This is a genomic window from Marinobacter azerbaijanicus (assembly GCF_030250645.1).
Classification (GTDB): domain Bacteria; phylum Pseudomonadota; class Gammaproteobacteria; order Pseudomonadales; family Oleiphilaceae; genus Marinobacter; species Marinobacter azerbaijanicus.
Window position 1 is genome coordinate 57,672 of the sequence record NZ_JASSVS010000001.1, and the last position, 230,686, is coordinate 288,357.

General features: G+C 56.7%; 210 protein-coding genes, 1 tRNA gene, 1 other RNA gene and 2 pseudogenes (2 of these 214 only partly in view). 81 read left to right on the forward strand and 133 right to left on the reverse strand.

From position 1 onward, the window contains the following. The 4 genes in view from QPM17_RS00265 to cydC are tightly spaced (at most 2 nt apart) and all read left to right on the forward strand, a layout consistent with a single transcriptional unit that may run on beyond the window. Positions 1 to 1,043: the 3' portion of a cytochrome ubiquinol oxidase subunit I gene (locus QPM17_RS00265; RefSeq protein ID WP_285387756.1), read on the forward strand. The gene continues 388 nt to the left of window position 1, outside the view; only the last 1,043 of its 1,431 coding nucleotides appear in the window; its start codon lies off the left edge, out of view; the stop codon is at positions 1,041 to 1,043. Between the two features lie 2 nt (positions 1,044 to 1,045). After that, positions 1,046 to 2,047, forward strand: coding sequence for a cytochrome d ubiquinol oxidase subunit II (gene cydB, locus QPM17_RS00270; RefSeq protein WP_285387757.1), 1,002 nt, complete (start codon positions 1,046 to 1,048; stop codon positions 2,045 to 2,047). Next, positions 2,048 to 3,718 carry a thiol reductant ABC exporter subunit CydD gene (cydD, locus tag QPM17_RS00275; RefSeq protein ID WP_285387758.1) on the forward strand — a complete coding sequence of 557 codons (1,671 nt, stop codon included), beginning with the start codon at positions 2,048 to 2,050 and terminating at the stop codon, positions 3,716 to 3,718. Then, a complete protein-coding gene (gene cydC, locus QPM17_RS00280; RefSeq protein WP_285387760.1) occupies positions 3,708 to 5,330 on the forward strand; it encodes a thiol reductant ABC exporter subunit CydC in 1,623 nt (540 codons plus the stop codon). Before cydD ends, cydC begins: the two co-directional genes overlap by 11 nt. A 7-nt stretch (positions 5,331 to 5,337) precedes the next feature. On the opposite strand, the gene QPM17_RS00285 is transcribed toward cydC, so the two are convergent. Continuing rightward, positions 5,338 to 6,579, reverse strand: a complete 1,242-nt coding sequence (locus tag QPM17_RS00285) for a saccharopine dehydrogenase family protein (protein ID WP_285387762.1) — start codon at positions 6,577 to 6,579, stop codon at positions 5,338 to 5,340. Between the two features lie 27 nt (positions 6,580 to 6,606). Next, positions 6,607 to 7,032 carry a hypothetical protein gene (locus QPM17_RS00290; protein ID WP_285387764.1) on the reverse strand — a complete coding sequence of 142 codons (426 nt, stop codon included), beginning with the start codon at positions 7,030 to 7,032 and terminating at the stop codon, positions 6,607 to 6,609. Positions 7,033 to 7,157: 125 nt separating this feature from the next. Between QPM17_RS00290 and QPM17_RS00295 the strand changes: the two genes are divergently transcribed. After that, a complete protein-coding gene (locus QPM17_RS00295; protein WP_285387765.1) occupies positions 7,158 to 7,487 on the forward strand; it encodes a hypothetical protein in 330 nt (109 codons plus the stop codon). Between the two features lie 8 nt (positions 7,488 to 7,495). Then, on the forward strand, positions 7,496 to 7,969 hold the full coding sequence (locus QPM17_RS00300) for a hypothetical protein (protein WP_285387768.1): 474 nt from the start codon (positions 7,496 to 7,498) through the stop codon (positions 7,967 to 7,969). A 68-nt stretch (positions 7,970 to 8,037) separates the two neighbouring features. On the opposite strand, the gene QPM17_RS00305 is transcribed toward QPM17_RS00300, so the two are convergent. Both QPM17_RS00305 and QPM17_RS00310 read right to left on the reverse strand, forming a co-directional pair. Continuing rightward, entirely contained in the window at positions 8,038 to 8,979 is a 942-nt protein-coding gene (locus QPM17_RS00305) for an electron transfer flavoprotein subunit alpha/FixB family protein (protein ID WP_285387770.1), read from the reverse strand. Next, positions 8,980 to 9,729, reverse strand: a complete 750-nt coding sequence (locus tag QPM17_RS00310) for an electron transfer flavoprotein subunit beta/FixA family protein (RefSeq protein ID WP_285387772.1) — start codon at positions 9,727 to 9,729, stop codon at positions 8,980 to 8,982. Between the two features lie 413 nt (positions 9,730 to 10,142). Between QPM17_RS00310 and QPM17_RS00315 the strand changes: the two genes are divergently transcribed. Beyond that, positions 10,143 to 11,795, forward strand: a complete 1,653-nt coding sequence (locus QPM17_RS00315) for an electron transfer flavoprotein-ubiquinone oxidoreductase (protein WP_285387774.1) — start codon at positions 10,143 to 10,145, stop codon at positions 11,793 to 11,795. Positions 11,796 to 12,105: 310 nt separating this feature from the next. Here the strand turns inward: QPM17_RS00315 and QPM17_RS00320 are convergent, their stop codons facing one another. The 6 genes from QPM17_RS00320 to QPM17_RS00345 all read right to left on the reverse strand — a co-directional run bounded on the left by QPM17_RS00320 (position 12,106) and on the right by QPM17_RS00345 (position 16,769). Next, a complete protein-coding gene (locus QPM17_RS00320) occupies positions 12,106 to 12,567 on the reverse strand; it encodes an FKBP-type peptidyl-prolyl cis-trans isomerase (RefSeq protein WP_285387775.1) in 462 nt (153 codons plus the stop codon). Positions 12,568 to 12,770: 203 nt separating this feature from the next. Beyond that, positions 12,771 to 13,340, reverse strand: a complete 570-nt coding sequence (locus tag QPM17_RS00325) for a DUF1285 domain-containing protein (protein ID WP_285387778.1) — start codon at positions 13,338 to 13,340, stop codon at positions 12,771 to 12,773. A 94-nt stretch (positions 13,341 to 13,434) separates the two neighbouring features. Further along, entirely contained in the window at positions 13,435 to 13,884 is a 450-nt protein-coding gene (locus QPM17_RS00330) for a SixA phosphatase family protein (protein WP_285387779.1), read from the reverse strand. A gap of 25 nt (positions 13,885 to 13,909) precedes the next feature. Beyond that, positions 13,910 to 14,977 carry an NAD(P)H-dependent glycerol-3-phosphate dehydrogenase gene (locus QPM17_RS00335; RefSeq protein ID WP_285387781.1) on the reverse strand — a complete coding sequence of 356 codons (1,068 nt, stop codon included), beginning with the start codon at positions 14,975 to 14,977 and terminating at the stop codon, positions 13,910 to 13,912. Positions 14,978 to 15,054: 77 nt separating this feature from the next. Continuing rightward, a complete protein-coding gene (locus QPM17_RS00340; RefSeq protein ID WP_285387782.1) occupies positions 15,055 to 15,546 on the reverse strand; it encodes an STAS domain-containing protein in 492 nt (163 codons plus the stop codon). 14 nt (positions 15,547 to 15,560) lie between these two features. Beyond that, a complete protein-coding gene (locus QPM17_RS00345; protein ID WP_285387783.1) occupies positions 15,561 to 16,769 on the reverse strand; it encodes a PP2C family protein-serine/threonine phosphatase in 1,209 nt (402 codons plus the stop codon). Between the two features lie 114 nt (positions 16,770 to 16,883). Between QPM17_RS00345 and QPM17_RS00350 the strand changes: the two genes are divergently transcribed. Further along, the gene (locus QPM17_RS00350) at positions 16,884 to 18,350 is read left to right on the forward strand and encodes an HD domain-containing protein (RefSeq protein WP_285387785.1); all 1,467 of its coding nucleotides are present in this window, start codon (positions 16,884 to 16,886) and stop codon (positions 18,348 to 18,350) included. Here the strand turns inward: QPM17_RS00350 and QPM17_RS00355 are convergent. Further along, the gene (locus QPM17_RS00355; RefSeq protein ID WP_285387786.1) at positions 18,347 to 19,372 is read right to left on the reverse strand and encodes an NAD(P)/FAD-dependent oxidoreductase; all 1,026 of its coding nucleotides are present in this window, start codon (positions 19,370 to 19,372) and stop codon (positions 18,347 to 18,349) included. The two genes, QPM17_RS00350 and QPM17_RS00355, sit on opposite strands and share 4 nt — an antisense overlap. A gap of 72 nt (positions 19,373 to 19,444) precedes the next feature. Between QPM17_RS00355 and QPM17_RS00360 the strand changes: the two genes are divergently transcribed. The 10 genes from QPM17_RS00360 to QPM17_RS00405 all read left to right on the forward strand — a co-directional run bounded on the left by QPM17_RS00360 (position 19,445) and on the right by QPM17_RS00405 (position 27,910). Continuing rightward, the gene (locus QPM17_RS00360; RefSeq protein WP_285387787.1) at positions 19,445 to 20,401 is read left to right on the forward strand and encodes an acyl-CoA desaturase; all 957 of its coding nucleotides are present in this window, start codon (positions 19,445 to 19,447) and stop codon (positions 20,399 to 20,401) included. Beyond that, positions 20,398 to 20,865, forward strand: a complete 468-nt coding sequence (locus tag QPM17_RS00365; RefSeq protein WP_285387789.1) for a nuclear transport factor 2 family protein — start codon at positions 20,398 to 20,400, stop codon at positions 20,863 to 20,865. Before QPM17_RS00360 ends, QPM17_RS00365 begins: the two co-directional genes overlap by 4 nt. Continuing rightward, positions 20,862 to 21,662: an SDR family NAD(P)-dependent oxidoreductase gene (locus tag QPM17_RS00370; RefSeq protein ID WP_285387790.1), complete on the forward strand. Its 801-nt coding sequence runs from the start codon at positions 20,862 to 20,864 to the stop codon at positions 21,660 to 21,662. The genes QPM17_RS00365 and QPM17_RS00370 overlap by 4 nt, the downstream gene beginning before the upstream one ends. After that, positions 21,659 to 22,924 (forward strand): NAD(P)/FAD-dependent oxidoreductase, encoded by a 1,266-nt coding sequence (locus QPM17_RS00375; protein WP_285387793.1) that lies wholly within the window; start codon positions 21,659 to 21,661, stop codon positions 22,922 to 22,924. Before QPM17_RS00370 ends, QPM17_RS00375 begins: the two co-directional genes overlap by 4 nt. Before the next feature lie 2 nt (positions 22,925 to 22,926). Next, positions 22,927 to 23,850: a DUF1365 domain-containing protein gene (locus tag QPM17_RS00380; protein WP_285387794.1), complete on the forward strand. Its 924-nt coding sequence runs from the start codon at positions 22,927 to 22,929 to the stop codon at positions 23,848 to 23,850. Beyond that, complete coding sequence (locus tag QPM17_RS00385) at positions 23,838 to 25,109, forward strand: SAM-dependent methyltransferase (RefSeq protein ID WP_285387798.1); 1,272 nt, start codon at positions 23,838 to 23,840, stop codon at positions 25,107 to 25,109. Before QPM17_RS00380 ends, QPM17_RS00385 begins: the two co-directional genes overlap by 13 nt. Next, the gene (locus tag QPM17_RS00390) at positions 25,106 to 25,627 is read left to right on the forward strand and encodes a DUF2878 domain-containing protein (RefSeq protein WP_285387800.1); all 522 of its coding nucleotides are present in this window, start codon (positions 25,106 to 25,108) and stop codon (positions 25,625 to 25,627) included. Before QPM17_RS00385 ends, QPM17_RS00390 begins: the two co-directional genes overlap by 4 nt. Continuing rightward, positions 25,624 to 26,361 carry a hypothetical protein gene (locus QPM17_RS00395; protein WP_285387801.1) on the forward strand — a complete coding sequence of 246 codons (738 nt, stop codon included), beginning with the start codon at positions 25,624 to 25,626 and terminating at the stop codon, positions 26,359 to 26,361. Before QPM17_RS00390 ends, QPM17_RS00395 begins: the two co-directional genes overlap by 4 nt. Positions 26,362 to 26,449: 88 nt before the next feature. Further along, positions 26,450 to 27,262: an exodeoxyribonuclease III gene (gene xthA / locus QPM17_RS00400; protein ID WP_285387802.1), complete on the forward strand. Its 813-nt coding sequence runs from the start codon at positions 26,450 to 26,452 to the stop codon at positions 27,260 to 27,262. An 18-nt stretch (positions 27,263 to 27,280) separates the two neighbouring features. Beyond that, a complete protein-coding gene (locus QPM17_RS00405; protein ID WP_285387803.1) occupies positions 27,281 to 27,910 on the forward strand; it encodes a TetR/AcrR family transcriptional regulator in 630 nt (209 codons plus the stop codon). 23 nt (positions 27,911 to 27,933) lie between these two features. Here the strand turns inward: QPM17_RS00405 and QPM17_RS00410 are convergent, their stop codons facing one another. After that, positions 27,934 to 28,353 (reverse strand): phasin family protein, encoded by a 420-nt coding sequence (locus QPM17_RS00410; RefSeq protein WP_285387804.1) that lies wholly within the window; start codon positions 28,351 to 28,353, stop codon positions 27,934 to 27,936. Between the two features lie 389 nt (positions 28,354 to 28,742). Here QPM17_RS00410 and QPM17_RS00415 point away from each other — a divergent pair, with 389 nt between their 5' ends. The 4 genes from QPM17_RS00415 to hemH all read left to right on the forward strand — a co-directional run bounded on the left by QPM17_RS00415 (position 28,743) and on the right by hemH (position 31,282). After that, positions 28,743 to 29,183 (forward strand): YeeE/YedE family protein, encoded by a 441-nt coding sequence (locus QPM17_RS00415; RefSeq protein ID WP_285387805.1) that lies wholly within the window; start codon positions 28,743 to 28,745, stop codon positions 29,181 to 29,183. Between the two features lie 3 nt (positions 29,184 to 29,186). Then, on the forward strand, positions 29,187 to 29,612 hold the full coding sequence (locus QPM17_RS00420) for a YeeE/YedE family protein (RefSeq protein ID WP_285387806.1): 426 nt from the start codon (positions 29,187 to 29,189) through the stop codon (positions 29,610 to 29,612). 83 nt (positions 29,613 to 29,695) lie between these two features. Then, entirely contained in the window at positions 29,696 to 30,127 is a 432-nt protein-coding gene (locus QPM17_RS00425; protein ID WP_285387808.1) for a protein tyrosine phosphatase family protein, read from the forward strand. Positions 30,128 to 30,172: 45 nt separating this feature from the next. Continuing rightward, positions 30,173 to 31,282 (forward strand): ferrochelatase, encoded by a 1,110-nt coding sequence (hemH, locus tag QPM17_RS00430; protein ID WP_285387810.1) that lies wholly within the window; start codon positions 30,173 to 30,175, stop codon positions 31,280 to 31,282. An 18-nt stretch (positions 31,283 to 31,300) separates the two neighbouring features. Here hemH and QPM17_RS00435 read toward each other — a convergent pair whose 3' ends face one another. Then, the gene (locus tag QPM17_RS00435; protein ID WP_285387811.1) at positions 31,301 to 31,501 is read right to left on the reverse strand and encodes a hypothetical protein; all 201 of its coding nucleotides are present in this window, start codon (positions 31,499 to 31,501) and stop codon (positions 31,301 to 31,303) included. A gap of 290 nt (positions 31,502 to 31,791) precedes the next feature. On the opposite strand from QPM17_RS00435, the gene QPM17_RS00440 reads away from it, so the two are divergent. The 14 genes from QPM17_RS00440 to QPM17_RS00500 all read left to right on the forward strand — a co-directional run bounded on the left by QPM17_RS00440 (position 31,792) and on the right by QPM17_RS00500 (position 41,916). Further along, positions 31,792 to 33,084 (forward strand): tyrosine-type recombinase/integrase, encoded by a 1,293-nt coding sequence (locus QPM17_RS00440; RefSeq protein WP_285387812.1) that lies wholly within the window; start codon positions 31,792 to 31,794, stop codon positions 33,082 to 33,084. Continuing rightward, positions 33,081 to 33,593 (forward strand): hypothetical protein, encoded by a 513-nt coding sequence (locus QPM17_RS00445; RefSeq protein WP_285387813.1) that lies wholly within the window; start codon positions 33,081 to 33,083, stop codon positions 33,591 to 33,593. The genes QPM17_RS00440 and QPM17_RS00445 overlap by 4 nt, the downstream gene beginning before the upstream one ends. 95 nt (positions 33,594 to 33,688) lie before the next feature. Beyond that, positions 33,689 to 33,865, forward strand: a complete 177-nt coding sequence (locus tag QPM17_RS23750) for a helix-turn-helix transcriptional regulator (protein ID WP_422732702.1) — start codon at positions 33,689 to 33,691, stop codon at positions 33,863 to 33,865. Continuing rightward, entirely contained in the window at positions 33,862 to 34,077 is a 216-nt protein-coding gene (locus tag QPM17_RS00450) for a hypothetical protein (protein WP_285387814.1), read from the forward strand. Before QPM17_RS23750 ends, QPM17_RS00450 begins: the two co-directional genes overlap by 4 nt. Then, entirely contained in the window at positions 34,067 to 35,890 is a 1,824-nt protein-coding gene (locus QPM17_RS00455; RefSeq protein ID WP_285387816.1) for an AAA family ATPase, read from the forward strand. Before QPM17_RS00450 ends, QPM17_RS00455 begins: the two co-directional genes overlap by 11 nt. A 430-nt stretch (positions 35,891 to 36,320) precedes the next feature. Then, positions 36,321 to 36,683: a hypothetical protein gene (locus QPM17_RS00460; RefSeq protein WP_285387818.1), complete on the forward strand. Its 363-nt coding sequence runs from the start codon at positions 36,321 to 36,323 to the stop codon at positions 36,681 to 36,683. After that, positions 36,680 to 38,062: a hypothetical protein gene (locus QPM17_RS00465; protein ID WP_285387819.1), complete on the forward strand. Its 1,383-nt coding sequence runs from the start codon at positions 36,680 to 36,682 to the stop codon at positions 38,060 to 38,062. Before QPM17_RS00460 ends, QPM17_RS00465 begins: the two co-directional genes overlap by 4 nt. 9 nt (positions 38,063 to 38,071) lie before the next feature. Further along, complete coding sequence (locus QPM17_RS00470) at positions 38,072 to 39,727, forward strand: hypothetical protein (protein ID WP_285387820.1); 1,656 nt, start codon at positions 38,072 to 38,074, stop codon at positions 39,725 to 39,727. A 34-nt stretch (positions 39,728 to 39,761) separates the two neighbouring features. Continuing rightward, positions 39,762 to 40,568: a hypothetical protein gene (locus QPM17_RS00475; RefSeq protein ID WP_285387822.1), complete on the forward strand. Its 807-nt coding sequence runs from the start codon at positions 39,762 to 39,764 to the stop codon at positions 40,566 to 40,568. Then, the gene (locus QPM17_RS00480; RefSeq protein WP_285387823.1) at positions 40,565 to 40,780 is read left to right on the forward strand and encodes a hypothetical protein; all 216 of its coding nucleotides are present in this window, start codon (positions 40,565 to 40,567) and stop codon (positions 40,778 to 40,780) included. Before QPM17_RS00475 ends, QPM17_RS00480 begins: the two co-directional genes overlap by 4 nt. Positions 40,781 to 40,976: 196 nt before the next feature. Next, the gene (locus tag QPM17_RS00485) at positions 40,977 to 41,138 is read left to right on the forward strand and encodes a hypothetical protein (RefSeq protein ID WP_285387824.1); all 162 of its coding nucleotides are present in this window, start codon (positions 40,977 to 40,979) and stop codon (positions 41,136 to 41,138) included. A 70-nt stretch (positions 41,139 to 41,208) separates the two neighbouring features. After that, positions 41,209 to 41,469, forward strand: coding sequence for a hypothetical protein (locus QPM17_RS00490; RefSeq protein ID WP_285387825.1), 261 nt, complete (start codon positions 41,209 to 41,211; stop codon positions 41,467 to 41,469). Further along, entirely contained in the window at positions 41,459 to 41,701 is a 243-nt protein-coding gene (locus QPM17_RS00495) for a hypothetical protein (protein WP_285387827.1), read from the forward strand. The genes QPM17_RS00490 and QPM17_RS00495 overlap by 11 nt, the downstream gene beginning before the upstream one ends. 83 nt (positions 41,702 to 41,784) lie before the next feature. Beyond that, entirely contained in the window at positions 41,785 to 41,916 is a 132-nt protein-coding gene (locus QPM17_RS00500) for a hypothetical protein (RefSeq protein ID WP_285387829.1), read from the forward strand. A gap of 130 nt (positions 41,917 to 42,046) precedes the next feature. On the opposite strand, the gene QPM17_RS00505 is transcribed toward QPM17_RS00500, so the two are convergent. Then, positions 42,047 to 42,137: transfer RNA gene (locus QPM17_RS00505), tRNA-Ser, on the reverse strand. A gap of 284 nt (positions 42,138 to 42,421) precedes the next feature. On the opposite strand from QPM17_RS00505, the gene QPM17_RS00510 reads away from it, so the two are divergent. From QPM17_RS00510 to QPM17_RS00530, 5 genes are read left to right on the forward strand one after another with little or no spacing between them, the layout of a single operon-like run. Continuing rightward, positions 42,422 to 43,138 carry a Bax inhibitor-1/YccA family protein gene (locus QPM17_RS00510; protein ID WP_285387830.1) on the forward strand — a complete coding sequence of 239 codons (717 nt, stop codon included), beginning with the start codon at positions 42,422 to 42,424 and terminating at the stop codon, positions 43,136 to 43,138. Next, complete coding sequence (gene tusD, locus QPM17_RS00515; RefSeq protein ID WP_285387833.1) at positions 43,135 to 43,578, forward strand: sulfurtransferase complex subunit TusD; 444 nt, start codon at positions 43,135 to 43,137, stop codon at positions 43,576 to 43,578. Before QPM17_RS00510 ends, tusD begins: the two co-directional genes overlap by 4 nt. A gap of 4 nt (positions 43,579 to 43,582) precedes the next feature. Then, positions 43,583 to 43,933: a DsrE family protein gene (locus tag QPM17_RS00520; RefSeq protein WP_285387834.1), complete on the forward strand. Its 351-nt coding sequence runs from the start codon at positions 43,583 to 43,585 to the stop codon at positions 43,931 to 43,933. An 11-nt stretch (positions 43,934 to 43,944) separates the two neighbouring features. Beyond that, the gene (tusB, locus tag QPM17_RS00525; protein ID WP_285387835.1) at positions 43,945 to 44,226 is read left to right on the forward strand and encodes a sulfurtransferase complex subunit TusB; all 282 of its coding nucleotides are present in this window, start codon (positions 43,945 to 43,947) and stop codon (positions 44,224 to 44,226) included. Between the two features lie 3 nt (positions 44,227 to 44,229). Continuing rightward, entirely contained in the window at positions 44,230 to 44,556 is a 327-nt protein-coding gene (locus tag QPM17_RS00530; protein WP_285387837.1) for a TusE/DsrC/DsvC family sulfur relay protein, read from the forward strand. On the opposite strand, the gene QPM17_RS00535 is transcribed toward QPM17_RS00530, so the two are convergent. The 3 genes from QPM17_RS00535 to nfuA form a co-directional block, all read right to left on the reverse strand. After that, positions 44,551 to 44,880, reverse strand: coding sequence for a hypothetical protein (locus QPM17_RS00535; protein ID WP_285387838.1), 330 nt, complete (start codon positions 44,878 to 44,880; stop codon positions 44,551 to 44,553). The genes QPM17_RS00530 and QPM17_RS00535 overlap by 6 nt on opposite strands. A gap of 45 nt (positions 44,881 to 44,925) precedes the next feature. After that, entirely contained in the window at positions 44,926 to 46,125 is a 1,200-nt protein-coding gene (locus tag QPM17_RS00540) for a DUF445 domain-containing protein (protein WP_285387839.1), read from the reverse strand. A 250-nt stretch (positions 46,126 to 46,375) separates the two neighbouring features. After that, on the reverse strand, positions 46,376 to 46,963 hold the full coding sequence (nfuA, locus tag QPM17_RS00545) for a Fe-S biogenesis protein NfuA (protein ID WP_285387841.1): 588 nt from the start codon (positions 46,961 to 46,963) through the stop codon (positions 46,376 to 46,378). 185 nt (positions 46,964 to 47,148) lie between these two features. Here nfuA and metH point away from each other — a divergent pair, with 185 nt between their 5' ends. The 4 genes from metH to QPM17_RS00565 all read left to right on the forward strand — a co-directional run bounded on the left by metH (position 47,149) and on the right by QPM17_RS00565 (position 53,597). Then, positions 47,149 to 50,844: a methionine synthase gene (gene metH / locus QPM17_RS00550; protein ID WP_285387844.1), complete on the forward strand. Its 3,696-nt coding sequence runs from the start codon at positions 47,149 to 47,151 to the stop codon at positions 50,842 to 50,844. 41 nt (positions 50,845 to 50,885) lie between these two features. After that, complete coding sequence (locus QPM17_RS00555; protein WP_285387847.1) at positions 50,886 to 51,119, forward strand: DUF2970 domain-containing protein; 234 nt, start codon at positions 50,886 to 50,888, stop codon at positions 51,117 to 51,119. A 329-nt stretch (positions 51,120 to 51,448) separates the two neighbouring features. Beyond that, positions 51,449 to 53,101, forward strand: coding sequence for a nitrite/sulfite reductase (locus tag QPM17_RS00560; protein ID WP_285387850.1), 1,653 nt, complete (start codon positions 51,449 to 51,451; stop codon positions 53,099 to 53,101). Then, complete coding sequence (locus QPM17_RS00565) at positions 53,094 to 53,597, forward strand: DUF934 domain-containing protein (RefSeq protein WP_285387853.1); 504 nt, start codon at positions 53,094 to 53,096, stop codon at positions 53,595 to 53,597. Before QPM17_RS00560 ends, QPM17_RS00565 begins: the two co-directional genes overlap by 8 nt. A gap of 254 nt (positions 53,598 to 53,851) precedes the next feature. On the opposite strand, the gene QPM17_RS00570 is transcribed toward QPM17_RS00565, so the two are convergent. Continuing rightward, complete coding sequence (locus QPM17_RS00570) at positions 53,852 to 54,850, reverse strand: YhdH/YhfP family quinone oxidoreductase (protein ID WP_285387855.1); 999 nt, start codon at positions 54,848 to 54,850, stop codon at positions 53,852 to 53,854. Between the two features lie 25 nt (positions 54,851 to 54,875). Further along, complete coding sequence (sohB, locus tag QPM17_RS00575; RefSeq protein ID WP_285387858.1) at positions 54,876 to 55,940, reverse strand: protease SohB; 1,065 nt, start codon at positions 55,938 to 55,940, stop codon at positions 54,876 to 54,878. A gap of 196 nt (positions 55,941 to 56,136) precedes the next feature. Between sohB and QPM17_RS00580 the strand changes: the two genes are divergently transcribed. After that, a complete protein-coding gene (locus QPM17_RS00580) occupies positions 56,137 to 56,451 on the forward strand; it encodes an SCP2 sterol-binding domain-containing protein (protein ID WP_285387860.1) in 315 nt (104 codons plus the stop codon). Positions 56,452 to 56,528: 77 nt separating this feature from the next. Here QPM17_RS00580 and QPM17_RS00585 read toward each other — a convergent pair whose 3' ends face one another. The 4 genes from QPM17_RS00585 to QPM17_RS00600 form a co-directional block, all read right to left on the reverse strand. Continuing rightward, positions 56,529 to 58,235 (reverse strand): FimL-related protein, encoded by a 1,707-nt coding sequence (locus tag QPM17_RS00585; protein WP_285387862.1) that lies wholly within the window; start codon positions 58,233 to 58,235, stop codon positions 56,529 to 56,531. A 249-nt stretch (positions 58,236 to 58,484) separates the two neighbouring features. Then, positions 58,485 to 59,195 (reverse strand): DNA polymerase III subunit epsilon, encoded by a 711-nt coding sequence (gene dnaQ, locus QPM17_RS00590; RefSeq protein ID WP_285388780.1) that lies wholly within the window; start codon positions 59,193 to 59,195, stop codon positions 58,485 to 58,487. Between the two features lie 15 nt (positions 59,196 to 59,210). Further along, positions 59,211 to 59,654, reverse strand: a complete 444-nt coding sequence (gene rnhA / locus QPM17_RS00595; protein WP_285387865.1) for a ribonuclease HI — start codon at positions 59,652 to 59,654, stop codon at positions 59,211 to 59,213. Beyond that, a complete protein-coding gene (locus QPM17_RS00600; protein ID WP_285387867.1) occupies positions 59,654 to 60,475 on the reverse strand; it encodes a class I SAM-dependent methyltransferase in 822 nt (273 codons plus the stop codon). Before QPM17_RS00600 ends, rnhA begins: the two co-directional genes overlap by 1 nt. 119 nt (positions 60,476 to 60,594) lie before the next feature. On the opposite strand from QPM17_RS00600, the gene gloB reads away from it, so the two are divergent. From gloB to QPM17_RS00635, 7 genes are all read left to right on the forward strand, one after another. After that, positions 60,595 to 61,389 (forward strand): hydroxyacylglutathione hydrolase, encoded by a 795-nt coding sequence (gene gloB / locus QPM17_RS00605; protein WP_285387870.1) that lies wholly within the window; start codon positions 60,595 to 60,597, stop codon positions 61,387 to 61,389. Between the two features lie 160 nt (positions 61,390 to 61,549). Further along, positions 61,550 to 63,286, forward strand: a complete 1,737-nt coding sequence (locus QPM17_RS00610) for a lytic transglycosylase (protein WP_285387871.1) — start codon at positions 61,550 to 61,552, stop codon at positions 63,284 to 63,286. A 26-nt stretch (positions 63,287 to 63,312) separates the two neighbouring features. Continuing rightward, positions 63,313 to 65,136, forward strand: coding sequence for an extracellular solute-binding protein (locus tag QPM17_RS00615; RefSeq protein WP_285387873.1), 1,824 nt, complete (start codon positions 63,313 to 63,315; stop codon positions 65,134 to 65,136). A gap of 38 nt (positions 65,137 to 65,174) precedes the next feature. Beyond that, positions 65,175 to 66,260 carry a microcin C ABC transporter permease YejB gene (locus QPM17_RS00620; RefSeq protein WP_285387875.1) on the forward strand — a complete coding sequence of 362 codons (1,086 nt, stop codon included), beginning with the start codon at positions 65,175 to 65,177 and terminating at the stop codon, positions 66,258 to 66,260. Then, positions 66,257 to 67,285, forward strand: coding sequence for an ABC transporter permease (locus tag QPM17_RS00625; RefSeq protein WP_285387877.1), 1,029 nt, complete (start codon positions 66,257 to 66,259; stop codon positions 67,283 to 67,285). Before QPM17_RS00620 ends, QPM17_RS00625 begins: the two co-directional genes overlap by 4 nt. 1 nt (position 67,286) lies before the next feature. Beyond that, positions 67,287 to 68,876 (forward strand): ABC transporter ATP-binding protein, encoded by a 1,590-nt coding sequence (locus QPM17_RS00630; RefSeq protein WP_285387879.1) that lies wholly within the window; start codon positions 67,287 to 67,289, stop codon positions 68,874 to 68,876. Between the two features lie 91 nt (positions 68,877 to 68,967). Beyond that, positions 68,968 to 69,753, forward strand: coding sequence for an enoyl-ACP reductase FabI (locus QPM17_RS00635; protein WP_285387881.1), 786 nt, complete (start codon positions 68,968 to 68,970; stop codon positions 69,751 to 69,753). Between the two features lie 49 nt (positions 69,754 to 69,802). On the opposite strand, the gene QPM17_RS00640 is transcribed toward QPM17_RS00635, so the two are convergent. Further along, entirely contained in the window at positions 69,803 to 70,213 is a 411-nt protein-coding gene (locus QPM17_RS00640; protein ID WP_285387884.1) for a PilZ domain-containing protein, read from the reverse strand. 31 nt (positions 70,214 to 70,244) lie between these two features. Beyond that, on the reverse strand, positions 70,245 to 72,068 hold the full coding sequence (locus QPM17_RS00645; RefSeq protein WP_285387886.1) for a DUF1631 family protein: 1,824 nt from the start codon (positions 72,066 to 72,068) through the stop codon (positions 70,245 to 70,247). Positions 72,069 to 72,192: 124 nt separating this feature from the next. Here QPM17_RS00645 and QPM17_RS00650 point away from each other — a divergent pair, with 124 nt between their 5' ends. Then, entirely contained in the window at positions 72,193 to 73,266 is a 1,074-nt protein-coding gene (locus QPM17_RS00650; protein ID WP_285387888.1) for a 3-deoxy-7-phosphoheptulonate synthase, read from the forward strand. Between the two features lie 38 nt (positions 73,267 to 73,304). On the opposite strand, the gene cobA is transcribed toward QPM17_RS00650, so the two are convergent. The 20 genes from cobA to leuC all read right to left on the reverse strand — a co-directional run bounded on the left by cobA (position 73,305) and on the right by leuC (position 98,436). After that, positions 73,305 to 74,144 carry a uroporphyrinogen-III C-methyltransferase gene (gene cobA, locus QPM17_RS00655; protein WP_285387889.1) on the reverse strand — a complete coding sequence of 280 codons (840 nt, stop codon included), beginning with the start codon at positions 74,142 to 74,144 and terminating at the stop codon, positions 73,305 to 73,307. Continuing rightward, on the reverse strand, positions 74,141 to 75,415 hold the full coding sequence (gene serS / locus QPM17_RS00660; protein ID WP_285387892.1) for a serine--tRNA ligase: 1,275 nt from the start codon (positions 75,413 to 75,415) through the stop codon (positions 74,141 to 74,143). Before serS ends, cobA begins: the two co-directional genes overlap by 4 nt. Positions 75,416 to 75,527: 112 nt before the next feature. Further along, entirely contained in the window at positions 75,528 to 76,871 is a 1,344-nt protein-coding gene (locus tag QPM17_RS00665; RefSeq protein ID WP_285387895.1) for a replication-associated recombination protein A, read from the reverse strand. After that, positions 76,871 to 77,527, reverse strand: coding sequence for an outer membrane lipoprotein periplasmic chaperone LolA (lolA, locus tag QPM17_RS00670; protein ID WP_285387897.1), 657 nt, complete (start codon positions 77,525 to 77,527; stop codon positions 76,871 to 76,873). Before lolA ends, QPM17_RS00665 begins: the two co-directional genes overlap by 1 nt. A gap of 12 nt (positions 77,528 to 77,539) precedes the next feature. Further along, on the reverse strand, positions 77,540 to 80,134 hold the full coding sequence (locus QPM17_RS00675) for a DNA translocase FtsK 4TM domain-containing protein (protein WP_285387899.1): 2,595 nt from the start codon (positions 80,132 to 80,134) through the stop codon (positions 77,540 to 77,542). Between the two features lie 6 nt (positions 80,135 to 80,140). Then, complete coding sequence (locus QPM17_RS00680; RefSeq protein WP_285387902.1) at positions 80,141 to 81,382, reverse strand: O-succinylhomoserine sulfhydrylase; 1,242 nt, start codon at positions 81,380 to 81,382, stop codon at positions 80,141 to 80,143. Positions 81,383 to 81,412: 30 nt separating this feature from the next. After that, positions 81,413 to 82,936 carry an amidophosphoribosyltransferase gene (purF, locus tag QPM17_RS00685; protein ID WP_285387903.1) on the reverse strand — a complete coding sequence of 508 codons (1,524 nt, stop codon included), beginning with the start codon at positions 82,934 to 82,936 and terminating at the stop codon, positions 81,413 to 81,415. A 35-nt stretch (positions 82,937 to 82,971) separates the two neighbouring features. Continuing rightward, on the reverse strand, positions 82,972 to 83,541 hold the full coding sequence (locus QPM17_RS00690) for a CvpA family protein (RefSeq protein ID WP_285387906.1): 570 nt from the start codon (positions 83,539 to 83,541) through the stop codon (positions 82,972 to 82,974). Positions 83,542 to 83,636: 95 nt separating this feature from the next. Further along, positions 83,637 to 84,263, reverse strand: coding sequence for an SPOR domain-containing protein (locus tag QPM17_RS00695; protein WP_285387908.1), 627 nt, complete (start codon positions 84,261 to 84,263; stop codon positions 83,637 to 83,639). A gap of 121 nt (positions 84,264 to 84,384) precedes the next feature. After that, entirely contained in the window at positions 84,385 to 85,698 is a 1,314-nt protein-coding gene (gene folC / locus QPM17_RS00700; RefSeq protein ID WP_285387910.1) for a bifunctional tetrahydrofolate synthase/dihydrofolate synthase, read from the reverse strand. Further along, positions 85,682 to 86,608, reverse strand: a complete 927-nt coding sequence (gene accD, locus QPM17_RS00705) for an acetyl-CoA carboxylase, carboxyltransferase subunit beta (RefSeq protein ID WP_285387912.1) — start codon at positions 86,606 to 86,608, stop codon at positions 85,682 to 85,684. The genes folC and accD overlap by 17 nt, the downstream gene beginning before the upstream one ends. 41 nt (positions 86,609 to 86,649) lie before the next feature. Next, on the reverse strand, positions 86,650 to 87,462 hold the full coding sequence (gene trpA, locus QPM17_RS00710; protein ID WP_285387914.1) for a tryptophan synthase subunit alpha: 813 nt from the start codon (positions 87,460 to 87,462) through the stop codon (positions 86,650 to 86,652). Between the two features lie 20 nt (positions 87,463 to 87,482). Further along, positions 87,483 to 88,691 (reverse strand): tryptophan synthase subunit beta, encoded by a 1,209-nt coding sequence (trpB, locus tag QPM17_RS00715; RefSeq protein WP_285388782.1) that lies wholly within the window; start codon positions 88,689 to 88,691, stop codon positions 87,483 to 87,485. Next, complete coding sequence (locus QPM17_RS00720; protein WP_285387915.1) at positions 88,684 to 89,313, reverse strand: phosphoribosylanthranilate isomerase; 630 nt, start codon at positions 89,311 to 89,313, stop codon at positions 88,684 to 88,686. Before QPM17_RS00720 ends, trpB begins: the two co-directional genes overlap by 8 nt. A gap of 7 nt (positions 89,314 to 89,320) precedes the next feature. Then, positions 89,321 to 90,217 carry a tRNA pseudouridine(38-40) synthase TruA gene (gene truA, locus QPM17_RS00725; protein WP_285387918.1) on the reverse strand — a complete coding sequence of 299 codons (897 nt, stop codon included), beginning with the start codon at positions 90,215 to 90,217 and terminating at the stop codon, positions 89,321 to 89,323. A 106-nt stretch (positions 90,218 to 90,323) separates the two neighbouring features. Further along, complete coding sequence (locus QPM17_RS00730) at positions 90,324 to 93,524, reverse strand: FimV/HubP family polar landmark protein (protein ID WP_285387920.1); 3,201 nt, start codon at positions 93,522 to 93,524, stop codon at positions 90,324 to 90,326. Positions 93,525 to 93,906: 382 nt separating this feature from the next. Continuing rightward, complete coding sequence (gene asd / locus QPM17_RS00735) at positions 93,907 to 95,022, reverse strand: aspartate-semialdehyde dehydrogenase (RefSeq protein ID WP_285387921.1); 1,116 nt, start codon at positions 95,020 to 95,022, stop codon at positions 93,907 to 93,909. Between the two features lie 118 nt (positions 95,023 to 95,140). Continuing rightward, positions 95,141 to 96,214: a 3-isopropylmalate dehydrogenase gene (gene leuB, locus QPM17_RS00740; protein WP_285387922.1), complete on the reverse strand. Its 1,074-nt coding sequence runs from the start codon at positions 96,212 to 96,214 to the stop codon at positions 95,141 to 95,143. 137 nt (positions 96,215 to 96,351) lie between these two features. After that, positions 96,352 to 96,999, reverse strand: coding sequence for a 3-isopropylmalate dehydratase small subunit (gene leuD, locus QPM17_RS00745; protein ID WP_285387925.1), 648 nt, complete (start codon positions 96,997 to 96,999; stop codon positions 96,352 to 96,354). 18 nt (positions 97,000 to 97,017) lie between these two features. Next, positions 97,018 to 98,436 carry a 3-isopropylmalate dehydratase large subunit gene (gene leuC / locus QPM17_RS00750; RefSeq protein ID WP_285387927.1) on the reverse strand — a complete coding sequence of 473 codons (1,419 nt, stop codon included), beginning with the start codon at positions 98,434 to 98,436 and terminating at the stop codon, positions 97,018 to 97,020. Positions 98,437 to 98,973: 537 nt separating this feature from the next. Between leuC and QPM17_RS00755 the strand changes: the two genes are divergently transcribed. After that, the gene (locus tag QPM17_RS00755) at positions 98,974 to 99,840 is read left to right on the forward strand and encodes a LysR family transcriptional regulator (RefSeq protein ID WP_285387929.1); all 867 of its coding nucleotides are present in this window, start codon (positions 98,974 to 98,976) and stop codon (positions 99,838 to 99,840) included. 6 nt (positions 99,841 to 99,846) lie between these two features. Here the strand turns inward: QPM17_RS00755 and QPM17_RS00760 are convergent, their stop codons facing one another. The 10 genes from QPM17_RS00760 to QPM17_RS00805 all read right to left on the reverse strand — a co-directional run bounded on the left by QPM17_RS00760 (position 99,847) and on the right by QPM17_RS00805 (position 110,943). After that, positions 99,847 to 101,010, reverse strand: a complete 1,164-nt coding sequence (locus QPM17_RS00760) for an MFS transporter (protein WP_285387931.1) — start codon at positions 101,008 to 101,010, stop codon at positions 99,847 to 99,849. A 196-nt stretch (positions 101,011 to 101,206) separates the two neighbouring features. Then, positions 101,207 to 102,301 carry a chorismate synthase gene (gene aroC, locus QPM17_RS00765; RefSeq protein WP_285387933.1) on the reverse strand — a complete coding sequence of 365 codons (1,095 nt, stop codon included), beginning with the start codon at positions 102,299 to 102,301 and terminating at the stop codon, positions 101,207 to 101,209. 24 nt (positions 102,302 to 102,325) lie between these two features. Continuing rightward, on the reverse strand, positions 102,326 to 103,210 hold the full coding sequence (prmB, locus tag QPM17_RS00770; RefSeq protein ID WP_285387936.1) for a 50S ribosomal protein L3 N(5)-glutamine methyltransferase: 885 nt from the start codon (positions 103,208 to 103,210) through the stop codon (positions 102,326 to 102,328). A 60-nt stretch (positions 103,211 to 103,270) separates the two neighbouring features. Next, positions 103,271 to 104,482 carry a patatin-like phospholipase family protein gene (locus QPM17_RS00775; RefSeq protein WP_285387937.1) on the reverse strand — a complete coding sequence of 404 codons (1,212 nt, stop codon included), beginning with the start codon at positions 104,480 to 104,482 and terminating at the stop codon, positions 103,271 to 103,273. A 5-nt stretch (positions 104,483 to 104,487) separates the two neighbouring features. Further along, positions 104,488 to 105,348 (reverse strand): DUF4892 domain-containing protein, encoded by an 861-nt coding sequence (locus QPM17_RS00780; protein WP_285387938.1) that lies wholly within the window; start codon positions 105,346 to 105,348, stop codon positions 104,488 to 104,490. 31 nt (positions 105,349 to 105,379) lie between these two features. Continuing rightward, the gene (locus QPM17_RS00785) at positions 105,380 to 106,297 is read right to left on the reverse strand and encodes an alpha/beta fold hydrolase (protein ID WP_285387939.1); all 918 of its coding nucleotides are present in this window, start codon (positions 106,295 to 106,297) and stop codon (positions 105,380 to 105,382) included. Between the two features lie 8 nt (positions 106,298 to 106,305). Continuing rightward, complete coding sequence (locus QPM17_RS00790) at positions 106,306 to 106,656, reverse strand: PilZ domain-containing protein (RefSeq protein WP_008171779.1); 351 nt, start codon at positions 106,654 to 106,656, stop codon at positions 106,306 to 106,308. 114 nt (positions 106,657 to 106,770) lie between these two features. Then, complete coding sequence (gene holB, locus QPM17_RS00795) at positions 106,771 to 107,775, reverse strand: DNA polymerase III subunit delta' (RefSeq protein WP_285388783.1); 1,005 nt, start codon at positions 107,773 to 107,775, stop codon at positions 106,771 to 106,773. A gap of 25 nt (positions 107,776 to 107,800) precedes the next feature. Then, positions 107,801 to 109,909 (reverse strand): transglutaminase TgpA family protein, encoded by a 2,109-nt coding sequence (locus tag QPM17_RS00800; RefSeq protein WP_422732703.1) that lies wholly within the window; start codon positions 109,907 to 109,909, stop codon positions 107,801 to 107,803. Then, positions 109,906 to 110,943, reverse strand: coding sequence for a DUF58 domain-containing protein (locus QPM17_RS00805; RefSeq protein WP_285387941.1), 1,038 nt, complete (start codon positions 110,941 to 110,943; stop codon positions 109,906 to 109,908). The genes QPM17_RS00800 and QPM17_RS00805 overlap by 4 nt, the downstream gene beginning before the upstream one ends. A gap of 224 nt (positions 110,944 to 111,167) precedes the next feature. On the opposite strand from QPM17_RS00805, the gene QPM17_RS00810 reads away from it, so the two are divergent. Continuing rightward, positions 111,168 to 111,800: a hypothetical protein gene (locus tag QPM17_RS00810; protein ID WP_285387943.1), complete on the forward strand. Its 633-nt coding sequence runs from the start codon at positions 111,168 to 111,170 to the stop codon at positions 111,798 to 111,800. 22 nt (positions 111,801 to 111,822) lie between these two features. On the opposite strand, the gene QPM17_RS00815 is transcribed toward QPM17_RS00810, so the two are convergent. The 3 genes from QPM17_RS00815 to QPM17_RS00825 form a co-directional block, all read right to left on the reverse strand. Then, complete coding sequence (locus tag QPM17_RS00815; protein ID WP_285387946.1) at positions 111,823 to 112,719, reverse strand: DUF6160 family protein; 897 nt, start codon at positions 112,717 to 112,719, stop codon at positions 111,823 to 111,825. Positions 112,720 to 112,830: 111 nt separating this feature from the next. Next, complete coding sequence (locus tag QPM17_RS00820; RefSeq protein ID WP_285387947.1) at positions 112,831 to 113,823, reverse strand: DUF6160 family protein; 993 nt, start codon at positions 113,821 to 113,823, stop codon at positions 112,831 to 112,833. 216 nt (positions 113,824 to 114,039) lie between these two features. Continuing rightward, positions 114,040 to 114,711: a hypothetical protein gene (locus tag QPM17_RS00825; protein ID WP_285387948.1), complete on the reverse strand. Its 672-nt coding sequence runs from the start codon at positions 114,709 to 114,711 to the stop codon at positions 114,040 to 114,042. A 202-nt stretch (positions 114,712 to 114,913) separates the two neighbouring features. Here QPM17_RS00825 and pabB point away from each other — a divergent pair, with 202 nt between their 5' ends. After that, a complete protein-coding gene (gene pabB / locus QPM17_RS00830) occupies positions 114,914 to 116,350 on the forward strand; it encodes an aminodeoxychorismate synthase component I (RefSeq protein ID WP_285387949.1) in 1,437 nt (478 codons plus the stop codon). Here the strand turns inward: pabB and thrH are convergent. Beyond that, complete coding sequence (thrH, locus tag QPM17_RS00835) at positions 116,347 to 116,982, reverse strand: bifunctional phosphoserine phosphatase/homoserine phosphotransferase ThrH (RefSeq protein WP_285387950.1); 636 nt, start codon at positions 116,980 to 116,982, stop codon at positions 116,347 to 116,349. The two genes, pabB and thrH, sit on opposite strands and share 4 nt — an antisense overlap. Before the next feature lie 200 nt (positions 116,983 to 117,182). Here thrH and QPM17_RS00840 point away from each other — a divergent pair, with 200 nt between their 5' ends. Then, the gene (locus QPM17_RS00840; protein WP_285387951.1) at positions 117,183 to 117,905 is read left to right on the forward strand and encodes a phosphoadenylyl-sulfate reductase; all 723 of its coding nucleotides are present in this window, start codon (positions 117,183 to 117,185) and stop codon (positions 117,903 to 117,905) included. Positions 117,906 to 117,916: 11 nt separating this feature from the next. Here QPM17_RS00840 and cysB read toward each other — a convergent pair whose 3' ends face one another. Beyond that, positions 117,917 to 118,894, reverse strand: a complete 978-nt coding sequence (gene cysB / locus QPM17_RS00845; protein WP_285387953.1) for an HTH-type transcriptional regulator CysB — start codon at positions 118,892 to 118,894, stop codon at positions 117,917 to 117,919. A 267-nt stretch (positions 118,895 to 119,161) separates the two neighbouring features. Here cysB and QPM17_RS00850 point away from each other — a divergent pair, with 267 nt between their 5' ends. Continuing rightward, the gene (locus tag QPM17_RS00850) at positions 119,162 to 121,882 is read left to right on the forward strand and encodes a winged helix-turn-helix domain-containing protein (protein WP_285387954.1); all 2,721 of its coding nucleotides are present in this window, start codon (positions 119,162 to 119,164) and stop codon (positions 121,880 to 121,882) included. A 255-nt stretch (positions 121,883 to 122,137) separates the two neighbouring features. Here QPM17_RS00850 and dinG read toward each other — a convergent pair whose 3' ends face one another. The 5 genes from dinG to QPM17_RS00875 form a co-directional block, all read right to left on the reverse strand. Further along, the gene (dinG, locus tag QPM17_RS00855; protein ID WP_285387956.1) at positions 122,138 to 124,327 is read right to left on the reverse strand and encodes an ATP-dependent DNA helicase DinG; all 2,190 of its coding nucleotides are present in this window, start codon (positions 124,325 to 124,327) and stop codon (positions 122,138 to 122,140) included. Then, positions 124,327 to 125,085, reverse strand: a complete 759-nt coding sequence (locus QPM17_RS00860) for a general secretion pathway protein GspB (protein WP_285387958.1) — start codon at positions 125,083 to 125,085, stop codon at positions 124,327 to 124,329. Before QPM17_RS00860 ends, dinG begins: the two co-directional genes overlap by 1 nt. Position 125,086: 1 nt before the next feature. Further along, the gene (locus QPM17_RS00865) at positions 125,087 to 126,820 is read right to left on the reverse strand and encodes an AAA family ATPase (protein ID WP_285387960.1); all 1,734 of its coding nucleotides are present in this window, start codon (positions 126,818 to 126,820) and stop codon (positions 125,087 to 125,089) included. A 98-nt stretch (positions 126,821 to 126,918) separates the two neighbouring features. Beyond that, the gene (locus QPM17_RS00870; RefSeq protein ID WP_285387961.1) at positions 126,919 to 128,406 is read right to left on the reverse strand and encodes a DUF3336 domain-containing protein; all 1,488 of its coding nucleotides are present in this window, start codon (positions 128,404 to 128,406) and stop codon (positions 126,919 to 126,921) included. A 10-nt stretch (positions 128,407 to 128,416) separates the two neighbouring features. Next, positions 128,417 to 129,208 carry an MlaA family lipoprotein gene (locus tag QPM17_RS00875; RefSeq protein WP_285388785.1) on the reverse strand — a complete coding sequence of 264 codons (792 nt, stop codon included), beginning with the start codon at positions 129,206 to 129,208 and terminating at the stop codon, positions 128,417 to 128,419. Between the two features lie 94 nt (positions 129,209 to 129,302). Here QPM17_RS00875 and QPM17_RS00880 point away from each other — a divergent pair, with 94 nt between their 5' ends. Further along, complete coding sequence (locus QPM17_RS00880) at positions 129,303 to 129,710, forward strand: acyl-CoA thioesterase (protein WP_285387962.1); 408 nt, start codon at positions 129,303 to 129,305, stop codon at positions 129,708 to 129,710. 24 nt (positions 129,711 to 129,734) lie between these two features. Here the strand turns inward: QPM17_RS00880 and QPM17_RS00885 are convergent, their stop codons facing one another. The 3 genes from QPM17_RS00885 to QPM17_RS00895 form a co-directional block, all read right to left on the reverse strand. Continuing rightward, the gene (locus tag QPM17_RS00885; RefSeq protein ID WP_285387963.1) at positions 129,735 to 130,856 is read right to left on the reverse strand and encodes a beta-ketoacyl-ACP synthase III; all 1,122 of its coding nucleotides are present in this window, start codon (positions 130,854 to 130,856) and stop codon (positions 129,735 to 129,737) included. Between the two features lie 118 nt (positions 130,857 to 130,974). Continuing rightward, positions 130,975 to 134,838, reverse strand: a complete 3,864-nt coding sequence (gene hrpA, locus QPM17_RS00890; protein ID WP_422732714.1) for an ATP-dependent RNA helicase HrpA — start codon at positions 134,836 to 134,838, stop codon at positions 130,975 to 130,977. 71 nt (positions 134,839 to 134,909) lie between these two features. Then, positions 134,910 to 136,586 (reverse strand): AMP-binding protein, encoded by a 1,677-nt coding sequence (locus QPM17_RS00895; protein WP_285387966.1) that lies wholly within the window; start codon positions 136,584 to 136,586, stop codon positions 134,910 to 134,912. A 207-nt stretch (positions 136,587 to 136,793) separates the two neighbouring features. Here QPM17_RS00895 and QPM17_RS00900 point away from each other — a divergent pair, with 207 nt between their 5' ends. Beyond that, positions 136,794 to 137,282, forward strand: coding sequence for a MaoC/PaaZ C-terminal domain-containing protein (locus QPM17_RS00900; RefSeq protein ID WP_285387967.1), 489 nt, complete (start codon positions 136,794 to 136,796; stop codon positions 137,280 to 137,282). Positions 137,283 to 137,291: 9 nt separating this feature from the next. On the opposite strand, the gene QPM17_RS00905 is transcribed toward QPM17_RS00900, so the two are convergent. From QPM17_RS00905 to QPM17_RS01005, 21 genes are all read right to left on the reverse strand, one after another. Continuing rightward, a complete protein-coding gene (locus QPM17_RS00905) occupies positions 137,292 to 138,275 on the reverse strand; it encodes an AgmX/PglI C-terminal domain-containing protein (RefSeq protein WP_285387969.1) in 984 nt (327 codons plus the stop codon). Continuing rightward, positions 138,268 to 138,762 (reverse strand): ExbD/TolR family protein, encoded by a 495-nt coding sequence (locus QPM17_RS00910; RefSeq protein ID WP_285387970.1) that lies wholly within the window; start codon positions 138,760 to 138,762, stop codon positions 138,268 to 138,270. Before QPM17_RS00910 ends, QPM17_RS00905 begins: the two co-directional genes overlap by 8 nt. Continuing rightward, the gene (locus tag QPM17_RS00915) at positions 138,759 to 139,274 is read right to left on the reverse strand and encodes a biopolymer transporter ExbD (protein ID WP_285387973.1); all 516 of its coding nucleotides are present in this window, start codon (positions 139,272 to 139,274) and stop codon (positions 138,759 to 138,761) included. The genes QPM17_RS00910 and QPM17_RS00915 overlap by 4 nt, the downstream gene beginning before the upstream one ends. 16 nt (positions 139,275 to 139,290) lie before the next feature. Beyond that, a complete protein-coding gene (locus tag QPM17_RS00920) occupies positions 139,291 to 139,950 on the reverse strand; it encodes a MotA/TolQ/ExbB proton channel family protein (protein ID WP_285387976.1) in 660 nt (219 codons plus the stop codon). Positions 139,951 to 139,966: 16 nt separating this feature from the next. Beyond that, the gene (locus QPM17_RS00925; protein ID WP_285387978.1) at positions 139,967 to 140,311 is read right to left on the reverse strand and encodes a hypothetical protein; all 345 of its coding nucleotides are present in this window, start codon (positions 140,309 to 140,311) and stop codon (positions 139,967 to 139,969) included. Beyond that, positions 140,312 to 140,782 carry a tetratricopeptide repeat protein gene (locus QPM17_RS00930; protein ID WP_285387980.1) on the reverse strand — a complete coding sequence of 157 codons (471 nt, stop codon included), beginning with the start codon at positions 140,780 to 140,782 and terminating at the stop codon, positions 140,312 to 140,314. After that, a complete protein-coding gene (locus tag QPM17_RS00935) occupies positions 140,772 to 143,573 on the reverse strand; it encodes a tetratricopeptide repeat protein (protein ID WP_285387981.1) in 2,802 nt (933 codons plus the stop codon). The genes QPM17_RS00930 and QPM17_RS00935 overlap by 11 nt, the downstream gene beginning before the upstream one ends. Continuing rightward, the gene (locus QPM17_RS00940; protein ID WP_285388786.1) at positions 143,570 to 145,231 is read right to left on the reverse strand and encodes a tetratricopeptide repeat protein; all 1,662 of its coding nucleotides are present in this window, start codon (positions 145,229 to 145,231) and stop codon (positions 143,570 to 143,572) included. The genes QPM17_RS00935 and QPM17_RS00940 overlap by 4 nt, the downstream gene beginning before the upstream one ends. Positions 145,232 to 145,237: 6 nt before the next feature. After that, entirely contained in the window at positions 145,238 to 145,744 is a 507-nt protein-coding gene (locus QPM17_RS00945; RefSeq protein ID WP_285387982.1) for an AraC family transcriptional regulator, read from the reverse strand. Between the two features lie 360 nt (positions 145,745 to 146,104). Further along, on the reverse strand, positions 146,105 to 147,283 hold the full coding sequence (locus QPM17_RS00950; protein WP_285387984.1) for a vWA domain-containing protein: 1,179 nt from the start codon (positions 147,281 to 147,283) through the stop codon (positions 146,105 to 146,107). 22 nt (positions 147,284 to 147,305) lie between these two features. Beyond that, positions 147,306 to 148,148, reverse strand: a complete 843-nt coding sequence (locus QPM17_RS00955; RefSeq protein WP_285387985.1) for an AAA family ATPase — start codon at positions 148,146 to 148,148, stop codon at positions 147,306 to 147,308. Positions 148,149 to 148,255: 107 nt separating this feature from the next. Beyond that, entirely contained in the window at positions 148,256 to 150,151 is a 1,896-nt protein-coding gene (locus QPM17_RS00960; RefSeq protein WP_285387986.1) for a VWA domain-containing protein, read from the reverse strand. After that, entirely contained in the window at positions 150,151 to 150,495 is a 345-nt protein-coding gene (locus QPM17_RS00965) for a hypothetical protein (RefSeq protein WP_285387988.1), read from the reverse strand. The genes QPM17_RS00960 and QPM17_RS00965 overlap by 1 nt, the downstream gene beginning before the upstream one ends. Before the next feature lie 2 nt (positions 150,496 to 150,497). Next, positions 150,498 to 150,944 carry a YcgN family cysteine cluster protein gene (locus tag QPM17_RS00970; protein WP_285387991.1) on the reverse strand — a complete coding sequence of 149 codons (447 nt, stop codon included), beginning with the start codon at positions 150,942 to 150,944 and terminating at the stop codon, positions 150,498 to 150,500. Further along, positions 150,941 to 151,234, reverse strand: coding sequence for a YcgL domain-containing protein (locus QPM17_RS00975; RefSeq protein ID WP_285387993.1), 294 nt, complete (start codon positions 151,232 to 151,234; stop codon positions 150,941 to 150,943). Before QPM17_RS00975 ends, QPM17_RS00970 begins: the two co-directional genes overlap by 4 nt. Continuing rightward, a complete protein-coding gene (locus QPM17_RS00980; protein ID WP_285387995.1) occupies positions 151,231 to 152,379 on the reverse strand; it encodes a ribonuclease D in 1,149 nt (382 codons plus the stop codon). The genes QPM17_RS00975 and QPM17_RS00980 overlap by 4 nt, the downstream gene beginning before the upstream one ends. Positions 152,380 to 152,398: 19 nt before the next feature. Next, positions 152,399 to 153,001 (reverse strand): recombination mediator RecR, encoded by a 603-nt coding sequence (recR, locus tag QPM17_RS00985; RefSeq protein ID WP_285387998.1) that lies wholly within the window; start codon positions 152,999 to 153,001, stop codon positions 152,399 to 152,401. Positions 153,002 to 153,014: 13 nt separating this feature from the next. Continuing rightward, positions 153,015 to 153,338 (reverse strand): YbaB/EbfC family nucleoid-associated protein, encoded by a 324-nt coding sequence (locus QPM17_RS00990; protein ID WP_150992517.1) that lies wholly within the window; start codon positions 153,336 to 153,338, stop codon positions 153,015 to 153,017. 58 nt (positions 153,339 to 153,396) lie between these two features. Then, entirely contained in the window at positions 153,397 to 155,277 is a 1,881-nt protein-coding gene (gene dnaX, locus QPM17_RS00995; RefSeq protein WP_285388787.1) for a DNA polymerase III subunit gamma/tau, read from the reverse strand. Between the two features lie 153 nt (positions 155,278 to 155,430). Then, positions 155,431 to 155,527: signal recognition particle sRNA small type (gene ffs, locus QPM17_RS01000), an RNA gene on the reverse strand. 87 nt (positions 155,528 to 155,614) lie between these two features. Beyond that, complete coding sequence (locus QPM17_RS01005; RefSeq protein WP_285388000.1) at positions 155,615 to 156,295, reverse strand: 2OG-Fe(II) oxygenase; 681 nt, start codon at positions 156,293 to 156,295, stop codon at positions 155,615 to 155,617. Positions 156,296 to 156,438: 143 nt separating this feature from the next. Here QPM17_RS01005 and QPM17_RS01010 point away from each other — a divergent pair, with 143 nt between their 5' ends. The 9 genes from QPM17_RS01010 (at position 156,439) to QPM17_RS01050 (ending at position 169,715) form a co-directional block, all read left to right on the forward strand. Continuing rightward, positions 156,439 to 157,332 carry a D-hexose-6-phosphate mutarotase gene (locus QPM17_RS01010; protein ID WP_285388001.1) on the forward strand — a complete coding sequence of 298 codons (894 nt, stop codon included), beginning with the start codon at positions 156,439 to 156,441 and terminating at the stop codon, positions 157,330 to 157,332. A gap of 17 nt (positions 157,333 to 157,349) precedes the next feature. Continuing rightward, entirely contained in the window at positions 157,350 to 158,165 is an 816-nt protein-coding gene (locus tag QPM17_RS01015; protein ID WP_285388002.1) for a lysophospholipid acyltransferase family protein, read from the forward strand. Continuing rightward, positions 158,165 to 159,112: an SDR family oxidoreductase gene (locus tag QPM17_RS01020; protein ID WP_285388003.1), complete on the forward strand. Its 948-nt coding sequence runs from the start codon at positions 158,165 to 158,167 to the stop codon at positions 159,110 to 159,112. Before QPM17_RS01015 ends, QPM17_RS01020 begins: the two co-directional genes overlap by 1 nt. A gap of 30 nt (positions 159,113 to 159,142) precedes the next feature. Next, a complete protein-coding gene (gene prsK / locus QPM17_RS01025) occupies positions 159,143 to 161,281 on the forward strand; it encodes an XrtA/PEP-CTERM system histidine kinase PrsK (protein ID WP_285388004.1) in 2,139 nt (712 codons plus the stop codon). 121 nt (positions 161,282 to 161,402) lie between these two features. After that, positions 161,403 to 162,776, forward strand: coding sequence for a PEP-CTERM-box response regulator transcription factor (gene prsR, locus QPM17_RS01030; RefSeq protein WP_285388005.1), 1,374 nt, complete (start codon positions 161,403 to 161,405; stop codon positions 162,774 to 162,776). A gap of 51 nt (positions 162,777 to 162,827) precedes the next feature. Beyond that, on the forward strand, positions 162,828 to 165,527 hold the full coding sequence (locus QPM17_RS01035) for a tetratricopeptide repeat protein (RefSeq protein WP_285388006.1): 2,700 nt from the start codon (positions 162,828 to 162,830) through the stop codon (positions 165,525 to 165,527). A gap of 168 nt (positions 165,528 to 165,695) precedes the next feature. After that, positions 165,696 to 167,660, forward strand: a complete 1,965-nt coding sequence (locus QPM17_RS01040) for a PA14 domain-containing protein (protein WP_285388007.1) — start codon at positions 165,696 to 165,698, stop codon at positions 167,658 to 167,660. A gap of 211 nt (positions 167,661 to 167,871) precedes the next feature. Continuing rightward, positions 167,872 to 168,537, forward strand: a complete 666-nt coding sequence (locus QPM17_RS01045; RefSeq protein ID WP_285388008.1) for a PEP-CTERM sorting domain-containing protein — start codon at positions 167,872 to 167,874, stop codon at positions 168,535 to 168,537. A gap of 32 nt (positions 168,538 to 168,569) precedes the next feature. Then, positions 168,570 to 169,715: a glycosyltransferase family 4 protein gene (locus QPM17_RS01050; RefSeq protein WP_285388009.1), complete on the forward strand. Its 1,146-nt coding sequence runs from the start codon at positions 168,570 to 168,572 to the stop codon at positions 169,713 to 169,715. Here the strand turns inward: QPM17_RS01050 and xrt are convergent. The 15 genes from xrt to QPM17_RS01125 form a co-directional block, all read right to left on the reverse strand. Then, the gene (gene xrt, locus QPM17_RS01055; protein ID WP_285388010.1) at positions 169,669 to 171,210 is read right to left on the reverse strand and encodes an exosortase; all 1,542 of its coding nucleotides are present in this window, start codon (positions 171,208 to 171,210) and stop codon (positions 169,669 to 169,671) included. The genes QPM17_RS01050 and xrt overlap by 47 nt on opposite strands. Before the next feature lie 75 nt (positions 171,211 to 171,285). Beyond that, positions 171,286 to 172,416 carry a GNAT family N-acetyltransferase gene (locus tag QPM17_RS01060; protein ID WP_285388011.1) on the reverse strand — a complete coding sequence of 377 codons (1,131 nt, stop codon included), beginning with the start codon at positions 172,414 to 172,416 and terminating at the stop codon, positions 171,286 to 171,288. Next, on the reverse strand, positions 172,410 to 173,510 hold the full coding sequence (locus QPM17_RS01065; protein ID WP_285388012.1) for a hypothetical protein: 1,101 nt from the start codon (positions 173,508 to 173,510) through the stop codon (positions 172,410 to 172,412). The genes QPM17_RS01060 and QPM17_RS01065 overlap by 7 nt, the downstream gene beginning before the upstream one ends. Next, positions 173,507 to 174,382 carry a glycosyltransferase gene (locus tag QPM17_RS01070; RefSeq protein WP_285388013.1) on the reverse strand — a complete coding sequence of 292 codons (876 nt, stop codon included), beginning with the start codon at positions 174,380 to 174,382 and terminating at the stop codon, positions 173,507 to 173,509. Before QPM17_RS01070 ends, QPM17_RS01065 begins: the two co-directional genes overlap by 4 nt. Before the next feature lie 28 nt (positions 174,383 to 174,410). Beyond that, a complete protein-coding gene (locus tag QPM17_RS01075) occupies positions 174,411 to 175,295 on the reverse strand; it encodes a glycosyltransferase (RefSeq protein ID WP_285388014.1) in 885 nt (294 codons plus the stop codon). A gap of 61 nt (positions 175,296 to 175,356) precedes the next feature. Then, the gene (asnB, locus tag QPM17_RS01080) at positions 175,357 to 177,285 is read right to left on the reverse strand and encodes an asparagine synthase (glutamine-hydrolyzing) (RefSeq protein ID WP_285388015.1); all 1,929 of its coding nucleotides are present in this window, start codon (positions 177,283 to 177,285) and stop codon (positions 175,357 to 175,359) included. 3 nt (positions 177,286 to 177,288) lie between these two features. Further along, positions 177,289 to 178,803, reverse strand: coding sequence for an oligosaccharide flippase family protein (locus QPM17_RS01085; RefSeq protein WP_285388016.1), 1,515 nt, complete (start codon positions 178,801 to 178,803; stop codon positions 177,289 to 177,291). Next, positions 178,800 to 179,930 (reverse strand): glycosyltransferase family 4 protein, encoded by a 1,131-nt coding sequence (locus tag QPM17_RS01090; RefSeq protein WP_285388018.1) that lies wholly within the window; start codon positions 179,928 to 179,930, stop codon positions 178,800 to 178,802. Before QPM17_RS01090 ends, QPM17_RS01085 begins: the two co-directional genes overlap by 4 nt. 25 nt (positions 179,931 to 179,955) lie before the next feature. Beyond that, the gene (locus QPM17_RS01095; protein WP_285388020.1) at positions 179,956 to 181,338 is read right to left on the reverse strand and encodes an O-antigen ligase family protein; all 1,383 of its coding nucleotides are present in this window, start codon (positions 181,336 to 181,338) and stop codon (positions 179,956 to 179,958) included. Next, positions 181,331 to 182,347: a polysaccharide deacetylase family protein gene (locus QPM17_RS01100; RefSeq protein ID WP_285388022.1), complete on the reverse strand. Its 1,017-nt coding sequence runs from the start codon at positions 182,345 to 182,347 to the stop codon at positions 181,331 to 181,333. The genes QPM17_RS01095 and QPM17_RS01100 overlap by 8 nt, the downstream gene beginning before the upstream one ends. A 5-nt stretch (positions 182,348 to 182,352) precedes the next feature. Then, positions 182,353 to 183,492 (reverse strand): glycosyltransferase, encoded by a 1,140-nt coding sequence (locus tag QPM17_RS01105; protein ID WP_285388023.1) that lies wholly within the window; start codon positions 183,490 to 183,492, stop codon positions 182,353 to 182,355. Positions 183,493 to 183,517: 25 nt separating this feature from the next. Beyond that, positions 183,518 to 184,405, reverse strand: coding sequence for a glycosyltransferase family 2 protein (locus QPM17_RS01110; RefSeq protein WP_285388024.1), 888 nt, complete (start codon positions 184,403 to 184,405; stop codon positions 183,518 to 183,520). Positions 184,406 to 184,476: 71 nt separating this feature from the next. After that, positions 184,477 to 185,808, reverse strand: a complete 1,332-nt coding sequence (locus tag QPM17_RS01115; RefSeq protein ID WP_285388025.1) for a hypothetical protein — start codon at positions 185,806 to 185,808, stop codon at positions 184,477 to 184,479. Positions 185,809 to 186,026: 218 nt separating this feature from the next. Continuing rightward, positions 186,027 to 186,452, reverse strand: a complete 426-nt coding sequence (locus tag QPM17_RS01120; protein ID WP_285388027.1) for a divergent PAP2 family protein — start codon at positions 186,450 to 186,452, stop codon at positions 186,027 to 186,029. Further along, positions 186,449 to 187,336 carry a decaprenyl-phosphate phosphoribosyltransferase gene (locus tag QPM17_RS01125; RefSeq protein ID WP_285388028.1) on the reverse strand — a complete coding sequence of 296 codons (888 nt, stop codon included), beginning with the start codon at positions 187,334 to 187,336 and terminating at the stop codon, positions 186,449 to 186,451. Before QPM17_RS01125 ends, QPM17_RS01120 begins: the two co-directional genes overlap by 4 nt. 42 nt (positions 187,337 to 187,378) lie before the next feature. Here QPM17_RS01125 and QPM17_RS01130 point away from each other — a divergent pair, with 42 nt between their 5' ends. The 4 genes from QPM17_RS01130 to QPM17_RS01145 are packed head-to-tail and all read left to right on the forward strand — an operon-like array spanning position 187,379 to position 191,097. Continuing rightward, positions 187,379 to 187,780: a GtrA family protein gene (locus tag QPM17_RS01130; RefSeq protein WP_285388030.1), complete on the forward strand. Its 402-nt coding sequence runs from the start codon at positions 187,379 to 187,381 to the stop codon at positions 187,778 to 187,780. Positions 187,781 to 187,784: 4 nt separating this feature from the next. Further along, positions 187,785 to 189,050 carry an ArnT family glycosyltransferase gene (locus QPM17_RS01135; protein ID WP_285388032.1) on the forward strand — a complete coding sequence of 422 codons (1,266 nt, stop codon included), beginning with the start codon at positions 187,785 to 187,787 and terminating at the stop codon, positions 189,048 to 189,050. Then, entirely contained in the window at positions 189,047 to 190,345 is a 1,299-nt protein-coding gene (locus tag QPM17_RS01140) for an FAD-binding oxidoreductase (protein WP_285388034.1), read from the forward strand. Before QPM17_RS01135 ends, QPM17_RS01140 begins: the two co-directional genes overlap by 4 nt. An 8-nt stretch (positions 190,346 to 190,353) precedes the next feature. Then, positions 190,354 to 191,097: an SDR family NAD(P)-dependent oxidoreductase gene (locus QPM17_RS01145; RefSeq protein WP_285388036.1), complete on the forward strand. Its 744-nt coding sequence runs from the start codon at positions 190,354 to 190,356 to the stop codon at positions 191,095 to 191,097. Positions 191,098 to 191,203: 106 nt separating this feature from the next. Here QPM17_RS01145 and QPM17_RS01150 read toward each other — a convergent pair whose 3' ends face one another. From QPM17_RS01150 to prpD, 12 genes are all read right to left on the reverse strand, one after another. Further along, the gene (locus QPM17_RS01150) at positions 191,204 to 191,815 is read right to left on the reverse strand and encodes a glycosyltransferase (RefSeq protein ID WP_285388038.1); all 612 of its coding nucleotides are present in this window, start codon (positions 191,813 to 191,815) and stop codon (positions 191,204 to 191,206) included. A gap of 430 nt (positions 191,816 to 192,245) precedes the next feature. Continuing rightward, positions 192,246 to 193,583 carry a CoF synthetase gene (locus tag QPM17_RS01155; RefSeq protein ID WP_285388040.1) on the reverse strand — a complete coding sequence of 446 codons (1,338 nt, stop codon included), beginning with the start codon at positions 193,581 to 193,583 and terminating at the stop codon, positions 192,246 to 192,248. Next, entirely contained in the window at positions 193,487 to 194,623 is a 1,137-nt protein-coding gene (locus QPM17_RS01160; RefSeq protein ID WP_285388042.1) for a glycosyltransferase, read from the reverse strand. Before QPM17_RS01160 ends, QPM17_RS01155 begins: the two co-directional genes overlap by 97 nt. A 7-nt stretch (positions 194,624 to 194,630) precedes the next feature. Further along, positions 194,631 to 195,788 carry a glycosyltransferase family 2 protein gene (locus QPM17_RS01165; protein ID WP_285388044.1) on the reverse strand — a complete coding sequence of 386 codons (1,158 nt, stop codon included), beginning with the start codon at positions 195,786 to 195,788 and terminating at the stop codon, positions 194,631 to 194,633. Beyond that, a complete protein-coding gene (locus tag QPM17_RS01170) occupies positions 195,782 to 196,705 on the reverse strand; it encodes an XrtA system polysaccharide deacetylase (RefSeq protein ID WP_285388046.1) in 924 nt (307 codons plus the stop codon). The genes QPM17_RS01165 and QPM17_RS01170 overlap by 7 nt, the downstream gene beginning before the upstream one ends. A gap of 16 nt (positions 196,706 to 196,721) precedes the next feature. Beyond that, positions 196,722 to 198,008: an outer membrane beta-barrel protein gene (locus tag QPM17_RS01175; protein ID WP_285388050.1), complete on the reverse strand. Its 1,287-nt coding sequence runs from the start codon at positions 198,006 to 198,008 to the stop codon at positions 196,722 to 196,724. Continuing rightward, the gene (locus tag QPM17_RS01180; protein WP_285388051.1) at positions 198,001 to 198,915 is read right to left on the reverse strand and encodes a P-loop NTPase family protein; all 915 of its coding nucleotides are present in this window, start codon (positions 198,913 to 198,915) and stop codon (positions 198,001 to 198,003) included. The genes QPM17_RS01175 and QPM17_RS01180 overlap by 8 nt, the downstream gene beginning before the upstream one ends. Next, positions 198,915 to 200,441, reverse strand: a complete 1,527-nt coding sequence (locus QPM17_RS01185; protein ID WP_285388054.1) for an XrtA system polysaccharide chain length determinant — start codon at positions 200,439 to 200,441, stop codon at positions 198,915 to 198,917. Before QPM17_RS01185 ends, QPM17_RS01180 begins: the two co-directional genes overlap by 1 nt. Before the next feature lie 57 nt (positions 200,442 to 200,498). After that, complete coding sequence (locus tag QPM17_RS01190) at positions 200,499 to 201,143, reverse strand: XrtA/PEP-CTERM system exopolysaccharide export protein (protein ID WP_285388057.1); 645 nt, start codon at positions 201,141 to 201,143, stop codon at positions 200,499 to 200,501. A 59-nt stretch (positions 201,144 to 201,202) separates the two neighbouring features. Beyond that, complete coding sequence (locus QPM17_RS01195) at positions 201,203 to 202,615, reverse strand: TIGR03013 family XrtA/PEP-CTERM system glycosyltransferase (RefSeq protein ID WP_285388060.1); 1,413 nt, start codon at positions 202,613 to 202,615, stop codon at positions 201,203 to 201,205. Positions 202,616 to 202,804: 189 nt separating this feature from the next. After that, positions 202,805 to 202,966 (reverse strand): PEP-CTERM sorting domain-containing protein, encoded by a 162-nt coding sequence (locus tag QPM17_RS01200; RefSeq protein ID WP_285388063.1) that lies wholly within the window; start codon positions 202,964 to 202,966, stop codon positions 202,805 to 202,807. Positions 202,967 to 203,176: 210 nt separating this feature from the next. Continuing rightward, a complete protein-coding gene (prpD, locus tag QPM17_RS01205; RefSeq protein ID WP_285388065.1) occupies positions 203,177 to 204,661 on the reverse strand; it encodes a 2-methylcitrate dehydratase in 1,485 nt (494 codons plus the stop codon). A 403-nt stretch (positions 204,662 to 205,064) separates the two neighbouring features. Between prpD and QPM17_RS01210 the strand changes: the two are divergent. Next, positions 205,065 to 205,358, forward strand: a pseudogene (locus tag QPM17_RS01210) (transposase); the annotation flags it as partial. Between the two features lie 98 nt (positions 205,359 to 205,456). Here QPM17_RS01210 and QPM17_RS01215 read toward each other — a convergent pair. Beyond that, on the reverse strand, positions 205,457 to 206,572 hold the full coding sequence (locus tag QPM17_RS01215; RefSeq protein WP_285388067.1) for a PEP-CTERM sorting domain-containing protein: 1,116 nt from the start codon (positions 206,570 to 206,572) through the stop codon (positions 205,457 to 205,459). Positions 206,573 to 206,946: 374 nt separating this feature from the next. Between QPM17_RS01215 and QPM17_RS01220 the strand changes: the two genes are divergently transcribed. Then, positions 206,947 to 208,428 carry a tetratricopeptide repeat protein gene (locus QPM17_RS01220; RefSeq protein WP_285388788.1) on the forward strand — a complete coding sequence of 494 codons (1,482 nt, stop codon included), beginning with the start codon at positions 206,947 to 206,949 and terminating at the stop codon, positions 208,426 to 208,428. 294 nt (positions 208,429 to 208,722) lie between these two features. On the opposite strand, the gene prpF is transcribed toward QPM17_RS01220, so the two are convergent. From prpF to QPM17_RS01275, 11 genes and pseudogenes are all read right to left on the reverse strand, one after another. Next, the gene (gene prpF, locus QPM17_RS01225; RefSeq protein WP_285388069.1) at positions 208,723 to 209,907 is read right to left on the reverse strand and encodes a 2-methylaconitate cis-trans isomerase PrpF; all 1,185 of its coding nucleotides are present in this window, start codon (positions 209,905 to 209,907) and stop codon (positions 208,723 to 208,725) included. A gap of 238 nt (positions 209,908 to 210,145) precedes the next feature. Next, a complete protein-coding gene (acnD, locus tag QPM17_RS01230; protein ID WP_285388071.1) occupies positions 210,146 to 212,743 on the reverse strand; it encodes a Fe/S-dependent 2-methylisocitrate dehydratase AcnD in 2,598 nt (865 codons plus the stop codon). A gap of 211 nt (positions 212,744 to 212,954) precedes the next feature. Beyond that, on the reverse strand, positions 212,955 to 214,082 hold the full coding sequence (gene prpC, locus QPM17_RS01235; RefSeq protein ID WP_285388072.1) for a bifunctional 2-methylcitrate synthase/citrate synthase: 1,128 nt from the start codon (positions 214,080 to 214,082) through the stop codon (positions 212,955 to 212,957). Between the two features lie 188 nt (positions 214,083 to 214,270). Then, entirely contained in the window at positions 214,271 to 215,158 is an 888-nt protein-coding gene (gene prpB, locus QPM17_RS01240) for a methylisocitrate lyase (protein WP_285388073.1), read from the reverse strand. 110 nt (positions 215,159 to 215,268) lie between these two features. Further along, positions 215,269 to 215,949: a GntR family transcriptional regulator gene (locus QPM17_RS01245; RefSeq protein ID WP_285388075.1), complete on the reverse strand. Its 681-nt coding sequence runs from the start codon at positions 215,947 to 215,949 to the stop codon at positions 215,269 to 215,271. Between the two features lie 119 nt (positions 215,950 to 216,068). Then, entirely contained in the window at positions 216,069 to 217,223 is a 1,155-nt protein-coding gene (locus QPM17_RS01250; protein ID WP_285388078.1) for an AI-2E family transporter, read from the reverse strand. A 37-nt stretch (positions 217,224 to 217,260) separates the two neighbouring features. Then, positions 217,261 to 219,372 (reverse strand): glucans biosynthesis glucosyltransferase MdoH, encoded by a 2,112-nt coding sequence (gene mdoH, locus QPM17_RS01255; RefSeq protein WP_285388080.1) that lies wholly within the window; start codon positions 219,370 to 219,372, stop codon positions 217,261 to 217,263. Then, positions 219,365 to 219,631, reverse strand: a complete 267-nt coding sequence (locus QPM17_RS01260; RefSeq protein WP_285388083.1) for a hypothetical protein — start codon at positions 219,629 to 219,631, stop codon at positions 219,365 to 219,367. Before QPM17_RS01260 ends, mdoH begins: the two co-directional genes overlap by 8 nt. Beyond that, positions 219,628 to 220,350: pseudogene (locus tag QPM17_RS01265) on the reverse strand (glucan biosynthesis protein). The gene QPM17_RS01260 and the pseudogene QPM17_RS01265 overlap by 4 nt, the downstream one beginning before the upstream one ends. Next, on the reverse strand, positions 220,344 to 220,991 hold the full coding sequence (locus tag QPM17_RS01270) for a glucan biosynthesis protein (protein ID WP_285388086.1): 648 nt from the start codon (positions 220,989 to 220,991) through the stop codon (positions 220,344 to 220,346). The pseudogene QPM17_RS01265 and the gene QPM17_RS01270 overlap by 7 nt, the downstream one beginning before the upstream one ends. A gap of 112 nt (positions 220,992 to 221,103) precedes the next feature. Continuing rightward, complete coding sequence (locus QPM17_RS01275; protein ID WP_285388090.1) at positions 221,104 to 222,279, reverse strand: ShlB/FhaC/HecB family hemolysin secretion/activation protein; 1,176 nt, start codon at positions 222,277 to 222,279, stop codon at positions 221,104 to 221,106. 371 nt (positions 222,280 to 222,650) lie between these two features. Between QPM17_RS01275 and galU the strand changes: the two genes are divergently transcribed. Beyond that, the gene (galU, locus tag QPM17_RS01280) at positions 222,651 to 223,487 is read left to right on the forward strand and encodes a UTP--glucose-1-phosphate uridylyltransferase GalU (protein ID WP_285388093.1); all 837 of its coding nucleotides are present in this window, start codon (positions 222,651 to 222,653) and stop codon (positions 223,485 to 223,487) included. Positions 223,488 to 223,499: 12 nt separating this feature from the next. On the opposite strand, the gene QPM17_RS01285 is transcribed toward galU, so the two are convergent. After that, positions 223,500 to 223,748 (reverse strand): hypothetical protein, encoded by a 249-nt coding sequence (locus tag QPM17_RS01285; RefSeq protein ID WP_285388095.1) that lies wholly within the window; start codon positions 223,746 to 223,748, stop codon positions 223,500 to 223,502. Between the two features lie 132 nt (positions 223,749 to 223,880). Between QPM17_RS01285 and QPM17_RS01290 the strand changes: the two genes are divergently transcribed. After that, positions 223,881 to 224,753: a RibD family protein gene (locus QPM17_RS01290; protein ID WP_285388097.1), complete on the forward strand. Its 873-nt coding sequence runs from the start codon at positions 223,881 to 223,883 to the stop codon at positions 224,751 to 224,753. Here QPM17_RS01290 and QPM17_RS01295 read toward each other — a convergent pair. From QPM17_RS01295 to QPM17_RS01310, 4 genes are read right to left on the reverse strand one after another with little or no spacing between them, the layout of a single operon-like run. Further along, a complete protein-coding gene (locus QPM17_RS01295; RefSeq protein ID WP_422732706.1) occupies positions 224,728 to 225,642 on the reverse strand; it encodes a lysylphosphatidylglycerol synthase transmembrane domain-containing protein in 915 nt (304 codons plus the stop codon). The two genes, QPM17_RS01290 and QPM17_RS01295, sit on opposite strands and share 26 nt — an antisense overlap. A gap of 16 nt (positions 225,643 to 225,658) precedes the next feature. Next, the gene (locus QPM17_RS01300; protein WP_285388101.1) at positions 225,659 to 227,605 is read right to left on the reverse strand and encodes a glycosyltransferase; all 1,947 of its coding nucleotides are present in this window, start codon (positions 227,603 to 227,605) and stop codon (positions 225,659 to 225,661) included. Then, the gene (locus QPM17_RS01305; protein ID WP_285388103.1) at positions 227,592 to 227,990 is read right to left on the reverse strand and encodes a 6-pyruvoyl trahydropterin synthase family protein; all 399 of its coding nucleotides are present in this window, start codon (positions 227,988 to 227,990) and stop codon (positions 227,592 to 227,594) included. Before QPM17_RS01305 ends, QPM17_RS01300 begins: the two co-directional genes overlap by 14 nt. A gap of 33 nt (positions 227,991 to 228,023) precedes the next feature. Continuing rightward, positions 228,024 to 229,040: a zinc-dependent alcohol dehydrogenase gene (locus QPM17_RS01310; RefSeq protein ID WP_285388105.1), complete on the reverse strand. Its 1,017-nt coding sequence runs from the start codon at positions 229,038 to 229,040 to the stop codon at positions 228,024 to 228,026. 68 nt (positions 229,041 to 229,108) lie between these two features. Between QPM17_RS01310 and QPM17_RS01315 the strand changes: the two genes are divergently transcribed. The 3 genes from QPM17_RS01315 to QPM17_RS01325 all read left to right on the forward strand — a co-directional run. Next, on the forward strand, positions 229,109 to 229,831 hold the full coding sequence (locus QPM17_RS01315; protein ID WP_340365649.1) for a CDP-alcohol phosphatidyltransferase family protein: 723 nt from the start codon (positions 229,109 to 229,111) through the stop codon (positions 229,829 to 229,831). After that, positions 229,828 to 230,442 (forward strand): YceI family protein, encoded by a 615-nt coding sequence (locus QPM17_RS01320; RefSeq protein ID WP_285388108.1) that lies wholly within the window; start codon positions 229,828 to 229,830, stop codon positions 230,440 to 230,442. The genes QPM17_RS01315 and QPM17_RS01320 overlap by 4 nt, the downstream gene beginning before the upstream one ends. A gap of 155 nt (positions 230,443 to 230,597) precedes the next feature. After that, positions 230,598 to 230,686, forward strand: partial view of a DMT family transporter gene (locus QPM17_RS01325; protein ID WP_285388790.1) — the start only. 862 nt of this gene lie beyond the right edge of the window; 89 of the gene's 951 nt are visible here — the first part of the coding sequence; it begins with the start codon at positions 230,598 to 230,600; its stop codon lies off the right edge, out of view.

Consider the following 230,686-nt stretch of genomic DNA (forward strand, 5'->3'; position numbering starts at 1 on the left):
CAGCTATCATGGTGGCAACCGGTACTTTTATTTCCTCTTTCTGGATACTGTCCGCTAACAGCTGGATGCATACCCCTGCCGGTATCGATTTCCGTGATGGTGTGTTCTACGTAACTTCCTGGAGTGAGGCGATATTCAACCCCTCTTTCCCCTATCGCTTTACCCATATGGTTCTGGCGTCATTCCTGACCGGATCATTTGTGGTCGCCGGTGTCAGTGCCTGGTACCTGCTTTGCAAACGTGAAGTTGAAGCCAACCGCCGCGCCCTGTCCATGAGCCTGTGGCTGATTCTGATTGTTGCTCCGACACAGGCGGTTGTAGGCGACTTCCATGGTCTGAATACGCTGGAGCACCAGCCCATGAAGGTGGCTGCCATGGAGGGCAACTGGAACACCTCCCGCAATGTGCCGCTGCTTTTGTTTGCTATTCCGGATCAGGCGAGCCAGACCAACCATTTCGAGGTGGGTATCCCCAGCCTTGCAAGCTTCATTCTTACCCACGAATGGGATGGTGAAGTACCCGGGCTGAATGAAGTTGCGGTGGAGGAGCAGCCACCGGTCGCTGTCGTCTTCTGGTCCTTCAGGGTGATGGTAGGTCTGGGCCTGTTGATGATCCTGTTCGCAGTGGCGGGGCTTGTGCTCCGGGCCGGCGGCCGCTACTGGCAGACACCCTGGTTCCTGCAAGGCCTGAGGTTCATGAGCCTGACACCGTTTGTTGCGGTGCTGGCAGGCTGGTTTGTCACGGAAATCGGCCGCGCCCCCTGGCTGGTGCAGGGGCTTATGAGCCATAGCGAAGCAGTCACTCCCTCCCTGACCGGAGGTATGGCTCTGTTTTCACTGATCGGCTACATCGTTGTGTATGCCCTGGTGTTCAGTGCCGGCGTCTATTATCTGATGCGGGTTCTGTATGTAGGAATGGAAAACGAGGAGATTGACAGGGAGTACGAGGCAGACCGGCCAAAACGCCCCTTCTCTGCCGCCCACGTGCCATTCGATATTGATGACAACAGCACTCACAAGCCACTGAATCAGGGAGGTCACTGATTATGGAACTGTTGGATCTGGTCCTGATCTGGGCATTTATTATTGGCTTTGGCGTCATCATGTATGTAGTGATGGATGGCTTTGACCTGGGCATGGGCATACTCTTTCCGTTCGCGCCAACCGAAGAAGACAGGGACACCATGATGAATTCCGTGGCACCGGTCTGGGACGGTAACGAGACCTGGCTTGTGCTGGGCGGAGCCGGCCTACTGGCTGCGTTTCCTCTGGTCTATTCCACCATTCTGCCGGCGTTGTATATTGGTGTATTCCTGTTGCTGGCAGGCCTCATATTCCGGGGCGTAGCGTTCGAGTTCCGCTTCAAGGCCAGGTCTTCGCGCTATCTCTGGAACTGGGCCTTTGCCGGTGGCTCCACGGTGGCTGCCTTCGCACAGGGTGCAGTGGTGGGTTCCTATATTGAGGGTTACGAAATTACCGACGGGGTCTATACCGGCGGAGCGCTGGATTGGCTGACGCCATTCACCGTATTGACCGGTTTCGGTCTGCTTGCGGGCTATGCCCTGCTGGGTTCTACCTGGCTGATCATGAAGACCGAGGGGCGGCTGCAGGAATGGGCCTACCGAATCACCATCCCCCTGTTGCTTGCCGTATTGGCAGTGTTTGCCATTATCAGCGTCTGGACACCGTTCGTGGATGAGATGGTGAAAGATCGCTGGTTCTCCACCATCACCGTTATCTGGGTATTGCCGGCCCTTGCCCTGCTGTGTGCTTTCCAGGTGTACCGGTCAGTGCGGAACCGCTTTGAGGGCATGCCCTTCGTGGCCACGCTGGGGTTGTTCATATTTACCTACCTCGGGCTGATCGTCAGTCGCTGGCCCTATGTGGTGCCGCCGGATATTACCATCTGGGACGCCGCATCGGCCCCGGAATCACAGTTGTTCCTGTTAATCGGGCTGGTGTTTGTCATTCCCGTGGTGCTTGCCTATACCGCCTGGACCTACTGGGTCTTCCGGGGCAAGGTTCGTGCCGGCGAGGGTTACCACTAAGTGGCAGACCAGGCGACTGCCCGTCAATGGTTAGGCGGGCTTGCAGCCCACGGCCGTCCGTTGATACTGGCGACAGTCTCTGCGGGTGTTGTGGTGGGGGTTGCGACCGTTGCACAGATGGCTTTCCTGGCGGGCATTGTCCACCGGGGAATCGTTGGGCAGGTGCCGGTTGAACAGCTTTCACTGCTGTTCACCGGCGCGGTTGCAGCCATATTCATCAGAGGTGTAGCTCAGGGGTTCCAGGCCCGGTTTGCCGCCCGTTGCAGCCGCAAGGTTCGCAGTGAAGTGCGTCACCAGCTAAACCGCTGCTGGCGGGCAACGGGGCCGGTCGCCATGGGCCAGGTATCCGCAGGTATACTTGCCCGCGAGTGGGTTGATCATACCGATGCCCTGCATGGATATTTCGCCCGCTTCCTGCCTCAGATGATTCTGGCCGTGATCGTGCCGCTGCTGATTCTGGCTGTGGTGTTCTCGCTGGACTGGCTGGCCGGTATATTCCTGTTACTTTCCGCCCCTCTGATCCCCCTGTTCATGGCTCTGGTGGGTATGGGGGCGGAAAAGCTCAACCAGCAGCATTTTCAGACCATTGGCCGGCTTTCGGGTCAGTTCCTGGACAAGGTCCGGGGCCTGACAACCCTGCAGCTGTTCGGCCAGACCGGGCCCGCCGCCGACACCCTGCGCAAACGCTCGGATGACTATCGCCGGGTGACCATGAAAACCCTCAGGATTGCCTTTCTGTCTTCGGCCGTACTGGAGTTCTTTTCGTCGGTGGCAATCGCCGTGGTGGCGATCTACATCGGTTTTGGCCTGTTGGGCTATATCTCCTACGGGCCTTCCGATGATCTCACACTGTTCTCGGGTTTGCTGGTGCTGTTGCTGGCTCCGGAGTTTTTCCAGCCCCTGCGCCTGCTGTCCCAGCACTATCATGACCGGGCGGCCGCCATGGGCGCTGGTGCTGAGATTGTGGAGCGGCTTCACGGCAATAATGGGGCGAAGCGCCCGCGCCCTGGGACACACCAGCGGCAATCCCCGGATGGCATTGTCGTGCGGGACCTGACCCTCGCCTACGATGCCGGGAGGCCGGTACTGGACCGGGTCTCGCTGGATATCCGAAAGGGCGATGTCATTGCCCTCACCGGCCCATCCGGCGGCGGCAAGTCGTCTTTGCTTTACCTGTTGGCAGGCTTCATGCGGCCGGATCAGGGCACCATCTCGGTACTTGGCGCAGCGCCCGGTGAGCACTGCTTCGGCTGGCTGGGGCAATCGCCATTTCTGGTGCACGGCACCTGGGCCGATAACCTTCGCCTGACCACCCCGGATGCAACCGATGTCGCCATTGAGACGGCATTGCATCAGGTCGGCCTCAGGGGCCTGGTCAATAGCCGGGCACAGGGTATTTATAGCGGGATTACAGAGGATGGTCAGGGCCTGTCCGGCGGCCAGGCCCGCAGACTGAGCCTGGCCAGGGTGTTTGTCGCCAACTATGACCTCATCCTGCTGGACGAGCCCACAGCCGGGCTGGACAGCGACAGTGAGATTTTCATTCTCGAAGCGCTCCATAAGCTTGCCCTGGCGGGTAAGACACTGATTTTTGCCACCCACCACCAGGCACTACTTACCCTGGCAAACCGCACCCTTCTGGTCACCGGGGGACGTGTTCATGATGCGTGATCTGTGGCCCTGGCTTGCTCTCATATTCCGGCGCCCCGGACGTCTTGTTGTGGGTGGCCTGCTGATACTGGCCACCCTGCTCGCCGGCATGGGGTTGCTGGCGCTGTCAGGCTGGTTTATTACCGCTACCGCCCTCACCGGCCTTCTGTTGGCCGCCGGTATCCAGGCATCTCTGAACCTGTATGTGCCAGGCGGGGGAATACGTTTCTTTGCCGTCGCCCGCACGGTCGCGCGCTATGCAGAACGGGTTTACAACCACGACACCGTACTGCGCCTGCTGACGGATATCCGGGTGGCGCTTTTCCAACGGCTCTGTCTTACCGCGCGACATCGCAGAAACCTCCTGAGAGGCCCCCAATGGCTCTCCAGGCTGACTAACGATGTCGATGCCCTCGATACCCTTTATCTTCGCCTGATAGCGCCAACAGCCCTGGCAGCGCTGGTGACGGCCATGCTGGTGCTGGCTGCCTGGCTGGTTTACAGCCAGCATCTCGCCATAGGTCTTGCGATGACACTCATACCGGCTTTTCTGGTAGCAACTGTGTTGGTTTACCTGCGCACCCGCCATCTGGTTTACCGGCAAACAGACGCTCGCGAACGCGTCCGCACGGACGTTATTGAGCATATTGAAGGCTTTGCGGAACTGACCGCGGCAGGTCGCACTGGCAAACACGCCGCGCTCTGCCTGCGCCAGGCCGACCAGATTGCCCGCAACGATTCCCGGGCGGATACCCGCACCGGATGGAACCTGGGGTTGGCCCAGGTCATGGTTAACCTTTCTGTGGTGCTGGCCCTGTGGATGGGGCTTCAGTTATTCCAGCAGGGACAGATCAGTGGGCCTGTAGCCGTGTTACTGCCCGTAGCCCTGCTGGGGTTACTGGAAGTCTACTCGATGCTGCCTGACGCGTTTGCCAGGCTGGGCGGAACACTCGCCTCCGCAGCAAGGCTTAATCGGGATTGTTCGGTTGGTCAGCCTCTGGAACCGACCGCCCGGCAGCAACCGATTGAAGACGCAAATGCACTGGAACTCCAGCAGATTACCATCCGGTTCGGAGTGCACACACCGGTCATCAGCCGTTTTGATCTCAAGGTTCACACCGGTGAATGGGTTGGCATTATTGGCAGCTCCGGCGCTGGCAAATCCTCTCTGGCTGATGTCATGGCCGGGCTTGAACAGCCCGCTTCCGGAAGCGTCCGCAGTCATCAGGCACCGGCGTATCTCACGCAACAGACGGTGCTGTTTGAGGACACCCTGAAGGCGAACCTCCAGTTAGGCAAGCCGGGTGTCACTGATGCGGAGCTGTGGCGGGTTCTTGAACTGGTAGCTATGGCCGATCGTTTCACTCATGAACCGGCGCAACTGAATACCTGGCTGGGTTCAATGGGCAGTCAGCTATCCGGTGGTGAAGCCCGGCGTATCGCGCTTGCCCGGGTCCTCCTTAGCGAGTCCCCGATACTGATTCTGGATGAACCGTTTACCGGTGTGGACGCGAACACCCGAGACACGGTCGCAGCCGGGATGAAACGTTGGCTGGCAGGAAAAACCGTGATTGCACTGGGACACGCGCCGGAGGCCTTCCCGGCCCCCGACCGGACCATACGGCTCAACTGACCCTGACTCAGCTGGTTTCCAGAAGTTCGAAGGTCAGCCCCGCCTTGCTGGTCAGGCGGTCGAACAGTTTGCCATCCAGTAGTGACGACGGCGTCCAGAATCCGCCCTGTTTCTCACCTTCCACATCAAAAGCAAGGCTCATTCCGGCTTCACCCAGCATCTTGCCTGTGGAGCCATAACCCGGGTCCCTGTCACCGGTTACCTTGGTCTTGATGGTCTTGCCGTCGGCGGTTTTACCCACGAAACGCAGATCATAGAAGCCGTTTTTCTGGGCTTCGGGGCTCGGACCTTCGCCGGGCTTGGGCACAAACTTTTCAACGATCCAGCGGGAAGGTTTGAAGGCAGAGGCGGTAAAGAAACCGCCGAGAGCTCCGGTGATAGCGTAGGCTGCAAGACGCCCTTTCACGCCCCGCCCTGTCATCATGGCTTCATCGTAAGTGAACTCCTTGCCGTAACGGGCGTTCTGCAGTGCATTGGAGCGGTGGACGATCCGTGTGTTGATGGCCCCCATCACGAATGGAGCCAGCCAGACACCAAAATCCCTGTCGAACTCTGCCCCTTTCAGGCTCGGCTGACGGGTCTTGGAGCGATGCTCCGGTGGGCAGATGGAAAACGGGTTAGCCAGCTCTTTGCGCAGTTTGGGATCGGCGGCAGCCTCTTTGGCAACATTCATCATGCTGGCCACCGTACCGCCGGAAAACTCGCCCTTGGCGACCTTGACCCGCATGCGAACGTCCTGGCAGGGCGTACCAAACGTTGCTTCTGCCTGTTCCTGCAGGAACCACACACCCATGTCCGAGGGAATGGAGTCGAAACCACAGCAATGCACAATGCGCGCGCCAGAGGCCTTGGCTTTATCCTCGTAGGTCTCCACCATCTTGCGGATCCACTGGACTTCGCCGGTCAGGTCACAGTAATCCGTGCCGGTTTCAGCGCAGGTTTTAACCAGCGGCTCGCCATACAAGGCGTATGGGCCAACCGTTGAAATCACCACACGGGCCTGGTCACACATGGCTTTGAGCGATTCCTCATCGCTGGCGTCAGCGACAATCATTGGCAGCTCCCCTGCGCCCTTCCCCAGGCTCGCTTTCAGGGTGTTCAGCTTGCTCTCGGAGCGCCCGGCGATGGCCCAGCGAACATCCTTGCCAACGCCATAGGTTTCAAACAGGTAGGTAGTGAGAATCTGTCCCACGAAACTGGTGGCACCGAATACCACGATGTCGTAGGAGGTGTCAGTCTTGTTACTCATTGGTTGTCCTTAATCCTTCAATATCCGTTATGAATGGCCAGCGCCGGTCCGGGCGGCCTTGGCACCCATCAGCACCAGGAAAAGTGCAACGCCCAGCCCCCAGAAGCCGTTAAGAATCAGTCCCCCTACCCAGGTCTGGGCAGACACCGCAAGCCCCTTGAGGGGAAAGACCACAAGCATTGCGACAGCGGTTGGCCCGATGGCGCCTACTATTACATTACCCAACCAGAACTTAAAGCCAGCCAGTCGCCTGAGAATGGCCCAGAGTACCAGGCCCCAAAGGCCACCAAAGAATGCCAGTGAAAACACGGCAGGCACCCCAAGAGGCGGCACCGGGCTCAGGTTGTATGGTGCTGATGGCACCATGCCCGCCACATGGAACAGGGCGAAAAGGCCCTGGTGAAAAATCAGTGTTGCGAGAAATCCACTAATGAACGCTTTTAACCAGATCATGTCATCATCCTTACGTTTGTTTCCCTGGAGATTGCTATAACACGTCGCACCGGCCAATCGATTCAAACGACCGATACTGCACACTCTGTCAGGATTGATACACCCGAATCCCGGAGGTTACCCCATTGAATACCCTGCTTCTGGTACTGAGCCTCATACTTGTCATTGTCAGTAGCTGGCTGTTCTGGCAAGTGCACCGTCAGCGTAAAATGATTGACGAAGCAAATGCTGAAGGCCATGGCCCCGATGATACAAGAGAGCCGCAGATTGTGCTTACGCTCCGGGTGCGTGACCCGATTGCTCTGGCCAAGCGTGAGTCGAAATCGGCCCGAATGCTGGCTGACCGCCTTCCGGTTATGGTTGAACGACTGGTTTATCAGGAAGTGATGAACGAGCTGGAACTGGAACTGGCAGAACGGGAGATCGACGTGGAAATGAAACTCGAATACCGATAGGAGCCGCTATGGAAGCAACAACCCTGCTCAGCCTGTTAGCCACGGCTTCCGCTACCGGGCTTCTGGTCTGTGCCATCAGACAACATGCCCATAATACCCGTAACCTCAGAATACTCAGAGCGCAACAGATCTCTGCCAACAGCCACATCCAGAAAAGCCGTATGGACCTGATGGAAACCCGCAACCGTGCCCGATTGCTGGAAGAGACCGTCAAGAACGGCACCAGTGCGGTAGAGAAAGTGCACAAGGCAATTACCACCACAACCTTCAGCCTGATCGACCGCTTCTCAAGCAACGAAGAATTCCGGGAGAACGCCCGCAGGGCCCGGGAAACCCACGACCAGACCAGCGAAAGCATCTATCGTACTGTTCACACCACCAACAAGGCCCTACATATCCTGGCGGATTCGCTGTTTTTCGGTAAGAAGGAAAAGAAGCTGACAGCCCGAAAAATCCGACAAGGCCGTGAACAGGAAGAGTAGAACGAACAACAAAACAGACAGAAACAGAAAAGGCACCCTAAGGTGCCTTTTCTAACTGAGTCAGAAAGTTACAAGACTTTCTTCAACTCTTCCTCAAGCTGGGGAACTGCTTCGAACAGATCCGCAACCAGGCCATAGTCCGCTACCTGGAAGATCGGCGCTTCTTCGTCCTTGTTGATCGCTACGATCACCTTGGAGTCAGACATGCCGGCCAGGTGCTGGATGGCACCGGAAATACCAACCGCGATGTACAGCTGTGGCGCAACGATCTTGCCGGTCTGGCCGACCTGCATGTCGTTGGGCACAAAGCCTGCGTCGACAGCAGCACGGGAGGCACCTACCGCGGCGCCCATCAGGTCAGCAACCTGCTCCAGCATCTTGAAGTTTTCGCCGTTCTGCATGCCACGGCCACCGGAAACCACGATACCGGCGCTTGCCAGATCCGGACGGTCAGACTTGGCCAGCTCTTCGTTAACGAACTGAGACAGGCCGGCGTCTTTTACGATGTCCAGAGTTTCAACGGTGGCGGAACCGCCTTCACCGGCAACCGGATCAAAGGCAGTCGGACGAACCGTGATCACCTTGATGCTGTCAGTGGATTTGACGGTGGCAATGGCGTTACCGGCGTAGATCGGGCGAACGAAGGTGTCTTCGGACTCCACACGCATGATGTCGGACACCTGGGCAACGTCCAGCAGCGCGGCAACGCGCGGCATGAAATCCTTGCCAACGGTACCGGCGGCCGCCAGGATATGGCTGTAACCTTTGCCTACCTCGGCAACCAGCTCGCCCAGGTTCTCACCCAGAAAGTGACCATACACAGCGTTGTCGGCAACCAGTACCTTGTTAACGCCTTCGGCCTTCGCGGCTGCTTCGCCTACCGCTCCACAGTTTTCACCGGCAACCAGTACGTCGATGTCGCCACCGATGGCTTTGGCAGCCGCCAGAACGTTCAGGGTTGCCTGCTTCAGCTCGCTGTTGTCATGTTCAGCAATTACAAGGATGCTCATTTAGATCACCTTCGCTTCGTTCTTCAGTTTGTCGACCAGCTCAGCTACGTCAGCCACCTTCACGCCTGCCTGGCGGGAGGCCGGGGCCTCTACCTTCAGGGTAGAAAGACGTGGAGCAAGCTCAACACCCAGGTCAGCCGGGCTCATGTTGTCCAGCGGCTTCTTCTTGGCCTTCATGATGTTTGGCAGAGAAGCGTAACGCGGCTCGTTCAGGCGAAGGTCGGTGGTAACAACCGCAGGCAGGTTGAGGGCAACGGTCATCAGGCCGCCATCGACTTCGCGGGTCACATTGACCTTATCGCCTTCAACAACCACTTCAGAAGCGAAAGTGCCCTGGCCCATGCCAGTCAGTGCAGCCAGCATCTGGCCGGTCTGGTTGTTGTCAGAATCGATGGACTGTTTGCCGAGAATGACCAGCTTGGGCTCTTCTTTCTCAACCACGCTCTTGAGCAGCTTGGCCGCTTCGAGAGACTGAACCTCTTCGTCTGTTTCGATATGGATACCACGGTCAGCACCCAGAGCCAGAGCGGTACGGATTTGCTCCTGGGCGGCCTTCGGGCCGATGGATACCACCACGATTTCACTGGCAACACCCTTCTCTTTCAGGCGAACCGCTTCTTCAACAGCGATTTCGCAGAATGGGTTCATTGCCATTTTGACGTTGGCGAGATCAACGCCGGTGTTGTCCGGCTTGACGCGCACCTTTACGTTGTAGTCGATAACTCGTTTTACAGCGACCAGAACCTTCATAGATTCCTCGTTCTTCTACGATGAGTTTACATTTGAGAACAGCACATACTCGCGGGACCTGCTGTCTGTCAGGGCGTCATAATACTGCAGGCAAAGGCCCCCGGGGTCAATAGCCCCGCAAGACGTTCCAGGGGCGCATTCGCGGCCAATGAACGTTGGTTGACTCCACCTGAGCGTGAGACGATACTAAAAAACGATTCATAACACGTTTTGGCCCAGCGCCTTCAAACAATGCCAAAGGTAGACCCAAATTTCAAACAAACGTTTGTTTGATTATTCAATTGCGGTATCCTTTCACCTTATAAGACAGGTACGTTTGCTTTGCAGGAGTCGTCTGTACGAACTTTTACCGGTATGATGACGCCCCTGAGAAATTGCCTGTTGGCATCACTAAAACAGATGAGGAGACCAACGTGGAACGCGAATCGATGGAATTTGATGTTCTGATCGTCGGCGGTGGGCCAGCTGGCCTTTCGGCAGCCTGTCGTATCATGCAAATGGCTCAGGAAGCCGAGCAGGAACTGACCGTCTGCGTCGTTGAGAAAGGTTCCGAGATCGGGGCTCACATTCTGGCAGGCACGGTATTTGAACCTACTGCCCTCAATGAATTGTTCCCTGACTGGAAAGACAGAGGCGCACCGCTGAACACGCCGGTCACCCGTGATGACATTTTCCTGCTCAAGAATCAGGACGGCGCCACCAGGATCCCCAATGCCTTTGTGCCAAAGAACATGCACAACCATGGCAACTACATCATCAGCCTGGGCAATCTCTGTCGCTGGCTGGCTGAACAGGCTGAAGCCCTGGGTGTGGAGGTCTATCCCGGTTTTGCCGCCTCCGAAACCATCGTCGAAGATGGCCAGGTGAAAGGCATTATCACCGGCGATATGGGTGTGGCCCGCGACGGCTCCGAGAAAGAAGGCTACATGCCCGGCATGGAGCTGCGCGCCAAGTACACCCTGTTCACTGAAGGCTGCCGCGGTCACCTTGGCAAGCGCCTGATCCAGGATTTCAAGCTGGACGAAGGCAAGGATCCGCAGCACTACGGCATCGGCATCAAGGAACTGTGGGACATCGACCCGGCCAAGCATGAGCCAGGCCTGGTTATTCACACCACTGGCTGGCCCCTGAACGAGTCCGGTTCCACCGGCGGCTCCTTCCTTTACCACCTGGAAAACGGCCAGGTTTACGTGGGACTGATCACCGACCTGTCGTACAGCAACCCGCACCTGAGCCCGTTTGATGAGTTCCAGCGCCTAAAGCTGCACCCGGAAATCAAAAAGCACCTGGAAGGCGGCAAGCGTGTAGCCTATGGCGCGCGAGCCATCACCAAGGGCGGCTTCAATTCCCTGCCGAAGATGAGCTTCCCCGGCGGCCTGCTTCTGGGCTGCGACGCCGGCACCCTGAACAGCTCCAAGATCAAGGGTTCCCATACTGCCATGAAGTCCGGCATCCTGGGTGCAGAAGCGGTGTTCGAGGCCCTGAAGGGCGGCAAGAGCGGTGAGGAAATCACCAGCTTTGAAGATCGCTTCAAGGACAGCTGGCTGTACAAGGAGCTCTATGACGAGCGGAACTTCAGCCCGGGCATGCACAAGTTCGGTAACTTCGTGGGTGGCGCTATTGCCTATATTGAGCAGAACATTCTTCATCGCAGTCTGCCAATAACATTCCACGACACAACACCGGACTATGCCACCCTGAAGACAGTTGATCAGGCGAAGAAGATTGATTATCCGAAGCCGGATAACAAGCTGACCTTCGACAAACTGTCCTCGGTGTTTATTTCCAACACCAACCACGAAGAGGACCAGCCGGTTCACCTGAAGCTGTCCGACCCGGAGATTCCCATCAAGGAGAATCTGCCGAAGTACAACGAGCCTGCCCAGCGTTACTGCCCGGCCGGTGTGTACGAGGTGGTTGATGCAGAAGATGGCAGTGGCAAGAAGTTTCAGATAAACGCCCAGAACTGCGTTCACTGTAAAACCTGCGACATCAAGGATCCTGCCCAGAATATTACCTGGGTAACGCCGGAAGGCGGCGGTGGTCCGAATTATCCGAATATGTGATTCGGAGCTTTGAAAAAGCGGCCCATTCTTGGGCCGTTTTTTTTGGGCGCTGAAAAGGTATGCGAGGAAGTCGGATTTCGCTGCGCTCTATCCGACCTACCCTATACCCTCGTAGGTCGGATTAGGCCTGAAAGGCCGTAATCCGACAACTGAAAAGGCATGCAAGGAAGTCGGATTTCGCTGCGCTCTATCCGACCTACCCTATGCCCTCGTAGGTCGGATTAGGCCTCAAAGGCCGTAATCCGACAACTTTCCTTCAGTCAAAAAAAACGGCCCACAAGGGGCCGCTTTCATACAACCGGAAAAGCGATCAGTGAGCGTGACCGTGCTCTTGCTCTTCATCGGTTGCTTCGCGCGCTTCTACCACTTCCACATCAAAGTGCAGGGTCTGGCCTGCCAGCGGGTGGTTGGCGTCGATGGTGACAGTGTCGTCGCCTACTTCCACAACACGGACTACCTGGGGGCCGCCCGGAGTCTGTGCCTGGAACTGCATGCCCGGCTCGATGGTGTCCACACCTTCAAACGCGGAACGGGGAACCGGCTGAACCAGCTCTTCGTTGACTTCGCCGTAACCTTCACTGGGCTCAACAGATACTTCTACCTGATCGCCAGGATTCTTTTCATTCAGCGCATTTTCCAGTCCGCCGATAATGTTCTGAGCACCTTCCACATAAGTCAGAGGCTCGCGACCTTCTACACGGGAGGAATCCAGTTCTTCTCCCTGGTCGTTGGTGAGCGTGTAATGGATGGTGACAACACGAGGTTGGGCCATGTGATCTCCTTGCGTGTCGCAATGACTGTTTGATTTAAATTTGGGTAATCGAAAGTAATCTTGAACAGCCAGACTGCACAGAGGGACTTACGACCACCGGGCCTCGTTAGAGAGCCAGGCTCGGTAACAAGTTCGAAAATACAGTTTAACAAGTGTCGGACTGCGTTTTCTACCGTGAGTTATTTGGGACGGCGCTCAGTATTTCAACCTTTGGCGGCAATTTTATAGAAATTTCCGTTACTCCAGACACCTATAGCGGTTTCACCATCGGCCTGCCCTTCAGTAGCCAGGTCGGCAAGGTCATAATAGGCGGCGGTAACAAGCCGCGCTTCAGTTCCATGCCGCAGTTTCACCACTGGACGCGGTTCGTCGGTTCCCTCGTAGGTTCCGACATGCAGCGGGTGCTCTTCCCCGATCTCTATGGTTTCCCCGGTATTGGTGGTCACAGACAGAACCTGCTCCCGGCCTTCCCCGCTTGCCTGCAACGAATGCGCGATGAGGGGGGCATCTTCAACGCTGATCCGCCACTTTTCCACCGGCGTGAGCAGGTAATAATGGCCGTCGTCTTCCCGCCGCAGGATAGTGGAGAACAGCCGTACGATAGCCTCTCGAGCAATGGGAGTGCCCTGATAGAGCCACTGACCATCACGAGCCACAACAATATCGATGTCTCCCGACAGGTCCGGATTCCACTGATCCAGTGGCGGCAACCCCTTCTCCGTGGATTGGGCGCTTTCGACTTGTTCCGCAATCGTTTCGGGCTTCTGGGTCATAGGGATGATTCCTGTGTGAATTCTCGGGGAACTATGGGTACAGATGGCCGAATTTTAAAGGGGGACGACAAACTGAACGACACCCCCTAAAGCCTCAGGGCAGGAACTGGGCGCGGATATCGGCGCAACCAGGCCCGGCAACCGGCATCTCGAAGACTACGGCCTGGGCAGTCATGAAAGGAATGCCCTTGCGATGGCCATCCACCAACAGAGTTGCGAGGCTGCCAACAAAAGGCATGTGGGAGACCACCAGTAATTGTGAAGGCGCTGATTCAATCAGCGCATCAAGACAGCGCCCCGGGTCATCATCCGGTGTGAGAAAGTCCTTTTCGATGACCTGGCAATTGAGGATCTCCGAGGCAATGGCGGCAGTCTGGCGGGCGCGAACCAGAGGGCTGCACCAGATGAGTTCAGGCCGCCAGGGCGACTCCGCTATCTGTGCCGCAACGTCAGCCACACCGTGACGCCCGAATTCCGTCAGCTCCCGCTCCCGGTCGAGGGTGTGCCAGCCGGCTTCCCCGTGACGCATAATGATCAAGTGCACTGGAACCTCCGGAGATGCCAGACAACTATTGGCTGAGTGTACGCGGCAGAATGAATTCCACGTCGGAATTCTGAACCGACATCATCAGGCTGTTGATGACAGCACTGATTGAAGCACCTTCATAAAGTATTTCATACAGGCCGCGCACCAGGGGCATATAGATACCGATGGACTCGGATTTTTCCTTCACGAGTTTCAGAGTATAGATTCCCTCTGCCACCTGCCCCAGCTCGGTAACTGCGTCGTCCAGCGCCTTCCCCTTGCCAACAGCGTAACCCACGCGATAGTTCCGGCTTTTCGGGGACGTACAGGTCACGATCAGGTCCCCAACACCCGCCAGCCCCATAAAGGTCATGGGATTGGCGCCCAGGCTGACGGCAAAGCGGCTCATTTCGGCCAGCCCGCGGGTAATCAGCATGGCTTTGGCATTTTCACCCAGATCCCGCGCCGAGGCGAGGCCGGCTACAATGGCATAGATGTTCTTCAGGGCCCCGGCCAGCTCTACCCCATAGACATCAACGTTGGCGTACACGCGCAGGTATTCGCAGCCGAGCAGTTCCTGGACTGTGCGCCGAACATCCGGGTCCTTGGCGGCAATGACCGTCGCTGTGAGCTCCTGATTGACAATTTCCCCTGCCAGGTTCGGGCCACTGAGAACGCCAATCCGTGAGCGTGGAATCTCTTCCTGAAGGATCTCGCTCATCAGCTTGAAGCCGTGTTCCTCAATGCCCTTGGTCAGGCTGACAACAATCTGGCCGTCACGAAACTCCGCGCTGTTTTCCCGGATCACGGAGCGGAATGCCTTGCTCGGAATAGCGACAAACACTATTTCGGCCTTACCGACAGCTTCCGGGAGACTGGTTGTTGGCTGGATATCGCCGGTCAACTTGACATCCGGCATGTAACGGCTGTTGATACCAGTGTCGCGGATCTCGTCCGCCTGCGCCGGGTCGCGCATCCAGAAGTGCACAGAGTGGCCGTTTTCTGCCAGCACCTTGGCCATGGCCGTGCCGAAACTTCCACCACCAAGGACCGCCACGTCGTGACCTGTCGGAGAGGATTCCGGAGACCGGGAGGCTTTATTCTCAGACATAGTTGTTCCGTTGTTACTTATAGGTCAGGCCCGATTACGGCCGGCAGGAATGGTTAATGCGGTGACAATCGCCGGTTTCAGCCGGACTCTTCACATTCCAGGGCACGCACCAGGTTCTTGAATTCTTCCCGGTTGCGGCTATTCAGGCCCATCAGCACTCGGTGTGCATCAAGAACCTTGTCCCGGACATCCTGCTCGCTGGCACGCAATACGGGGATTTCTTCCAGTTCCTCAATTCGGGAGGCTGGCTCCCGAACAATGATGAAAATCTTGTCGAACCCCATGGAAGTAATGATCCGGGTTATGTCCGGATTGGTGGAAATCATCGTAGGCAGGAAATTGCTGCGTTTCTGGGCTGCCATGGCAATCTTGGCAAGAAGTCCCAGAGTGGTGCTGTCGATAATCTCTGTTTCAGTGAGATCGATGACCACCGTTTTGAAATCGGGGTCCTGGGTGATGGATTCAACCAGGTTATCCAGCGTCGAACAAAGGTTCAGCCGGATTTCTCCAATAAACTTGAGGACATAAATGCCCTGTTTTTCAGCTTGCAGGATCTTGTAACCAGCCATTGAATCCACTGCCACTATTTCGACGTTGGTGCATCGGTACCGGGAACGGTATCCGTTACCGACACGATAGCAATATCGTCAGGTAACTCTGTGATCTCGTCGAGATTCAGAGCGTCTCTCAGGGAAGCAATAGTGTGACTACCTCCCGACACGAGTTCAAGTAATGTCTTTTCCTTTTCATCCAGGCTTTTGGCCTGGATGACCTCCAGTATACCGTCTGAAAACAGGATCAGGTGAAACGGCTGCTCCAGCGGGATTTCATAAACCTCCCACTCCGGGGCCTCAAACAGACCGACCGGTAGTCCGCTGCCCTCCAGAAACTCCGTGCGCCCACCCTCAAAGGATAGGATGGGCATCGGGAAATGCGCCCCCACGGAATACCTCAGGCGCCGGTCCGTGGTGGAGATAATCCCTACAAACACGGTAACGTGCTTGCCGAGCCCGGTATCCAGCAATTCCGAGTTGATTCGCTCGAGAAAGCGCTCCGGGTAAAGAATGTCGTCGCTGGAACCACGCCTCAGGTTGCGCTGAAGGCGATTGGTCAGGTTTTTCAACAAGACGGTTACGAAGGCGGAGCTGGCGCCGTGGCCTGATACGTCGGCGATATAGACCAGCACCTTGTCTTCGGAGATGCGAAAGTAATCGAGGAAGTCGCCACTGAGAAACAATGAGGGTTTGATCAGGTGGTCGATGGATAGCCCCGATAGTACCTGTTCCCTGTCCGGCAGCATGCGGAGTTGAACCTTACGGCCAGCCCTCTGGTCTGCACGTAGCTCTGCAATGCCATCCCGGAGGTCTCGGTTGGCCTCCTCCAGTTCCTGTCGGTAGAGCTGGTTGAGGCGGTTAACTCTCACCCTGTCAAACAGCTTACCGATAACATCGTCCAGGGCGCCGCGATCATCTGAACAGGGTTTGAGCACAATGTCGGCTGCTCCGGCTCTGAGGGCGTGTACGACTTCAGGTGCGTCTGTGCTGGAATAACAGGCAACGATCGGGGTAAAGGTCTCGGCATCCTCCAGCCTGGCCGCCAACTCGTGGATAGCTTCCGGGGACAGGTCGGCAAAGATGATGTCCGGGATATTGTCGTTGAACAGAGAGCGGGCGGAATTCAGATCCGGATGACCGGTCACATAAAATCCCCTGGCCTCGAGGTAACGAGCCAGTTCCGAACGGGCATGCTCATCCGAATCAATTATAAGAATGCGCTCGGTGCGCGATGTCATGATTGTTGCCCTAAACTACCATCGGTAAACGGGAAAATGGGTTTCTGATATCTATTCTGGCACGCCCCTGTGATATAACAAGACATGTTTGATGTTTTTGGGAGGTTGTAATCAATGAGAAGTGCCGTAAATGATCTGCTCGGGGCCTATGACAAGCTGATCATGGACCCGGTTCACGGCGGCATTCCGCTTTACCGGCATGAAATCAAGGTTATTGACCACCCCTTGTTCCAGCGTCTGCGCAATATCTGCCAAAACGATATCCTCAGCCTGGTATTCCCCGGAGCAACCCACTCCCGCTTTCTGCACAGTATTGGCGTGATGCACGTTGGCACCCGTATGTTCCGTTCGATGATCGACGCCTACCTGCGGGAACGACAGCTCAGCGATCACACTGATCTGAGCCTGAGTCAGTTGGACGCCATCGACTACCTCGCCAAGACCATACGCCTTGGCTGCCTGTTACATGACAGCGGGCACTCGAGCTTCTCCCATCAGTTCACCCAGGCCCGGCGGATTCACGATCTGATGTCGCGTCCGGACCGGTTTGATGATCTCTGGGAGGGAATTGATTACTCAATCTACCATTCCAAGCGGCCGGACGAGCTTGAGCATGAGCACTATTCCGTGCGGGTGGCGCACGAAGTTTTGGCCTCAATTGACATGGAGTCCGCCGGGCTGGACCCGAAAGACGTCATCGGGATCATGGAAACCACGGATGTCAGCCCCAGTGAGGCCTTCTGCCGCCATGCCCGTACCTTCTGGAACTTCATTGCCGGTGAAGACGCCGAATCCGGCGTGCTCAGCGAAGCTGACACGCCGCGGCTGGTGATGGACCTGCTATCGTCCATTGTATCCGGTGAGATCGACGCTGACCGCGCGGATTACATGCTTCGGGATGGATTCCACTCTTCCGTGACCATTGGTGGATTCAACCTTGACCACCTGCTCAGCAACCTGCGTTTTGGATGGGACGTGCGCGAGCCCTGGCTCGGACTGGCAATCACCCAGAAGGGCCTGGGGGCGCTGGAGGACTTTGTGTACAGCCGGCACCAGATGTACCGCAAGGTCTACGCCCACAAAACCGCTCTGGGCTTTGACTGGTTGCTAAGGGAAGCCATCAACGAGGTGTTGGAGGACCCGGAGATTTTTGACTGGGTCGACACCTGCCTCAGCAACATGCGGTATTTCGCCGAGCTGACCGACAGTTTTTTCTGGGAAGCCTTCCGCAAGGTGTCGCGCAGGAAGCCCCGCAGCTACTCTCGCTGCATTGTGGACCGCATCAAACTGGACCACCTGGATACCCGGGAGGACCTGACGGCACAGGGCATCAGCGAGCACTGCCTATGGTTGGCCCGGGAACTGAACCTGGACCCGGAGCAGGTGGTGACCTGTTCCATGCGGGCCCGGTTCTCAAACATTCAGGACAATTTCAATGGCATCAAGGTCCTGGTTCGGGACCCCATCAACCGCTCCCGATCCCTGAAACAGATTACCGATGTCAGCGCGTTTTTCAGCAAATTCAGTGACGGAACCATCAACCACTTCTATGTCCGGCCCGAGGTGCTGAACGCGGGCTAGGTGTCGTCAGCAAGAATGCGCGCCGCAAGGCCGCTGGCGCTCAGGAACGCACCTTCCACACGGCCACCACTGAGCCAGTCACCCGCCAGGCCAATCCGGTGGTCATCAAACCAGCAGAACCCCGGTGTGTCGGTGGCTGTGGACTTTGCATAGAGCCAGCGATGGGGCACCCTGTCATCCGGTTGTGCATCACTGCCGGTAACCCGCTGAAAGGCCCTGATCATTTCTTCGGCGACCTCTCCCGGCGACGAATTCTCATGCCGGCGTGACCACTCAGGGTTGGCATGGAGAACCCACCACTGCCCCGTGTCTTCACGGCCTGGTTTGCTGGAGTTATTGGCAATCCAGTAAAGCACATCGTCCTTACAGCGCATGCCTTCGTAGGGCTGCTCCAACGGTTTCGGAAAATAGGCTGCGGTTGCCCAGCACGGCTGAACCTGGCGAACGGGTTCCCGGAGTTCCTCGGCAAGCCCCGGTAACTGACTGTTGCTGAACAGATCCTGCGCCTGGGCGGGTGGCGCGGTCACGATAACAGCGTCAAAGGGGCCGTGGTTTTCGCCGTCCGTGTCCTGCAATGTCCACTCCTGCTGGCCGCTGGGAACCAGGCGTTCAATCCGTGTCTGTACCCGCACATCCACGGATTCAGACAGCGCCCGGGTTACGGCGGTCATTCTCGGAATACCAACATACCGTTTCTCATCCGGGAAAGACTCCCATGCTCCGGCACTGTTCTGGTAGCCGAAACGGCCCTGCCACACCCCAAAGCTTGCCTCACCTGCATGTTGATTCAGAAAACGGATAAAGGCTGGAGACCTCGCTGTAAAGTACTGGGCGCCAATGTCGGCAGAGCCTCCCGGCACACGTTTTGTTGCCATTCGCCCGCCCGGGCCGCGGCTTTTTTCAAACACCGTCACGGTGAGATTCTGCTCTTTGAGCAAATGTGCAGCTGTCAGACCTGCCAAGCCTGAACCAACTATCGCTATCCGGCGTATAACAGGCATCTCATCGGTTTGGTTAAACATCGTTTAGGGTGCATCCAGATCAGGTTAAAGAAACGTATCAGCGTAAACCACGAACGAAAGGGCAACCAGGGTATGACCCGAGTGCAAAACTGGCTGACAAACATTCTGAGATGGTTCGACTCCACTGCGGGTTCGGATCACCTCGACACAGACTCCAGAGCTTTCAATTTTGTCAGAGTAGTGCCTTTTATAGCACTGCACCTGGCATGTTTACTGGTTATCATAACGGGCACCAGCACTGTTGCAGTGGTTTTCGCTGCTGCGTTCTTTGCCGTGCGGATGTTCGCCATCACCGGTTTCTACCACCGGTATTTCGCCCACAAAACTTTCAAAACCAGCCGTGTGGCACAGTTCCTCTTTGGCGCACTGGGTGCAAGTGCTGCCCAGAGAGGCCCGCTATGGTGGGCCGCTCACCACCGGCACCATCACCAGCATTCCGATGATGAAATGGATCTGCATTCCCCCCATCAGGGAGGATTCTGGTGGTCCCATGTGGGCTGGTTTACCTGTGACGCCGGATTCGCGATGGATGAGCGCCGGGTCAAAGACTGGATGAAGTTCCCGGAGTTGCGTTTCCTGAACCGTTTCGACTCGTTGGTGCCTGCTGCTGCCGCTATTGGGATCTATGCGCTCGGCGAAGCTCTTGCGGTCTGGGCGCCAGGGCTGGGCACAAACGGGCTGCAACTGCTTGTGTGGGGATTCTTTATATCCACGGTCGTGCTGTTCCATGCCACCGTTTCCATCAATTCCCTGTCCCATGTCTGGGGCAAGCGTCGGTTCGAAACCGACGATGACAGCAGGAACAACGTCTGGCTGGCCCTGATTACCATGGGTGAAGGCTGGCATAACAATCACCATCGCTGGCCACAATCCGTGCGCCAGGGATTCCGTTGGTACGAAGTGGATATGACCTGGTACGGACTGTGGTTACTTGAGCGCCTGGGAATCATCTGGGACATGAACCCGATTCCGGCGCATATTCAGGAAGAAACCCGCCAACTGGACGCCATGAGGAAGAACCGATCATGAGTACCGCTTCAATCATTGATATGGGTAACAGGAATTCGTCGGTGCACGAGACCCTGGGGCGCTTCAGGCAGCTCTTCAACAATCTGAGCGCCGGGAACATGACTGAACTGGGCAGTGTCTACAGCGATAATGTGGCATTTACTGACCCATTTTCCAGTGTCGAGGGAATCGACGAGCTTACGGACTATTTCACCAGCGCCTACGCCAATGTTATTTCCTGCAGCTTCGAGTTTGGTGAGGCGGTGATCAATGGCGGAAACGTCTGCATTCCCTGGATCATGCATCTCCGGCACAAGCGCATCCGCCGCGGCAAGGTCGTCAGTGTGGATGGCATAAGCCAGATTGTGATTCGTCGTGGTCGCGTTGTCTCCCACAGGGATTATTTCGACGCGGGCCAGTTGCTTTACGAAAACCTCCCGATCCTGGGTGGGATTGTGCGCTGGATAAGGAACCACGCAGGATGAGTCAACGCCTTGAAATAACGTCCAATATCTGGATCACCGGCGCCAGTTCCGGCATCGGAGAAGCGGTTACCCGGGAACTGATGCAACAGGGCCATCGACTGGTGATCACCGGCCGCAGACAGGAGGCGCTTGAGCAACTGTGTGCCCTGGCTCCGGAGCGGATGAAGTCCGCCAGGGCCGATACCACCAGGCGGGAAGACCTCAGTGCCATAGGTGCTGACCTTGAGGCCTTCGGCAACCTGGACATGGCCATCCTGAATGCCGGTGCCTGCGAGTATCTGGAGATTGCGGATTACGACAGTAGCGTGATCGACCACAACATAACCACCAATGTGGTTGGCACCGCCCGCTGCCTGGACATTGCCTTGCCCGCTCTTCGTCGCACAGCACAGCAGGGGCGGCCGGCGACCCTGGTGATTGTGAGCTCCTCGGCCTGGTGGTTTCCGTTCGGGCGCGCGGAAGGTTACGGCGCTTCCAAGGCGGCGCTGACCTATTTTGCCCACGCCCTGAGGGCAGACCTGGCATCCGAAGGAATCGATGTGGTTGTGGTGTCACCGGGCTTTGTCAAAACCCCGCTGACCGACCGCAATGATTTTCCCATGCCCTTCCTGGTTTCCGCGGAAGATGCGGCGACACGAATCGTGACCGGGCTTCGCAAGGGCAGAATGGAAATCGCTTTTCCCAAACGCTTCACATGGACACTGAAACTTCTCGGCGCACTGCCCCAGGGCGTCATTGATCGCATTGCAGCCAGCATGAGCCGGCAAAGCAGGAAAGAACAGGAATCCAATGGATGAGTAACAACCGTCAACGTATTGCAGTCATTGGCGCTGGTGTATCAGGGCTTACAACGGCCTGGCTTTTATCAGAAAAGTACGATGTCGAACTGTTCGAGGCTGGCAGTTATGCCGGCGGCCACACCAATACGGAATCGGTCACGGCCGGCGGCCGGGATTGGCCGGTAAACACCGGTTTCATTGTCTTCAATGACTGGACCTATCCCAACTTCATCAAACTGATGGACCGGTTGGGTGTGGAGTCCGAAGTCAGCGACATGAGTTTCAGCGTTGACTGCCACTCATCCGGCCTGCAATACAATGGTACCAGCCTCAATACACTGTTTGCGCAACGGACCAACCTGCTCAACCTGCCATTCCTGAGAATGATCCGCGAGATTCTGAGATTCAACAAGGAAACCCGTGCAGACCTGGCAGCCGGCAATATCGGGGATGAAGAAAGCCTTGGGGAGTACCTTAACCGGAACGGCTATTCCCGTTATTTCCGCAAGTATTACATTGTGCCCATGGGAGCCGCGATCTGGTCTGCGCCGGAAATAACGCTGGAACAGTTTCCGATCCGGTTCTTCCTGCAGTTTTTCAACAATCACGGCATGCTATCCGTGGACGACAGGCCCACCTGGCGGGTGATTTCCGGCGGTTCTGCCCGTTATGTGGACGCCATGATGGGGCGACTGCAGAACCACACTCACCTGAACAGTCCGGTCTCCTCCGTGATGCGCCAGCAGGATAGAGTCGTGGTGACCGTGAACGACGAACAGCATGAGTTTGACCAGGTGGTGTTTGCCTGCCACAGCGATCAGGCACTGGAAATGATCAAAGATCCAACAGCCACCGAACTGGAGGTCCTGGGTGCCATCACCTATCAGCGCAATGACGTTGTGCTGCATACCGACAGTTCGGTACTGCCCTCCAACCGGCGGGCCTGGGCGGCCTGGAACTACTTTATTCCACAGCACAGTACCGAGCCGGTTTCGGTTACCTACAACATGAACATTCTGCAGAATTTCCACGATGCACCGGAAACCTTCTGCGTCACCCTCAACCGCAGCGCCGACATTGACCCCGGCCGCGTCATCAAGCGCTTCGACTACGCCCATCCGGTGTTTACCCTGGAGGCGGTCGCTGCCCAGAAACGCTATGACGAAATCGGCGGCCACAACCGCAGTCATTTCTGCGGTGCCTACTGGTTCAACGGATTCCACGAAGACGGCGTGTGCAGTGCGCTGCGGGTCACCCGGGCCCTTGGTGTGGAGTTGTAGCCATGAACGCCGCCGTGCACGACAACCTTGTTGACAGTCGCCTTCACAGCCAGTGGCTGGAGGGCACCATCCGGCATCGTCGAATGACCCCCGTGCGCCACGAGTTCAGTTACAGCACAGGCATGCTGGCACTGGATCTGCGTGAGTGGCATTCAATTACCCGGATCAGCCCCCTGTTCTCGCTGGAGAAGTTCAACTGGCTTTCCCTGCGGCGCCAGGACTACTTCCATCCCGAGAAAGACAACCTGCTGCAGGCCGTTATGAACCAGGTCCAGACCGCTACAGGCTGGAAGCCGGACGGCGCGGTGGAGCTGATTACCCACCCCCGTTATTTCGGCTATGTGTTCAACCCGGTCAGCTTCTACTTCTGCTACAACGCCGGTGACCGCCCCGACAAAGGCGCTGTACCGAGAGTTATTCTGGCCCAGATTACCAATACACCCTGGAAAGACCGCCACGTCTATTGCCTTGAAAGCGCCGGTACGGAGCCAACCTCTGCCGGTTGGCGCACCGAGCGCTTCGGGTTCGACAAGCGTTTTCATGTGTCACCGTTCAACCCCATGGACCAGCACTACCAGTGGACCTTCAGCTTCCGGGGACCTGAAGTACGTATACACATGAATGTATTTCAGGACGAACGCAAACATTTTGATGCCACTCTTGTGGTCCGACGCACCCCCCTGGATCGTAAAGAACTTCACAGAAGCCTCCGGCAGTTTCCCATCGAAGCATTGAAGGTGGTGGGTGGCATCTACTGGCATGCTCTGAAGCTGAAACTCAAGGGCGTGCCCTTTTTCACCCACCCGGACAAGCTTCCTGAGAGTGACCCGGCCTACCGGCTGGGACGCGAAGATTCAGGCCTCGATATTACCGAGGCCAGTGACCGAACAAAGACAACCGGAAAGGTAAGCTCATGGAGAACCTGAATACCTCACTCGAATCCACAGTTGCGGACAAGCAGGTCCCACTGAGCAGCCGCGTCGCACGACACCTGGTTTGCCAGCAGTTGTCGCTACTGGAAGACGGTTCCCTGACCATTCGCGAGGCTGGCCAGCAGACCCTGAACTTCGGTGATGGCGATACCCGCTTTGAACCCGCGGAACTGGTTATCCATGACAGCAGCACCTGGAAGGATCTGCTCACCGGCGGCAGCATCGGTGCCGCCGAATCCTATGTAGCCGGTGACTGGTCAACGCCGGACCTGGTAGCGCTGTTGCGTTTCTTCACCCGCAACGTGGACCGGATGAACAAATTCGAGGACAGATTCAGCTGGATCACCAAACCGGCACTGAAAGGATTGCACTGGCTGAACCGCAACACCAAAGAAGGTTCCCGCAAGAACATCAGCGCCCACTATGACCTGGGCAACGACCTGTTCGAGACCTTTCTCGACCCTACCATGATGTACTCATCAGCCATCTATCCGGGCGCTGAGGCGACTCTTGAGGAAGCGGCGGTTCACAAGCTGGATACCATATGCCGCAAACTTGATCTGCAGCCCGGAGACCGGGTTATGGAAATTGGCACCGGCTGGGGCGGCTTCGCAGTACACGCAGCAAAGCATTACGGGTGCCATGTGACGACCACCACGATTTCCTCCGAACAGCTCGAACTCGCGAAAGCCAGGGTGAAAGCTGAAGGACTCGAGGATCGCATAACCCTGCTGTTCGATGATTACAGGGATCTGGAAGGCCAGTTCGACAAACTGGTATCCATCGAGATGATCGAAGCCGTCGGTCCCCAGTTTCTGGACAGCTACTTTAACCAGATCAGCCATCTGCTGAAACCAGACGGACTGGCACTGATTCAGGCCATCAACATGCCGGAACAACGCTACAGCCGTGCGTTGAAGAACGTTGATTTCATCCAGCGTTTTATATTCCCGGGCAGTTTCATCCCTTCGTTCGGAGCTATCCTGGGTTCCGTGCGAACCGGATCCGACCTGGTGATGACCCACGCTGAAGATATCGGATTCCATTACGCCCGTACCCTGCACGACTGGTGTGATCGGTTTATGGCCAACCGGGACAGGCTTGAAAAGCTGGGGTATGACGAAGCCTTTCGCAGGCTCTGGCACTTCTACTTTGCCTACTGCGAGGCAGGGTTCAGCGAACGGGCCATTGGCGTGTCGCAGATCCTGTTTGCCAAGCCGGGCAATAAACGCGAGAACATCCTGAGCGTATGATCCAGTCAGACACCATTCGCAACACCGTCAACTTCGTACTGTTTCAGGCCGGATGGTTCGCCTGCGTCCTGTTTCCGGGCCTGGCTGCGGTTGGCTTCGTGTTGCTTCTGCTGGGGTTTCATATTGCATTCATCAGCAGGCACCGGCTAGCAGAACTGCAGTTTATTGGCGCCGGTACGGTCCTTGGCGGCGTCCTGGATGGTGTCTGGTTCCAGACTGGCATTCTGGACGACGGTACCGGCGGTGTTGAGCTGACACCGGTCTGGCTGGTGGGTATATGGGCCATATTCATGACCACCCTTTCCCATTCACTGTCCTGGATCAGCAGCAGACCCTGGTTGCCGTTTGTGTGCGCACCCATCGCCGGCCCCTTCGCGTACTGGTCCGCCAGCAAGCTTGGAGCGGTGGATCTGCCGGACCCCACGATGTCACTGATAGCACTGGCTGGTGGCTGGCTGGTGGTGTTCCCGGCCCTTCTCTACCTTCGCAAGTACCTGTATCCGGAGCTGGCCCGATGAAGACAACTGCCCTTGTGATCGCCTGCTTTGCCCCTGTGTTGACAGCGTCGGGCGCAGAACTGCGATTTTCCGGCACGGCGGCTCCCCTCAAGGGTGACAGGGCTATCTACGAGGAGCATCACCTGGTCGAAGGAGAATGTTCAGACGGTCTGTTCCGGCCCAATGCGCAGACGGTCACCTACGTTCGGGGTGACGGAGATGACCAGTTTGCGCAAAAGAAGCTCTCCTACGGTGACTCGCTTCTGCGCCCGAACGTGAACTTCCGGCAGCCGGATTTCAACGAGGTTATGGAAATCACAAACCGGGATGGCAAAGAGCTGCGGATCCAGTGGCAGACACCAGGTGACGACACAGAAACCTACACGGTAGAAGTGACAGACTCCCTGGTAGCCGATGCCGGATTTGACCATCTGGTTCGGCAGCACTGGTCTGCCGTGACCACCGGTGAAAGCGTGGAGTTCGAATTTCTGGCCCCCACACGCGGCAAAGCGTACGAGTTCGAACTGGAACCCGCCAGGGATGACCGGATCAATGCCGCGTTCACATTTCGGATCAAGCCTTCCGGAACCATTCTGGGCTTTCTGGTAGACCCGATTCTGCTGGGTTATAACGCGGATGGGATGCTGACGGATTACCTTGGTCTCACCAATATTCGAAAGGACAGGGATGCCAATTACACCGCCCACATCCGCTACACCCTCGAAACTGCTCCGGATTGTGAACTGACCCGCTGAAACCGTCCTTGCTGCCAACGCGGACACCGGGGCCGGGTATGGTAGACTTGCCATTTCCAGACACAGCCACAACAGAGAGTTTCCGCCGATGATGTTTGTCTCCTTCAACGTCAACAGTATCCGCACCCGGCTACATCAGCTTGAGGCCGTCATCAAGGACCTCAACCCGGATGTCATTGGCCTGCAGGAAACCAAGGTTTCCGATGCGGATTTTCCGGAGGACGCCATCCGCGAGCTGGGCTACCACGTTCACTTCCATGGCCAGAAAACCCATTACGGTGTTGCCCTGCTCTCCCGGCAGGAGCCCGACAGTGTTCAGAAAGGTTACCCGTGGGACGGCGAAGACTCCCAGCGCCGGTTGATTACCGGCCACTTTTCGGTGAACGGCCGCAAGCTCGTGGTGATTAACGGCTATTTCCCCCAGGGTGAAAACCGCGACCACCCCATCAAGTTTCCGGCCAAGGAAAAGTTCTACGCGGACCTGATGCGCTACCTGGACGAGCTCAAGGCCACAAACAAAGAGATCGTGCTGATGGGAGACATGAACATCTCTCCCACTGACCTGGATATCGGTATTGGCGCCGACAATGCCAAACGCTGGCTACGCACCGGCAAGTGCAGCTTTCTCCCGGAAGAACGGGAATGGCTGGGACAGGTGGAAAGCCGTGGGTTTACCGACGTATTCCGCCACCTGCATCCGCAAGAGGCCGACACCTTCAGCTGGTTTGACTATCGCAGCAGAGGATTCGAGCGGGATCCGCGCAGGGGCCTGCGGATTGATCTGATCATGGCCAGTGATGACCTGCTTCCGAAAGCAAAGGAAGCAGGGGTCAGCTACGACATTCGCGCCATGGAGCGGCCATCGGACCATTGTCCGGTGTGGGCCAGCTTCGACATCTGACCCCGCCCGGGCCGCGATATGAAAAAAATTAAAACCCGCGACCGCATTCTCGAGGCCAGTCTGATGCTGTTCAACAGCATCGGCGAGCCTAACGTTACTACCCTGTTGATCTCCGACGAACTGGACATCAGCCCGGGCAATCTCTATTACCACTTCAAGAGCAAGGGCGACATTGTCGGAGAGCTGTTTGCCAGCTATGAGCATGAGATGCATGACCTGCTGGCCGTTCCGGAAGACGCCGAAATAAGCCTAGATCAGCAGAGTTTCTTCCTGCACCTGCTGTTTGAAACTGTCGCCCGCTACCGGTTTCTCTATCAGGACCTGGTTAACGTGCTGTCGCGGTACGAACAGCTACAGGCCCGCTTTCGCCGCATCCTCAAGAAGAAAACCAGGGGGTTCCGGACCATATGTGAGAGTTTCCGGCACCAGGGCATCATGGATATCACCGACGGGGAGCTGGACGCGCTGTGTGAGCAGCTCACCCTGACAGCCTGTTACTGGAGCAGTTTCGACAGCCTGTCCCATCTGGATGACCGGGAGTCCATGGACCCCGGTCGTGGCGTCTACCAGATGATGTACCTGTTATTGCCTTACCTGAAGGCTGAAGAAAAGGAACAGATATACCTGATGAGCCGGGACTATCTATGAACGGCAGTGAGTGCGCTGCCGAGTCATTCCTCTTCGGAGCGGTCTTCGGTTTCTTCCCGTAGCCGGTTCAGTTCAGCTTCCAGAGCCTGGATTCGGCGTTCCATGGCTTCAATCTCTTCGCGCCGGTGGATACCCAGACGGCGCAATGCACCGGATACCCGCTCATCAAACAGGTTTTCAAGCCTGTCCCAGGTGCCTGTTGCCCTGTCCCGTACATCGCCCACACGATCCTCCACGGAGCGAAGCTGCTTCTCGACAACGCCACGGGTCTTGCTTTCCAACTGCTCACCTTCCTGTACCAGGCGTTCGAAGAAACGGCCGGCATCCTCTTCAGCCTTGGTATAGGCGCCCAGCCCTGCAAGCCAGATCTGTCTTGCAGACCCCTTTACCTTGCCCGCCAGCTGTTCGTCGTTTTCCGGCTTGTTCTCTTTTTCGTCAGACATGCAAAACCTCGGAAGATAGGACTTCTCTAGACCCTGATTGTATTACAGTGGGCCCCGAATTTCAGTCTGAAACCGACAATCCACCCGTCTACCAATAGACTGGTCGCCCTGAAACCCTCACTGTGACGGGCTTTAGTATAAGCACACTTTCAATATGAAAAAATGTGATCAAATGATTCGCACCCCTGGCTTGAAGTGTTCAAAATATGGTCAATACTTGACTGTACCGGTGTCCCTGCTGATGCCGGTTTGTCTGGAAGTCTTTCATGGATACTACTCGCACGCCTCTGCCCGGCCACCAGTGCCGGGCTTTTTTATGCTTCGAAATAGATATATAGTTATTCCCTAAACGAATATCTATAGTTCTATCTTTTCGGAGGCTTCACTGCATGATTGAAATTGCGTGGGAGAATTTCACCCCATGGTCCGCATTGGTGGGCGGAATCATTATTGGCTTGTCCGCAGCAGCATTCATATTGCTTAACGGGCGAATCGCCGGCATCAGCGGCATTCTGGGAGGATTGCTGGTTCCCCAGAAGCGCGATGTGCTGTGGCGTGTCGCGTTTTTGGCAGGCATGCTGGCTGCCCCCCTGCTCTGGGCGCTGACCACCGACCTGCCCCCTATAGAGATCAAGGCCAGCTATCCGGTCCTGGTGGTATCCGGCCTGTTGGTGGGCATCGGCACGCGCTATGGCTCCGGCTGCACCAGTGGTCACGGCGTATGCGGCCTGTCACGACTGTCTGCACGCTCTTTGATAGCAACCCTGGCCTTCATGGCTACCGGTTTTATTACCGTTTATATCGTTCGCCACCTGATTACGGGAGCCTGATCCATGAAATTCAATCTTGCTTCATTTGGAGCCGGCCTCCTGTTCGGGCTGGGTCTGCTTGTCAGCGGTATGGCCAACCCCGAAAAGGTGCTCGGATTCCTCGATATCGCCGGGCAATGGGACCCTTCGCTTGCCTTCGTCATGGGCGGCGCCATTCTTGTAGGTCTTTTTGCTTTTGCCGTGGCAAAGCAACGGACAGTCTCTTTTCTGGGTTTCAACATGCGCTTGCCAGGCAGTGACCGGCCGGACAGGCGACTTCTGGTCGGCAGCCTGCTGTTTGGGGCTGGCTGGGGACTGGCCGGTTTCTGCCCGGGGCCTGGGCTTGTGGCGCTGGGCGCCGGGGAAACGGGCGCCCTGGTATTTGTGGTGGCAATGGTTGCCGGAATGGGCCTGTTCGAGGTGATCGAGAAAAACAGGGTTGCGAATTGAGGCAACTCCTCAGCGGGCTCTGACAGCAAGGGTCCGCTGTGGCATCATGCATTGGCGTTTCATGACTGGTTAGAGGTTCTTGTATGGATATCAGGCGTATTGACGAAACCATTGCCGTAGCTCCACAGCTGTCGGTAAGTGACATTGCCGAGGCGGCAAGACTGGGCTTCAAAACATTGGTGGCCAACCGTCCGGATGCCGAAGAAGCCGGCCAGCCTGCCATGGCCGACATCGAAGCCGCAGCCCGCGAAAATGGCATGGAATGGGTTTATATGCCAGTTGAATCCGGCAATATTCTGGATAACGACGTGGACCGGTTTGATACAATGATCCGCGAGGCGGAAAAGCCCGTATTGGCTTTCTGTCGCTCAGGAACACGCTGCACGGTTCTCTGGGCTCTGAGTTCGGCTCGTTCCGAACCGGCCCAGGACATCGTGACAAAGGCCCGCAATGCCGGCTATGACATCGGCGGCCTGGCACCGAGAATGGCCGAACAGGCAAATAAGAACTCCTGAGCCGTCTTTCCACCCGGATACAACCAGCTACCAGGATCCAGCACCATGCAGTACAAGGGTACCGCCAACTTTCGCCATGACCATCCGGAAAAGACTGGGGTACTGGTCACCAATCTGGGCACACCGGACGCACCAACATCATCGGCCCTGCGCCGCTACCTCGGGGAGTTCCTCTGGGACCCCCGCGTGGTGGAAGTGCCCCGCCCGATCTGGTGGCTGATCCTGCACGGCATAATCCTGCGGATCCGGCCCAGTCGGTCTGCCAGGGCGTACGCCAGCGTCTGGCAGCCCGAGGGCTCCCCTCTGCTGACCCACACCGCCAAACAGGCAGAAGGCATTCGCCGCAAGCTCCAGGCCAGGTACGGCAATAATATCGTGGTTGGTTTCGCCATGCGCTATGGCAACCCGAGCGTTTCAAAGGTTCTGGATGAAATGCAGTCCCAGGGAGTCCGTCAGTTACTGGTATTGCCACTTTACCCGCAATACTCGGCTTCCACCTCCGCATCCACATTTGATGCCATCGCACATGACTTTACCCGTCGGCGCTGGATTCCGGACCTCCGGTTTGTTTCCCATTACCCGGATTATCCACCCTACATTGAAGCCATGGCCAACCACATCCAGGCACACTGGAACGAGCATGGGCGCAATGAAAAGCTGATTCTTTCCTACCATGGGGTGCCACTGAAATACCTTAAAAAGGGCGACCCCTACCACTGCGAGTGCCACAAGACCTCGCGGCTGCTGGCGGAACGCCTTGGTCTGACGAAAGATGAGTACATGACTACCTTCCAGTCCCGTTTCGGCCGGGAGGAGTGGTTGCAGCCATACACGGACGAGACCCTGAAATCGCTGCCAGGGAAAGGCGTGAAATCAATCGATGTATTCTGCCCCGGTTTCTCCTCGGATTGCCTGGAAACGGTTGAGGAAATCGATGAAGAAAACCGGGAATACTTTATTGAGGCAGGCGGTGGAGAGTTCAGCTACATTCCGGCGCTCAACGCGACTCCGGGCCATATCGCTGCCCTCACACAGCTGATCGAAGACAACCTGCAGGGCTGGAACGTGCCGACCAACGAACCGGAAGAGCTGGCCGCACGGCTGAGGCTTGCGGAAGAGCAGAAGCAGGCTCAGTATCCCGGTCGGGATCTGTGACCGGAAACCGGCTTTCCGTCAGGGAGTCCTGTTCTTTGCGGGGCTCTCGGAAAGGTCCGGTACTGACTGGCAGAACGCGCACTCCTCCGTATCCACTGCAGCTCCCCCAGCTTCCACATAGCGCACCTTGTGACTCGCCCCACCACGGTTGGCGGACACCGAGAACTTACGGTCATGGCGAACGTCCGGGGTTTTCTGGTCGTTTTCTCGATCTTGCATGATGGGCTCCCCTGCAATGGAACGATACAGGCCTATTATGGGGACGAATAGCGTGGGAACCAACCCGGATTGCTGGAGGAGTTTGGGGAAAGATGTCGGGGAATCAGACGGAACAGGAGAAAGTGGCGGTGGGCCAGACCGCCCAAAGCGACCATAAGCACCTGAAATACCTATCTTTTTCTAGCCTTCCTTTCTGTAACCCCTTGCCCTGCCTCAATCTCTTGTAAGCCCCCGTCGCATGCCGTATAGTCCAATAATACGGTTTATGATAGGTAGGAAGGAAGGTAGCCATGCCCAAGAAAGTGAAGGAACTCAGTGCAACAGAGGTTCGCCGGCTCTCCCATTCCGTCAGCAAGGATGGCAAAGAGTACAACGGCCTGCATCCTGTCGGTGGCGTGTCTGGCCTGCTGCTTTCGGTAACGCCTACCGGGGCAAAGTCCTGGATTCTCCGAACCGTTATAGGCACAAAGCGCCGCAATATTGGCCTTGGCCCCTTTCCTGATGTATCGCTTGCTGAAGCCCGCAGGAAAGCCCAGGAGGTTAAAGACAAGATTGCCGAGGGCATTGACCCGGTAGAAGAACGAAAGGCCGCCAGGCGCTCCATGATCGCCGCACAGCTCAGCACAATGACCTTTGCCCAGGCTATGGCCGAATACATCCGGATGAAGTCCAAAGAGTTCCGGAATCCACGCCAGGAAAAGCAGTGGACCAACAGTCTCACAACCTACGCTGTACCCCATATCGGTAATGTACCAGTGGGAGAAATCGAGCTACCCCATATTAAAGCCGTGCTTGATCCGATCTGGGAGGAGAAGACGGAAACCGCCAACCGTGTCAGGGCCCGTATGGAGAACATTCTGGGATGGTGTGCTGTTCACGGCTACCGCTCCAACGAGAACCCGGCCAAGTGGTCAGGCTATCTTGATGAGGTTTACCCCTCCCCGGAGAAGATCAAGAACAAAGGCCACCATGCTGCCCTGTCAGTGGATGCCGTACCGGAGTTTATGAAGTCGCTGCGGAAGCGCACAGGCACCGCTGCAAAGGCCCTCGAGTTCCTGATCCTGACCGCCAGCCGCACCAATGAGGTAATCGGTGATAAGCGCATAGGCAAGGCCGGCATTACCTGGCAGGAAATCGACCTTAAACGGAAGGTTTGGACAGTGCCCGCCGACCGCATGAAGTCAGGCAAGCTGCACCGCGTACCGCTCACTGATGCCGCCGTGGATCTGCTCAAGGGCATGGGCGAAGGCGCACCGGATCAACTGGTTTTCCCCGGCCCGAAAGGTGATATTCCGTCCAATAACTTCCTCTCTGCCTTGCTCAAGCGCATGGATCAGCCGGTTACCGCGCACGGCTTCCGCTCCACCTTCAAGGATTGGGCACGAGAATATACAGCCTACGCTGACGAGGTTTCAGAGCTGGCCCTGGCCCATATCAACAGTGACGCCACCCGCGCCGCCTACGCCCGCTCAGAGCTGATAGACAAGCGCCGGTTATTGATGGCGGATTGGGAGAAGTTCTGTAAGGAAGGGCACCAAAAGCGGGAGCAATCCAATGTGGTGGCTATCGGGGGTAGAGAATGAGACGCGTCAGAAACTTCGATGTAATCCCTGCTTCTATGAACGATGCATGGGAATGGGTTTGCGCGATAGACTCATACGACTTCAATGATACCCAACCACTGGCGGATCTCATTAGAGAAGGCAAAGAAATACCTGATGAACTGCGTGGTGTTATTGCTCAGATCATCGAGGGAAGCCGCAAACCCAACAAAAAAGCAGCCGCAAAACTGAAAATACCCGCGAGGGAACGAATGAAGGTTGCTGGAACTGTCTCCACAATATTGGGACTGTTGAACACTATTAAGTTTGACGCTCTAGTTGGATCCGAACAGCCCGATTTTTTGAAGCCTGGCGTAGAGTCAATGGCCTTTAACAAGAACCAGGAACCAATTGATATTCAGACCGGGTTAGAGGCAGACGGAAGACAAGTGATAGACGAGACTTGCGAGCATTTTGGTATCAGTCAGGAGAGTTTAGAAAACCTCATCCGTGCCCTTCGGAAAAAAATCACCGATTGGCCAAACATTTAATACAAACGGGTTTGTGTTGCACGTAGCTACCTGCTTTACCGCTCCATATGCGAATAATTGGGTGTGTCTTAACGCATTAGTTGGAGGCACAACCCGTGAGATACCTGACCGACAAAGAACTATCCGAGCGTTACTCTGTTTCCCGCGCAACCATATGGCGTTGGGTAAAAGAGAGTCGCTTACCATCCCCCGTTAAAATCGCTGCCAATAGCACACGCTGGCGTCTGTCTGAGATCGAAGATTGGGAAAACCGCCTGGAGGTGTCGGCATGACGTACGAGCCCCCTGGCGTGTTCACCCGCAGTAATGGCGAAAGGCTTTTCGCTCTCTCCAATATCCACAAACTTACTGGCGTACCTGCTCACGAAATCGTTGATGCGATCCTCAAAGAAAAGCTGACCATAGAGCTGGTAAACGGCTGCAAATGTGTTCGGGAGCCTGAGTTAAAACAGTACCTGGACGGGAGGGCAGCGAATGGTAAATGAAAGGAAAGCCCCCGGCAGCGAGCAACTGACCGAGGGCGTAGAGCAGTACCAACCACCTGAAGTATCGCATGAATCACATATTTCAGACCACCCTTACGTTATCCGCAAAGAGCTCAGTGAATCCCAGCTTTCAGCGCTTGGATGCTACATAGAGAACACCACCATAGGCCCCTTTCAAGGCCCTGCCCTTTTCCGCCCTCTGTTTGATTCTGAAGGACAGCCGGCAGGCTCAGAGCGGATCCTCCCCGAGAAAATAACCTTCCGCCCCGATGACAAGCCGAATGATAAGTTTGTCAGCAAGGGATCAGTCGTATCGGGCACCTTCACCCCTATCGGCTTTTCAAGCCTCGACAGCCTGGAACGCCTGATTATCTGTAACGGCCTGGCAGAAGGCTGCCGTCTCCATGAGGCCCTGATGCTCCCCGTTGCTTGTGGCGTTGGTGATGGAAGTATTAAGAGCATTGCAGCGGTGATCTCTGAAAAGCATCCACACATAAGGCTGGTTGCTGCTGTCGATAACGATGAATCCGGTATCAGGGCTGGCAAGGAATCGGGGCTCAAGTACAGCCACCCCCAAACCGCCAAAGACTGGAGCGACCTCTACCAGCAATCGGGATCAGATGGCGTTCTTGCGGAATACCAGGAAGGACTGAGAGCGCCCGAGGTGGGGCCCTTTGATCTAAGCCGCGCATCCGTCATGGACTTGCTGGACTCCTCACCGCCGGCTAGGGAGTGGCTTGTAAGGGATAGGCTTCCACTCTGGATTGTCGGGATACTGGCGGCAGCCGGTGGCACTGGTAAGAGCATGGCAACGCTTCAGCTTGCAGTAAGCATCTGCACAGGGCTGGAATGGTTGGAACACGCCATAGAAACCCAGGGATCGGTGTTGATACTCAGCGCAGAGGATGACAGGGAGGAGGTACACCGCCGCCTGGCTGCCGTTATAAGCCATTACGCGGAAATGGTAGACCCAGCCGACCAGGCAGCATTCCGCCCCTACCTGGACCTTATCAAGAAGCGCCTTTTCATATTCGACCGTGTAGGCGATGACAACCGGCTGACGGCAAAGATTGATCGAGAGACACGCCGCACCGCCCTGGCTCAGTCCATCATTGGCGCAGCGAACCAGATCAGTGACTGCGTGCTGATTGTCCTGGACCCACTGTCACGGTTTGACGGAGGCGACCCCAACGACAACTCAGACGGAACCCGCCTAATTGAGTCTGCCGAGGCCATACGCCGCGAAACCGGCGCCACTGTTCTACTACCCCACCATGTCAGCAAAGCCGGGATAAGGGACTCACAGAGCGGACAGGAAGCCGTTAGAGGTGCATCTGGTTTGGTGGATGGCGCCCGATGGGTAGGACTGCTTTCGACCATGAGAGCCGACGATGCCGAGAGCTATGGAATCGACCCCGATGACGCTGGACGTTATGTCAGGTTCAGGACGCCAAAGAACAACTACGGGCCACCTTGGGAAGGTGCATGGCTTGAGCGCCGGGCAGGCGGGATATTGTCCATATCAGACCTGAAGCCGGAGAAGGAAGAAAAGCGGGCCCGTAAATCTGAGGTGGAATACCAGGAGCTGGTGCGCCGGATCTCCGAGCTTATCGAGAAGAAAGGCCCAATGGCCAAACGCCGCATAGAGGATGAATACGGAGGCTCCACCAATATCCTGAAAGCCGGGCAGAAGAAAGTCAGGAACACCATTACCCGCGCCATAGAGGAGGGCTTGCTGGTACGCATGAAGCGGTTTGATGGGCAGGAGAATATCGGAGTGCCCGAGATCAACCAGACTGAGCGGGCAGCATGAGCGGGCAACGGGCAAGCGGGCAGGTTTGGGCATTTGCCCGCCTACCCGCCCTAATCCCTTGCAGGACAAGGCAACCCAGAGGGCAACGGGCACTTTTGCGTTTTGCCCGCCACTCCCTGAAACCCCTTGTGGCAGTAGGCCGGGCAACGGGCAACGGGCACCCCCTAAAGGGGGATCGGGCTAATTGCCCGCCCCCAAGGTGCGGCAACCATGCCGAGACACACTTGGTTAGGGGAAGGAATGAAGACAGGTTCAAGGTGGGCTTGCGAAACTCCATTTCACAGGCCCCTACCCCCGGAATAACGTTAGTTGGCGGTTATCCCCACCGACAACAGCCCATACCATACAGTGACTTGCTTCACATCATCATTTCTACCTGTCATACTACCTATCATAAACAGCACACTTACACGCAGATTGCAGGGTGAACATGAGCAGATTGCAGGAACCTCCCCAGAAGTTTGCACAAGGCTGGCTTACCGAACTGGATGGGCGCACCGGCATCGCCCAGGTTATGCGCCAGCGGTATGAGGCGTTCACCAATGATCTAGGTGGAGTCAGCCGGCTCAGCTATGCCCAACGCTCTCTAGTGGAGCGCAGTCTATGGCTGGAGTACTGGCTGGCACAGCAGGAGCAGGCCCTGGCATCCGGTGAGGAGTTCGACATAGGCAAGTGGACCCAGGCCGCCAACTCCCTGCAAGGCATCCTGAGCAAGCTGGGGCTTCAGCGCACAGCCCGAGACGTTCCCGAGCTACATGAATACTTGGAGTCCAAGGCTAAGGGGAATGCATGAAGGCACTGGAGGCGTTGAGCGATCCCAACCTGTTCGGTGATGTGTTCGGTAGTCCCACCTGGAGCAACTGGCGCACACTGATAGGCGGCTTCTATGGTGAGCCGGTAGACCGTGACGCCTTCCATGCCCTGACCCACCGTGAGCCCCTCTCTGAGCCCGCTGAAGAGCTTTGGCTGGCTGTCGGGCGCCGTGGTGGCAAGTCCAACATTGCGGCCTTCCTGGCTGTCTATGAGGCTGTATTCAACGACCACCGCAAGCACCTGGCACCGGGAGAAGTGGCCACCATCATGGTGATTGCTGCCGACCGTAAGCAGGCCCGCACGGTAATGCGCTATATCCGGGGGCTGCTGATAGAGAACCCCATGCTTTCCCGGCTGGTTGTGCGTGATGGTGTGGAGTCCATCGAACTGAGCAACCGCTGTTCCATTGAGGTGATGACCGCCAGCCACCGCTCCACCCGAGGCTACACCGTGGCCGCCGTTATCATGGATGAGATAGCGTTCTGGCACAGTGAAGGCGCCAACCCAGATATCGAGATCATCAACGCTGTGCGCCCTTCCCTGACCACTCTGGGGGGCAAGCTGATTGCACTCTCCTCCCCGTATGCCCGCCGAGGCGTACTGTGGAACAACTACCGCCGTTACTTTGGCAAGGAAGGCCGGATTCTCGTTGCCCAGGCCCCGACACTGGAAATGAACCCGTCACTGAACCCAGCCGTGGTGATCCAAGCCCGCGCAGAAGACCCGATTGCAGCGGCTGCCGAGTATGACGCGCAGTTCAGGACAGACATTGAAACCTTCGTATCGCTGGAGGCCCTGGAGGCTTGTGTACGCATTGGTCATCCCGAGCTGCCCTACTCCACTCAACAGCATTACTCAGCCTTCGTAGACCCCTCTGGCGGCGCCGTGGACAGCTTCACGCTTTGCATTGTTCACATGGAAGGCCGGGAGGTCGTCGTTGACCTGGCCAGAGCCGTGAAACCGCCCTTCAGCCCTGAGCATGTAGTACAGGAGTTTGCCGACATCCTAAAGGAATACCGCATCCGGTCAGTGCGGGGCGATAACTACGCCGGGGAATGGCCAAAGGAGCAATTCAAGAAACGGGGAATCCAGTATTACCGCTCTGAGAAGCCTAAATCCGGGCTTTACCAGGACCTGCTCCCGCTCATTAACAGCGGACGCATCGAGATTCCCAACACTCCACAACTGATTAACGAACTGAACGGACTGGAAAGGCGCACTACCCGAGGTGGCCGAGACAGCATTGACCACGCGCCTGGCGCACACGATGACCTGGCTAACGCCGTGGCCGGGGCTGCTGTTCATGCAGCTCAGAGAGAAAGGTGTGCAACGTCAATCGAACTCAAGATTATGTATTAGGAGCACACCATGCCAACCGAAGTAACGTCACTACTTATTAGAGTAGACACCGATGGCACCGTAAGGGCTGCCGAGGATCTCACCAGACTGACCAAAGGGGGCGGAAAGGCTGAAGTCCAGACTAAGAACCTGGCCAGGGCCACCACCCAAACCTCCCGATCCTTCCGGCTTATGAAAGGCGCTACCCAGCAAGTGGGCTTTCAGGTGCAGGACATGGCCGTACAGCTCGCCTCCGGTACCAGCTTCATGCAGGCATTCGGTCAGCAGGGCTCACAGCTTGCCGGGATCTTTGGCCCAGGTGGTGCGGTTATCGGTGCCCTTATCGCCGTTGGTTCTGCCATTGGTGGCGTATTTGTCCGCAGCATGATGGACGGCGAGGAAAGCACCGAATCCCTCCGGGAGAGAATCCTTGATCTCAGGGACTCAGTAGACGACCTGACAGACGCCCAGATCCGCCAGGTAAAGGTAGAGTTCTTTGCAGAGAACCAGGGCCGGATGGAAAAGATCACGGAGTACCGGGACCGGATCAGCGATTTACGGGACGAGATTCAAGCCTTCAACAATGCCGGCATCGACGGAACGCAAACCACCGCAGGACTCAGTAACCCGGATGAGGCGCGGGCAGAAATCAACAAGCTGAATGCCGAAATTGATTACCTGTTCCAGTCTGGTGATAGAGCCTCGCAGCAACTGGATGAACTGATTAACGGCATGGAATCGGCCAGCAGTGCGGCCAAAGAACAGAAGGATGACTTGAATACGCTGATATCTGCCCTGGAGCGGCAAGCGGAAACCATCGGGCTGTCCCGTAAAGAGCTGGCACTGTATGAGGCCGAACGCTTGGGAGCCACTGAAGCCGACAAGCGAGCCATTGAAGTAGCCCTTGAACAGATCTCCGTCTATGAGCGCCAGGAGGCAGCCCGTAAGGCAATGCTCGCCTCAACCAAGATCACAGAGGCAGATGACCCCCTTTTGCAGCGTATCGAGGCTCAGAGGCGCGGAGAGGAAACGATTACCGAGATTGTGCAGAAGGAAGAACAGGCAAGGCTCAACGTCCGCAGGACCATGAACCAGCAAGTACTGAGCACAGCCGCCACCACTGCCACCAGCCTGGCGAGCATTATCGAGGATTCCCAGGGCAAACAATCCGCCGCCTATAAAGCGGCCTTTCTGGCGCAACAAGTCCTGTTAGGTGCTCAGACCGTCATGAACACGGAGGCAGCCGCAACCACTGCATTGGCCCCGCCTCCGATGGGCTTAGGCCCCGTTGCTGGTGCCGGCTATGCCCAAACCATCCGCGCAATGGGTTATGCGTCAGCCGGGATCATAGCCGCTCAGACAGTGGGCGAACTGGCTTCGATTAGCGGAAGGGCTTTAGGTGGCCAGACGCGACCGGGTGAAACCTACCTTGTCGGAGAGCGAGGGCCCGAACTTCTCACAATGGGCAATCAAGGGGGCAACGTCACCCCGAACAGTCGCATGGGTGGCGACTCAGGAAAGATCGAAGTAACCCAGGTATTCCAGATAAGCGCTGGCGTAGCCGGCACTGTAAAGGCGGAGATTATGAAGTCCCTTCCCGCTCTCAAGGCAATGTCGCAGCAAGGCGTACTTGAGGCCATCAACAGAGGTGGACCGATGGCCAGAGCCACCGGACGCCGCACTTAATGCAACACAGCCAACCAACGAAAGGTAAACGATCATGGTATTAACAACCGACCATCAAGACCTGCAACAGAAGTCCCAGGAATCACAGGGCAAGGGCTTCAACTCGCCTCAATTGGGCGGAAGTCAGCCAGTCCAGCCAGATAGCCGAAACCCTGGCCGCCCGGACATTCTTCATGCTGGCCGCGCCTGGCATGCGGGCGCTACTCGACAGTTCCCCGCTGAACCGTTCTTCACCAAAGCCGGCATTGCTCACAACTCGGTATCAGAGGCCATTGATTCACTGGAACACCTATCCAAAACACGCGACCCCCGAATGACTGAGGCCGCCCACCAGGAGCAGGTGAACAAGCAGGCCGAGAAGGCTGCCCGCCAGATCGAGGCCAAGCGTGACGCCGTGTTCAATGAGTTTTTCATGGGCGCCGAAAAGGCAGAGGAGCACATTCTTGAACGGCTTGGACTCTCAGAGGAAGGGCGTTATGCCACAGAGATCCGTAACCGGCTGATGGGCATGAAGGAGGGCGACCGCCAGATAGCCATTCAGGAGGCTCTCATGGGCAAGGATGTAGCCGTATTGGCTGCCGTGCTTCATGCGCCCCCGTTTCTCTCCGGCATGAGCAATGAGCAGAAGTTCCACCTTCGGGAGCGGTACATGCAACTGAATGCAGCACCGGCTTACAAGATGCTGAAAGAGATGCGCGAATCAGCCAGCCGAGTGCATGACGCTTACCGCACAGCCTCGGATTACATTAGCAAAACCTTCACGGCCAACAAGCACGAACCGCAGACAAAGAAGGCACAGGAAGCCTCAACGCGGTTTAACGATGTATTGGCGAACCTATGAAGGCCATAGAAAAGGCGGCGCTGTATCAGCCCCTGGACAACCTGTTCAATTGCGAGCCGCTACGCCGCCCTTTGCGGGCTGAAATTGTGCGCCGTGGTGAGGTGATGGCCACCCTTTACTGCAAACATCATGAGACGCGGGAACACCTGGAGAACCGCGCCTCCCGGATGGCCGCGCTCTATGGTGGCGAAATGGTGATGTATGAAGCATAAGCGGGCAGTGGTGGAAATCCGCCCTGCTCCAACGATCCCCGCCCGGCCTGGTAAGCCGGCTTAATCCTCGCAGTTTCCTATCTCAACAGCTCAAGGATGAGCCCCGCCCTAAAATAATCCCGGAATCAGCTTGACGCACCGGTAGAGGTGGCCTAATGTGTTCTTGTATTACGCGAACACACCAAAGGAAAGCAGTATGCCTGAATTGGTACATATCAGTGCCCGTATAGAAGCCGAGACACGGCAGAAGCTGGATGAGCTGGCAAAGCAGAGGCGAATGAAAACGGGTGAGGATGTGCGCCTTGCTGACCTGATAAGGGAGGCACTTCAGGAATACACGGATCGCCACAAGGCGTAAAAGATGCCCCGGATCTGCGGTAACAGACCCGAGGCGACACATCGGCAACCACTGTTAGGAGAAAGCCGACATGCAAAAAGATGATACCACACCGAGAGATTATACCTTCAACGCAGCCGAGGTTCTGGAGCATCGGCAACTCTTAATGGATATCGAGCTGTTGCTTAATCCATTCCAGGATGGGCTCTATAACGAGCATGATTCGTGTCAAACCCAAATAGTTGGCGCAGCACTGGCCAAGGAAGCGCGCAGCAAACTGATGGACGTTTGCGAGTGGATGGAGTGGATGGAGATCAAAGCCGAGAAAATGGGGGTGCACAATGAACATTGATGCCGAGATCGGGCTGGACCGTATCACCCGCAGCACTACGCAAATGAAAGCCATGCTTCTGATGATACAAATGTACCTTGAAAATGCAGAGCGTGGACAAACCGACATCATCCCAGACAGCACCCTTGCCAGCTACTTATGGGCCATAGAGCAGAACGTGGAAGCCGTAATGCTTGGCACAGAGGAAGTAGAGGAGATCATTAAGCAAGCAAAACTGGAGGCCAAGCAATGAGCTTTCTCATTCTACGGTTAGACAACCAGCCAGCGTTCAGGCGCGAGACTTTGGCGCCAGAAATGGCGCGGATACTCCGAGATATGGCCGACAGTATGGACGAGGGCGAAATGCCCGACACTGAAGCCTGGTTAATTGACGACATTAACGGCAATCCAGTGGGCAAAGCCTTCTACTACTCTGAGCCGCGCGACAGAATCCACGCAGTAAAGTAACCACCTCAAGCCCTGGCCTAACCGCTGGGGCTTTCTTTTGCACGCCGTAAAACCACCATTTATTTAATGATAGGTAGGAAGAAAGGTAAATTATTTTTAGTGCGGTAAGTACTTGATATGTAAGGAGTAGTGGCGGTGGGCCAGGGATTCGAACCCCGGGAAGGCTACTAACCTTCGGCGGTTTTCAAGACCGCTGCATTCAGCCACTCTGCCAGCCCACCGTTTTCTCCACAGCTGTCATTGCGACAGCGGGGAGCATGATACCCGAATCTCCTGTGCTGTCAACGCCCTGCAAAAATCCGGAGAAGAATTAAGGGTCCCGGCGTAATCTAAAATAGAGTTAATGTTATTTAAGGGAATCTTTACTCGCCAATAAAGTCAGAAACGATTGAAAGTTGGGAATTCGCCATTATTATGGTGTAAGAATTCGGATGCGGAGCATAAAGCGCTCCAACGCCACACTAGCTGTTCCAAAATGGCTGTTATAAACCGGAGTAGATTCAGAATGGAAAACAGACAGTATAATGTTCAGAAGGGCCAGGGCATCACGCTAAACCGTGGTTCTGCCACGGCTGCCATCAGCCCTGAGGCGTCCAAGGTTTTGCGCAACACCTATAGCCTGCTCGCCATGACCCTGTTGTTCAGCGCCGTGATGGCTGGAGTTTCCATGTCTATCGGCCTGGGGCGAGGCGCAAGCCTCATCTGTATGCTGGGCGCCCTGGCCCTGGTGTGGCTGGTTTTACCAAGAACTGCCAACAGTTCTGCTGGTATCGGTGTTGTCTTCGCATTCACCGGCCTTCTTGGCCTTTCACTTGGCCCCACCCTGACCTATTACCTGGCCATGTCTAATGGCGGGCAGATTGTGATGCAGGCCCTGGGCGGAACTGCGGTTGTGTTCTTTGCCCTGTCAGGCTATGTGCTGACCACCAAGAAAGACTTCAGCTTCATGCGCGGCATGCTGGTTGCCGGTCTGGTTGTGGTGCTTGTAGCACTGGTTGGATCGCTGGTTGCCGGCATGTTCGGCGTTGATATCGGCGCTTTCAGTCTGGCTATCAGCGCGGCCATCGTGTTCCTGATGTCTGGTTTCATCCTGTATGACACAAGCCGCATCGTGAACGGCGGTGAGACCAACTACATCATGGCGACAACTGGCCTCTACCTGAACATCTACAACCTGTTCCTCAGCCTGCTGCACATCATTGGCGCGTTTTCCAACGAATGAGCAAGAGCCTGCCAGAGCAGACAAGAACCCCGGCACCTGCCGGGGTTTTTACGTTGGTGATCACCGGTGCCCCCTATTCCTCACAGGCACCGTCTACCGCCCTGCACTTTGCACGCGCGGCGCTGGCTGCAAATAAGCGCATAGACCGGGTATTCCTCTACGGTGACGGTGTCCACCTGGCCTCGAGCCTCAGTGCGCCCCCCTCCGATGAACTGAATCTCTCTGAAGCCTGGGCCGCATTCCTGACTGAAAACAGCATTCCAGGGGTTGCCTGTATTGCCTCTGCCCTCCGGCGAGGGCTGGTCAATGAAGCGGAAATGCACCGCTACGAACTGTCCGCTTCCAACCTTCGCGAGCCCTTCGAGATAGCTGGCCTGGGGGAGTGGGTGGACAGTGCTGCTTCTGAATCCCGCATACTGTACTTTCATAAGGGAGGCTGACCTCGTGAGCACACTGATCATCATCGACCAGTCGCCCTATGGCTCCTGGGAGGGCCGGGAAGCCCTGGACATGGCCTTCTCCCTGGCCGCGTTTGATCAACCTGTGTCACTGCTGTTCTGTGGTGCCGGGGTGAACTGGCTGCGCAAGGGGCAGGACGCCGGGAAGATCCAGCAGAAATCCATCGAGCGGAATCTGGCCGCGGCGCCAGTCTTCGGCGTGGAAGCCCTGTTTGCAGACCGTCGGGCCTGTGATCAGTATGGTCTGGCTGGAACGGACCTGCTCGACCATGTTTCCATCACCGACGTCGGGCCGGACTTCACTGGCCGCTTTGATCACGTAGCGTTTGCAGGTTAGGAGCTGAGCCAATGATTACATTCAGGACCCTGCACATCCTCAACAAGTCGCCGGCCCATGGTCGCTACAGCCTGTGCCTCTCTGCGATTGGGCCCGAGGACGGATTGTTGCTGACCGAGAACGGCGTCCTGGCCGTCACCCAGCCTCTGGGTATCAGCACGGAGCGCTGTTTTGCGCTGGCGCCGGACCTGGAGGCGCGGGGGCTTTCTGCGCAGATCAGCAGGAACCAGGCGGTGTCATTCGATGACATGGTGGATCTGACCGCATCTGCAGACAACGTCATTAGCTGGTGAACCATGACTGATATAACAATGCCGGAACGGAACAACGAAGGCTTTCTGGAAGATGCCGAGCATTGGAACCCGAAGGTTGCAGAGGTTATTGCCGGCGAGGATGGCATTGATCTTTCTGAAAATCACTGGGAAATCATTGAGTTTCTGCGGGATTTTTACAAAGAGCATGAACTATCGCCACCCTCAAACCGCCTGTTCGTAAAAGCGGTCAGAGAGGCTTTTGGGGAGGAAAAGGGTAACAGCATCTATCTGATGCAACTGTTTCCCGGCACTCCGGCAAAGACCGCCTGCCGTATCGCGGGCCTGCCGCGACCGACAAACTGTCTATAGGTCATCGCGCGGCTTTTTGGTCTGGCCTGGCGCGTCTCCGAGGAAGCTGCTCAGGCCATTCTCGAACAGGCCTGACCCGAAACGCAGGAACTGCCTCGTGGAGTCCTTGACCGCGCTTTCCGGGAGTTCCCGCAGGGTTTCCTCAACCCCCTGGCGCACACCTCTTTTAACGCCGGGCTCTATTTCACGCGACGCCCTGGTGATTTCCTCAACCTTTCGGTCCAGGTGCGGCTTGACCATTCCGAACCAGAATATCGCTAGCGCAGATAGTACGGCTGCCACCGTTACCAGCGCCTGAACCACAAGTGTCCATCCAAAATCCATACACTGTCCTCCTGGTCAGTCGGCTGGGTCCCGCCTGAAAGACCTTCACGCGAATACATTATTCAAGACCAGAAACTGGAGACCGCAGGCAATGGCGCCGAGCATCCCTCCCACCAGCATCAGCTTCAGCTCTTCTTCCCGGAAAGCGGGCCTGAGTATGTCCTGGAACTCCGCCGGGCCCAGGGATTTCATCTGGCTCGCCAGTACGCCAGCCACCACTGGCGCCCTCTCCCGATTGAACGCCGGGTCGCCGAACACATCCCGGGTTGCCAGCACGGCCTTGTGATTCATTGCTTTCTTCAGTTCAGTGTAACCGGTCATACCAACCGTCACCTGAGCTGTCAGTTTCATTACAACAGAATTGTCCAGCAGCGGCCGCAAGTGCTTTTGAATGATCGCCCGGGTACGGTCACCATGACTTCCGTTAATCATCGCATCGGCGACCTTTTCGACCGTGATCAGCTCTTCGGCCACCAGTTTCGCCCATACGTCGCTGATGTCCGGCTGACGCCTCAGAAACAGCCCCTGAAACTTCCAGAACAGGAACCGCCGTGGTTTGAGGGGTCGAAACAGCAGGTTAATGGCAATCCAGTTGGTAAGAAACCCCACGGCGAATCCCCCCACCGGTAACAGCCACGGCTCCGGATATCTGGCCCAGACGGGCGCCAGGATGGCCCCAAGAATCCCGCCGATAATGGCTCCCCGGTTGATCACCGAGCGGAGCTCCACCGAACCGGCCTGCTGGAAAATCCGGTTCATCAGATCGGGGTGGGATTGGAGTTCGCGACTCAGAAGCGCCTTGAGGTCAACCAATTCATTCAGGTCGTCACCAAAATCCTCCACCAGCGACTCAATCCTGGACGGTAACTGCTCCCGCCCCCATCGATAGATCCGGTGGCGAACAAACATCGGCAGGTTATCCCACAGCACCGGCTGAATTTCATACATGATTTCATCAATGTATTCATCCATCCGCGGGCCAACCTGTGAAATCACCTGCTCAACAATCTTCTGGGGTTCCAGTTTCTGGTAGACCGCATTCAGATCGCCAAACTGTTGCAGGGTTCGGTCAATGCAGATATGGGCCATTTTCTCCGCCTTGCGGGGAATAACACCTTGCCAGCCGATAAGGCCAACGCCCACAAACTGCACTGGATAGAACGACATCTGAATCGCCAGCCAATTGGTAAACCAGCCAACCACGGCGGCCACAAGTGGCACGGACAGAAGTGCTACATCAACCAAGACAAACCCCAGTGTATGAAAGGCGGGCACAATGCACAGGCGCGCCGTTAATTGTCAGACGGGCAGCTTACCCGACGTTTGATTCTGATTATGTGACGGATAATGACGCAAATGAAGAAAACCGACATTGGCCGCGCCGCCACGACAGAGACGCTATCGCGGCACGCCCGGAGCTGACAAATATCAGCTCCAATACAAAAGAAGCCGGCGATTGCCGGCTTCTCATCAAGCTTTAGAAAAAAGCATTATCTTACTGATAATAAGCATTTTCTTTAACTGTATGGTCCGTCACATCCCGAACAGCGGAGATTTCAGGCACCCGCTCTTTCAGAGTGGACTCAACGCCCTGCTTGAGAGTCAGGCTGACTGCACTGCAGCCCTGACAGCCACCGCCGAACCGGAGTACGGCCACGGAACCGTCCACCACTTCAACCAGTGACACATCGCCACCGTGCGACGCCAGATTCGGGTTGATCTCGGAGGCCAGCACATACTGGATCCTGTCCGGTAGTGGCGCATCGTCATCAACCTTGGGCACCTTGGCGTTGGGCGCCTTGATCGTCAGCTGGCCTCCCATCTGATCCTTGGAGTAGTCCACATAGGCTTCTTCAAGGAAAGGAACCGAGTTGTGGTCCAGAAACAGGGTGAACTTTCCGAGATCAATCTGCTCGTCAGTCGGCACAATTTCATTGGGCGGGCAGTACGCCAGACAGGTCTCGGCATTCTTGGTGCCGGGCTGGGTCACGAAAATACGGACACCCATACCCTCAACATCCTGTTTTTCGATAAGTTGTGCAAGGTAATCCCGTGCGGGATCTGTCACCGTAACCAATGCCATAATTGCAACCCGTTAGTAAGTTTCATCTTATTTTAGGTGAGTTCGCGCCAACATGAAAGACCAAGTAAAATAGTCAGACTTTAAAGGATGCATTGACGAACATCATCAACCCATGGGACGACATCCGCCAATTTTGCTATGATCCCGCGCCATTGAGACAAATACGACTTCCGGAAGTAATTTCTATGACCGATCGCAATACTCGCCTGGAACAGCTTGGTACCGCCCTTAAAGAACGCATTGTCATTCTTGATGGTGGTATGGGCACCATGATCCAGAACCTGAAACTGGACGAGGAAGCGTTCCGTGGTGACCGATTTGCTGACTATGACCGGGAAGTCCAGGGCAATAACGATCTGTTGAACCTGACCCAGCCCGCCCTGCTTCGTAATATACACGCGGACTACCTGGACGCTGGCGCGGATATCATTGAAACCAACACCTTCAACTCGACGCAGCTGTCCCAGGCAGACTACGGCCTCGAATCACTTGCCCGTGAACTGAACGTGGCGGCGGCAAAACTGGCTCGCCAGATTGCCGACGAATTTACCGCCCGCAATCCCGACAAGCCACGCTTCGTGGCAGGTGCTGTCGGGCCGACGTCCCGCACCGCCTCCATATCACCGGATGTCAACAATCCGGGCTACCGGAATGTCGATTTCCAGACCCTGGTGGATAACTACTACGAGGCAGTCGAGGGCCTGGTCGAGGGCGGTTGTGACCTGATCCTGATCGAGACTATTTTCGACACCCTCAACGCCAAGGCGGCCATTTACGCCACCCAGCAATACTTCATCGACAGCGGTATTGAACTGCCCATCATGATTTCCGGGACCATTACCGACGCTTCCGGCCGCACCCTTTCCGGCCAGACCACCGAGGCGTTCTGGAATTCTGTGGCCCATGCCAAGCCGATATCCGTGGGCCTGAACTGTGCTCTTGGTGCAGACGCCCTCCGTCCTTACGTAGAAGAGCTGTCCAACAAGGCGGAAACCTACGTCAGCGCCCACCCCAACGCCGGGCTGCCCAACGAGTTTGGCGAATACGACCAGACACCGGAAGAAATGGCGGAGATCATCGAGGGCTTTGCCCGGGACGGATTCCTGAACATTATCGGCGGTTGCTGCGGGTCCCGCCCGGACCACATCGAAGCCATTGCCAATGCGGTTTCCAAGTACCCACCCCGAAAGATTCCCAAGCGCAAGAAGGCCTTGCGCCTGTCCGGTCTGGAGCCATTTACCGGCGACGAAAACACCCTGTTCATCAACGTGGGTGAACGCACCAACGTGACCGGCTCCAAGCGCTTCCTGCGGCTGATCAAGGAAGAACAGTACGAAGAAGCGCTCAGCGTTGCCCGCGATCAGGTGGAAAACGGCGCCCAGATCATCGACATCAATATGGACGAGGGCATGCTGGATTCGAAGGAGGTCATGGTGACCTTCCTTAAACTGGTTGCCTCTGAGCCCGACATTTCCCGGGTTCCGCTGATGATTGACTCCTCGAAATGGGACGTGATCGAAGCAGGACTGCGCTGCATTCAGGGCAAGGCAGTGGTCAACTCCATCAGCCTCAAGGAAGGTGAGGAGGAGTTCCTCAAGCGCGCCCGTGACTGCATGCGCTATGGCGCTGCCGTGGTGGTCATGGCATTCGACGAGGACGGTCAGGCGGATACCTATGAGCGCAAGACGGAGATCTGCAAGCGCTCCTATGACCTACTGGTTGGCATCGGGTTCAATGCCGGGGATATCATTTTCGACCCCAACATCTTTGCCATTGCCACCGGTATCGAAGAGCACAACAACTACGCGGTGGATTTCATCAACGCCACCCGCTGGATTCGCAAAAACCTGCCCCATGCGTCTATTTCCGGTGGCGTGAGCAATGTGTCGTTCTCCTTCCGTGGAAACGATGCGGTGCGCGAGGCGATACACTCGGTCTTCCTGTACCACGCCATCAAAGCCGGCATGAACATGGGCATCGTCAATCCCGGACAGTTGGTGATCTATGACGAAATCGAGCCGGAATTGAAAGAGCTGGTCGAGGATGTGGTGCTCAACCGCCGCGATGACGCCACCGACCGGCTGCTTGAGATCGCAGAACGCTATCGCAGCAAAGGCGGAAAAACCCAGGAGGAAGACCTGGCGTGGCGTGAATGGCCCGTTGAAAAGCGGGTTGAGCATGCTCTGGTCAAGGGCATTACCAGCTACATCATCGACGACACGGAAGCCTGCCGCCAGCGCGCCGAGCACCCCATTGAGGTGATCGAAGGCCCGCTCATGGACGGCATGAACGTGGTCGGCGACCTGTTCGGTGATGGCAAGATGTTCCTGCCCCAGGTGGTCAAAAGCGCTCGCGTCATGAAACAGGCGGTCGCCCACCTGATCCCCTACATCGAGGCCGAGAAAACCGAGGACCAGAAAGCCAAGGGCAAGATCCTCATGGCCACGGTCAAGGGCGATGTTCACGACATTGGCAAGAACATCGTAGGCGTGGTGTTGCAGTGCAACAACTACGAGGTCATCGACATGGGCGTGATGGTGCCCTGCGACAAGATCCTGGAGACCGCAAAGAAAGAGAACGTGGACATCATCGGCCTGAGCGGTCTGATCACGCCATCGCTGGATGAAATGGTGCATGTGGCGAAGGAAATGCAACGGCTGGATTTCCATATCCCGCTGATGATCGGCGGCGCCACCACCTCGAAGGCCCACACGGCGGTGAAGATTGAGCAGCACTACAAGAACGATATCGCGCTGTACGTATCGGACGCTTCCCGCTGCGTCAACGTCGCGTCCCAGTTGCTCAGCAAGACGGCAAAGCCGGCCCTTGTCGATGCCGCGCGAACCGAATACCACGAGATCCGGGAACGCCGCAAGAACCGTGGTGAGCGCACCAAGCTGATATCCCTGAAGGAAGCCCGGGACCGTGCGCCGGACATCAACTTCAAGAACTACGAGCCGCCAAGGCCCACGTTTACCGGTGTCCGGTCATTCGAGAGCTACGACCTGGAAAAGCTGCTCGACTACATCGACTGGACCCCCTTCTTCATCTCCTGGGACATGTCCGGCAAGTATCCGGCGATCTTTGACGATCCCAAACGAGGCGAGGCGGCGAGAACACTTTTCGATGACGCCCAGAAGATTCTGCGGCAGATGATTGACGAAAAACGCATCTCCGCCAGAGCAGTCATCGGTTTCTGGCCGGCCAATCGCCGCGGCGACGATATCGTGCTTTACACGGATGAAACCCGTCAAACCGAGCTGACCACCGTGCACCACCTGCGCCAGCAGGACGACAAGGCGCCAGGGAAGCCCATGATGGCGTTGTCGGACTTTGTGGCGCCAGAAGACGGCCCCTGTGACTACATCGGCGGCTTTGCCGTAACGACCGGCATCGGTGCCGAGGAGTTCTCAGTCGAGTTCAAGGATCGCAATGATGACTACAACGCCATCATGGTGAAGGCTCTCGCGGATCGCCTGGCGGAAGCCTTCGCCGAGCATCTGCACGAGCGCGTCAGAAGGGAGTTCTGGGGATATGCGAAAGACGAAACCCTCAAGAATGAAGACCTGATTCGCGAGCGTTACCAGGGAATCCGCCCTGCGCCCGGCTATCCGGCATGTCCGGACCACACCGAAAAGGCGGCCCTGTTCGATCTGCTGAAGGCTCCAGAGAACGCCGGCCTGGAACTGACCGAAAGCTTCGCCATGTTCCCGACAGCTGCGGTATCCGGCTGGTATTTTTCGCATCCGGAATCAAAGTACTTTGCCGTTGGCAAGATTGGCGCAGACCAGGTTGAGGACTATGCTGAGCGCAAGGGAATGTCCAAAGCCGAGGCCGAACGCTGGCTGGCGCCCAGCCTCGCTTACGATCCTGCGGAATAATCGCCGCCGGAACATCCAACTTCGATCAGCTGGAAGGTAGTATGGCCGAAAAGCCGGATAACGAGAGGCAGCCCGCAAAGAAAAAGGGACCGGGTGTTCTCAAAGTCATGCAGAGCATCCTCGCTGGCGCACTCGGAGTTCAATCCGACAAGCGCCGGGAGGAGGATTTCTCAAGCCACAGCCCGTGGCCCTACATTATCGCCGGCATCCTGTTCACTGTCGGCTTTGTGGTAGCCCTGATTGTTGTGGTCAAGCTGGTGCTTTCCGGTCAGTAGCCCCTATTGACCGGAAACCCACACCACCGCAAAAGCAACCACAAGCATTATCAGCAACACAGCCGCTACTGCGTCTGCCTGGCTATCTGAACGTACCGTCTTCTTCATAGTCTTTTCCCGTCTGTCTTGTTATGTGTTTTTTCGAGCACGCCTTTCTAAAACTAAGCTGAAAATTGACATCCGTCCAGCAATATCTGACTTTCTATATCACCTAAATCGATAAACATATTTTGAAATAATCATTTTAAGAATAATGGCACGGTGATATTCTCCTCCGCAAGAACAGGCACGAAAGCCGTATTTCCAGCGTTTCAGCAGGACGTTCCACTATGTATGTTTATGACGAACACGATCGGCAGATAGCTGCCGAGCGCGTTGAACAATTCCGTGACCAGACCGAGAGGGCTCTGGCTGGCGAGCTGCGTGAAGACGAGTTTCTTCCACTGCGACTTCAGAACGGGTTGTATGTACAGCGTCTTGCGCCAATGTTGCGTATCGCCGTTCCCTACGGAATGCTCCGTTCTGCACAGCTGCGCCGATTGGCCCGCATAACACGGGACTATGACAAAGGTTATGCCCACTTTACAACCCGCCAGAACGTTCAGCTTAACTGGCCGGCCATTGAAGATGTGCCAGACATACTCGCTGAACTGGCGGAAGTGGAGATGCATGCCAACCAGACCAGCGGCAATTGCATCCGTAACACCACAACCGACCAGTTTTCCGGGGTCCAGGCGGACGAAATAACCGACCCCCGCCCCTATTGCGAGATTATCCGCCAGTGGTCGACTTTCCACCCGGAGTTTGCCTTTCTGCCACGCAAGTTCAAGGTGGCCGTGAATGCCTCCGAGCATACAGACCGCGCTGCCATCCAGGTTCATGACATTGGCCTGCAGATCGTCCGCAATGATCAGGGCGAGCTGGGCTTCCGCGTCCACGTGGGAGGCGGTCTTGGTCGTACCCCGATGGTGGGGCCAGTGATTCGCGAGTTCCTGCCAGAGCTGGATCTCCTGACCTACCTGGAAGCCGTATTGCGTGTGTATAACCGCTACGGGCGCCGGGACAACAAGTTCAAGGCGCGCATCAAGATCCTGGTCAAGGCACTGACGCCGGAAGGCTTCGCGGCGAAGGTGGAAGACGAATGGTCCCATATCAAGGACTCGCCTACCCGCCTGACCGAAGACGCAATCAACCAGTTCAAGGGCTACTTCACGGAGCCGGACTACCAGCAGGTTCCCGATGTAACGGACACCCTGGCGGCCCAGCGTTTCGAGAACCGCGAGTTTGACCAGTGGATCACCCATAACGTGGACACCCACAAGAAGCCCGGGTATGCCATCGTTTCGCTGACCATGAAGAAGACCGGCACGCCTCCGGGTGATGTCAGTGACCGCCAGCTCGAGCAGATTGCTGACCTGGCCGATGAATACAGCTTTGGTGAGATCCGGGTAACGCACCAGCAGAACGTGGTTCTGGCTGATGTGAGAAAGGACCGGTTATTCGAGCTCTGGCAGGCCATTACGCCAATGGGATTTGCCACTGCCAACCTCAACACCCTGACCGATGTCATCTGCTGCCCGGGTGGCGACTATTGCGCCCTCGCCAATGCCAAGTCCATCCCTGTTGCGGAGGCGATTCAGCGCCAGTTCGACAACATGGATTACCTGTATGACATCGGCAACATCGACCTGAATATCTCCGGTTGCATGAATGCCTGCGGCCACCACCACGTGGGTAATATTGGCGTGCTTGGCGTCGACAAGAAAGGCCAGGAGTTCTACCAGATCAGCCTGGGCGGTTCCTCCCATCACGATGCCGCCGTGGGCAAGATTCTGGGGCCATCTTTCGCCCGTGACGACATGCCGGAAGTGATACAGAAAATCATTGATGTGTACGTCGATAACCGGACCGAGGAAGAGCCTTTCCTGGACACCTATCGCCGTATTGGCATTGAGCCATTCAAGGAGCGGGTGTATGCCTGATGTAATTACCAGTGACGGAAACATCCGTCAGGATAATTGGGTTGTTGTTCCCAGGCCGGCTGAAGGTGAGTCCCTGGATGTCCCTCATCAGCCGGCACTCATCCCCGCTGATCTGTGGCTTGCGGGCAAGGAGCACTATGAGGACCGGGATGATATCGGGGTCTGGCTCGACAGCCATGAGGAACCGGAGATGCTGGCAGGCGTAGTCAACGAGTTGCCGGTGATTGCGGTGAACTTCCCGAAGTTCAGTGATGGTCGCGGGTATAGCATTGCGCGAATACTTCGTGAGCGCCTGTACTATCGCCATGAGCTGCGTGCCGTGGGCGATGTTCTTCTGGACCAGCTTCAGTTTATGAAGCGCTGCGGCTTTGACACCTACGTGCTGCGGGCGGACAAGGACATCAACAAGGCAGCACGCTGTCTGAATTTCTTTACCCAGGGTTATCAGGCGGCTACGGACACGGATGTACCCCTGTTCCGCCGCCGGGCTTCCTGAGTTTTTTGACTCCCCTGACGAACAAAGAGGGGGCCGGTAACCAAAACACGCCTCAAGACGTCCTGTTCGGCTTGGGCTCCGCCATCCATGGCTCCGCACAGTTTTGGTTACCGGCCCCCTCTTTGTTCTCGTGAACCTTTCGCTCAGAAATCTGTCGGATTACGGCTTCGCCTAATCCGACCTACGCCCCGGGCACCTCGTGCCCAATCAAACGTAGGTCGGATTAGCCAAAGGCGTAATCCGACAACCGATCTTTATCTGGAATGATCCAGAACGATCTTCCCGGACGACTCACCTTCCAGGAAGGCCTTCAAGGCACTATCCAGCTCACCACGCCCAATATCACGGGCCGAGGCCTCCGTCTTTTTGCACGCCCACTCACCGGCAAATTTGTCCCACACCGCCTGCTTCTCGGACAGCGGAATTTCCACCGAATCCACACCCAGCAGGTTGTTTCCCCGCAGAATAAACGGCAGCACGGTGGTTTCCAGTTGTGGGCCCGCAACCAGGCCGCAGCAGGAGACAGAGCCGCCGGGATGGATCTGTTTCAACAGTTCCGCAAGCGGGCCGCCGCCGACCGTATCCACGGCATTGGCGAAGACCGGCTTCAGTAGCGGCTTCTTTTCGGTAGCTAAAGCGTCGCGGCCCAACACTTCGGGCGCGCCAAGGTTCCTGAGCGCGTCGGCCTGGTCCTGCTTGCCGCTGATAGCCACAACTTCAAAGCCGAGGTTCGCAAGCAGCTCCACGGCCACACTGCCTACTGCACCGCTGGCGCCGCTTACCGCGACTTTGCCCTGCTCAGGGGCGGCACCCATCGTCAGCAGTTTCTTTACACACAGCCCAGCCGTCAGTCCGGCCGTGCCGTAGATCATCGCAGTGCGGGCGTCCCAGCCCTCGGGCATGGCCACACACCAGTCGGCCGGCACACGGATGTATTCCCCAAAACCGCCGTCGGTATTCATGCCCAGGTCGTAACCGGTGACTAGTACCTTGTCGCCTGCTGAGAATGGGCCTGAAGAAGCTTCCACCACTTCACCGGCCGCGTCTATTCCAGGTGTATGGGGAAATTTCCGAGTAACGCCCTTGTTGCCGGAAGCGGACAAAGCGTCCTTGTAATTAAGGGAAGAATGACTGACCCGGATCAGCACGTCATTCTCGGGCAGGTCCGATACGCGTAACGTCTGCTCGGAACCGATGTACTCGCCATCCTTTTCCTGGACGCGCCATGCCTTGAACTCGGTGTCGTTTGTCATGGTTCTTTCCCCGTTGTTGTTGGCTCTATTGGATTTTCTGGTTACGGAAGGCGCCCAGTACCCGCCATACGGTGTGCTCAAGTGCCGCACTGGTGGCCAGGCCGAGCTTTTCCGGTAATGTGCGTTTGCGTTGATAACTTACCGAGATTACGTCCGCACGCTCACAGGCTTCAATAAGAAATTCGTCGGAGGTTTTGATCTCGTCGATCAGATTCACCTGAAGAGCGCGCTGGCCGAACCAGATGTCGCCGTTGGCAACCGCTGCCATATCCAGACCCGGACGGCGCTCACCAACATATTCCTTGAAAAGAACGTGAGTGTCTTCAAGGTCTTCCAGGAACTTCGCCCTGCCCTTGTCGGTATTCTCACCAAAAATCGTGAGTGTCCGCTTGTGCTCGCCGGCGGTCAGAACTTCAAAATCCACATCGTTCTTCTTCAGGAAACGATGGAAATTGGGTAGCTGCGCAACAACGCCAATGGAACCAAGAATGGCAAACGGGGAGGCTACGATGCGGTCCGCTACACAGGCCATCATGTAACCGCCGCTGGCCGCGACCTTGTCAACACAGACGGTCAGTTTGATGCCCTTGGAGCGAATCCGGTCCAGTTGAGCCGCTGCCAGGCCATACGAATGCACAAGCCCGCCACCACTTTCCAGACGGATGACGACTTCGTCGGTTTCCGGTTGGGCTACGCTCAGCACCGCTGTGATTGAGCGACGCAGGGAATCCGTGTCACTGGCCTTGATATCGCCGTCAAAATCCAGCACGTACACCTTGGGCTTTGCCTCATCTTCAACGTCGCCGGACTTGCGTTTTGCCTTGGCCGCCTTCTCTTTGGCCTTCTCCGCCTTTTTACGGGCCTTTTCGAAGACCTTTCGCTCAGATTCGCTACGCAGCCTGGCCTGAAGAGATTCCCTCAGCTTGCGGTACTTTTCATTCAGCTTGCGAACCCGGAGCTCCCCATCCTCCTCGTGATCGCCCTTGTCTTTCTGGGCGGCGGACATAATCACGGAAATGACGACCATCACCGCCACCACCAGGGTGACCGTTTTGGCAATAAACAAACCGAACTCTGTCAGAAATTCCAAGTTGCTTCTCCAGGATGATTCTTGAGCGCTCGATTGTAACTGAGGTGCCCGTAGGTACAACCCATCACGGCAAGAAAGAAAATTAAAACAAGCGTTCGATCGAGCTTGACACTGCTTTTGTCTCACCCTAAAGTCGAATGCTACGTCGGCCTCACCGCCGTAATACGCCAAGACAAACATCAATAAGGGTAAAATAATGTCTGTAGCTCAAGTATTTGAAAAGCTCGAACAGAATTTCAACGCAGACGCCGCTGAAGGCCTGGATCTGGTATTTCAGTTCGATATTGAGGACGACAAAACCTATCATGTGGTTATCAAGGATGGCACCTGCAAGGCCGCCGAAGGCGCACACGACGACCCTTCTGTCACACTGATCATGAATTCCGAAACCCTGCAGGGAATTGTGTCAGGCGAAACCGACGGCATGCAGGCATTCATGGCTGGTCAGCTCCGCGCCGAAGGCGACATGATGCTGGCAACCAAGCTGGGTGAGCTGTTTAACATGGGCTGATTGTCCAACAGGGACTCACCCATAAAAAAACCCTGCCAGCGGCAGGGTTTTTTATTTCCGTTGTCAGATGGTCTGCATCAGAGCCCTACATCATCCAGTGAAGAGTCCGCGAGCCGCAACAGATCAGCATTCCGTTCCTCGCGACGGCCAATGCTTTCGATGTAATACTCAAGGGACGTAAGGGCATCCGCCAGCGCCTCAAGAACCTGGGGAGATGGTGCATCTCTGGCATCCAGCAGGCGCTCCTGGATAGAAGCAGCCACCCGCTCAAGCACAGACGCGGCGCCCGGATCATCAAGCATATATAGCCCGCCCCAGATACTGTGGAGGGTTGCTGGCAGGTTGGCCAGGTGGAGCTTGTCATAGTCCGATTCAATAAACGCCGTGATGGCGCGTTTTGCCAGAGTTAACGCACTTCTGGCCTCATCAGCCACCACATATGTGGCCTCCTGAAGATAGAGCGACTCTTCCCGGTTTTTCTGTCCACCCGCCAGCGCATCCGTTTCCGAGGTGATACCACGGGTAACGATCTGCATGACGGCATCCTCAATGCCGAGTACGGAGTCGGCCAGCTTGTACAGTTCGTCGTCCGCTGGCAGACGCTTCTCCTCTTCCCAGGTGCGCAGCTTGGCTGCCTCACCGCGGGCTATGGTGCCCAGCTGGTTCAGATCCAGCATGACCAGCGTGTTTGCCATGCGCTCAAGGGCGTCAGCAATGGAAGACAGTTCGGCCAGGTCCGGTTCGATACCGCGCTCAACGATATCCAGCTTATCCTTGAGCTGATTCAGCTCGTCCTGCAATGCCGTGGACAGGGATTTCAGCACGTCCGCCCCGGGGCCATAGAGTCTGCGGGCGTGGGCATCAAGCATGGAGTCAGGAAATTCGGCCGGTGCGAGACGGAAAGCGGAAAGAATGGACGTAACCTCAGGATTTCCGGACCCACTCCGGTACAGCAGATACACCAGATCCCGGATCAGGGAATCGGGCGCATCCTTGGCAGTTGCCACCTTGCCAACGTAAACCACTTCCCGGGAGTACTTTTCGATCCGCATGAACATCCGCTTGCGGGCCTTGCTGAACCCCATTGCGCGGTCAAGCATTGTATCCGCCACGACGGCCACCAGGCACCACATCTGTCCCATCGGCTGCCCCTTGCACAATCGGGCAAACCCCCGGGCTGCGCGACCAAAGAGCTTTTTGCTGACCACCTCGTTCTTTTCACGGAGTATGCCCAGCAGCGCCACCTGGAAGGTAAGCCGCATGCGGCGTGCCATTATCTCGTATTCGGCTTCGTTGCCCTCAAACGACTCAACTGAGAGCCCACCACAGAAATCAGGCCTGTCTTTCACATCAACGTCGAAGAAACAGGATTCAGGATAGGGTTTTTCTTTTCTGGCTTCACGCAGATCGTTGATCACCGGCAACAAAAGCTCGGGGTGGTCTGCCCGCTGCTGATGGTAGTATTCGACGTAACGTCGCAGTATGAACAGGGCACTGTTAAGGGTGGTAAGAAGTATGTTCTTGTCGTCATTGGCGCCAACGGGAACGTCATTCGCCATACTGACGGCTTCCTGGCACAACAAGGTACCGGCGCGCAACTCGACAAGAATGAAAATCCCGCGGAGCTGGTTCAGAAAATCCACACAGTTCTGCAGGTCCTCGCCGCTCTCCCGATTTTCCTGAAAGCGTTCCAGGCTGGACTCTGCCTGTTTTATGGTCTGCTCAATCTCACTCTTGACCAGATCAAATGACTGTGATTTCGTCGCCAGAGACGATTGAACCATAAACGCTTCCTGTAATTTGTGCGGAAACTACCGCGTCCTGTTCTTGGAATGTGACCCTTTCGGTTTTTCCGGGGCCTTTTTTATGAGCCAGATTTACCCTTCCCGACTAAAATAAAAGTTCGCGAAAACTCGCGAACTTATCATTACTTATAACACAAAACTCAAGTAGCTCAAGAAAGCAGGAATGTAACAAAAAGTACAGTCCGGCACAGTTCTCATTGCAGGTGAGTAATAGGCGCCAGGTTTCCGTTATTCTTTTGTGGCCAGCTTGTCCCAGACCGTTCCACCCGCCTGTTTGGCGAGCAGAGCCATGAATTCTTCGTGGGCGGAGGTTTCTTCATTGCTCGCCCGGACAACGGTAAGCGGTTTGCGTTCTCGCGCCAGGCGGCGGATGCCCCCTGCGCCACCAGCCTCATCACTGCCAGCGTCCAGTGACAGAGCTGTCTGACCGCCAGTCAGCAGAAGGTAGACTTCTGCAAGAATCTCGGCGTCGAGCAGAGCGCCGTGGAGATCCCGGCTGCTGTTGTCCACGCCATAGCGTTTACACAGGGCGTCAAGATTATTTTTCTGGCCCGGGTGTTTTTTTCTGGCGATGGCGAGGGAATCCACCACGCCGCAGTGATCCGCGGTTTTGCGCACCGGTTTCAGGCGTGCAAATTCCGAATCCATGAACCCAATGTCGAACGCGGCGTTATGAATCACGAGTTCGGCGCCCTTGATGAAGTCGAAGAATTCATCCGCGATTTCGGAAAATTTTGGTTTATCGGCGAGAAACTCGTTGGTAATTCCGTGGACAGTAATCGCCTCGGCTTCCACTTCCCTTTCCGGGTTGATATACACGTGATAGTGGCGCCCGGTGGTCTGGCGCTCCATCAGTTCCACACAGCCTATTTCGATAATCCGGTGCCCTTCTGCCGGGTCAATACCGGTTGTTTCTGTATCCAGTACAATCTGTCTCATCATCCACCCTGTCTGTTACGCGTTGGCCAGTTCTTCCACGCCACGATTGGCAAGTTCGTCCGCCAGTTCATTCCCGGCGTTACCGGAGTGCCCTTTCACCCAGTGCCAGTTCACCTTATGCCTAGACACCTCGCTGTCCAGCTCGCGCCAGAGGTCCTCGTTCTTGACCGGTTTTTTCGCCGAGGTTTTCCAGCCGTTTCGCTTCCAGCCATGCATCCACTCGGTAATTCCCTTGCGAACATACTGAGAATCGGTATACAGCTCCACCTCACAGGGCCGTTTCAGTGCTTTCAGGCCCCGTATGGCTGCCATCAGCTCCATCCTGTTGTTGGTTGTATTGGCCTCGCCGCCATGTAATTTCTTACTGGCGCTGCCATAGCTCAGCACCACACCCCAACCTCCCGGCCCCGGATTGCCCTTGCAGGCGCCATCGGTATAGAGAACAACCTTACCGGTCATCAGCATTCCTCGATATGTTTATGATTAAGCATGGCGCCACCGCCGGTCCGGCCCTTTCCGGGATAGATGCGGGACGCTCCAACGGTGCCCCTTCCCGGCAGCGCTATGACCTTGTTACTTTGCCACACCGGTTTGCGGGGGATTCTGGAGTAAACCCGTTTTTTCGCAAGGATACAGTAATAGGCGCCTACCGGCAGGAACCGGTTTCCACAAACCCGCTCCATTATCCCCCCGCGCTCATTCAGTACCGCTCCCTGAAGCGGGACCTGAAAGAAGGAAGACCCCGCGGATTCCACGGAGAAATCCAGCAACCGGAGCCAGTCTTCCATCCGGCGCCGCATCATGAAGCGACCACCCCAGGGGCCTCCGCGATACCGGGACATCAACTTCCTGAGGCCCCAGAGACTGAACGGGTTGAATCCGATCAGTAGCATCATTCCCTCTCCCCTAAGAACCCGGGAAGCTTCACGCAAAGCCTGGTGAGGGTGGGGAGAGAAGTCAGCCGTGTGGTGAAGAATCACCAGATCCATGGAGTCCCCCGGAAAAGGAAGCTCATCAGCGTCACACACCGCCACACCATCCGGGATCACCGGATCCCAATTGGGGGTAGTGAGGATCCGCTGGGCAAAATCGGTTGTTGTCGCCAACGGGAGTCGGTGGCTGAGACCGACCTGCAGTTGCCGGGCACCGGAAAGCTTGCTGGCGTGATGCTCGACGCAGGCTCTCTGGTCCGCCAGAAGGGATTGTCCGAGCGGCGTCTGGAACCAGCTCTCAAAGCTGTCGTGTCGGGCAGAGTAGTCGACCTCACCTGCTTGGCTCATTGCTGCGTTCCCTTTTTTCAGTACGCGTTCAGTGCGCGTTCATTGCGGTCTCGGTGTTGGGACGCCGGGATTAATGAACTATGATAACAGTCACACTCTTATTACACATGTGGGAGCCTATGCTGACCATTAGCGCTATTCCAGCCTTCAATGATAACTACATCTGGTGCCTCTCCAACAGTGAGGACCGCAAGGCCCTGATAGTGGACCCCGGGCAGGCAGAGCCGGTCATTGAATTCCTCGAAGAAAACGGCCTGGAACTGGATACCATCCTGGTGACCCACCACCACCCCGATCACGTCGGCGGCGTAGGCAAACTGGCGGGAACGGTTTCCGACTGCCGGATCATTGGTCCTGCCAACTCTCCTTTCAAGGGTGCCAGAAGCGAGGTGCATCCGGGGGACGAAGTGGTCTGGCAGGAGCTGACATTCCAGGTGCTTGGCGTTCCCGGCCACACCCTCGATCATATTGCGTATTACACTGATGTCCCGGTCAATAACCGCCCGGTCCTGTTCTGTGGCGATACCCTGTTTGTCTGCGGTTGTGGCCGACTTTTCGAGGGAACGCCGCAACAGATGAAGCAGTCCCTGGAAACCCTCCGCGAGTTGCCGGATGACACCGCCGTCTATTGTGCCCACGAATACACGCTTGCCAACCTCAAATTTGCCCGCCACTGGCTGCCGGATGATCAGGCGCTCACGGAATTTGAAAGCCAGTGTCGCAAGCTTCGCGAAGAAGGCAAGCCTACTGTTCCGTCAGTCCTGGGTGACGAAAAACGGCTGAACCCCTTTCTCCGCTGGGATGACAAGGCGGTTGTCGAGGCGGCTAACCGGTACGCCCGGCAAGCAGGTCTCACGGTCGCTTCAGACAATGATGTCTTTGCGGCAACAAGGCATGGCAAGGATACGTTCTAGGGGCGGGTAACAATTTCTATCAATGACGTAACGCGAGTCTTGTTGACCCCCTGAAAAGCATTCCAATAGAATCCGTATAACTTTACGCCGTAAACCCTTAAATATGCCGGGATTTCAGACAGATCTACCCGGCGACGCCCAGCCAACCGGAAGTTGTCTTATGTCGGTCTCGCGATTATCAATCCTGTTTCTTCTTGGCGCCCTAACCAGTGGTTGCAGCATCCTCGAGCCTAATGAGCGAGATCACTCTGAATCGTCCGCTAACCTGTTCGAATCCGAGAAACTGACCGTTGCGGCCGGAGACGATGACCTCAAGGAGTCCATTGAATCCGACCCAGACAGTGACTCGGCCGACAGGTCTTCCCGCACAGAACTCGACGACGCTATTGAGCCGTCTCTCAAAAAAGCCGCAGAAAATGCCAGGCAGAAGCTGGACACACCTGAACAGGGGACTTCCAGCGATGAGCAGGTGGCCGCATCGGACCTGTGGCAGAGGCTGAGATCCGGGTTCGCCCTGGACCATGATGCCAGTGACCCCAGGGTTCAGGCTCAGCTTAACTGGTACAGGAAGCACCCACGCTACATTGACCGGGTTGTAGAGCGCGGAAGCAGGTACCTTCATTATATTGTCACCGAAACCGAGAAGCGTGGCCTGCCCACGGAACTGGCCCTGCTTCCTGTTGTGGAAAGCGCATTCGACCCCTTTGCCTACTCACATGGACGAGCCGCCGGACTCTGGCAGTTCATTCCGTCAACCGGCAAGTATTTCGGTCTGACCCAGAGCTGGTGGCACGACGACCGGCGCGATGTGATTGCCGCCACCGACGCCGCGCTGACCTACCTCGACAGGCTGGCGACGCGTTTTGACGGCGATTACATGCTGGCACTGGCAGCATACAATAGCGGCGGGGGGACGGTTTCCAGCGCCATGAGGCGAAACCGCAACAAGAAGGCCGCCACCGATTTCTGGTCCCTGGATCTGCCCAGGGAAACCCGCCATTACGTACCCAAACTGATCGCCCTGGCACGGATATTCGACCAGCCTGAAAAGTACGGCATAGACCTGCCACCGCTTGCGGATGAGCCCTACTTCGAAATTGTGAAAACCGGTTCACAGCTGGATCTTGCCCAGGCGGCAGAACTGGCAGGCGTGGACATCGACGAAATCTACCTGCTGAACCCCTCGTTCAATCGCTGGGCGACGTCGCCGGATGGCCCCCACCGCCTTCTGGTACCACGGGAGAAAGCCGAAACCTTTACCGCAGCCCTGGCAAGTATCGACCCGGGCGACCGTGTTTCCTGGCGCAACTATAAGGTGGTATCCGGTGACACGCTCAGCACCATTGCGAAACGGTATTCCACTACGCCGTCCGTGATCCAGCAGGTGAACAACCTGGACAGCCACATCATTCGCATCGGGCAGCGCCTGATGATTCCTTCAGCGGCCAAACAGTCAGGCACGTACGCGCTCAGCGCAAGTGAACGGCTGGCGAAGAAACAACAGCGTGGCGGCAGGAACAGTAATGGCACCCGCGTTGACTACACCGTCCGCTCTGGTGACACCTTCTGGGATATTGCCCGCGAACACCGTGTATCCGTGCGGCAAGTGGCTTCCTGGAACGGCATGGCACCGGGAGATCCACTGATCCCGGGCAAAAAACTGGTTATCTGGTCGAAATCCAAGCAGCCTGCCATGCTGGCGAGCAACAACAGGGGCAAGGGCATGGTCCGGAAGGTTGGCTACCAGGTCCGCAAGGGCGATTCCCTCTCCACCATTGCCAGTCGTTTTGCGGTTAATGTGAGAGACATCGCAAGCTGGAATGACCTCAACACCTCCCGTTATCTGCAGCCGGGGCAAAGTCTGGTACTCTATGTGGATATAAGAAACAGCCCCTGAGTCTGAACCAGAAACGTGCGAGATCTATGACAAGAACACGGAAAGTCTCATCCCTTATCAGTGCTTTTACTCTCGCTGCCGTGGCTTTACTGCCATGGCAAGCCATCTCGGCCGATACCGTTGCGAGCCACGCCATTGCGATGCACGGGGATACCCGGTATCCCGAAGGCTTTCCCCACTTCGATTACGTGAATCCCGAGGCGCCCAAGGGTGGCGTCCTGAGAATGGCTGTGGTAGCCAATGGTTTTGACTCTTTCAATCCTTTCGTTATCCGGGGAGTGGCCGCGACAGGCATCAACACCTACCTGTACGACACGCTCATGGAGGCGTCCGCAGATGAGCCCTTCTCTGCCTACGGACTGATCGCCGAATCCATCGAGACCCCTGATGACCGCAGTTACGTCATTTTCAACCTCCGCGAGGAAGCAAGATTCCAGGACGGTGAGCCGATTACGGCCAGGGACGTGGAGTTTTCTTTCGACATACTGACCACCAAGGGACATCCCTTCTATCGCAACTACTACGCGGACGTCTCCAAGGTGACAGTCGAAGGCGAGCGGAGAATCCGCTTCGATTTTGGCGAAACCAACAATCGGGAACTGCCCCTGATACTCGGTCAGCTTCCAGTCCTCCCCAGCCACTACTGGGAAAACCGTGAGTTCGGAGGCAATGGCCTGACCCCACCCGTGGGCAGCGGGCCCTACCGGATTGGCGATTTCGAGGCAGGTCGCTCAATCACCTTCGAGCGCGTAAAGGATTACTGGGCAGAGGACCTTGGCGTCCGTAAAGGCAGGTTCAACTTCGATCAGATCCGCTACGACTACTACTCGGACGACACCGTCGCCCTGGAGTCTTTCCGGGCCGGCAACTTTGATTTCCGGGTGGAGTCCTCTGCCAAGAACTGGGCAACGGCCTACCGTGGTGACCAGTTCGATTCCGGCAGGGTAAAAACCGAAGCCGTTGAACATGGCCGCCCCGCAGGAATGCAGGCATTTGCCATGAATACCCGGCGCAAGGTGTTCAGTGACCCGCGAGTCCGCGAAGCCCTGGCCTACGCCTTTGACTTCGAGTGGGCCAACAAGAACCTGTTCTACGGCCAGTACACCCGGACATCCAGCTATTTCGAGAACAGCGAACTGGCGTCTTCCGGCCTTCCGGAAGGCCGTGAACTGGAAATTCTGGAACCCTACCGGGACCAGTTGCCGGAGGATGTTTTCGAAGAAGAATACCAGCCGCCATCAACAGAGGGTGAAGGTGGCCTTCGTGAGAATCTTCGCACCGCCCTGACGATACTGCGGGACGCTGGATACGTGGTAAGAGATGGCGCCATGGTGCACAGTGAAACCGGAGAACCGCTGAGATTCGAGTTCCTGCTCTTCCAGAAGACCTTCGAACGTGTAGTGCTGCCGTTCAAGAATAACCTTGCCAAGCTCGGGATTGATGTGTCGGTACGCCTGGTGGATACCAACCAGTATATCCAGCGGCTCCGTGAATTCGACTATGACATGACGGTTCAGAGCATCGGGCAGTCCGATTCTCCGGGCAATGAACAGCGAGAGTACTGGCATTCCTCCAACGTTGATGCAAAGGGGTCGCGAAATTACATGGGTGTCGATAGCCCGGTTGTCGATGAGCTCGTGAATATGGTGATTCAGGCTCCGACCCGAGAGGAGCTTGTTCACCGGGTCCGGGCTCTGGACCGGGTGCTGCTACATGGTCACTACGTGATTCCGAACTGGTACCTTCCGAAAGATCGAATTGCCTATTGGTCCTTTCTGCAGCGTCCGGAAACGGTGCCCAAAAACGGCGTGGATATTAATAACTGGTGGGTGAAAAGCACTGACCAATGATGCAGATCTCTGATACTACTGAGACGGAGTTCCGCTGAATGGGCAGTTACATCCTCAGACGCCTTGCGCTGATAATCCCTACCCTGCTCGGGATCATGCTGCTCAATTTCGTGATTGTTCAGGCCGCCCCCGGCGGCCCGGTTGAGCAATTGATAGCGGAAACCGAAGGTCATGGCGGCGGAGCCCTTGCCAGGGCCAGTGGCGGAGGTTCCGGTGGTGAAGTCGCATCGTCCAGTGGCGACAGCCGCGGCTCCCGGGGGCTCCCGGATGAGCTGCTGCGGGAAATTGAAGTGATGTATGGCTTCGACAAGCCGCCCCATGAGCGATTCCTGAAAATGCTGGGCGATTACGCCACCTTCGATTTCGGTGAATCCTTCTATCGCGACCGCTCGGTGATAGAGCTGATACTGGACAAGATGCCGGTATCCATATCCCTGGGATTATGGTCCACACTGATTATCTATCTGATTTCCATCCCGCTGGGCATCCGCAAGGCGGTTACCGACGGCTCCCGCTTTGACGTCTGGAGCAGCTCCGCCATTGTGGTGGGTTACGCCATTCCCGGTTTCCTCTTTGCCATCCTGCTGATCGTCCTGTTTGCCGGTGGCAGTTACTTTGACTGGTTTCCGTTGCGGGGACTGACATCCTCCAACTTTGACGAGCTCAACTGGTACCAGAAAATTGCTGATTACTTCTGGCATCTGGCGTTGCCGGTAACGGCCAATGTGATTGGTGGTTTCGCCACCCTTACCCTGCTGACCAAGAACTCTTTCCTGGACGAAATCAGCAAGCAGTATGTGGTAACCGCCAGGGCCAAGGGCCTGGAAGAAAAGCAGGTGCTGTACGGGCATGTGTTCCGCAACGCCATGCTGATTGTTATCGCCAGCCTTCCCGGGGTTCTTGTTTCCCTGTTCTTTACCGGCTCCCTGTTGATTGAAGTGATCTTCTCCCTGGACGGCCTCGGACTACTCGGTTTTGAAGCGGCTCTGAACCGGGACTACCCGGTCATCTTCGGAACACTGTATATCTTTACCCTCATGGGCCTGGTGCTGAAACTGATCAGCGACATCACCTACGTCCTTGTGGACCCGCGCATCGATTTTGAAAGCCGGGAGGGGTCATGAGCCTGGTAAATCTGACCCCGATCCAGCAACGACGGCTTCGCAACTTTCGCAACAACCGCCGCGGCTACTGGTCCCTGTGGATTTTCCTTGCCCTGTTCGGGCTATCGCTGATGGCCGAGGTAATCGCCAACGACGTGCCACTGGTGGCCTATTACAAGGGTGAGCTCTATTTCCCGGTGGTTGAAAGCGTGCCCGAGGAAACCTTTGGTGGTTTTCTGCCCACGGAAGCAGACTACCGCGACTCGTTTATTGCCGATGAGATAGAGGCCAACGGTTGGATGATCTGGCCGCCCATACCCTTCAGCTATAACACCACCAATTACAACCTGGAGGTACCCTCACCGGCACCCCCCAGTGCCGAGAACTGGATAGGTACCGACGACCAGGGCCGCGATGTGGCTGCCCGTGTGATTTATGGTTTCCGTATTTCCGTTCTTTTCGGTCTGATCCTGACCATCCTCAGTTGTATTGTGGGCGTGGTGGTCGGCGCTATTCAGGGCTATTACGGAGGTAAAGTGGATCTGCTGGGGCAACGGTTTATCGAGATCTGGTCCGGTCTTCCCGTGCTTTATCTGCTGATTATCCTTTCCAGTATTGTACAGCCGAACTTCTGGTGGTTGCTGGGCATCATGCTGCTGTTCAGCTGGATGGGACTGGTGGACGTGGTACGCGCGGAATTCCTTCGTGCCCGCAATTTCGAGTACGTCAAGGCAGCGCGGGCCCTGGGGCTGGGTAACCGCAAGATCATGTTCCGGCACATTCTGCCCAATGCCATGGTGGCGACGCTGACCTTTCTGCCGTTCATACTGACCGGCGCCATCACCGGCCTGACATCTCTGGATTTCCTGGGTTTCGGCCTGCCATCCGGTTCACCCTCTCTCGGTGAGCTGATTGCCCAGGGCAAGTCCAACCTCCATGCTCCCTGGCTTGGCATCTCCGCATTCGTTTCCCTGTCGATCATGCTCACATTGCTGGTATTTGTGGGCGAAGCGGTGCGTGATGCCTTTGACCCGAGAAAGAACTGATATGTCGAAACTGCTGGAAATCAGGGATCTGTCCATCCACTTTGACGCCACCATCCGTGCCGTTGACAATCTGTCCCTGAAGATCGACAAGGGTGAAACCGTTGCCTTGGTGGGGGAGAGCGGCTCCGGCAAATCGGTGTCTGCACTGTCCGTGCTGCGGCTTCTGGATGAGCGTCACGCCAGTTACCCGACCGGGGAAATCCTGTTCCAGGGCGACGATATGCTCAAGGTCAGCCAGAAGCGGCTACGGCAGATCCGCGGCCGTCAGATCAGCATGATCTTTCAGGAGCCGATGACTTCTCTCAACCCCCTGCATACGGTTGAAAAGCAGATCAGTGAAACTCTGGCCCTTCACAAGGGCATGCGCGGCCCCCAGGCGAGGGCACGATGCATTGAGCTACTTGAGCTCGTGGGCATACCGGTACCGGAGGAGCGCCTGAGCAGCTACCCGCACCAGTTATCCGGCGGACAGAAACAGCGGGTGATGATTGCCATGGCCCTGGCCAATGAGCCAGACCTGCTGATTGCCGACGAGCCCACCACCGCGCTGGATGTCACCGTGCAGAAGCAGGTGCTGGAATTGCTCAAAGACCTCCAGCACAAGCTGGGGATGGCAATCCTGCTGATTACCCATGACCTGTCCATTGTGCGTCGATATGCGGATCATGTGGTGGTTATGGAACGGGGCCAGTTGGTGGAAGAGGCCCCGACGGAAACCCTGTTCAGCGAACCGAAGCATCCCTACACCCGTCGTCTGCTTGATGCGGAACCGCCGGCCTCACCCTCCGGCGCCATGGTCAACAATAAACCGCTGCTGAACGTTGATAACCTCGATGTACGCTTCATTACTCGTAAAAGCCTGCTGGGCAAACCGAAATCCTGGTTTCAGGCCGTCGACAACGCCAGTTTTTCCCTGAACCAGGGAGAAACACTTGGCATTGTCGGCGAGAGCGGCAGCGGAAAAACCACCATCGGCCACGCCCTTCTGAAACTCACTGGCAGCACTGGCAGTATCCGCCTGACCGGAGAGGAACTGTCCCATCTTGATCAGAAGCAGTTCCGCCCCTGGCGCAGCCGTATCCAGATCGTATTCCAGGACCCTTTTGGCAGCCTCAGTCCCCGCATGTCGGTTGCAGAAATTGTCCGGGAAGGCCTTGAGATACACGCACCGGCAACGCCGGAGGAACAGGACCGAAAAGTTATCCAGGCGCTGAACGATGTGGGTCTGGATCCTGATGCGCGACACCGTTACCCGCACGAGTTTTCCGGCGGCCAGCGGCAGCGAATCGCCATTGCCCGGGCTCTGGTACTGCAACCGGAACTGATCATTCTGGACGAGCCCACCTCGGCCCTGGATCGCACCGTTCAGAAGCAGGTGATTACCCTTCTGAGGGATCTACAGGACAAATATGGTCTAAGCTATGTCTTTATCAGCCATGATCTTGCCGTGGTCCGGGCACTCAGCCACAAATTGCTGGTGCTGAAAAACGGTCGGGTTGTGGAATACGGTGACGCAACCGGAATATTTAATGCACCGCAACACGAATACACCCGTGAACTGCTGGGCGCAGCACTGTTCTACAGCCAGTAGCCTGCGGTCGCTTACTACGACCAATTGAGCGTTACCCGCACCGCTTCGGTTCATGGATAATGGCTAAAACTGAAACACAGGGAGAATCGTTATGGGATTACTCAGTGGCAAGAAAGCACTGATTGTCGGCGTTGCAAGCAAACACTCCATTGCCTATGGCATTGCAGAAGCCTTCGCCAGAGAGGGCGCCGAGCTGGCTTTCACCTACCAGAATGAAAAGCTCAAGTCCCGGGTGGAAAAATTCGCTGAAGGCTGGGGCAGCTCACTGATCTTTCCGTGCGATGTCGCCAGCGATGACGAAATCGAAGCCGTGTTCACTGATCTGGGCAAGCACTGGGATAACATCGACGTTATTGTGCATTCCGTTGGCTTCGCACCGGGCCATGAACTCGATGGCAACTACGTGGATGTCACCACCCGTGAGGGCTTCCGTATCGCCCACGAGATCAGCTCCTACAGCTTTGTGGCCCTGGCCAAGGCCGGTCGCAATATGCTTCACGAAAACAGCTCGCTGCTGACCCTGAGCTACCTGGGTGCCGAAAAGGTATTGCAGAATTACAACGTAATGGGACTTGCCAAGGCTTCACTGGAGGCCAATGTTCGCTATATGGCCGCCAGCCTTGGGCGTGATGGTATTCGCGTTAACGCCATCTCTGCAGGACCTATCAGGACGCTGGCAGCTTCAGGCATCAAGAGCTTCCGCAAAATGCTTTCGGAGAACGCCCGCAGGGCACCCCTGCGCCGTAATGTCACCACTGATGAGGTCGGCAATGCCGCCGCTTTCATGTGCTCCGACATGGCCAGCGGCATCACCGGCGAAATCATGTACGTGGACGCCGGCTTCAACATTACCGGCATGGGCGAACTGGAAGACTGACCACCCCTGCATTTCCCCGGCGGGGCCTCAGCCCTGCCGGGGCGCCCGGTCAGCCTTCAGACATTGCCCTGGCAACCGCCTCAACCCATTCCAGGTACGCGGTGTCGTCCGATTCCAGTATCTGTAGCCCCACCAGCCAGCCACCGGCATCAGCGCGGCGGCACCATACCACTTCCACCATTAACCGGAACGGATCTGAGACTTCCTCCAGACTCACCCTCGCAGGCAATATTGCCCCCGTTGTTAACGGTTCAGTGGTGGCAAGCCGGATGCCCCTCACCGACAGATCACTGGTCCGCGAGACGAGAGAGCGTTCTGCGCTGTCACTGGCATCGCCCGGCGCCGAAGACTCCAGCTCGAGTGTGACCTTTGCGCTTGCCGTCAGTCGGTACTCTGCACGGTTATCCCCGGATTCCGGAGAATCCTCATAATCACCAAAGCTGTAATCAATATCGCTCATGATCATCCACCTGACGCTGGCGGTTAACGGATCAGTTTCGGCCAACCCGGATGCGCCCCACGACCCTGGAAAGTGTGTCATCAAACTCAGCAGACGTCCCCAGGACCCTAATACGGCCGGCCACAATCTCCTTCACCAGCTCGTCCACCAGAAACTCGCGGCGGTTCAGGCCCAGCCGGTCCACAAACACCAGTTTTCTTGAGGCGTTAATGCGCACAGCCAGCTTCAGTCGGACCGGGTCCTGTCCCTTGGCGTCGGCCTCTTCCACAATCCAGCCGCCAAGCTTGATACCGTCAACAAGCTCGCGTGCAGCGGCTTCCTTTTCCCGGAACAGCCGCTCCTGTTCAGCTTCTTCATCAGCCAGTCGCTGGGCCTCCACCATTTCCTTTCTGCGGGCAATCTCCTCCCGCCTCGCGGTTTCCTCGGCCAGCCGCCGCTGTTCAGCCTCTTCTTTCTCCCGACGTATGCTCTCAGCGCGTGCCTTTGCTTCCCTGGCAGCTTCTTGCCGCTGAACTTTCTGCCGATCAAGGACGATCGACAGGGAAGTAATGGTTTCCGTCAGTACTTCGCCGAACGGCTTCAATGGGGGCAGTGACCTCAGTGTTCCGCTGTCACGGGCATCGACAAACCGGGCCCAGGGGAGCAGCCCTAGCTTGACACCTGCACCGTTTGTCCAGAGCACTTCAGAGGTATCCGGCAGCAACGCGAAAAAGAAGCGCCGCTGCTCTGCCGCTCCCTCGCCTTCAACGAACCACTTGCCTTTCACCTGTGCCACCTCCTCTTCCGGAGGGATGGTGAACGTCAGCCAGGAGGGGTTCCAGGAAAATCGATTGCCCGATGGCAAGGCAGGAACCAGATCCGGTGTTTCTCCCCTGAGCCTTGCCACCATCACGGCCTGGACACCTTCAAGGGCCTTCTCCTCCAACGGCTTCTTCTGAACGCGGTTCCATACATCGACAATTCTGTCGCCGATCTGCTCACCGACGGTGTAAAGACGATTCCGGTCCCGGTCCGACAGGCCCGGATCACCGATCCACACAAGCCACTCGAGGAGTTTGCTGGCATGACGCCAGTTCTCCCCCTCTGTTCCCTCTTCCCAGACGATCTGCTTGAGAAGTCCAAACCAGTGATCAAAAATGAAATCCACCACCGGCCTGGGCAATTCGCGATTCTGCAAAGCCCGCCCGACCAGGGCTCGTGCTGTCTGTTCCGCCCTTCGTTGTCTGGAAGCGCCCTCCTCCGTCGCAAGCAGGCGTTCACGGAGTCTGTCGTTCTGTTGCTCCCTCTTTTCCGCATCGATCCGCCATTGGCGGCAGAATTCCAGCACCGGTTCGATGTCGCCGGACTCAAAACTGCCGGAAACCGCGATAACCAAGGAGTCCAGTTGGTCCAGGAGCGCTCTCGATGAACGTCCACCGGACGCACTCCAGCCCCGGCAGTCCTGCAGGGAATCCAGCCATTGAATCAGCGTATCGTTGAGCGCGCCCGCCCCTTCAAGGTTCATCCGCCAGGCAAAAAAGAAACGCAGGCGAGCAATGCGACGGGCCAGCTCCGGATGCAGTCCGCTGGTTTTGAGGAACACCCCCATAATGCGGTCGGCAACATAGGCGGAGTTGATCTGCCGGACAGACCATGTCAGCGAAACAGAACGAATCACATGGGTGACAGGTTCGTCCCTCTGCTCTGACCAGCAGGAAAGCAACAACGGTTGCCAGTTGCTGACAGCATCCGGTGAAAGCTTTTGAGCCGGGTATGGAAGATCCGGCACGCGAATGCCTGAGAGCACGTCGGCCATCTTCTCTGCAACCCGCTTCCGGGGCAGGACTTCCCGTTTTTTCTGGGTGCTCTGCTGCATCCGTTCCCCGCGCGTAAGAAGCGTTGAAAAGGTTCATCAAATAACGCAGTATAACCAACTCGCCGGGGTTTACTGCAACTAAACGCCGGTCGGTCATGTTTTATGCGACGGGGATAACAACAGAATGTCGGGCACCAAACTAGAGAATCTGAATGTGGCGAGTCAGGAACCATTGATCACCCCTGAAGCGCTCAAGCAGGAGATGCCGCTATCCGGTAAGGCCGCGGAAACCGTGGAAAAAGGCCGCCAGGCTATCTATGACATCATGGATGGCAAGGATCATCGTCTGTTTGTAGTTGTGGGTCCCTGTTCCATTCACGATGTTGAAGCCGCCCGGGAATATGCCGCCAAGCTGAAGAAACTCTCAGATGAGGTCAGTGATACCCTGCTGATCGTCATGCGTGTCTATTTCGAGAAGCCCCGCACCACCGTTGGCTGGAAAGGCCTGATTAACGATCCGCACCTGAACGATACCTTTGATATCGAACAGGGCCTGCATATCGGTCGTCGCCTGCTGCTGGATATTTCCGAACTGGGCCTGCCCACTGCCACGGAAGCACTGGATCCGATTTCGCCGCAGTACCTTCAGGACACCATTTCCTGGTCTGCGATCGGGGCCCGTACAACCGAGTCCCAGACTCACCGGGAAATGAGCAGTGGCCTGTCCATGGCGATCGGTTTCAAGAATGGCACGGATGGCAGCCTGGATGTTGCCGTCAATGCCATGAAGTCGGTTTCACACCCCCACAGCTTTCTGGGAATTGACCAGCAGGGCAAGGTCGCGGTCATCCGCACCCGTGGTAACAATTATGGCCATGTGGTTCTTCGTGGTGGCGGTGGCAAGCCCAACTACGATTCAGTGAGCGTTGCCCTGTGTGAACGGGCCCTCGAGAAAGCCAATCTGCGCCAGTCCATCATGGTGGACTGCAGTCACGCCAACTCCAGCAAAGACCCTGCCATCCAGCCGCTGGTGCTTCAGGACATTACCCACCAGATTCTGGAAGGCAACCAGTCGATCCAGGGCCTGATGGTGGAAAGCAACCTGAACTGGGGCAACCAGTCGATCCCGGAAAACCTCGCGGATCTCAAGTACGGCGTATCAGTGACTGACGCCTGTATTGACTGGGAAACCACCGAGAAGGCCCTGCACGACATGCGGGACAAGCTGAAAGACGTGTTGCCCAAGCGGCGCGGATAATCCTCTGCCGCAACTCCCCGGGAACGGCGGTTGAAGACTCAGCCGCCGACCCAGTCCAGCCTGTTTCTCAGGGTCACCACGTTGCCGATGATGACCAGTGTGGGAGCAGGCACCGCATTCTGCTCTACGCGCTCGACTATGTTGGAAAGGTCTCCGGTAACCACCTGCTGATGAGGGGTTGTGCCACGGGATACCAGCGCGACAGGCATATCCGGTGACATACCATTGGCGATCAGTTGCCTGCAAATAATGGGTAGCCCCACCAGCCCCATGTAGAACACCAGAGTCTGGTTGTTCTGGACAAAGTCCTTCCACGGCAGGTCACAGGTATCGTTCTTGAGGTGGCCGGTCACGAATCGGACCGACTGGGCATGATCCCTGTGTGTGAGCGGTATTCCGGCATAGGCCGCACAGCCGGAGGCAGCGGTAATCCCCGGCACCACCTGAAAGCGCACACCGGCGGCCGCCAGCGTTTCGATCTCTTCTCCGCCACGCCCGAAGATGAAAGGGTCACCACCCTTCAGGCGCACCACTCTGAGCCCCTTGCGCGCAAGTTCCACCAGACGGTTATTGATCTGGTCCTGGGGCAAGGTATGGTTTGCCCGCTGCTTGCCCACGTGGACGCGTTCCGCGGAGTCGGGAATGAGCGACAGAATTTCCGGAGATACCAGCCGATCGTACAACACCACCTCCGCTGACTGGATCAGGCGCCAGGCCTTGAGTGTCAGCAGTTCCGGGTCACCGGGGCCGGCGCCGACAAGCGCGACCTCCCCCTCGGAGCTGTTCGGGTTCTCGGTGACCGGATTCTTGCGGTATCGAACTGGTGCAGGCTTTGCACCAACGCCCTTCCATGGCGCACTGTCGGATCTGTCACTCATTGGATTCTGTCTACACCTCCCATATACGGTTTCAGAACTTCCGGAACCAGTATGCTGCCGTCTGCCTGTTGGTAGTTCTCCATGACCGCAATCAGTGCGCGGCCTACGGCAAGGCCGGAACCGTTCAGGGTGTGGACAGGTTCCGGCTTGTTGGTTTCCGGATTACGCCAACGTGCATGCATGCGCCGTGCCTGGAAATCACGGGTATTAGAGCAGGAGGAAATCTCTCGGTATTTGTCCTGGCCTGGAAGCCAGACTTCGATATCGTAGGTACGGGCAGCGGCAAAGCCCATGTCCCCGCCACACAGGTCCACCAGACGGTAAGGCAACTCCAGCAGTTGCAGGACCTTTTCAGCGTGCCCTGTCAGCGCCTCAAGGGCGGCTTCGGAATCTTCCGGGCGCACCACCTGAACCAGTTCCACCTTATCGAACTGATGCTGACGGATCATACCCCGGGTATCACGGCCGTAGGAGCCCGCCTCACTGCGGAAACAGGGTGTGTGGCAGACCATTTTCAGTGGTAACTCTTTGGCATCCAGGATGGTATCGCTGACCAGGTTGGTGGCCGGCACCTCCGCAGTGGGAATCAGGTAAAGTGGCTTCTCGCCATCTATACGGAAAAGGTCTTCCTCGAACTTGGGAAGCTGGCCTGTGCCATAGAGGGTTTCGGCATTGACCAGATACGGCACGTAGGCTTCCATGTAGCCATGCTCTTCGGTATGAAGGTTGAGCATGAACTGGGCCAACGCCCGGTGCAGCCGCGCCACCGGGCCGCGCATGACCGCAAAACGGGAATGGGCCAGGCGGGTGGCGGTTTCAAAGTCCAGGCCTCCCAGAGCTTCTCCCAGGGCGACGTGGTCTTTCGGCTCGAAGTCAAAACGTCTGGGGGTGCCCCAGCGGCGCACCTCCACGTTGTCGTCCTCGCTGTCCCCGGCGGGCACGCCTTCATCAGGCAGGTTCGGTATCGTCGCCAGAAACCCGTTCAGCTCCTCCTGCAGTACGCGCAATTCGTCTTCCGCTTCGGATTTCTGCTTCTTCAGGTTTTCGACTTCATCCAGCAAAGGCTGAATGTCTTCGCCCGCTGCCTTGGCCTTACCGATGGATTTGGACCGGCGGTTCTGCTCGCCCTGCAGGGTTTCCGTTTTCACCTGGATCGCCCGGCGGCGCTCCTCAAGCTGATCGAAAGTGGCTTTGTCAAAGGCAAAGCCCTTGATGGCCAGGCGACGGGCGATCTCTTCAGTCTGGGTGCGGACACGTTTGGGATCGAGCATGGTTATCCTGAGTTTTCCGGTTCAAAGGTAAGTTGACAGTTTTCACGATTGACTGGGCATTATACCTGCGAGGATGTCTGTGGCTACAGCAAGGCTGGCCAGCCAGGGAATTTCAGTCTTGGGGATAGCGCTTGTGGGAGCTTTGACGGTTCCATTGATCAAGCCGGTCACGTTTCTCCGCAAGCTTGATCTCGAGACCACGTTTCACCGGCTGATAGTACCGACGCTGGTGAATCGCTTCTGGCAGGTAGGACTCGCCTGCGGCAAAGGCTTCGGGTTCATCATGGGCGTATCGGTATTCATTGCCATGACCCATGGACTTCAGCAGTTTGGTGGGGGCATTGCGCAGGTGCACAGGTACGTCGTAGTCAGGATCATTGCGGATGTCAGCGAGGCACTGGTTGAACGCCTTGTAGACAGCATTGCTCTTCGGCGCTAACGCCAGATAGGTGACTGCCTGGGCAAGGGCCAGTTCTCCTTCCGGTGAACCCAGCCGTTCCTGGGCTTCCCACGCATCCATGGCAATCTGCAGCGCCCTCGGGTCCGCATTGCCGATATCCTCGCTGGCTATCCTGGCCAGCCGCCGGGCCACATACAGGGGGTCACAGCCGCCATCGAGCATGCGACACAACCAATAAAGCGAACCGTCGGGATCCGAGCCCCGCACCGACTTGTGCAGGGCCGATATCTGGTCATAGAAAACATCACCACCCTTGTCGAAACGTCTGAGACTGGTCTGAAGCACCTGTTCCAGATGATCGCGGGTTATTCTGGCGCTGTTTTCGCCGTCAGGCTCGGCAAGATCCGTTGCGACTTCCAGGATATTCAGTGCCCGTCTGGCGTCGCCGCCGGAAGCCGACGCCACAAGATCCAGCACAGATTGCTCAACCGTAAAACGACCGCCAAGACCCTCCGGGGAGGACAACGCCCGGTTCAGCAACTCCAGAATGTCGTCGTCCGACAGGTTTTTGAGGACATAGACCCGGGTGCGGGACAGAAGCGCGCTGTTGAGCTCAAAAGAGGGGTTTTCGGTAGTGGCCCCTACGAAGATAAAGGTGCCATCTTCGATATGGGGAAGAAAGGCATCCTGCTGGCTCTTGTTGAAACGGTGGACCTCATCCACAAACAGCAGGGTATCCCGGCCCTCCCTGCTTTTGCGATCCTTTGCCCGCTGCACAATCTCACGGATGTCCTTTACACCGCTCAGAACGGCAGAGACGGTCTCGAAGCTGAGATCACTGAGGTTGGCCAGCAGGCGGGCAAAAGTGGTCTTGCCGACGCCCGGAGGCCCCCAGAGGATCATGGAATGAAGCTGCCCCTGCTCTACGGCCCGCCGCAGCGGTTTGCCCTCACCGACCAGATGCGCCTGACCAACGTATTCATCGAGGCTTGCAGGGCGCATTCGTGCAGCCAGGGGCCGAAACCCCTGCTGTTCGCCGAACAGGCTTTCCTGCATCAGGCCCCGTCCCGGATAACATCCACACCGTCGGGATATTCAAGAACAAAGGCGCTGTCTTTGACTTCTTCGTTCAGTCGGACATCTTCGAAACTCAGGACGCTCAGCTGGGACAGGGAATCCTGCATACGCATCTCCTGCAGTTCTCCCTTGAAGAACGTCAGCCGCAAGGAAACGAACAGCGAATCCTCGCTCCTGGGCTCCAGGGTAAACTCGCGGGTATTATCGCCAATGGAGCGCATCGATACCTTGTAGGTCTCGTCAAGATTGTCCACTTCGCCACTGAGCAGCAATGCCGGTGTGGTGGACACTTTCTCGTCCAGACTGTGGACCGTGACCTGTTCAAGGTCTGGATCGTAGACTTCTACCTTGTCGCCGTCACTGACGACGAACTGGGAATGGGGTTTACTGGTCTCCCAGTAGAACAGGCCGGGGCGTTTCGCCTTGAGGGAACCCCGGCTTTCCTGGACCCGGTTGCCATTCTCGTTCACAACAATCTGGATAAAGCTGGACTGAAAGGATTCGTAACTCTCCAGCATGGACGCAAGTTCAGCGGCAGCGTCTTCGCCGCTCTCTTCAGCCTGAGCCGGCAGGGCGAATACCAACAGCGCTGCCAGTATCGATGCCAGGCCAAAACCTTTTCGTAATTCCGTCATTGATCTGTACTCCTAATCTCGTGGTGGCGGTGGAGCCAGTACTTCCCGGGCACCGTTGTGCCCGGCTGCGCTAACCACACCGGATGCTTCCATGGCTTCCACCAGGTTTGCGGCCCGGTTGTAGCCGATCTTGAATTTCCGCTGGACGGATGAAATCGAAACACGCCTGCCTTCGGTGACGAAGGCGACAGCCTCATCGAACAGGGCATCGCCTTCACTATCACCACCGCCTTCGCTCAGGCTCGGCACCCCGGGCAGGTTCTCGCCTTCGGCGCCATTGAGCACGTCCTCCACGTAGACCGGCTCTCCCCGGGCTTTCCAGGCACTGACCACCCGGTGCACTTCATCGTCATCGACAAAAGCGCCGTGGACACGCACAGGTAGCCCGGAGCCGGGCGGCAGGTACAGCATGTCCCCATGCCCCAGCAACTGTTCCGCGCCGCCCTGATCCAGTACCGTCCGGGAATCAATCTTGGAGGACACCTGGAACGACATACGGGTGGGGATGTTGGCCTTGATCAAACCGGTGATCACGTCAACCGAGGGACGCTGGGTCGCCAGGATCAGGTGAATGCCGGCCGCACGGGCTTTCTGGGCAATCCGCGCAATCAGTTCTTCCACTTTTTTGCCGACAATCATCATCATGTCAGCAAATTCGTCAATCACCACCACAATAAACGGCAGTGTTTCCAGCTCCGGACGTTCCTGTTCATCGTCAGCCAGGAACTGATCCGGTTTCCAGGTGGGGTCCAGCAGTGGCTCACCCGCAGCCGCAGCGTCTCTCACCTTGCGGTTATAGCCGGCCAGGTTGCGAACCCCCAGGCTTGCCAGCAGTCGATAACGACGTTCCATCTCAGCAACGCACCAGCGCAGGGCGTTGGCGGCATCCTTCATGTCGGTCACCACAGGCGCCAGCAGGTGCGGAATACCGTCATAGATGCTCAACTCCAGCATCTTCGGGTCCACCATGATGAAGCGGACTTCTTCGGGGGTGGCCTTCAACAGCATGCTCAGAATCATGGCATTCACGCCCACCGATTTACCCGAGCCCGTGGTGCCGGCGACCAGCAGATGCGGCATCTTGGCGAGGTTGGCGACCATCGGATTGCCACCAATATCGTTGCCCAGCGCCAGGGTCAGAGCCGAGGAGGATTCCTGAAAGACCCTGGCATTCAGTACCTCACTGAGGCGCACCATCTCCCGCTCTTCGTTGGGAATCTCGATGCCAACCACGGATTTTCCCGGAATCACCTCCACTACCCGGACACTCAGGACGGCCAGGGAGCGGGCGAGGTCCTTCGCCAGGTTGGATATCTTGCTAACCTTGACCCCGGGCGCGGGTTTGATCTCGAAACGGGTAATCACAGGCCCGGGATTAACCTCGACCACTTCCACGGAGACACCGAAATCCGCCAGTTTCTCCTCCAGAAGTCGCGACATGTGTTGAAGCGATTCCTCGGAGTACCCCCGCTCCTTGTGCTCTTCCGGCGGGTCCAGCAGGGAGATCGGAGGGATGGGACTTTCAATATCTTCCAGCAGGGATGCCTGTTTGCTACTGCCCTTGCCGCTTGTTGCGGACTGGTCTTCCCGCTTGAACGGTGAAATCTTCAGGGATTTGCCAGCCGGTGGTTTCCTGCCGCTACGGAGATCGGGTTCGGGCACATGGGGCACGGTCGCACTGTCATCCCGGGAACTGAAACTTTCAAGACGCGCGGGTTCAGCATCATCAACCGGTTGCACCCCTTCAAGCCCCGGTTCGCGCCGTTCTTTCGGGGGCACGGCTGTCTTTGTCTTCTGCTTGCGCTGCCCGAGGCCCAGCAGGCGCCTCCACCAGGGCGCACCGGAAGCAGGCTTGTCTTTATCCGGCGCTGGAACCCTGTCCTTCACAACTGGCGGTTCCACAGCTTTTTTCGCCGGTTCAGGCGCTGCAGTGCGCCGGGTATCTTTGCCAGACCCGGGCTTACCGGTCGAGGAAAACAGCTTCCTGATGCCGATCCCGGCCCGCAGTGTCAGGCTGCCCACCTGATCCATCAGCCAGAACCAGGAAAGTCCGGTACTGACGGTAAGCGCAAACAGGAAAATGGCAATCAGCAGAAGCGTCGTCGCAGGCAGGTTGAAGAACCGAACCATGGCCTCGGAAACCGCTGCGCCAAGCACGCCGCCGGAAGTCACCCCAAGTCCGAACACCGAATAGAGCGACAGCAGGCTGGTTGCAGACAGCAAAATCAGCAGGAACCCGCCAAACCTGAGCAGAAATAGCGGCATATGCATATCGATGGGATCATTTCTGCGGCGAATGAGCATCAGCGCATAGCCGGCAATCATCACCGGGAACAGGAAGGCCACGTGCCCGAAGAAGTCGCGGAACAGACTGGCAAGCCACGCGCCAGTGCGCCCGGCGTAGTTCTGCACACTGGTTTCATGACCAATACTCGCCCAACCTGGATCCGATGGGCTGAAGGTGACCAGCGCCATGCCCAGATAAATGCACAGCGCTATCAGCGCAATCACCGCCCCTTCCCGCGCCCCCTGGGCCAGAAAACGACGGAATTTCACCTGTTTTTCGGTCAACTCCTCTGATTTTTTCGCTCTTGCGCTCTCAGCCATGAATGCTCAGACAGTTCCCTGACGGTAATTTTCAAGAGCCTCAAAACCGCGCTGCAAGTCGGTCTTGAGATCCTCAACAGCTTCAATACCTACCGAGATCCGTACCAGATTTTCGGTAATGCCCGCCTGCTCCTTGTCTTCCGGGGACAGGCGACCGTGTGTGGTCGTGGCCGGATGGGTAATGGTGGTTTTAACGTCACCAAGATTGGCGGTTATGGAAATCATCCGGGTCGCATCGATAAACGCCCAGGCCTGCTCCCGCCCACCCTTGACGGTGAAGGAAAGTACGCCACCGAAACCACTCTGCTGTCGCTTGGCCAGGGCGTGCTGCGGATGATCAGGCAGGCCGGCATAGAATACGCGGTCCACTGCCCCCTGCCCTTCCAGCCACTTCGCCAACTCTAACGCATTGTCGCAGTGGGCGCGCATACGGATTGGTAAGGTTTCCAGACCCTTGAGAAACACCCACGCATTAAACGGGCTCATGGTGGGCCCGGCCGAACGCAGGAAGCCATAGACCTCTTCCATCAACTTGTTGGGGCCGACGACCACACCGCCGACGCAACGACCCTGGCCATCCAGGTATTTGGTCGCCGAATGGATGATGATGTCCGCGCCATGCTCGAATGGCCGCTGCAGTACCGGGGTGCAAAAACAGTTGTCCACCACAAACAGGGCATCATTGTCGTGCGCAAGCCTGGCCAGGGCCTCCATGTCGGCCACTTCACACAGAGGATTGGACGGCGTTTCAATGAAAACCATCCGGGTTTCCGGCCGCACCGCAGCCTGCCACTGGGCCATGTCCGTCAGCCCTACAAAGGTGGTTTCCACGCCAAATTTGGCCAGGTATTTCTGGAACAGCACATTGGTGGTGCCGAACACGCCCCGTGAACAGATCACGTGGTCTCCGGATTTCAGGAGCGCCATGCAGGTTGCCAGGATGGCGGCCATGCCCGAAGAGGTGGCTACCGCTCTTTCGCCCCCTTCCATCGCCGCGATACGGGCTTCGAATGCCTGCACCGTCGGATTGGTAAAACGGGAATAGATATTGCCCGGCTCCTCACCACCAAAACGGGCCGCAGCCTGGGCGGCGCTGCCATACACGAAGCTGGAGGTGGGAAAAATAGCGTCACTGTGTTCGAGCTGGCCGGTACGGATCTGCCCGGCACGGACCGCAAGAGTGTCCACCGACATGCCCTCCAGATCCGACTCTGGGATCAGGACGTGCTCTTCGCGGCGATGGGTCATGACAAACTCCTGTTAACAACCATGGTCTGGTCAGTCTTCGTCGTTGTACAGATCAATAATACCGTTATCGGAGGAATCCCCGGAACCGGCCTGGAAGCGGTTTTCATCATTACGGGCCGCCTCCAGTTTGTTGAGATACGCAGCATCTACGTCCCCGGTGATGTAGTTGCCGGTGAATACCGAGCATTCCCAACCTTCAATATCCGGGTTGACGTCGTTGACACAAGCAATGAGGTCATCCAGATCCTGGTAAAGCAACCAGTCGGCACCGATCAACTCGCCGATTTCCTCCACGCTGCGATCGTGGGCAATCAGCTCATTAACCGACGGCATGTCGATACCGTACACATTCGGGTAACGCACCGGGGGTGCTGCCGAGGCAAAGTACACTTTGCGGGCACCGGCGTCACGGGCCATCTGGACGATCTCTTTGCAGGTGGTTCCCCTTACAATGGAGTCATCCACCAGCATCACATTCTTGCCACGGAATTCCAGATCAATGGGGTTCAGCTTCTGACGCACGGATTTCTTGCGCATTTTCTGGCCCGGCATGATGAAGGTCCGGCCAATGTACCGGTTCTTGATGAAACCTTCCCGGAACTTCACCCCGAGCCGATGGGCCATCTGCATCGCGGACGTACGACTGGTATCGGGAATGGGCATCACCACGTCGATATCATGATCGGGGCGTTCACGCAGCACCTTTTCCGCCAGGGTCTCACCCATTCTGAGGCGCGCCTTGTAAACCGACACCTTGTCAATAATGGAGTCGGGCCGGGCGAAATACACGTGTTCAAACACACAGGGATAAAGGTGCGGTTCTTCTGCACACTGCTGGGTGTAAAGCGTGCCATCGGTCTCAATATAGACCGCTTCGCCCGGGGCAATATCCCGCACCAGTCTGAAGCCGGCGGCGCTGAGCGCAACACTCTCGGAGGCAATCATGTACTCCTCCCCCTCCTCGGTCTTGCGCACACCGTAGCAGGCCGGGCGAATACCATTGGGGTCGCGGAAGCCGACAATGCCATAACCCGTAATCATCGCAATCACGGCGTAAGCGCCACGGCAGCGTTTATGTACCGCGCGCACAGCCGAAAAGATCTCTTCCTTGGTGGGGTCCAGCTTGCCCAGCTTCTGCAGCTCGTGGGCAAACACGTTCAGCAGTACTTCCGAGTCCGAGTTGGTGTTGATATGGCGCAGGTCGGTCCGAAACAGATCCCGGCTCAGATCGTCGGCGTTCGTCAGGTTGCCGTTATGGGCGAGGGTAATACCGTAGGGGCTGTTGACGTAGAAGGGCTGGGCTTCGGCAGAGCTGGAACTGCCCGCCGTCGGGTAGCGGACATGGCCGATCCCCACATTGCCCACCAGCCTCCGCATATGCCGGGTACGGAACACATCCCGCACCAGTCCGTTGTCCTTGCGCAGGAAAAAGCGCTCATCCTGAAAAGTAACAATACCCGCTGCATCCTGGCCCCGGTGCTGTAATACGGTCAGCGCGTCGTAAAGCGTCTGATTTACGTTGGAAGTACTGACTATGCCGACAATGCCACACATGGATACGGTAATCTCCGAAGCGTTAAAACTGAATGTTAGCGGGACGCGGAAGCGGGTTCCACGTTATCTTCCGGTTCAATGCTGGGGGGAGCCTCCGTGTCTCCACCTGCCGGCCCGAGCAAGCGGGCAAATTCGTCTCCGAGCGTTCTCCGTGACCAGTCCTCCACCACGGCCAGACGCTCAATCATCACCGACGTACGCCACCAGGTATCTTCCGCCAGGGGCGTATAGCGAGTGAAAGCAATGGCAACAATCACCACCACCAAACCCCGCAAGAGCCCGAACCCCATCCCCAGTACCCGGTCGGTAGCAGACAGGCCGGTGGCCCTCACAAGATGACCAATCAGGTTGTTGACGATGGCGCCAACGATCAGAGTGGCAAAAAACAGGATGGCAAATGCCGCTACCAGGCGCACCAGCGGCGTCTCAACGGTACCCTCAAGGAGAGACTGCATCTGGGGGTGGAACGTTCGGGCAATAATGAACGCGCCCACCCAGGTGATCAGCGACAGCGCTTCCCTGATGAAGCCGCGCTTGAGACTGATAAGGGTGGAAACAGTAATCAGGGCAATGATGACCCAGTCGATCCAGATCAGCGCATCCATGGAAAACCCGGTGGAAATAAGGAAGCGCGAATTCTATCAGGAAACGCCACCTGACCAAACCGCCCATTACGCATTAGTGACAGTAGCCCACTGCACTATTTGTCGCCGGAGGTCACCAGGCTGTTGAGACCGAAGGCTTTGTCGAGGACCTGCTTGGCCCTTTCCGCCTCTGCCTTCTCTGCGAAAGGACCACTGAAAACCCGGGTCAACTCGGTATCGCCACGGGTTATCTGCTGCAAGTGGGAGTTGTAGCCTTTCTCACGAACCTTGTCCCGCAGGTTTCTGGCATTGTCGCCGCTGCCAAAACTACCCAATTGCACCACCCAGGCTCCTTCCAGGGAACGGGTAAATTCCGCCGCATCTTCATCCGTTACGGGTTCTTGCGGGGCCTCTTCAACCGGTTCCTGAGCGGTCTGCTCGCCGGTTTCCGGCTGAGCCACCTGCTCTTCAGCTGTCGATGCAGACTGGGGCGCCTCCTCAGTATCGAGCTCTGGCGCCGCCACTTGCTCGTCATCCATACCGGGTTCTTCAATACGGTAGGCTGGAGTTTCCGGAATCTCGGGTTCTGGCGCCTCAACTTCGGGGAACGGGGGCTCTTCAGGAATCTTTATAGAAGTGGACTCACGTTCGGAGTGGGGCTCGTCAAACATCATCGGCACAAAGATAACGGCTAGAGACACCAGCACCAGTGCTCCGATGATTCTCTGTTTCAGTCCGTCCACGTTACGTTATCCCCTGTTAATTCACGACTCGCCAAGATTGACCAACACTGTGCCCGATAGTAACCGCCGCCCACAGAGAACTCAAAGCCTCATGCCAGCCATGAAGGATATTTAAGATCCGTCATTTGCCAAGTGCTTCGCGGGCGGCCGCAACGGTATAGAACGACCCGAACACAATCACCAGGTCATCTGGCGACGCCACTGCCAGAACCTGTTCCAGCGCATCACCAACTGATGGTAACAGCTTTGGCGATGTCTCATCGGCAACAATACCGGCCAGTCGTGCTGCCAGGTCGTGACAACCAAGTCCACGGGGAACCTCCAGGCCGGCAAGATACCATTGATCCACAACCGGCCTCATCGCCCCGACAACGCCTTCGACGTCCTTATCCGAGAGAGCGCCATAGACGGCAATCACCCGCCCTGCGGCATTCCGCCGGCGACTTATCCGGTTTGCCAGCCATGCCGCTGCATGGGGATTATGGCCCACATCTGCAACGACCTGGGGCGAGGAACGTAAAATTTCGTAACGACCCGGCAAGGTGAGCCCGGCAAGTACCGTTTCAATGTCTGACAGGCTCAGGCCGGGTTCGAGCTGACGAATAGCAACAACCGCTGCTGCGAGGCTGTGAACCGGAAGACCGGTATCAGGAATGGCCACCTCATCTCCATGGCGGGCCTGACAGAGACGGAAGCCGCTTGCGGGCTCACCCTCAGTCGGTACGAGCTGATAAGTCTGCCCAGGGCGCTCGAGCTTCACCTTCTGGGCGGACACTTGTTGGAGAACGGACGCCGGGGGATCAACATCCGCATAGATGGCGTTGATGCCAGGGCGTAATATCCCCGCTTTCTCGAAGCCAATAACCTCGCGGTTGTTACCGAGGAATGCCACGTGGTCAATGTCGACGGACGTAATGATTGCCAGCGCTGGATCGAGCACGTTTACGGCGTCAAGCCGGCCGCCAAGCCCAACTTCCAGCACCCAGTCCTCCACGCCGGCTTCCTGGAACAGGACGAACGCAGCCAGGGTGCCAAACTCGAAATAGGTCAGAGTGGTAGTCCCCCGCGCTGCTTCAACACGCTCAAAAGCGCGAACGAGGCTATCATCGGAAACATCCGAACCGTTGATCCGGACCCGTTCGTTATAACGCTGAAGGTGTGGCGAGGTGTAGGCACCCGTTGATCGACCAGCTTTCATCAGCAGTTGCTCGAGCGCCGCAACCGCACTGCCCTTGCCGTTGGTACCGCCGATGGTGATGATCCGGGATGAAGGGTTGCGACGAAACAGGCGCCGCAGCACCAGAAGGACGCGGTCTAGACCAAGGTCAATCTCTGACGGATGGATGGATTCCAGGTAGCCAAGCCACTGCTCAAGAGTGGCTCCGGTGCCCGGCACTCTGGGGTGCCGGGCACCGGAATCATTCTGCTTGGGCATCGGTTTCCGGGCGTTCCGATACTTCAAACTCGATCGGCGCCTCGGTAGCCGGCTTTTCCATACCGGCAAACTTGGCAAGGAGCGCCGCAATGCGCTCACGCATCTGGTGACGATGAAGAATCATGTCGATCGCGCCATGTTCCAGCAGGAATTCGCTGCGCTGGAACCCCTCCGGCAGTTTTTCCCGAACGGTCTGTTCGATGACACGGGGGCCGGCAAAGCCGATCAGTGCGTAGGGCTCAGCGATATTGAGGTCGCCCAGCATGGCCAGGCTGGCGGAAACACCGCCAAATACCGGGTCCGTCATCACTGAAATATAGGGAATGCCTTCCTGCTTCATGCGCTCAAGCACCGCCGCAGTCTTGGACATCTGCATCAGCGACAGAATGGCTTCCTGCATCCGCGCACCACCACTGGCGGAAAAACACACCAGGGGGATCCGCTCCTCCAGGCACACATTGGCCGCCTGGACAAACTTCTCGCCCACAACCTGGCCCATGGAACCGCCCATGAAATTGAACTCGAAGGCCACCGCAACCAACGGTGTCTCGAGGCAGGAACCGCGCATGGCCACCAGCGCGTCTTTTTCACCGGTGGCTTTCTGGTTCTGGGTCAGCCTGTCCTTGTAGCGTTTGCTATCCTTGAACTTCAGGCGATCCCAGGGTTCCAGATCAGCCGCAATTTCCTGGCGGCCTTCCTTGTCCAGAAAGATATCCAGGCGCCGACGGGCGGTTACCCGCAAATGGTGCTGACATTTGGGACAAACATCCAGGTTCTTGTCGAGTTCCGGCTTGTAGAGAAACGCCCCGCATTTTGGGCACTTCTTCCAGAGCCCTTCGGGAACCCCGGTACGTTGCTTGGATTCCGAGCGGATCTTGCTCGGCATGATCTTGTCCAGCCAGTTACTCATGATCTCATCCTGTCCTTTAATGCCTGCCGGATACCTGTCTGTCAGGAGGCCAGGCTGTCCAGTGCTTCGCGCATCGGGTGAAGAAGATCCGTCAGCGCCCGCTTGAGCTGCTCAGGATCTTCCTGATTCCGGGCTATTGTATCCACCAGCACACTGCCGACAATTACACCATCGGATACCCGGCCGACAGCGGCTGCGGTGGCAGCATCACGAATACCGAAGCCGACAGCTACCGGAAGCGCCGTGATTTCGTGAATATGAGCCACCTTCGCAGCGACTTCATCCACATCAATTTTGCCAGCGCCAGTCACGCCCTTGAATGAAACATAGTACACATACCCGGAACTGTGCTCACTGATTGCGCGAATCCGCTCATCGGTAGTGGTGGGCGCGAGCAGAAATATGGCGTCGAGTTTGCGGGCCGTAAACAGTGGGGCCACCTCATCCGCTTCTTCTGGCGGAAGGTCCACCGTCAGGATCCCGTCGACTCCGGCATCAACGGCGGCGTCGGCAAACTTCTCCTGCCCCATGGCTTCCATGGGATTGAGATAGCCCATCAACACGATGGGTGTGGCGTCATCTTTCTCGCGAAAGGTCTTGACCATCGCCAGAACCTGGCGCAAAGAGGTGCCATGCTTGAGGGCCCTTTCACAGGCCCGCTGGATCACCGGGCCATCGGCCATGGGGTCGGAAAACGGCACGCCCAGTTCAATGATGTCTGCACCTGCGTCAACCAGGGCATGCATCAATCCAACGGTCTGATCCGGGTGGGGATCCCCTGCGGTGATATACGGGATCAGCGCTTTACGGCCCTGCCCCTTCAGGGATTTGAGTACCCCTTCGATTCGACTCATGCCTGCTCCTTTGCTGTTGCTTAAACCGAGATGCCATCTATTTCGGCGATGGTCTGCATATCCTTGTCGCCGCGTCCGGAGATGTTGATCACCACCATCTTGTCTTTATCCATGGTTGCGGCGAGCTTGATTGCATAGGCAACCGCGTGAGCCGTTTCCAGTGCCGGCATGATGCCCTCCACACGCGTCAGCTTACGGAAGCCATCCAGCGCCTCGTCGTCTGTAACCGACACATAGTGGGCACGGCCAATATCCTTTAACCAGCTATGTTCCGGGCCTACGCCCGGGTAATCCAGGCCGGCGCTGACAGAGTGGGTACCGGCAATCTGGCCGTTCTCGTCTTCCATCAGGTACGTTCGGTTACCATGCAGGACACCTGGACGACCGGCGCTCAGGGGCGCGGCATGCTGCCCGGTTTCGATACCGAGGCCACCGGCTTCAACGCCATACAGCTCCACGCTTTCGTCTGTCAGGAACGGGTAGAACATACCAATGGCGTTGGAACCGCCGCCCACACAGGCGACCAGGGCGTCGGGCAGCTTTCCGGTACGTTCCAGGCTCTGCTCCCGGGTCTCGCGACCAATCACCGACTGGAAATCACGAACCAGCAACGGATACGGGTGTGGCCCTGCCACCGTGCCGATAATGTAAAAGGTATCGTCTACGTTGGCGACCCAATCCCGCATGGCATCGTTCATGGCATCCTTCAGAGTCCGGGTACCACTGGTGACCGAGTGAACCTCTGCGCCCAGAAGCTTCATCCGGTAGACATTTGGAGACTGCCGCCTGATATCTTCCTCGCCCATGAATATATGGCACTCAAGCCCCAGGCGGGCACAGACAGTGGCCGTAGCCACACCATGCTGCCCGGCACCTGTCTCTGCAATGACGCGCTTCTTACCAAGGAAGCGAGCCAGCAATGCCTGCCCTATGGTGTTGTTCACCTTGTGCGCGCCGGTATGGTTCAGGTCTTCGCGCTTGAGCCAGATCTGGGCCCCACCGGTTTCACGGGTCAGCCGCTCGGCAAAATACAACGGGCTGGGTCGGCCCACATAGTGCGCCAGATCCCTATCGAATTCAGCCTGAAATTCCGGATCATCCTTGAGTCTCTTGTATTCGCGTTCAAGGGTCATCAGCGAATCAAACAGCGTTTCAGATACGAACCTTCCGCCGTAGGCACCAAAGTGACCCCGTGCATCCGGAAGCGCCTTGAGCATTTCTTCAGTCAGTTTCATCGACACGGTGAACCTCGTTTATAAAATCAGTGATTTTCTCGACGTCTTTGATGCCTTTGCTGCTTTCCACACCACCACTGACATCAACAGCCCAGGGCCGAACCTGCTTGACAGCGCCGGATACGTTATCAGAAGCCAGACCGCCGGCCAATATCAGCGGCAGCGGGCGATAGTCCGGTATAAGCGACCAGTTAAAGGCCTGCCCCGTGCCGCCGTACCTGTCCGGGTCCCAGGCGTCTACCAGCAACCCGCTGGCCTTCCGGTAATCACGGAAGGCGTTTTCAATGTCCGAGCTTTGTCGCACCCGTACCGCCTTGATCCAGCGTACCCCGAAACTGCTGCAGAACGCGGGAGTTTCGTCACCGTGAAACTGCAGCAAATCCAGAGGCACCTGCTTCAATACCTCGTTCACGTATTCCACATCCGGATTCACAAACAGTCCTGTGGCCGAGACAAACGGAGGAACCGCGCTGATCAGCTCTCGAGCACTTGCTGGCGTGACGTATCTGGGGCTGGGCTCATAGAACACCAACCCTATGGCGTCCGCCCCTGCCGTGGTTGCGTCGACAACGTCCTGTTTCCGGGTAATCCCGCAGATTTTGACTCGGGTTCTCATAAGACCATTATCGCTGCTTCCGGTGTATGTGAGTCGGGCTACGCGGCCGGTTATCAGCCTCGCTGAACCAGGGCGCCACAAAACCTGGTCCGCATTCGGCTGTGGGAATCGAAAAAATCTCAGGATACCCCACGTCCACCAGATACAATCCGTGAGGCGGTGCGGTCACCCCTGCGGCGGTTCTATCCCTGCTATCAAGTATCTCACGAATCCACTCCGGGTGCTGCGCTCCAGTTCCGACAGCCATCAGTGCGCCGGCTATGTTACGGACCATGTGGTGTAGAAAAGCATTGGCCTGAACATCAATTACGACGAACTCTCCCTTTCGGGTTACGTTGATTGCCTCAAGAAATCGAATGGGCGATCTGGACTGGCAACCCGCGGCCCGAAAGGATGAAAAATCATGCTCGCCTTTCAGAAACTGGGCCGCCTGATTCATCACCTCAGCGTCAAGTGGTCGGAAGGTCCAACTGACCTGCCCACTGAGGATGCCCGGGCGTACCGGGTGATTGTAGATGACGTATCGATAGCGCCGGTAAGTGGCCGAGAAGCGTGCGTGGAAGTCGCCAATACCATTACCGGCCCAATGCACGGCGATGTCTGCCGGTAGCGAGGTATTGATGCCCATCACCCAGGAACGGGGATTACGGACTGAAGGGGTTTCAAAGTGCGCAATCTGGTAACTGGCATGAACGCCGGCATCCGTTCGCCCGGCACAGACCAGTTCAACCGTGTGGTCAGCCACCTTTGAAACAGCCTGGGTCAACTCCCCCTGCACGGAACGCACACCCGACTTCTGGTATTGCCAGCCATGGAAAGCGCGGCCATCGTATTCGAAAGCGAGCGCGACGCGACCCGCCCCAATGGAACGGTCGGTGGTCAGTGGTTGCGGTATCAGAAACAATGACGTGTCCGGATTACGGTGCCTGTAACAAAGCAAAACGCCGGCGTTCATTCCGGGACGGACCCGGTAGCCGGCGTTTTGCGCTTCTGGCCCTGATTATACCGAATCAGGACAGATTTTTAAGGAGATCCTGCGCTTCGGCTTTCTGCTCCTCATTTCCCTCCAGGGCAACTTCCTCCAGGATATCCCGGGCGCCATCCACATCGCCCATTTCAACATAGGCCCTGGCCAGGTCCAGCTTGGTGGATGCCTCATCGGTTCCAGACAGGAAATCAAAGTCGTCGTCATCGCCGAGATCGGATTCATCAATGTCGGCGGACCTTGACGCCGCATCGCCGGACGCGGGCTCAGATGCAACCGGTGGTTCCCCGGATTCCTCTGCCTCTTCGGCACCAGCAAGATCTTCATCGCTCAGCTCTGGAAGCTCATCCTCAACCGCTTCGGCACCTGCGACATCCTCTTCGGGATTAGCCGGCTCTTCACCGCTGAGCGTGTCTTCAAGGCCAAGCTCCTCATCAAGCGGCGCAGTGTCTTCTTCGGCCTCGGCGCCGCTGCCTTCGCTACCGGCAGAATCACCGGAGTCCGCGAATTCTTCCATCAACGCGAGATCGTCATCAGAGACATCAAGTTCCAGATCATCCAGATCGTTTGCTTCGCTGTCAGCAGACGTATCCTCGGCGCCAGCAACTTTGTCCAGTTCTGCATCCAACTCATCAAGGAAGGACTCATCCAGCGAATCGAACTCGCCTTCCTGCAGGTCTTCTTCAGGCTCTGCTTCCGCGGCCTCGGCAGCTTCTTCCGGCTCGCTGGATTCGAGATCGCTCTCCTCAAGCCCCAATGACTCGAACTCATCCATGTCTTCGTTTGTTTCGGCAGTTTCGCTGACTGTTCCGGACTCAGGCTCTTCAAGCTCAAAATCCAGATCCTCATCACTGGCGTCTTCTACGTCTTCACCAGCGAAGTCATCCTCCAGAGTAAAATCGAATGAATCGTCAGCCAGGCTGTCAGCGTCTGACCCGCCTGCCTCTTCCTCCTTGGTAACATCCTCTTCGTCTGCGGATGATTCAAGGCCGGACAGGTCGTATTCAATCAAATCGTCCGGAGTGGACTCTTTCTCACGATCGGCCTCTTCGATTTCATCCAGATCCAGATCGGTAAAGTCAGTCTCCAGACTGCCGAACTCGTCTTCCTCTTCCTGGCCTGTGCTGGACTCATAGCGGTCTGCTGCAAGCTCATCAGAAAGGTGCTCCTCCTCCTCCGCAGTGCTGGCCGCGTCCTCGGATGAATCCCGTCCGGCATCGAAGGAATCCGACCTGAGCTGAGACTCTAGGTCGTCAATGCTCGGCATGGATTCAGCTTCTTCAAGGCGCGACTGGAGTCCACGAGCTTCGGCGATGGCCTCTTCGTCTTCCAGAGTCTCGACTTCGCGCAACTGCTTCTCGAACGACTCCCGGTCCTGCGTATCCGCGTAGACACCCAGCAGCTTCAGCCGGAGATCGGTACGGCTTGGTTCCCGCGAAATGGCTGTCTCCAGCGACTGAGCAGCCTGGTCCATGCGACCGTAGGCTATGTAAGCATCCGCTTCAGCCAATGGATCGCCGTCAGGACTCTGACCCGCCTCTTCGTCGTCCAGGGTGAGATCAAAGGAATCCGATTCGCCGGCCGTTTCCTCATTAAGCTGGTCATAGAACGCTTTTTCGCGGTTCGCGTTACGACGGGCCAGCAGCAACAACAGAAGCAGCAGGACCACAAGACCGCCACCGAGGGCAATCTGGTACATCGGGTTATTCGTAATGGCGCTGATAATATTGTCCGGGAAGCCTTTGTCAGGCTGCGCCGGTGGTGTAGCAGGTTCCTGGGCTGGCTGTTCCGGGGAAGGAGCCGCCACTTCGGCCTCTTCATCGCGCTCGTCCTCTGCCGCCGGGTCAGCGGAATCGGAAGCATCCGCAGCGAGAGTCTCATCCGCCATAACAGCATCTTCATCCGCTGCTACTTCTGGCTCTGGCTCTTCCTCTTCAGCACCTTCTTCATCGCCATCAGCCGCAGCATCAACATCAGCGCCAGCCTCTTCGGTCTCTGCTCCGGCGAGATCCGTTTCTGCCTCAGCTCCGACTTCACCCTCGTCTTCCGCAAACTGTTCTGTCAGAGTCTCTTCACCAGGCGCATCAGCGGGCTGTGCATCGACGCCTTCACCCTCTGCCTGCTGAATTTCCGCAAGCTGGGTATTCTTGAGTTCCAGCAGCCGCTGGAGCGTCTCCACCTGATCCTGCAGGTCATCGACCCGACCACTGAGCTCTTCGTTCTCACGACGAGCTCGTTCCAGTTCTTCCATCGCGACGGCGGACCCTGCGTCCACGCCGCCGGCGGTATCGCCGTCGCCACCGGCAGAGCCACCTTCTTCCGCATCCCGGGTGCTACGGTCATCGCTGGCCAGCAATCTGAGCTCGTCGCCGCCCGTTTCTGTCTGGGCGGCCTGGCCCGAGGCGACCTCGGTAGCAGTGGCATCGACGGTACGCGTGGGACTGGAAAGTGCCTCGTTCTGGGCGGCCACCTGACGGTTCGCCTCGGCACGGGAGCGACTGCGGATCTGTTCAAGATCCGGTACCCGCAGAACTTCTCCGCGCTTCAGGCGGTTGATATTGCCGTCCATAAAGGCGTCAGGGTTCAGGTCCTGGAGTGCCAGCATTGTCTGCTGCATGGAGACACTGCTGTTCGGGCGAACGCTGGCAGCGATGTTCCACAGGGTATCCGAAGGCCCGGTGGGGCCTAAGCTCCGGGGACGCTGCGTTGTGGTGCGCTGCGGCTCCGGCTGACTTGCCTGGGTCCGTTGGGTCCGCTGCCGTGTTGGCTGCGGCTCCTGGCGGGTGGTGGGCGCAGCCACCTGTTCCTGAACGCCGGATTCCTCCGCGTAGATGGGAGGATCAACCAGCACCGCGTATTCCCGCATCAGGCGACCATTGGGCCACGTCACTTCGATCAGGAAATTAAGGTAGGGCTCCCGCAACGGCTCACGGGACGACACGTTGACCACCAGACTGCCATCGCTGGCGGTGGTTACACGGAAATCAAGTTTGGTAAGGAAATAGTTACGGTCAATACCAACCCTTTCATAGGCCGACTCTGGGGCGATGTTTACGAATACATCACCTGGGTCAACGCCCTCGCTTTTGCGCAGACTGATGTCTGCGTCCAGAGGCTCATTCAGATAGGACTGTAATTCAATCTCACCCAGACCCAGGGCCTGTGCGAGTCCGGAACCGAGCCCTCCCGCCAGAGCCAGAGCAACCGCAAGCTTGCGTACCTTCATGCTTTTTCCTTACCAGTCTCCGTTATTCGTTACTGTTCCTGGGAACAGAATCGGACGAGGTTGGATGACTTCCGTCTTGATTACTATCGTTATTATGTAATGTTTTTAATATTCAGTTGCGCAAGTATTGTTGATAATGCCTCTTTTATCAATCATGCAGCTGCAGACCTTGTACCATTTTTTCACAAATACTTGGTAACATATTGTTACCAAACGATGATTCGGTAACTCCAAAAGCCAGAAACCTGCTCTTCTGAGCCTACACCGGCCGGAACATTTACAAAACGCTTCTGAAAATAACAGGGGCGGAGACGTATTTCAGCCTCCGCCCCCTACCGGTTCTCTGAAACCGGACGCAGTTGGCATAATCTCACCGACCGCTTTACTGCTCCTGCAGGATCCGAAGCATTCTGCGGAGCGGCTCTGCCGCACCCCACAACAGCTGATCACCAACCGTAAATGCCGAGATGTACTCCGGCCCCATGGTCAGTTTACGGATACGGCCGATCGGCACACTCAGGGTTCCGGTAACCTTCGCCGGTGTCAGTTCCCGGATCGTGGCATCCCGCTCATTGGGGACAACCTTCACCCAGTCGTTGGCTTTCGCCAGGATGGATTCAATCTCGGAAACCGGCAGGTCCTTCTTGAGTTTGATCGTCAGTGCCTGGCTGTGGGAGCGCATGGCACCGATGCGAACGCAGATCCCGTCGATGGGAATCGGGTTGTCGCTGCGGCCAAGGATCTTGTTGGTTTCCACACCCGCTTTCCATTCTTCCTTGCTCATGCCGTTATCGAGCTGCTTGTCGATAAACGGGATCAGGCTGCCTGCCAGTGGCACTTCAAAGTGCTCGGTAGGGAAACCGTCAGAGCGCATGGTGTCGGTAACCTTGCGGTCAATCTCAAGGATCGCCGAAGACGGGTCTGCAAGCTCGTCACTCACAGCATCCTTGAGTTCACCCATCTGGTTCAGCAGTTCACGCATGTTCTGCGCGCCTGAACCCGATGCAGCCTGATACGTCATGGGGGACACCCACTCGATCAGATCCTGCTCCAGCAGACCGCCCAGGGCGAGCATCATCAGGCTGACGGTGCAGTTACCGCCAACGTAGTCTTTCACGCCCTTTGCCAGCGCATCGTCGATCACGTTGCGGTTGACCGGGTCGAGAACAATCACCGAATGGTCCACCATCCGCAGTGTGGATGCCGCATCAATCCAGTACCCCTGCCACCCGGCATCACGGAGCTTCTGGTATACCGCACTGGTGTAATCCCCACCCTGACAGGTAACCACCACATCCAGGGTCTTCAGGGTATCGATATCGAAGGCATCCTGGAGCGCAGGCACACCCTCCTTGCCAACGTCCGGGGCCGGTTTGCCAGCCTGGGAAGTGGTAAAGAAGATGGGTTCGATATCCGCAAAATCGTTTTCTTCACGCATGCGCTGCATGAGGACAGAGCCCACCATACCGCGCCAGCCAATAAGTCCAACTCGCTTCATGTGCGACCTTTGAACCTCGTTTTATGCCCGCCCGCTACCTGTATCGCTGGCAGGGACAGGATGGATGATCCCGCGGCAACCGCATCGCGTTGCCGTCGGGTCTCAGAATCTGCTGACCTCAGAGCGCCGCCAGAACCGCATCCCCCATTTCCCGGGTCGATACTTTCCGGCCATCCGCCGACATGATATCCGCCGTGCGCAGCCCCTGGTCCAGCACCTTGCTGACCGCCGCCTCAATTGCCTCGGCCGCTTTTTCCTCGCCAAGACTGTAGCGCAGCATCATCGCTGCACTGAGAATGGTGGCCAGCGGGTTGGCTATACCCTTGCCCGCAATATCGGGGGCAGAGCCGTGACATGGCTCATACATGCCCTGCTTCTCGGAGTTGAGGGAAGCAGAAGGCAACATACCGATGGAGCCTGTCAGCATAGCCGCTTCGTCTGAAAGAATATCACCAAACATGTTGCCAGTCACAATCACATCGAACTGTTTGGGCGCCCTGACCAGCTGCATGGCTGCGTTGTCGACATACATATGGGACAGCTCTACGTCCGGATATTCACGGCGCAGATCTTCCATAATTTCCCGCCATAGAACAGTCACTTCCAGCACATTCGCTTTATCGACTGAACACAGTTTCTTGCTCCTCTGCTGGGCCGCCTCGAAAGCAACCCGGCCTATACGACGAATTTCCGATTCGGTGTAGGCATAGGTGTTGTAGCCCTGGCGTTCACCACTCTCCAGTTCCCGTACGCCCCGTGGCTGGCCGAAATAGATGCCACCGGTCAGCTCACGGACAATCATGATGTCGAGGCCCGATACCACTTCCGGCTTCAGTGACGACGCCGAGGCAAGCTGAGGATAGAGAATGGCCGGACGCAGGTTGGCGAACAGCTCGAGGTTGGAACGCAGGCCCAGCAAACCCTTCTCCGGGCGACTGGCCATGGGGCGGCTATCCCACTGGGGGCCGCCTACGGCGCCCAACAGAATGGCGTCCGCTTTACGGGCCTTTTCCAGAGTTTCATCCGGCAGCGGTGTATCGGTTTCATCAATCGCCGCACCGCCGACCAGGGCCGATTGAAAGTGCAATTCAAGACCGAATTTTTCATTGATTTTATGCAGGACTTTCTCGGCTTCGGCAACAATCTCCGGGCCGATGCCGTCGCCAGGGAGCATCAGGATAGATCGGGACATTTTCGTTCCTTTAAGATTTTATTCACATTGTCGGATTACGGCTTCGCCTAATCCGACCTACGGTTTGCGATCCGATGTAGGTCGGATTAGCCGAAGGCGTAATCCGACAAACTCTCTCATTCCTTACAGAAAGACGATCAACCGCCGGCACCAAACAACCACGGCGCCGTTTTCCGCCTGGACGCTTCGTAGGCCTTGATAACCTCCGCATCCTCAAGCGTCACGCCAATATCGTCCAGGCCATTGAGCAGGCAATGGCGACGGAAGTTATCCACCTCAAAACTGAACGTCTCACCGGATGGCGTGGTAACGGTTTTCTGTTCCAGGTCGATGGCCAGCTGATAACCCTCTTCTGCTTCCGTCTCCCGGAAGAGCTGATCAACGATTTCTTCATCAAGAACAATGGGTAGCAAGCCATTCTTGAAGCAATTGTTGTAGAAGATATCAGCAAAACTGGGCGCTATGATAACGCGGAACCCAAAATCTTCCAGGGCCCAGGGGGCATGCTCACGACTCGAACCACAGCCAAAATTACGGCGGGCCAAGAGTACGCTGGCGTTTTTATAGCGGTCCTGATTAAGCATGAAATCAGGGTTGATGGGCCGCTGTGAGGAGTCCTGGTCCGGCTTTCCCTCATCCAGGTAACGCAGCTCATCAAACAGGTTGGGCCCGAATCCGGTACGCTTGATGGACTTCAGAAACTGCTTGGGAATGATCATGTCCGTATCCACATTGGACCGGTCCATGGGGGCAACGACGCCCTTGTGTTGTTTTAACGCTCGCATGGTTGTCTCTCCTGTGGATCAGTTCATCATCTCGCGGACATCAACGAAGTGGCCATTGATCGCCGCCGCTGCCGCCATCGCCGGGCTCACCAGGTGGGTGCGACCACCAAAACCCTGACGGCCCTCAAAGTTGCGGTTGGAGGTAGACGCACAGTGCTCCCCCTGCCCCAGCTTGTCGGCGTTCATGGCCAGGCACATGGAGCAGCCGGGGTCACGCCACTCAAGGCCGGCTTCAAGAAAAATCTTGTCCAGCCCTTCCTGCTCGGCCTGGGCTTTCACCAGCCCGGAACCGGGCACCACCATGGCCTGCTTGAGAGTCGGTGATACCTTATGCCCCTTCACGACCGCCGCCGCCTCGCGAAGGTCTTCAATCCGGCTGTTGGTGCAGGACCCGATAAACACCCGGTCCAGCTTGATATCGGTGATCGGCATGTTCGGTTTGAGACCCATGTACTTCAGGGCGCGCACAATGCCCTCCCGCTTGATGGGATCCTCTTCCGACTCGGGATCCGGTACGTTGCCACCAACGCCGGCGACCATTTCTGGTGACGTACCCCAGCTCACCTGCGGCATGATTTCGGAACCGTCCAATTCGACCACCTTGTCGAACACGGCATCGTCGTCGCTGTGCAACGTCTTCCAGTACTCGATGGCCCTGTCCCGCATTTCGCCTTTTGGAGCGAAAGGGCGGTCTTTCACGTAGTCAATGGTGGTCTGATCCACCGCCACCATACCCACACGCGCACCGGCTTCGATGGACATGTTGCAGATGGTCATACGGGCTTCCATGGAGAGATCACCAATGGCGTCACCGCCAAACTCAATCGCATAACCGGTACCACCGGCGGTACCAATCCTGCCGATGATGGCCAGCACCACATCCTTCCCGGTAACGCCGGGCCCGAGCTTGCCGTTTACCTTCACCAGCATGTTCTTCATTTTCTGCTGGACCAGGCACTGGGTTGCCAGAACGTGCTCCACTTCGGAAGTTCCGATGCCGTGGGCCAGGCATCCAAAGGCGCCGTGGGTAGAGGTATGGGAGTCACCACACACGATGCTCATGCCCGGCAGGGTCGCGCCCTGCTCTGGCCCGATTACATGCACGATACCCTGGCGCTGGTCCATAATCTTGAATTCAAGAATCCCGAACTCGTCGCAGTTCTTGTCCAGGGTTTCCACCTGGATGCGCGAGACCGGATCGACAATGCCCTCCACACCACGGGCGCGCTCGGTGGTAGGCACGTTGTGGTCCGGTGTGGCGAGATTGGCATCCAGCCGCCAGGGCTTACGCCCGGCCAGACGGAGACCTTCGAAGGCCTGGGGTGAGGTCACTTCGTGGAGTAAGTGCCGGTCGATGTAGATCAATGCTGAACCGTCATCCCGCTGCTTGACGAGATGATCGTCCCACAATTTGTCGTATAAGGTCTTGCCCGCCATGTTCTCTCTCGCTCTTTGGGGGTTTCTGTTTTTGGCTCTATGGCTCTATATTACCGCTTGACCCTGGATAACCTCAATTCATGTTTTTTATGTTGTGCATTCTGGATTGGCATATTAGGCTTTTGTTTGGTGCTGCCCTCTTAAAACCTGGCCTATTCGTGTGGTGCAGGTCGCATGGCGATAGGGGCCTCCCAAAACACGCCGTGAACCCATCCATGGGGGCTCGGTCGCGCCATCCCTGGCGCTCCACGGTTTTGGGAGGCCCCTATCGCCATGCTTCTCGAACCGTTTCTGGCCTACGTAAATCGTGGCTCATCGTAGGTCGGATAGAGCGAAGCGAAATCCGACATTGTGCGTTTTGCCGCGAAGATTGTCGGATTACGCCTTCGGCTAATCCGACCTACGGGCTTTCCAAAAACGTGGAGCGCCAGGGATGGCGCGACCGAGCCCTACAGGGACGTATTCACGGGCGTTTTTTGGAAAGGTCTTCCCGGCATAGGACCTTCACCAAAAGCCGTAATCACGGAGACAACGCTGATGGACGCAAATTCCCTCAAAGCCTTCCTGACAATAGTCGACCAGGAGTCATTCTCGGAAGCCGCAGAGCTACTGCACCTGACCCAGCCGGCAATCAGCAAACGGCTGGCAGCGCTGGAAAACCAGTTGGGCACCAAGCTGATTGACCGGAGCAACCGGCAGGTCCGGTTGACGGATGCAGGCGCACGTTTGCTGCCCCATGCCCGGCGGATCATGGATGAGATACACAATGCAAGGCAGGCGCTGCTGGACCGGGAAGGGGCGGTTTCCGGTCAGCTGTCGGTGATTGCCAGCCACCACATCGGGCTGCACCACCTGCCGGCGTGGCTGCGGCGGCTGAACCGGGATTACCCGGAGGTATCACTGGAACTGCAGTTCATGGATTCCGAAAGCGCCTTCGGGCAGATGCGAAAGCGGACGGCAGAGCTGGCCTTTGTGACACTCAGTGAAAGCATGGATCAGGCGTTTGAGGTGTATGTACGCTGGGAGGACGCCATGGCGTTTGTGGTATCGCCGGAGCACCCACTGGCCTCGCTGGAGCATCCGGGGCTGGAGGATCTGTCCGGTTACGACGCCCTGCTACCGGAAGCCGGCACCGCCACTTACCGGACAATCAGCCGGCTGTTTCTCGATGCCGGGCTGCCACTGAAAATCCAGATGCCCACCAACTACCTGGAAACCATCAAGATGATGGCCAGCGTCGGGCTGGGGTGGAGCGTGTTGCCGGTGAGCATGGTGGATCACTCCCTGAAGGTTCTGCCCGTACCCCACTCCGTCAGCCGTATCCTCGGCGGTGTGGGGCTCAAAGGCCGGTCGCTGAGCCCCCAGGCACGGGCGCTGCTGGACATTGCCTCCGAACTGAAATAGCTCCGGTTAATGCTCCGGCGGCGGTCTGAGACCCCGCCAGGTAATAATGATCGCGATGGCCATGGCGATTGCCCCGCCCCAGAAGGCAGCCGAGGTACTGAATCCATCCACCAGGAAGCCCGACATCCAGGCCCCGATCGCACCACCGGCGCCAAACGTCAGCCCGCTGTAAAGCGCCTGGCCCTGACCATGATGATGCTGGCCAAAGAACCCCTGAATGTACTGCACAGAGATGGCGTGAAGAGCCCCGTAGGACGCGGCATGCAGCAACTGCGCAAAAATCAGCACCGCCACCACATCCGTCACTTCCGCAATCAGCACCCAACGGATCATCGTCAGAGTCAGCGCCGCTATCGCAATCTGCCGTACAGTAAAGTTCCGCGTCAGCCGGTGCATGACCAGAAACAACCCGATTTCCGCCACCACCCCCAGCGACCACAACAACCCGATCGCCAGCTTGCTGTAACCATGCTGTTCCAGGTGAATACTGAAGAAGGTGTAATAGGCCCCGTGGGACACCTGCAGCAGGAAATTCATCAGGAAAAACGTCACCACCGCCGGGTGTGTCACAATCGCCTTCAGACTTCCTTTGGGCGCAGGCGGCTTGCGCTCACCCTGCTCCGACGGCACCAGAAACGCCGACACCGCAATCCCCGCAAACACCGGCAACAGCAACCAGGGCAAAAATTTGATGGGCACCAACTCCAGAATCCCGCCCACCAGCGCCACAGCACCGATAAAGCCGACTGACCCCCAGAGCCGGACCTTGCCGTATCTGTCCCGCTGAGTGCCCAGTGATCGCAGCGTGATCACTTCATACAACGGAAGAATCGCATTCCAGAAGAAGGTGAATGCCAGCATCACCAGCAGTAGCCCATAAAAGCCCGGCTCCATGAACACACCGGCGAAAAACAGTGACCCGGTAATCGCCCCGAACCGAACCAGCCGGACCCGCTGCCCGGTGCGATCTCCGAGCCATCCCCAGACACTGGGCGCCACGATCTTGGTGAGCTGGATGGTCGCCATCAGGGTGGCTATTTCGAGGTAGGAGAAGCCTCGGCCTTCCAGGTACAGGGACCAATAGGGAAGCAGCCCTCCCAGGAGGGCGAAAAACCAGAAGTAGAGGTTGGATAATCGCCAGTAGATAGGAACTCTCCAATGAGTTATCACAGAAGACCGACCGCTGCGGCAAGCAGGGCCTCTCAAAACCGTGGAGGGCCAGGGATGGCCCGACCGAGCCTACATGGAAGTACTTGCGGCGTGTTTTGGGAGGCCCTGCTTGCCGTGGCGTGCACCATTTGGCCAATTTGTTGTCGGATTACGCCTTTGGCTAATCCGACCTACGGAGTTACGGGGTATCGCCGAATCAGGCCTGGCCTATGTCCGGGGTTGAGACAGACACATCGGCGTTCTGGCCGCGGTGGCGAAGGTAGTGGTCCATCAGCACGATGGCCATCATCGCCTCGGCAATCGGGGTAGCACGAATACCCACGCAGGGATCATGCCGCCCGGTTGTAATCACCTCCACCGGATTGCCATTTACATCAATGCTTCGCCCCGGCAACCGCAGGCTCGAAGTGGGTTTCAACGCAATACTGGCAAGAATCGGCTGTCCGGAAGAAATGCCGCCAAGCACCCCACCGGCGTGGTTGGACAGAAAGCCCTCAGGGGTCAGTTCGTCCCGGTGTTCCGTACCCTTCTGATCAATGCAACCAAAACCGGCGCCAATTTCCACGCCCTTCACGGCATTGATACTCATCAGGGCATGGGCAAGGTCCGCGTCCAGGCGATCAAAAACGGGCTCGCCCAGACCGGGTGGCACGCCGTCGGCAACCACATTGATACGTGCACCGATGGAGTTCCCCTCTTTACGCAGCGCATCCATGTAGGCTTCCATCTCCGGAACCTTGTCCGCATCCGGACAGAAGAACGGGTTCTCATGAACCTGATCCCAGTCCAGTTTTTCTATCTTTATGGGGCCAAGCTGCGACAGGTAGCCACGGATCCGGATTCCCAGTCGCTGTTCAAGAAACTTCCGCGCCACCGCCCCCGCGGCCACTCGCATGGCCGTTTCACGGGCCGAGGACCGGCCACCACCGCGATAATCCCGCACCCCATACTTGTGCATGTAAGTATAATCGGCATGGGCAGGACGGAACTGCTCAGAAATCTTCGAATAGTCCTTGGAGCGCTGGTCGGTATTCTCGATCAGCAGGCCAATGGGCGTACCGGTGGTTCTGCCCTCGAAGACACCGGAAAGGATCTTGACCTCATCCGCTTCCCGGCGCTGGGTGGTGTGCCTCGACGTGCCGGGCTTACGGCGATCCAGATCCCGCTGCATGTCCTCCACCGACAGTTCCAGCCCCGGGGGACAACCGTCAATAATGCACCCCAGCGCCGCACCGTGGCTTTCACCAAAACTGGTGACCGTAAACAATTTTCCGAAGCTGTTTCCCGACATGATTCAGTATCTTATCCAGGGGTTTTAATTTAAATCTTCAGCAGTCAACAGGAACACACCGTCACCACCGTTCTCGAATTCCAGCCAGGTAAAGGGCAGGTCCGGGTAGGCCTCCTGCAGCGCCACCCAGCTATTCCCCACCTCGACAATCAGCAGACCGCCCGGGTTAAGGTGGTTCGCAGCACCGGCCAGGATCCTGTGAGCAATATCCAGCCCATCCCCACCTGCGGCCAGGCCGAGTTCGGGCTCATGGCTGTATTCCGCCGGCATGTCACCAATGTCCTCAGCATCTACGTAGGGGGGATTGCTGAGGATGACATCGTAGCGCCCCTCAATGCCATCAAACACATCCGAACGAACGGTTCGGACCCGGTCGCCAACCTCATGATACTCGATATTGAAGGCTGCAACGTCCAGCGCATCGGGTGAAATATCCGACAGATCCACTTCCGCTTCGTCAAACACGGTGGCGGCTGCAATGCCGATGCAACCGCTGCCAGTGCAGAGATCAAGCACCCGCCTTACCGGGTGGTCCCCCAGCCAGGGCTGCAAACCGTTCTGGATCAGTTCACCCAATGGGGATCTGGGCACAAGTACCCGCTCATCCACATGGAAGGGCAACCCCATAAACCAGGCTTCACCGAGAATGTACGCCAGCGGCACGCGTTGCTGAATCCGGCGCTCCATTCGCTCCAGAATCAGTTGCCGTTCATCCCGGGTCAACCGCGCATCCAGAAACAGGGTGTTGTTTTCCAGAGGCAGATGGAGGCTGCGCATAACCAACTGAACTGACTCGTCCCAGACGTTGTCCGTGCCATGGCCAAAAAACAGCGGCGAGTCGGCAAAACGTGAAGAAACGTACCGCAGGTAGTCCCTGACGGTGTGCAGGTCATCAATCGGGCTGGTCACAAGCTCTCTTCCTGTGCGGAGATGGTCAAGGAGCGGAATTATACGCATCCGCGGCGGTGATTACAGCGCCATGGGCCCAGAGCTGCTCAGGTTCTCTTCATAGCGATCCAGTGCCGCCGCCATTCGTTCACGGCCCAGCTGGATCAATTCCGGCGCCTTGTGGTAATCGTAACTGCGGCCTGCGTTCTTGGGCACGTTGACCAACAAATCCGGCGGGTAACCGGCAATCTTGTACTGCACCAGGGCGCTCTGCATGGTTTCAATGGTCAGGTTCATCACATCGAACTTGCCGATGCCGAGCTTATCCCAGTCAATGGTTTCGTGATCATCCCTGCTCCTGGTCGGTTCCTTTTTGACGGCAGGTGGCGTCTTCTGGGTTTCATTTTTTGCAACTGCCTTGCTGATCTTGTCCTCAGGGGATTCAGGAGCACCTGAGTCCTTCCTTGCGGTAAAGGTCTTGAGCGCATCCCAATCAAACCAGCGCGAAGCCTTGTCGCGGATCTTGTCCACCCACTCATCCATATCAATACCGTCGTCTCCGGTATTTTCAAACGCAGCATCCGCGACACGGCGACTTCGATCGTCCTCGCCACTGAGGTTAACCGCTACAACCATGTCCGCATGGGAGGATATGGTCGGAATGATCGGCAATGGGTTCAACAGCGCGCCATCCACCAGTACCCGGCCATTCAGCACCAGCGGGGTGACGACGCTGGGTATGGCAACAGATGCCCTGATGGCCTGATCCAGGGGGCCTTCCTGGAACCAGATCTCCTTGTGGGCCAGGAGGTCCGTGGCAACAGCGGTATAAGCCAGCGGGAGATCTTCAATCCGGGTATTACCAATCATTTCCCGAACTACGGAAAATATTTTCTCGCCCCGTATGGCTCCCACGGAATTGAAGGTCACATCCAGCAGCTTCAGCACATCAAACTGGCCGAGACCCGTCACCCAGTCCTTGTAGTCCTGCATTTTTCCGGCAGCAAATACTCCGCCGATCAGTGCCCCCATGGAGCATCCGGAGATAGCAATGATCTCGTAGCCCCGCTCCACCAGTATCTCGATCGCGCCAATATGGGCATATCCCCGGGCGCCGCCGCTGCCGAGGGTCAGCGCAACGGTTTTACCTTTTCCGGGCTTACTCGTGGGGGCATTCTGTTCCTCGCTACCCGATTGCGCAGCAGAAATGCCCGTGCTGGTCACTATCTGGGAAATCCGGCCTGCAGGCTTCTGCTCCTCATCCTGTGATGTGGTATCCGATGATTTGCTCATCTCCGTCACCTCGTAATCACCATCACTTCAACCCGATCGCCCTGGCGGTCAGGATTCGGTATGACGACTGTGGGCCCGACCGTAATGATCGTCTGCTGACTCTCGGAGACGCCGCTTTTGACAAGCACCTGTGTCAGAGAGTTTGCCGCTGCCTCAGCCCGCTCCATGGACTCTTCAAGAGTTTCGTCTTCCTGCAGTTGAGAATAGGCCGTGAGAATTACCCTGGCACCCTCGTCCCCTGCCCAGTCGTTTATGAGCCTTCTGTCGGACCCCGTCCAGTCAAACCGGTAGGTAATGCTCCCCTGCCATGGGACAATAATGGGGCCCTTGATCCGTGCACTCTCATTGCCCAGCCCCGGAATGTCCGTGCCCTGGGGGGAAACCAGATGTTCCACCCAGACGTACTCGCGCTGGTTTCCCCGGGTAACAGTATAAACCAGCGTCAGCCAGGGCTTGCCGTTCTGATCAATCGATCCGGCCACCAGGTAATCCTGGTTACTGTCCCGGCCATAAAGGTTGGACTGGTCAAAAATCTGATTGGCCCACACATTACTGCGCCCACAATTGCGGCCCGAGCACTGGAACAGAATCTGTGCGCCCCGGGCCTGCAGCTCCCGCAGGTAATGATCCCGGGCCTCCTCGCGATTGGCGCCCCGCGTCACCTCATGCAGCTGACCCACGCCCTTGACCGGAAGCCTGGCCATGGTTGCCGACCGGATCTGATTATTCACTTCCCTGACCGGGCTGAACAGCACCAGATGCCCCGGGGAGTCAATGGTGATTTCTTCGACCAGATCCGAATCCGGAAATGGCTCCGGTGCAGGCACCTGGGCGGATACAAGCCCCGAGCCAGCTGAGAAAAACATTAACAGACACATTAGAAATCGCGACAAACGCTTATTCTGCATCGTTTAGAAAGCCTCTGACTGAATCAACAACCGGCCCGATATCCCCGTCAAGATGGCAATGGTGCCCTCCCGGAACGGCCACCAGGTCAAGGTTGGCAATAGCATTGGTTCGTGAAGCCAGCTCTGGCCGGCTTACCAACAGACCCTTTTCAGCCTGAAGGAAACGTGTTGGTGTCACAACTTTACCCAGACATGCCTCGACCTGGAGCTCATCCATCATGATCATCGAGGGATGGCGCAAACGAGGGTCGGTGCGCCACACGTAGCCCTCCCCGGTATGCTTCATGCTGCGATCGATCAGCATCGTCGCCGCCTCCCGGGAGAGGGGAATCATACCCCCCTGCCTTGCTTTGACCGCGGCCTGCAACTCAGGGTATACGACGTGCTTTCCGGAACCTCTCATCCTTTTTTCGATGGCCTTTCGCATCTGGGGGACCACCTCCTCAGGCGCCCGACTGATGGGGCCCAGGCTGTCTATCATCACCAACCTGCGGACCCGCTCGGGAAACGCCGCTGCGTAGAGAACGCCGACGATACCGCCAAGCGAGTGGCCGACCAGATCGACCTGTGTGTGTCGGCCGGTCCGGAAGTGGGTTTCGATCAGCTCGGCCAGGTCGGCGACGTAGTCCATCAACAGATAACCCTGTCCTGGAGGCCGATGCCCGGAATGGCCATGGCCTGCCAGGTCCAGTGAGTAGACATCACGGCGCCTCGACAGTTCCGGCGCCAGGCGGGCAAACGACAGGGCGTTGTCCAGCCAGCCGTGAATCATTAGTATCGGGGGGCCGTCGGTGACGCTGGTAGCGGGCCAATGCAGGCCCGCGAGTCTGATATGCTTTAGTGGCCAGTCAATTTCCCGATACGAGGTCTCAGTATCGGGAGGGGTATCCAGAACGGTGTCATTCATTGAAACACTTACATGGTATGGGTGGGTCGGTCCGAGCTCAGTGAACCCGCCAGATAGGACTCGATCTTGGTGCGCGCGGTTTCATCGTCACCGTTGAACTGCACGCCAATGCCGGCGGCCCGGTTACCCTGGGCACCTTTGGGGGTAATCCAGATGACCTTGCCGGCCACCGGAATCTTCTCCGGCTCATCCATCAGGTTGAGCAACAGGAAAACCTCGTCGCCCAGCTGATACTGTTTCTGTGTGGGTATGAACAGGCCACCCTGACGGATGTAAGGCATATAGGCGGCGTAAAGTACCGCCTTGTCCTTGATGGTCAGGGTAAGAATGCCACTGCGTGCGCCAAAACCGGGCCCCATAGTAAACACCTATCTTTATTTTGATGACCGGAGCTAAGAAACTCCTGATATTCCGCAATCATAGCAGTAGTCGTTTAAAACTGCCCCATACTGCCACGGCCCTGGCAGTGTAAATCATCCGGCCGCCGGACGTCGCACCGGCATCAGTTTTTGCCAGGCCATCAACAACCGCCCTGCCTCGAATTCCGGGTTAACGTTATAGACCCCCGCAGACCTGGCTTCGTGGATCGCATCCAGAATCTCATGGGCACGCCATGGCGGGTTATTGCTGGCAAGAAACATCAGCATTTCAGCCGCGTCCCCGTCACGGGGTTGGCCACCTGCACCAATGCGAGCGAGATCACCCGCCCATCCTTCAAACAGCCACAACGCACTTTCGAGCCCCATGGTCTTGAAGGGTTTCGCAGCCTCGGCGACGGAGAGCTGCCCCTTCATAAACCGCCGGAAATTTTCCAGAGCCTCGTCCCGGGTAGTGATGAAGTCGCCAGTGGCGTACTCCAGGGCCAGACGCGGAGCGTTAGCGGCCAGGCCCAGCGCCTTCTCACACTGTTCCGGCGTTGGCTGTTTTTCCGTGTCCATACCCCTGACTGCGGTGGCCAGCCAATGAGCAGCCTGATCCCTTCCAGGTGTGGCAATCAGCAGGTTCTGGCAACGGGAACGAATGGTGGGCAACACCGGCCTGCCGCTTTCCTGCAGCAACAGGAGGTTCACATCGTCCGCGGGTTCCTCAAGGGTCTTCAGCAGGGCATTGGCGGAATTGATGTTTAGCTGGTCGGCACGGTCGATAATCGCCACCTTGCGAGCCGCCACCTGCGGTGAACCAACGGCAAATGCTGACAGGGCCCGAATCTGGTCGATTTTTATCATCCGGGATTTTTCCGGCGTGTAGACACGGATATCCGGGTGGGTGCCGGCAGAAACCAGCTCACACTGTTTGCAGCTTCCGCAGGGGGCCCCTCCAGCCATATCCGGCCTCTCGCAGACCAGCAGCCCAGCGAGAGCATCGGCAAACAGGCGCTTGCCAACGCCATGTTCACCGGTCACCAGCAGTGCGTGGGGGAGCCGATCGCCTGCCATGCGCTGCATAAGCCTGTCCCAGCTATGCTGCAGCCAGGCCATTGTTGATATGGACGTATTCACTCTTTCACCTTCGATGGTTGCCCTCTGGAATCCCCGAGGGCGCGCGGTCAGTCTGGTGTTTGCGGTCAGCCTGTCGATTCATCGTGGCCAGCAGACGTTTCATTCTGGCCAGCTCGCGACGGTTTTCGTTATCCGGTTGCTGGCCATAGTAATGTTTGTTGACCATGCGGGCAAAAGTGGTTGCGGTTCCTGCTGCCGCCGGCTTTGCCCGGGCCAGTCTGGAAGCCAGTTGTGACGGCGTCTCCCCTTGCCGGACCGGGACACCAGCGCGATCACACAGCCGGTACCAGCGCCCAACAATGCGGCTGAAGGGGTCGCGGCTTTCAATGCGCCGGTACTGCCACGCAGTGAACAGCCCCGCCAATAGCAGAGCAGCCCCCACGATTCCTGCAGTGATATAACCAAGCTCCCGCAAACCAATGCCGCCGGGCAACCGGGACATCAGGTCCATCTGTGACTGCCCCTGGTAGCCGACCACCCAGCGCTGCCAGTGATAGTTCATCATGTCCAGTTGCAGGGACGCCCACTGGAGTACCGCCATGTCCCCGTAGCGCTGTGGCGATGTCCAGTCGTTCTCCAGAAAGGAACCCTCCTCGGCCATGGCATCCCGCAGACCGGATTCAATTCGCTGGGGAGCGATGGCAGCGGTGGGATCCATCCGCACCCAACCCTGACCGGGAAGCCAGGCCTCCACCCAGGCATGTGCATCGTACTGCCGGATAATCAAATATTCATTGTCAGCGCCGGAGTCGCCACCCTGGTAGCCGACCACCACCCGCGCGGGAATACCCGCGGCGCGAAGCACGAAGGTGGCGGCACCGGCGTAGTGGGCGCAAAATCCCCGCTTTTCATCGAACAGCAGCGCATCAATACCGTTGTCCGGCATGGCAGGCGGGCGCAGGGTGTAAAAGTATTCCTGCTCACGAAAGCGATCAAGCAGGTGCTGAACAATGGCCCCCGGAGTCTGGTACTGTGCGGCCAGTTCCTCAGCAAACGCCCTGGCCCTCGGGTTGCCTGTGCGCGGTAGCTGCAGATAACGCTGTGGGTTATCAGGCAACGCCCCGGTTTGGCCGGACGAGTCTTCTCCGGTGAGCGCCATGCGGTACCTGACCGGTGTGTCCGCCGGCCGGTCAAAACGGAAAAGCCCCTGATCATCGGGTTTGACGTTATCGGAAACAGCCTCGGAGTTTTTCAGTGCAAACGCCCAGGTCTGGTCGGTGGGCTCCATCAATACATCGTACTGATTCGGCGCCAGTTCACCCACGCCACCATCAATGGACACCCGCCCTGGCCTGCGAAAGCGCTGGCCGAAACCCTCTTGCCAGGTATCACCCTCAAGCCTGTCCAGGATCAGGCCCCGCCAGTAACGTTCACGGTAAGGCGGAACTTCACCACCAAAGGTGACCCGGAAAGCACGCTCGCTGCTCTGGGCAAGACTGGAGATATCACCGGGTGTCATGGAGTCACTGATACCCGTGCGGGCTTCTCCGGACACCAGTGGCACACTCCACAGCGGAGCCATGCGCGGAAAGAACAGGAACAGTAGCACCACAATGGGCAGGGTTTTCACCAGCATCATGCCCAGTCGTCGCCAGCCGGATTTCATCGCTCCCGGAATATCCGGGGCATTGACCACCTGCAGGCCCACCAGCAACAGGGCAACCCCGGCCAGGTTGATCACACTCCAGTGGATTTCCTGATGAAACAGGAAGTTCACGGTGGCCAGGTACACCAGGATAAAGAACAACACATAGAAATCCCGCACCGAACGGGTCTCCAGCCATTTCAGGCCTACCGCAAGCACAAAGAAGGATGCCGCTGTCTCTACCGTGAATCGCCCCTGAACCGTAGCGATATACACCGCCACCAGGGCCAGCATGATGCCGCTCCGCAGCCATTTCCCGGGCAATCGCACCCGCCCTGACTGGGCCAGCCAGCGCCAGCCCGCAAGTACCGCACAACTGGCGATCAGCCACACTGGTAACCGGTCCCATTGCGGCACCAGTAGCAGAGCGAAGCTGGCAATCAACCAGATCAGCGCCCTGCCCGACACCAGTTCTGAGGTTTCCGCCACTTCCACGGACCGCCCCCGGAATCGCAACCTTTTATTCACAGCGCACCCTCCCCGCCTGCACCCAGGGCCCGACCGGCGCTCTCACCAACGCGGGTTCCATGGGGCAACGGCCCGCCCTCCCTTGGTTGCTCAAGACCGAAAATGGCGAGCGCCTTCAGGCAGCGATTAGTGTGGGCCGCCCCACTGTCAGGCTCTATGACCTGTCCGGGCAGATTCAGCCCGAATCGACTGTTGTTTCGGGAACGCTCCATTACCTGATGGGCCAGATAGCCCAGCCGCAATTCCTGGTCCACGCCCGCGAAGGCCTCGTAATCCAGCCAGTGGGGACTACCCTGCTCACCTTCCCAGTCGGTGATCACCATTTCGCCGGTACGCGCATAGCGCTTCCACTGCACCCGCTGGCTCATGTCGCCTTCCCGCCAGGGCCGGATGTCAGCATGGTCGTTGCCGTCAATCGAGCTGGACTTCGACTGCTCTTCGCCGTCCTGCACCGTACTGGCCGCCTCCGGTGCAGGCAGCGGATTGGGATAGACGATGCCGGAGGTGACAGGCCGCAACCACGACCATGCCCTGAACAGGCCGAAGGGAAAGCGGGTTTCCACCAGAATGCGATCCGGCTGCAGGTACCCGCGCCGTAAGGAGGGAACAGACAGGTTCAGATCCGCCTGTTGGCCGGCAGGAACATGTTGCTGGTTCAGTACGACATCATCGCACGCCAGGGAGATGGCAAGGGCATCGTGCCTGGGGGAGACCGCCCGCAGGCGAAAGGGAATCAGGTCGCCCGCGAAGCCCTCTCCGGCTTGGATCAGGGTCAGTTCAAGCCCGGAAAGATTGCGGTGGGTCTGGTGCATTGCCGCCACCACAACGGCACCCAGAAGGAAGGTCAACAGATAGATCAGACTGTTCTGGTAGTTGATCCCGGTAATCAGCATGATCAGCAACAGTCCACCAAACACAACGCCGGCCCCGGTGGGAAGAATGAAGATATTGCGCTGCCCGAACACCCGCTGGTCGGAACGGGGAATCCGCTGGTTAACCCAGTGCTGCCAGCGTTTTCGCATTGCCTTGAACATACACGCCCTGTAAAAAATACTGTTTCATCAGGCCCAACTATAACCACGTTTGAGGCCCTTTACAGAACAATACTGGAAATAGTCCGATTCTGATCACAAATGCCAGAGAAACGCCTTGAAATACATCGCCTGCGGCAGAATACTTGAATAAAGGAGCCTACTGACTGCAGTCGATTTTCAGCAGTGCCTCATTTCCGCGTTAGGACACAGCAAGAGGCTACGTCATGATACGCCGCACACCCCTATATATCGCCCTGGCTGGCACCGCAGGCCTGGCCGCATCCTTTACCTCTCCGCTGATGGCTGGCGTGCAGACCCTGTCATCCGACGAGATGGTTGAAACCTATGTAAAGGATTCCGCCGTTATCGTAGTGCCCAGGGAAAGGCAGAAAACGGACGCGGACCGCAGGCAGATCATCCGCTCCCTGACCATATCCCCCGGAGAACCGGTGCTGACGGAAGCGGAAGAAGAAGCGTACCGGGAGGCGCTCGAGCGCTTACAGCGTGAAGGCAAGTCCGATGCGTTGGTCAGTGCCGAAGAGGAGTTTCTGAGGCGCGCCCTGTTGCTACCTCAGGAAGAACTGGCCCGGGCACAACCGCCGGCGGAGTTCACGCCGAACATTCCCCCGATCATTTTCGGGCAGCAGGCCGAAATACCGGATGAGCCCTTCACCCAGACGTTCCTCAATGATCAGCTGGGCGTAGGCTTCGATGGCCAGAACCTGAATTTCTCCATCGGTAACCCGCCCGGCATTGATAATATCCAGGTGCCACATGGTATCAACGAAGGCCCGATTACCCTGACGCCAAGGCCGGGTGGTGGGTTTGATCTTTCAATTGAAGTGCCGGATCAGTGAGGATCTGATCGGGAATGCCTCCTCAGGGTGTGAAGGTAATGACAGTGTCTGACACCTGAAGGTTATCCAGCATCATACTGCCCAGATCCGTTTGTCCCACCGACAGGTTCTGCGCACCTATATCAGCCGCAAAACCGGAAACGCCAATGGAAAGCGTGTCGTATGGGGCGCCCTGCTCACCTGCATTGACCGGATAAACAGTAAACTCAGTCGCTGCGAAACCCGCCGCGATATCATCCATCGGCGTTGTTGATCTGGCACGCTGACTGCCTGCCCACGCGGGTATCTGATCGGTCAGGTCCATATCGGCAAGTGGGTTGCCTGTAAAGTCGGGGCTTTTGATGTATCCGCCATCAATTCCCACCGTACTGTCAGTCTTGCTGGCTGAAAGGTTCTCAACTGTGAAAGCCGCGTAGTTGTAACTGGCACTTCGCCCGAGTCCCGACTCTGAAGAAGGCAAAATGCTGTGTTGTGCCGTGCGCAACAACCCCCAAGCCTGCAAGTTATTGAAAATTGGCGTTCTCGCTGCCGGGTCACCGGTGCCAACGGCGACATTGCCTGCCACAAAACCCCAGTCCATCGGTTGACCACTCTGGGACTGCCAGAGAACATCAAGCCCGCCGTCCGATGCGATATCGAAGGTCAGCCTGGCATCGTCAAAATCCACATTGTATCCTGCCGTGCGGCCCGCGTCGGTCATGCCAGCGCCGCCGGACCGGATATCTTCAGCCACAAACTCGCCGGAATCTTCGTACCGGAACTGCTGCAGACTCATCCTGCTGCTGTAGTCGATGGTCAAACCGCTTTGCCCGGTGACACCGGAAAGCTCTCCGTCGGTAATGGACTCCAGTTCTGCATCAACAGCCGGAGACAGGCTCACTGCCAGCGCAACGGACAATGTTTTCGCAAATGAGGACATGGCAGCTCCCTTCAATTCCTGGTTGTGTGTAGCCTTCAACCTAACCAAAAAAGGCGCCCCAGAGGGGCTGGGACGCCTTTTTACGGGTTACTTACGTATCCCTGTTACGGTTTAGTGACCGTAGACGTTCATGTCAGCACGGACTGACAGGTCGGTCAGGTACACACTACCGATGGACGGTGCAGTACCCAGGGTGATGTTGGTCAGGTCGATGTCACCAGAGAAGTCCTGAACGTTGACGTTCAGACCCTTGGTGGTATCAGCATTCGGAGAGATATCCACCTGAGCGTGTGCAAAGGCAGCGACATCACCACGGCTGTTGGTGTAGATCAACTGGTCATCCCCACGGCCGTTGTGGATCTTGAAGCCGAGGCTTGTGGCCATGAACGGCATGGTCACCTGACCACCTGCCTGGAAGTAGGCATTGACGTTCATGTTGCTGGTAGTGCCATCGATAACGATGTCGATCGGGCCGATCTGACCGTTCATGCGCAGGTTGGACAGCAGAACGGTGCCGGTACCGGTCGTATAAGCGCCGGTGGTTTCGTTAACGCCCTGGCTGGAATCACCCAGACGGACTTCACCAACGTTCAGCGCAAGATCAACACCGTCGTTCTGGTCGATCGCGTCGAGGGCAATAACCAGATCGCCGTCATCGATAGTCGGAGCGACTTCGCCCTGGCCACCAACTGCCGCACCAGTAAGGGGGTCAGTTGGAACCTGGATGCCAGTGTTAGCTACTTCAACAACGTCCGGATCGTTAATCTTGGCCAGACCGTAAGACTGCCCCAGGTCAGTCCCGTCACCGGCGATGTCGATGTCGATCTTCAGGTTGTCGAGGGCAGTGCCTGCAGCAGTGCCATCAGCGTAGGTGTGACCGTTCAGGCCGGCACCGCCAATGGCGATGTCGGACATGAACAGGCTACCCTGGTCCTTGTACTGGATCTCACCAATGCTGACGTTCGCGTCCAGCTCGATGGTCACACCGGCCTGGCCGGTCATGTTGCTCATGGTGCTATCGTCCAGCGCCTGCATTTCAGCCTGCGCGCCAAAAGAGGCGGCGCTGATTGCTGTTACGAGTGCTACTTTCTTCAGGCCTTTCATATCTTTCTCCTAAGATTCGATATTTCTTATCGTTTGTTTTCGCTAAAACTGAGGCCTTGATTGATATATTTTTTGGCTCCCAGTTGAATCCAGTGTAATAGTCTGCTCGCATCATTCTGCGATGAACCGCACGTTTTGGTTTAACACTGTTACCAGCACTTACATTTGGTTACAGGATCACATTTTTTAACAGGGCGGGCTGCCATCTTCCCCGGATCACTCAGACCCCTGGGCTCCTTCTTCACCCTCGACAAGCTCTGATACCACCTGGGCAAATACCCGGGGCTCCATCTTCTGTTCCCCCATGCCCTGATATGTCACCGAGCCATCCTCTTTGATTTCATAGGGAATGGCCCGGACGGTCGCATCGCCGGTTATATACTCCAGCTCAATGTTGATTTGCTGGCCGGTGAGTTTTCCGGATTCATCCACACGGCCATATTGATAGGCGGTCGCCGTGGCCAGCAGACGCTTTTTGCTCGCATTGCCTGCAAGGGCCTGCCGCAAGGCTGCGAGGGCTGCCGCGGGGTCAATGTTGGGGTTCTCAGCCTCGTTGGAGACGGTCCATGCAAAATTGACCTTGCCATTAGGCCCTACCGCTGCGGCAAACGGATAAAATCGGCCGTTGGACTCCAGCAGCGGTCTGGCCTTACTCAATACCTTCGCGGTAAGGAACTCAAAGTTGGTGTTTATTTCCTCGCGCAGTGCCTTGGCCTCCGGGCTGTCTTCCGCCAACTCACTCAGGGGCGTACCTTCTTTTGCGCTTTCAACGTCCAGCTTGGCCTTGCTCCCGTCCTGGGCATGAACCGGTGATACCGCCAGAGAAGCACCCAGCATCCCGACCCAAATCGCGCGCTTCACATTCAGCAAAAAATCTCTTTCTCGCATGACTCTTCTCCAGTTGTCCTAAAGTTATCGGTAGCCCATCAAATTGCCGCCGGCGCGACCGAGGCTGATCTCCGCAGCCGAATATACCCTGATAACAGAGGGGTTTTTCGAAGAAACGTCACACCCTTGGAATTTGAATGCGTATAATGGTTACATCCTCATGCAGCCCCAAAAGGGGATATTTTCCACGAGAATAACTGACTTGAACGATATCTCTGCGCTCGACAGCCTGCCCGTCAAAGACCCGACCGCTCTGATAGAAGCCCTTTCAGGGAAACCGGGCTTCGCACATCTGGGCATGGCGCCCGACGGGTACCTCACCGAGGGGAAAAGCCAGGCCAACCGGGACAACTGTCGCTTCATTATCACCACAGCATTTCCGGAATTCCGCCTTGAGCTCCGGGCCGGTGATTCACCGCAAGCTTTCCTGGCTATAAAGGAAACCATTGAACAGCACTTGAAGGATACCCGGACCCCAGGTTCGACCCATGGTGCCAATACACCCTTTACAGGCGGCTTTATCGGCTTCGCGGCCTATGAACTCGGATTCTTCTGTGAGCCTTCCCTTCTGCACCACGCTCAATCCCTATCGCCGGATATGCTGCTTCTCTCAACCGCTTTTTTCGGCTGGGCCCTCGTTCAGGACCTGGAAAGGGCTGAAAACTTTTTACTCTTTCACCCTCAGTGCAGCGATACGACGAAACAAACAGTAAGAGAGCTGGTGAACGCCCAGCCTGACAGCTTCGATGATGCGACGCCGGCAGAAAGGTTCGTTTTACTTGAGCCCTTTAGGGCTCTGGATTCAAAGGATACCTATATTGAAAACTTCAAGCGGGTGCAGAATTACATCCAGGCCGGCGACTGCTACCAGGCCAATCTGGCCCAATGCTTCGAAGCACCGTTCAGGGGAGCTCCATGGCATGCCTTCCGGACATTGAGCAGAGCATTCCCTACCCCGTTTTCCGCTTACCTGGATCTGGACGAACAGCAGATCGTCAGCCTGTCACCAGAACGGTTTGTCCGTATTGAAGGCCGCGAGATAGAAACAAAACCCATCAAGGGTACCCGCCGGCGGGGCGCTACCGAGGCACAGGATATTGCCCTCCGCGAGGAATTGGCCGCCAGCGAAAAAGACCGGGCTGAAAATCTGATGATTGTTGATCTGTTGAGGAACGATCTGGGCAGGAGCTGCGTCACTGGAAGTGTCCGGGTAGACAGCCTTTTCAGGATTGAGAGCTATAGGAACGTCCATCATCTGGTAAGCACCATTAGCGGCAGGCTCCTGGACAGGGTAACGCCTTTTGCGGCTTTAATGCAGGCCTATCCCGGCGGATCCATTACCGGGGCTCCCAAAATACGGGCCATGGAAGTGATTCAGGAACTGGAGTCCCAGCCCCGGGGGCCTTATTGTGGTTCCATCTTCTATCTGAGTTGCCATGGTCGAATGGACAGCAGCATTTCAATAAGGACAGCGCTTTGCCGTAACGGGACCATCAGATTCTGGGGCGGAGGGGGTGTTGTTGCGGATTCAGAGGCGGAAAGTGAATATCAGGAGACGCTCACCAAGGTACGGCCAATAATGGAGGTTCTGGAAGCAGAGGCTTCAGAGTCGAAATCCCCTGCTTCCGGGAAACGCTAGTTTTTAGCCGGTAAGTCCTTTTGTTCATGGACAAGGCTAGCCTTCAAAAACTCGGCTTTCAGCTCCTCAAAGGTATGCACCGCCGGAAACTGCGGAAATTCCTCAATCACATTCTGAGGCGCATGAAACAGGATGCCTGCCTCTGCCTGGCCCAGCATGGTGGTGTCGTTGTAGGAATCCCCGGCTGCGATCACCCGGTAGTTCAGCAGCTGGAACGCACGTACAGACTGGCGCTTGGGATCACGCTGGCGCAACAGATAATCGGTAATCCGGCCTTCCTCGTTCACTTCCAGTTTGTGGCACAGCAGCGCCGGGTAACCCAGCTTGGCCATCAGCGGCATGGCAAACTCGTAGAAGGTGTCAGACAGAATGACCACCTGGAACCGTTCGCGAAGCCAGTTCAGAAACTCGCTCGCGCCAGGGAGGGGGTCCAGCTCACCGATCACTTCCTGTATCTGTGGCAGACCATATCCGTGCTGGTCCAGCAGCTTCAGACGCTGCGTCATCAGCACGTCATAGTCGGGAATGTCGCGGGTGGTCGCCTTGAGTTCCTCAATGCCGGTTTTTTCCGCAAACGCGATCCAGATTTCCGGGATCAGTACTCCTTCAAGGTCAAGGCACGCGAGTTCCACAGTGGTCTCCTGATAAATTGAACGCTGGTCAGCCCGGTGGAAGACCACCGGGGATTGAAATCAGGCGGTATGATAAGAAAATCCGGGCCGGAATGCATCGTGGATCTGTACGGCTATAACGATATATTCCGGCATTCCTTCAGACTGCAGCGTGTTAATGGTAGATTTATCACACATTTACACCCCAGGTGATGCTTTCAATGACGGATATTTCACAGCTACAGACGGAGCTTGAGGGCCAGAGCCCCAGGGCCATCCTCAAGGCCGCCCTGGCGAAATACGACAATATCGCCATTTCCTTCAGCGGTGCTGAAGACGTCGCACTGATCGAGCTCGCCCATAAACTGACCGATAATCTGCAGGTTTTCACCCTGGATACAGCGCGCCTGCATCCAGAGACCTATGAGTTTATCGAGAGAGTTCGTAACCACTACGGCATCAGGATCGAGATTCTGTTCCCCGATGCCGACGAAGTGCAGGACCTGGTCACCCGCAAGGGCATGTTCAGCTTTTACGAAGATGGCCACGCGGAATGCTGCGGTATCCGCAAGGTCAATCCGCTGCGCAAGAAACTGGCCACTGTGGATGCCTGGATCACCGGACAGCGCAAGGACCAGAGCCCCGGCACCCGTAACGATGTCCCTGTGGTACAGATCGACGACGCCTTCTCCACCGAAGACAGACAGCTGGTGAAATTCAACCCGCTGGCGAACTGGAGTTCAAAGGACGTCTGGGACTATATCCGCATGACGGAGGCGCCCTACAACAAACTGCATGAGAAAGGCTTTGTCAGTATCGGCTGCGAACCCTGCACCCGCCCTGTCCTGCCTGGACAGCATGAGCGCGAGGGCCGCTGGTGGTGGGAAGAGGCCACCCAGAAAGAGTGTGGCCTTCATGCCGGAAACGTGATCGCCCGGGACTGACCGGGCGATACTCAGTAAGTGGGCAGTTCGATGTCGCTGAACAGGCTTTCGATTTCCGACCTGCTGCCCTGGTGGGCAACGGCTTCGTCAACGCGCTCACGGGTAAGATGTGGCGCAAAGCGCTGGATGAAGTCGTACATATAACCACGCAGGAACGTCCCCTTGCGGAATCCAATGCGCGTTACACTGGGGCGGAACAGCTTACTGGCGTCCAGCGCCACCAGATCGGTGTCGTTCTTCTCATCGAAGGCCATGCTGGCAATAATGCCGACCCCCAGGCCCAGCCGCACATAGGTCTTGATCACATCGGCATCGGCAGCGGTGAATACGACTTTCGGGGTCAGCCCGTGGGCCTGGAACGCCTCATCGAGTTTTGAGCGACCGGTAAAACCGAACACGTAAGTAACCAGGGGAAACTCCGCCAGATCCGGCAGAGTCAGTTCCGCCTTCTTTGCCAGCGGATGATCCTTGGGCACGATGATGCTCCGGTTCCATCGATAGCAGGGCATCATGATCAGGTCGTTGAACAGCTCCATGGCCTCGGTAGCGATGGCGAAATCCACAGCCCCGTTGGCGGCCATTTCCGAGATCTGCATGGGCGTGCCCTGGTGCATATGCAGGGACACGTCTGGATAGGACTCGATAAAGCCCCGGATGACAGGAGGCAAGGCATAGCGCGCCTGGGTGTGGGTGGTGGCAATACTGAGATCGCCCTTGCGCTGATTGCTGAATTCCTGGGCGATTTTCTTGATGCCCTCCACCCGGCGCAGGATTTCACCCGCTTCCCGGATAATAATTTCACCGCCCGGTGTTATTCGGGTCAGGTGCTTGCCACTGCGAGCAAAGACTTCCAGGCCCAGTTCATCTTCCAGCAGGCGAATCTGCTTGGATATTCCCGGCTGTGATGTAAATAGGCTCTGGGCAGTGGCGGATACGTTGAGATCATGGTGCGCAACTTCCCAGATATAGCGCAACTGTTGTAATTTCATCTACCCTGTCGCTCCCCATAAGGCCCGGTCAGAACCGGGGCATGTATACGCTGGTGTTATTGTAGAAGAATACGCATAAAAACGTGATTTTTCATTCTTATTAAGTATACACAACCCTTTCCACCACAGTTTAGACCAAAAAAACGATAACGCCGCATGGCGACCTGGTCATTTGTCTTTGCGGCCCCTTGACTTAACTGTGACAAAGCACACAATCCGTTATCTAGTGTCCGGGACACGACCCACTCACCGGCATTCAGGGAAACGATGCTGCTAACCACCAAATTTCTCAGACCAACCGCCGACCCCCGCTCGGTTCAGCGTGAGCGCCTGAGCGCCATGCTGCAACCAGATGGCGTCAAGCGGCTGAATCTGGTGGTGGCCCCCGCTGGCTTTGGCAAGACCACTCTGGTCAGTCAGTGGTGTTCCCGGTTGCCTTCGACCATTGCCTGGTTATCCCTGGATGAACACGATGATGAACCCCGGCGGTTCTGGCAGTACGTGGTGGGGGCATTCGAGCACAACGGCCTGAGAGGCCTGGAAGACTGTCGCCAACAGCTGAGCCATTGCAGCCTGCAGGAGCTCGAAGGCCCCATTACCGGACTGATCAACGTACTTGCCGCGGATGGTGCACCCTGGTCGCTGGTCCTTGATGACTACCACTTTATCCGCGATCCACAGCTGCAGCGCCAGGTGTCCTACTTCATTGACTACCTGCCCCCGGGCATTCTGGTAACGATCGCCTCCCGCACGGAGCCTGCCCTGCCACTGTCCCGTTGGCGGGTTCGCCGCTGGGTGGAAGACATTCACCCCGGCCTGCTGGCGTTTTCCGAGGAAGAATGCCGGCGGTTTTTCCATGACACCATGGGGCTGGCAATTTCAGAACAGGAAGTACGCAGGATCTGCACCAGGACCGAGGGCTGGGTGGCCGCCATGCAGCTGTCTGCACTCTCCGGTGGCAACTTCGAGAAACAGGGCGCCGGAGCCAACCAACAGCGCATCGACCTGGATGAGCGACAGATCAGTGATTACGTACTGTCGGAAGTACTGGAGCAGCAACCAGCCCCAGTGCGGGATTTCCTTCTGGATACCGCCTGTTGCCCAAGGCTTTGCGCCTCACTCTGCGATGCGGTGCGCGGCACCACCAACAGCCAGGTCCTGCTGGAACAGCTGCTGCGCGAAAACCTGTTCCTGATCCCTCTGGATACCCGCAACGAATGGTTCCGTTATCACGATCTGTTTCGCGACGCCCTGATGCAGCGGGCCCGACAGTTCAAACCGGAAGATACCGAAAGGCACTGGCAACGGGCCGTCAACTGGCTACTGACCCATGGCCACGTCCAGGAAGGCATTTCCCAGATCGTCCAGCATCAGGACTGGCCCTGGCTCGCCCGGGTCCTGGCGGAACATGGCAATAACCTGATCCACGGCGGTTTTCACCTGCCTGTTCTGAGCTGGCTTGATTCCCTGCCGGCCAGCATTCTGCAGGATAGCCCCCAGCTATTGATGCTAAGGGTTTGGGCCCTGTTCTTCGCCAATCGGGTGGAGTTACTCGACCCGCTCCTTGGCGATCTGGAGGATATGCTGGACAAGCAGGTGGCAGACTCCCATCCGGATGCGGAGGGAGCCCTGGGCCTGCAGAGCGAAATATCGCTGATCCGCTCCTACCTGGCCCGCTCCAGAAGTGATGACAAGAGCGCCAGCGACCTTACCCAGCAGGTGCTGCGGGACATCGACCACACCCGGATTCCGCTGAAATCGGTCACCTATTATGGTGTCGGGCTGGATTATTACGGTAAGGGCGACCTGGCCGCCGCCGAAGACGCCCTCAAGTCCGCGGTGCGATATGGAGAGCTGGAACGCAAACCCAGCACCGTGCTCTCCAGCGGCGGCCTGCTGGCCTGGATCCAGTACAATCGGGGCGATATCGACGAAGCCCTGGACACCTGCACCCGTGTGCGGCAGTGGGTGGACCAGCACCATAGTGACCCCCGCCAACCGATGCTGATTTCCTGCTGGCAGAACAGCGCTCTGATTGAAATCTACCGGGAGCGCAACGAACCACAGTTGGCAGCCTCCTACCTGGCGCCTCTACTGGATCACGTAAACAATGGTACCGAGCCCGGCCAGCATGTGATCATCCAGTATGTTCGGGGCCACCTGGCGTTCAGTGAGGGCCGCTACCAGCAAGCCATGGAAGCACTGGAAGATGCTGCCAGCGTGGCACGGCGCAGGCGCGAGCACATCCTGTTCGAACCACCAGCCTGCTCGGCCATGCTGGCCCGTTGTTATCTGGCAACCGGACACCTGGAACTGGCCGAGGAGTGGATGGCGCAGGTCAGTCATGACCGGCTCACCAATCCGCTTAATCGTGAACAGAATCATATCAGCGTTGCCCGGGTCCAGGTCGCTCTCGGGCGCCCGGACGACGCCATGGCCACCCTGGCTCCCCTGCGGCTGAGTGCCGAGAAAGATCAGCATTATCGCCACCTGGTGGAAATCCAGCTGGTCTACAGTGACGCACTCTATGCCGAGGGCAAGACCCAGGAGGCTGAGCAGATGCTCGCGCAGGCGATCCAGCGGGCAGCCGATGCGGGCTTTATGCGACTGCTGGCAGAGGAAAGCCCGAGCATTCGTCAACTGTGTATGCAGCTGCCATCACTGCGATCGCCGGGCCGTTGGAACAGCCGCGTGCTGGCGATGTTACGGGAGCAGGCGGAAATGGAAACGCCCGCCCCCGCCCCGACAAAACAGACAGCAGCCACTGTCGGCTCCGGTAACGATGAGCTGCCGGAACCGCTCAGCCAGCGTGAACTGGAAGTGCTGGAACTGATCAACCAGGGTCTGGCCAACAAGGATATTGCCAGCACCATGGGCGTAGCGCCCACAACCGTGAAAGCTCATATCCGGAATCTCTACGGCAAACTGGCGGTGGGGTCACGCACCGAAGCCCTGGCGAGGGCCCGTGAGCTGAGGCTGCTGGCCTGATAATCGGTTCGTAGCAGCAAATCTTCCGGGCCTTTTTGTGAACTACATCACATTATCAATGATTTTTAGTCCCCCACTACGCCCTTTGGACGATCCGGTTACGCCCCCTCCTCCCTTATGATTCTCCCAACGCTGAGGGAAACCTCAGTAAGAATTCTGAAACTTCAGGCCTTCAGACTTCTTGTTCCGTGTTTCGACGCCCGGGTTCACAAGAGCCCACTCTACAAGAGCCACCCGATTGGGCTGGCTCTTTTTTTATGGCTCGATAATACGTCGGAAAGGCGGTAGGGCATCCAGCAATAACTGCCCGTAACGGCGAACAATGATACGGCGGTCGAGAATGGTGACACGACCGGTGTCGGATTCTGTCCTCAACAGGCGTCCCACAGCCTGGACCAGCTTGATGGAAGCATCAGGCACGGTGATTTCCATGAACGGATTCCCTCCCCGATGGGTGACCCATTCCGCCAGACTCGCTTCGATGGGGTCATCCGGCACCGAGAAGGGTAACCGGGTAATGACCACATGGCTGAGATACTTGCCCGGCAGGTCGATGCCCTCCGCGAAACTGGCAACCCCGAACAGAACACTGGGCAGCCCTTCGTCGACACGGCTGCAATGGCGGCGCAGAACCTCGCCTTTTGCCATATCGTCCTGGGTGGTGATCAGGTCCGGGTATTCCGGCGCCAGGGCGTCGCGCGTCAGTAGCATCTGTCGCCTGGAGGTGAACAGCACCAGAGTCGCCTTTTCACCGGCCCACAGGTCCGGCAGCCGCAACACCACCTGGTCGGTAAAGCTGTCGTCCGTGGGCATGGCGGTCATGGCTGGCACCTCAACCGTCGCCATCTCGCCATAGCGGAACGAGCTGGGAACCACCACAAAGCGGCTGGTTTCAGGCAGGCCCGCCCTCGCCTTCAGGCGATCAAAACGGCCCAGGGCGGTCAGTGTCGCACTGGTCAGAACTGCGCCATAGGCACGGGACCAGAGCCTGGAATACAACAGGTTATCCGCCAGCACCGGGCTACTGTAGAGGGTGATGTCTTCGGCATGGTCCCAGCGTTGCCGGACTGCCCAGCGAGCTGCCGGTGGGCCGGAACGCTTCTTCTGCCTGACGGAGTCTTCCTCGCTGGCTTCCGGATCCTCCGCCGGTTGCCCGGGGTTGTCGCTCCAGGCAGCCCATAATCGCAGCTGATCCTCTGCCCGGCTATGGAACGAGCCAATAACGGGGTACCAGGATTCCGCCGTATCCCGGTCCACATCACTGGCCTTGCGTTCGTCGAATGCCGTCTGCAGCTCCTCCACCATCACACCCAACTGGCGCGTGAGCGTTGCCGTGGCTATCCGGGCTTCCACAGCCAGTGCGGCCATTGCCTCTGGCAACGCGCCTTCAGGATACCGCCACTGGGCGGAACGGCGTTCTTCGTTGAATTCCCATCCGGTGTTCTGCTCGGCTTCCTCGTAGACTTTCGTCAGGACCAGATCCACGTCCCGTGAGGCGGAGCTGATCCTGTCGATGGTTTTCGCGGCCTGGGTGCCGGGTGTCAGGAACGGCTGCATCTTACCCAGGGCCTGGGACAGCTGCTTCAGCCATTGCCGCGTGGAATTCAGCGGCACCGACGCTGCAAAGTGGTTCAGCGCCTTATCGGGCAGATGATGGGCTTCATCGAAAATGAACAGGGCATTCTCCGGCTCCGGCAGAATGGCGCCGCCACCAAGAGCCAGGTCCGCCAGCACCAGGTCGTGGTTGGCCACAACAATATCGGCGTCATCCAGATCCTTGCGGGCATCAAAGAAGGCGCAACTGTCGAAGTAACTGCAATGCCGGTTGGTACACTGGCGATGGTCGGTCGTGACCTGGCGCCAGACGTCATCGGGAATCTGGTCCGGCCAGTGGTCACGGTCTCCGTCCCACTTACGGGAACCATAGCTTGCGAGCATGTCCTCAAAGAAGGCCCGTGTGCCCGGCTCTTCTTTGCCGGGACCATCCAGCAGGAACAGCGGCATAGTATCGCTGTCGCCATTGCCTTCATCGTGCAGGCGCGCTTCCAGTCTCGACATACACAGGTAGCGTCCACGACCCTTGGCCAGCGTCCAGGTGAAATTCTGCTTGCTGTGCTTCTTCAGGTCCGGCAGATCCTTGTGCACAATCTGGTCCTGCAGAGCCACGGTAGCGGTAGAGATCACCAGGGTCTTGCCCAGTGCCCGGGCCACGGGAATGGCTGCAATCAGGTACGCCAGGGTCTTACCGGTACCGGTACCCGCCTCCACCACGCAGGTGCTCGCCGGTGAAGTCCGCTGACCATCGTTTTCTGTAATATCGCCCATATAACGAGCGATCTCGGCAATCATCAGGCGCTGGCCGTACCGGGCCCGGATATCCTTGCCGGCCAGCACGTCGCGATAGGTCTGCTGTATCTGCTGCTTGACGTCCTCGGAAAGCGCCATTATTCGGGGCTCACCCAGTTCCGGACAACGCCCACGCGGAATCTTCGGCCATCCATGCTCAGCTCCACTCCTTCCTCGGTAATCCGCTCCACGGTAATACCGGAGAAGGACTCACCGTGTCGCAGATAGTTGTCGTTGATCATCACCCGTCTGGACGACGGCTCGGACCCATAAATATGACTGTTGAAGATGAGATCAGGTACCCTTTTCTGGAATGACAATGGCAACTCTACAAGGTGGGGGGTGCGTTCTGCAGCCGCATCATTGTCGGCCGCCTGGGAAGGGTTAACCGCGCTGGGCTCCCTTGGTGTCGGGACGATCACCGTTGGCCGTTCCCGCTCGTCAGGGATGCCACTTTCCGCAACCGGATTCGCCCCTTCATCGACCGGTGTTCCCGATAACCTGGGCACCGGTATTTCAATGGCATTGGCCAGTGTGTCGTTGCTCTCCGGGGATGTCGTCTCCGGCGGCGACTCCAGAGCCTGCTCCGGGACAACCGGCTCAACCCCGGCCACTGGCGCCGCGATCTCCTCTGACAGCCCGACAGGCTCCTGAGTTCCCCTCACCGTCGTGCCAGGCCAGAATACCCAGACCAGAATGGCGGCATTCAGAACAAGACCAATGGCAACCAACACCAGTACCGGCGAGGTTTCTTTCCTGGGCTTGTGGATCATCTGGACCTGCTGCCCCAGATCCGGCACACGCCCCTGGCGGCGTTCTGTCTCAGATTTTCTCAGGGCGTCAAGAATATAGGACATGTCAGTTCACCATCCCCCGTGGCCTCAGCCGTGGAACCGCAGAGTCCAGGTCGTTGTTCATCTGGATGATGGTCATGGCACCGGCAATGCCATCCACTGTCAGCCCCTTCTGCTGCTGGTACCATCGCACCTGTTCTTCCGCCGGCATTCGGTTAACGCGGTTCTCCTCTTCCTGGCTACCGGCGTAGCGGCTTGCCAGTTCCATCATTCGCGCGCCCATCCAGATCTGTTCCGCAACGCCGTCCGTGCCCCGGGTGTTATCCGAGGCGCCCTTCAGCATATGGTCAGGCGCCTCCCACAGCACGGTAAATTCACCGAACCAGTACGGCTCCAGGCTGGAGAAGGTAACGTCCTGGCGCCCTTCCGGCAGTTCTATGGTTGCGCGGTTTCCATCAAGACCACTCAATACCGCGTAACGACTGTTCCCGCCGTTGGAGCGCAGCACCAGAATTGCCGGCCGGTTCAGGTACTCAAGGCTGCGGCGCGACCCCCGATTCTCGAGACAGCGCAGCCCCTGGTCTTCGGCAAATTCACAGGCCACCGGGTTACTGGAAACCTCGTAGTCCCGCCCCCAAAGCTCAAAAAGCTCCCGGAAAGCCTCTGGCAATGATACCGCCTGGCCGGGAAACTCAAACCCCCGTATCCGCTCTTCCGGCAACGCCTCACCGGCACCCTCCGGGGTTTCCGGAACAACCTCCGCCACGCCACTGGCAGGCTCTTCCGGTTCTATCCTTTCAATGGTTCCTGCCAGGGGCTCGCTCTCATCGCCCGCGGATGCGTCCGGGGTTATCCAGTCAGGGCCCGGTCGGCCATCCAGCAGCCAGGCTGTCATGATAACGGCCATCAGTACGCTTGCGGCCACGATCAGGATATGGGAGTTACCGGAGAGGCTACCGCCACGCCGATCAGAACGCCCCCCGGAACGTCGGAAAGTTCCGTTCACCTCGCGGGCGGCGTTACGGATATGGCCAGCAGTAATCTGGTGTTCACCCTCGGCATAGGCGCCCAGCAGAGCACGATCGCTGACCAGGTTGATCAACCGGGGCACACCCTGGCTGGCCCGATACAGAGCCCGAATAGCCCCTTCTGTGAAAATCTCACCGCGAAGGCCGGCGACGCTGAGCCGATAACGCAGGTAGGCCTCTATTTCTTCACGCCCAAGTGCGTCCAGGTGATACCGCGCAGTGACCCGCTGATTCAACTGCCTCAACTCCGGTAACGCCAGGATGTCCTGCAGCTCCGGCTGACCCAGCAGCACAATCTGCAACAGCTTTTTCTCGGCGGTTTCCAGATTGGTGAGCAGGCGCAACTGCTCCAGAACCTCTGCGGACAGATTCTGGGCCTCATCAATCATCAGCACCTTGTGACGGCCGGCAGCATGGGCCCTGAGCAGGTCATCGTTGATCAGCCCCACCAGTTCCTTGATGGAGGAACCCACCGGGTGGGGAATCTCAAGCTCGTCACAAATGGAGGAAAGCAGTTCACGGGCGGACAGCCGGGGGTTCAGGATCAGGGCTATATCCACATGGTCGGGAACATTCTCGATAAAGCAGCGGCTCACCGTGGTTTTACCGGTGCCCACTTCGCCCGTAATAACAATAAAGCCGCCCTGCCCCTGCACACCATACATCAGATGCGCCAGCGCCTCCTTGTGGCGCTCGCTGAGATACAGGTAGCGGGGATCGGGGGCTATCGAAAACGGGGGTTCCCGAAAACCGAAGAAATCGTAATACATGAGTGTCCAGTCAGGTGCTCAGACGGAGCTTGCGGGAACCGCCTTCGGGCTCCCCGGCTATCGCGGTATCATACCGCCCGGCTCCCGGGCCTGTCATCTCATGATGTGCCGGAATCCGCACTGCTTACCAGCCTCAACTCGGCACTGGACCGGCGCTGTTCGGTTTTGAGACGACGGATGCAGCGCTCGAGAGTTTTGGAAATCCGCGCATGGGAACGGATCATGGAAATCTTGGGCCAGGTGGCCCGCTCACCCTGCAGTATCATTTCCCGCACCCATTCCGGGTCTGGATTGGAGAGCATGCGCCGGTAGTCCCGGAGCCGGTAGGAAGGCGAGATTGTCACATCACCGGAATACCGCTGCCCCATGATGGTATACATCTGCCCCGACACCTGCCGCAGGATCTCCGGCTGAACCCGCTTGCGCAGGTAGTCGAACAACCCCTGGCCGTGGAACTGGATTTCCGATTTCAGCAAGTGCACGGGCAGATTGGCAAGACTGATCTTCTCGTCCCGGCCGCGACGGTTGAGGAACGGGACCACGTGGGGGTTGGTCTGGCTGACAATGGTGAAATTCACATCGTACAGGTGCATCAGCCGCTCAATCGGCAGGTCACTGACCACCGACCCGTCCACAAATTTCAGGCGCGGCATATAGGGCAGAATATTACCCTGAATGTCTTTTTTCATCAGTGGCACCGGCGGGAAGATACCCGGTACCGCCGCACTGGCCAGCACCGCGCTCCACACCAGCAGATAGGGGGACGTATAACCGCACAGCAACCGGGCCTTCTGATGGGCCTGAACGGGAGAGACACTCACATTGATGGAGCGGCCGCTCTTCTGGAAGGCTTCCTCGAAGGTATATTCGCCGATGTTGGCCCGCAGGCACTTCTTTAACTGCTCCTGATCCATCAGGCCGTTGCCGCGCATGGCACTGAAGATTCCGCGCCATTTCCAGGCCCTGAGGTCGTGATTCTCCGGCACCAGCATTTCCGGCACTTCGGCGTCGCTGTGGACACCCAGTATTCCGGCGATGATGGCCCCGCTACTGGAGCCTGCAATCACCTGGGGTAACAGGCCCTTTTCCCACAGCGCCTTGATCACCCCGAAATGAAACATTCCCAGGCTCGCGCCACCACTTAACAGCAGCGCAGGACGGCCATAGCTGGTGAGGGTGTCGCGGAAGAATTGCAGTTTGTCGGCTACCGGAAAGCCTGGCACCGTGTTGTCACACAGAAAATCCAGGGATTCGCAGACCTGGGTGATGTACTCCTCGATCAGGTGTTTGGTGCCAACCCGGGAGCGGGTATACAGGGCCGTATTTCCCATGTTGCCCAGATCGTGGTGAAGACCTTCCCTGAGCGCGCGTTTCAGGCGCTCGAAATCATTCTGCTGGCGGTAATTACGGAGATTGCTGAGGCGGTCGTAAATCAGCTCATAGTGATACAGATCGGATGCGAAATCCTCTTTCCACTCGGCGTTTCCTTCCAGAAAATCCAGCTCCAGGGCGGCCGCCTTCCAGACTTCGTAGTTGGGCGCCTCCGCCAGCATCTTGCGGAACTTTTGGATACGATCATCGACCATCGGGTTAACCTCAGAAATCCTCGAGCATCAGATCCTCGTCATCATCGTTGGCAAACGGATCGTTCACGGTCCGGCCATCGTTAATCAGGAAGGCCCTGCGTTGAAGATAGGCGTTACGGACGAACGTGTAGTTGTCGCCGGACATGAAGGCCTCAGCAGGAATCAGATCAGCACGCTTGTCCACGATCTGCAGCGCCCTCGCGTAGTAGACCTCCGGGCTTTCCGCCAGATCCCAGGCGGACGGCAATAGCACATTATCGGTCACAAAGCCGCCAAAATCCCTGGGAGTCGATGGCCCCATGAACGGAAGCATCAGGTAGGGACCGGATTCGGTACCCCAATAACCGAGGGTCTGGCCAAAATCCTCGGGCCGCTCGGGAAGTTCAAACATGGTGGCCACGTCAATGAATCCACCAAGCCCGAACACGGTGTTGTAGGTAAACCGCCCTGCCGCAACCACTGCGGATTCGCCCTTCAATTGAAAGACGCTGTTGGCGAAATTGCGGAGCTCGGTGAGATTATTGAAAAAGTTGGTTACCCCTCGATCGGCGAAACCGGGCACAATAGACCGATAGGCCTTTGCGACAGGCCGAAGGAACCAGTTATCAATGGTTTCGTTGAAGCGGTAGACCTTCCGGTTCCAGTCCTCGTAAGGGTCGACCTCACTCCCAGGCGTATCCAGCCGTTGCTGGGCCATGTCCGGAGACGCTGGCTGGATGGTTTGCGCAGCCGCGCCTCCCGCGAACAGGAATAAGACAAACAGGGCGCCATGTACCGGGTGCCGGGAAAAAAAGTCTCTCATCATCAGACCTGAGGTTGTTAATTCAGTTTCAGTTCGTCGAAAATACCGGCGCTTTGTCTTTTTATTATTAACCCCTTTTTCAAGGAGCACCCCGATGTCAGTACCCGGGAACCTGGTCAGCACCCTTTCCATGCCACTTCGCTGGGGCGATATGGACGCTTACGGTCACGCAAACAATACGGTTTATTTCCGCTTTTTCGAAGAAGCCCGCATAACCTGGCTGGCATCCCTTGAGCTTGGCGCGGAAAACGACCCCGACGGCCCGGTCATTATAAAGACCAGCGCCACCTTTCTGAAGGAGCTTTCGCACCCTGCAACGGTCGAAGTAAAAACATACGCGGACAAGGCGGGCAATACCAGCCTCGATACCTATCATACCCTGACTGATGTCGAGACCGGGGAACTTTACGCGGAAGGCTACGCCAAAATTGTCTGGTTTGACCGGGAAAAACGCACCTCAATGGCGCTGCCGGACAAACTCAGGGCGCTGGCGACCAGCTGACGACAACGCCCCTCCAGCTTCGCTCTATCGGCGGCGAACCACCACGCTGCCGATGGAGTAGCCGGCGCCAAATGAGCAGATCACGCCCAGATCGCCGGTGGTAAAATCATCCTTGTGCTTGTGGAAAGCGATAATCGACCCGGCAGAACTGGTGTTGGCGTATTCGTCCAGAATGACCGGGGCTTCCGTGGTATCCGCATCACGCCCCAGTACCTTGCGGGCAATCAGCTGGTTCATGTTCAGGTTGGCCTGATGCAACCACATTCGTTTCAGATCTTCCGGTGACAGCGACAGGCTGGAAAGCTGCTTCAGAATGGTTTCCGCCACCAAGGGTGATACTTCCTTGAAAACCTTTCGCCCCTGCTGGACAAACAGCTTGTCCGGCTTGTTGATGCCGGACTCGTCACCCCGGTTCAGAAAACCGAAGTTATTGCGGATGTTATTGGAAAACTGCGTCTTGAGGCTGGTTCCCAGGATCTCGAAGCCCTGGCTTTCAGCCACGTCAGAGTCCCGTTCCACCAGGATGGCGGTGCAGGCATCACCAAAAATAAAGTGGCTGTCGCGGTCGCGGAAATTAAGGTGGCCGGAACAGATCTCGGGGCTCACCACAAGCACAGCACGGGCCGTACCATTTTCCACCGCGTTCACCGCTGCCTGCAGGCCAAAGGTGGCTGAACTGCAGGCGACGTTCATGTCGTAGGCGAATCCTTCAATGCCCAGGGCATCCTGGACTTCAACGGAAATGGCGGGGTACGGGCGCTGCATGTTGGAGCAGGCCACAATAACGGCATCCACATCCGCTGCCGACTTTCCTGCCTGTTCCAGCGCCTCGGTGCACGCGGCAACAGACATTTCGCACTGCACTGAAGGCTCGTCATTGCTGCGTTCCGGAATCTTCGGGCACATCCGCTCCGGATCCAGGATACCTTCCTTGTCGATAACATGTCGGCGTTTGATACCCGAGGCTTTCTCAATAAAAGCCGTCGACGAAGGCTGAAGTGGCTCGACATCCCCACGGGCGATGTCGTCGGCATGACGGGCATTGTGGAGTTCCACGAAGGCATTGAAGGCCTCCACCAGCTCGTCGTTGGTAATGGTTGCTGGCGGTGTGTACAACCCGGTCCCGCTGATAACGGCTTTAATCACGCTCACCCCACGTAGTAGGTCGGATTAGCCGAAGGCGTAATCCGAAATAGATATGAATGCACCAATATTGGCCAAATACTAACACAGTCTCAAAGTTTTGCCCGCGGGTATAACCGTCTTAGATCCTCGTTTTCTCCCATTGCCGTTCCAGACGCTTGACGGATACCGGTACGGCGGTACCAAGTTGCTGAGCAAAAAAGGACACGCGAAATTCCTCCAGCATCCAGCGGTAGAGCACCAGCTCAGGGTCCCGGACGCCCTGTCGTTGTTGCTCATCCCTTTTGCTGGCATAGCGGGACCACAGGGGTTCCATTACGTGCAGGAACTCGCGTTCGCGGCCGAGCTCCCGGGGCATCTTCTCATAGCGGATACTGGCGGCCTCGAAGTAGCGACCAAAATGAGCCAGCCATTCCGGAGGCGTTGCCACCAAAAACCCTGGATAAACAAGGTTCTGAAGCTGGAACTTCAGGTCGGCCATACTATTGGCCAGGGCCAGACTGATCTTGCCTTTAAGCTGTTTCATGACCCCGTGGTAACCGGTCATTGCCTGATACAGCCGTTCATCCGCCTCCTCCAGGGCCGGAATGAAATCTGCGCGGCCGGCCTCGAACAGGGCCTCAAAGGCTTTCTGGTTACGGGGTGCCTCGCCCGGCACAAAATGCTGCATGGCTGTTGCCAGCAACAGGTCATCAAGCAGGACGCGGGCCTTGCCAACCGGGGCAAACATCAGCGCCGAAGCCTTGAAGTGAGGCAATTTGCGGTCGATATCATCAAGCCTGTTGCCCAGCCGGAGAAGAATCAGCCGTGCCACTGCCTTGCGGGTAGCGTCGTCCGCCGTCAGTCGGTCGAGGAAACGGGTCTGACGGACTGAATCCCCCTGGTCTTCCAGAGCCGGGTACACGGTGACTTCCATGCCCCCCTTCTCGGTTGTTACCGACTGCGGAAGCTCTCCGAAATCCCAGCGGGTCGATGTCCTGGCGGTCTCGTCCCCCGGTTGCTTTCGAGTGGCGGAGGACAGCGCTGCTTCCGCGCGACCCTCCAGTTCACTCTGCAGTTTTTCCGTTTCCCGGCCCTCGGCTATGGGTTTTCCGGCATCATCCACCACCCGCAGGTTCATCCGCAGGTGCCTTGGCAACTCCTCCTGCGGCCAGGCGTCTGGATCAATCTGCACACCGGTCATCCGCCGGAGCTGCTCACCCAGTTGCAGTGCCAGGGGCTCATTGGACGGCTGGAGGTTTTCCAGCGCTGCATCCACGAAGTCAGGGACCGGAACGAAGTTACGGCGAAGGGCCTTTGGCAGGCCCTTGACCAGGGCAATACACTTTTCACGCAGCAGCCCGGGCACCAGCCACTCCAGACGCCTGGTTGGCAGCTGTTTCAGGGCCATTACCGGCGCCTGCAGGGTGACACCATCCCGTTCGCTGGTGGGCTCGAACTCGTAACTCAGCGGGTACCGCACACCCTCCCATTCCAGGTAATCCGGATACAGTGCTCCGGCCTGCTCATCCACCGGGCGCTGAAGAATGTCTGACTCTGTCAGCTCCATGTTACGGAGCTCTTCGGCGCTGAGCTGCTTCCACCAGCTTTCGAAATGCCGCCCACTGACAATGTCGTTCGGCAGGCGCTGGTCATAGAAATCCACCAGCACTTCGTCCTCCACCAGCAGATCCCGGCGCCGGGTCTTGCGCTCCAGGTTCTCGACGGTATCCAGCAACTCCCGGTTACGGGCAATGAACGGTGCTTTGGACTGGTAATCCCCTTCCACCAGAGCCCGGCGGATAAACAGGTTGCGGCACTCGGCCGGATCCACCTTGCTGTAAGGGATCCGGCGTTTGGAAATAATATCCAGACCGTAGAGACTGACTTTCTCATAGCCCATTACCTGGGCACGCTTCTGCTCCCAGTGGGGCTCGAAGTAGTGATGCTTGACCACGTGGCCGGCCAGCGGCTCAATCCATTCCGGCTCAATCTTTGCGACAACCCTGGCAAACACGCGGCTGGTTTCGACAATCTCAGCGGCAACGATCCACTTGGGCGCCGTTTTCGAGACCTTGGAACCGGGGAAGATCATCACCTTGCGATTACGGGTCGCGAGATACTCCTTCTTTTCCAGTTTGACCGCCACGTGCCCCAGAAGGCCGGCGAGAATAGCCTTGTGGAGGGATTCGTAACCGGCCGCGTCCCTGTTGAGTTTCAGCTTCTGTTCACGGCAGATGAGGGTGAGCTGGCGATGGATATCGCGCCATTCACGCATCCGCATCCAGGAAAGGAAGCTTTTCTGGCAGACTTTCTTGAGCTGGTTCTGGGACAGTTCCTGACGCTGCTCTTCATAGAAGTTCCAGATGTTCAGCAACGTCAGGAAGTCGGATTCCTTGTCATTGAACGGGGCATGGGCCTGGTCGGCCGCCTGCTGCTTATCCTGGGGGCGCTCCCTCGGGTCCTGGACACTGAGGCCGGCGATGATCACCAGGGTTTCTGCCAGGCTGCCCTGTTCCGAAGAGGTCACCAGCATCCGCGCAAGCCGCGGGTCAAGGGGCAGCCTCGCCATGGTGCGACCAAGGCCGGTCAGCCGACGCTTCTCGTCGACAGCACCCAGCTCTTCAAGGAGCTTGTAGCCATCGTTGATCAGGCGGGTGTCAGGCGGTTCCAGAAACGGAAAATGGCGGATGTCCCCGAGCCCGGAGGTGGTCATCTGCAGAATGACGGACGCAAGGTTAGTGCGCAGGATTTCCGGGTCCGTGTACTCGGGCCGGTTGATAAAATCGGTTTCGTCATACAGACGGAAACAGATACCCGGCGCCACCCGGCCACATCGCCCTGCCCGCTGGTTGGCGCTGGCCTGGGACACAGGCTCGATGGGCAGGCGCTGGATCTTGGAACGTACACTGTAACGGCTGATCCGCGCTACGCCGGTGTCAATCACGTAGCGTATGCCCGGCACCGTCAGGGAGGTTTCCGCCACGTTGGTGGACAGCACCATCCGCCGCCCCCGATGGCTCTGGAAAATCCGGTTCTGCTCCTGGTTGCTGAGACGGGAATACAGTGGCAGCACCTCGGTATGGCGCAGGTCGGCATGGCGCAGCACCCTGCTCAGGCTGCGAATTTCCCGTTCGCCCGGCAGGAACACCAGCACATCTCCCGGCGGTTTTTTCTCCGCCCGTTCGTGCTGCTCGATTTCCTCCATGGCGCGAAGCACGCCGTCAGTCCAGCCCTGGTCCCGGTCGTCCTCATCTCCGGTAAGCGGACGATAGCGGATATCCACCGGAAAGGTTCGGCCGCTGACCTCAATCACCGGCGCATCGTTAAAGAACCGGCTGAAGCGCTCCACCTCAATGGTGGCCGAAGTTATGATGACCTTCAGGTCCGGGCGCTTCGGCAGAAGCTGGCGCAGGTAGCCCATCAGGAAGTCGATATTCAGACTGCGTTCGTGGGCCTCGTCGATGATCAGTGTGTCGTAACGATCCAGGAAGCGGTCGTGCTGAACTTCCGACAGCAGGATGCCATCGGTCATCACTTTCAGCCGGGACTGTTCAGAGGTGGTGTCGGTGAAGCGTACCTGGTAGCCCACCTGGCCACCGGTCTGCTCCCCCAGCTCCTCAGCAATACGGCCTGCCACGGTGCGAGCGGCAATCCGCCGGGGCTGGGTATGGCCGATCAGCCCGCGAATGCCACGGCCACTGTTCATGCAGATCTTGGGAATCTGGGTGGTCTTACCGGAACCGGTTTCACCGGCAATGATCACCACCTGATTCTGTTCAATAGCCTCACGGATGTCATCCACCCGCTCGGATACCGGCAGCGACGACGGAAAGGTTGCGGGCTTGTGCTGTGCCTGACGCTCTCTTACCTTTGCCTGGCCCCGGTCGAGCCACTGCGCCATCTTCTCAAGGTCTTTCTGCCCCGGACGGCCCTTTTTACGGGCCACCAGCTTGTGAATACGGGCGGCTTCCAGCTGGTTACAGGTGTCCAGCTGTTCCATCATGGCTTTGACCGCAGCCTTGCTGTCCGGCGTATTCGTGGGCTGTTCCGTCGGGGCTTGAGACATTGGTCCTTTTACTTGTTGGTGGCTTCGTCCCGAAGTTCGCGACGCAGGATCTTGCCAACGTTGGTCTTGGGCAACTCATCGCGGAATTCAAACGACTTGGGCACCTTGTAGGCAGTCAGGCGCTCACGACAGAATTCCTTCAGTTCGTTCTCCGTCACGCCTTCTGCGGTCGGCACCAGGTAGACCTTGACCGCCTCACCGCTCTTGGCGTCGGGTACGCCGACGGCCGCACACTCTACCACCTTGGGATGACCGCTCACCACGTCCTCGATTTCATTCGGGAACACATTGAAACCGGACACGATGATCATGTCCTTCTTGCGGTCAACGATACGGATGTAGCCATCTTCCTGAATCAGGGCGATATCACCGGTTTGCAGGAAGCCGTCTGGCGTAAAGGACTTCTGGGTGTCCTCCGGCCGCTGCCAGTAGCCGCGCATCACCTGGGGGCCTTTCACGCACAGCTCACCGGGCTCACCAATCGGTGTTTCATTGCCGTCATCGTCGATGGTTTTCACTTCGGTACCGGGGATCGGCAAGCCGATGGTACCAAGCTGTATGGCACTGTTGGGGTTGAAGGTGACAACCGGCGAGGTTTCGGTCATGCCGTAACCTTCGGCGATTTCACAGCCGGTGACACGCTGCCACATCTTCGCGGTGTCGCTGGTCAGAGCCATGCCGCCGGAGGATGTCAGCTTGAGGCCGCTGAAGTCCAGGTCCTGGAACTCTTCGTTGTTACACAGCGCCACGAACAGGGTATTCAGGCCCAGGAACGCCGTGAATCTGTGGTTCTTGAGTTCCTTGACGAAGCCCGGAATATCCCTCGGGTTTGGAATCAGAACGTTATGGGCGCCGGCTTCAAGCATGATGCCGCAGTTCAGGGTAAACGAATAGATGTGGTACAGCGGCAGCGGCGCGATGACCACTTCCTTGCCCTCTTCCACCGTGTCTTCCATCATCGGGCGCACCTGCAGCAGGTTGGCCACCAGGTTGCCGTGGGTCAGCATGGCGCCTTTGGCAACACCCGTGGTACCGCCGGTGTACTGCAGTACAGCGATATCGTCCTTCTTGCACTGAACCGGAGTGAACTTCTCCTTGCTGCCGGCACTCAGAACCGCTGGCAATTTATGGGCCTGCGGCAGGTTGTAGGCCGGCACCATTTTCTTGAGATGCTTTACCGCGGCGTTCATCAGCGTACGCTTCAGCGGGGAATGCATATCGGCGATTTCAGTCACAATCACGTGCTCAATGCCGGTATGGGGCAGTACTTTCTCGGCGTTATAGGCCATGTTCGCCAGCACAACCAGTGCCTTGGCTCCGGAATCGTTGAACTGGTGTTCCATCTCACGGGTGGTGTACAGCGGGTTGGTATTCACCACAATCAGACCCGCACGCATGGCACCGAAAACAACAACGGGATACTGGGAAACGTTGGGCATCTGAACCGCAATGCGGTCACCCGGCTTGAGGTCGGTCTTGTTCTGCAGCCAGGCCGCGAAATTGCGGCTCTGGGTATCCAGGTCGCGATAGCTGAGCGTAGCGCCAACAGCGCTGAAGGCAGGCCGGTCGGCATACTTCTTCACCGCCTGATCAAATACGTCCACCATGCTGGTGTACTTGTCCAGGTCTACTTCACGGGACACACCGGCGGGGTACTTGTCCTGATAGAACTGCTCAAAATCCATCACCATCTCCTGTTGGGCATTTGTGCTTATAATGTTTACTGATATCGGTTTGATCAAAAAATCAACCAGACAAAAGTATCAGCCTCGAAAAGTCGGGAGAGAATAGCAGTTTTGTGAACGATGAGGTAGTTTTCGAGGCTGAACTGTAGCTCTTATATCCAATAACCGATTGGCAACACACTATTCAGGATTCCAGGCAGAGCCCATATGAGCGACACCCTCGACACGCTTGAAAACATTACCTATGAAGAACTTCAGGAAGGCGATTCCGCCACTTACGTGAAGACGCTGACAGAAGACGAACTGGTGCTTTTTGCAGCGGTATCCGGCGATGTTAACCCGGTGCATCTGGATTCCGAATTCGCCGCAGACTCCGCATTCAAGGAGCGGATTGCCCATGGCATGTGGAGCGGCGCGATCATCTCCGCGGCCCTGGCAACGGTGATGCCCGGGCCGGGTACCATCTACCTGGAGCAGAGCCTGTCCTTCAAGCGGCCGGTAAAGCTGGATGACACGCTCACGGTAAACCTGAAAGTACTGTCCAAGGAGCGAAAGAACCGCGTGACTCTGGCCTGCGATGTCCGTAACCAGAATGATCAACAGGTGGTCACTGGCGAGGCAAAAGTGATTGCGCCTACCCAGAAAATGTCCCTGAGCAAACCCCGGTTGCCCAGGATTACTATTGAGCACTCGTAACCAGCCTGGCTAACCGGGCAGGAAGTCGATGGGGAACCTCACCGTGCGGGTTTCCACATCGTCTTTGCCGAAGTTGAACAGGCGCACCCGGGTGGCAATGCGCTGCTCCAGTTCCCTGTTGTCCAGCTCCGAGCTCACCACGGCACAACTGGACACCGAGCCGTCCGGCTCAATCACCAGTTCCAGCATTACCTTGCCCTCCAGCGTGGGGTCCTGCCTCAGCTCCCGACGATACAGGGAATAGAGTGCGGTTTTCTGGGCATCGAAGACCTGGCGTATATTGCTCATGGCGCGCTTACCAGGGCCGGTCTCCGGTTCCGGTGCGGGCTCGGCGGCCACTTCCCGCGCCGCTTCAACCTCACGCACCTGGTGCCCGGCCACCGCGACCTCGGTTTCCGGGGCCGATTCCCGGCTAACGCCGCCACTGCCTGCCAGCGCCGACTCCCGGTCAGCGTCAGCACCGAAAAGGTCACCTGACTCCCGTGCCCCTTCGCCATCCACATTGGCCGTCAGGGTTTCCACCCGATCCGGTTCCGGTGCCCGCATGCTGGCAAGCTGATCCTTCATTGCCAGAAGACCTGAACGGGAGGCGGTTTCACGGGCCTGCTCAACGGTCTGTTGCGGCTCAGGGGTGGACGGCTCCGGTGGTGGTGCCTGGTCCGCAACCTCGGGTTCAGGTGCCTCGGGTTGCGGGGCCTCGGGTTCTGCCAACTCTGGTTCAGGTTCAGGTTCAGGTTCAGGTTCTGGCGCCGGTTCCGGTTCTGGTAGCACGACGGGCTCCGGAGGTTCTGGCTGCTCTACCAGCCGCGCCAGCTGGGGAGGTATCTTTTCGGCTTCACTGCGCTCCGGTTCCGGGAGATCCAGTGCCGGAATCAGAAACGCGGGCGGCAGAAAGATCCCGAGCATGACCAGCAGCGCCAACAGGAAACGACGGTTTTCGCCTTTCTCCGCACCCCAGGGTAAGCCGGAAGGCAGGTTCTGACGGTCAGCCACTGCCCACCTCCTTCGCCGACTCAACGGCCAGCCTTACCTGTCGGAAATCCTCGTCTATACAGGTCTGCATGATCTTTCTCAGCAGCCGGTAATCGGTGGTACGCCCGGCCATAATGGTGACCTCATGGCCCTGCTCCGGTACCTCTCCCCGTCGCTCCCGAACCCAGGCAAGCTCCTCCGCCAGCCCGCCGACGGTCTTGTCGCCGGTCTCGATACTGTCCAGCCGGGCCACTTCACGGCCCTGGACGAGAATGGACTGGCCAATAACCTGCACCATCATGGATTCCACAGCGTCCTTGGTGGCGGTCGATTCCGGCAGGGGCACGTCGGCCGTATTCTGCATCACCTTCACGTCAGAGGAGTTCACCATCAGGAAGAACACCAGAATGGTGAAGATATCCATCAGCGATACCAGGTTGAGGCCGCCGGGTCGATGCATGCGGCTGTAGTGGCGCTGCATGCGGCGGGCGCGACGGGATGTTTTCATGCACCCTCCCCTGTACCCGACAGCACCCGGTCTTCCGGGGAATCCGCCAGGGCAACGTCCGGGAACAGTTCCCCTTCCACAACGCTTGCTGCAATCACCGCCGGGTAGGATCGAAGCGTATCCATGGTGGTAACCAGGGTCTGATAGTCAATATCGGGGCCGACTTCCAGGACAATATCGGTTTTATCAGGCACCCGTTTCTTGATCAGCTTCAGGGTCTCCCGCAAGCCGTCGAAATCCTGTTCGCCCTCCACCAGCGGCAGCGTTTTTATAACGCCGCGCTCGCTGTCCAGGACTTCCAGGCCCTCCGGTATCAGGGCAACCACAAGCCGCAAATCATCAGCTGCCGGTGCCTCGCCCGCTTCCATGCCCGGAAAGTTCAGCTCGATCATGCGGATCTGGGTGAATACCATGCCAAGCAACAGTACCGGTACCAGCACAATCATCAGGTTCAGGAACGGCGTGATATCCAGTTCCGGATTACTGACTAGCCTGCGATGCTTTCGTCTCATACTGCGAAACCCCGGCTCAGGCGGCGGACTGCCTTGGTGACGGTGATGATGGCTGCTCGGCAATGATGTTCAGCAGCTTCACACCGGCCATTTCGAAACTGTCGACAATCTCGTTGGTGCGGGTTTGAAGCAGGGCGTGGAACATCAACAGCGGAATGGCGGACATCAGCCCGAATGCCGTGGTGTTCATGGCCACGGAAATACTTTCCGACAACAACGAAGCCTTCTGCGATGGGTCTGCAGAGGCAACCGCCGTAAACGCCGCAATCAACCCGATGATGGTGCCAAGCAGGCCCAGCAAGGTGGCAATGTTGGCCAGTGTCGCCAGGTACTGGGTGCGCTTTTCCAGCCGGGGCAAGACTTCCATCAACCCCTCTTCCATGGCGTATTCCACGTCTTCGCGGGGGTGATTGTTCAGAAGCCGCCCGATACCGGCACTCATGATGGACGCGATAGCGCTGTCGGAACCGGTGGCCGCTTTCATGGCGCGCTGATAGTCCCGCTTTCGCAGTAAAGGCAGTATGCCTTTCTCGAACGCCAGCCTGTTCCGGCGACGCACGGAGGCCAGATACACAAATCGCTCAATGGTGATGGCCAGACCAATGGCCAGCACCAGGGCGATGGGATACATGAAGGGGCCACCTTCCTGAAAAAAACGAACAACAGTTTCCAGCATATTCAGACTCCCGGTTCTACTGCAGGGACAGGGTGGAATCCAGGGATGGATTCAGGGTTTCACGAAACTTCCGGTGACGCTCCAGCGTCAGCGGATCCTTGGGTTCAAGCAGATCCTCACTACCAGCCTCCAGCTCTGCCCGCGTACGTCGCGGCAGAGTTGGCGGCTGCCAGGGAAGGATGTAGAGCACGCCCGGGTCGTCATCACCGGTGTTCCGGGTAATGCCCTCCACGGTCAGGGATACGGTTTCACTATTGGTCGCTGGCGCATCAGTGCCAGCCTCTCGCGCCAGCAGCTGTGACGACGCCAGCGCTATCAGTAAACTCAGGCACACGGCTGATATCCGCGGAAGTCTGTTCATTTACTCAACCCTCCGTTCCAGGTCAGCAATCCAGCCGGCCACCTGTTTGCCTTCGGTATCGGCAAGCTCCCGGTAGCGGCGGTAATGCCGCAACGCGGTGGCCAGGTCCAGCAGGTACAGCTCGGAGATAACCGCCAGGTTGTAATGCAGCTCTGCGGTGTCCGGTGAGTGCTCAAGGCCCTCCCGCAACGTCTTCACCGCTTCATCAAAACGCCCTTGTTCCCGCAGCAACAGGGCCAGGTTATTGGCGGTCATGGCATTGCGCGGATCCAGGCTGAAGGCCTGCCGGTAATGGGCCAATGCCTCGTCGAGTTTGCCCTCCTGCTGCGCGTGCCAAGCCTGTCGGGCTAACTCGCCGGCTTCGGCACTCCTGTCCACGGCAGGCTCGGGCTCGGGTGTACTGGCGCAGCCGGATACCAACGCAGCACACAAGACGATCAGTAGCAGGGAACGAACAGCATCAGGCACCATCGTTGGACTCCTCATTCCATGTCATCCAGCGAACATCCCGGTCGTAGCGGCCGGAGAACAGCTTTGCCAGAACCTGAAGGCTCTGCTCCACCCAGTGATCAAAGTGACCGTCTGCCAGGCGCTGGTGGTTCTCGGCGTGCAGCCGGATGGCCTTCTCCTCGAATGGATAAGCCTCTTCCTCCAACAGCATTTGATACTGCATGGTTTCCAGCTCATTCAGCTCGGCGGGCGCTTCCGAGGCCATCAGGTCATCAGCCATCTGCCGATAGAGTTCTGCCCGATGGAAGAGAACCTCGGACCGGAAGGTGTCCCCACCCAGCTGTTCCGCCTGCATGAAGCGCTCCCGTGCCGCTGCCATGGCCTCCTGTTTCCGCTTCAGTGAGGGTCCCAGGGGGTGTTGCAGTGGTACCGCTGCAAACCTCGCTGCCTCCTGCTCTCCCAGCTCAATCGCAGCACGACCGGCCCAGGCCAGGGTGTCATCCGAATGCCACTGGCTGGTCACTTCACTCGCCACCAGCTCGGCGCGGTAACGACGTGGCTCAACCCCGGCGGCCACAAGTCGCTGGCGCATGGTCTGGTTACGGATATGGGCATCGGAATCCGGGGGGGCAGCCGCTGGATCACCCTGATCCAGCCACGCCACATAGATACGGTTACGCCGCTCATGGGCGTCGGCCTTGTGGTATAGCTCTGCCGCCCTGAGCTGCTGCTCCCAGGTTGGTGCATTCCCGTCGGCTTCGGCCATCAATTCATCCGCAGCCCGCACCGGCTGACCTGACGACTGATAGGCAAACACCAGTTTTTCGCTCACCGTGCCGGCAAGCTCATGTTGCGGATAGTCGGCGCGGAAACGGTTCAACTCGTTGACTGCCGCCTGCCAGCGCTCTGCCTGAAGCAGCGTATTGGCGGCATCGTAGCGACCCTTGATCGCGATGTCAGACCCGGCAAGAACAGACTCCACCCGCTGGTAATGGGCAACAGCCTGATCAGTCCTGCCCTCATTGGCAGCCTGTTCACCCTGCTGGTAGATACTGCCTGCCAGCTGGCGCTGCAGGCTGCGCCTGTCTTCGTCCTGCCTGTCGGGTAGCGCACCGGAGTTCAGCAGCGCCAGTGACTTGCGCCAGGCATTCTCCGCAAGCCCGTAAGATTCCGCGCCAACGAACGCCTCGCCGGAAACCAGCCAGGCACTATACTGCTCCCCGGCACTGGCAGCCGGATGGGCAATAGCCGCTTCCGCGAACTTCAGGGCATCGTCACGGCGATTACGCGCCAGCATCCGGTTGGCGATATCGGCGTTCAGCCCGGGTAGGCGCCGATCGCCTGGAAAGGTTTTGGCAAGGCGTTCGGCTTCCGACGCCAGTTCGTCCAGCGTCAGCTCCAGTTCATAGTGGCCGTCCACTGCCTTGCGCTGAAGCACAATCGCGGCCCAGGCGGCATCGGCCGCGCCCTGGTATCCACTGGTGTCATAGGCAGCCTGTTGAAATCCGTTCAGTGCCTGCCGATACTCGCCAGCCTGCAGGAAGGCATCCCCCGAAAGCCTCAGAACCTCCCCGGGGTCGGTGACCCTTGCTGCCAACTGGCGGTAATAGTCCGCAGCCAGTCGGAATTGCTCCCGCCGCCGGTCAGCCCCGGCGTTCTCCGCCTGATCGTAGTGGTAGTCTGCCAGCAGGCGACTGAACTCCTGCCAGCGCCCTTGGTCTGAACGTGCGAGGCTCTGGTAGCGGGATTCTCCTGCAAACGACCTCACATACTCCGCCCGCGCTTCCCGGGCACGGTCTGTTCTGCCGGCCATAAGCCAGACATCCACGTTCTGGGAAAGAAATGCCGGCACGGATGCGTGATTCCCGTGTGCACCCACGAAGTGCCGGTTCACCTCCACGGCGTCCTCGTAACGGGTATTGCTGGCGTAGTAGTCTGCAAGCCGGTCATAAAGCAGGTAGCCATAATCCCTTCCGCCAACACTGTTCAACCATCCGTCCAGGGAATCCGCACCCCGGTCCTCTGCTGCCATCAGCGCCATAATCCGGAAAGTATCTTCCACCAGCCCGGCATCGCTGGTGGGGATACGCCGGAAGCTGTCGGTTTCATCGTCGAACCTGTCCAGAACCGCCATAAAGGTCTCTCCCGACCTGTCCCAGGCAGCGGGGCCCTGTTTGTACTGGCTCCACCCCTGCATGTAGCGGGCCTTGGTCTTGAGGCTGTCAGAGCCCTCACCGGAGATGACCCGGCTGTATTCAGACTCCGCCACGGCGTAGTCACCGGCCGAAAACGCGGCCTCGGCAATCCTGAAACGGGCCTCGGGGACCAGTGTCGACGACGGATAAAGTCCAACAAGCTGTCGCAGGCGATCAATGGACTCTTCTGCCTGACCGGTATAGGCATGGGCTTTCGCCATCTGGTACAGCAACTCATCAAGCCGGCCCTGATAGGAGCCCCTGTCCAGAATGGCTTCGTAGCTGTCGAGGGCCTGTTGGTAAACCTGCTGCTCCCGCTCATTGCTGAAGCTGACGTCTTCATTCGTCGCCTTCTGGATGTTCGATAGCCGGTTGAGGGCGTCAATACGCACCTCCGGCTCGTCGGAGTTATCAAACAGTCGCTGGTATCGGCGGGCTACTTCCCTCGGTGAAATGGCCGGCATGGGGCGGGATTTGAATTCGAGAAACACCGGCCGCATATCACCGATGGTTTCGCCGTCACGCCCCAACTCTACACGGAAGGATTCCTGGGCCATGGCGGCCGGGCCAGGCACGTATACCGCCAAACCCAGAGCAACGATCAGCAACCGTTTCATGGGTCACCCCGCTCAATGTTCTGCAGGGCAAGGTATTCATACAGATGGGCAATCCGCTGTTCCGTGCGGTCAAGGGCAAACGTCATGCGATCGTCCTGGGCTTTCACAAAGGCCAGGGCAATCTCGTCCAGAGCTGCTTCAGCCTCAGCCTGCAATCTTGCAGCACGGTCGCGGGCCCCTCTTACCCGCTCCAGGGCACGGTCAGTACGGGCCAGCAATTCGGTCAGGCGCTGATTTTTCGAAGCCAGCCTCTGATCCAGCTTCCGAAGGGAAGTTTTCAAGTCCGACAGGGTACTGGCAGCTCCCCGCAACGACTGCTGTTGGGCCGGCGAGGTGACCCGGCTACGAAGAGCCGAAATCCGCTCGGTCAGGGCTTCGATCTCTTCCTCATAGCGTTCTCTGCCCACCATGCGTTCGTCAACGGGCCCCATACGTTCCAGGATAGCGTTACGAAATACCGAAAGACTGTCCTCGTGCTGGGCCATCTGCTGCCCAAGCTGCTCAAGATCTGCAACACGGTTAACCGCTTCCTGGGCGCGGCGCTGCTCCATGAATCGCAACAGATAGGCAGTTCTGGGCTGAGTCAGTGTGCGGCTGTCTGCCAGAAACCACTCGGCACTGGAGTCCCGGGCGTCCATCACCAATGCCCGGTAAGCACCCTTGTTACGAATCTGATCCGCCAGTTTCCGCAGGGTAACCCGCTCGGTCTCGAAAGAGGCGCTGGCGGCCAGATAAGCTTCCCCCGCCTGGCCAAGGTACCCGGAAAGATCGTACCCCCTGCCGGTCCCCAACCAGGCATTGGCGACACCGGGATACGCCAGAGGGTACTTTCTGGCCCGGTGCCAGGACTGCATGGCAGCCCGGTGGTTTCCTTTGGCTGAAAGCGCCAGGCCATGCAGGTAAAGACCCTGAGGAGTGCTGTAGCTTTCCAGGGGCACCTTTTCCAGGAAGCTGATGGCCTTGTCGTAATCTTCGTGCTTATGGGCAAGATGCCCCGCCCGCACCAGAAGCCGGCTTCTGAGTTCCTGACCACGGCGGCTGTCAGTGTCTTTCTCCGACATTGCCAGCGCCACCCGCAATGCCACCAGGGCCCGGGATGGGTTCAGGTCGCGCCTGCCAAAGTCAGCGGCCATATTCATATAGCCAAGTGCTGCCCAATACCCCGGCTCTATTGACGCCAGGACCCTGCCCGCTCTGTCGGTGTGCCCCGCTTCGCGGTGGAGTTCAGCCATTCGATACAGTGCCTGCTGTCTGGTTTCGCCATGAGCCAGCTCTGTAGCCACTTCAAGATGCCTTCTGCTCTCTTCCCCGCCGTCTTCCCCATCGGCAACCACAAGATCAGCCAGTAACAGAGACGCGTCACCACGGTAATACTGGCCGCCAGCCAGTTGTTCCAGCAGATCCCTGGCATCCTTGTTGTTGCCGGTTGCCATAAGGGCCCGGGCGCGAACCAGAAGGGCTTCTTCGGTAGACAGAGCGCGGGTATGGCGCAAGGCCTCCGCAGGATTTCCGGAATCCAGAGCGAACCTGGCGAGACCAGTACGCAGTGCCTGCCTGGTGTCCACCGTCGCTCCCGCCAGGACAGGCATGAAGACCAGCATCAGAGCCAGGACAAACATACCGCTGTTATTGCCGAGCCGGTGCCCAAACGCCATCATCACGCCCTACTTCCATTCCTGAAATGAAACAACCGGTTCGTAATCTGGCGCCCTGGCATCCAGCGTCATCTGTAGCCGGGACTGACCGGGACGTTTGCGGAAATCATGGGTCACTTCCCGGCGCACAAACCGCTCATTGGCAGAGCGGGCCGTGAGTATGGCTTTCAGTTGGTGGGTTCCGTGGGGAAGGTTACCGATGTAAAGCCTCTGGACACCCCCCTTTTTCAGCGATGCCAGTTCCCGTTCGGTATACAGGTGGGAGGCGACCGGTGCGTCGTTGAGATACAGCTCGACGGTATCCAGTTCGAGCCCTTCCCGATCCCTGAGTGTCAGGAAAACTGCCACCTGCGTATCAGCAGGGTGTAGCACATCCTCTTCAAGTTCGTAGAGCGTCTGGCCAAGGTCCGCCACGTCAGCCTTCAGGCGATCAATCTCTTCGTCCAGCGTATCCGCGATGGCCGCCTGGCCAACGGGAAGGATCAGCGCCGTAAATACGGCCGTTACAGTAGCCACCGCAACCCTGAATCTCCGCCCAACCGGCTCTGTTACATGCGCTCCGGCGATCATACGCTTCCTGCCCCTTGCAATGTTCCGTTACAAACTGGCGGAAAGAGTAACACTTGGTAACAGCCAAGAACGGTATCCAGATCACCAAATCGGAATTCGTAAGTGTCGGTTTATTTGACAGGAGCAAAACACGGGGGAATATCACATTCGGGGAGATGCACAGCAGAAATTATCTAACCAATTGTTTTTCAGCTGTTTTATTTATGTGGCCTCAGATTTGCGTATATAGATACGCGGGGTGTTGAGATAGTCACCCCGTTTGATATGCCGAGCTTAGCCGATGCCCTCAACCGCATCGGCTTTTTTTTATTTGCTCAGTTGCTTCATGGCCGATTCCAGGCCTTCGATGGTCAGCGGGTACATGTGGTCATTCACCAGTTGCCGGGTCATTCCCAGGGAACCACCCTGCCCCCAGTAGCTCTCTGGCAACGGGTTGATCCACACCACCTTACGGAAATGCTCGGTAATACGCTGGAACCACGTAGCACCCGCTTCCTCATTCCAGTGTTCAATGGAACCACCCGGATGGGAAATTTCGTAGGGCGCCATGGTGGCATCCCCGACAAAGATGACTTTGTAGTCCGGGGTATATTTGTGAAGGATGTCCCAGGTACTGGTGGTCTCGTTCATGCGACGAATATTGTTCTTCCACACACTCTCATAGATGAAGTTGTGGAAGTAGAAATACTCCATGTGCTTGAACTCCATGCGGGCGGCAGAGAACAGTTCTTCGCACACTCGCACATGAGGGTCCATGGAACCGCCCACATCAAAAAAGATCAGCACCTTGACCGCATTGTGCCGTTCCGGAACCATCTTCAGATCCAGGTAGCCGGCATTCCGGGCCGTGGAGCGGATGGTGTCGTCCATGTCGAGCTGGTCAGCGGCGCCCTGGCGGGCAAATTTACGCAGCCGCCGCATGGCCACCTTGATGTTGCGTATACCCAGGGTAACGCTGTCGTCCAGGTCCTTGAACTCGCGCTTTTCCCAGACCTTCACGGCGCGGCCGTGACGACCCTTGTTCTGGCCAATGCGGAAACCTTCCGGGTTATAGCCATTGGCACCGAACGGCGAGGTGCCACCGGTACCAATCCACTTGTTGCCACCCTGATGACGCTCCTTCTGCTCTTCCATGCGCTTCTTGAAGGTTTCGATCAGCTCTTCCAGGCCACCCAGGGAATCGATTTTCGCCTTGTCTTCCTCCGACAGCTGCTTCTCGAATTCAGCGCGCAGCCAGTCATCGGGAATAAGCGCTTCCATCAGGTCATCAAGGTTTTCAATCCCCTCGAAATAGGCCTGGAATGCCCGGTCGAACTTGTCGAAATGGCGCTCATCCTTGACCAGGCATACCCGGGCCAGATAGTAGAACTCCTCCATATCGGCAAACGCCAGGCGGTTCTGCAGGGCCTCCAGCAGATCGAGGAATTCGCGCAGGCTGGCGGGCACCCTGGCGCGCCGGACTTCGAGAAAAAAATCAATCAACATACAGTGTTGCTCTTGCCGGATTTCAGGCGCGACGACGGGCCATAAAGGCCAGCTTCTGCAGCAGGTGGACATCCTGCTCGTTTTTCACCAGTGCGCCGTAAAGTGGCGGCAAGGCGGAACTGGTGTCCTTCTCCTGCAACATTTTGGCAGACAACTCGTCCGCCATCAGCAGTTTCAGCCAGTCAATCAGTTCCGACGTGGAGGGCTTTTTCTTCAGGCCCGGCACCTTGCGTACGTCAAAGAAGACTTCCAGCGCGTCCCGTACCACCTGCTGCTGCAGGCCCGGGAAATGCACGTCCACAATGCTCTGCATGGTGTCGTGGTTCGGGAAGCTGATGTAATGGAAGAAGCAGCGGCGCAGGAAGGCATCCGGCAGCTCCTTCTCGTTGTTACTGGTGATCACGATGATCGGGCGGTGTTTGGCCCGCACGAGCTTCTGTGTTTCGTACACGAAGAACTCCATGCGGTCGAGTTCCAGCAACAGATCGTTCGGGAATTCGATATCGGCCTTGTCAATTTCATCAATCAGCAGAACAACCTGTTCCTCGGACTCGAAAGCCTCCCACAGTTTGCCCTTGACGATATAATTGCTGATGTCCTTGACCTTCTCGTCACCGAGCTGGGAATCCCGCAGGCGGGAGACCGCATCATACTCGTACAGCCCCTGTTGGGCCTTGGTGGTGGACTTGATATGCCATGGGATCAGGCGCATGCCAAGGGCGGCGGCCATTTCTTCCGCCAGCAGGGTTTTACCGGTGCCGGGCTCACCCTTGATCAGTAACGGCCGTTGAAGAGTGATGGCCGCATTCACCGCCATTTGCAGGTCGTCAGTGGCTACGTATTTCTCGGTACCGGTAAACTTCATGCTTTCAGTATCCTGTTCAATTAACGGTTAAACGTCTGTTTGAAAATAGCGGTAAAGTATAGAGAACCGGAGCCCTCCTGATAAGGGGGCGTCACTTTTTCCTTGCCTCACCGATCCTTTTTCCCGTCGTCCTCCCCGTCGTCAGATTCATCCTCGTCGTCCAGGATTCCTTTTTCATCGCCGGTATCCGGCAGGTCATCAAATTCGGACAGGTCGAAATCCTCCAGACCGAATTCCTCGTCTTCTTCCGGCTCTGCGTCTTCGCTTTCCGGCTCCTGCTCTTTTTTGGGCTCGGGCTCGGGCTCGGGCTCGGGCTCGGGCTCATCAATGGTGGTATCTGCGACGGGGATATCGTCCTCGGGCACTTCCTCTTCCTGTTCGGGATCCGCTTCGGGCTCCGGATCTGGCTCGGCAACCGGAATCTCCTCTTCCTCCGGCTGCACCACGGGAGGAGCCTCTTCATCTCCGGACTTCCTGCGGCGCATCATCAGGAACACCGCCCCGGCGACCACCAGAAGTCCCACTCCACCAGCGGCCGCCATCATCCACAGCGGAACAACGGCGGATTCTTCGGCGTTAGCAGCAGGCTCGGGTTCAGATTCCTCCACCTGGCTGATATCAATTGGCCCGGCGTCGGAGGCCGGCTGCTCTGGGGCCTCAGGCACAGGTTCAGGTTCAGGTTCAGGTTCAGGCAGCGTATCCACAGGCTCGGCCGCAACCGGGGTTTCCTCGCCCTCGGGCGCCACAAAACGGGTAACGGCAGTGAACCGCCGGGAGAAGGTCTGGCCGTCAGCCACAATATCCAGTTCGTATTCGCCTGAATCAGGAAGCCGCGCTATGTCATCGGAATAGACACCATCTTCCGGGGGCTGGTCTCCAGACAGGGTCTTGGTGCCGCTGCGGCCATCGTCCGAGGTCAGCGTCAGGCGTACGTCAATCACCCCCAGAAAATCGGCGTTATCAATCTTCTGGTCGCCTTCAAAAAATGCCACCCTGACCGACACGGGATCGTCCGCGGTGAACGTTGGCGGTATCGGGCTGACCACCATTCGCAAATCGCTGACCACCGTCACCCGGCTACCCTCGCCCAGTTCACCGTTGATCCGCCACTGTCCGGCCGCCGGGTCGGTCACGGTAATCAGGTCGTACTCTGTTTCCCGGGCCCAGCGCATTCCGTCGGCAACGGATTCGGCGGTAGACTCTTCCCCGGTCGGGCTGACCAGCCCCAGCTCACGGGTAGCGGCAGGCTCATCATCCGCGCGAAAGATTAACGCGGTAAATTCCTCTACGCCGTCGTCCACCGTAAAGCTGTCACCTTCAATGGGAATCTGCTGTTGCGGAACTGCGGTGTTCAGGGCCTTCAGGAAGGCAAGTGTCAAAGCCTCCGCAGAACGCGCCAGGGAGTAGCTACCGCCGGTTTCACTGGCCAGGGCCTCCAGAAGCGCCAGGTCTGCCTCTTCGGACAGGGCCACGGTGTGAATAGTGGCGCCCCGGTCAGTCAGCTCCGCCAGCAGCGAGCCCAGGATTTCCTCCCGCTCCTGCTGGTTTGTGCCAGCATCGTCTGAGATATCCACCTTGCCGTCGGTCAGCAGAATAAAATCAGTATTATCGAGCTCTTCACCCCCTGACAGATAAGGGTCGCTGGCTACGCGGAGCGCTTCGCCAAGATTGGTACGCAGGGCAACGGAATTGATCTGCCCCGAACGGTCGATGGCCAGCTCCCGCCAGTCACTGGTCACTTCGCCGTGGGGAACCAGCATGTTCACATACTGCCCGAACGTCCAGACCCCGGCCCCGGCTCCTTCCGGCAGCATTCTTGCCAGCAGTCTGACGGCGGGCTGGCGCAGATTATCGGGGTCATTGGCCTTCATGGAACCGGAAATATCCACAATAATGCGGATATCGGCGTCATCAGGCAGCTCCAGGGAGGGCGGCTGCTGGGCGAACACCGCCACAGGCAGCATCAAGGCGGCAACAAGCAGAGATTTCAGAAGTTCTTGCATCAGCGCTTTACCAGCCGGTATCTCACCAGGTCGAGAATCCACACCAGCAACATGATGGCAGAGGCGATGCCAAAGTTCAGGAAGGCGCGCCCGGCTTCGCTGGCATCCCCCAGGATGGTTTCATAGCCGCCGTGCAGCCAGGCCGGCATCCACCAGTTGGCGACCTCAGAGGACTCCACCGGGGTCAGGAAAATAACCACCAGGGCGGCCTGTAACAGGGTCCTGACAGCGTACATCGGAATGATGCGGAGCAGCCTTGCCATCATGTAGAAGAAGACCACAAAGGCAACCGCGTAAAGGGTCCAGAATATTCCGTAAGCGAGGTTGGTTTCTACGTCCATCATTATTAAAGGATCCAGTGAATTATGTGTTCTTCCCAGTCTTGTTCCGCAACGTCGGCTTCCGAGATGACCCGGTGACGAACCGACACGCCGGCTTCGTGTACCGTTTGCGGATCACCCGAGCGCAACGGGTGCCAGTCCGCCAGCGGACGGCCTTCCGCCAGTGTACGATACGCGCAGGTAAATGGCAGCCAGTGGTAGTCGCCCAGCGTCTCGGGTGTCAGTACGGTGCACGCCGGCACTTTCTGTAGACGTTCGCTGTAGACCGTGCACTGACAGGTGTCCTGGTCCATATAGCGACACACCAGGTCGGTGTAGTAAACATCGCCGGTATCCTCATCTTCCAGCTTGGCCAGGCAGCATTTGCCGCAGCCGTCACACAGGGATTCCCACTCCGCGGGCGTCATTTCATCCAGACGCTTGCGTTGCCAGAACGGAATCTCTGCAATCATCCCCGGTTCTGCTCCGGTTTGCGGCGAAAATCCACCACATAGCCGCTGGTTTCTTCCGGCATCTGCAGGAAGAAATCCTTGTCGGCAATCGCATCCAGAACCTGCCTGCCGGTGGTTCGGGCCAGTTTGCGCTCCGGCGTCATGATCAGGTCCATGGCATGGACCGGATTACCGAAAATCTCTCGCAGGCTGTCCGGCAGGTCATCCCAGAGCTGGCCACGGCGAACGTATAGATAGGTGTCCGGCTTCTTGCTGCTACGAAACACCGATACAAAGGTTTTTCCATTCATGATGTCAGTAATTCCTCGATTCGTTCGCGGACAGGAGCCAGGGTTTCCCGGCGCCAGCCTTCATCAAAAAGCCCTGCTGACAGATCCCGCTGGTGCACTACCGCCTCAAGGCGTTTGCGCGGGGCCAGCAACTCCACGGGAACATCACGGGCCTCGGCCGCCTGAACGATCTCGCGTTTGACCTGTTTATAGAACATCTGCTGCTCCCGACTCAGGGGTGGAGCAATGGTTGTGATACCTGAATTGTCCGCTGAGGCAGCTTCTGCAACCATCTCGATGATCTTGTCACCGTAACGACGGACCACGACCGAGGGAACGCCCTGAACCGAAGACAGCTCACGCACTGATCGCGGCAGTTTCTGGGCAATGGCGATCAGCAACGGGTCTGCGACAACACGGCTTCGCGGGCGATCACGGTGTTTTGATTCCTGCTCTCGCCAACGAACCAGTTCCCGCAACACACCCTGTTGTTGCCGGCTCAGGGTCCATCCGCCGCGCAGTTTGAGGTAATGGTTGTCGGGATCGTCCTGGGCCGCCAGCTCCCGGGAAAACCGGGCCGACTCCTCCGCCAGCGCGTCCTCAAGCCCACGCTCCCGCAGCCGCGCCATCACCCAGTGATACAGGGGAACCAGAAAACGAACGTCGTCCAGGGCGTAACGCTCCTGGGCCTCGGAAAGCGGGCGTGAGACCCAGTCCGACCGGGTAGCGGACTTATCCAGGGTTTCCCCGAACAGGGTTTCAACAAGCCGGGCATAGCCCACGGAGAAACCGGCACCGGCCAGGGCGGCACCGATCTGCAGGTCAACAAGCCCTTCGGGTTCCAGCTGCAGCCAGTGGCGGAAGAGCTCCAGGTCCTCACTCATGGCATAAAGCAGCTTGGGCACGTCCGGATCGGTCAGTATGCGGCGAAAGCCCTCTGAAGCCTCGGCAACCGAAGGGTCTACCAGGCAAAACCGCTCCCCCAGCCCCAACTGCACCAGCCCCGGGATCGGGTAAAACGTATTCACTCGCTCAAATTCGGTATCGAGCGCCAGCGGCTCGCCCTTGCCTTCTGCAATCCAGCGATCCAGTTCTTCCGGTTCCCGAATCCAGGAAACAGTCTCGGGAGCCGCGGGAACGAGTGCGGCCGGGTTGGTAGCGTCCATATAATTGGCCCGGTCAGGTTTATTCAGTCAGGGGTTTGCGGCCACGGAAGGCATGAGTCAGGGTGAAGCCGTCCACGTAGCCCAGTTCACCACCCACAGGGATACCGTGGGCAAGGCGGGTAATCAGAATGTTGCTGCCATCCAGCCTGTCGGCAATATAGTGGGCTGTGGCTTCGCCTTCCACCGTCGGATTGGTGGCGAGAATCAGTTCGGTTACGCCTTCCTCGTGAATGCGTCTGAGCAGACGTTCGATCCCAATCTCTTCGGGGCCCACCCCATCAATAGGCGACAGATGCCCCATGAGCACGAAATAGCTGCCACGGTAATCGCCCGCCTGTTCAATGGCCAACAGATCCGAGGGGCTTTCCACCACACAGAGGGTTCCAGTCCGGCGCTCCGGATTCTCACAGATGTTGCAGGTGGGCGTATCGGCAAAGTTCTGGCAGCTCTCGCAACGGCGAACGCCGGTCATGGCCCGCTCCAGAGCATCTGAAAGGCGCGACCCGCCGGAGCGCCCACGCTCCAGCAGGTGGAAGGCCATTCGCTGAGCCGTTTTCTGACCGACACCAGGCAGACACCGGAGTGATTCCACCAGCTCATCCACCAACGGACTAAAAGCCATCAGCAATCCTCTATCAGAACGGCATTTTGAAGCCCGGAGGCATGCCCATACCGGACATCATGCCGGACATTTTATCTTTCTGGTTTTCCTCGACACGGCGGACGGCGTCGTTAATGGCCGCTGCCAACAAGTCTTCAAGGATTTCCTTGTCTTCGCTCAGCAGGGAAGGATCAATGTCCACCTTCCTGACATCGTGGCGCCCGTTCATGGTCACCTTCACCAGGCCTGCACCGGATTCGCCGGTAATCTCGGCCTTGGCAGCCTCTTCCTGGGCCTTCTTCATCTCTTCCTGCATCTGCTGGGCCTTTTTCATCAGGTCGCCCATATTATTCATCATGCTCACCTTCTCCAGAATTGCCTCGCCATTCCCTCACACGGGGCTGCGCCCGCACTGGTTATCCTTTGGCCTGCTGCGGCGGCCGGATACTGTCTTCGACTACCCTTGCCTCGAATCGTTCAACGATGGACTGCACCGCCGGATCGTTACGAATCGCTTCTTCAGCAGCCTTCTGACGGGCCTGGCGCTGGCGCTCTTCCCAGGCTGCGGGAGTTTTCCCGCCAGCGTCGCCCTGCTCTACACGAAGGGTTATGGTGTCGCCAAACCGATTCCTCAATGCCTCTATGATCTTTTCTTCGTGGCGAGCATTCAGGAGCCGGGCGTGGCCTTCGTCGATAGTCAGTACGATTTCATCGCCATTTCGGGACATGGCGGCGTTACTGGCCAGGTTACCCGGCATGCCGACAATACCCAGGCTGCGGAAATCCCGCTCCCATACAAATTCACCGGTATCCGGAAGGGGTTCAGGCTCGGATTCAGGCTGAGCCTGCTCCTCCACCACCGGTTCAGACACATAATTGTCGGCAACGGAAGATTCAGCCGCTGCGGACTCTGCCGCCGCATCCAAGCTTGCCAGCCAGGCCTCATCGGCTTCCACCGGCGGAGGGCCTGAATCCGGTTCCTCCGGGGATGGGGGTGCATCCGGTGCAGGCTGTTCGGGCTCAGCCCGTTCAGGAGCAGCCCGCTCTGCCACCGGCTCTGAATACTGAGGCTCCGGCTCTGGCTCTGGTTTTGGCTCTGGTATCTGCTCTGGTTCTGGCGCTGTCGCCGCCGGGCCAGGTTCGGGGTCTTCCCGTGATTCCTGGCCAGCGGACGAACCACCGGAGGCAATCGCCGGTGGCTCACGCCGATCCGCACCGGGCCGGAACGCCAGCATGCGCAGCAGTGTCATTTCAAAACCCATGCGGGCATCCGGCGTCACTGCCAGGTCTTTACGCCCCATCAGGGCAGCCTGGTAAAACAGCTGCGCGTCTTCGGCGCTCAGCCGACGGGCCAGTGACTCCACCTGGGCCGCATCCCCCAGCGCGTTATCCACGCTACCCGGTACCACCTGCTCCATGGTAACCCGGTGAAACAGCGACAGCAGGTCTGCCAGGATCACGCTGTAATCCGGCGCAAAATCGGAAATGCGGCTGATTTCAGAGAGCAGCGCCGGCCCGTCATTTTCAACCAGCGCATTGACCAGCTTTTCAATATCCCGCTGGTCAATGGTGCCCAGCATATTGCTGACATCACTGCCACTGAGTTTCTGGTTTCCGAAGGCAATGGCCTGGTCGGTCAGGCTCAGGGCGTCCCGCATGCTGCCGTCGGCGGCGCGGGCCAGCAGCCACAGGGCCGGTTCTTCAAAAGGAATGCCTTCCTGTGTCAGCACGTGCCGCAGATGCCCGGCGATGTGCTCCGGCGTCATCCGCTTGAGGTTGAACTGCAGACAGCGGGACAGAACCGTGACTGGCAGCTTCTGGGGATCCGTGGTCGCCAGCAGGAATTTGACGTGCTCCGGGGGCTCTTCCAGGGTTTTCAGAAAGGCGTTAAAGGACTGGTTGGTCAGCATGTGCACCTCGTCGATGAGGTACACCTTGAAGCGGCCACGGGATGGTGAGTACTGAACGTTGTCCGTCAGCTCCCGCATATCATCCACACCGGTACGTGAGGCGGCATCGATTTCGATCAGGTCAACAAAACGGCCTTCCTGGATTTCCTGGCAACTGGAACAGGTACCGCAAGGGGTGGCGGTAACACCGGTTTCGCAGTTCAGGCAGCGGGCCAGCAGGCGCCCGATGGTGGTCTTGCCCACTCCGCGGGTACCGGTAAACAGATAGGCGTGGTGCAGCCGCTGGTTATCCAGGGCATGGATCAGTGCCTGGAGCACATGCTCCTGGCCGACCATATCTTCGAAGGTGCGGGGGCGCCACTTGCGGGCAAGTACCTGGTAGCTCATGTTCTGCCAACTGCCGTTAAAAATGGGTTCAACCATAGCACGGTCAGGGTGTCAGAAGAAGTCAGCAAGGGTGCGGAAACTCGGGGTCAGACCCCAGTGCATTTGGCAAGGCGAAATGTATTGGGGTCTGACCCCAAATCAAGATGGGGGTGACTCCACCAGCGACACTCCGGCACACAAGTCCACCGCTTCGGCTGCTCCCTTCCGGGCCTGACCGGGTTCACGGTTTATCGTTGCGGAGGCACCAATGGAGCCACCATAACGGGCTTTGGGGCTAAATCCCCGTAAGCGGCGCGCATATTAGCAAAAGGGTCCGGACACTACAATGCCAAAGCCACTACAAAGGCAACGGCACTTCATCACAGCGAAACCAGCAGGCAATGCTGTACCGGGTGCGGTTGGCCGGCAGCACCTCGTGTGGTATTTCCTCGCTCATGAACAGGGCCATGCGCCCTTCCTCGGGAAGCACTGAGCCGCAGACTTCGTCTTCATTCTCACGATTGTAAACCTGCAGGGCGCCACCGTCGGCTTCCTCCCAGCCTTCATTCAGGTACAACACCAGGCTCACAACCCGCGATGCCCTGCCCTGGAAGCTGTCCACATGACGGCGATAGAAATCGCCCTCATGGTAAGTGGCGTAGTGGGCCTCAAAGCGCTTGAGCCCGAGAAACAGGCGCTGGTTAAGCCCAAGCCTGACCGACTCGAAAAAGCCAAACAGCTCGGCCTGTACCGGGGTAATACCCTGCAGCCAGGCGATCTTGTCGCGGCGCACTGACCGGTCCCGCTGCAGACCCGCCCCACGCCCGACGCCAGCCCTTCTGAGCGCTTCTGTACGGTCCAGAATATGCACTTCATTGCGCAGGCCGGCCAACAACTCCGCACCCAGACGTACCGCCACGTCCTGGCTCATCCAGCCATGCTCAGTCAGTCCATCCGCCAGCTCATCAAGCCAATGATCGCTGACGACGGGTTCTGGCTCATTGTGGGGAAGAATGGGGGCGACAAGCTGGTTATTCATTAAACAGACTCCGGCTGGGACAGGCGATTTTATGCCGGTTTCTCGCCGTAAAGACAGTTTTAATTTACCCTGACGGTAAGCAAATGCCGTAACACAAACCCGCATTCATGCACTTACGTTGAAACGCAGTAACGAGGCAGCAAGTGACACTAAAACCAGGGCACTGGTCGTTTACCCGCTGGACAACCGTCGGGCAATTGGAGGCTATCGAAGTACGCCACCCCCGATTCCGCGCCCGCGTCTTCCTGCAGGGGGCCCATCTCACCCACTTCGCCCCCACCGATGAGCAGGACTGGCTGTGGGTCAGTGACACCGCCCGCTTCGAACCGGGCCGGGCGATTCGCGGTGGCATACCGGTATGCTGGCCCTGGTTTGGTGTACCTGAGAAAAACCCACCGGAAGTAAGGCGGCGGATACTGACCGATGCCTCCCATGGCTTTGCCCGAACGGCGGTATGGAAGCTGGAGGATGTTCGCGAGACCGCGCAGGAGGTAGAGATCAGCCTCTCCCTGGACGCCAACAATGATTTCGCCGATGTCTGGAACGGGCACGCACGTTTGCTGATGACGTTCAACTTCTCGACGGACGGCTGCCAACTGGCTCTGAGCACCACGAATGCAGGGGCGGATCCCCTTGCTTTCAGTCAGGCGCTCCACACTTACCTGCCCACGGCGGATATCCGCCAGACCCGTGTCGAGGGGCTTGAGAACTGCGGCTACATCGACTCCCTGAACGACTGGAGTTACCACAACCAGCAGGGGCCCGTGGTGTTCAACGGGGAAACCGACCGCATCTACGAAAGCGGAGGGGATCTGGTTATCTCGACCCCGGCAGGAAAGCGGTCGTTGAGCGCCATTGGCAGCGACTCCACGGTGGTATGGAATCCCGGCCCGGAAAAGGCCGCACGACTGTCGGATTTCCCCGATGAGGCCTGGCAGTCCATGCTGTGCGTCGAGAGCGCCAATGCCCTCAGTGATTACCGGGTGCTTAATGAAGGCCAAAGCCATACCCTTGGCGTTATGATTGGAAGAGTCTGAAAAATCAGGGAGCCCACATGGGTCTAGCATCGTTTCTGAAATCCAGGCTGATTCCGGCGGAGCTGGACAGCCACATCAATCGAATACGCAAGCCGATCGGCTCGCTTGGGTATGACCCCTGGGGCTACAACAACGAAGTCATGAAGTATGGCTTCTCCCTGACTCGCCAGCTGTACGAGAAGTATTTCCGGGTGGAAGCCACCGGCGTTGAGAAAATACCGGCGGACGGGCCCGTTCTGATCGTTCCGAATCACAGTGGACAATTGCCCATTGATGGCCTCCTGATCGCCTATGCCCTCGCCTCCCGCGAGACCGATCCCCGTATCCCCCGGGCGATGATCGAACGTTTTTTCCCCACCGTGCCTTACCTTGGCAATCTGCTGAATGAGTTTGGAGCGGTACTCGGGGACCCGATCAACTGCGCCAAAATGCTGGCCAATGGCGAGGCAGTGATCGTGTTTCCCGAAGGAATTCGCGGTTCCGGCAAGCTCTATCATGACCGCTACCAACTCAAGCGGTTCGGCAACGGCTTCATGCACCTGGCGATGAAGTACAACGCGCCCATCGTTCCCGTGGGCGTGGTGGGCTGTGAGGAAACCATACCCGCCATTGCCAACATCAAGCCGCTGGCCAACCTGTTGGGCATCCCCTACGCACCAGTCGCCATGCCCGTCGTACTGCCGGCAAAGGTTCATCTCAACTTTGGCGACCCAATGATCTTCGACGACCGGGAAATCCCGGAGGAACAGGTCACTGACAGGGTGGAACAGGTAAAAGCGGCAATCAGTGAACTGATCGACACCGGACTGAGCGAAAGGAAAAGGCTGTTCTGATGGACGAACAACGCAGACCTCATATTCTTGTTACCGGTGCCGCCGGTGCCCTGGCGCAACAGGTGATCGAACGCCTGCGGGAAACCTGTAACCTGGTTGCAGTGGATTTCCGTGAGCAGGTTTACCTGGGCGACGACATCCCCAGCTACTGCATTGACTTCAACAAGCGCTCGTTCGAAGACCTTTTCCGGCGCTACCGCTTCGATGGTGTTATCCACCTGGGCCGCATCATGTCCAGCCAGCTCACCCGCATGCGCCGGTATAACGCCAACGTGCTGGGCACCCAGAAGCTGCTGGACCTGAGCCACAAATACGGCATAAAACGGATAGTCGTGCTGTCCACTTTCCACGTCTACGGTGCCGTGGCCTACAACCCAGCCCTGATCGACGAAGAGGCTCCGCTGAAAAGCGCCGGCCTGAGCGCAGACCTGATCGATTCCGTGGAACTGGAAAACCTGGCCAACATCTACCTGTGGCGGTATCCGGATCTCAACATCACCATTCTGCGGCCCTGCAATATCGTGGGCCCGGGCGTACGTAATTCCATCAGCACCCTGCTTGGTATGGAGCGGGCGCCGGTACTGGCGGGTTTTTCACCGATGATGCAGTTCATCCATATCGACGATATGGCCGATGCGATCGTGCTCACCTATAACAAACCACAACGGGGCGTGTTCAACGTAGCGCCAGAAGACTGGGTAGCCTATCAGCACGCCCTCAAGCTCTGCGGTTGCAAGACAATACCGATCCCGTCGATCCCGCCGGTATTGCCCAAAATGATACTGAGCACCCTGAAGCTGCGAAGTTTTCCTTCGTATCTGATGCACTTTTTCAAGTATCCTGTCGTCATTGACGGCAGAGCGTTCGCCCGGGAGTTCAATTTCACCCCCAGGCGGCCGCTGAAAGAAATATTCCGGTTTTACCGCGAGAACAAAAAACCGGTGTGAGTTTATGGCGCATAACGCAGGACGCGAGCCATGTTGGACGATTTCAGCCTGATCAGTCATTCCACGGCAGCCATTGCCTATGGGTTGCTTACGCTCCTTATTGCCACGCGATACCTGCGCCGCGATATCGACCGGACACTGCTCCTGGCTTCCCTCGTCACTCTGGTCTGGGCAGGGTCACTAGTCACCCAGAGCCTGTGGGAAGAGCCTGGATTCTTCATTCGCTACCTGCTGGAACTGTTGCGGAATGCAGCCTGGATCACCGTTCTGTTCGCACTGTTACGGGATTCCTTCCGTACCGGCAGCATGGTGGGTCGCCTTCGCCGCGTCCTGGCAACGGCCACGGTTATCCTCATCGCTCTGCTGCTGAGCTCCGGCATTCTGGAATACGCTTACGAGCTGACCCTCCTGGATGGCAAGACCAAGGTGGTGGGCCAGATAGCCCTGTCTCTGCTCGGGCTGTCCCTGGTTGAGCAGATATGGCGTAACTCGCTGTCGTTTGGACGCTCCAGCATGAAGTACGTCTGCATTGCGGTCGCCAGCCTGTTCGCCTTCGACTTCTTCATGTACGCCGACGCCCTGCTGTTTGGCCAGGTGGCGGACTCCTTCTGGAACGCCAGGGGCCTGTTCAACGCTGCGCTGGTGCCCCTGTTTGCGGTCAATGTCATCAATACCCGTAAGCAGCCGGTGGATTTCCAGCTATCCCGCTCAGCCGTATTCCACGCAGGCACCCTGTTGCTGGCGGGGGCTTACCTGCTGTTCCTGGCGCTCGGAGGCTATTACGTAAAAGCCCTCGGCGGCGACTGGGGCGAGGCCCTGCAGGTACTGTTCTTCACCATTGCGCTGGTGTTCCTGGCAACCCTGCTCACATCGCGGCGGGTCAGAGCCCGGCTGATGGTGTTCATCAGCCAGAACTTCTTCGACTACAAATACGATTACCGGGAAGAATGGCTGAAGATGACCCGCGAAATGGCGGATCTCAGCGACAACCCACCGTTGCCTGAACGGGTCATCCGCATCCTTACCAGCCTGGTGGAAAGCAACGCTGGTGCACTGTGGATTCGGGAAGATCAGGGGGAGTTCCTGCTCAAGACCGCCGTCAACCTGGTGACCCCGAAATACACGACCATCGATGCCGACTCGGAACTGATCCGCTTTTTCAACGAGCGGGAGTGGATCATTGACCTCCACGAGTACCAACGTGACCCGATCAGCTACAACCTGCTGGAGATTCCCGACTCGATCTCAAAGATTCCCGATGGCTGGCTGGTCATCCCCCTGTACCTCAGCAACGATCTCTATGGCATCGCCATGATTGGCAACCCCTATGCGCGAGTGGAACTGAACTGGGAAAACTTCGACCTGATCAAGGTGGTCGCCCGGCAGACCTGTAACCTGCTGGCCCAGGCCGACGCCCAGAACCGGCTCTCACGGGCCATGCAGTTCGAGGCCGTCAGCAAGGCCTCCGCCTTTATGGTGCACGACCTGAAAACGCTGATCGCGCAACTGTCGCTGTTGGTGAAGAACGCTCCCAGGCACCGGGACAATCCGGCGTTTATTGACGACATGATCAACACCACCGACCACGCCGTCCGCAAAATGTCCAACCTGGTGGACCATATCCGCCGGCCGGCCGATGACACCATGGTGACCGAAGTGGTGGAACTGAACGAGGTTGTCGCCAACCTGGCGGAACACTATGGCCGCCGCCAGCCGGTACCAAGGGTTGTGGAGAACCCGGCAAAGATCTACATCAAAGCCGACCGGGAACAGCTCTACAGTATCCTTGGCCACCTGATACAGAACGCTCAGGACGCCACACCACCGGAAGGTGAGGTCACCCTTACCCTGAAAACCGCCAGGGGCAATGTGGTTCTTTTCATCCAGGATACCGGTAGCGGCATGACCGATGAGTTCATCCAGAGCCAGCTGTTCAAGCCCTTCGAGAGTACCAAAGGGCTCACCGGCATGGGGATTGGCGCCTATCAGGCCAGGGAATACGTGCGCAACGTGGGCGGCAATATCGACGTCACCAGTGAACCTGGTCTGGGCTCGTGTTTTTCAATCCGGTTCCCTCTCGCCCCGCTGAAACCGGAGCAATCACCAGCGGAATCAGAGCCGGAACGCCTGATTGTCGGCGACGCAGAGCCACGCGAGAATGCCAAATAGTTGACGGGGATTAAATCCAACGAACACTATCATTGCAAAGTGTCAATGTTCGGTTAAGAATCAGGGGTGAGAGGATTCACCGTAGTAACATCACAATATCGAAAAGGGATTTGTAGCCGTTGTGAGTAGACGACTTTTAATCGTAGAAGACGACCCAGGCCTGCAGAGCCAGATGCGCTGGTGTTTCAGTGAGGATCTGGAAGTATTTGTTGCCGCAGACCGGGAGTCTGCCCTGGCAGCCCTGCGACGAAATGAGCCCGATGTCATCACCCTGGATCTGGGCCTGCCGCCCGACCCCGGTGGAGCATCAGAGGGATTCCTGTTGCTGGAGGAAATCCTTCGGCTGTCCCCCATGACCAAAGTCATCGTGGTCACCGGCCGGGAAGACAAAGAAAACGCCGTGAAGGCAATCGGCATGGGCGCCAGCGACTTCTATCAGAAGCCCCTGGACGCCGACATTCTTACCTTCGTGGTCAATCGCGCGTTCCGGCTGGCCGAACTGGAGCGGGACAACCGCGAACTGGCACGCCAGCGCAACGGCACCAACATCAAGGGTATTGTGGCTGCCAGCCCGCAGATGCTCGCTGTTTGTCGCACCCTTGAGAAAGTCGCACCCACTGACGTAACCACCCTGATTACCGGGGAAACCGGCACCGGCAAGGAGCTCCTGGCCCGCGCGCTCCATGACCTGAGCCATCGTGCCGAAAAACCATTCGCAGCCATCAACTGCGCCGCCATCCCCGAAAACCTGCTCGAGAGTGAACTGTTCGGGTTTGAGAAAGGCTCATTCACCGGTGCCACCCAGGGCAAGAAAGGCAAAATAGAAAGTGTCAACGGCGGCACCCTGTTCCTGGACGAGATTGGCGATATGCCAATGTCGCTGCAGGCCAAGCTGCTACGGTTCCTGCAGGAACGCGTGGTGGACCGGGTTGGCTCGGTGAAACCGGTACCGGTAGACGTACGGGTGGTCTGTGCCACCCACCGGAACGTCCAGCACCTCATCGACGAGGGCACCTTCCGCGAAGACCTCTACTACCGCATCAGCGAAATTACCGTGGATGTGCCAGCCCTGCGGAACCGGGAAGGCGACTCCCTGGTGATCGCACAGTCGTTGTTGCAGTCCCTGGGCAAACAGATGGACCGCCCCAACCTCTCGTTCACGGAGGACGCCATCAAAGCCATCCAGAGCCATCCCTGGCCCGGCAATGTGCGGGAAATGATCAACAAGGTGAAACGGGCCACCATCATGGCGGACGGCAAACGGGTGACCGCCGCCGACCTGCAGCTCAACTGTGACCTGGAAGCCCCTGAGAGCCAGCTGAATCTGAGGCAAGTGCGTGAAAACGCCGAGCGTGCCGCGATTCTACAGGCGCTTCAGTCCTGCAGCTTCAACATGGCGCAAGCCTCGCGCCTGTTGGGCATCACCAGGCCAACGCTTTATAACCTGACCGACAAATACCGCATAGAAACGTCACCCGAATCTTCAAGTGCCTGAGTAGCAGGCAAGGAATCCATAACAAGACCCAGAAAGGAAAGGAACAGGGCCATGAAACCAGTGTCAGCAGTACGTGCCACCCTTCTTTCAGTTGCCATCTCGCTCGCCTTCGTCGGCTGCAGCGGTGACAGCGATGAAATGAGCCAGGAGGAAATCCAGTATCTTAGCCACCTGGATCAGTCGCGCTTCTTCCAGCGGCAGGGTGAGCTCAAGGCCAGTACTCTGGAGGCGCGAAGTGCGATTGAAATGCAGCCAAACCGCATCGAGCCCTACCTTGTGATTATCAACAACCTGCTCACCGCCGGAGATGCACGTAACGCCGAACGGCAGCTTGATGAACTTCTCTCAGACGTTGGCGAACAGTCCATTAGCCAGCAAAGTCTCAACGATGCAGCCCTGATCCGCGCCGAAGCCAGACTGATGCAGCAGGAGTACGACGAAGCACTGGCTACCCTCGAAGAACTGAAAGAACCGGACCGTGTTCAACGTCTGGAAGCCGCCCTGCTCCGGGGCGACATCCACCTTGCTGAAAACCGACTGGATGCTGCCAGAAGTGCCTATTCCACAGCCCGGGAAATCGATTCGAGCACCGCCGAGCCACTCATCGGGCTGTCGAAAGTTGCGTACAGTGAGAACAACCCGGAGGAAGGTGACGAATACATCGCCGAGGCAGAGGCACTCAACCCGGACAACGTGGAGCTCTGGCTCTGGAAAGCGAGGCTGGCTCACGCCGCCGAAGAATGGGCCGAAGCAGAACAGGCCTATGTCAACGCCCTGGAAACCATCGGCCAGTATGACGTGATGACCTATCAGAAGTATCAGACCATGTCGGCGCTGATCAATGTTCTGCGGGAACAGGGCAAGTCGTCGGAAGCCTTTGTCTACGAAGAAATTCTTGCCAAGTCTGCGCCAGGTACCATCAAGAGCAACCTGACAGCAGCGCAGGAGGCCTTCAACGACGGCGAACTGAACAGTGCCGCCCGTTATCTTGAAGAAGTACTGGCCCAGGCTCCGGGCCACGAGCAGGCCTCGTTGATGCTGGGCATCATCCGCTACCGCCAGGGCCAGCCCAAGGAAGCAGAGGCTCTGCTGGCGCCTGTCGCCGACATGGGGGATTCAGACCAGGCCAGAAAACTGCTGGCAGCCACCCGCCTTCAGATGCGCAATCCTGAAGGCGCACGGGAAATCCTCGCCAACCTGGAAGACCAGGATTCAGACCCTGAAACCCTGGCGCTGGTGGGTATCGCCTCGCTGGTCAGCGGCGACACCGAGAGCGGTGAACAGTTCATCGAGAAATCCCTGTCTCTGGCGCCTGACAACAACAGCCTGCGGCTGCGCTACGCAACGTACCTGCTTCGTCAGGGCAAAACCGACCGCGCCATTGCCCAGGCCAACCAGATACTGGAAACAGACCCGGAATCGGAACAGGCGAGATTGCTGATTATCCAGGCCCACGTATCCGCTGACGATTACGAGACCGCCATGGCAGTCGCGTCCAACTGGGTGGAGGAGCAACCCAAAAACGTTGCCGCGCTGGTTGCCCGTGGCAACGTCGCCGCTAACGCCGGCAATGTCGAAGAGGCCAGAGAGTACTTCCAGAAGGCAGTAGAGGCAGACAGCGAGAATCCCGGCCCACTCAACGCGCTTGGCAATCTGGCGCGGTCCCGCAACGAGATGGATCATGCAAAAGACTACTACCGCCGGGCAATTGAACTGTCACCGGACAACCGCCAGGCACTGCAGGGCCTCTCTTCTGTAATGCCGCGGGACGAGCTGACCGGGCTGATGGAAGAGGTTCGGGAGCAACACCCGGACGCCTACGGCCCAAGGCTGGTACTGCTGGAATCGGCGCTGATTGAAAACAACACCCAGCGGGCCGATGAGTTGACGGCGGGACTGCTTGAACGGGAAGACGAGTCCAGCCCCGCCCCGGCTGAATCACTGGTTGCCTCCGTGTATCACGGCATCGCCACCCAAATGGCCCAACGGGAACACCTGGAACAGGCCGCCGATATACTTCGTCGGGGGCGCATACTGTTCCCGGAGAATGAAGAGATCGGCATCCAGGCAGCGGCTATCCAGTTCACCGAAGGGAATACCAAAGCAGCCCGGGATATCCTGAGGGACGTAAAACAGCAGCATCCGGAATCCTCTGCCCCCTTCCGCATCGAAGCACGCTACTTTGAAAAGCAGGAGGAGTACCAGGAAGCCGCCGAGCTCTATGAGCTTGCCCTGCAACTGGAACAGACCACAGAACTGGAAGTGGCCCGCGCTCGCGCCCTTGCCCGGGCCGGACTGCGCAACAGCGCGATCGAATCCCTCGAAAACGCACGCCAGGCATTCCCACGGGACCCTCAGATATTGATGAGCCTGGCAATGCTGCAGCAGGAGAACAACGCCCCGGAAAAAGCGGCCTCAGCCTACGAAGCGCTGCTTGAGTTGGAGCCGAAGAATGTAGTGGCCCTCAACAACCTGGCTTGGATATATCACCAGCAAGGCGACGACCGCGCCATGGATCTGGCCAGACAAGCTTTCGAAGTGAACTCCGACAACGCCGCCATTGCTGATACCTATGGCTGGATCATGTTCCAGGCGGGGCAAACGGAAGAAAGCCTGCCGGTGCTGGAAAAAGCCCACGAACTGCAGCCGGATTCCGAGGAAATCGCCATGCATCTGGCGGAGGCTTATCGTGCTTCCGGTCGTGATGCGGATGCGAAGCGGATTCTGGAGAAGTTTGGGGAGCGGGGGTAATCCATACAATAAACAAAGAGTATAACCACCGCCGCACCATGCCTAAACGTTCCTAGAACCCGCTGGCAGCTACCGGATTGCCCAACAATACTTACCTCATGGAATTATTGACCTCAAGAGCCCGGCGGGAACACCTCCCCCGGGCTCTCATGGAAGGAAGGGTGGCTTATGTCGATAAGCAAAGTTCTGGGCCTTGGAAGCGCCGTCATTCTCATCACTGGCTGTCAAAGCTGGCAGTTTCGGGATATTGAGAGACTCCCACCCACAGCAGCGATTCCCCAGGAAAGCGAACCAGGAAAAGTGGATGTATGGTATTTCGACGGTATATCCGGGGAGACCGTGGACAGCCTGACCAGTGCGGCGGCGTATCCGGACTCGCCCAGCGAAATTACCGAGTTGAACCAACTGGAGAACCTGCAGAACCGGGCAAACAATTACGGCACATTGATCCGCGGCTATATAGAAGCACCGCAAACCGGCGAATATACCTTCTATGTGGCCGGAGACGACGAGACCCAGTTCTGGCTTTCCGAGTCCGAAAACCCGGATCTTGCCAATCAGATAGCAACCACCGGAAGAGCTACTGCTATTGGGGACTACACCCGCTACTCCTCACAAACCTCTCCTTCCATGTACCTTGAAACCGGACGCCGGTACTACTTCGAGCTCCGGCATAAGGAAGGTGGCTGGGATGATCACTTCAGCGTGGCCTGGGAAGGCCCGGGAACCAGCCGCCAGGTGGTCAGTGGTGATTATCTCCACAGCTATGCACAGCAGACGCCCGCTGCCGAGAAGGAACTGACCCCCGAAGAGGCCTATGAAACGGGTTACCGGGTGGGTTTCTTTGACGCTGAACAGGGCCTGGCCTTCACCCCCGACTACCCTCCCCTGGACGCAGACGGTGACGGCCTCTATGACAACTGGGAAGTGGTCTACGGCCTCAGCCCGGTAGATCCGGCCGACGCCAACTCGGATCAGGACAACGATCTTCTCAATGCGCTGGATGAGTTCTGGAGCGGGACCGACCCCACCAATTCAGATACCGATGGTGACGGACTTCCCGATGGTTACGAATTCGCCTATGGCCTGAACCCCCGGGACCCATCAGACGCAACTGTTGACCTGGACGGTGATGGCTACAGTGTGCTGGAAGAATACCAGGCCGGCACCGACCCGACCGATCCTGCCGACACGCCGGTGCAGGAACCGGAGTATACAGGCGGCTTTGTCGGCCAGTATTTCAGTGGAACCGGGTTTGACGAGTTTCTTTACACCCAGAAGGATCCGACCATCCAGTTCAACTGGGGCAGCGGCAGCCCCTCACCAGATATACCCAATAACAACTTCAGCATCCGCTGGCAGGGATGGTTTGTGCCACCCCATACCGATGGCATCCAAAGCTATCAGCTAACAACCCGCACGGATGACGGCGTGCGCCTGTTTGTAAACGGTGAGCTGGTGATCGACCAGTGGAAGAATCAATCTGCCACGTCCTACTCTAACGAGCTGAGTGTCGGGCCTGATGAGCGCGTCGCTATTACCATGGAATATTACGAGGCTGGGTGGGACGCATCAGCAGCATTTTCCGTAACGGATCAGCAGACAGGTACAGAGCTCGATGCCAGTACCGTCATTGAAAGCCTTGACCTCACTACCAGCCCCGAGATCAGCTCACTGGGCGACGGCATCACTGACATCTACAAGCTACGTTATGGTCTACCCCTGTTGCAGCCCACTGCAGACCTGGTACTCAATAACGAAGGGGTAACCGTATTGGAGGCCTATCAGTCGGGCCTGCACCCATACACTCTGGAAACTGTCAGTGAACCTGACGCCCCAATCACGGAAACTGCGCCCACAGAGCCAGCAACCTCCACCGTGACACTCAACTGGACCGCACCAGGCACCCGAGTAGACGGCAGCAGTATCTCGCTGAGCGAAATCAGCCACTACGAAATCAACTACGGCCAGTCGACGGATTCTCTGGATCAGGAAGTCCGCGTAGAGGCCGACGACACCTCGTACACCCTGGAAGGCCTGGCCCAGGGAACCTGGTACTTCACGATCCGCGTAGTGGATACCGACGGCCTCACCAGTCAGGCGTCCGATACCGTGGAGGTCCAGGTGCAGTGACCTGTTCTCCTGGAAATACTCTTGTGGCGGGGCCGCCAACAGAGCCGTCACTGGAGTTTTTCCAGGCCACGATCCCAAGGCGTCCAAATACTTTACACCTCTACAGCCTAATCCATTTTTTTTCTTTTATTTACAGCATCTTAACTATTGGCACGCTAACTGCATTCTTAAAAGTGAATAGAAAAGATACCGCTCACTGGAGGAGTGAATAATGAGATTATCCACAACAAGCATGATCTTCGCAGCAACGTTTGCCGTTTCCGGCTTTGCGAGTGCTGCCTATATCGATACGGATGCCAGCGGACCCAATGCAGGCACCTATACCGTTCCGAGCGATAACAGCTATGCCAGCGGAACCACGAACCCCGGCGGAACCTTTGTTGGCACCCCGGAATACAGTGTCGGCGATTCTGCACTCTCTGGAAACAGCGTGGTGTTCTCGTCCAACGACAAATTCAAGTTGACATTCACCTTCATCGGCTATGAAGCTGGTTGGCAGAATGTGTTCCTTTACAACGGTGTGGAAATTTTTAACACCTATGACTCCGGTACTGTTGGGAATACTTTTTCCACGGTCGTAACCGGAACAACAGGGGCTAACCTCGACTTTGGTTTTGCCACCTACAAGTTCTCAGGATCAGTTCAAGATAGCCAGGACAACGACAGTACAAACGACTCGACGTCGTTTAACTTCGTTATCAATGAGCTGGGCGAAGACTCTCTACTCTTGAGTCTTGACGACGACAACCAGGTCGACGATAACCACGACGACATGTTGATCAAAGTCCAGGCATCAAAGGTACCGGAGCCGGGCACAGTGGCACTTCTGGGCCTTGGCCTTGCCGGACTGGCCCTGCGTCGCAGAGCCAAGAAGTAATGGTGTAATAGCGCAAGACACATTGTGCTAGAATGGAAGACCCTGCCTACCGGCAGGGTTTTTTTGTGTCATTGGAGCGACGAATCTCAGTGCTTGTTGAAATTGTTTACACTCTTTCAGGCCGGGGACTGGTCAAGGATGCCGACCTTCTCAAAGATGTCATTGGTTCTCTGGGGCATGATGTTTCAATAAACGCATTGCCACGCCAACACCCACTACTGACGCATCTCTCAGGTAAATGGGGGCGTGCAACAAAGCGGATTCCCTCCCCGCGCCTCCTTCAAATGATCAATTCACTGCAACGAAAAATATGCCGCCTTTTTCACAGTAATGCCCTGAACGCAGATCTTGTCATCCATCTGGAAAACATTCACCCACGCTATATCAACCCACTTTGCCCTAACTGGCTGATTCCCAATCAGGAGTGGTTTCGCCCCGAGCGCATCCATTACCTGGAAGATATCCAGTCTGTCCTTTGCAAGACGCATGCTGCAAAGGAATGCTTCAAATCACTTCACCCAGATGTGCGCTTCCTAGGCTTTTCAGCGCCGATTGCCACGCACTTAAGCGACTGGCAACCGCCTGATAGGAATCCCGACCGTATTCTTCATGTAGCAGGCTCCAGCCCGTTTAAAGGCACTGACGTAGTATTGGAGGCCTGGAAGAAAAATCCAGAATGGCCATGCCTTACGCTAGTAGCAAACATTCCGCAAATTGGAGTTCGTCTTCCTCCCAACGTCGTGCTGAAAAGTAACCTGAGTGAACCTGAACTACAGGCCCTATGGCAGGAGGCCGCCATTGTCGTTAACCCGTCGGAGGTTGAAGGCTATGGTCAAGTACTGGCGGAAGCGATGTGTTACGGGGCCGTCGTCATTACCACAGACTCTCCCCCGATGAATGAGCTGGTGAGCAATGACAGGGGATACCTCGTGCCGTACACGGAGACAGCGTGCTTCCGGCTGGGCATGCGATACAAGGTATCCGCAGAGAACCTTGAGCAGGTAGTTAACCGGGCGCTCAACGATTCAGGCGAACTGAGGGCTCAGAAAGCGAGAAATGCCCTCGACTGGACGAGAGACAACCACGAAGCCTTTATACGGCGGCTGGAGCATTACCTGAATTCGGCAATACCTAATGCCGGAAGCGCTGATCAATCTTCCGGACAATCGCAGGCATAGTATTGTCGACGAACATCGCAAGAGCATCTTCGCCGTTACACTTCTCACAGGCCACACCAAATACCATGAGAGAGGCGTCCGTCCGGGGATTGAAGAATCCCGCCACCTGCGCAAGCTTGGCCCGCAGCTGGTCAGTTTCCCATAACCCTTCCACGTAATAGGTGTAAGCAATATGGACGTTCTTACCAGACCTTGGATTCTTTAGCGTAAGACCCTGAAGCGGCGTTCCACCAGGTGAGCTCATTCGGAAAAAACGCTCGGGAACCCATTCATCCCTTTCATAGAGTCGATTCCAGTACTGGACCAACTCAGCCCGGTGCCTCTGGTACTCGTAGCCATAAACCCCGAGAAACAGGGATTTTTCAGGACCGCTTCCCTCAGCAACGCTTTGGCGATCAAACATTGTCTGGACAAAGGCTACGTCGGGGTTACGAACCTGAGGCCGCCAGCCATTCAGATGGTTGCCGAAAAGTGGGGCATACCGATTATGCTCGAAGTCAATGGCAAAACGCTCAGGTTCTTCAAGAACATACCCATCAGAGTTGGGCAAAAACCCAAGTACGAGCAGGGGCAGAGCGGCGGCCACCAAGGCGCCTGGCCACCGTCTGCCAAGCTTCGCAGGCCCGGCTTCAACCTCTGAACCAGTGGCCTGTTGTTCAATTCTGGTCACTTCCAGTTTTCGGCCAATAATGAACAGTGGCACCAGTGTAGCGGCAAACACCCACCAACCGAAGTTATCGTGGTCTTCAATCAGGCCCGTTTCCATGTTGGTCTCGTAGCCCATATAAATAATCACGAACACCCGAATCCAGTTTGCCAGCAACGCAAGCGCCACAGCTATCAGGAAAAAGACAATCCTCGAACGCACGCATCTGAAGTTGAGTTCTCCGTATAATACGGCAAGAGACTGGCCAACCAGGAGGTATCTCAGGCCCGAGCAACCGTGGGCTATCTCGAAGGCGCCTACGCCGATGAGGTAGACAAAAACACCTTCCACCTCAAAATTAATATCAAAAAGCCCCAGTAGCAGTTTATTGGTTTCAACGGTGACTAACTGGAGGGTCCAGGAAAGGTAGTCCCATACTGGCACCGCGAAGAAAAGAACGCCGACTGGAATGATGAACGCCCTCACCTGTCGCCAGCCCAGCAGAATGACAAGAGCCCCCAGCAAAAGAGGAACCACGGTTAACTCACGCAGTGCCTGCAAGCGTAAAAGATCACCAAGCCCGTAGGCGATCAGGGCAAGTGCAAACGGCGCCAGCCACCACGGGTAAAACCCCGTGACAGGCGAAGTCCGCTTAGCCGCCCGCACCGTCAGAACGACGGAAACCAGAAATAGCAGAAAACCGTGAGAGTAGGATTCATCGAACTTGACCCAACGGCTGACAATACCCTCAACGGTGGGCCATATAAGCAGGAAAAGTGCCCCAAAAACGAAAAGGAATGGGAAAAAAGCCTGGATGAAACTCCGAACGTGAATCCTTTCAATCGCCATACATCTAAATCCCTTAGGTACTTGCCTATCCCTTCACCATTGTGCCTGCCAGTCGAGGTTTTTGCCACGAATGGATCACAACCCCACCCTGCGACTGAAAGCCCTCGCTACTGACGGCGGGCTGGCTGCCTGAATACGATACAAAGCCTTGAGCAGAGGGTTACGGACTACCTGGAACGTAGAGAATTTTACCGTTTCGCCATGAAAATGGGATTTATAGAAGTGCTTCTTGCCCGTTCCAGCCAGCAGATCATACGCACTTATCCTTTCGTTTCTGAAGGCGGACTCAATAGCGTATCCCAGATGAAGATATCCAAGGGATACTTTTGCATCAAAATCCTCCTCGTACCCGGCCTGCAGATTATACCGGCATCCACCAACCACCAGATCATACAGCGCGGAAACGCATCGCCCATTATACAGAATCAGACTCATGGCTGGCTCACCCCCGCACAGGTGTAGCCTTTGTAGAAGCAGTCGATGAAACCTCAGTGCCTCCCTGTCGAACGCTGGTTTGCGCCAGCGATTCCGGTGAAACGCATTCAGGTGATTGAAAAAGTCGCCGTCTCGGCCTTCTTCATGGCCCTCGAAAGCAAGTTCACCCTGCTTCTGCAAGTATCCCCTGCGGTTATAGGCTTTCAGCCGGGTATTCTTTCCAAGCTCGCCCAACCAGTCAGCAAAAGAACCAGCCGTGTTAATGCGAACGCCTCTGTCCTCGGTACGGTGGATAATCCGGTAGCCCTGTTGACCACCAAGGCCCCGTGCCCCCAGATTTTCTAACTGTTCCGTAGGCACATCCGAACAGACCAGCTCATCCCAGGCAAGCTGTTTCAGTGCAGGGACAATCACTGCCATGACCTCGCTCTGATATCCCCGGCGAGCGATGATTCCGCAATACTCCGTCCTCACCGTTGGCGCAAGCCGCCAAGCGTTGCCGATCATATACAGACGGACAACCCGAACCCCTGCAGGCGTCACCAGGACCCGGCGGCAAAAGGGGCCAATGCCAACAAGCCTGCTCTGCTGATCGAAGACGCCCAGCAGCACCAACTCCATACCCAGAACCTGAGACCAGGTTTCCCACCAGCTATACAGCCAGGGCCAGCTCATGAACAAAGGATTGGCATCAGACGCTTCAAGACAAGCTTGCCATTCCACCGCCATGGCCGAAAACCCAGCCTCGGAAACCGGTCTGACAGTCAGCATGATGCGTGCTCCCTCGCCACCCCAGGCAGGGTTTCCGTGGCGTAAAAATCACTGGCTGCCTGCAGAAATTCACCATCGGAATCACCAGCCATAATGAACCAGGCGGGCTTGTCGGAAGCGTCGACCACCCCCGGTTCGTAGATATAGAAGCGTGGCCGGCCCCTGAGCTGAACAAACCCTTCAGCCTGGAATGTTTCTGCCAACTCGGGATCTGAGGTAACTGAAATTACCTGATTAGCGTGGGGCCAGTGCCGGACTGCAGCTCTGACAAGAGTACGTTTAAGTGGGCGATTACGGAACGGGCCACAGTAATCCACAATACGAAGAATACCCCGGCTGAAGCGGGTAACCAGAATTGCCGCCAGTTCATCATCCTGCCAAGCACAGATAAACCCGTACCGACCCAACGGGTGCCGCTGGTAACGCCAGTCAAGGTATGCAAAGTCTCTTTGAATAGCTCTTCCGTACTCAGGAGCACAATGCGCCCACAACGCGTCAACCCGCTTTTCTTCTGGTAAGCTTGAGCGCACGTCAACGTAAGTATCTGCTGCATCCGGCTCAGCGGAAAAAGCCAGCCGAAGCTTGTTCAACCACTGAAGACCAGTCATCAACCAGCTACGAACCCCCTTGCGCTGACGCACCATCCTGAAACTTCTTACCGAGTCATCTGGTACCCAGCCCAGATGACGAAGCACTGTGCAGGCGCGGTTACTGATTCCAAAGGCCATAATCACAGGCGCTTTCCTGTGAAGTTCGTGCTTGATGGCACTGCCCTGCCCCTGTCCGCGCCAATCTTCAGAAAGAAAAAAATCACAGCTCCATAGCATCGTTACAGCCTTCCCCCGTTCGGTCGCACGAACGGGCATTACACCGTTGAACCCAACCACTGTGTCTTTGTCATCCACCAGCACAACAGGCGTAAAAGCCAGACCGAAGGGATTGGACTCAAACTGCCATTGCCACAAATCCGTCTTGTAAGGAACATCCCTGAAAAGACTGAGCACCCCCTCGCGATATTTCGAGTGCCAGGGGACACACCTGGGCAGACCGTTACCCTCCGGCAATTCACTCACGTTTTTTTCATTCAGCATCATCTTCGGGGCACCATAACGCGATACAGCGCTCTCCACACAACCGGATCCAGTGGTGCATTTCTGAACGCACCTGAAAGAGCGGTAAATGCTTTGCTGCGTTCACCGGCGCTGGCCAGATACCTGGCCTTGCGACAATAAAACCTGGCCAGCCCCCAGCGCCGATCGCGTGGTGCCAATGCATGACCGTACCGATCCAGAAACCGCTTGATGATGAGCTCATTTGCTTCAAACCGGCGCCGTTTATCAGACGAAATCTGATCGGCCATCACTCGGTAAGAAGCCACAATGCCAGGCAAGTAATGAAACCGATATTTCGCAGAGAATCTAAGCCAGAGTTCGTAATCATCAGCAACACCCACAGAGGTATCAAAACCGCCCATTTCATCAAAGCACCGACGCTTCACCAGCGCCGTCGTGATACTGACGCTGTTATCTGCGAGCAACTGACGGCTGATGTGCCCGGAATAACGGGTCATGTTTTCCAGGCTAATGACCACACCCTGCTCATCAACCATGGCTTCGTCACCATGGACGACATCAATATCCGGGTTCGCATCAAAAACAGCGACCTGTTTCTCAAGTTTGTCCAACGACCAGATATCGTCTGAATCCAGAAACGCGATAAACTCTCCATCGCTCTGAGCAAGCGCGAAATTGCGGGCAGAGCTCTGCCCCTGGTTTTCCTGATAAAAGTACCTGACTCGCTTGTCAGCAAGGAACGCATCAACCACTGCGCGGGTATCGTCCACCGAACCATCGTCCACAATAATCAGCTCAAGGTCCTGGTAAGTCTGAGCCAGGACACTTGAAACTGCCTCGCCGATGAATCCGGCTCGGTTGTATGTGGGCGTAATGACGCTGATGGCTGCCATCAAGTACTCCTGAAACGGTTCACGGCGATTATCTGCCTACAAGCAGCTTGGCCAATGCGCGCCATGGTCCCTGCCACCAGGGATAATATTTAATCCCTTTCGTAATATCGGAAAAGGCACCCCTGAATGATTTAATGGAAATTTCATAACGCGCTTTTCTGATATAAAAATGACTCAGACCTCTCCTGCGTTGCTTGCTCGTAACAGCATCGGGATACTGTGCAATAAAATCCAGAAGTAGTCTTTCGTTACCAAGGAATCGCTGTTTTTTATCGGATGAAATCTGATCTTCCATGATTCGATAGTAACCCAGAAACTCAGGGATATAACGGAATTCAAATCGTGTGGAAAACCTCAGCCAGAGCTCATAATCTTCCGCTATACGATCCGACTCGTTAAAACACCCCAGCTCGTCAAAGCATTTTTTCCGGGTCATGGTTGTGTTCATGCTAATGAAGTTATCTTTTAAAAGATGAAATGTGATTTTACCGGAATGACGTTTCATATTACTCTTACCGATCTCCACACTCTTTTCATCAATCAGTATGATATCTCCATAGACAATATCCGCCTCGGGAAAATTCCTGAACTCCATAATGGACCGGTCCAGCTTATTCGGGCACCAGGCATTATCAGAATCCAGAAAGCAGATAAACTCCCCATTTGACTCTGCAATACCTTTATTTCTCGCCACACTCTGTCCCTGATTTGACTGATAAATATACCGGATCCGTTGGTCTTCCAGATACGCATTCATCAACGCCTTCGTGCCATCGGTTGAGCCGTCATCAATAATGACAAGCTCAAAATTCTGATAGGTTTGACCAAGAACGCTATCGATGGCCTCAGGTAAATAATCAGACCGATTAAAGGTAGGTGTGATGATTGAAACTAACGGATTTTCATTGGACAAAATTATTTCCTTTAATTCTGTGACTGAACCATCTAAGCCGTATAGGGTGTTTGATGTTCACTCAGCCTAGCCACGCCTGAAACATCAGAATGCCCCACAGCTGAAAACTGTAATCTTCCCTGCCAGACAAATGCTCCTCCCAGAACCAGCGCACGGTCTCAACCTGCCAGTAGCCCTGTTCACGAAGGCGGGAAGGCTCGAGTAACGCCTCTGCCCATTCCCGCAGTGCCCCACGCAGCCAGCTGGCAATGGGCACTGCAAACCCCTGCTTGGGGCGGTCTATCAGTTCCCTCGGCACATGGCGATAAAGCACCGAGCGCAGTACCTGCTTGCCTACTCCATCCTTAACGTTCAGCTTCGTTGGCAGCCCTAAAGCAAAGGACACCACCCGGTGATCCAGCATGGGAATCCGGGTTTCCAGGCTGCAAGCCATTGCTGCGCGGTCTACTTTTACCAGAATGTCATCGGGCAGATACCAGTTCAGATCCCGCCACATCAGCGTTTTCAGGTCATTGTCCGGAACCGACTGCGGCAGGGGTGCATTAAGGCCATAGATTGGTTCATCCGCCATGGTCAACGCCTTGCCCGGGTATGGCCAAAGCGACACCCTGCGACGGTAGAACTCCGATAAATTCCCCGCACCCGCGACGGCTCGGGTCGCATCCAGCCGGAAACTGACTCCCCCTTTACTGCGATGTCGCTGGGACGGCATCAATGCCCGTGCAGCGAGCACTGATAAGCTTTCAGGCATCCTTGCAAACAGGCTTTCTAGCCTTGGCTTTATAGCCCCCCGACGATTCCACGCGTCAACTGTTCCGGGATATCGGGTATAGCCACAAAACAGTTCGTCGCCGCCATCACCAGACAGCGCCACGGTCACCTTCTTTCGGGTCATTTCACTGACCAGAAACGTGGGTATCTGGGAAGAATCCGCAAAGGGTTCATCGTACATTTTTCCCAGCAACGGGATTACCTTGAGGGCATCCTGCTCTGTCACATACAGCTCAGTATGATCAGTGCCCAGATGCTGTGCCACGGCGGCTGCATGTTCCGCTTCATTAAACCCCTCTTCGTTAAAACCGATACTGAAGGTCTTGACCGGGGTCGACGCCTGCTTCTGCATCAGGGCGACTACGGTTGAGGAGTCCACCCCACCGGAGAGAAAGGCTCCCAATGGCACATCAGAGACCATCTGCTCGCCGACCACCTCCGTCAGCAGTGTTTCCAGGCGATCCGCAGCCGTCTCCAGGGTCCAGTCCTGCGACTCTGCAAACTGGTCTTCAAGGCGCCAATAACGGGTGGGTTCCGGCAAGTACCCCGGCTCAAGACGGGCGAGATCGATAGCCACAAATGAAGATGGCGGCAGCTTGGATATTCCGGAATAGATTGTGTGTGGCGCAGGAATCAGATTGTGCCGAACAAGCAACGGCAAAGCACTGCGGTTAATCTCGCCTCGCCAGTCAGGATGTTGCTGCAAGGCCTTGAGCTCCGAACCAAATACAAGGGCATTGCCCTGCCAGCCATAATAGAGGGGCTTCTCACCCATGCGATCGCGAGCCAGGAACAACTGCTGTTCCTGCTGGTCAAAGAGTGCAAAGGCAAACATACCAGCGAACCGCCCAAGCGCTTCTTCCACCCCCCAGGCCTCAAAAGCTGCAAGCATTACTTCTGTGTCCGAATGGCCGCGAAAATTTGCTCCACCGGCCAGCAGTTCGTCTCTCAATACCTGGAAGTTGTAGATCTCACCATTGAAGGCAATCACAAATCGGCCGGAAGCCGAAGCCATGGGCTGGGCTCCAAGGGGCGACAAATCCAGAATGGACAACCGGCGATGAGACAGGCCTACGGTGAGATTACCGTTCAGCCATACCCCCCCATCGTCCGGGCCGCGGTGGACAATGGCGTCACCCATCTTCCTTAGGGTTACCTCGACGAGGTCCTTGTTGTTGTTACTTTGACCGGTCCCGGCAAATCCTGCAAAACCGCACATTATTTAATTCCTTCCCAGTCTTCGGGACACTTGCTCGCCAATATAGTCCCGCTCTTCCCTGTTCAACACCAGCAACCAGAACCCGGCAAGCCAGCCAAGGCTACTGGACAAGGCGCCAGAGATAATAACCAGGTACGAATCATATACCCACACATAATCAATACCGAGCAGGATCGCCGCCATAATTCCCGCAGGAATCATTCCCGGCAAAACAGCCGACACAAGATACTCGCGCACCGGCAGGTTGAGGCTCTGGCAGGTATACCGAAGATATATGGGTACAAAAATCAGGCCAGGCACTACCGAGGCGAACGCCACCCCCTCAAGCCCGAACGGATGCACCAGAATCAGACTCAGGGTGATGTTCAACAATGCAGCCATAGGCGTGAGCTTGGCGAATATGCCGTGCTTATTGATGGCGGTGAGGTACCGGCTGGCAAACGGATTAATAAACGGGAAAATAGTAAAAATCACCAGAAAGACAATAATCAATTCCGCTTTTTCGCCAAACTCCGGGTCAAGCCAGATGGAAATAAATGGCACCCCAAGAATAATCACGCCGGTACCCATGGCAAAAAGAATGCTAACCACGTAACGGGACGACATCAGGAACACCTGACGGATGGTTTCGTTCTCCTCTTTAGCGCTCAAACCACTGAACAGGGGCATGAAGGCATGGGTGAGCGTCCATCCGAGGCTGCGTATGTGCTGGGTCAGATTGGCGGGGATACTGTAAAAAGGCACCATTGCCGGACCCATAAGGAACCCAATAACGAGCACATCCGTTGCATTCTCCACACGGCTCGCAATGCCCTGGATGAACGACTTGAAGCCAAAAATAATCAGTTCATGAAGCCTTACCCACGAAAAATTGGCCGGCTGGGCACGAATGGCACCATAAGCCGGCCTGGAAAGAATCCACATGAACAGAAGATACTTGATAGTAAGACCGACGGCATTGATACCCGCTAGCAGCACAAGCCCGTTCTCGGGAGAGATGTAGATATATAAAAGCGTTGACCCGATAATAGAATTAACAATCGTAATGTTGTTTTTCAGGTAATACTTCTGGAAGCCCTCCAGATAGCTTTCTGCAACATAGCCTGGAAACGAAATCAGCAGGTAAGCGCCAATCAGGATCAGGAATAAGGTGTACTTCTGATGGGGTTCTCCCTGCGGCGCTACAGATCCAGAGAACCAGTAACCCCAAAGAAAAAAGAATGAAAACAGCAACACACCAACTATTGCCATGAACGCAAATGCGGACATGTATACTGACTGCAGGGCGGTCTCATCTTTTTCGGCAAGGTGCCTGGCGGCAAAACGGCTGATGGCCGGGCGCAAACCCAGATCCAGAATTCCCATGTACCCAACAATGGCCATTACCATCTCCCAGAGACCGTAATCGTATTTCCCCAGGTTGAAGACAAAAATGGGCGTCATCACAAAAGTGATAGCCAGTTTGACGAGCATTACAAGAACATTAGACCCGGTGTTAACCAGAAGGATACGGATCATGGCGCTGATCCTGGCTTCTCAAGCGCGCTGGCAAACACGTCGGCCAACCGCGAGGAAGTTACACTGACATCAAACCGCTCTGCGGCCTCTTTTCGATATTCATCGAACGCTGCCTGAACTTCTGGCTGCCGGGACTCGAACTCCTCCAGCCGGTCCAGCAACCCCTCCACAGAACCGACATCAAAGACCAAAGTTGGTGATCCCTCCACAACCTCGTTCATACCAATGCAATTAGAAGCGATAAGCGGGCGCCCGGAAACCATGACCTCCATGGGCAACAACGGGCAAGCCTCCCACCTGGAAGGCATGACCACAACATCTACGCCACGAATAGCGCCTGCCATCAAATCAGTCGCCGGGAAAAAGTGGAAAAACTCACTCAAACGCCTGCGCTCAATATCTGCCTGCTCTTCCCGAATAAATCCTCCCCAACCAAAACAACACACATGTAAAGGCCTGTCTGGGCGAGACTCGTTCCAACGCTCAAGTGCATTGACCAAAACACCGAACCCTTTCTGCGCCATAAAACGTCCAAAGAACCCGACAACCAACGCATTTTCGGGGATAGAAGCTTCGGCACGCAGATCCCTGGAGTCATGTCCCAGGAATGCACGTGTTCTTATGCCATTGGTGACCGCGATTATCTTTCCTGTGGCAGCAAGCGCCGGAAACGTAGCACGAAAATTCTCCGCAGCATCCTCGCCAACCGGGTTCAGAACATTCGCCATGCCAAACAACCAGCCCATAATTAGCTTCTTCAGCTTGCCTAATGGGCCTTTGAATTGGCCAGGCATAAATACATCGTGAGTGGTAATGATATGCGGAATGCGCATCAGCCATAGAGGCAATGCCGCAATCAGTCCTGCGGTAAAGCCGTGGGAATGAACCAGATCCGGACGTGTTTTCACAACTTCCCGAATAAGACTCCCCAGCAACCGAGCCGCGCTCTGTGGTGTCTGAGAGTTAACGCTAACATTTTCCAACGGCGCCACCAGGGATTGAAGAGCTTCAGACTTTGGTGTCACCAGCTTAAAGGTATGGCTCTTTAACGCTGCATCCCCATAGACATAATGGAAGTAGGTCCTGATCCCCCCGCCGGGGTGCCTTGCAAACACGACAACTTGCATCAAAACTCCTTTTTCGAAGGCAAAACTAGCGTCTGCCAGATATATCAACCAGATTGCTAAAGCGATTTTTGGTAGGTTTTTGGACGGGCATAGGCTCTGAGCTTTTTGGGGCAACAAGGTTCGACTGGGTTAACCGGTAGAAAACAACAACAGTGCCAGCGAGCAGATACCAATAATACTGAGAAAGTCCCCAGTAATTAAAGCTGTACACGACGTACATCCAGAATACTGACAGCAGAGCTTTATTCAAGTTTATATAAAATGCGCTCGAATTTTCCGGCGTTTGGCTAATCTGCTTATGGTTCGCTATCAGTCGTCGATAGACTTTGAAAAGAAACCTCATAAAAATAAATGTGCCAATAATCCCAAGCTCTATCAACAACTCCGCGTACAGGTTGTGGGAGGCCTGGCGTTTGCCTAATATATGTGTTTTGGCCTCAGGTGTGGTGCCCAGTCCGTGCCCCACAAACGGTCGCTCGAAGCCAAGGGAAAATTCCCTCATCATTCCCTCGAGGCGGCCATCTACTGTTGCGGCATTGGATGTTTCGGATTCACCAACCAATGAAAGGTAGCGATCTTTCTGCTCATCCGTCATCACTTGCCACCCCGCCATCGCGATCAGAACGGCCACAACAACCAGGCTAAACTTGCGGCTCGACTCCTTGAATACGAATAATGCGACCACTAATAACGCGAGAAATGCTCCTCGAGACTGAGTGAGAATCAATGCATATAACAATGGTGGCATCAACAACAGATAGAGCAGCCTGGCCTTTGAACCGGAAGACCACATCAGATAATGGAGAAACGGTATAGCTGTTACAATAACAAAACCGAGTTCATTGGGGTTAATCACATCCGACGGCGCGCCGGCTAGCCGTTGTGAAAATTCACCACCACCAAGGTGTGCTCTGCTTCCCCAGTACCCATCCGTGATGTTGAGGAATAATGGCTCCAGGACTCGCAATACCTGGCAACCAATAAAAACAGTCAGGAATATTTTAAGCCGCCGATCCGAATCCACTAAAAGAACCATGAAATAGAAGAATACGATGGCCTTCACAAACTCGCCGAGATTGTTTTTAACAACACTGCCGGGCCATTCCACCAAAGGCAGTGAAACGACAAGGTAGACCATTAACACCAGCAAGGCGGACACTATCGGGTCGCGTGTCCAGCCCCTGAATTTCTCCCGCTGCACAAACAAACTGATAGAAATAACCAACACCAATAGAAGGGTAGGCCTTACTAATCCGTATCCGGGAATCCGTGCTGGAAGGTGGAGAAAAAAATCAACCAGGAAATAGATGAATATGCCAAAGGTCACCGGGCTCGCCGATTCGCCAGCCGCGGTTCCGGACATGCCAGCGTGACTTCCTGGTCGCAATTTCACAGCCAGGTTATTCATAGGGCGTCTCTTGTGTTTCTTTCCGCCATATCATTCCCAATAACTCGATCCCCGACACGGCCTTCAGAAACTGAAACCTGTCTGATGAACTTGCGTGCCGTCGCATGGCGTACCTTTGCCGCTGCTCCCGGCTATCCGCAAACGCCACAGTTGCGCAGGAAAATCCGGCCTCAGATATGAGTTCAACCTGTTCTCCAACAAAATCATCCGGGGTACCGTTGGGGTAGCAAAACGAGCGGACGGCCTGCCCAAGGTTGTTTTCCAGCGCCTCGTAACACCCAAAAATTTCACTCCGTGCCTCGGCCATGTTCACCCTGGCGAGCGATGGATGGGTTACGGTATGGCCTCCAACTTCAAGACCTTGTGCCTGCATTTCCTTCAAATGCGCCCAGGTTACAGCTCGACAGTCATCAGGCGGACAAGCTGGTAAGTCTAACTGCCAAGCCCTGGACATGGCGGCGAGACACTGCAGTTTCTTTTCATTGTCAGCCTTGAGAAGTATCTGGTTTATGCGCCAGAACGTGTCTTCAAGAGCAGTTCCCTGCAACGGGGTCTCAACACTAAACAAACCAAAATCAAAGGTATTTTCCACCTTTGGAGACCGCTCAAGCAGGTACCTCAACTGATCTGGCCACAGCCACAAGTCGCCGTTAACGAACCCAGTGGTCACATAGAAAGTGGCCGGCACGCGGTATTTTCTCAGTATGGGCCACGCGATCGAATAGAAATCCTCATAGCCATCGTCGACGGTTATCGCAATGTTGTTCGTTGGCAGGTTTTCACCTTCGTACAAAGACAGCGCGATATCGGACACCGTTACCGGGGTGAAGTGTTTTGCTATATAGCTTACCTGCCACTCAAACTCATCCGCACTTACATACCCCGCCACGGGAAAGCTCGAGAAACGATGGTACATCAAGAGACGCGGCTGCTTACGGCATAGCTGTCTTGCAAAAGCGTAACCACCAAGCGGGCCAAGCTTGCGAACTGTGCTGGAAACTAGCGACATACAGGCTACCCCTCTACTCCAACGACCCGATGGTAAATACGTTCATGCTGACTGATCATCCGTTCCATTCCAAAGCGCTGCCGTGCCACTTCACCCGCTTTATCACCAATTGCACGACGCAGCTCCTCACACCCCGCCAACTTTGCAAGATAAGCAGCGAGCGAGGCAACGTCACCGCAAGGATACAGATAACCTGTCTCGCCATGGACGACTGCTTCCGGGTTGCCTCCGACGTCACTGCAAACGATCGGCAACCCAGCCTGCATATATTCAATAATAGAGTTTGAGAATCCCTCAGATTCAGAACACAGCAAACCGATATCAAGTGCCTTCAGGCAAGCTTTCACATCGGAACGCCCACCCAGAAAGTGAACTCGCTCATCAACTTTTAACCTAACTGCCTGTTTCTTAAGCTCTGTTGTATCGCCATCCCCAATTATCAAAAGGTGGAGATGATCAGGCAGATTGTGTTTGCCCCCCAAAGCTTCAATAGCGTCCTGAATACGCTTGATGGGCCGAATATTAGCCGCTAGCCCAGCAAATACAGCTTCAGGATTTTGTGCTCTCAGCTCAAAAAGGTCAGTTGGCATCTCCACTGTTGCGGATCCAGCCTCGAAGCCATTATAAACAACGTGAATACGCTTCAAGGCCAGAAATTCATTCTTTGCGGTAACGGCACTGACGGCTTGGCTATTGGTGATGACGGCTGAAACAAATCTGCCTGTAAACGACAAAGCAGTGCGCCAGGCTGGCGTGTACCAATACCCCATGTCACGGCGGGAGATAATGGTTTTAATGCCCTGGCTTCTAAATACTGGAGGGCAAATGACGGAAGGATCGTTAAAAAACACGTGAGCTAAGCGACCCCCTCGTGCTTTAAAGTGACGCGCAAACTTCCAGAGTGCGAGCCAAGTCGAAGGAGAGGACAACCGACTGTGCCCCAACACCTCATAGTCACAAGGAAAGCCCTGCTCTCGAAGGTAGTCTGAGTCACTGAAAACCAGCAAATAGGGAGAGAAACGGCTTCGGTCGAGCCCTTTTACAAGCTGAAAAAGCTGACCTTCGGTTCCGGCATGGGGATTCCGAAAATGATCAATAACATAAAGAACAGGCTCCGTGCCCTCATCGCGTCCCTGTACCTGCATGAAATTCGTACTTCCAAAGGTTATGTCAGGCCCTTTCGCGACCCAGTACAACGCCAATCGCTCGCAGTGGGTCGAGAACACCAGCAATGAACAAATGACGAATCGCCTTCAGTCTACCTGACTCACGCCAATAGGTCTGCCCCAGCCGAAAATGCAATACTGCCCTTCGCTTGCGCAGAGTACTTTTTTTGTAAGGGTAACGTTCGGCCGCTCGCCGAAGAATCTCCATGCCGGTTTTCCAGCGCCGCTCCAGCCCTTTGGAACTGATAGAGTCGCCGTGTTTCCGGTAATAGAACGCAAGTTCGGGCAAATAGGCAACCTTCGTTGCTTCCATTATCCGAAGGGCCATGTCGTGGTCTTGACCGGCACGGAAGGCCTCTTCAAAGGGGCCAACCTGCTCCAAAACTGATTTGCGAATTAGCGCTCCGCCGGGCAACGCCATATAGCAATCTAATAATAACCGATTCGGGTCGCTTTTTTCCTTATGGCCATCATCCGGAACCTTAAAGAGAAAATCACCATCAGCACTTATAGCGTGCCCTTGCCCATAAACCATACCTATATCAGGATTTTCCTCTAAAAACTTCAATTGCGAAGAGATTTTTCCTTCCGAAAAAAGGTCATCACTATCCAATATAGCAACGTACTCCCCTTTCGCTTTGCGAATACCTAAGTTAAGAGACGCAGACTGACCGAGGTTCTGTCGATCAGGATGGGTCAAAAGCTCTACCAACCCCTGAGCTTTATAACTCGCGAGTTTTTCATAGCTTCCGTCTTTCGATCCATCATCCACAACGATCAGCTGCAATGGTCTATATGATTGTGTTAAAACAGAGCTCACTGCATAATCAATATATCTAGCACGGTTATAAGACGGTATCACGACGGAAACCAATTTATGCTTTGACTCCATTTTAGATAATTAACCTTAAAGATACAAAACAATAACTAAAGTGTTATCTTGATAAATATTAGGCAGTTAATTCAGTTAATCTCCAACTTCACTTTTTCAGGTGGTACGCCGCATTCATCACACAATGGAAAACCTTTTTCATTCACACTGCCAGTCTCATCAATTACATATAAATAGCTTTGAGTCTTCGGATCAATTGAACCAAAATTGAGCTTAACCTCAATCTGGTCAGATGACCAATTCATCGGATACTGTAATTCATATGAATCTAAGTCAGAAAATTGCGACTTGCGCCCAATTACTACTCGAGAAAAACTTTTGTCCATGTAAATATCGTCTATCCGTGTTTCTTGAAACTCTTGTATTTTCCCATTAAAACCTAACAATGCAATTGTAGGACTCCACTTTCCGGCAACAGCATCCTGATCATCCAGAACGACTTCCGCTACTAACTTCCGGTCAGTATACGCCATTAACCGATTGGCATCAGTGTCAAGCATGAACTCCATAAGGTGCCACTGGCCTGGGGTAACCGGTGCTGCTTTCCATTCATCGTGAACTGTCATTTGGGTCCAAGAAATTCTAATGCCTTCCTTTCCGTTGGGGTCTTCCCACACCCTGAGATATTTATTTGAGCCAGGAGTTTCATAACCAACGCCTGTTCCTCTTGCAAACTCGTCAGGAAATACGCTTGTAGCTCCGGATGATTGGCCAACAATCTCACGGCCCATTAAATCATTCGCATTTCGATGACCAGGTATCTCAAAATGAAGCATTCCATCTGAAATCCCTGCTGTGCCAATCCCTATAAACCGGCCTTCAGAACCGTTAATCACAACCTCCTCACCAGTAACAAAACTTCCTTCTTGAGACTGAGGCGATACTGTCCAGTAATACCTAGGATCATAGGACATCTTAAGGTGCCAAGCCACATATAACTTCGTATTATCAACAGGTGTCTCGGAACCACCATAGGCTGATGGCCAGCCAAGAAAGGAGTTATATCCTTTGAGTTGATAGAATGCACCGTCATAAAAAGATCGCCCTTCTAAAAGCCTTACAACACTTGGTGTCTGGTTTGCTTCTGTAGTGCTCTTCGAGGGCTTCCACCAAAGAGTATCAGGGTCCTCACTAATTCGTTGAACCGGATCTAACTCATCGAAAGAATCATGGTGAGTATTAATTTCGCCGTTAATATACGCCTTCTCAACCATATCAAACATGACCGCATAGGAGTCCGGCGATTCTCGAACAAAGCCAGAACCCTGGATTATCAACGTGCCTCCTTGCTCGAATGACTGGCTAGTTGCTTGCGAAATCTGTGGGGCAGCAAAAACTAGCGGAGATACGAGGGCAAGCATCGCGGTAACTGCAGCCAAATCACACATATTTCGGCTTTTCATTGTCTTCTCCAAACGTTCGTTGTGGGCGCGTGTCACTCCGACTGATATTACCCGGAGAAACTTTGAAGTTAGCGACTCACAGCACAGAATTTCAAAAACACACATTTTCCTTCCGAATGGTCGTAAAGTCTCCGACTTCAAGCAATCGCTCACCATCAATTGTAGCACCGGTCGAGACAACCAACTGACTGAAATGTGCTCAATACCTGATACTTAGATCAAATTTGCATTACCCAATGGGTGACAGCTGCAACCAGAATACCAGTGCCTATTCCTGCAATTATTTCAATAAAGGTATGCCCAATTCGTTCTCTCAGTTGAGGGATTGACTTTTCCTTGGAATCCGCCAAGCGATTAATCGCGACTGCCTGCCTGCCAATCTGCCGGCGAAGACTGCTTGCGTCCAACACAACAATAAATGCCAAAGCCACCGCCACTCCAAATGCTGGATGCTCAATGCTTTCTTTAAGGCCAATCAAAGCCGCAATGCTGCTCACTATGGAGCTATGATTGCTCGGTAAACCACCATAACCAATCAAGCCAAATGCGGGCTTACCCGCCTTAACACTGTTGATAAGGAATTTAAGCCCACCGGCTACCAACCAAGCTAAAAAGGGCGTAATGGCATAGGAGAAATCCATCATGCAGCCGCCGTCGGCCACAGCGACCAAGCGCAGGCACCGATCCACAAGACCACCGTCACGAGTAACTGCCAGTCAGATAACAGAGCATCCGTAGGAGACTCGCCGCCCTCCAGCGCTTCGACCACGTACCAGTAACGGAATAAGCCGAATAACACCAGCGGCACTGTTATAACCAGCTCGGGCCGCGACTCCATCACGAACATACTGTAAAACACCAGCGCACCGGTGGCCGACATTTCTGCATAGCGATCAATAAGCGCAACCGAATAACTACCCAGGACCTTCCGTCCCTCATTGCCACTCTGGCTGATTTCCTGCCGACGCTTCACAGCAGCCAGATACAACGCCAGACAAAGAGTCGTGACAAACATCCATTCAGACACCGGGACATCCAGCGCCACAGCTCCGGCATAGACGCGCAATACAAAGCCAATTGCAATGGTGAAAATATCCAACACCGGCTGGTGCTTCAAACTAAAGCTGTATGCCAGGTTGAGCACCATATATACCAGAATAACTGCGACAACTCCGGGAGCAGCAAACCATCCCGCGACTAATGCTGAATACAACAGCACAAGCAAAACCATGGCTGCAGGCATTGAAACTGTCCCTGCAGCCAATGGACGGGTACGAGACTTTGTCGGGTGCCGGCGGTCGTCTTCAATGTCCCGCGCATCGTTAATGATGTAAGTTGCGGAGGAGGCCACGCAGAATAACGCAACGGCCAAGAGAGCACCGCTTACGGAAGAGGGATCGAGAAATTCGCCGGCAAAAACAAGCGGCGCCAGAACAAATCCATTTTTCACCCACTGTCGCGGGCGCATGAGCTTAATCAGACCAGCTACCTGCCGTAGAGGTCGACGGTTTACTGCTGTATTATCCATGGGCTATTACCTAATATCCCTTTAATAACTACCGGCTTCCTAATGAAACTCGCTCTGGTTTACGCAATTCTCGCATTAATTGCCACTGCGGCAAATATTGGTGCACAGGACCTGACTCTCCGCGTCTACTCAGGGCATTTCAGCCTGATAACATCCGTCATCGTCGGGACCGGCGTTGGCCTGGTACTGAAATACGTACTGGATAAACGTTACATATTCGGATTCCAGAGCAAAAATATGGTACATGATGGCCAGACATTTGTCCTCTACGCTGTGATGGGCGTCGCCACTACCGTTATTTTCTGGGGGTTCGAGTTTGGCTTTCACTTTCTCTTCGAAACCAAAGAAATGCGATATCTCGGAGGAATCATTGGCCTTGCCATTGGTTACGTAGCCAAATACCATCTCGACAAACGTTATGTATTTCGCACGGAGGCGATATAACCCAATGCAATCTATCCGACTCGCACTTTCCGAGGCTTATCACAGAGCTTCATCCAAAAGCGTATTTTTGTCTTTACTAGCCTTAGGTGTCCTAAGCAGGCTTGTCTGGATTGCCCTCGTAGATACCTCGCCGGTAAGCGATACTATGGTTTATCTTTCCAGGGCGGTGTCTATTGCCGGGGGAGAAGGCTACGTCTATCCGGATGGTCAACCGACTGCGTACTGGCCAGTGGGATACCCGGCCTTTCTCGGCAGTGTTCTCTGGCTGACCCAAGGCTCTCTCCTCGCAGGAAAACTTGTCAATATTGTTTTGTACACCGGTACGGCATTCATCTTTTACAGGATTGCAAAGCTCTATCAGAAAACCAGCATTGGCTTATTCGTTATTGGCTACTTATCCCTATCACCCAATCACATCGCCTACGCCAATCTCTATGCCTCCGAACCTCTAGCCTTATTCTTTGTAAGCCTCGTTATTTATTTCTTGATAAGGGTTGTTAAGCACTCCAGCGCGAAATTGATTGTCTCCGCATCGTTGGCCACTGCTATCGGGGCCTTTGTGAAACCGCAAATTGTAATCTTTCCTGGTGCTGTTCTGCTTCTCTTTGCCTTTCTCCACCGCCGACCGGCACACGCGGGTCATCTCGCAATTATTGCGCTGACCACGATCGTGATGGTCATACCCTGGGGTCTGAGAAACTACGAACACTTTAATGCTGTGATCCCAATATCTAACAACGGTGGTATTAATCTTTACATCGGCAACAACCCTCACGCCAGTGGTGGCTACAAATATGACGATGAAGTTGTTGCACCGCTCGAGGGGCTGGATGAAACAGAGCGGGACAAGAAAGCGAAAAAGCTCGCGATTGAGTTTATCCAGAATGAACCAGGCACTTTCTTAAAAATGATCCCTCTGAAACTGATTGCGCTATATAAAACCGATGCAGAGGGGATCGCTTGGAATCTGGAAGGTATAGAGTCTCCCAGTCAAATTGAGAAAATCTCACTATATGTTGCCAAATGGACAGCGCAGATACCCTATATGCTACTGATCATATTGGCAGTCCCGTGCCTTATTTACACCGCACAACAATGCCTAAAAATGAAATCTTACAGCCAACTCATACCGATTCTTGCGGTATTTTCTGGCACATTCGTGTACACAGTGTTCTTTGGCACCACTCGGTTCCACTTCGTTTTCTTGCCGTTTTTGTTCTTCTATATTGACTATGCACTCGGAAGCCTGAGACAGGACGCCAAAACATGACACCGCTGAGCTCTTGGGGGCGACTGGGAGCGCCACTGCACTATACGGTGTCGCTATCGCGGGAGAAAATCTCAGAACAGCTCTCCCGGCCACCTCTGCCTGGAATTGCTTATGGCATGGGAAGAAGTTATGGCGACATTTGCCTTAACCCACGGGGCACAGCGTGGCAGACCACTGATCTAAATAACTTCATTTCGTTTGATGATAAATCCGGAATTCTGCACTGTGAGGCGGGCTTATTACTCAGAGACATTCAAAACGTTCTCGTGCCAAGAGGCTGGATGCTGCCAGTCACTCCCGGCACCCAGTTGATTACTGTTGGTGGCGCAATAGCTAACGATGTTCATGGCAAAAACCATCATCGATTCGGAACCTTTGGAGATCATGTTCAATATCTCAGGCTGGCGAGAACAGACAACCAGATAATCGAGTGCTCCACCACAAAAAATACGGATTGGTTAGCGGCGACGATTGGCGGCATGGGGCTTACAGGAGTTGTTCTTGAAGCAAAAATTAAACTACGAAAGGTAGACGGCCCATGGCTGGAAACTGAAACCATACCCTATTATAGCCTCGAACAGTTTTTTGAGTTGGCAGACAGCTCCGAAGCCGGGTGGGAAAACACTGTATCCTGGATTGACTGCCTGGGTGGACGCCAAGGCCGTGGTATTTTTATGCGTGGCAACCCAACGACCGCGTCACCAGACTTGCCACCCCGAAGCAAACAACTGACTATGCCGTTTGTGCCGCCGGTGTCTTTTTTCAACAAGTTATCATTAAAACCTTTCAACACTGCCTATTTCCACCTTCAGGCCCGAAATGCTGGCCGCAGCATCACTCACTATCAGCCGTTCTTCTATCCTCTGGACAACATTCTGAAATGGAACCGAATGTATGGACCCAAGGGCTTTTATCAGTACCAAAGCGTTATTCCCCGCACAAATGGCCTAGAGGCCACACGTGCCATGCTGGACGCGATAAAACACTCGGGAGAAGGATCGTTCCTCGCTGTATTGAAAACTTTCGGTAAAAGGCTCGCACCCGGCATGATGAGCTTTCCGATGCATGGTGTAACCTTGGCTCTCGACTTCCCGAATAATGGGCCCCATACGCATCAATTGTTCAAGCAACTTGACGCGATCGTCCAGGAAGCCGGAGGCAGAATTTACCCTGCGAAGGATGCGAGAATGCCAAGAGAACTTTTCGAGTCAGGCTATCCTCACTTGGAGGAATTTCTGAAATATAGAGATCTGGGCATCAGCTCCAGCCTTTCTCGCCGCCTCATTGGAAGTTAGGTGTCAATATGAAACATATCGTAATTGTAGGTGCCACGTCTGCAATGGCGCATGAATGCGCGAGGATCTGGGCAGAGCAAGAGGCAACTCATTTTAGCCTAGTAGGTCGCAGCGCAGAGAGGCTCCAGAGAGTAGCGGATGATCTGAAGGCTCGAAGCCCCGGATCTGATGTTACTATTCTGGCAACAGATTTCCTCTCTCCAGAAGCCATTCAGGCAACCGTAGATGAGACAACGAGCAACCGAAGGATAGATATCGCTTTGATTGCTCATGGCTCGCTTCCGGATCAGAATAACTGTCAAATAGACCTCAATGTTTGTGCGGACTCGCTTGCCGTAAACGGCCTATCCCCTGCATTATTTGCCGAGGCTTTGGCAGGCAAAATGGAAGATGTCAACTATGGCTCATTGGCAATTATTGGCTCTGTTGCGGGTGACCGGGGCAGGAAATCAAACTATTCATACGGAGCAGCAAAGGGCCTCGTTGAGAGGTATACTCAGGGGCTGCAGCATCGATTCGCTGGGACGGGTGTAACAGTGACACTAATCAAGCCCGGTCCGACAGCAACACCTATGACCAAAGAAATGCAGCTGGAGGGTACTAACCTTGCAAAACCTGTGGACGTGGCCACTGCTATAGTTGGCGCTATCCATAAAAACCGATTAACTATCTATGCACCAGAAAAATGGCGGATCATAATGCTAGTAATAAAACACATGCCATCCTTTATTTTCAATAAACTTAATATTTAACGACTACCACCTTATCAAAAGACTTGGTATAGAACACAATAGTTAATATATTTTCTCTATCGGATACACGATTATTTTCGTAATTTCGCCAATCGAACTCTGTAAATTAACGGCATCCCTCAATACTTTTTATCTGTTCATTTATATCTATGAAACGATTCTCCCAGTCGCCCTTTAGCTCAACTTTTCCATCAATTACGTTAGCCACCATACTATCAGAAACTGCCAAGCAGCATTTAATGCTTTCTTCTATATTCCGAGAATCATTCTTAGTATAAACAGCAATATTATTAAAGTAATCTCTCAATGTAGCGGTATCACTAAGTATAAGTGGCTTATTAAATGATATTGCCTCATAGGCCCCACAGTTTAATATCAAATCTTTTTTTGTTAGCACAACTACTAGATCTGAATTCTCCATCAGGCTCAGATAATCTTCATCAGACACGAAACCAGTGAATATGGTGCTGGTCTCTACATTTTCATCAAGACTTCTATTTCGAAATATTTTTTTATAGTTTCCCGTCAAATAGCATACATATTCAGGCATTCTACGTGACGCTTCAATTATTGCGTCAATCGGTTCATCAGGATCAAACATAGTCACAAACATGATCTGTGGTTTATCAAGTTCTTGCATGAATCCCGGGCGAGCTCTTGGTTTTCCAGCTCTAAGTTCAGGAATCTTGTCTTGTAGGACAGCCGCCCTTCCACCCATCTTTTGGCACAATTCCTTAATCTCTTCATTTGTAACTATGGTAAGATCCGCTTTTCGTATGGTTAGTCGACTTAAGTAGTGAAAAAGTCGCCATTTTGCGGATGATGACTGAATTGTTTCAAGCTTAAGGTTTGAGTGTCGATCGACAATTAACCGGAAGCGGAAAAATGGTCGTATTACAACCAGAAAAGAAGTCAAAACAATAGACGGATTCTGACAAAACAGTAGAGATGGCCTCAACTTTATTAAACGAATAATTGTCAGAAAAGACAAAATCGGGTACCGAACAAACCTATTAGCATCTAGCAATATTGGGTGATAGCTTGCCCCAAACTCCCTCGCTAGCTCTCTTGACCTTCTATGATCTTCCCAGGAAATCCATAACCGATTCGACATTAAAACTACCACATATTTGATGACGTAATATAAACTAGGAATGAATATTTTGAACAAAATAACCTTTCTTTCCATAGAAAGGGTTGTTGTCTATAGTACAACAAACTGAAATCTTAAACCCCGTTCTTTTTTCAATTGCATTAGCCACATACTCCTCAATCGACTCTAGGCCATCGAGCGAATGAGTATTCAATGCAATTTCGAAAACCCCATAATCCTTCTGCAATACAACAAAACCAAAAATCACGGATTCTTTTTTCATATAGGCATCAAGTTCGTCGGCAAAAGCTACAGAATGAAACTTATCGCTTCTGGTTACAAAAGCGAACCGGTTAATTGAGCGCCCCTCTAAACACAGTATTTCTTTCTGATCCCCCAACTTATTGCAGGAATTACTTTCGATTAACGCTGCATCGCCTTGCTGATAGTTTATTAGCATTTGACTCCTACGTGATACATCACTGACCAAAATGGAGTCTCCGCTGGCAGAAACGATCAGCCAAGGATTCACTAAATGCCGGTGGCCGACTGAACACTCAAATGCAATTATGTCAAATTCCGTTGTTCCGTACTCCTCAGCAACAGGCGCCTTGAATACTTTGCTTATAAACGCTTTCTGGCTCGGAAGTATTGTTTCGGCCGTACAAACGACACACCTAGGTGAATTAAACTGAACCTTTTCAGAATAGAGAATGCGAGCAGCTTCCAGAAGCAAGGATGAATAACCGTAAAGGTAATCTGGGCTCCACTCCAGCAGTTGCTCAATATCCTTGACTGAATTCATCCCAACGGGATGAAATACCCTCCGGTTCATGACAAAGTTTTTCGCTATCTGCTTGATGCCTCCTGCCTCCCGCCTACCCCACAATCGGGCCTCGCGCTCGCCAAGCTTCACACCATAATGCCTAAAACAATAATCCCTGACCCCCAACATCCTGCCGAGCTCACTCCGACTCAGCGACACATGGGTTGGCTCTCCAGTGGTACCTGCGGTATGACGACCAAAACGACCGATCTTTTTCCCTGACCCTTGGCTGTCTTGTTCCCTCAAAGTCTGCTTGGACAACGGAGGTGAACTGAACAGCTTTGCAAGGCTCGTAACCTCCTCTCCAGCGGCATTTAGAGGCTGATATTTACGAAGCAGCCTTTCCAGCTCATTGTTTCGTTCAGCCTCGGGCAGCGCCCACAAGGCCTCAACCTCTTTCCGGTACTTGGAAACCCGCAAGCCCATGCAGAGAAAAAACAAGCGCGTGAGCATGTATCTGAGTTTACGAATCACGTTTTCTGCCCCGCAACGGTGTTGTAAAGTGACAGGTAATTGTTTGTCATCGCCTCTGCCGAGTAATCTCTCACCACCGCCTGTGCCGCCCACTCGGTTTTCTTTTTAAGGCAGGAGTTGTGCAACAAAGCAATCATGGCATCTGCAAGTTCTGCCGGTTCGATGGACTGGGTAATATGCCCACCCTTACCGTAACCAAGGGCTTTGGGCATCTCACCAACCGCAGACACCAATACCGGCGTTTCAATAGCCATGGCCTCGAGCAATGTAATTGGCAAGCCTTCCGTAAGCGACGGCATAACCAGTAATCGGGCCTGTTTCAGTAAAGCGGGAACATTGCTGCAGTAGCCGGGCATTAAGACTGCCTCACTGAGATCCAACTCTGCGGTCAGACCCTCCAATGCATCCCGTTGCTTGCCTTCACCCACCAGAATCAACCCTGCCCCTGGGAACTCGCTTTTCACTTTATGGAAAGCACGCAACAGATGATCGAAGCCTTTCTCGCGAGACAGACGGCCGATACCAAGGATCACGAGTTCATGGCTGTTGATAAACTGTTGGATCTGGTCTTCAAGCGCAACGGTGGACCGCTTTTTCAGATCAGCTATATTCAGGCCATTTGGGATGACCCTGATGTTCAGGGAAGCGCGCGAACGTTCCGGGATCTCCCCTTTCATTGCTTCCGCGACAAGCACCACACCATCCATACGGTAAATTGCAACGCGGTCGATGCACTCGTAGACCCACATTTTGCTGAAACGCCTGGCGTGAACGTATCCGTGCAACGTTGTTATGGAGGGGATCTTCCGGAGAAACCTCGGGAACAATCCAATCAGTACGTTAAACTTGAATCCATGGGAGTGCAGGAACTGGTAGTTCTTCGCCTGCGCCCATTTGATAATGCGCCAGGCCTCTTTGAGGTTGAGCCCGGGAGTCATCCTCCACGCCATTACCGGTAAGCCCAATCTCTTTGCCTCTGACTCGATTGGCTTCTCCTCAATATGAGGCTCGCCGGCGCTCAGAATCATAGGTTCATGGCCTCGGTTCAACTGTTCCTGCACCAGGTTCAGCAGCATTTTCTCCGCACCGTAAAGGCCACCGCTATCAATCAGGTGTAGTACTTTGAGTCCCATACCGAGGTTAACCCTTCCTTGGATTCCAGATAACTTTCTTCTCGCCCTTCAGAAAGGCAACACAGGCCTTATAGGAGGCCATGTTCAGCAGCATGAAATAATAAGGTATCGAATAGATGACAGACAGTGACTCGCCCCCGGTTTCCCGCTTGTGGCCGGTCCAGGCCAGGGCGAGGAAGACGACCAGGCCGAGAAATGCCAGGGTGTAGATGCCCCGGGCAGGAGCCAGCAACAACGTGGCCAGTGCCAGCGTGGCCAAAGGTATGAACGCGGCGTAGCGTAGCAGTTTGTGGGAGATCAACTGCCAGGCGAACACCGGGTCCCGTAGGGGGTTCATCAGGTGCCGCATATCTTTCAGTGCCCACAAGGCGCGGAGGCTGACCCTCACCCGCATGCTGAATTCGCTGTCACTGTCGTTCAGGGCTTCTTCCTTCAGCAGGGCCCGGGGTTCGTAGATAACCCGGTAGCCCTGCTCTACCACTTTCAGCGGCTGTACGAAGTCGGGAAGCTGGTCGGCGTTCAGGGGCTGGTAGAGTGTTTTGCGCATCGCGTCGATTCCGCCATCCACGCCTACCACGGAACCTAATCTGGTTTCCTGCTCCCGCAGCCAGTTCTCGTAATTCATGTAGGCGCTGCAACCGTCGCCCACCAGGGAACCGTCGTCGTTCACGTAGACCATTTTGCCGGTGACATAGCCCACATCCGGGTCAGCGAAATTGCTGCACAACCGACTTACGGCCTGCGCGTCCCACTGGGAGTTGGCATCGGAAAACAGGATGATATCACCGGTGGTTTCCGGTACCAGCGTATTCAGGCCGGCGGTCTTGCCCTGTCTCGGTACCTGGCGGAACAGGCGAATCGGAAAGCGGGCGGAAGCTGCCACGCGCTCTATGATCTCGTCGGTGCCATCGTCGGATTCATCCGAGATAACGAGGACCTCCAGCTTGTCTGAGGGATAGTCGAGCGCCAGCTTGTTCAGTAGAGTGGCCTCGATATCCTTTGCCTCGTTGTAGGCGGCAATGAGTATGGACACCTTTGGCTGGTAATCGTCATTGGCTTTTACAGGCTTGGGGCGCAGTGACGCCAACGCCTTTGCCATCAGCGGGTATCCAAAATAGACGTAGAACAGCAGTAACAGGGACAGCCAGAATAACGGGACTAGCATGGTGAAGCGGATTCCATTCTGTTGTGGCCGGCGGTTGCCGGTGGTTCCTTCTCCAGCAGTCGCTGGTTTCTCAGTACGTCGCCCATGGCGGTAAAACGGAAGTGCCCCAACAGTTGGTCCAGCCGGTGTTCGCATACCTCCAGGTTGTTGTAATGCCGGAAGCGGGAAAACCATTTTACGTCCAGCCTGGGCTGGCCCGGGTCCACTTCCCAGGGGTGGAGGTAGAACACGAATGGCTGGCCCTGGCGGTTGATGCTTCCGAGGCCCCAGCGGCTGAACCAGTAAGGGAACAACCGGAAATAGCCACCGCCGGCGATGGGCAGTGTATAACCGGGGAACTTCAGTGTGCTGAGGGGAAACTCGGCCAGTTCATAACCTTTGTCGGTCGTTAACCGATGTGGCCATCGCGGTGTGCCTGGCATGCCATACCGGTCGTGGTGTACCGGGAATATGGAAGAATCCCAGACAAACCCTTCCTCTGCCAGTATGTCCAGAGCCCAGCGGGACTGGTTGGTAATGGAGTAACTGGCGGCGCGATACCCGGTGATGGGTTCGCCGGTTATGTCTTCGAGGATCTGTTTGGAGCGACGGGTCTCTTCGCGAAATACTTCTGGCGTCTGGTCGTAGATCAGTTGGTGGCTATAACCATGGCTGGCCACCTCGTGCCCTGCTTTCTGGATGTCGCGAACCAGCTGGGGTGATTTTTCGGCCACCCAGCCGAGGGTGAAGAAGGTTGCCCGGGTGTTGTGTCGCTCAAGCAATTCCAGCAACCGATGGGTGTTAGCCTCTACCCGGTACTCCATGGAGTGCCAGTCTTCACGGCGTACGGCTTCAGCCAGTGCAGCGACCTGGAAGTAATCTTCCACATCGATAGTGAGGGCGTTTTCTATCCGGCTGATGTCGGCATTGCTGTTCATGGATACGCTCCCCTACTCAGAAGAATTGATAGTTAAGGGAAACCGCAACCCAGTTCTCATCATATTCCCTGGACGGAATGTCACTGGTCTTTTGCTGATGCCCGATCGCCGAGCGAACCTCCATCCGGGTACTCAGCCGGTAATCAAGACCGAGAGACACCGAAACCAGGTCGTTTTCAGAACCTTCATCTTCAAATCGCTGATGTTCGTAGGCGGCATCGGTGAACCAGGAAAGCAATTCGGTCACCGGCCGCGAATAGCGCAGGTTAATACCACTTCGTTCTTCGCGGTCACCTGACTGTACGTAATCACTGCGGCTCGCAGAAAGTTCTGCCCCGAAAGCAGAGCCGTTGCTGAATCGGTTGTTGTAGCCGGCCCTTACAGTGGTCACTTCCACGGCGGAGGTTTCGGTGAGGTTGAAGTTGAAGTCCTCAAACTGGAGCCCCAGGGTGGACGTCTGGTCCGTTAGCCGGCGATCGGCATTCAGGGTAAATTCACTACTGGGCGTGATTTCCCGCCCCAGGCTGAAAGTTCCGGTAACGCCGTCGCTGGAAACTTTCCGGCTGCCCAGCCGCGTCTCCTGGCGGTTTGCACCGAGGGACCCGCTTACCCGGGTTGTTGCCCAGACCTTGTTAAATGTGGCAACAGCGGATTCGCGGTCCAACTCCTCCTGGGTATCCAGCTCTGTACGTTCTGCCGTAACTGATAACCCACCCTGTAGTGTTTGGCTGAAGCTGTGGTTATACGCGACTACTCCGCTAACACGTTCACTGTCCGGCTCTTCCGGTTCCTCAAATTCGGTGTTTTCATAGGTGGCGGAGAACTGGAGTTGGTCGATCTGGGTCAGTTGCAGCGTGTATACCGGGCCGGTGCGGAATACGTTCTTGCGAGTGCGGTTTTCCTGGGTGTCGGCCTGACGGTTGTCCCGGTTGACCTGGCTTACAGTGTTTGAAGCCTGCCATATCAATCCCTTGGCCAGCTCACACTGCCCTCGCAGGCTACCGTTGGCAAACGCCTCGGAGTCAAAGGCATCGTCGTGCCAGTAGGTGTAACCAACCCGCATGTCCACCGAGGACGTGCATTGGCCAGGGTCGCTCAGATGCTGGAAGTTCAGGTTTACCTGGGTTTCCAGGTCGCTCTGCTCATCTGACGAGGTACGGCGGGCATTGTCCGAGAAGCGGTTATCAATACCGCCCGACAGGCTATTGGTGGCTGCAATCGCCGGGCCTGTTGTTGCTATCAGCAAGCCGGTGCCGATGGAGGCAATCCACCGGATCTTCCCTGATCCGAACACATCAACCATTGATTACGGCTCCTACAAACTTTTCCGGGTCAAATGCCTGGGCGGCGTTTTCGACGGCGGTAGCGGTTATCTTGCCGTGGGGCACGACCAGCATCGAGTAGTCACACAGCTCACCAAGGATGCGGGCATCCGGTGAATCGCTGATGGGCGCGGTATCCAGCACGATAAAGCGGTCCGGGTAGCGGCGGCGGATAGCCTGCAGGAACTGTTTCATGCGGAATGAAGTAAAGAATTCTGCCGGTGTTTCGCGCTGGCTACCAGCCGGTATAAGTCGCAGGCGCGGGATGCCCGTGGGGTAGATAATCCGCCCGATGTCATAGTCCGAGTCTTCCAGAAAGTCCGTCAGGCCGGTTTCCGCAGCCAGATCGAGCTGGGCGTGCAGTGTCGGGTTACGCAGATTGCAGTCGATGATCAGAGCGGTTTTGGACTGGTCAAAAGCAAAGGCTGCCGCCAGATTCAGGGCCATGAAAGACGAGCCGGCACCCTCGCAGGCTCCGCTGACCACCATGGTGAAATTGTTGCCGCCAGACACCTCCAGCAGTTTGGTACGCAGATGGCGAAAACGGTTGACCAGGGTCCGGTTCTGCGACTCCGGGTAAATGATGCGCCTCTCGTCCATATCGTCATGGGTGAGCCGGCGTGGCTCCTGCATTTTGACGATCTGCTTGCTGATAACATACTTGTCGACAGCGCCGGGGCCCAGTTCCAGGGAGCTCGGAACCAGCATGCGGGAATCATCCCACTGGGCGAAGTCGCCACCGTGCGCGCCATCGGAACCCGTGTCCTGCTTCTGAAGCTCGCTTTTTCGCTCTCTTGCCCTGAAATCCACCGCACGCGTGTTGTCATTCTCGGAGCGGTAATTGGCTTCCATCTCTTCCCTTTCCCGGTCCTGTTTTTGCTCTGTCATTAAATAACTCCCATCAGAGCAGCACCGGCCACTCCGCCATAGGCGGCGACAACCAGTACAGCGCATACAGAGACTGAAACGGTTAACCAGCGGTCTTTACGTTTCTCGTAGGGCGTTCGTACACGGGGAATTTCAGCCAGCACTGGCAGGCCAATACCGTCTTCAAGCTGTTTTCTGGCTCGTACACGAGGATCGACCTGCAATGCGCCGGCAGCCAGGCCGAACGGGGCCAGTGCCCCGAGAATAAGGCCTACAGAGGCAAACAACTGAAACTGTGGGCCTATCGGGTCCAGCGGGTATTGGGCAGATTCGTTGATACGGAAATTCAGGCCCTGGCCTTCGATGTCCAGGTGCATGGATACCCGGGCTTTTTCGCGGCGTCTGAGCAGATCGTTGTAGATCTGTTCGTTGACTTCCATATCCCGGGTGAGCTCGGAATACTGTGCCTTGTTGTCCTGGATGCGCTCCATGCGCCTTTCCTGCTCGGCGATCAGGCTTTCAAGGGAGTTGATGCGCGATTCCTGGGTACGGATACTGGCGCGTGTCTTGGCCACTTCCGCGCTGATGTCCTGGTAAAGGGGATTGACCAGCTGGTCGCCTTCACTGGCGGCCTCATCCAGCTCACCGCTCTGGGCTGCCCTGTCCCTCTGCTTTTTCAATTCTGCAATCTGCTCTTTCAAGATAACAATATCCGGGTAGGTATCATGGTACTGCAGACGCATTTCATCGAGCATGGCCTCCTTCTCCCGGATTCTGCGGGTATAGGCGTCCGCCGTCCGGCCCTGGCTTAGCATTGGTTGCACGTTCTGCAGTTCGGATTCCAGGGACTCTGCCCGGGCCATAAGTTCGGTGCGCTCCATTTCGGCCAACTCCAGTTCCCGGCGCAGGTTGGCCATTCGGGCGTTGGCCTCGCTTTCGGTTCCGTCAACATTCTCAGAGAGGAACTTCTTCAGCTTCTGCTCAACTTCAGCAAGGATGGATTCGTAGTTCTTGACCTGCTTGTCAATGAAGTCGTAAGCATTACGGCTTTCCTTGCGTTTGCTTGCCGAATTCTCGGATATAAACAGCTGCCCCAGGCGTTGCGCAATACGGAAGGCCTGCATGGGCGATTCGGAGGTGTAGCCAATGCTGAAATAACGGTCGCCACGGGGACGCACGTTCATGTTGGCACGGAGCATGCCGATTCTCCGTTCCAGGGCTTCGTCGCTGAGCTGGTCCGCGTCCTGACCGAAGATGTCCTTGTCCTTCGCTACCTGTGACATCACATCCCTCGACCAGAGCATTTCTTTTGCAGCCGAGGTGCGGTCGCTAATATTGGTTGTTACCGCGCTCCCTTCCATCAGTGGGCGAATAATATTCTGGTCGTCAACAAATATCACAACCTGGGACTGATACTTGTAAGGCCAGACAAACCCTGCCCCCAGCACAGCGAAACTGACAATCGCGAACAGGAAGAAGGCCAGCCACTTGCGTGACCGGACCTCTCTGATCATTTCTGAAGGGATCTGACTTAGTGGAAGTGCCATCTGTCTTACCTGCTAACCGGTTACGCAGCCTGCTTCAGGCAACGGTCATCTCTGATCTTAAAAATTACGTTCCGGCACGGTCAGGATATCCCCGGGCCGCAAGCGGTAATTGGTGGATACATCCCCCTTGTTCAGGATGTCGTCCAGGCGAACGGGGATGGCCACCATCTTATTGCCCACCGAACGATAGAGCATGGAATCGTTGAGTTTGGCAAAGGGAGTTGCGCCGCCGGCACTGAGCACCATATCCAGTACCGTCATCCCAGACCTGTGGGCCACTGAGATGGATTGATTGACTGCACCGGTTACCCGTACCCGGTCGCTGAACTCGTGGCTGCCCATCGAGGTGACCACAACGGTCACCTTGGGCTCGCGAATATAATTGGTGAGTCCCTCTTCGATTTCGTTGGCGAGTTGTTCCGGCGTTTTACCGGTGGCGTTAATATCGCCGATCAGAGGCATGGATACCCGGCCGTCCGGCCGCACGGGAACACTCATACTGAGATCTGCGTTGCGCCAGACAGAGATCTGGATTACATCAGTGGGGCCCAGCACGTATTCATCAACGCTTGTTGATGTCTGCAAGCTGAGAGCTTCGTTGATAGCATCCTGGGATGAAGGCTGGGGCCCGGCACAACCCGCAAAAAACGCTACCGCAGTCAGGGACAGCAGCAGCCCCCGCAGTGAATACTTCGATGACATTGTCATTCCTCTCTGATTCCGTGTCTGTTTCCATGTCTCGGGGAGAGCTGGTCCCGAAACTACCTTGATCCTTTCTTGAACAGTACCACTTCTACTGTCTGAATTATAATCAATAAGTCGAGCAGAAGGCTTTGATTCTTGATGTAGTATAGGTCGTAGCGGAGCTTTTCCCTCGTATCCTCTTCATTATCAGCATAAGCAAAACAAAGTTGGGCCCAGCCGGTCAATCCCGGCTTCACTCGATGGCGCTCGCTATAGAACGGAATCTTCTCGGACAGCTGTTCCACGAACACTGGCCGCTCCGGACGCGGCCCAACGAACGCCATGGTACCGTTAAGAACATTGAAGATTTGTGGCAGCTCATCAATTCGCACTTTGCGGATGAACTCCCCTACACGGGTAACACGGGCGTCATTCTTGCTCGCCCATACAGCACCGTTTTTTTCGGCATCCGTTCTCATGGAGCGAAACTTGTGCACCTTGAAGATACTGCCGTTGAGCCCAACCCGCTCCTGACTGTAAAAAACTGGCGCCCTGAGGCCGTCTTCAATTTTTATGGCGATGGCTGTCAGCACCATTAATGGCAACCCCGCCAATAAAAGGATACTGGCCGCCAGTATGTCCAGGGAGCGCTTGCCAAACCCGAACACCGATGACACGGTAAATCCGTCGGAGAACACCAGCCAACCACGGGTGACCATCTCAAGGGCCACTTTTCTGGACTCGCGCTCGTAGAAGGCTGCGCCATCGACAATCTTTACGCCTTCCATCTTGCACTCCAGCAGGTCGTCCATGGGCAGACCCTTGCGGCGGTCATCCACGGCGACGACGATTTCATTGACCGGGTGCTTGATTATATATTGGTGCAATGTTGTGGGAATGTTCAGCAGATAGTCTTCACTGACTTCAACCGGTTCGTCTGGCAGGGGCACGAAACCGGTCAGGATAAAGCCTTTGCGGTTGAACGGAGTCCTGAGGTCTTCGTGAATCTGCCTGGCACGAAACCCGGCCCCCAGTACCAGGACTTTCCGTTTAAAGCTTTCCTTGCCCACGGTGGCAAAGAAGATTGCGCGTGCGATGCCCAGAAGGAAGAAACCGAATACGGACCCGGTTGTCAGTACACTGCTGGCGCCGATGTACCATAGCCAGTCTGCAGAGAGCACGTAGGCAAAGCCGCACAGCGGGATACTGACAATCAGCGCCATGATGGTACGCAGCATCATGCCGGACATCCCTTCTTCCAGGCGCGACTGGTGGACACCGAGTGCCACCATCACCAGAAGGTTCATTGCTGAAAACACAACCGCCGAAGGCAACAGAAAGTTCAGATTTTCAATGAAGAAGGAAAGATCGCCGAAGTAGCGAAAAAATACAGCCAGGGCGAAGGCAAACGCCAACACCAGAAAATCAATCAGGCCAAGGACCACATACGGAAGGTGGATGTAGTGTCTGAACAATCTGACGTGGGCCACGTCAACTCCTTTTGCTGCTCACAACAATAGAAACGCATCCAGTGCGTTATATACAGCGTTACGTGAACAGCAGTGTACTGCAATTTTCATTTACTGCAATCGCCAGCGAACAAAACGAACCTGCCCAGGTGTAAAGGAAACTGACAACCCCAAGCTCCATGGTTATCAGCTCCCTTCCTGTATCTGGCGTTACGACTGTTTGCGCTCTCGCGCCAATATAAGAGCAACGAGTCCAAGGCCGAACAGCGCCAGCGTGCCTGGCTCCGGGACTGAAATCGCACCAACGGTAACGTCGTCCAGACCGTAGCCGTCATCCGGGTTATTGGAAAAGATGGAAACATCGCCAAGCACGGCAGTAACGAACAGTGAAATGTAGAATATACTTCCGTTACCAAGCGCGTTAGCTTGTTCATATCAGTACTCCATTGCCCTGATGTCATTCACTTGCACTGGAGTACCTTGAGCACGAGCCGTGCCATACTATTATTTAACTACAATACAGCTACTTACGAAGCCCTCCCCTTGGGTATGTAAATTTATCTGACATACCGATACTGGCGCTCAGATCACAAAAAGGCTGACAAATTCGTGCACTGGCGTACCCTCGAGCACCTTCTGGTCCTTGCAGAGCTGAAAGATTTCTTCACAGCGCTGGCCCGGGAACCGGGTGGCGAGATTATTGCGGAATTTGTCCTCCAATAGCGGGATGCCCTCTTTTCTGCGACGGCGGTGGCCGATGGGGTACTCAACCGCAACCTTGTCGGTGCTGGTGCCGTCGTTGAAGAACACCTGGATGGCATTGGCGATAGAGCGCTTGTCCTCTTCCAGATACTCGCGGGTATACCTTTCATCCTCCACGACTTCCATTTTTTCACGGACACGGTCTATGACCGGATTGGCCTCGTGGAAACTGTCTTCGTAGTGCTCGGCCGTCAGGCTGCCGAAAATCAAAGGCACTGCGGCCATGTACTGCAGGCAATGGTCCCTGTCAGCCGCGTTGGCCAGTTTGCCCTGCTTGGAAATAATCCGTATGGCCGATTCGTGGGTAGTGATGACAATGCGGTCGATCTCGTCGAGCCGGTCTTTGACGTGTGGATGCAGGGTTACCGCTGCTTCCGCGGCGGTCTGGGCATGAAACTCCGCCGGGAAGGAGATCTTGAACAGGATGTTCTCCATCACATAGGAGCCGAAGTCCTGGGGTAAAGAAAACTGACGCTTGTCTTCGGGCTTGAGCTTCTGGTCCTTGTTGGTTTTGCTGAACAGGACGTCGTAGAAACCCCACTGGGGGGCTGTCAACGCGCTCGGAATGCCCATCTCCCCTTTCATGGCAATGTCTGCCAGCCGCACGGCACGGGAGGTGGCATCGCCTGCTGCCCAGGATTTGCGGGAACCGGCGTTGGGGGCGTGACGGTATGTCCGCAATGACTGACCATCCACCCAGGCATGGGACAGTGCCGACAGCAGTTGCTCCCGGCTTGCACCCATCAGCTTTGCAGTCACGGCTGTGGACGCCACTTTGACCAGCACCACGTGGTCCAGCCCCACTCGGTTGAAGGAGTTTTCCAGTGCCAGGACACCCTGGATTTCATGGGCCAGGATCATGGCTTCCAGCACGTCCTTCATGGTCAGTGGCGCTTTGCCTTCCGCCACCCGCTTTTGGGAAAGGTGGTCAGCCACCGCAAGAATACCCCCCAGGTTGTCGGAGGGATGGCCCCACTCTGCGGCCAGCCAGGTGTCGTTGTAATCCAGCCAGCGGATGATGCAGCCAATATCCCAGGCGGCTTTAACCGGGTCCAGCCGGAAGGGTGTTCCGGGAACGCGGGCACCATGGGGCACTATGGTGCCTTCCACCATCGGGCCCAGGTGTTTGGTGCATTCCGGAAACCGCAGGGCCAGCAGCCCACAACCCAGTGTGTCCATCAGGCAGTTGCGGGCGGTGTTCCAGGCTTCTTTGCTCTTTATCCGGTAGTTGAGGGTGTAGTCGGCAATGGTCTGGATGACGTGGTCGTAGTCGGGGCGCTCGTTGAGATCGAATGTTGCTGACATTGCAGTCTGCTCCTTATTTGAAACCTTGTACCGATTCAGCCTAGTTGAATACGGGACGTATTTCAGGTTGTTCGGCGTTTAAGGCTCCTGGATCCCATTCATTTATAAGGCCCTCGGATAATTTTACAGTTCAATAATAGGCGGGCCCATAATCATACATATCAGATACTCTCTTATTGATTTCTCCCTTATTGTCCATAACAGGGACAGAAACTGCGTTATTCGTGTCGTTGGCCGACCCAGCTTGAACATTGCATTCACAATCAAGAGCTAAACAGGGAGTTTGACATGACGCCAATCCGAAATTTTGCCTCTTTGCTAGTGACAATCAAAGCCATAGTGGTCGTCGCTACCACAGCTGTTCTGATCGCCGGTAGCGCGCGGGCTGGCCCGATTCGCGCCTGACGCTCCGGCTCCTGATACGGAAGATCCGGTGGCGTTGATGAAACACCAGTTGACGACGCAGTCCGGGCGGGCGCTGTACGCGCTGAGAAAACAAACGGTGGAACCGGTGTTTGGCATTATCAAGCACGTCATGGGCTTTCGGCAGTTTTCGTTGCGAGGCGTGGACAAAGTCAGGGGCGAGTGGACCTTAGCCACTGATAAGAAAGGGGCACCTGAATCCATGATTAGAGCTCTTGGACTGAGATCCCCAAGGCCCCCGACCAAGGAGAGATTGAGCTTGGTGAGGCGATAAGGCGAATGCGACTTGAGTCGACTGGCCAGATTCGCCGGGCAAACAAAAAAGCGGCCTGCTGGAGGCCGCCTTTGGAAAGACTACGCGCACTTCTACACTTACACTCTCCGGCGTCCGCGTGCCCTGACGCCCAGTCCCAGGAGCCCAAGACCAATCAACGACAGCGTACCGGGCTCGGGCACATCAACGGCGTCACCGCCAAAGCGATCCGCTTCCCTGGCGACAATACCCCCGTCGACCAGCGCGAACGTGTCGAACGCTTTGTCACCGGCCGCAAGGCGAGTGAAGGTCACATCGAACTCAAACGTCCGATCTATGGAGCGATCGAAGTCGCCAGACGCGATGGCACCAGAGCAAGATCCGATGTCCGCGGATACGCAAGTGGTCTCAACACCGATCTCCGGCAAGCCGCCACCCAGATCATCAACCGTCACTTCGCTGTACTCGGAGAAGCTGCCGGTGATACCGGCCAGGATGGCAGCGACGATGTCGTCCGGGTCGGTGCCGGTGTCGAACACGGTGCCGCCCAAATCCTCTACTGACTGCGTGAACGTGGTATCGTCGCTGTCGGGATCGCTACCTGAGAAGCTGCTGAACCGCAAGCCGATCAGGTTGACGTCGTTGTCTTCGAGCGCGGCGATGGCATCGGCATCACTCACGAGGTCATTCTTCCAGGAGGCGTCTCCCAGGGCAATGATGAACCGGTTGGAACCCGGCCGCCACGAGACATTCTCTGCCGCCAGGGCGGTCGCATCCTGACCGCGCTCGGGGAAATCACCGCCGCCATCGGGATTACCCAGTGTCACATCGTCGATGGCGCTTGCCGCCGTCGTCGTGTCGGTCGTCAGGTCCTGGTTGATTACGTTACCCGGCACCGAGTTGGTGAGGCTGGCGCCTTCCGAGAACACGCCCACGCCGGTCGCCAGGTCCCCGAATCCGGCCAGGCCGGTGAGGATGTCGGCCGCGGCAGACTTGGCACCGGTAATGGCTCCCCCCATTGAGCCGGAGGTATCGATCAGGAAGTGCACGTCGATCAGCGCGCCGCCCGGCCCGGCCGCTTCGATGACGACGGTCTTGCGGATGGTTTCGCTTTCGCCGACCGCGAGGTCGGCAGAGAAGGATTCCGGGCTGATGGTGTCAGCGAAACTGATGACCGGGCCCAGCAACAAGCCGACAAGGATCGCTGCCAGCCCCCTTTTCAATTGATTTTTCATAAGCTTATCTCCCTATAAAGCGCTAGAGCGCACCTGAACGCCACGCCCAGGTGCACGATGCAAAAAATACCCCGCAATACTTAGGCCAAGATCGAAAACAACCAGAGAATCAAAAAAAAACAGCAATTTACCGATTTCAATGCCGATAGTGTGCGCTGGCCGGATGCCGGAACTGTAAATTTCTTCGACAGTTTGGGCGCAGGTGGTTGTCACCGTCGTGCGTCATCCCCTAGCCTTGGAACAAGGTGTTACTTCACTTGAAGGCCTCCGGGATTTCATCAATACTCCTTAAACAATGTTCGGGGCTACCAACCGAGGGATTCGGGATGCGTTTAAACTGGCGAAAGCGGTGGGTTCTGGTGCAAAGCGTTGCAATGGGTGTGGGCGTCGCCATAGGTTTGCTGCTTCCGCTCCAAGTTTCCGCAGTGCCCATATCATCAACGGATGCGGAAGCGCTGTCGACACCCGCGGAATCGCTGGAGCCCAAGCTGCGCGATATCCTACTGCGGGCGACCAGAGCGCTCATGGACTCGAGGTTCGAGGACGCCGAGTCCCTTGCGCGCGAGATCCTCGCAGAGCACCCCGATGCGCCGGACGCGCTGCAGATACTTGGCTACGCGCTCGCGAACCTGAAGCAGTATGACGAGGCAATCTCCGTGCTCGACAAGTCCGCGGACCGCTACGAGCGCAACGCCGGGCCGTTGGTCGTCAAGGGCGAGATTCTTCGGTTTCGGGGTCAGCGTGAGCAATCGCGGCAGGCGTTCGAGCGGGCCCTCGAAATTGAGCCGGACAATCTGCGGGCACTGGAGAACCTCGGCAAGATGGCTATCGACGATGGCGAGGTCGAGCGTGCAATCGGGTATTTCGAAACGGCGGCCCGCCAGCTAGCGCCCCGCGAGCTTGGCGTAAAGCCGAGGCTTGCTGAGTTGTATTTTCGTACCGGGCAGGTCGAGCGGGTGCAGCAGTTACTCGCTCCCTGGTCTGACCTGCCTGAGGGCACACCCGACCGAGTGATTGCCATGCTGGCCAGGGCGGCGGCAGAACAGAACGAGCGCGCAGCATCGCGTGGTTATTTCGAGGCCAGACTGCGTCGGGCACCTTCGCTGGAGGCCTATGTCGATTTTGGCACTTTCCATCGTAATGGTCTCGACTTCGCAAAGGCGGAGCGCGTGTTCAAGCAAGCGGCGGACAGGTACCCAGATAGTGCCGTGCCCTGGGTCGAGTTGGGTCGCACCTACGGTGGCGAGGGGAGGTATGAAGCTGCGCTGGACGCTTTCAACCGTGGCCTTGAAATCGCCCCCGGAAACGTGTCGTTGCTCAAAGGTGTACGACTGGCGCAGTTCCGATTGGGTCAACTGGACGCTGCGCAAGCCGTTGCCTTAAGACTGGCCTCTCGACAAGACGCGGAACCGAGTGACCATGTCTGGTTGGGATCTATCGAGCGGACGAGGGGCAATGTCGATACGGCCATTGCCGCATACCATTCTGCACTCGAGGCCGATCCGGAGAATTGGGTGGCGTTGAACAATCTCGCCGAGCTTCTGACCAAACGTGACCCCGATCAGGCGGTTGCCCTTGCTCGCCAGGCGGTGGATGTCGCAGGTCACGTGGCCGCTGCGCGCGACACCCTTGCTTGGGCGCTGTTCAGGAGCGGCGATGTATCGGCCGCACGAGATATGTACGCGGAGCTTACCGCCGATGCGCCGGAGTACGCGATTGCCGCCTACCATTACGGGCGTGTGCTGATAGCAATAGGCAGGTCCGCGGAGGGGCGTGCGGAGCTCCTACGAGCTTTGGAACTTGATAACGGATTCCGTTACGCGGAGGACGCCAGGGCGCGGCTGAAAAACCAGTAACACCCTCTCTGGACGTAACGCGATACCTCAGCCGCCGCAGAATTAGCTGGAGAGCTCTACAGATTAGTGCCGAACAACAACGCCGCGGTTTTCTCTGCAGCGCGGCGAGAGCTAACTGAGGCGATTCGTCTTGGCCCTGACGCCAAGTGGGCATCTGAAGCAAAATCCCGGTTGGCAGAACTTTAGCTGGATTGTCGGATTACGCCTTCGGCTAATCCGACCTACGTTGCTTGAGCGCTGCCCGCGTAGGTCGGATTAGACCCGCAGGGTCGTAATCCGACATATCTCTCACTCCTACGAAACGAAGGAATCGCCGGGCACCCTCACCCAACCTTCCATCAGCACACGCGCACTGCGGCTCATAATGGCCTTTGTGGCAGTCCACTGACCATTCACCTGGCTGGCTTCTGCGCCCACCTGCAAGGTGCCGGAGGGGTGGCCGAAGGTCACCGAGGTGCGGTCGCCGCCACCGGCGGCTTCGTTTACCAGGGTCCCCGGAATCGCTGCGGCCGTGGCTATGGCTACGGCGGCGGTACCCATCATGGCGTGGTGGAGCTTGCCCATGGAGAGGGCCCGCACCAATACATCCACGTCTCCTGCCCCGATGGTCTTCCCGCTTGAGGATACGTATTCCGAAGGTTTGGCCACAAAGGCGACCTTGGGGGTATGTTGGCGGCTGGCTGCCTCTTCCACCTTTTGGATCAGCCCCATCTTCACGGCGCCGTGGGCGCGGATGGTTTCGAACATCGCCAGGGCTTCCGGGCTGCTGTTGATGTCATCCTGCAGCTCGGTGCCCTTGTAGCCGATGTCTTCGGCGTTAAGGAAGATGGTGGGTATGCCGGCATTGATCATCGTGGCCTTGAGCATGCCTACTCCGGGCACGTCCAGGTCATCCACCAGGTTGCCGGTTGGGAACATGGCGCCGTCGCCATCGGCCGGGTCCATGAATTCCACCTGCAATTCGGCGGCCGGGAAGGTCACGCCGTCCAGCTCGAAATCGCCGGTTTCCTGAACTTCGCCGTTGGTGATGGGTACCCGGGCGACAATGGTTTTTCTGATGTTGGCCTGCCAGATCCGCACAGTCGCGACGCCGTTTTCCGGAATGCGGTCTTTGGCGACGAAGCCACCGTGGATGGCGAAGGCGCCCACCGCGGCCGAGAGGTTGCCGCAGTTACCGCTCCAGTCGACAAAGGGTTTGTCGATGGAGACCTGGCCGAACAGGTAATCCACGTCATGGTCCGGCTGCGTCGGTGTGGCCAGGATGACGGTTTTACTGGTGCTGGAGGTGGCGCCACCCATACCGTCGATCTGTTTCTGGTAGGGGTCCGGGCTGCCGATAACCCGGAGCAGGAGTTTGTCTCTCGCCTCGCCCGGCACCTGACATGCTTCCGGCAGGTCCTGGAGGCGGAAGAAGACGCCTTTTGAGGTGCCGCCGCGCATGTAGGTGGCGGGGATTTTTATCTGGGATGCATGGGGCATGGGGGTACCTTTTGGATTTGTTGTCGGATTACGGCTTCGCCTAATCCGACCTACATTTGGAGGTTTGGGGGCGAACTGGGGCATTGGTGTCGGATTACGCTTCGCTAATCCGACCTACGGGGTTCGTCGCCAACTTTAAAGTAGGTCGGATTAGGCCTGGAGGGCCGTAATCCGACGGGTAAACTGGTCAGATGGGTGGGGTCTGACCCCGAGGGGTCAGACCCCTGGGCCATAGGCCCTACGCCGCACCCTCAGATTGCAGAAAATCTTCCGCGAATCGCTGCAACACACCACCAGCGCTGTAGATAGACACTTCTTCAGCGGTATCCAGGCGGCAAACAACCGGCACACGCTCTGTGCTGCCGTTCTTGCGGTGGATGACCAGCGTGAGTTCGGCGCGGGGCGCAGGTGTGCCCTCCACGTCGTAGGTTTCGGTGCCATCAATGGCCAGTGTATTGCGGGTAGTGCCTTCTTCGAATTGCAGAGGCATGACACCCATACCCACCAGGTTGGTGCGGTGGATACGCTCAAAACCCTCAGCAACGATGGCTTCGACACCGGCCAGCGCCACGCCTTTTGCGGCCCAGTCACGGGAGGAGCCCTGGCCGTAGTCGGCGCCGGCGATGATGATCAGCGGCTGCTTGCGCTCCATGTAGGTTTCGATGGCTTCCCACATGCGGGTGACCTTGCCTTCCGGCTCGATACGCGCCAACGAGCCCTGCTTCACGTTGCCGTTTTCGTCCCGGACCATTTCGTTGAACAGCTTCGGGTTGGCGAAAGTGGCACGCTGGGCAGTGAGGTGATCTCCACGGTGGGTGGCGTAGGAGTTGAAGTCTTCCTCCGGAACACCCATTTTGTGCAGATACTCCCCGGCCGCGCTGTTCATCAGGATCGCGTTGGACGGCGACAGATGGTCTGTTGTGATGTTATCCGGCAGAACCGCCAGCGGGCGCATGCCCTTGAGGGTTTTCTCACCCACCATGCCTCCTTCCCAGTACGGCGGGCGACGGATGTAGGTGCTCTGGGGCCGCCAGTCGTAGTTCGGGTTGGTGTTGGCCTGGGCATCCCGGGTGATGTCGAACATCGGGATGTAGGTGCTGCGGAACTGTTCCGGCTTTACGGCGGACTTCACGATGGCGTCGATTTCTGCGTCGTCCGGCCAGATGTCCTTTAGGGTGACGGGGTTGCCGTCCTTGTCGTAACCCAGGGCATCCTTCTCGATGTCAAAGCGGATGGTGCCTGCAATGGCATAAGCAACCACCAGCGGCGGTGATGCCAGGAACGCCTGCTTGGCGTAGGGGTGAATCCGGCCGTCGAAGTTCCGGTTACCGGAAAGCACGGCGGTGGAATACAGATCCCGGTCGATGATTTCCTTCTGGATTTCCGGATCCAGGGCGCCGCTCATGCCGTTACAGGTGGTACAGGCAAACGCCACGACACCAAAGCCCAGCTGTTCCAGCTCTGACAGCAGTTTGGCTTCCTCCAGGTACATTTTAACGGTCTTGGAACCCGGCGCCAGCGAGGTTTTTACCCAGGGCTTGCGGGTCAGGCCCAGTTTGTTGGCGTTACGGGCGATCAGGCCGGCAGCCACCATGTTGCGGGGGTTGCTGGTGTTGGTGCAGCTGGTGATGGCGGCGATGATGCACGCGCCATCCGGCATCTTGCCTTCTTCCTTTACCCACTCGCCGGCAATACCTCGCTCCGCCAGTTCGGAGGTCGGCAGGTGCGCGTGGGGGTTGGAAGGGCCTGCCAGCGTGCGGGTTACTTTGGACAGGTCAAACTTCAGCACACGCTCGTACTCGGCGTTTTTCAGGCTGTCGGCCCACAGGCCGGTTTCTCTGGCGTACTTCTCAACAAGGGCAATCTGATCGTCTTCACGACCGGTCAGCTTGAGGTAATCGATAGTCTGGCCGTCGATGTAGAACATCGCTGCCGTAGCACCGTATTCTGGAGTCATGTTGGAGATGGTGGCGCGGTCGCCCACGGTGAGGCTGTCGGCGCCTTCGCCGTAGAACTCCAGATAGGCACCGACCACCCTTTCCTTGCGCAGGAATTCGGTGATCGCCAGTACCATGTCGGTACTGGTAATGCCCGGCTGCAGTTTACCGGCCAACTCGACTCCGACGATGTCCGGCAGGCGCATCATCGAGGCGCGGCCAAGCATGACACTCTCGGCTTCCAGGCCGCCAACACCGACTGAAATGACGCCCAGGGCATCCACCATCGGGGTATGGCTGTCGGTACCTACGCAGGTATCCGGAAAAGCCACGCCGTCGCGGTTCTGTACCACCGGAGACATCTTCTCCAGGTTGATCTGGTGCATGATGCCGTTGCCGGGGGGAATCACGTCTACGTTCTTGAACGCTGTCTTGGTCCAGTTGATGAAGTGGAAACGGTCGTCGTTGCGCCGGTCTTCGATCTGACGGTTCTTCTCGAAGGCATCCTTTTCAAAACCGGCATGCTCGACGGCGAGGGAATGATCCACAATCAACTGGGTAGGCACCACCGGGTTGACCTTGGCCGGATCACCGCCCTTCTCCGCGATGGCGTCACGCAGGCCTGCCAGGTCCACCAGGGCGGTCTGGCCCAAAATGTCGTGGCACACCACGCGAGCGGGATACCAGGGGAAGTCCAGGTCGCGCTTGCGTTCGATCAGCTGTTTCAGGGAATCCGTCAGTGCCGCTGGATCGCAGCGGCGAACCAGTTGCTCCGCCAGGATTTTGGAGGTGTACGGGAGCTTGTCGTAGGCGCCGGCCTGGATGTCTTCCACGGCCTGGCGGGTATCAAAATAGTCCAGGTCGGTGCCTGGCAGGGGTTTGCGGTAGTCGGTGTTCATGGGCTTTGCTCATATTCCTGCGTTGTCGGATTACGCTTCGCTAATCCGACCTACGGTGTTTGGTCGGGGTCTGACCCCTTGGGGTCTGACCCCAAATTTACTGACCCGGTTTAAATCATGCGCAATTGGGTGCGGGTCTGTTGCCTGATCAGTATTTATGGGGTCTGACCCCAAGGGGTCAGACCCCGGGGTGAGAACCCGGGGTGAGACCCTATCGCTCGTCGATTGGCACCCACTTCGAATCCGCAGGGCCTGTGTAATCGGCGCTCGGGCGGATGATGCGGTTGTTCTCGCGCTGCTCTTTCACGTGGGCGGTCCAGCCGGATACCCGGGACATCACGAAGATGGGGGTGAACAGCTCGGTGGGAATGCCCATGAAGTGATAGGCGGAGGCGTGGAAGAAATCGGCGTTACAGAACAGTTTCTTCTCACGCCACATAACTTCTTCACAGCGTTCGGAAACCGGGTACAACACGGTATCGCCCACTTCGTCCGCCAGTTTCTTTGACCACTGCTTGATGATGGCGTTGCGTGGATCAGATTCCTTGTAGATGGCGTGGCCGAAGCCCATGATCTTTTCCTTGCGCTCGAGCATGCCCATCAGGCCTTCTTCTGCTTCGTCCGGGGTCTTGAAGCGCTGGATGAGTTCCATGGCTGCCTCGTTGGCACCGCCGTGCAGCGGACCACGCAGTGTGCCGATGGCGCCCGTTACGCAGCTGTGAATGTCGGACAGTGTTGAGGCGCACACCCGGGCGGTAAAGGTAGAAGCATTGAACTCGTGCTCTGCGTACAGGATGAGGGACACGTTCATGACACGCTCGTGCAGCTCATTGGGCTTCTTGCCGTGTAGCAGCTCCAGGAAGTGCCCACCAATAGAGTCTACATCGCTCTCGGTATCAATGCGCACACCTTCGTGGGCGAAACGGTACCAGTAGGTGATGATGGACGGGAAAACCGCCAGCATGCGGTCGATCTTGTCATCCTGTTCGCTGAAATCCTGCTCGGTCTCCAGATTACCCAGCATGGAACAACCCGTGCGCATCACATCCATTGGATGAGCTTCCTTCGGGATGTGTTCCAGTACGGTTTTCAACGCATATGGCAGGCCACGCATACTTTGGAGTTTCTTGACGTAGTCGTCCAGTTCCTGGCGGTTGGGCAACTTGCCACGCAGCAACAGGTAGGCGATTTCCTCAAACTGGGCCTTCTCAGCCAGGTCGGCGATGTCATAGCCGCGATAAGTCAGGCCTGCGCCGCTCTTGCCAACAGTACACAGTGCGGTTTCGCCGGCAACCTGCCCGCGAAGGCCGGCGCCTCCGAGTTTTTTTGCTTCAGCCATGGTGTTTCTCCCCCTCGTGTTTTGGTTCGGGGTCTGACCCTCCCGGGTCTGACCCCATTTATTTTGACCTATTAGCGGGTCAGTAAGTCTTGTTTGTCGGATTACGCTGCGCTAATCCGACCTACGATCTGACCCCACTTGGTGCTGACCTGTTAGCGGGTCAGTAGGTTCGGGGTCAGACCCCTGGATCAACCGCCTTTCCGCTGAAACAACTCATCGAGCTTCTGTTCGAAGTCGTGGTAGTTCAGAAAATCATACAATTCCATCCGCGTCTGCATCAGGTCGACGACGTCTTTCTGGTCGCCTTTCTCGAGAATGTTCTCATAAACCGTCAATGCCGCCTTGTTCATGGCGCGGAAGGCGCTCAACGGATACAGCACCATACCGGCGCCGGCCTCTGCAAGTTCCTTACGGTTGTACAGGGGCGTGGCGCCGAATTCGGTGATGTTGGCCAGTACCGGTACGTCCAGCGCTTCCGAGAACGCCTTGTAGTGTTCCAGCTCGGTGACAGCTTCGGCGAAGATGCCGTCGGCGCCGGCTTCGATGCAGGCTTTGGCGCGTTCGATGGCGGCGTCGAGGCCTTCTTTCTGGAATGCATCTGTGCGGGCCATAATGAAAAAGTCATCGTCTTCACGGGCATCCACGGCGGCCTTGATGCGGTCGACCATTTCTTCCTGGGAGACGATTTCCTTGTTGGGGCGATGGCCGCAGCGCTTCTGGGCCACCTGGTCTTCAATATGGACTGCGGCAGCCCCGGCGCGTTCCATTTCCTGGATGGTGCGGGCAATGTTGAAGGCGCCGCCCCAGCCGGTGTCGATATCGACCAGCAAGGGTACATCGGTGGCGGCGGTAATACGGCGCACATCTTCAACCACGTCGTTCATGGTGGTGATACCCAGGTCCGGCAGGCCATAGGAAGCATTGGCAACGCCGCCGCCCGACAGATAAATGGCCTGGTGGCCCACTTTCTCGGCCATCATGGCGGTGTAGGCGTTGATGGTGCCGACGATCTGCAGGGGGTGGTTGTCTTTGAGGGCCTTGCGGAAACGGGCGCCTGGGGATGGTTTTTTGGACATGGTGGTGGCCTCTTTGTTGGTCTTCGGGGTCAGACCCCTCGGGGTCTGACCCCAGTATATTGATACATTGTCAGGTTGTTTGGGGTCTGACCCCGAGGGGTCAGACCCCTTTAGATCGTCAAGGTGCCGTTCTGGATCTTGTTTTCTATGTTCCTGCGCGCGGCGTTAATGTGGCGTTTCATCAGGAACTCCGCCAGCTCGCCATCACGCTGCGCAATAGCTTCTGCGATTCTTCGGTGTTCTCCCAGGGCCATGTGGGGCCGGCCGGAGGAGGTGCTCAGGCGATAACGGTACATACGGACCATATAGTAAAGATCACCCAGCAGCATTTGTGCGAGTTTTGTATTGCGGCTGCCGGTGGCGATGCGGTGATGAAAGTCATAATCACCCTCAGCCTGGTAATACGCCTGGCCCTGGGCCTGTTCGATCATCTTCTCGTGGCTGTCGAGGGTGGCGTGGAGGTCTGCGATTTCCTCATCTGTCATTCGCTCGGCGGCCTGCCGCGCGGCAAGGCCTTCCATGATTTCCCGAATGCGGTAGAGCTCCATGAGCTCTTCGGCGCTTACGGAAACCACCTTTACCCCCGCATGGGGCCGACGGACCAGTAATCCACGGGATTCAAGTCGGCCAAGGGCTTCTCGCAGGGGGCCGCGGGTCAGATTGAAACGGGAGCAGAGTTCGACTTCACCGATTTTCTCGCCTGGGACAAGGTCGCCTTTTACGATAGCCGTTTGTAGACAATCGAAGGCTTCGTCGGCGCGAGTGTAGGTCTGGATGGCGGCTTCTGACATGGATTTGTCAACAATAGCGGCTGTGATGACCGAAAATTTACGCCGATGAGGCGGTATTGTCAACAATCCATCGACCAAAGATTAATCAATTGTTGACATAACATCTTTCGGCGTCGTTTCTATTTCCCCAGCACCTCCCCCACTGGCCGCAAATTACTGACATGGTCGCACAGGGTTTTGACGATCATTAACAGTGGTGTCGCAATGATGAGTCCCACCGGGCCCCAGAGCCAGCCCCAGAACAGCAGGCCGATGAAAATGGCTATTTCATTGAGGCTGGAAACGCGGCTGGTGAGCAAAGGCAATAGCAGGTTCCCCTGGATACTGGTAATCACCAGCGACGCAAGGGCGATAAGTGAGGCCATATCGATGGTGCCAAACTGAATGAATGCGGCCACTCCAGACCCCGCCATCACGAGAAACGGCCCCAGGTAGGGCGCAACACTTGCCAGACCCGCAACCACGCCCCAGAAAACCGGCTGCTCCATTCCCATTAACAGAAACACCAGCCATGTGAAAAATCCCACAAACAAAGCACCCAGCAGCATCACAAACAGAAAACGCCGCACCTGGCTGTGAAACTCATTCATGATCCGCGCAGCTTTGCGCATGCGGTGGAAGGAAGGCCCCGACAGCCTGACCACTTTGCGCTTGTAGAGCCTTCCTGCCGACAGCATGAAATACACCAGCAGCAACGCGGAAAATACCTGGGAAACCAGCACCAGTATTGTCGAGGACCCCTCCATCAAATACTTCCAGATGTTGAACTTCTCGCCCACTACCCTTACCCGCGTCACATCGGGCCTGCCGGAAACCACTTCTTCGTCATCCTCCTCGGCACTGTCCTCAATTTTCTTGGCCACATTCTCGGCCTTTTCCATGACGCCTTCTTCCCTCGGACCGGAGCGCGCTTCCGCACGCTGGAACTGTTCAATGGCCAGAGGCGCCTTGTCCAGTATTGCCATGGTCTCCCGCTTCAGCGGGACACTCGCACCAGCAATGGTGGCCACCATAATGATCAACACCAGCGCAGCACCCAGGGGGCGGGGAATCCGAAATTTTTCCAGCCCGGACACCAATGGGTCCAGGGCGTAGCTGATAAGAATCGCCCCCACCAGAGGTACCAGCACGGCCTGGGCCCAGGAGATGAAATACAGTGCCGCGACAGAAGCGAGAATGATCATTGAGGTGCTACGCACGTCCACCCTGGGTATCAGGCTGCGCTCAGGCTGGTCTTCCGGATTTGCTTCCTGCTTTTCCATCGCTATACCCATTTTTGCGCCAGTGGTGCGTACCAGTTACTGCAAGGCATCAACGGTTCCTGCCCAGCAACGTAATCCGCTGGCCCCAGAAGCTGTCTGGCGGTGATTGCCAGGCCAGCTGGTGCAGCTCTGCGATTGATTGTCGATCCCGAAATAACTGGCTGAGCTCACCCCGTGACAGTGGGCCGGGCCCTTCCTTGCCACAACGCTCCACCAGGGGCGCCAGCAGTTCCGCCCGTCGGGCGAGACGGATGTTTCGTGCCATTGCCTGATGTAGCCGGTTAAGACTGGGACGAACCACCGCCTCCTCTACCGATGTCAGCAAGGAAACATCGCCGGCATCACGCCTGGCGGTACGGGCGTCATCCAGTACTTCCACAGGTGCCCGCTCTTCCGGAATGACCAATAGGCCCCAATTACGCAGAGCCTGCCCTACACTTACCCGGCTGAGCAATACAGACGTGGGGGCGGCCAGCACCAGTGGAATGGCCACTGGCAGTGACCAGAGGAAGAACATTGGGTCGATGCTCCAGGCGAAGGCGGACCAGGCTGCCGCCACTACCATTCCCGGAAACTGGGTCAGGAAGGCATCCCGCCAGGTGGTCTCCTGTGTGCGATTCTGGCCGGCCCAGGTCAGCGACAGGTTCAACAGGGCTCCCACGACATATCGGCTATGGGCCATCATTGTAACGGGCGCGAGCAACACCGATACCACAATTTCAACCAGGACGCTGACAAACAACCGCAAAACTCCGCCGAACTGGCGGGCAGTGCCGTGAATAACCGCATCCACAATGGCCAGAAACTTTGGAATAAACAGTAAAGAAAGCGTACTTAACGCCAGACCCAGCGCCCACTCGGGTCGCCATTCCGGCCACAGGGGAAACAGCCCCTGATGCCCCTCGGGAAAGTAGTCGATGCTGGCGACTGTCATCTGTACGGCTTCTACTGTGGTCAGGATCAGGAATGCCAGCCACAGGGGCGAAGCCAGATAGGCCATGACGCCGTTCAATAACGCCATTCGGTGAGCCAGGTGCAGCCGGCGCCCGAACAGCAGAATCCACAGATGCTGGAGATTACCCCGGGACCAGCGGTTGTCACGGGATAGCTCATCGGACAGTGTTGGCGGAGACTCTTCAAAGCTGTTACCAAGGCCGGGCTCCAGCCAGACTTCGTAGCCGGCCCTGCCCATGTAGGCGGCCTCCACAAAATCGTGGCTCATGATGGGGCCGCGAAAAAGGCCAAACCCACGCAGTTTGCGCAAACCACAGTGGTCCATGAACGGCTTGATGCGGATAATGGCATTGTGGCCCCAGAAGGCCGCATCGCCCATCTGGATGGCCGCCAGGCCTGTGGCGAAAAGCGTTGAATAAAGGCGATTGGAAAACTGCTGCACCCTTGCAAACAGGGACTTGCCATTGATGATGGAGGGCGCTGTCTGCAGGATGCCGACATTCGGTTCCCTTTCCATCAGTTGCACCATTCGCACGATGGTGGCTGCACTCAACAGGCTGTCGGCGTCAAGCACCACCATGTAGCGATAGCGGCGACCCCAACGGCGCAGAAAGTCTGCCACATTGCCACTCTTGAAGTTGAGGTTCACCCGCCGACGGCGATAGAACAGGCGCCCCTCCGCTCCGAGTTCCCGGCAAAGGCGATACCAGGTGGCCTGCTCTTCAAGCCAGACATTCGGATCCCGGCTGTCCGAGATAATATGGAATTCAAACTGCTCCAGGTGGCCCGAACGCTCCAGATCCTGATACACCGCCTTTAACCCACTGAGTGTCCAGTGCACAGGCTCGTGATAGACCGGCATGATGATGGCGGTACTGGCCAGGGGGGTAGCTTCCAGCTCCGCACCGGCATGCCGATTCAGCAGACTGTAACGGTCGCCTCCGGCCAGCCTGAGCACAAAGCCGAGAACCCCGGTCCAGAAACCGACGGCAATCCACATGTATAGCAGTGCAAACAGGGCAAGCAGCCCCAGCTCAACCAGGGTGCCACCGTGGTAAGGCAGAACCCACAGCAGAAAATAGCAGGCGATGAGCGTTTGCCCTACCACAAAGAGAGTCATCACAAAGCGCCTTAACGTGGCCACTCTGCGCCAGCTGCCGGAGCGCCTCCGGGCTGGTGTGCCTGCCGCGTCCCCCATATCAGTCATATCCGATGGCCCCGCGCTTCATAGGTGGATTGGCATCCGGGATATTCTCGGGGGGGCGTTCAAAATAGTCGGGAATGACGCTGACACAGCGGGCCGGCAGATCCGAACCAGCCCCTTCGGCAAGGGCCAGTTCCACAAGACGGAGCGCTCGCCGACAGGTGTCCGTTGTCAGTGCAACACCGTCGTCGTCAAGGTAGGTCAGTACCCGCTCCAGAGCTTGCTGGCACAGGGTATCCGGCATGGTCATGCCACCGGTCATGATCCTTTCTGTCCGTTCCTGGCAGCCTCTGACAGCGAATAGGTCCAGACTTCCGTCAGGGGCTTGTCGTCCAGCCGCAGCTGGCCGCGAAATACCGGATCTGCTCCGCTGCCGGGCAGAACCAGCATGGACAACCGCCACTGCTTGTCCGCCTCGATGAATTCGACAAAGTGCTCGATTATTTCAGCGTCGTCACTGCCGCCGCCCACACTGACATCGCTGACCACTGCAGCATCCGGCTTGAGCGAGTCCAATGGCCCGCCGGTGAAATCGACAATGATCCGGAAGGCGTTCTCGGCATCACCACCTCCGGTTCGATTTCCATCACCAACAAAGGTATTGACCACCCGCCCGGTCTCCTGACCAGCCACATTGCTGTCACCGAAGCTGAGTGTGTAGTCCAGCTTCCGATGCTCTCCCTCATCCACACCGCCTTTCGGTTTCCAGAACACAACGACGTTGTCATTGGTCTCTGAATCCGTTGGTATCTAAACCAGCACCACTTCACCGTCAGGCCAGCCCGGTCGGGGGGATACCCAGGCGCTGGGGCGAAGGTCGTAACGGGCTTCTGCATCTTCAAACTGGTGGAAGGCGGTGTCTCTCTGGATCAGGCCAAATCCGCCCAGACGATTCACCTGCAGATAACTGAGACTGAGACGGGAAGGATTAACCAGCGGGCGCCACAACCACTCGTCGCTGCCCTGATCGTGGATCAGCAAACCGTCTGAATCGTGAACCTGGGGCCGTTCAGCAGCCCATAAACCCGCATGCGATCACTGCCCGCGCCGGGCCGCTCAAGCCAGAACTCAACAAACGAAGGGAATTCTTCACCCGACGGCAAGCCCGTGTCCACGGCTATACCTCTCGCTGAAATCCCGAACCGATTGCGTGCCCCTACTCCCCGAAAGTAACTTGCGCCCGCAAACACCAGAAACTGGTTCTGCTCTGTTCCCGCACCCAGAGGGTAAGTCAGCTTGAAACCGGCATGGCCCAGGTCGGCCGGTATCCGCTTGGCAAGGTCACTGGTGGGAAAGCTGTAAGCAGTTCTATCAAACTGGATGGGGTGCACACCGTCAGCGTCAATTTCATTGAGCTTCACGGCGTGGGTATAAAAGTTTCCGGGTGGCACCATCATCACCTGGAAACGGGAACGCCCTTCCCGCCAGAGGCTGGCCTCCGGGTTGAATCGAATGGCCTGATACTCCTGATAATCCAGATCCCTGAGGAACCCCGGCACTTCAGGTGGCGGCTCATATTTCCCTTCCGCAAGCGCCTTTGCCTTGTCGACCACCTCTTCAAACTTAAAGGCATGAGCCGATGCGGTGTAGAGAAAAACCGGCAATATAAGCAATAAGAGCAATCTTGTCCCTGAGCACATGGTTCTCCAACCCCGATTCCATCCGTTAGAGGTACTAATGTAGCACCTGGGGTCGAAATAAACTCAAGTGACAACTTCGTAAGGCCCTGGGGAGTCAGATTCCCATAGACAGGGAGAGCCGCACATCAGGGTGATCGGGGATTGTCATGGCCGTGCTGGAGGCACGGATCATCCGGCCCACACTGACATTGGCAGTAAAAGCACGGCCCTGCAATTTCAGCGAAACCTGGCCAGCACTGGCCTTGCCATGGCGATCTGCCTGCGCCCCTGAATATGGAACCCAGCCCTGCATTACGGCAAAGTTGAGACTGGACAAAACGTCATCCGCAAATGGCATGGGCCAGGTTGGGCTGGCGGTATCGAGCCGGAGCCAGCCTCCCCTGACCACGGAAAGGGACTGGCCATTGAAACCGGTCAGCATGGCAGGACCCGCAACGGTCAGGTATTCCGAAGACGGGAGATCTTCGTCCGCAAACTGATACCGGCCGTTCATCCGCCAGTTCCACCTGAACAGCTCCTGCTCGACAGAGGCGGATACGGCTACCTTATAGAACGCACTTTCCTCTTCCGTGTCATCCCGCAACGGATAACCGGTTGACTGAAATTCGCGGCCACTCAATGCCAGAATCCGGGTATTGGCAAACAGGCCACCGCCAAGTTCATGGCCGCCGCTTGCCTTCAGGCCAAAGGACGAGAGTTGGTAGCTTGATTCCGAAACCAGGCTGTCTTCCTGAAATGATGCGCTGTTGCGGCCCCGGTGCCGGGCAATTCCATCAAAGGCCATACCGAAGCGGGAAAACAGCGGGCGGCTCGCTCCCAGCCCCAATACACGGGACTCACCGCTGGCGTTATAGCGGCGATCTCCGTTACTCACCGCACGGTCATAACGGGATCTGCCGGCCTCAATCCGCAACTGGCTGTCACCTACGGGAAAACGGTAGCGGAAAGAGGCGGCACTTGAATCGGTATCGTTCTTGTAGGACCGGGCATCACGGTAGTCGAATCCAATGGCGTCACTCCGTCCCATCAGACTGTCAACGGCAACCCCCACCGCACCATCGAGGCCATCGCTGTTGAGTTCGGTTTTGCCCGAGAACTTCAGCCGCGATCGCAACCAGTGCTCGCGCTCTTCCCGGTACGCATCGACATCGCCAGCGTAATTGCCCGAATACGGCTGCCGACCATTACGGAGCCATGCGCCGCCTTCTTCGGCGTAGAGAGATTGGCTGAAAACGCACCAGAACAGTGCAATTAACAGAGGTAATTTCAATGGTCAGATTCCCGCCAGGTAGTGCCAACCGGCCGAATACGCATCAGGAAAGCCGGTTATTCTTAACAATTATTCATGGAAGAATGTATTGCATCAGGAGGGAGAAATCCAGTGCTCGTTGCTTAAAATTACACAGTTAATATGCCTATAATACAGACGTTTACATCGTTATCTGAAAGTTTTTTCTATGAAAATCAACAGGCCATAACAAAGGCGCTCAACTTCGCTTTTTTACCAATCGCTACATTTCAGTACCCGGGCCTCCATTTACACCAACAACTTGGTTACACTTGGCACACTTCGTGAGTCAGCCTTCAAGGATGACTGACTTACCAAAGGCCGTGACCCAAGAGAATATAAGGACGAACGTTATGATCAAGAAGTGTCTCTTCCCCGTTGCCGGATACGGCACCCGATTTCTCCCGGCCACCAAGGCCATGCCCAAGGAAATCCTGCCGATTGTGAACAAACCCCTTGTTCAGTACGGGGTGGAGGAAGCCGCAGAAGCCGGGGTTCACGAGTTCGGGTTCGTCACCGGGCGGGGCAAACGCGCCATAGAAGACCACTTCGACATCAGCTATGAGCTGGAGCACCAGATTGCCGGCTCCGGAAAAGAAGACCTGCTGACATCCATCCGTGAGCTGATCGATCACAATTCCTTTGCCTTTACCCGCCAGAACGAAATGAAAGGTCTGGGCCACGCCATCCTGACCGGCCGCAACCTGGTGGGCGACAGCCCGTTTGCAGTGGTGCTTGCGGACGACTTCTGTGTGGCGGACACCGATGGCGAAGGGGTGCTGGCCCAGATGGTGAGGCTCTACAACCAGTTCCGCTGTTCCATCGTTGCCATTGAGGAAGTACCGGAAGACGAAACTCACAAGTACGGGGTTATTGCCGGCGAATCCATGAAGGATGGCCTGTACCGGATTACCGACATGGTCGAAAAGCCTGCGCCTGAAGATGCCCCCAGCAACCTTGCAATCATTGGTCGCTACATTCTCACCCCGGACATTTTCGATATCCTCGAACGTACCCCTCCGGGCAAGAATGGCGAGGTGCAGATTACGGATGCACTGCTGGAACAGGCCAGAAATGGCTGTGTGCTGGCCTACAAATTCAAGGGGCGTCGCTTTGACTGCGGCAGTATTGACGGCTTTGTGGAAGCCACCAATTACGTGTACGAGAACATCTACAAGAAAGGCAAGTAAGCTGTCTCTGGCCTAACGACCCAGAATCTGAAGCACCATGCGTCGGTTTTCAGGCGAAGTTTTGCGGAACCGGCGCAGCAGTTCCACCTCCTCTTCCGACAGCTGAAGCCGGCTGACCTCCTGCTCGAGTGCCGCAAGCGCCGCAAACAGGTCATCGCTGTCACTGAACGCCAGGCCCGGCAGCTCCAACTGGCCGGTGTCGACTCTGTCATCCAGCTCCAGCAGGCCTTCCAGGGGTTTTTCCGTTTTCAGGTACCGCATAAGGATTGCCCCCCAGCCGGGTCTTCGAAGGCTTGATTTCACTGGCAGTGAATCAAACAGGGAATGTAACGTACATATAGCTTTATACACAATCTGCCTATAATGAATCCACCAGTAACGGAATGACACGGTATGGCGGCACAGATACTGGACAAGCACAAAGCCTGGACGCTGATACTTGATGCAGTGAACCGCAGTGACGTTACGCTGCCCCTGCCAGACAGTGACACCCCCGCACTGACACTGGGCAGTAACGGTGACTGGCAGTTACTTGTCCCCTCCGATGCGCAAGCGAGAAACATTCTCTCGGTTTTTCTTCCCCTTTGTTGCCCGCTGTCCCGGGAAACCCCATCCCGTGTGGTTGGCCAGATGGGGCAGAGCCTGGATGGGCGGATTGCCACCGTTACCGGTGAGTCCCGGTTTATCAACGGTGAGGACGGCATCACCCATCTCCACCGCCTCCGGGCGGTGTCCGAAGCCGTGGTTGTTGGCGCCGGCACTGCGTCTACGGACAACCCCCGCCTCACCGTCCGCAAAGCCCCCGGTATCAACCCGGTACGCGTGGTGATTGACCGCAACCGACGGGTACCGGACAGCCACCACCTGTTCACCGACGAAGCCGCGCCTACCCTCAGGCTGGTTGCCGGTGAATACCGGGCCGGCGATAAGCTCACCCCACGCCAGGGTGTTACCGAAGTACCGTGTCTTGGCCATGATGAAGCAACCGACCCTGCCCACATCCTGTCGGTTCTGGCGGACTTCGGATTGCGCAAGGTATTCCTGGAGGGCGGGGGGCTGACGGTCTCCGAATTTCTCAATGCGGATCTTCTGGACCGGTTGCATGTGATGGTCGCTCCCATGATTATCGGCAGCGGCCGGCCGGCCTTTTCGCTGCCGGAAATCAGCCAGCTGGATAACGCCCTGCGCCCCAGGGCCCAGATGGTGGACCTGGGCAGCGACATGCTGTTTGACCTTGATTTCAGCCGGCAGTCCTGCGGCTACTGACGATAAAAACCACGCCGGGCAAGCTCGAGATCAATACCGCCAGCCCGTACCCGACACTCAGTGCCACCCCCTGTTCTGGTGGTAATCCCGCCAGTGGCCACAGCAGCGCTGCCGCCCCTTCCCGCACACCCCAGCCTGCGACGCTCACAGGGACCGCCATAGCCAGTAACAGCAGGCTGGCGAGGGTCATCAGAATCATTAACTCCAGCAACCCCGCCCAGTAGCCGGCGCCCAGCGCCAGTACAGCAAAAACCCCCAGGTAAGTTACGACCACCACAGCGGAAGAGGATACCTGTATCAGAATCGCCGGCCAGCTCAGCAGTGACTTGCGGATGTCACGGCGCAATGCGTATACATACCCTTTCCCCCCCGCCCAAAAGCGGGCAAGAATCGCCAGCAGAATAACCACGGTAGCGGCTACGGCAACGGCACCCCCACCCAGATCGGCGACGACGTCGGCCGTCCGGCCCCGATGTGTTGCGAGCCAGCCCCCCAACCCCAGTGCAACGGAAATCATCACCACCTGGCCCGAAAGCCTTTCAATCATAACTGCATGAAGGGCCCCCAGACGGGCACCTGAGCCCAGGCTATGTCGCCAGGCGCGATTGACGTCACCGAGTACGCCACCTGGCAATACCTGGTTAAGAAAGGTGGCAAGGTAGTACTCCCGTACTGCCACCCAAAAAGGCAGGCTGATCGCCAGCCGCCCTGCGGTGTATCGCCACCGCCAGGCGGATACCAGCACCTGAAGCATGGAAATTATCATTGCTGCCAGCAACATCGGCACGGAGAATCGGGCAAGCTCCCGCCAGATAACACCGACGTCCAGGAAAAACGCTATTGCCAGCAATAACAATAGCGTCAGACCCCAACGTAACCACAAAGGCATCCCGCTTGGAGGCACTTCAGCCGACACCTTTGGGGCCAGGTCTGGCGAACAGGTCCTGGTGATCAACGCGAATGGACAGCCTCTGCTCGCGCGCCTGAGCCAGACGCCTGTCAAACCAGTGAGTCACACGCTGCCGCTCGTCAGGCGCCTGCTCAAGCACTGCCTGCTGCCAGCCTTCCAGCAAGGCCACCTGCAGGTCGGAGTATTGCGAAGTCAGGTGCCAGGGGCTGGGCGCAAGCGACACATGGTAGCCATGGCCGGCCAGTTGGGCCTGCAGATAACCCGTCGCATCCGGCCCCATGGCTGCGCCCGCGCCCTTTTCGCGGTGCTGGTGGGCATTGACGGTATCCCGTATCCAGGAGTCATCCGCCTCGGCAGGCGACAACTCGAACCGACCATCGTAGGTCAGCGCGATCAACACACCTGCATTGCGTGCTGCGACTGCATTGGCCAGTGCCTTCAGCCACTCAGCGGACATCAGGTCGATCAGGGCGGACGCGGTTACCAGCCGGGTATCGTCGGGCATCTGGTGAGCCAGTCCCCGGGCCGTTAACTGGCAGACCCGGATTTCCAGTGGTACATCCAGCTGCTTCACCCGTTCTGCCGCCTGCGACAGAAGCTCTTCGTCCTGGTCCAGCAACACCCAGCTCTGGGGTACCGTCAGGGCAGGCACCAGGAACCGGGCGTTGGAGCCAGTCCCGGTGCCGAGGTCGGTTATCACCAGCGGGGGTGCGTGCTCACCACTGAAGGTGTTCGGAGTCTTGTACTCCCGCTCCGCCCAGGCCAGCACCTCCGCCATCAGTGAGCGATTGCGGGCGCGATGGTCTGCCGGCTCCCGCAGAGTTAACCAGTGGCTATCAAAAAGCGTCGGATCGCTGTCTGGCAGCAGGCTTGCCAATGCATCCTGAAACTCTCGCGCAGCGGTCTCCCAACGGCGCAGTTTCCGCGATTCCCTCGCCGCTTGGCGGGCCGCTACGGCCAACTTTCCTGGATTACTCAACCAGCCCGCAAGACAACGGCCAAGCTGCGCCACATCGCCGGCCCGATACTGCTGTATCCCTGGGCGGTTGCCTGTGCTTGCCAGGGCGCCGCCATCGCTAGTGATGACCGGCAGGCCCGCAGCCAGGGCTTCATCGATCACCATGCCGTAGCCCTCGTAAAGGGACGGAAACACAAAGATGTCCGCTTCGCTATAGGCCGCTTCCAGGCCCTCATCATCAAGTTCTCCTGCCAGGGTGATGCGCTGTTCGAGTCCACGGCGCTTTACAAGATCTCTTATTTGCCGGCTATAGCCCTCGTCCCGCTGTGTTGATCCTGCCAGTGTGCAGTGCCACGGCAGGTGCTGAAGGGCACTGAGAGCTTCGATCAGTTGGTGTTGGGCCTTGCGGGGCGAGAGGTGCGCGACGCACAGCAGGTTGACGGTGTCGCGGGGCAGGCTTCGGGGCCTGCCTTCAGTGGTGACCATGGCAATGGTATCAGCGCCCGGCTCCACCACGCGGATACGATGTGTGGGCACGTCGTAGGCCTGCAGGCGCTGCGCTGTGTGTTGGCTGGTGGTGATCACACCGGCAACTTCGGCCAGTGCCCGGCGCTCGGCCCTGAACAACCAGTCGCGGGTTTCGGCCGGTAAACCGGTTTCATCTGCCAGAGGATGATGCACCAGCGCGACAATACGCAAACGTCGGGTATGGGCAGCAACAGCATCCGGCATTGCTCCCATGGCCAGTCCGTCCAGCACCACCCGGGAGCCGTCGGCCAAACCAGCCAGCAGACTGCCCATCGAGGCTTCTGCCCGGCCATCCGGAATCGGGAAGCTTCCGCTCAGGCCCCTGCGGGATGCGTCGACACCAATATCCCTGAGCCCCTCGGCTATACGACGCACATACCGATACCCGCCCGTGTTCTGGTCAGGGTTGCCCGGGACAACAAACACCACCGATGGTGACGCCTCAGAGTTTGCCATGATAGCTGGCCCAGGCAATGTGAGACTCGCCAAGGGTTACCTTCATCCCACCCAGGCCTTTGCCTGTTTCTCCAAGCCTGCCCTGGTGGATGGCCGCGGCCATGCGGTCGAATACCGTGGCGGCCATGAATTCGGTGGTTGTGTTTCGGCCGGCGAATGCCTCCAAATCATCCAGATTCTTCATGTTGAACTCGGCGAGGACTTCCGACAGTACCTGACCCGCCAAGCCGATATCCACGATCAGGTCGTCACTGTCCAGGGCTTCCCGTTCGAAGGTGACATCAACAACGTAGGTGGCCCCGTGCAGGCCCTGCGCGGGACCAAAGATCTCTCCGTTGAAGCTGTGGGCAATCATCATGTGGTCCCTGACTGTGAGACTGAACATAGGGTTCTGCTTCCTCTGTGCGAATTAATGAATTCAGCGACGGTTATAGACAATACGGTGACACAGGGTGTCAGTGGCGGAGGGAATGCACTTGGTACCCCCGGCCCCGCCAGCAAGGGCGGCCATCACCTCCGGCAACGATTCGAAAGGGCTTTCCCCGGTAATCAGGTTGTCCAGCACGTCATGCTGCAACAGATCCAGCGCCAGGGTCATGCGATCCCGGTACTGCCAGCGTGGCACCTGTCCCGGGTTGAGGTGTCCGACCTGGCTTGAGCGGATCGTCAGGCGACGGGAATGAAAAGCATGGCCCAGTGGCAAGGGCACGGTTTGCGAGCCGTACCAGCTCATCTCGATAATACGCCCCTCCATGCCCGCCAGTGCCAGGGCCGTTTCAAGTCCTGCCGGATGGCCGCTTGCATGGATGACAAGGTCGTGGTCGTCACGCTGGCAATGGGTGTGGAAATCCAGGCCAAGTGATTCCGCCACTGCCCGGCGGTCAGGATTAGTGTCCAGAGCCGTTACCCGGGTGCCCGGAATACGGCTGGCAAGCCATGCCACCAGCAGGCCCACGACGCCAAGGCCCACCACCGCAATCCGATCCCCGATTACCGGAGCGGCATCCCAGAGGCCGTTCACCGCTGTTTCCATGTTCGCAGCCAGTACCGCCCGGCCCGCCGGCAGCCCCTCCGGCAAGGGTACAACCGCTGAAGCCGGCACCCGGTAGTCAGTCTGGTGGGGAAACAGACAGAACACTGACCGCCCCAACAGGTGATCGGGGCCGGAGAGCACCTGGCCGACACTGGCGTACCCATACTTCACCGGGAACGGGAAGTCTCCCTCCTGGAACGGCGCCCGCATGGTGTTAAATTCCGATTCCGGCACCTGGCTGGTATACACCAGTGTTTCTGTACCGCGGCTTATGCCCGAATACAGCGCCCGGACTTCCACCGCTGGATCGTCTGCGGTGGCAGACGCCGGGGAGTGATGGTCATGGGTCGCCTCACGAATCGCCCCTTCCAGAGGACCGGTGACCCAGAATGCGTTTGTCATATCGTCTGTTTCCTTACAGCGCACGTAAGCAACTATAGTGCATACAGAAGCACATACGCAGAGGTTTGATGATGGATTCCCGAACCCGGACATTTCAACTTTCGCTGGCCGCCGATCTCAGCTGGGGAGCGATCCTGACGGCACTGCTCGCTGGTGGCGCCGGCGTCGTCTTGCGGCTGCCTCCCGGGTTCTATGGTATAGCGGCACTGCTGTACCTGGCCATCGCCCTCCCCGTTATTCGCCACTGGCCGACAAACCGGGACTTTGGCTGGGCGAACCGGGCTACCCTGGCGCGGGCTGCGTTGATTGTGCTGCTGGTCAGCCTGGCGCCGTTTATTGCCACCCTTGGGAACTGGCTATGGCTCTACGGGTCACTGTGTTTACTGGCGCTGATTCTGGACGGGGTTGACGGTGCTATCGCAAGGGCAACCCACACCTGCTCTGCTTTCGGTGCCCGTTTCGATATGGAGCTGGATGCGCTGTTCATTCTCGGGCTCTGTATTGCTGTACTGGCACTGGGAAAAGCCGGCACCTGGGTGTTGGCCCTCGGGCTGATGCGATACGCCTTTGTGGCGGCCGGTCATTGGCTGGACTTCATGAAACGGCCCCTGCCCGAAAGCTTCCGGCGTAAAACCGTGTGTGTCTGGCAGGTGGTGACCCTGATGATTGCCATTCTGCCTGTCACCTCAACGACCTTTGCAACCTGGACACTCGCAACCGCACTGGCGCTGCTGTGCTATTCGTTCCTTACAGACCTGCGCTGGCTTTATCAATCAGGGAGACAGCCATGAAAAACGTTTTTTCAACCGCAGTCATTGCCACCACTACCGCCGCCAGCCTGGCGCTGGCCAGCCCTTCTGCCCTGGCCGAGCCGGAAACCTACGTACTTGATGATGAGCACTTTTCCATGGCCTTCGAGATCATGCATATCGGCTACGCGCCCGTTATGGGGATGTTCCGGGATGTGGAAGGCCAGTTCGAGTACGACGAGGAAGCCAAAGAGCTAACATCGGGCAAGCTGACCTTCAAGAGCAAGAGCGTGTTCACAAACCATGAAAAGCGGGACGAACATCTCCGTAACGAGGATTTCCTCAACAGCGGCAAATTCCCCGATATCATCTTCGAGGTGACGGAATTCGAGGCCACAGGGGATAACACAGGCGTTGTCACTGGCGACCTCACCCTGTTGGGCCAGACCCGCCCTGTGGACGTGCACGTCACTCTGAACAAGTCCGCCGAGTACCCCATTGGCCACGAGGAGTACACCCTGGGCCTGACTGCGGAAGCCACCCTCAACCGCAGTGACTGGGGCATGACCTATGGCATCGAGAACGACCTGGTGGGTGACGAGGTACGCCTGCGGTTCGGGCTGGAAGCCATTCGCGAATCCGGCTGGTTCTGAAATAGGTGACCGCTGACCAGTGCAGTGCTCACCCTCCCGAGTGAGCACCAACCGGCTCACGGAAGAGCCATCTTCGCCCTTCCATGATAAACTCCGCCGCTGTCCCGCTCCTGGCCGGGCCCAGTCTACTTCCTGCAAGGCGGTTGTGAATGCCCCTGTCGAATACCCATAAATCGGACCTGTTACTGGTCATTGTTACCCTGATGGCTGCCATCAGCTGGATGTTTTCCAAGGAAGCGGTATT

Excerpts from the sequence above, each read along its gene's own strand:
- QPM17_RS00355 (WP_285387786.1), bottom strand. The coding sequence starts at position 19,372 with ATGTTTAACCAAACCGATGAGATGCCTGTTATACGCCGGATAGCGATA.
- QPM17_RS00650 (WP_285387888.1), top strand. The coding sequence starts at position 72,193 with ATGTCGGGCACCAAACTAGAGAATCTGAATGTGGCGAGTCAGGAACCA.
- QPM17_RS01135 (WP_285388032.1), top strand. The coding sequence starts at position 187,785 with ATGCAATCTATCCGACTCGCACTTTCCGAGGCTTATCACAGAGCTTCA.
- QPM17_RS00350 (WP_285387785.1), top strand. The coding sequence starts at position 16,884 with ATGAGAAGTGCCGTAAATGATCTGCTCGGGGCCTATGACAAGCTGATC.
- QPM17_RS00880 (WP_285387962.1), top strand. The coding sequence starts at position 129,303 with ATGTCAGTACCCGGGAACCTGGTCAGCACCCTTTCCATGCCACTTCGC.
- QPM17_RS00495 (WP_285387827.1), top strand. The coding sequence starts at position 41,459 with ATGAACATTGATGCCGAGATCGGGCTGGACCGTATCACCCGCAGCACT.
- QPM17_RS01170 (WP_285388046.1), bottom strand. The coding sequence starts at position 196,705 with ATGAACAGCAATGCCGACATCAGCCGGATAGAAAACGCCCTCACTATC.
- QPM17_RS01045 (WP_285388008.1), top strand. The coding sequence starts at position 167,872 with ATGAGATTATCCACAACAAGCATGATCTTCGCAGCAACGTTTGCCGTT.
- xrt (WP_285388010.1), bottom strand. The coding sequence starts at position 171,210 with ATGGCGATTGAAAGGATTCACGTTCGGAGTTTCATCCAGGCTTTTTTC.
- QPM17_RS01060 (WP_285388011.1), bottom strand. The coding sequence starts at position 172,416 with ATGCTGACTGTCAGACCGGTTTCCGAGGCTGGGTTTTCGGCCATGGCG.
- QPM17_RS01145 (WP_285388036.1), top strand. The coding sequence starts at position 190,354 with ATGAAACATATCGTAATTGTAGGTGCCACGTCTGCAATGGCGCATGAA.
- QPM17_RS01115 (WP_285388025.1), bottom strand. The coding sequence starts at position 185,808 with ATGAAAAGCCGAAATATGTGTGATTTGGCTGCAGTTACCGCGATGCTT.
- QPM17_RS00410 (WP_285387804.1), bottom strand. The coding sequence starts at position 28,353 with ATGTCTGACGAAAAAGAGAACAAGCCGGAAAACGACGAACAGCTGGCG.
- QPM17_RS01250 (WP_285388078.1), bottom strand. The coding sequence starts at position 217,223 with ATGGGTATAGCGATGGAAAAGCAGGAAGCAAATCCGGAAGACCAGCCT.
- QPM17_RS00405 (WP_285387803.1), top strand. The coding sequence starts at position 27,281 with ATGAAAAAAATTAAAACCCGCGACCGCATTCTCGAGGCCAGTCTGATG.
- QPM17_RS00390 (WP_285387800.1), top strand. The coding sequence starts at position 25,106 with ATGATCCAGTCAGACACCATTCGCAACACCGTCAACTTCGTACTGTTT.
- cobA (WP_285387889.1), bottom strand. The coding sequence starts at position 74,144 with ATGAGTGACAGATCCGACAGTGCGCCATGGAAGGGCGTTGGTGCAAAG.
- QPM17_RS01315 (WP_340365649.1), top strand. The coding sequence starts at position 229,109 with ATGATGGATTCCCGAACCCGGACATTTCAACTTTCGCTGGCCGCCGAT.
- QPM17_RS01070 (WP_285388013.1), bottom strand. The coding sequence starts at position 174,382 with ATGGCAGCCATCAGCGTCATTACGCCCACATACAACCGAGCCGGATTC.
- QPM17_RS01110 (WP_285388024.1), bottom strand. The coding sequence starts at position 184,405 with ATGGAGTCAAAGCATAAATTGGTTTCCGTCGTGATACCGTCTTATAAC.
- QPM17_RS00360 (WP_285387787.1), top strand. The coding sequence starts at position 19,445 with ATGACCCGAGTGCAAAACTGGCTGACAAACATTCTGAGATGGTTCGAC.
- QPM17_RS00955 (WP_285387985.1), bottom strand. The coding sequence starts at position 148,148 with ATGAAGTTTACCGGTACCGAGAAATACGTAGCCACTGACGACCTGCAA.
- QPM17_RS01100 (WP_285388022.1), bottom strand. The coding sequence starts at position 182,347 with ATGTCGCTAGTTTCCAGCACAGTTCGCAAGCTTGGCCCGCTTGGTGGT.
- hrpA (WP_422732714.1), bottom strand. The coding sequence starts at position 134,838 with ATGATGGAACAGCTGGACACCTGTAACCAGCTGGAAGCCGCCCGTATT.
- QPM17_RS00850 (WP_285387954.1), top strand. The coding sequence starts at position 119,162 with ATGCTGCTAACCACCAAATTTCTCAGACCAACCGCCGACCCCCGCTCG.
- QPM17_RS00875 (WP_285388785.1), bottom strand. The coding sequence starts at position 129,208 with ATGAGAGACTTTTTTTCCCGGCACCCGGTACATGGCGCCCTGTTTGTC.
- QPM17_RS01035 (WP_285388006.1), top strand. The coding sequence starts at position 162,828 with ATGAAACCAGTGTCAGCAGTACGTGCCACCCTTCTTTCAGTTGCCATC.
- QPM17_RS00675 (WP_285387899.1), bottom strand. The coding sequence starts at position 80,134 with ATGGCTGAGAGCGCAAGAGCGAAAAAATCAGAGGAGTTGACCGAAAAA.
- dnaX (WP_285388787.1), bottom strand. The coding sequence starts at position 155,277 with ATGAGCTACCAGGTACTTGCCCGCAAGTGGCGCCCCCGCACCTTCGAA.
- accD (WP_285387912.1), bottom strand. The coding sequence starts at position 86,608 with ATGAGTAACTGGCTGGACAAGATCATGCCGAGCAAGATCCGCTCGGAA.
- QPM17_RS00780 (WP_285387938.1), bottom strand. The coding sequence starts at position 105,348 with ATGTTTTTCTCAGCTGGCTCGGGGCTTGTATCCGCCCAGGTGCCTGCA.
- QPM17_RS01040 (WP_285388007.1), top strand. The coding sequence starts at position 165,696 with ATGTCGATAAGCAAAGTTCTGGGCCTTGGAAGCGCCGTCATTCTCATC.
- QPM17_RS01215 (WP_285388067.1), bottom strand. The coding sequence starts at position 206,572 with ATGAAAAATCAATTGAAAAGGGGGCTGGCAGCGATCCTTGTCGGCTTG.
- dinG (WP_285387956.1), bottom strand. The coding sequence starts at position 124,327 with ATGGCGCTTTCCGAGGACGTCAAGCAGCAGATACAGCAGACCTATCGC.
- QPM17_RS01295 (WP_422732706.1), bottom strand. The coding sequence starts at position 225,642 with ATGCCTTTGTGGTTACGTTGGGGTCTGACGCTATTGTTATTGCTGGCA.
- QPM17_RS00790 (WP_008171779.1), bottom strand. The coding sequence starts at position 106,656 with ATGGGGCCCGGTTTTGGCGCACGCAGTGGCATTCTTACCCTGACCATC.
- QPM17_RS00290 (WP_285387764.1), bottom strand. The coding sequence starts at position 7,032 with ATGATCTGGTTAAAAGCGTTCATTAGTGGATTTCTCGCAACACTGATT.
- QPM17_RS00310 (WP_285387772.1), bottom strand. The coding sequence starts at position 9,729 with ATGAAGGTTCTGGTCGCTGTAAAACGAGTTATCGACTACAACGTAAAG.
- QPM17_RS00755 (WP_285387929.1), top strand. The coding sequence starts at position 98,974 with ATGGACGCAAATTCCCTCAAAGCCTTCCTGACAATAGTCGACCAGGAG.
- aroC (WP_285387933.1), bottom strand. The coding sequence starts at position 102,301 with ATGTCGGGAAACAGCTTCGGAAAATTGTTTACGGTCACCAGTTTTGGT.
- QPM17_RS00815 (WP_285387946.1), bottom strand. The coding sequence starts at position 112,719 with ATGTCCTCATTTGCGAAAACATTGTCCGTTGCGCTGGCAGTGAGCCTG.
- QPM17_RS00975 (WP_285387993.1), bottom strand. The coding sequence starts at position 151,234 with ATGAATGGAAAAACCTTTGTATCGGTGTTTCGTAGCAGCAAGAAGCCG.
- dnaQ (WP_285388780.1), bottom strand. The coding sequence starts at position 59,195 with ATGAGACAGATTGTACTGGATACAGAAACAACCGGTATTGACCCGGCA.
- asd (WP_285387921.1), bottom strand. The coding sequence starts at position 95,022 with ATGAAGCGAGTTGGACTTATTGGCTGGCGCGGTATGGTGGGCTCTGTC.
- QPM17_RS00470 (WP_285387820.1), top strand. The coding sequence starts at position 38,072 with ATGCCAACCGAAGTAACGTCACTACTTATTAGAGTAGACACCGATGGC.
- QPM17_RS01095 (WP_285388020.1), bottom strand. The coding sequence starts at position 181,338 with ATGAATAACCTGGCTGTGAAATTGCGACCAGGAAGTCACGCTGGCATG.
- QPM17_RS00935 (WP_285387981.1), bottom strand. The coding sequence starts at position 143,573 with ATGAAACGGTTGCTGATCGTTGCTCTGGGTTTGGCGGTATACGTGCCT.
- QPM17_RS01140 (WP_285388034.1), top strand. The coding sequence starts at position 189,047 with ATGACACCGCTGAGCTCTTGGGGGCGACTGGGAGCGCCACTGCACTAT.
- QPM17_RS00460 (WP_285387818.1), top strand. The coding sequence starts at position 36,321 with ATGAGCAGATTGCAGGAACCTCCCCAGAAGTTTGCACAAGGCTGGCTT.
- QPM17_RS01305 (WP_285388103.1), bottom strand. The coding sequence starts at position 227,990 with ATGTTCAGTCTCACAGTCAGGGACCACATGATGATTGCCCACAGCTTC.
- QPM17_RS00455 (WP_285387816.1), top strand. The coding sequence starts at position 34,067 with ATGGTAAATGAAAGGAAAGCCCCCGGCAGCGAGCAACTGACCGAGGGC.
- QPM17_RS01260 (WP_285388083.1), bottom strand. The coding sequence starts at position 219,631 with ATGACCGGTGGCATGACCATGCCGGATACCCTGTGCCAGCAAGCTCTG.
- QPM17_RS01190 (WP_285388057.1), bottom strand. The coding sequence starts at position 201,143 with ATGTCATCGAAGTATTCACTGCGGGGGCTGCTGCTGTCCCTGACTGCG.
- QPM17_RS00600 (WP_285387867.1), bottom strand. The coding sequence starts at position 60,475 with ATGAGCCAAGCAGGTGAGGTCGACTACTCTGCCCGACACGACAGCTTT.
- QPM17_RS01065 (WP_285388012.1), bottom strand. The coding sequence starts at position 173,510 with ATGATGCTGAATGAAAAAAACGTGAGTGAATTGCCGGAGGGTAACGGT.
- QPM17_RS01150 (WP_285388038.1), bottom strand. The coding sequence starts at position 191,815 with ATGGGTGGAAGGGCGGCTGTCCTACAAGACAAGATTCCTGAACTTAGA.
- QPM17_RS00720 (WP_285387915.1), bottom strand. The coding sequence starts at position 89,313 with ATGAGAACCCGAGTCAAAATCTGCGGGATTACCCGGAAACAGGACGTT.
- QPM17_RS01300 (WP_285388101.1), bottom strand. The coding sequence starts at position 227,605 with ATGGCAAACTCTGAGGCGTCACCATCGGTGGTGTTTGTTGTCCCGGGC.
- QPM17_RS00775 (WP_285387937.1), bottom strand. The coding sequence starts at position 104,482 with ATGAGCAAATCATCGGATACCACATCACAGGATGAGGAGCAGAAGCCT.
- QPM17_RS01130 (WP_285388030.1), top strand. The coding sequence starts at position 187,379 with ATGAAACTCGCTCTGGTTTACGCAATTCTCGCATTAATTGCCACTGCG.
- QPM17_RS01290 (WP_285388097.1), top strand. The coding sequence starts at position 223,881 with ATGGCGGCACAGATACTGGACAAGCACAAAGCCTGGACGCTGATACTT.
- leuC (WP_285387927.1), bottom strand. The coding sequence starts at position 98,436 with ATGGCGGGCAAGACCTTATACGACAAATTGTGGGACGATCATCTCGTC.
- serS (WP_285387892.1), bottom strand. The coding sequence starts at position 75,415 with ATGCTCGATCCCAAACGTGTCCGCACCCAGACTGAAGAGATCGCCCGT.
- QPM17_RS00930 (WP_285387980.1), bottom strand. The coding sequence starts at position 140,782 with ATGGTGCCTGATGCTGTTCGTTCCCTGCTACTGATCGTCTTGTGTGCT.
- QPM17_RS01125 (WP_285388028.1), bottom strand. The coding sequence starts at position 187,336 with ATGGATAATACAGCAGTAAACCGTCGACCTCTACGGCAGGTAGCTGGT.
- QPM17_RS00950 (WP_285387984.1), bottom strand. The coding sequence starts at position 147,283 with ATGTTGATTGATTTTTTTCTCGAAGTCCGGCGCGCCAGGGTGCCCGCC.
- QPM17_RS00645 (WP_285387886.1), bottom strand. The coding sequence starts at position 72,068 with ATGCAGCAGAGCACCCAGAAAAAACGGGAAGTCCTGCCCCGGAAGCGG.
- metH (WP_285387844.1), top strand. The coding sequence starts at position 47,149 with ATGACCGATCGCAATACTCGCCTGGAACAGCTTGGTACCGCCCTTAAA.
- QPM17_RS01180 (WP_285388051.1), bottom strand. The coding sequence starts at position 198,915 with ATGACAGAGCAAAAACAGGACCGGGAAAGGGAAGAGATGGAAGCCAAT.
- QPM17_RS00630 (WP_285387879.1), top strand. The coding sequence starts at position 67,287 with ATGTCGAAACTGCTGGAAATCAGGGATCTGTCCATCCACTTTGACGCC.
- tusD (WP_285387833.1), top strand. The coding sequence starts at position 43,135 with ATGAGCAAGAGCCTGCCAGAGCAGACAAGAACCCCGGCACCTGCCGGG.
- QPM17_RS00425 (WP_285387808.1), top strand. The coding sequence starts at position 29,696 with ATGGATATCAGGCGTATTGACGAAACCATTGCCGTAGCTCCACAGCTG.
- prsK (WP_285388004.1), top strand. The coding sequence starts at position 159,143 with ATGTTGGACGATTTCAGCCTGATCAGTCATTCCACGGCAGCCATTGCC.
- cydB (WP_285387757.1), top strand. The coding sequence starts at position 1,046 with ATGGAACTGTTGGATCTGGTCCTGATCTGGGCATTTATTATTGGCTTT.
- QPM17_RS00485 (WP_285387824.1), top strand. The coding sequence starts at position 40,977 with ATGCCTGAATTGGTACATATCAGTGCCCGTATAGAAGCCGAGACACGG.
- QPM17_RS00490 (WP_285387825.1), top strand. The coding sequence starts at position 41,209 with ATGCAAAAAGATGATACCACACCGAGAGATTATACCTTCAACGCAGCC.
- QPM17_RS01320 (WP_285388108.1), top strand. The coding sequence starts at position 229,828 with ATGAAAAACGTTTTTTCAACCGCAGTCATTGCCACCACTACCGCCGCC.
- QPM17_RS00860 (WP_285387958.1), bottom strand. The coding sequence starts at position 125,085 with ATGTCCTATATTCTTGACGCCCTGAGAAAATCTGAGACAGAACGCCGC.
- QPM17_RS00335 (WP_285387781.1), bottom strand. The coding sequence starts at position 14,977 with ATGTCTGAGAATAAAGCCTCCCGGTCTCCGGAATCCTCTCCGACAGGT.
- rnhA (WP_285387865.1), bottom strand. The coding sequence starts at position 59,654 with ATGACCGGTAAGGTTGTTCTCTATACCGATGGCGCCTGCAAGGGCAAT.
- QPM17_RS01020 (WP_285388003.1), top strand. The coding sequence starts at position 158,165 with ATGGACGAACAACGCAGACCTCATATTCTTGTTACCGGTGCCGCCGGT.
- QPM17_RS00500 (WP_285387829.1), top strand. The coding sequence starts at position 41,785 with ATGGCCGACAGTATGGACGAGGGCGAAATGCCCGACACTGAAGCCTGG.
- QPM17_RS00300 (WP_285387768.1), top strand. The coding sequence starts at position 7,496 with ATGGAAGCAACAACCCTGCTCAGCCTGTTAGCCACGGCTTCCGCTACC.
- mdoH (WP_285388080.1), bottom strand. The coding sequence starts at position 219,372 with ATGACTGATATGGGGGACGCGGCAGGCACACCAGCCCGGAGGCGCTCC.
- QPM17_RS00365 (WP_285387789.1), top strand. The coding sequence starts at position 20,398 with ATGAGTACCGCTTCAATCATTGATATGGGTAACAGGAATTCGTCGGTG.
- QPM17_RS00380 (WP_285387794.1), top strand. The coding sequence starts at position 22,927 with ATGAACGCCGCCGTGCACGACAACCTTGTTGACAGTCGCCTTCACAGC.
- QPM17_RS00580 (WP_285387860.1), top strand. The coding sequence starts at position 56,137 with ATGTCTGTAGCTCAAGTATTTGAAAAGCTCGAACAGAATTTCAACGCA.
- QPM17_RS00620 (WP_285387875.1), top strand. The coding sequence starts at position 65,175 with ATGGGCAGTTACATCCTCAGACGCCTTGCGCTGATAATCCCTACCCTG.
- QPM17_RS00305 (WP_285387770.1), bottom strand. The coding sequence starts at position 8,979 with ATGAGCATCCTTGTAATTGCTGAACATGACAACAGCGAGCTGAAGCAG.
- QPM17_RS00530 (WP_285387837.1), top strand. The coding sequence starts at position 44,230 with ATGACTGATATAACAATGCCGGAACGGAACAACGAAGGCTTTCTGGAA.
- QPM17_RS00395 (WP_285387801.1), top strand. The coding sequence starts at position 25,624 with ATGAAGACAACTGCCCTTGTGATCGCCTGCTTTGCCCCTGTGTTGACA.
- recR (WP_285387998.1), bottom strand. The coding sequence starts at position 153,001 with ATGGCTTTTAGTCCGTTGGTGGATGAGCTGGTGGAATCACTCCGGTGT.
- prpF (WP_285388069.1), bottom strand. The coding sequence starts at position 209,907 with ATGCCCCATGCATCCCAGATAAAAATCCCCGCCACCTACATGCGCGGC.
- QPM17_RS01005 (WP_285388000.1), bottom strand. The coding sequence starts at position 156,295 with ATGAATAACCAGCTTGTCGCCCCCATTCTTCCCCACAATGAGCCAGAA.
- cydC (WP_285387760.1), top strand. The coding sequence starts at position 3,708 with ATGATGCGTGATCTGTGGCCCTGGCTTGCTCTCATATTCCGGCGCCCC.
- QPM17_RS00865 (WP_285387960.1), bottom strand. The coding sequence starts at position 126,820 with ATGTATTACGATTTCTTCGGTTTTCGGGAACCCCCGTTTTCGATAGCC.
- QPM17_RS00560 (WP_285387850.1), top strand. The coding sequence starts at position 51,449 with ATGTATGTTTATGACGAACACGATCGGCAGATAGCTGCCGAGCGCGTT.
- QPM17_RS01220 (WP_285388788.1), top strand. The coding sequence starts at position 206,947 with ATGGGTGTGGGCGTCGCCATAGGTTTGCTGCTTCCGCTCCAAGTTTCC.
- QPM17_RS01120 (WP_285388027.1), bottom strand. The coding sequence starts at position 186,452 with ATGATGGATTTCTCCTATGCCATTACGCCCTTTTTAGCTTGGTTGGTA.
- QPM17_RS00960 (WP_285387986.1), bottom strand. The coding sequence starts at position 150,151 with ATGCAAGAACTTCTGAAATCTCTGCTTGTTGCCGCCTTGATGCTGCCT.
- trpA (WP_285387914.1), bottom strand. The coding sequence starts at position 87,462 with ATGAGTCGAATCGAAGGGGTACTCAAATCCCTGAAGGGGCAGGGCCGT.
- QPM17_RS01285 (WP_285388095.1), bottom strand. The coding sequence starts at position 223,748 with ATGCGGTACCTGAAAACGGAAAAACCCCTGGAAGGCCTGCTGGAGCTG.
- QPM17_RS00465 (WP_285387819.1), top strand. The coding sequence starts at position 36,680 with ATGAAGGCACTGGAGGCGTTGAGCGATCCCAACCTGTTCGGTGATGTG.
- QPM17_RS00475 (WP_285387822.1), top strand. The coding sequence starts at position 39,762 with ATGGTATTAACAACCGACCATCAAGACCTGCAACAGAAGTCCCAGGAA.
- QPM17_RS01175 (WP_285388050.1), bottom strand. The coding sequence starts at position 198,008 with ATGGTTGATGTGTTCGGATCAGGGAAGATCCGGTGGATTGCCTCCATC.
- QPM17_RS01165 (WP_285388044.1), bottom strand. The coding sequence starts at position 195,788 with ATGCTAGTCCCGTTATTCTGGCTGTCCCTGTTACTGCTGTTCTACGTC.
- leuB (WP_285387922.1), bottom strand. The coding sequence starts at position 96,214 with ATGTCCCGATCTATCCTGATGCTCCCTGGCGACGGCATCGGCCCGGAG.
- QPM17_RS01185 (WP_285388054.1), bottom strand. The coding sequence starts at position 200,441 with ATGGCACTTCCACTAAGTCAGATCCCTTCAGAAATGATCAGAGAGGTC.
- QPM17_RS00910 (WP_285387970.1), bottom strand. The coding sequence starts at position 138,762 with ATGAAAACATCCCGTCGCGCCCGCCGCATGCAGCGCCACTACAGCCGC.
- QPM17_RS00325 (WP_285387778.1), bottom strand. The coding sequence starts at position 13,340 with ATGACCCAGAAGCCCGAAACGATTGCGGAACAAGTCGAAAGCGCCCAA.
- gloB (WP_285387870.1), top strand. The coding sequence starts at position 60,595 with ATGCTGACCATTAGCGCTATTCCAGCCTTCAATGATAACTACATCTGG.
- QPM17_RS00450 (WP_285387814.1), top strand. The coding sequence starts at position 33,862 with ATGACGTACGAGCCCCCTGGCGTGTTCACCCGCAGTAATGGCGAAAGG.
- QPM17_RS00615 (WP_285387873.1), top strand. The coding sequence starts at position 63,313 with ATGACAAGAACACGGAAAGTCTCATCCCTTATCAGTGCTTTTACTCTC.
- cysB (WP_285387953.1), bottom strand. The coding sequence starts at position 118,894 with ATGAAATTACAACAGTTGCGCTATATCTGGGAAGTTGCGCACCATGAT.
- QPM17_RS00585 (WP_285387862.1), bottom strand. The coding sequence starts at position 58,235 with ATGGTTCAATCGTCTCTGGCGACGAAATCACAGTCATTTGATCTGGTC.
- QPM17_RS00940 (WP_285388786.1), bottom strand. The coding sequence starts at position 145,231 with ATGATGGCGTTTGGGCACCGGCTCGGCAATAACAGCGGTATGTTTGTC.
- QPM17_RS00385 (WP_285387798.1), top strand. The coding sequence starts at position 23,838 with ATGGAGAACCTGAATACCTCACTCGAATCCACAGTTGCGGACAAGCAG.
- asnB (WP_285388015.1), bottom strand. The coding sequence starts at position 177,285 with ATGTGCGGTTTTGCAGGATTTGCCGGGACCGGTCAAAGTAACAACAAC.
- QPM17_RS00445 (WP_285387813.1), top strand. The coding sequence starts at position 33,081 with ATGAGACGCGTCAGAAACTTCGATGTAATCCCTGCTTCTATGAACGAT.
- QPM17_RS00730 (WP_285387920.1), bottom strand. The coding sequence starts at position 93,524 with ATGAAGGTACGCAAGCTTGCGGTTGCTCTGGCTCTGGCGGGAGGGCTC.
- QPM17_RS00915 (WP_285387973.1), bottom strand. The coding sequence starts at position 139,274 with ATGAGACGAAAGCATCGCAGGCTAGTCAGTAATCCGGAACTGGATATC.
- QPM17_RS00805 (WP_285387941.1), bottom strand. The coding sequence starts at position 110,943 with ATGTTCAAGGCAATGCGAAAACGCTGGCAGCACTGGGTTAACCAGCGG.
- QPM17_RS00610 (WP_285387871.1), top strand. The coding sequence starts at position 61,550 with ATGTCGGTCTCGCGATTATCAATCCTGTTTCTTCTTGGCGCCCTAACC.
- QPM17_RS00320 (WP_285387775.1), bottom strand. The coding sequence starts at position 12,567 with ATGGCCCAACCTCGTGTTGTCACCATCCATTACACGCTCACCAACGAC.
- QPM17_RS00640 (WP_285387884.1), bottom strand. The coding sequence starts at position 70,213 with ATGAGCGATATTGATTACAGCTTTGGTGATTATGAGGATTCTCCGGAA.
- QPM17_RS00680 (WP_285387902.1), bottom strand. The coding sequence starts at position 81,382 with ATGACCCATCGCCGCGAAGAGCACGTCCTGATCCCAGAGTCGGATCTG.
- QPM17_RS00285 (WP_285387762.1), bottom strand. The coding sequence starts at position 6,579 with ATGAGTAACAAGACTGACACCTCCTACGACATCGTGGTATTCGGTGCC.
- xthA (WP_285387802.1), top strand. The coding sequence starts at position 26,450 with ATGATGTTTGTCTCCTTCAACGTCAACAGTATCCGCACCCGGCTACAT.
- QPM17_RS00990 (WP_150992517.1), bottom strand. The coding sequence starts at position 153,338 with ATGATGAATAATATGGGCGACCTGATGAAAAAGGCCCAGCAGATGCAG.
- QPM17_RS00895 (WP_285387966.1), bottom strand. The coding sequence starts at position 136,586 with ATGGATTTTGAGCAGTTCTATCAGGACAAGTACCCCGCCGGTGTGTCC.
- QPM17_RS00870 (WP_285387961.1), bottom strand. The coding sequence starts at position 128,406 with ATGGTCGATGATCGTATCCAAAAGTTCCGCAAGATGCTGGCGGAGGCG.
- prpD (WP_285388065.1), bottom strand. The coding sequence starts at position 204,661 with ATGTCAGCAACATTCGATCTCAACGAGCGCCCCGACTACGACCACGTC.
- QPM17_RS01105 (WP_285388023.1), bottom strand. The coding sequence starts at position 183,492 with ATGCAGGTACAGGGACGCGATGAGGGCACGGAGCCTGTTCTTTATGTT.
- QPM17_RS01310 (WP_285388105.1), bottom strand. The coding sequence starts at position 229,040 with ATGACAAACGCATTCTGGGTCACCGGTCCTCTGGAAGGGGCGATTCGT.
- prpC (WP_285388072.1), bottom strand. The coding sequence starts at position 214,082 with ATGGCTGAAGCAAAAAAACTCGGAGGCGCCGGCCTTCGCGGGCAGGTT.
- QPM17_RS00925 (WP_285387978.1), bottom strand. The coding sequence starts at position 140,311 with ATGAACAGACTTCCGCGGATATCAGCCGTGTGCCTGAGTTTACTGATA.
- QPM17_RS00435 (WP_285387811.1), bottom strand. The coding sequence starts at position 31,501 with ATGCAAGATCGAGAAAACGACCAGAAAACCCCGGACGTTCGCCATGAC.
- QPM17_RS00900 (WP_285387967.1), top strand. The coding sequence starts at position 136,794 with ATGAGCGACACCCTCGACACGCTTGAAAACATTACCTATGAAGAACTT.
- QPM17_RS00625 (WP_285387877.1), top strand. The coding sequence starts at position 66,257 with ATGAGCCTGGTAAATCTGACCCCGATCCAGCAACGACGGCTTCGCAAC.
- QPM17_RS00535 (WP_285387838.1), bottom strand. The coding sequence starts at position 44,880 with ATGGATTTTGGATGGACACTTGTGGTTCAGGCGCTGGTAACGGTGGCA.
- tusB (WP_285387835.1), top strand. The coding sequence starts at position 43,945 with ATGATTACATTCAGGACCCTGCACATCCTCAACAAGTCGCCGGCCCAT.
- QPM17_RS00690 (WP_285387906.1), bottom strand. The coding sequence starts at position 83,541 with ATGGATGCGCTGATCTGGATCGACTGGGTCATCATTGCCCTGATTACT.
- purF (WP_285387903.1), bottom strand. The coding sequence starts at position 82,936 with ATGTGTGGCATTGTCGGCATAGTCAGTACTTCCAACGTAAATCAGACG.
- QPM17_RS01160 (WP_285388042.1), bottom strand. The coding sequence starts at position 194,623 with ATGGGACTCAAAGTACTACACCTGATTGATAGCGGTGGCCTTTACGGT.
- QPM17_RS01050 (WP_285388009.1), top strand. The coding sequence starts at position 168,570 with ATGGAAGACCCTGCCTACCGGCAGGGTTTTTTTGTGTCATTGGAGCGA.
- hemH (WP_285387810.1), top strand. The coding sequence starts at position 30,173 with ATGCAGTACAAGGGTACCGCCAACTTTCGCCATGACCATCCGGAAAAG.
- QPM17_RS00980 (WP_285387995.1), bottom strand. The coding sequence starts at position 152,379 with ATGGACGCTACCAACCCGGCCGCACTCGTTCCCGCGGCTCCCGAGACT.
- QPM17_RS01015 (WP_285388002.1), top strand. The coding sequence starts at position 157,350 with ATGGGTCTAGCATCGTTTCTGAAATCCAGGCTGATTCCGGCGGAGCTG.
- QPM17_RS00480 (WP_285387823.1), top strand. The coding sequence starts at position 40,565 with ATGAAGGCCATAGAAAAGGCGGCGCTGTATCAGCCCCTGGACAACCTG.
- QPM17_RS00970 (WP_285387991.1), bottom strand. The coding sequence starts at position 150,944 with ATGATTGCAGAGATTCCGTTCTGGCAACGCAAGCGTCTGGATGAAATG.
- QPM17_RS00510 (WP_285387830.1), top strand. The coding sequence starts at position 42,422 with ATGGAAAACAGACAGTATAATGTTCAGAAGGGCCAGGGCATCACGCTA.
- QPM17_RS00565 (WP_285387853.1), top strand. The coding sequence starts at position 53,094 with ATGCCTGATGTAATTACCAGTGACGGAAACATCCGTCAGGATAATTGG.
- lolA (WP_285387897.1), bottom strand. The coding sequence starts at position 77,527 with ATGACGGAATTACGAAAAGGTTTTGGCCTGGCATCGATACTGGCAGCG.
- QPM17_RS00785 (WP_285387939.1), bottom strand. The coding sequence starts at position 106,297 with ATGAATGACACCGTTCTGGATACCCCTCCCGATACTGAGACCTCGTAT.
- QPM17_RS00555 (WP_285387847.1), top strand. The coding sequence starts at position 50,886 with ATGGCCGAAAAGCCGGATAACGAGAGGCAGCCCGCAAAGAAAAAGGGA.
- nfuA (WP_285387841.1), bottom strand. The coding sequence starts at position 46,963 with ATGGCATTGGTTACGGTGACAGATCCCGCACGGGATTACCTTGCACAA.
- QPM17_RS00570 (WP_285387855.1), bottom strand. The coding sequence starts at position 54,850 with ATGACAAACGACACCGAGTTCAAGGCATGGCGCGTCCAGGAAAAGGAT.
- QPM17_RS00820 (WP_285387947.1), bottom strand. The coding sequence starts at position 113,823 with ATGAAAGGCCTGAAGAAAGTAGCACTCGTAACAGCAATCAGCGCCGCC.
- QPM17_RS00370 (WP_285387790.1), top strand. The coding sequence starts at position 20,862 with ATGAGTCAACGCCTTGAAATAACGTCCAATATCTGGATCACCGGCGCC.
- QPM17_RS00840 (WP_285387951.1), top strand. The coding sequence starts at position 117,183 with ATGACGGATATTTCACAGCTACAGACGGAGCTTGAGGGCCAGAGCCCC.
- QPM17_RS00340 (WP_285387782.1), bottom strand. The coding sequence starts at position 15,546 with ATGGCTGGTTACAAGATCCTGCAAGCTGAAAAACAGGGCATTTATGTC.
- QPM17_RS00635 (WP_285387881.1), top strand. The coding sequence starts at position 68,968 with ATGGGATTACTCAGTGGCAAGAAAGCACTGATTGTCGGCGTTGCAAGC.
- QPM17_RS00440 (WP_285387812.1), top strand. The coding sequence starts at position 31,792 with ATGCCCAAGAAAGTGAAGGAACTCAGTGCAACAGAGGTTCGCCGGCTC.
- folC (WP_285387910.1), bottom strand. The coding sequence starts at position 85,698 with ATGCCCAAGCAGAATGATTCCGGTGCCCGGCACCCCAGAGTGCCGGGC.
- QPM17_RS00965 (WP_285387988.1), bottom strand. The coding sequence starts at position 150,495 with ATGATGGACGTAGAAACCAACCTCGCTTACGGAATATTCTGGACCCTT.
- QPM17_RS00810 (WP_285387943.1), top strand. The coding sequence starts at position 111,168 with ATGATACGCCGCACACCCCTATATATCGCCCTGGCTGGCACCGCAGGC.
- QPM17_RS00415 (WP_285387805.1), top strand. The coding sequence starts at position 28,743 with ATGATTGAAATTGCGTGGGAGAATTTCACCCCATGGTCCGCATTGGTG.
- acnD (WP_285388071.1), bottom strand. The coding sequence starts at position 212,743 with ATGAACACCGACTACCGCAAACCCCTGCCAGGCACCGACCTGGACTAT.
- QPM17_RS01090 (WP_285388018.1), bottom strand. The coding sequence starts at position 179,930 with ATGCAAGTTGTCGTGTTTGCAAGGCACCCCGGCGGGGGGATCAGGACC.
- QPM17_RS00375 (WP_285387793.1), top strand. The coding sequence starts at position 21,659 with ATGAGTAACAACCGTCAACGTATTGCAGTCATTGGCGCTGGTGTATCA.
- QPM17_RS01245 (WP_285388075.1), bottom strand. The coding sequence starts at position 215,949 with ATGTCAGAAGCCGCCATCCAGACCTACACTCGCGCCGACGAAGCCTTC.
- QPM17_RS01085 (WP_285388016.1), bottom strand. The coding sequence starts at position 178,803 with ATGATCCGTATCCTTCTGGTTAACACCGGGTCTAATGTTCTTGTAATG.
- QPM17_RS00420 (WP_285387806.1), top strand. The coding sequence starts at position 29,187 with ATGAAATTCAATCTTGCTTCATTTGGAGCCGGCCTCCTGTTCGGGCTG.
- QPM17_RS00825 (WP_285387948.1), bottom strand. The coding sequence starts at position 114,711 with ATGCGAGAAAGAGATTTTTTGCTGAATGTGAAGCGCGCGATTTGGGTC.
- QPM17_RS00920 (WP_285387976.1), bottom strand. The coding sequence starts at position 139,950 with ATGCTGGAAACTGTTGTTCGTTTTTTTCAGGAAGGTGGCCCCTTCATG.
- prpB (WP_285388073.1), bottom strand. The coding sequence starts at position 215,158 with ATGTCCAAAAAACCATCCCCAGGCGCCCGTTTCCGCAAGGCCCTCAAA.
- leuD (WP_285387925.1), bottom strand. The coding sequence starts at position 96,999 with ATGCGAGCGTTAAAACAACACAAGGGCGTCGTTGCCCCCATGGACCGG.
- galU (WP_285388093.1), top strand. The coding sequence starts at position 222,651 with ATGATCAAGAAGTGTCTCTTCCCCGTTGCCGGATACGGCACCCGATTT.
- QPM17_RS00665 (WP_285387895.1), bottom strand. The coding sequence starts at position 76,871 with ATGCAGGAAAGCCTGTTCGGCGAACAGCAGGGGTTTCGGCCCCTGGCT.
- holB (WP_285388783.1), bottom strand. The coding sequence starts at position 107,775 with ATGGCCTGGCTGCAGCATAGCTGGGACAGGCTTATGCAGCGCATGGCA.
- QPM17_RS00345 (WP_285387783.1), bottom strand. The coding sequence starts at position 16,769 with ATGACATCGCGCACCGAGCGCATTCTTATAATTGATTCGGATGAGCAT.